206 protein-coding genes, 1 tRNA gene, 2 pseudogenes and 1 riboswitch (1 of these 210 cut by a window edge) are annotated in these 230,686 nt (G+C 56.4%); of the genes and pseudogenes, 84 read left to right on the top strand and 125 right to left on the bottom strand.

Translation table 11 applies throughout. From position 1 onward, the window contains the following. The 10 genes from AUC45_RS15915 to AUC45_RS13320 form a co-directional block, all read right to left on the bottom strand. A complete protein-coding gene (locus AUC45_RS15915; RefSeq protein WP_197409576.1) occupies window positions 1-168 on the bottom strand; it encodes a hypothetical protein in 168 nt (55 codons plus the stop codon). Between the two features lie 44 nt (window positions 169-212). Next, window positions 213-656 carry a host attachment protein gene (locus AUC45_RS13360; RefSeq protein ID WP_082701133.1) on the bottom strand — a complete coding sequence of 148 codons (444 nt, stop codon included), beginning with the start codon at window positions 654-656 and terminating at the stop codon, window positions 213-215. Window positions 657-1,104: 448 nt separating this feature from the next. Then, window positions 1,105-2,559 carry an efflux transporter outer membrane subunit gene (locus AUC45_RS13355; RefSeq protein WP_067603394.1) on the bottom strand — a complete coding sequence of 485 codons (1,455 nt, stop codon included), beginning with the start codon at window positions 2,557-2,559 and terminating at the stop codon, window positions 1,105-1,107. After that, window positions 2,556-5,846: an efflux RND transporter permease subunit gene (locus AUC45_RS13350; RefSeq protein WP_067603392.1), complete on the bottom strand. Its 3,291-nt coding sequence runs from the start codon at window positions 5,844-5,846 to the stop codon at window positions 2,556-2,558. The genes AUC45_RS13355 and AUC45_RS13350 overlap by 4 nt, the downstream gene beginning before the upstream one ends. After that, window positions 5,843-7,048, bottom strand: a complete 1,206-nt coding sequence (locus tag AUC45_RS13345; protein WP_197409575.1) for an efflux RND transporter periplasmic adaptor subunit — start codon at window positions 7,046-7,048, stop codon at window positions 5,843-5,845. The genes AUC45_RS13350 and AUC45_RS13345 overlap by 4 nt, the downstream gene beginning before the upstream one ends. A 505-nt stretch (window positions 7,049-7,553) precedes the next feature. After that, window positions 7,554-8,135 (bottom strand): DUF6434 domain-containing protein, encoded by a 582-nt coding sequence (locus tag AUC45_RS13340; protein WP_255356316.1) that lies wholly within the window; start codon window positions 8,133-8,135, stop codon window positions 7,554-7,556. Window positions 8,136-8,455: 320 nt separating this feature from the next. Beyond that, entirely contained in the window at window positions 8,456-9,460 is a 1,005-nt protein-coding gene (locus AUC45_RS13335; RefSeq protein ID WP_067603388.1) for a DUF2891 domain-containing protein, read from the bottom strand. Next, the gene (locus AUC45_RS13330) at window positions 9,451-10,401 is read right to left on the bottom strand and encodes a DUF979 domain-containing protein (protein WP_067603386.1); all 951 of its coding nucleotides are present in this window, start codon (window positions 10,399-10,401) and stop codon (window positions 9,451-9,453) included. Before AUC45_RS13330 ends, AUC45_RS13335 begins: the two co-directional genes overlap by 10 nt. After that, window positions 10,398-11,078: a DUF969 domain-containing protein gene (locus tag AUC45_RS13325; protein ID WP_067603957.1), complete on the bottom strand. Its 681-nt coding sequence runs from the start codon at window positions 11,076-11,078 to the stop codon at window positions 10,398-10,400. The genes AUC45_RS13330 and AUC45_RS13325 overlap by 4 nt, the downstream gene beginning before the upstream one ends. A gap of 1 nt (window position 11,079) precedes the next feature. After that, window positions 11,080-14,631, bottom strand: a complete 3,552-nt coding sequence (locus AUC45_RS13320) for a hydantoinase B/oxoprolinase family protein (RefSeq protein WP_067603385.1) — start codon at window positions 14,629-14,631, stop codon at window positions 11,080-11,082. Between the two features lie 561 nt (window positions 14,632-15,192). On the opposite strand from AUC45_RS13320, the gene AUC45_RS13315 reads away from it, so the two are divergent. After that, complete coding sequence (locus tag AUC45_RS13315) at window positions 15,193-16,893, top strand: solute:sodium symporter family transporter (RefSeq protein ID WP_067603384.1); 1,701 nt, start codon at window positions 15,193-15,195, stop codon at window positions 16,891-16,893. On the opposite strand, the gene AUC45_RS13310 is transcribed toward AUC45_RS13315, so the two are convergent. From AUC45_RS13310 to AUC45_RS13300, 3 genes are read right to left on the bottom strand one after another with little or no spacing between them, the layout of a single operon-like run. Next, the gene (locus tag AUC45_RS13310; RefSeq protein WP_067603380.1) at window positions 16,886-17,794 is read right to left on the bottom strand and encodes a TauD/TfdA family dioxygenase; all 909 of its coding nucleotides are present in this window, start codon (window positions 17,792-17,794) and stop codon (window positions 16,886-16,888) included. The two genes, AUC45_RS13315 and AUC45_RS13310, sit on opposite strands and share 8 nt — an antisense overlap. Continuing rightward, entirely contained in the window at window positions 17,787-18,743 is a 957-nt protein-coding gene (locus tag AUC45_RS13305) for an aldo/keto reductase (RefSeq protein WP_233998771.1), read from the bottom strand. The genes AUC45_RS13310 and AUC45_RS13305 overlap by 8 nt, the downstream gene beginning before the upstream one ends. Window positions 18,744-18,748: 5 nt before the next feature. Further along, the gene (locus AUC45_RS13300; RefSeq protein ID WP_067603375.1) at window positions 18,749-19,837 is read right to left on the bottom strand and encodes a Gfo/Idh/MocA family protein; all 1,089 of its coding nucleotides are present in this window, start codon (window positions 19,835-19,837) and stop codon (window positions 18,749-18,751) included. 107 nt (window positions 19,838-19,944) lie between these two features. Between AUC45_RS13300 and AUC45_RS13295 the strand changes: the two genes are divergently transcribed. Next, window positions 19,945-20,568 (top strand): isochorismatase family protein, encoded by a 624-nt coding sequence (locus AUC45_RS13295; RefSeq protein ID WP_067603372.1) that lies wholly within the window; start codon window positions 19,945-19,947, stop codon window positions 20,566-20,568. Window positions 20,569-20,778: 210 nt separating this feature from the next. Continuing rightward, window positions 20,779-22,464 (top strand): CRTAC1 family protein, encoded by a 1,686-nt coding sequence (locus AUC45_RS13290; RefSeq protein WP_067603371.1) that lies wholly within the window; start codon window positions 20,779-20,781, stop codon window positions 22,462-22,464. A gap of 2 nt (window positions 22,465-22,466) precedes the next feature. On the opposite strand, the gene AUC45_RS13285 is transcribed toward AUC45_RS13290, so the two are convergent. Further along, complete coding sequence (locus tag AUC45_RS13285) at window positions 22,467-24,077, bottom strand: MFS transporter (RefSeq protein ID WP_067603955.1); 1,611 nt, start codon at window positions 24,075-24,077, stop codon at window positions 22,467-22,469. Window positions 24,078-24,571: 494 nt separating this feature from the next. Here AUC45_RS13285 and AUC45_RS13275 point away from each other — a divergent pair, with 494 nt between their 5' ends. The 3 genes from AUC45_RS13275 to AUC45_RS13265 are packed head-to-tail and all read left to right on the top strand — an operon-like array spanning window position 24,572 to window position 28,769. Then, complete coding sequence (locus tag AUC45_RS13275) at window positions 24,572-26,212, top strand: alpha-glucosidase family protein (RefSeq protein WP_067603953.1); 1,641 nt, start codon at window positions 24,572-24,574, stop codon at window positions 26,210-26,212. A 6-nt stretch (window positions 26,213-26,218) separates the two neighbouring features. Continuing rightward, complete coding sequence (locus tag AUC45_RS13270) at window positions 26,219-27,247, top strand: LacI family DNA-binding transcriptional regulator (RefSeq protein ID WP_067603368.1); 1,029 nt, start codon at window positions 26,219-26,221, stop codon at window positions 27,245-27,247. Window position 27,248: 1 nt separating this feature from the next. Continuing rightward, window positions 27,249-28,769, top strand: a complete 1,521-nt coding sequence (locus tag AUC45_RS13265) for a tryptophan halogenase family protein (protein WP_067603951.1) — start codon at window positions 27,249-27,251, stop codon at window positions 28,767-28,769. Between the two features lie 107 nt (window positions 28,770-28,876). On the opposite strand, the gene AUC45_RS13260 is transcribed toward AUC45_RS13265, so the two are convergent. Beyond that, a complete protein-coding gene (locus AUC45_RS13260) occupies window positions 28,877-31,675 on the bottom strand; it encodes a TonB-dependent receptor (RefSeq protein ID WP_067603949.1) in 2,799 nt (932 codons plus the stop codon). 390 nt (window positions 31,676-32,065) lie between these two features. On the opposite strand from AUC45_RS13260, the gene AUC45_RS13255 reads away from it, so the two are divergent. Both AUC45_RS13255 and AUC45_RS13250 read left to right on the top strand, forming a co-directional pair. Continuing rightward, complete coding sequence (locus AUC45_RS13255) at window positions 32,066-32,761, top strand: DUF6445 family protein (protein WP_233998768.1); 696 nt, start codon at window positions 32,066-32,068, stop codon at window positions 32,759-32,761. Between the two features lie 18 nt (window positions 32,762-32,779). Then, complete coding sequence (locus AUC45_RS13250) at window positions 32,780-34,285, top strand: tryptophan halogenase family protein (protein ID WP_067603366.1); 1,506 nt, start codon at window positions 32,780-32,782, stop codon at window positions 34,283-34,285. Between the two features lie 38 nt (window positions 34,286-34,323). Here the strand turns inward: AUC45_RS13250 and AUC45_RS13245 are convergent, their stop codons facing one another. After that, entirely contained in the window at window positions 34,324-36,690 is a 2,367-nt protein-coding gene (locus AUC45_RS13245) for a TonB-dependent receptor (RefSeq protein WP_369815244.1), read from the bottom strand. 107 nt (window positions 36,691-36,797) lie between these two features. Here AUC45_RS13245 and AUC45_RS13240 point away from each other — a divergent pair, with 107 nt between their 5' ends. After that, window positions 36,798-37,436, top strand: coding sequence for a TetR/AcrR family transcriptional regulator (locus AUC45_RS13240; protein WP_067603944.1), 639 nt, complete (start codon window positions 36,798-36,800; stop codon window positions 37,434-37,436). 102 nt (window positions 37,437-37,538) lie between these two features. Here AUC45_RS13240 and AUC45_RS13235 read toward each other — a convergent pair whose 3' ends face one another. The 3 genes from AUC45_RS13235 to AUC45_RS13225 all read right to left on the bottom strand — a co-directional run bounded on the left by AUC45_RS13235 (window position 37,539) and on the right by AUC45_RS13225 (window position 42,819). Further along, on the bottom strand, window positions 37,539-38,555 hold the full coding sequence (locus tag AUC45_RS13235; RefSeq protein WP_067603365.1) for a DUF6607 family protein: 1,017 nt from the start codon (window positions 38,553-38,555) through the stop codon (window positions 37,539-37,541). A gap of 27 nt (window positions 38,556-38,582) precedes the next feature. After that, complete coding sequence (locus tag AUC45_RS13230) at window positions 38,583-40,829, bottom strand: TonB-dependent hemoglobin/transferrin/lactoferrin family receptor (RefSeq protein WP_067603364.1); 2,247 nt, start codon at window positions 40,827-40,829, stop codon at window positions 38,583-38,585. 259 nt (window positions 40,830-41,088) lie between these two features. Continuing rightward, entirely contained in the window at window positions 41,089-42,819 is a 1,731-nt protein-coding gene (locus AUC45_RS13225; protein ID WP_067603363.1) for an alpha-amylase family glycosyl hydrolase, read from the bottom strand. Window positions 42,820-43,036: 217 nt separating this feature from the next. Between AUC45_RS13225 and pulA the strand changes: the two genes are divergently transcribed. Next, window positions 43,037-45,712, top strand: coding sequence for a pullulanase-type alpha-1,6-glucosidase (pulA, locus tag AUC45_RS13220; RefSeq protein WP_197409573.1), 2,676 nt, complete (start codon window positions 43,037-43,039; stop codon window positions 45,710-45,712). 1 nt (window position 45,713) lies between these two features. On the opposite strand, the gene AUC45_RS13215 is transcribed toward pulA, so the two are convergent. After that, window positions 45,714-48,137, bottom strand: a complete 2,424-nt coding sequence (locus AUC45_RS13215) for a TIM-barrel domain-containing protein (protein WP_067603361.1) — start codon at window positions 48,135-48,137, stop codon at window positions 45,714-45,716. A gap of 165 nt (window positions 48,138-48,302) precedes the next feature. Between AUC45_RS13215 and AUC45_RS13210 the strand changes: the two genes are divergently transcribed. Continuing rightward, complete coding sequence (locus tag AUC45_RS13210; protein WP_067603358.1) at window positions 48,303-50,882, top strand: alpha-amylase family glycosyl hydrolase; 2,580 nt, start codon at window positions 48,303-48,305, stop codon at window positions 50,880-50,882. Window positions 50,883-50,888: 6 nt separating this feature from the next. On the opposite strand, the gene AUC45_RS13205 is transcribed toward AUC45_RS13210, so the two are convergent. The 3 genes from AUC45_RS13205 to AUC45_RS13195 all read right to left on the bottom strand — a co-directional run bounded on the left by AUC45_RS13205 (window position 50,889) and on the right by AUC45_RS13195 (window position 54,046). After that, window positions 50,889-51,926, bottom strand: a complete 1,038-nt coding sequence (locus tag AUC45_RS13205) for a LacI family DNA-binding transcriptional regulator (protein WP_067603356.1) — start codon at window positions 51,924-51,926, stop codon at window positions 50,889-50,891. A 166-nt stretch (window positions 51,927-52,092) separates the two neighbouring features. Beyond that, the gene (locus tag AUC45_RS13200) at window positions 52,093-52,467 is read right to left on the bottom strand and encodes a hypothetical protein (protein ID WP_067603354.1); all 375 of its coding nucleotides are present in this window, start codon (window positions 52,465-52,467) and stop codon (window positions 52,093-52,095) included. Window positions 52,468-52,507: 40 nt separating this feature from the next. Then, a complete protein-coding gene (locus AUC45_RS13195) occupies window positions 52,508-54,046 on the bottom strand; it encodes a polymorphic toxin type 30 domain-containing protein (protein WP_067603349.1) in 1,539 nt (512 codons plus the stop codon). A gap of 283 nt (window positions 54,047-54,329) precedes the next feature. On the opposite strand from AUC45_RS13195, the gene AUC45_RS13190 reads away from it, so the two are divergent. The 4 genes from AUC45_RS13190 to AUC45_RS15795 all read left to right on the top strand — a co-directional run bounded on the left by AUC45_RS13190 (window position 54,330) and on the right by AUC45_RS15795 (window position 58,606). After that, entirely contained in the window at window positions 54,330-55,973 is a 1,644-nt protein-coding gene (locus AUC45_RS13190) for a pentapeptide repeat-containing protein (protein WP_067603347.1), read from the top strand. Window positions 55,974-56,073: 100 nt separating this feature from the next. Beyond that, complete coding sequence (locus tag AUC45_RS13185) at window positions 56,074-57,117, top strand: Mbeg1-like protein (protein WP_067603345.1); 1,044 nt, start codon at window positions 56,074-56,076, stop codon at window positions 57,115-57,117. A gap of 38 nt (window positions 57,118-57,155) precedes the next feature. Further along, window positions 57,156-58,103 carry an ankyrin repeat domain-containing protein gene (locus AUC45_RS13180; RefSeq protein ID WP_082701130.1) on the top strand — a complete coding sequence of 316 codons (948 nt, stop codon included), beginning with the start codon at window positions 57,156-57,158 and terminating at the stop codon, window positions 58,101-58,103. Window positions 58,104-58,108: 5 nt separating this feature from the next. Further along, window positions 58,109-58,606: a hypothetical protein gene (locus AUC45_RS15795; protein ID WP_156423854.1), complete on the top strand. Its 498-nt coding sequence runs from the start codon at window positions 58,109-58,111 to the stop codon at window positions 58,604-58,606. On the opposite strand, the gene AUC45_RS13170 is transcribed toward AUC45_RS15795, so the two are convergent. The 12 genes from AUC45_RS13170 to AUC45_RS15910 all read right to left on the bottom strand — a co-directional run bounded on the left by AUC45_RS13170 (window position 58,543) and on the right by AUC45_RS15910 (window position 69,528). Then, entirely contained in the window at window positions 58,543-59,238 is a 696-nt protein-coding gene (locus AUC45_RS13170) for a hypothetical protein (RefSeq protein ID WP_067603339.1), read from the bottom strand. The two genes, AUC45_RS15795 and AUC45_RS13170, sit on opposite strands and share 64 nt — an antisense overlap. Next, window positions 59,235-59,528: a hypothetical protein gene (locus AUC45_RS13165; protein ID WP_156423853.1), complete on the bottom strand. Its 294-nt coding sequence runs from the start codon at window positions 59,526-59,528 to the stop codon at window positions 59,235-59,237. The genes AUC45_RS13170 and AUC45_RS13165 overlap by 4 nt, the downstream gene beginning before the upstream one ends. Before the next feature lie 152 nt (window positions 59,529-59,680). After that, a complete protein-coding gene (locus AUC45_RS13160; RefSeq protein WP_233998766.1) occupies window positions 59,681-61,042 on the bottom strand; it encodes a FliI/YscN family ATPase in 1,362 nt (453 codons plus the stop codon). Next, window positions 61,039-61,647, bottom strand: a complete 609-nt coding sequence (locus AUC45_RS13155; RefSeq protein WP_067603335.1) for a FliH/SctL family protein — start codon at window positions 61,645-61,647, stop codon at window positions 61,039-61,041. Before AUC45_RS13155 ends, AUC45_RS13160 begins: the two co-directional genes overlap by 4 nt. Further along, complete coding sequence (locus AUC45_RS13150) at window positions 61,644-62,090, bottom strand: hypothetical protein (protein ID WP_067603333.1); 447 nt, start codon at window positions 62,088-62,090, stop codon at window positions 61,644-61,646. Before AUC45_RS13150 ends, AUC45_RS13155 begins: the two co-directional genes overlap by 4 nt. Window positions 62,091-62,097: 7 nt before the next feature. Further along, the gene (gene sctJ, locus AUC45_RS13145; protein ID WP_197409572.1) at window positions 62,098-62,919 is read right to left on the bottom strand and encodes a type III secretion system inner membrane ring lipoprotein SctJ; all 822 of its coding nucleotides are present in this window, start codon (window positions 62,917-62,919) and stop codon (window positions 62,098-62,100) included. Window positions 62,920-62,929: 10 nt separating this feature from the next. Beyond that, complete coding sequence (locus tag AUC45_RS13140) at window positions 62,930-63,361, bottom strand: hypothetical protein (RefSeq protein ID WP_067603328.1); 432 nt, start codon at window positions 63,359-63,361, stop codon at window positions 62,930-62,932. A gap of 5 nt (window positions 63,362-63,366) precedes the next feature. Beyond that, entirely contained in the window at window positions 63,367-63,669 is a 303-nt protein-coding gene (locus tag AUC45_RS13135; RefSeq protein ID WP_067603327.1) for a hypothetical protein, read from the bottom strand. Between the two features lie 54 nt (window positions 63,670-63,723). Further along, window positions 63,724-64,929, bottom strand: coding sequence for a hypothetical protein (locus AUC45_RS13130; RefSeq protein WP_067603326.1), 1,206 nt, complete (start codon window positions 64,927-64,929; stop codon window positions 63,724-63,726). Then, the gene (locus AUC45_RS13125; protein ID WP_067603325.1) at window positions 64,926-66,668 is read right to left on the bottom strand and encodes a secretin N-terminal domain-containing protein; all 1,743 of its coding nucleotides are present in this window, start codon (window positions 66,666-66,668) and stop codon (window positions 64,926-64,928) included. The genes AUC45_RS13130 and AUC45_RS13125 overlap by 4 nt, the downstream gene beginning before the upstream one ends. A 71-nt stretch (window positions 66,669-66,739) precedes the next feature. Next, complete coding sequence (locus AUC45_RS13120; protein WP_067603324.1) at window positions 66,740-68,716, bottom strand: flagellar biosynthesis protein FlhA; 1,977 nt, start codon at window positions 68,714-68,716, stop codon at window positions 66,740-66,742. Continuing rightward, window positions 68,716-69,528 (bottom strand): lytic transglycosylase domain-containing protein, encoded by an 813-nt coding sequence (locus AUC45_RS15910; protein ID WP_197409571.1) that lies wholly within the window; start codon window positions 69,526-69,528, stop codon window positions 68,716-68,718. Before AUC45_RS15910 ends, AUC45_RS13120 begins: the two co-directional genes overlap by 1 nt. A 548-nt stretch (window positions 69,529-70,076) precedes the next feature. Between AUC45_RS15910 and AUC45_RS13110 the strand changes: the two genes are divergently transcribed. The 9 genes from AUC45_RS13110 to AUC45_RS13070 all read left to right on the top strand — a co-directional run bounded on the left by AUC45_RS13110 (window position 70,077) and on the right by AUC45_RS13070 (window position 76,800). Further along, window positions 70,077-71,321 carry a flagellar biosynthesis protein FlhB gene (locus AUC45_RS13110; RefSeq protein ID WP_067603321.1) on the top strand — a complete coding sequence of 415 codons (1,245 nt, stop codon included), beginning with the start codon at window positions 70,077-70,079 and terminating at the stop codon, window positions 71,319-71,321. Window positions 71,322-71,339: 18 nt separating this feature from the next. After that, a complete protein-coding gene (gene fliO, locus AUC45_RS13105) occupies window positions 71,340-71,750 on the top strand; it encodes a flagellar biosynthetic protein FliO (RefSeq protein WP_067603319.1) in 411 nt (136 codons plus the stop codon). After that, entirely contained in the window at window positions 71,747-72,763 is a 1,017-nt protein-coding gene (locus AUC45_RS13100; protein ID WP_067603317.1) for a hypothetical protein, read from the top strand. Before fliO ends, AUC45_RS13100 begins: the two co-directional genes overlap by 4 nt. Continuing rightward, a complete protein-coding gene (gene sctR, locus AUC45_RS13095; protein ID WP_067603315.1) occupies window positions 72,763-73,458 on the top strand; it encodes a type III secretion system export apparatus subunit SctR in 696 nt (231 codons plus the stop codon). Before AUC45_RS13100 ends, sctR begins: the two co-directional genes overlap by 1 nt. 35 nt (window positions 73,459-73,493) lie before the next feature. Beyond that, window positions 73,494-73,748, top strand: a complete 255-nt coding sequence (sctS, locus tag AUC45_RS13090; RefSeq protein WP_082701183.1) for a type III secretion system export apparatus subunit SctS — start codon at window positions 73,494-73,496, stop codon at window positions 73,746-73,748. After that, on the top strand, window positions 73,745-74,566 hold the full coding sequence (gene sctT, locus AUC45_RS13085; protein WP_067603310.1) for a type III secretion system export apparatus subunit SctT: 822 nt from the start codon (window positions 73,745-73,747) through the stop codon (window positions 74,564-74,566). Before sctS ends, sctT begins: the two co-directional genes overlap by 4 nt. After that, the gene (locus tag AUC45_RS13080; RefSeq protein ID WP_082701128.1) at window positions 74,563-74,952 is read left to right on the top strand and encodes a helix-turn-helix transcriptional regulator; all 390 of its coding nucleotides are present in this window, start codon (window positions 74,563-74,565) and stop codon (window positions 74,950-74,952) included. The genes sctT and AUC45_RS13080 overlap by 4 nt, the downstream gene beginning before the upstream one ends. Before the next feature lie 145 nt (window positions 74,953-75,097). Then, window positions 75,098-75,820 carry a hypothetical protein gene (locus tag AUC45_RS13075; protein ID WP_067603308.1) on the top strand — a complete coding sequence of 241 codons (723 nt, stop codon included), beginning with the start codon at window positions 75,098-75,100 and terminating at the stop codon, window positions 75,818-75,820. Between the two features lie 71 nt (window positions 75,821-75,891). Continuing rightward, window positions 75,892-76,800: a DUF6683 family protein gene (locus tag AUC45_RS13070; RefSeq protein ID WP_156423852.1), complete on the top strand. Its 909-nt coding sequence runs from the start codon at window positions 75,892-75,894 to the stop codon at window positions 76,798-76,800. Window positions 76,801-76,872: 72 nt separating this feature from the next. Here AUC45_RS13070 and AUC45_RS13065 read toward each other — a convergent pair whose 3' ends face one another. Next, window positions 76,873-78,225, bottom strand: coding sequence for a DcaP family trimeric outer membrane transporter (locus AUC45_RS13065; protein WP_233998764.1), 1,353 nt, complete (start codon window positions 78,223-78,225; stop codon window positions 76,873-76,875). A gap of 203 nt (window positions 78,226-78,428) precedes the next feature. Between AUC45_RS13065 and acs the strand changes: the two genes are divergently transcribed. Both acs and AUC45_RS13055 read left to right on the top strand, forming a co-directional pair. Further along, window positions 78,429-80,363, top strand: a complete 1,935-nt coding sequence (acs, locus tag AUC45_RS13060) for an acetate--CoA ligase (protein ID WP_067603306.1) — start codon at window positions 78,429-78,431, stop codon at window positions 80,361-80,363. A 5-nt stretch (window positions 80,364-80,368) separates the two neighbouring features. Beyond that, complete coding sequence (locus AUC45_RS13055) at window positions 80,369-81,007, top strand: response regulator transcription factor (protein ID WP_067603305.1); 639 nt, start codon at window positions 80,369-80,371, stop codon at window positions 81,005-81,007. Here AUC45_RS13055 and AUC45_RS13050 read toward each other — a convergent pair. The 17 genes from AUC45_RS13050 to AUC45_RS16050 form a co-directional block, all read right to left on the bottom strand. Further along, on the bottom strand, window positions 80,977-84,360 hold the full coding sequence (locus tag AUC45_RS13050) for a PAS-domain containing protein (protein ID WP_067603303.1): 3,384 nt from the start codon (window positions 84,358-84,360) through the stop codon (window positions 80,977-80,979). The two genes, AUC45_RS13055 and AUC45_RS13050, sit on opposite strands and share 31 nt — an antisense overlap. Before the next feature lie 169 nt (window positions 84,361-84,529). Then, window positions 84,530-86,305, bottom strand: a complete 1,776-nt coding sequence (locus AUC45_RS13045; protein WP_067603301.1) for a sodium:solute symporter family protein — start codon at window positions 86,303-86,305, stop codon at window positions 84,530-84,532. An 11-nt stretch (window positions 86,306-86,316) separates the two neighbouring features. After that, window positions 86,317-86,682, bottom strand: a complete 366-nt coding sequence (locus AUC45_RS15625; protein ID WP_082701127.1) for a DUF4212 domain-containing protein — start codon at window positions 86,680-86,682, stop codon at window positions 86,317-86,319. Between the two features lie 123 nt (window positions 86,683-86,805). Then, window positions 86,806-87,471, bottom strand: coding sequence for an exonuclease domain-containing protein (locus tag AUC45_RS13035; protein WP_197409570.1), 666 nt, complete (start codon window positions 87,469-87,471; stop codon window positions 86,806-86,808). A gap of 1 nt (window position 87,472) precedes the next feature. Next, window positions 87,473-89,329: a DUF294 nucleotidyltransferase-like domain-containing protein gene (locus AUC45_RS13030; protein ID WP_197409569.1), complete on the bottom strand. Its 1,857-nt coding sequence runs from the start codon at window positions 89,327-89,329 to the stop codon at window positions 87,473-87,475. A 109-nt stretch (window positions 89,330-89,438) separates the two neighbouring features. Then, window positions 89,439-90,749, bottom strand: coding sequence for an oxygen-independent coproporphyrinogen III oxidase (gene hemN, locus AUC45_RS13025; RefSeq protein WP_067603295.1), 1,311 nt, complete (start codon window positions 90,747-90,749; stop codon window positions 89,439-89,441). Window positions 90,750-90,858: 109 nt separating this feature from the next. Next, window positions 90,859-91,068, bottom strand: a complete 210-nt coding sequence (locus AUC45_RS13020) for a hypothetical protein (RefSeq protein WP_067603292.1) — start codon at window positions 91,066-91,068, stop codon at window positions 90,859-90,861. Beyond that, on the bottom strand, window positions 91,065-91,220 hold the full coding sequence (gene ccoS / locus AUC45_RS13015) for a cbb3-type cytochrome oxidase assembly protein CcoS (protein WP_067603290.1): 156 nt from the start codon (window positions 91,218-91,220) through the stop codon (window positions 91,065-91,067). Before ccoS ends, AUC45_RS13020 begins: the two co-directional genes overlap by 4 nt. Then, window positions 91,217-93,355, bottom strand: a complete 2,139-nt coding sequence (locus AUC45_RS13010) for a heavy metal translocating P-type ATPase (protein ID WP_067603285.1) — start codon at window positions 93,353-93,355, stop codon at window positions 91,217-91,219. The genes ccoS and AUC45_RS13010 overlap by 4 nt, the downstream gene beginning before the upstream one ends. After that, window positions 93,356-93,814 carry a FixH family protein gene (locus AUC45_RS13005; protein ID WP_067603283.1) on the bottom strand — a complete coding sequence of 153 codons (459 nt, stop codon included), beginning with the start codon at window positions 93,812-93,814 and terminating at the stop codon, window positions 93,356-93,358. Continuing rightward, window positions 93,814-95,340 carry a cytochrome c oxidase accessory protein CcoG gene (gene ccoG / locus AUC45_RS13000; protein WP_082701126.1) on the bottom strand — a complete coding sequence of 509 codons (1,527 nt, stop codon included), beginning with the start codon at window positions 95,338-95,340 and terminating at the stop codon, window positions 93,814-93,816. Before ccoG ends, AUC45_RS13005 begins: the two co-directional genes overlap by 1 nt. Next, a complete protein-coding gene (ccoP, locus tag AUC45_RS12995) occupies window positions 95,327-96,280 on the bottom strand; it encodes a cytochrome-c oxidase, cbb3-type subunit III (protein WP_067603281.1) in 954 nt (317 codons plus the stop codon). Before ccoP ends, ccoG begins: the two co-directional genes overlap by 14 nt. Further along, window positions 96,273-96,434 (bottom strand): CcoQ/FixQ family Cbb3-type cytochrome c oxidase assembly chaperone, encoded by a 162-nt coding sequence (locus AUC45_RS12990; protein WP_067603279.1) that lies wholly within the window; start codon window positions 96,432-96,434, stop codon window positions 96,273-96,275. The genes ccoP and AUC45_RS12990 overlap by 8 nt, the downstream gene beginning before the upstream one ends. Continuing rightward, complete coding sequence (gene ccoO / locus AUC45_RS12985; RefSeq protein WP_067603277.1) at window positions 96,431-97,198, bottom strand: cytochrome-c oxidase, cbb3-type subunit II; 768 nt, start codon at window positions 97,196-97,198, stop codon at window positions 96,431-96,433. Before ccoO ends, AUC45_RS12990 begins: the two co-directional genes overlap by 4 nt. An 11-nt stretch (window positions 97,199-97,209) precedes the next feature. Beyond that, window positions 97,210-98,877: a cytochrome-c oxidase, cbb3-type subunit I gene (gene ccoN / locus AUC45_RS12980; protein ID WP_067603275.1), complete on the bottom strand. Its 1,668-nt coding sequence runs from the start codon at window positions 98,875-98,877 to the stop codon at window positions 97,210-97,212. A 256-nt stretch (window positions 98,878-99,133) separates the two neighbouring features. After that, the gene (locus AUC45_RS12975; protein WP_067603273.1) at window positions 99,134-99,832 is read right to left on the bottom strand and encodes a helix-turn-helix domain-containing protein; all 699 of its coding nucleotides are present in this window, start codon (window positions 99,830-99,832) and stop codon (window positions 99,134-99,136) included. 4 nt (window positions 99,833-99,836) lie between these two features. Next, window positions 99,837-100,028 carry a hypothetical protein gene (locus AUC45_RS16050; RefSeq protein ID WP_067603269.1) on the bottom strand — a complete coding sequence of 64 codons (192 nt, stop codon included), beginning with the start codon at window positions 100,026-100,028 and terminating at the stop codon, window positions 99,837-99,839. A 118-nt stretch (window positions 100,029-100,146) separates the two neighbouring features. Between AUC45_RS16050 and AUC45_RS12965 the strand changes: the two genes are divergently transcribed. From AUC45_RS12965 to AUC45_RS12945, 5 genes are all read left to right on the top strand, one after another. After that, entirely contained in the window at window positions 100,147-100,824 is a 678-nt protein-coding gene (locus AUC45_RS12965; protein ID WP_067603266.1) for an OmpW family protein, read from the top strand. Window positions 100,825-100,877: 53 nt separating this feature from the next. Next, on the top strand, window positions 100,878-101,654 hold the full coding sequence (locus AUC45_RS12960; RefSeq protein ID WP_233998762.1) for a DUF2189 domain-containing protein: 777 nt from the start codon (window positions 100,878-100,880) through the stop codon (window positions 101,652-101,654). 374 nt (window positions 101,655-102,028) lie between these two features. Beyond that, window positions 102,029-102,469, top strand: coding sequence for a hypothetical protein (locus AUC45_RS12955; RefSeq protein WP_067603264.1), 441 nt, complete (start codon window positions 102,029-102,031; stop codon window positions 102,467-102,469). An 86-nt stretch (window positions 102,470-102,555) separates the two neighbouring features. Further along, a complete protein-coding gene (locus AUC45_RS12950; protein WP_067603263.1) occupies window positions 102,556-104,679 on the top strand; it encodes a TonB-dependent siderophore receptor in 2,124 nt (707 codons plus the stop codon). A gap of 15 nt (window positions 104,680-104,694) precedes the next feature. After that, window positions 104,695-105,585 (top strand): DJ-1/PfpI family protein, encoded by an 891-nt coding sequence (locus AUC45_RS12945; RefSeq protein WP_067603261.1) that lies wholly within the window; start codon window positions 104,695-104,697, stop codon window positions 105,583-105,585. A 595-nt stretch (window positions 105,586-106,180) separates the two neighbouring features. Here the strand turns inward: AUC45_RS12945 and AUC45_RS12940 are convergent. From AUC45_RS12940 to AUC45_RS12905, 8 genes and pseudogenes are all read right to left on the bottom strand, one after another. After that, window positions 106,181-107,254, bottom strand: a complete 1,074-nt coding sequence (locus AUC45_RS12940; RefSeq protein WP_067603259.1) for a M14 family metallopeptidase — start codon at window positions 107,252-107,254, stop codon at window positions 106,181-106,183. A gap of 14 nt (window positions 107,255-107,268) precedes the next feature. Then, window positions 107,269-108,522 (bottom strand): DUF3526 domain-containing protein, encoded by a 1,254-nt coding sequence (locus AUC45_RS12935; protein ID WP_067603257.1) that lies wholly within the window; start codon window positions 108,520-108,522, stop codon window positions 107,269-107,271. Then, complete coding sequence (locus AUC45_RS12930) at window positions 108,522-109,958, bottom strand: DUF3526 domain-containing protein (RefSeq protein ID WP_067603255.1); 1,437 nt, start codon at window positions 109,956-109,958, stop codon at window positions 108,522-108,524. The genes AUC45_RS12935 and AUC45_RS12930 overlap by 1 nt, the downstream gene beginning before the upstream one ends. Further along, complete coding sequence (locus AUC45_RS12925; protein WP_067603253.1) at window positions 109,955-110,689, bottom strand: ABC transporter ATP-binding protein; 735 nt, start codon at window positions 110,687-110,689, stop codon at window positions 109,955-109,957. The genes AUC45_RS12930 and AUC45_RS12925 overlap by 4 nt, the downstream gene beginning before the upstream one ends. 19 nt (window positions 110,690-110,708) lie before the next feature. Continuing rightward, entirely contained in the window at window positions 110,709-112,895 is a 2,187-nt protein-coding gene (locus AUC45_RS12920; RefSeq protein ID WP_067603926.1) for a TonB-dependent siderophore receptor, read from the bottom strand. A gap of 18 nt (window positions 112,896-112,913) precedes the next feature. After that, on the bottom strand, window positions 112,914-113,270 hold the full coding sequence (locus AUC45_RS12915) for a MerC domain-containing protein (protein ID WP_067603251.1): 357 nt from the start codon (window positions 113,268-113,270) through the stop codon (window positions 112,914-112,916). Window position 113,271: 1 nt separating this feature from the next. Then, window positions 113,272-113,643: pseudogene (locus AUC45_RS12910) on the bottom strand (DUF1826 domain-containing protein); the annotation flags it as partial. 15 nt (window positions 113,644-113,658) lie between these two features. Continuing rightward, a complete protein-coding gene (locus AUC45_RS12905; RefSeq protein WP_067603245.1) occupies window positions 113,659-113,874 on the bottom strand; it encodes a hypothetical protein in 216 nt (71 codons plus the stop codon). Window positions 113,875-114,132: 258 nt separating this feature from the next. On the opposite strand from AUC45_RS12905, the gene AUC45_RS12900 reads away from it, so the two are divergent. Then, entirely contained in the window at window positions 114,133-115,485 is a 1,353-nt protein-coding gene (locus AUC45_RS12900) for an MFS transporter (protein WP_156423851.1), read from the top strand. Window positions 115,486-115,629: 144 nt separating this feature from the next. On the opposite strand, the gene AUC45_RS15620 is transcribed toward AUC45_RS12900, so the two are convergent. Then, window positions 115,630-115,998, bottom strand: a complete 369-nt coding sequence (locus AUC45_RS15620; protein ID WP_082701122.1) for a MerC domain-containing protein — start codon at window positions 115,996-115,998, stop codon at window positions 115,630-115,632. A gap of 258 nt (window positions 115,999-116,256) precedes the next feature. On the opposite strand from AUC45_RS15620, the gene AUC45_RS12890 reads away from it, so the two are divergent. From AUC45_RS12890 to AUC45_RS12880, 3 genes are read left to right on the top strand one after another with little or no spacing between them, the layout of a single operon-like run. Then, entirely contained in the window at window positions 116,257-116,895 is a 639-nt protein-coding gene (locus AUC45_RS12890) for an ABC transporter ATP-binding protein (RefSeq protein ID WP_067603240.1), read from the top strand. Continuing rightward, entirely contained in the window at window positions 116,892-118,253 is a 1,362-nt protein-coding gene (locus AUC45_RS12885) for an ABC transporter permease (RefSeq protein WP_067603239.1), read from the top strand. Before AUC45_RS12890 ends, AUC45_RS12885 begins: the two co-directional genes overlap by 4 nt. Then, a complete protein-coding gene (locus AUC45_RS12880; protein ID WP_233998760.1) occupies window positions 118,253-118,837 on the top strand; it encodes a DUF3299 domain-containing protein in 585 nt (194 codons plus the stop codon). The genes AUC45_RS12885 and AUC45_RS12880 overlap by 1 nt, the downstream gene beginning before the upstream one ends. Window positions 118,838-118,839: 2 nt before the next feature. Here AUC45_RS12880 and AUC45_RS12875 read toward each other — a convergent pair whose 3' ends face one another. The 4 genes and pseudogenes from AUC45_RS12875 to AUC45_RS12860 all read right to left on the bottom strand — a co-directional run bounded on the left by AUC45_RS12875 (window position 118,840) and on the right by AUC45_RS12860 (window position 123,915). After that, a complete protein-coding gene (locus tag AUC45_RS12875; RefSeq protein WP_067603237.1) occupies window positions 118,840-119,328 on the bottom strand; it encodes a DUF6702 family protein in 489 nt (162 codons plus the stop codon). Beyond that, entirely contained in the window at window positions 119,325-121,739 is a 2,415-nt protein-coding gene (locus AUC45_RS12870) for a M1 family metallopeptidase (protein WP_067603235.1), read from the bottom strand. Before AUC45_RS12870 ends, AUC45_RS12875 begins: the two co-directional genes overlap by 4 nt. A gap of 123 nt (window positions 121,740-121,862) precedes the next feature. Then, window positions 121,863-123,092, bottom strand: coding sequence for a GTP-binding protein (locus tag AUC45_RS12865; RefSeq protein ID WP_067603234.1), 1,230 nt, complete (start codon window positions 123,090-123,092; stop codon window positions 121,863-121,865). A 394-nt stretch (window positions 123,093-123,486) separates the two neighbouring features. Continuing rightward, window positions 123,487-123,915, bottom strand: a pseudogene (locus tag AUC45_RS12860) (transposase). 88 nt (window positions 123,916-124,003) lie between these two features. Between AUC45_RS12860 and AUC45_RS12855 the strand changes: the two are divergent. Both AUC45_RS12855 and AUC45_RS12850 read left to right on the top strand, forming a co-directional pair. Further along, window positions 124,004-125,296, top strand: coding sequence for a hypothetical protein (locus tag AUC45_RS12855; protein ID WP_197409598.1), 1,293 nt, complete (start codon window positions 124,004-124,006; stop codon window positions 125,294-125,296). Between the two features lie 70 nt (window positions 125,297-125,366). After that, entirely contained in the window at window positions 125,367-125,672 is a 306-nt protein-coding gene (locus AUC45_RS12850) for a hypothetical protein (RefSeq protein ID WP_067603230.1), read from the top strand. A gap of 347 nt (window positions 125,673-126,019) precedes the next feature. On the opposite strand, the gene AUC45_RS12845 is transcribed toward AUC45_RS12850, so the two are convergent. Together AUC45_RS12845 and AUC45_RS12840 are read right to left on the bottom strand one after the other, a co-directional pair. After that, window positions 126,020-129,649 (bottom strand): hypothetical protein, encoded by a 3,630-nt coding sequence (locus AUC45_RS12845; protein WP_067603228.1) that lies wholly within the window; start codon window positions 129,647-129,649, stop codon window positions 126,020-126,022. Window positions 129,650-129,661: 12 nt separating this feature from the next. Beyond that, on the bottom strand, window positions 129,662-134,452 hold the full coding sequence (locus AUC45_RS12840) for a hypothetical protein (RefSeq protein WP_156423850.1): 4,791 nt from the start codon (window positions 134,450-134,452) through the stop codon (window positions 129,662-129,664). Window positions 134,453-134,927: 475 nt separating this feature from the next. On the opposite strand from AUC45_RS12840, the gene AUC45_RS16125 reads away from it, so the two are divergent. The 5 genes from AUC45_RS16125 (at window position 134,928) to AUC45_RS12825 (ending at window position 138,216) form a co-directional block, all read left to right on the top strand. Beyond that, window positions 134,928-135,056 (top strand): hypothetical protein, encoded by a 129-nt coding sequence (locus tag AUC45_RS16125; RefSeq protein WP_255356314.1) that lies wholly within the window; start codon window positions 134,928-134,930, stop codon window positions 135,054-135,056. Next, window positions 135,041-135,142, top strand: a complete 102-nt coding sequence (locus AUC45_RS16045; protein WP_082701181.1) for a hypothetical protein — start codon at window positions 135,041-135,043, stop codon at window positions 135,140-135,142. Before AUC45_RS16125 ends, AUC45_RS16045 begins: the two co-directional genes overlap by 16 nt. After that, window positions 135,139-135,558 carry a DUF2924 domain-containing protein gene (locus tag AUC45_RS12835; protein ID WP_067603224.1) on the top strand — a complete coding sequence of 140 codons (420 nt, stop codon included), beginning with the start codon at window positions 135,139-135,141 and terminating at the stop codon, window positions 135,556-135,558. The genes AUC45_RS16045 and AUC45_RS12835 overlap by 4 nt, the downstream gene beginning before the upstream one ends. Beyond that, entirely contained in the window at window positions 135,555-137,201 is a 1,647-nt protein-coding gene (locus tag AUC45_RS12830) for a recombinase family protein (protein ID WP_067603223.1), read from the top strand. The genes AUC45_RS12835 and AUC45_RS12830 overlap by 4 nt, the downstream gene beginning before the upstream one ends. A 382-nt stretch (window positions 137,202-137,583) precedes the next feature. Continuing rightward, window positions 137,584-138,216, top strand: coding sequence for a tyrosine-type recombinase/integrase (locus AUC45_RS12825; protein WP_067603922.1), 633 nt, complete (start codon window positions 137,584-137,586; stop codon window positions 138,214-138,216). A 95-nt stretch (window positions 138,217-138,311) separates the two neighbouring features. Here AUC45_RS12825 and AUC45_RS12820 read toward each other — a convergent pair whose 3' ends face one another. The 6 genes from AUC45_RS12820 to AUC45_RS12795 all read right to left on the bottom strand — a co-directional run bounded on the left by AUC45_RS12820 (window position 138,312) and on the right by AUC45_RS12795 (window position 144,095). Next, entirely contained in the window at window positions 138,312-139,925 is a 1,614-nt protein-coding gene (locus tag AUC45_RS12820) for a PepSY domain-containing protein (protein ID WP_067603221.1), read from the bottom strand. Window positions 139,926-139,944: 19 nt separating this feature from the next. Beyond that, a complete protein-coding gene (locus AUC45_RS12815; protein ID WP_067603219.1) occupies window positions 139,945-140,262 on the bottom strand; it encodes a hypothetical protein in 318 nt (105 codons plus the stop codon). Continuing rightward, complete coding sequence (locus AUC45_RS12810) at window positions 140,259-140,603, bottom strand: DUF3325 family protein (protein ID WP_067603217.1); 345 nt, start codon at window positions 140,601-140,603, stop codon at window positions 140,259-140,261. The genes AUC45_RS12815 and AUC45_RS12810 overlap by 4 nt, the downstream gene beginning before the upstream one ends. Before the next feature lie 11 nt (window positions 140,604-140,614). Continuing rightward, a complete protein-coding gene (locus tag AUC45_RS12805) occupies window positions 140,615-143,092 on the bottom strand; it encodes a TonB-dependent receptor (protein ID WP_067603215.1) in 2,478 nt (825 codons plus the stop codon). A gap of 126 nt (window positions 143,093-143,218) precedes the next feature. Continuing rightward, window positions 143,219-143,371 carry a hypothetical protein gene (locus AUC45_RS16040; RefSeq protein WP_233998757.1) on the bottom strand — a complete coding sequence of 51 codons (153 nt, stop codon included), beginning with the start codon at window positions 143,369-143,371 and terminating at the stop codon, window positions 143,219-143,221. A 250-nt stretch (window positions 143,372-143,621) separates the two neighbouring features. Further along, complete coding sequence (locus AUC45_RS12795; RefSeq protein WP_156423849.1) at window positions 143,622-144,095, bottom strand: hypothetical protein; 474 nt, start codon at window positions 144,093-144,095, stop codon at window positions 143,622-143,624. 106 nt (window positions 144,096-144,201) lie between these two features. Here AUC45_RS12795 and AUC45_RS12790 point away from each other — a divergent pair, with 106 nt between their 5' ends. Together AUC45_RS12790 and AUC45_RS15785 are read left to right on the top strand one after the other, a co-directional pair. Next, a complete protein-coding gene (locus tag AUC45_RS12790; protein WP_067603208.1) occupies window positions 144,202-144,396 on the top strand; it encodes a hypothetical protein in 195 nt (64 codons plus the stop codon). A 330-nt stretch (window positions 144,397-144,726) separates the two neighbouring features. Beyond that, window positions 144,727-144,897, top strand: coding sequence for a hypothetical protein (locus AUC45_RS15785; protein WP_156423848.1), 171 nt, complete (start codon window positions 144,727-144,729; stop codon window positions 144,895-144,897). A gap of 87 nt (window positions 144,898-144,984) precedes the next feature. Here the strand turns inward: AUC45_RS15785 and AUC45_RS12785 are convergent, their stop codons facing one another. Further along, complete coding sequence (locus AUC45_RS12785) at window positions 144,985-146,154, bottom strand: PQQ-dependent sugar dehydrogenase (protein ID WP_233998755.1); 1,170 nt, start codon at window positions 146,152-146,154, stop codon at window positions 144,985-144,987. Window positions 146,155-146,677: 523 nt separating this feature from the next. Here AUC45_RS12785 and AUC45_RS12780 point away from each other — a divergent pair. The 6 genes from AUC45_RS12780 to AUC45_RS12755 are packed head-to-tail and all read left to right on the top strand — an operon-like array spanning window position 146,678 to window position 155,529. Continuing rightward, window positions 146,678-148,834: a TonB-dependent siderophore receptor gene (locus AUC45_RS12780; protein ID WP_067603205.1), complete on the top strand. Its 2,157-nt coding sequence runs from the start codon at window positions 146,678-146,680 to the stop codon at window positions 148,832-148,834. Window positions 148,835-148,837: 3 nt separating this feature from the next. Beyond that, the gene (locus tag AUC45_RS12775) at window positions 148,838-149,554 is read left to right on the top strand and encodes an ABC transporter ATP-binding protein (RefSeq protein WP_067603203.1); all 717 of its coding nucleotides are present in this window, start codon (window positions 148,838-148,840) and stop codon (window positions 149,552-149,554) included. Next, complete coding sequence (locus AUC45_RS12770) at window positions 149,551-150,912, top strand: ABC transporter permease subunit (protein ID WP_067603201.1); 1,362 nt, start codon at window positions 149,551-149,553, stop codon at window positions 150,910-150,912. The genes AUC45_RS12775 and AUC45_RS12770 overlap by 4 nt, the downstream gene beginning before the upstream one ends. Next, a complete protein-coding gene (locus AUC45_RS12765; protein WP_067603199.1) occupies window positions 150,909-152,255 on the top strand; it encodes a DUF3526 domain-containing protein in 1,347 nt (448 codons plus the stop codon). The genes AUC45_RS12770 and AUC45_RS12765 overlap by 4 nt, the downstream gene beginning before the upstream one ends. Window positions 152,256-152,290: 35 nt before the next feature. Next, entirely contained in the window at window positions 152,291-154,366 is a 2,076-nt protein-coding gene (locus AUC45_RS12760; RefSeq protein ID WP_197409568.1) for a TonB-dependent siderophore receptor, read from the top strand. Next, entirely contained in the window at window positions 154,366-155,529 is a 1,164-nt protein-coding gene (locus tag AUC45_RS12755; RefSeq protein ID WP_067603195.1) for a DUF418 domain-containing protein, read from the top strand. The genes AUC45_RS12760 and AUC45_RS12755 overlap by 1 nt, the downstream gene beginning before the upstream one ends. 195 nt (window positions 155,530-155,724) lie before the next feature. Here the strand turns inward: AUC45_RS12755 and AUC45_RS12750 are convergent, their stop codons facing one another. Continuing rightward, on the bottom strand, window positions 155,725-155,970 hold the full coding sequence (locus AUC45_RS12750) for a helix-turn-helix domain-containing protein (protein ID WP_067603194.1): 246 nt from the start codon (window positions 155,968-155,970) through the stop codon (window positions 155,725-155,727). A gap of 96 nt (window positions 155,971-156,066) precedes the next feature. Between AUC45_RS12750 and AUC45_RS12745 the strand changes: the two genes are divergently transcribed. Then, window positions 156,067-156,405: a hypothetical protein gene (locus tag AUC45_RS12745; protein WP_067603191.1), complete on the top strand. Its 339-nt coding sequence runs from the start codon at window positions 156,067-156,069 to the stop codon at window positions 156,403-156,405. A gap of 163 nt (window positions 156,406-156,568) precedes the next feature. On the opposite strand, the gene AUC45_RS12740 is transcribed toward AUC45_RS12745, so the two are convergent. The 3 genes from AUC45_RS12740 to AUC45_RS12730 form a co-directional block, all read right to left on the bottom strand. Then, entirely contained in the window at window positions 156,569-157,279 is a 711-nt protein-coding gene (locus tag AUC45_RS12740; RefSeq protein ID WP_156423846.1) for a hypothetical protein, read from the bottom strand. Further along, window positions 157,276-158,481 carry a DNA modification methylase gene (locus AUC45_RS12735; RefSeq protein WP_067603184.1) on the bottom strand — a complete coding sequence of 402 codons (1,206 nt, stop codon included), beginning with the start codon at window positions 158,479-158,481 and terminating at the stop codon, window positions 157,276-157,278. The genes AUC45_RS12740 and AUC45_RS12735 overlap by 4 nt, the downstream gene beginning before the upstream one ends. 585 nt (window positions 158,482-159,066) lie before the next feature. After that, window positions 159,067-159,157: transfer RNA gene (locus tag AUC45_RS12730), tRNA-Ser, on the bottom strand. A gap of 82 nt (window positions 159,158-159,239) precedes the next feature. Here AUC45_RS12730 and AUC45_RS12725 point away from each other — a divergent pair. Both AUC45_RS12725 and AUC45_RS12720 read left to right on the top strand, forming a co-directional pair. Next, on the top strand, window positions 159,240-160,289 hold the full coding sequence (locus AUC45_RS12725; RefSeq protein WP_067603919.1) for a peptidylprolyl isomerase: 1,050 nt from the start codon (window positions 159,240-159,242) through the stop codon (window positions 160,287-160,289). After that, window positions 160,286-160,621 (top strand): DUF1905 domain-containing protein, encoded by a 336-nt coding sequence (locus AUC45_RS12720; protein ID WP_067603181.1) that lies wholly within the window; start codon window positions 160,286-160,288, stop codon window positions 160,619-160,621. The genes AUC45_RS12725 and AUC45_RS12720 overlap by 4 nt, the downstream gene beginning before the upstream one ends. A gap of 6 nt (window positions 160,622-160,627) precedes the next feature. Here the strand turns inward: AUC45_RS12720 and AUC45_RS12715 are convergent, their stop codons facing one another. The 4 genes from AUC45_RS12715 to AUC45_RS12700 all read right to left on the bottom strand — a co-directional run bounded on the left by AUC45_RS12715 (window position 160,628) and on the right by AUC45_RS12700 (window position 166,787). Beyond that, window positions 160,628-162,463 carry a methyl-accepting chemotaxis protein gene (locus AUC45_RS12715; RefSeq protein ID WP_197409567.1) on the bottom strand — a complete coding sequence of 612 codons (1,836 nt, stop codon included), beginning with the start codon at window positions 162,461-162,463 and terminating at the stop codon, window positions 160,628-160,630. Window positions 162,464-162,608: 145 nt separating this feature from the next. Continuing rightward, window positions 162,609-164,699 carry a bifunctional (p)ppGpp synthetase/guanosine-3',5'-bis(diphosphate) 3'-pyrophosphohydrolase gene (locus tag AUC45_RS12710; protein ID WP_067603177.1) on the bottom strand — a complete coding sequence of 697 codons (2,091 nt, stop codon included), beginning with the start codon at window positions 164,697-164,699 and terminating at the stop codon, window positions 162,609-162,611. Window positions 164,700-164,767: 68 nt separating this feature from the next. Then, entirely contained in the window at window positions 164,768-165,433 is a 666-nt protein-coding gene (locus tag AUC45_RS12705) for a TrkA family potassium uptake protein (protein ID WP_067603175.1), read from the bottom strand. Continuing rightward, the gene (locus tag AUC45_RS12700; RefSeq protein WP_369815250.1) at window positions 165,423-166,787 is read right to left on the bottom strand and encodes a TrkH family potassium uptake protein; all 1,365 of its coding nucleotides are present in this window, start codon (window positions 166,785-166,787) and stop codon (window positions 165,423-165,425) included. Before AUC45_RS12700 ends, AUC45_RS12705 begins: the two co-directional genes overlap by 11 nt. 131 nt (window positions 166,788-166,918) lie before the next feature. Between AUC45_RS12700 and AUC45_RS12695 the strand changes: the two genes are divergently transcribed. Further along, window positions 166,919-167,413, top strand: a complete 495-nt coding sequence (locus AUC45_RS12695; RefSeq protein ID WP_067603171.1) for a nuclear transport factor 2 family protein — start codon at window positions 166,919-166,921, stop codon at window positions 167,411-167,413. Between the two features lie 19 nt (window positions 167,414-167,432). On the opposite strand, the gene hemF is transcribed toward AUC45_RS12695, so the two are convergent. Then, window positions 167,433-168,290 carry an oxygen-dependent coproporphyrinogen oxidase gene (gene hemF / locus AUC45_RS12690; protein WP_067603170.1) on the bottom strand — a complete coding sequence of 286 codons (858 nt, stop codon included), beginning with the start codon at window positions 168,288-168,290 and terminating at the stop codon, window positions 167,433-167,435. Window positions 168,291-168,446: 156 nt separating this feature from the next. Here hemF and pdeM point away from each other — a divergent pair, with 156 nt between their 5' ends. The 4 genes from pdeM to AUC45_RS12670 all read left to right on the top strand — a co-directional run bounded on the left by pdeM (window position 168,447) and on the right by AUC45_RS12670 (window position 172,548). Next, complete coding sequence (gene pdeM / locus AUC45_RS12685) at window positions 168,447-169,169, top strand: ligase-associated DNA damage response endonuclease PdeM (protein ID WP_067603168.1); 723 nt, start codon at window positions 168,447-168,449, stop codon at window positions 169,167-169,169. A gap of 99 nt (window positions 169,170-169,268) precedes the next feature. Beyond that, a complete protein-coding gene (infC, locus tag AUC45_RS12680) occupies window positions 169,269-169,787 on the top strand; it encodes a translation initiation factor IF-3 (RefSeq protein WP_067603165.1) in 519 nt (172 codons plus the stop codon). A gap of 284 nt (window positions 169,788-170,071) precedes the next feature. Beyond that, complete coding sequence (locus AUC45_RS12675) at window positions 170,072-171,217, top strand: DUF547 domain-containing protein (RefSeq protein ID WP_067603162.1); 1,146 nt, start codon at window positions 170,072-170,074, stop codon at window positions 171,215-171,217. A gap of 128 nt (window positions 171,218-171,345) precedes the next feature. After that, entirely contained in the window at window positions 171,346-172,548 is a 1,203-nt protein-coding gene (locus AUC45_RS12670; RefSeq protein WP_067603157.1) for a DUF547 domain-containing protein, read from the top strand. Between the two features lie 7 nt (window positions 172,549-172,555). Here AUC45_RS12670 and AUC45_RS12665 read toward each other — a convergent pair whose 3' ends face one another. Further along, a complete protein-coding gene (locus tag AUC45_RS12665) occupies window positions 172,556-173,146 on the bottom strand; it encodes a GNAT family N-acetyltransferase (RefSeq protein WP_067603156.1) in 591 nt (196 codons plus the stop codon). A 342-nt stretch (window positions 173,147-173,488) separates the two neighbouring features. Here AUC45_RS12665 and AUC45_RS12660 point away from each other — a divergent pair, with 342 nt between their 5' ends. From AUC45_RS12660 to AUC45_RS12635, 6 genes are all read left to right on the top strand, one after another. Further along, window positions 173,489-174,817, top strand: a complete 1,329-nt coding sequence (locus AUC45_RS12660; protein WP_067603154.1) for a cystathionine gamma-synthase family protein — start codon at window positions 173,489-173,491, stop codon at window positions 174,815-174,817. A gap of 61 nt (window positions 174,818-174,878) precedes the next feature. Next, a complete protein-coding gene (locus AUC45_RS12655; protein WP_067603152.1) occupies window positions 174,879-175,196 on the top strand; it encodes a hypothetical protein in 318 nt (105 codons plus the stop codon). Between the two features lie 13 nt (window positions 175,197-175,209). Further along, entirely contained in the window at window positions 175,210-175,620 is a 411-nt protein-coding gene (locus tag AUC45_RS12650) for a tautomerase family protein (RefSeq protein ID WP_067603150.1), read from the top strand. Continuing rightward, window positions 175,617-176,789 (top strand): formate-dependent phosphoribosylglycinamide formyltransferase, encoded by a 1,173-nt coding sequence (gene purT / locus AUC45_RS12645; RefSeq protein WP_067603147.1) that lies wholly within the window; start codon window positions 175,617-175,619, stop codon window positions 176,787-176,789. The genes AUC45_RS12650 and purT overlap by 4 nt, the downstream gene beginning before the upstream one ends. Window positions 176,790-176,857: 68 nt before the next feature. Further along, window positions 176,858-177,919, top strand: a complete 1,062-nt coding sequence (locus AUC45_RS12640; RefSeq protein WP_067603145.1) for a hypothetical protein — start codon at window positions 176,858-176,860, stop codon at window positions 177,917-177,919. Between the two features lie 65 nt (window positions 177,920-177,984). Continuing rightward, the gene (locus AUC45_RS12635; protein WP_067603143.1) at window positions 177,985-178,821 is read left to right on the top strand and encodes an SDR family NAD(P)-dependent oxidoreductase; all 837 of its coding nucleotides are present in this window, start codon (window positions 177,985-177,987) and stop codon (window positions 178,819-178,821) included. Window positions 178,822-178,843: 22 nt separating this feature from the next. On the opposite strand, the gene AUC45_RS12630 is transcribed toward AUC45_RS12635, so the two are convergent. Next, window positions 178,844-179,377, bottom strand: a complete 534-nt coding sequence (locus AUC45_RS12630; protein WP_067603141.1) for a J domain-containing protein — start codon at window positions 179,375-179,377, stop codon at window positions 178,844-178,846. Between the two features lie 211 nt (window positions 179,378-179,588). On the opposite strand from AUC45_RS12630, the gene AUC45_RS12625 reads away from it, so the two are divergent. Further along, the gene (locus AUC45_RS12625; RefSeq protein ID WP_156423845.1) at window positions 179,589-179,744 is read left to right on the top strand and encodes a hypothetical protein; all 156 of its coding nucleotides are present in this window, start codon (window positions 179,589-179,591) and stop codon (window positions 179,742-179,744) included. Here AUC45_RS12625 and pal read toward each other — a convergent pair. The 13 genes from pal to hisB form a co-directional block, all read right to left on the bottom strand. Further along, the gene (gene pal, locus AUC45_RS12620) at window positions 179,737-180,255 is read right to left on the bottom strand and encodes a peptidoglycan-associated lipoprotein Pal (protein ID WP_067603136.1); all 519 of its coding nucleotides are present in this window, start codon (window positions 180,253-180,255) and stop codon (window positions 179,737-179,739) included. The genes AUC45_RS12625 and pal overlap by 8 nt on opposite strands. A gap of 86 nt (window positions 180,256-180,341) precedes the next feature. Further along, on the bottom strand, window positions 180,342-181,754 hold the full coding sequence (gene tolB, locus AUC45_RS12615; RefSeq protein WP_067603133.1) for a Tol-Pal system beta propeller repeat protein TolB: 1,413 nt from the start codon (window positions 181,752-181,754) through the stop codon (window positions 180,342-180,344). Continuing rightward, window positions 181,751-182,572: a hypothetical protein gene (locus tag AUC45_RS12610; protein ID WP_067603130.1), complete on the bottom strand. Its 822-nt coding sequence runs from the start codon at window positions 182,570-182,572 to the stop codon at window positions 181,751-181,753. The genes tolB and AUC45_RS12610 overlap by 4 nt, the downstream gene beginning before the upstream one ends. Before the next feature lie 50 nt (window positions 182,573-182,622). Next, window positions 182,623-183,054, bottom strand: a complete 432-nt coding sequence (locus tag AUC45_RS12605) for a biopolymer transporter ExbD (protein ID WP_067603127.1) — start codon at window positions 183,052-183,054, stop codon at window positions 182,623-182,625. Beyond that, window positions 183,054-183,770, bottom strand: a complete 717-nt coding sequence (gene tolQ, locus AUC45_RS12600; protein ID WP_369815249.1) for a protein TolQ — start codon at window positions 183,768-183,770, stop codon at window positions 183,054-183,056. Before tolQ ends, AUC45_RS12605 begins: the two co-directional genes overlap by 1 nt. Before the next feature lie 54 nt (window positions 183,771-183,824). Beyond that, a complete protein-coding gene (locus tag AUC45_RS12595) occupies window positions 183,825-184,268 on the bottom strand; it encodes a YbgC/FadM family acyl-CoA thioesterase (protein ID WP_067603123.1) in 444 nt (147 codons plus the stop codon). Window positions 184,269-184,376: 108 nt separating this feature from the next. Continuing rightward, window positions 184,377-184,760, bottom strand: coding sequence for a histidine triad nucleotide-binding protein (locus AUC45_RS12590; protein ID WP_067603120.1), 384 nt, complete (start codon window positions 184,758-184,760; stop codon window positions 184,377-184,379). Between the two features lie 3 nt (window positions 184,761-184,763). Continuing rightward, window positions 184,764-185,081, bottom strand: coding sequence for a phosphoribosyl-ATP diphosphatase (locus AUC45_RS12585; protein ID WP_067603116.1), 318 nt, complete (start codon window positions 185,079-185,081; stop codon window positions 184,764-184,766). A gap of 53 nt (window positions 185,082-185,134) precedes the next feature. After that, window positions 185,135-185,917, bottom strand: a complete 783-nt coding sequence (hisF, locus tag AUC45_RS12580; protein WP_067603113.1) for an imidazole glycerol phosphate synthase subunit HisF — start codon at window positions 185,915-185,917, stop codon at window positions 185,135-185,137. After that, window positions 185,914-186,216, bottom strand: a complete 303-nt coding sequence (locus tag AUC45_RS12575) for a hypothetical protein (RefSeq protein WP_067603110.1) — start codon at window positions 186,214-186,216, stop codon at window positions 185,914-185,916. The genes hisF and AUC45_RS12575 overlap by 4 nt, the downstream gene beginning before the upstream one ends. A gap of 7 nt (window positions 186,217-186,223) precedes the next feature. Continuing rightward, complete coding sequence (gene hisA / locus AUC45_RS12570) at window positions 186,224-186,952, bottom strand: 1-(5-phosphoribosyl)-5-[(5-phosphoribosylamino)methylideneamino]imidazole-4-carboxamide isomerase (protein ID WP_067603107.1); 729 nt, start codon at window positions 186,950-186,952, stop codon at window positions 186,224-186,226. Next, window positions 186,949-187,575: an imidazole glycerol phosphate synthase subunit HisH gene (gene hisH / locus AUC45_RS12565; RefSeq protein ID WP_067603104.1), complete on the bottom strand. Its 627-nt coding sequence runs from the start codon at window positions 187,573-187,575 to the stop codon at window positions 186,949-186,951. Before hisH ends, hisA begins: the two co-directional genes overlap by 4 nt. After that, complete coding sequence (gene hisB, locus AUC45_RS12560; protein ID WP_067603101.1) at window positions 187,568-188,185, bottom strand: imidazoleglycerol-phosphate dehydratase HisB; 618 nt, start codon at window positions 188,183-188,185, stop codon at window positions 187,568-187,570. The genes hisH and hisB overlap by 8 nt, the downstream gene beginning before the upstream one ends. A 177-nt stretch (window positions 188,186-188,362) precedes the next feature. Between hisB and AUC45_RS12555 the strand changes: the two genes are divergently transcribed. From AUC45_RS12555 to gmk, 3 genes are all read left to right on the top strand, one after another. Then, on the top strand, window positions 188,363-188,863 hold the full coding sequence (locus AUC45_RS12555; protein WP_067603098.1) for an SspB family protein: 501 nt from the start codon (window positions 188,363-188,365) through the stop codon (window positions 188,861-188,863). A gap of 18 nt (window positions 188,864-188,881) precedes the next feature. Beyond that, the gene (locus tag AUC45_RS12550) at window positions 188,882-189,271 is read left to right on the top strand and encodes a hypothetical protein (protein ID WP_067603095.1); all 390 of its coding nucleotides are present in this window, start codon (window positions 188,882-188,884) and stop codon (window positions 189,269-189,271) included. Window positions 189,272-189,343: 72 nt separating this feature from the next. After that, window positions 189,344-190,003: a guanylate kinase gene (gmk, locus tag AUC45_RS12545; protein WP_067603093.1), complete on the top strand. Its 660-nt coding sequence runs from the start codon at window positions 189,344-189,346 to the stop codon at window positions 190,001-190,003. A 3-nt stretch (window positions 190,004-190,006) separates the two neighbouring features. Here the strand turns inward: gmk and AUC45_RS12540 are convergent, their stop codons facing one another. The 3 genes from AUC45_RS12540 to AUC45_RS12530 form a co-directional block, all read right to left on the bottom strand. Then, window positions 190,007-190,816 (bottom strand): SDR family oxidoreductase, encoded by an 810-nt coding sequence (locus AUC45_RS12540; RefSeq protein ID WP_067603090.1) that lies wholly within the window; start codon window positions 190,814-190,816, stop codon window positions 190,007-190,009. Between the two features lie 44 nt (window positions 190,817-190,860). Further along, a complete protein-coding gene (locus tag AUC45_RS12535; protein WP_067603088.1) occupies window positions 190,861-192,000 on the bottom strand; it encodes an acyl-CoA dehydrogenase family protein in 1,140 nt (379 codons plus the stop codon). Window positions 192,001-192,085: 85 nt separating this feature from the next. After that, entirely contained in the window at window positions 192,086-193,279 is a 1,194-nt protein-coding gene (locus tag AUC45_RS12530) for an acyl-CoA dehydrogenase family protein (protein ID WP_067603086.1), read from the bottom strand. 247 nt (window positions 193,280-193,526) lie between these two features. Between AUC45_RS12530 and AUC45_RS12525 the strand changes: the two genes are divergently transcribed. The 4 genes from AUC45_RS12525 to AUC45_RS12510 all read left to right on the top strand — a co-directional run bounded on the left by AUC45_RS12525 (window position 193,527) and on the right by AUC45_RS12510 (window position 198,618). After that, a complete protein-coding gene (locus AUC45_RS12525) occupies window positions 193,527-194,978 on the top strand; it encodes an MFS transporter (protein ID WP_067603083.1) in 1,452 nt (483 codons plus the stop codon). A gap of 99 nt (window positions 194,979-195,077) precedes the next feature. Continuing rightward, window positions 195,078-196,415 carry an acyl-CoA dehydrogenase family protein gene (locus tag AUC45_RS12520; RefSeq protein ID WP_067603079.1) on the top strand — a complete coding sequence of 446 codons (1,338 nt, stop codon included), beginning with the start codon at window positions 195,078-195,080 and terminating at the stop codon, window positions 196,413-196,415. Window positions 196,416-196,444: 29 nt separating this feature from the next. Beyond that, the gene (locus tag AUC45_RS12515) at window positions 196,445-197,533 is read left to right on the top strand and encodes a Zn-dependent alcohol dehydrogenase (RefSeq protein ID WP_067603076.1); all 1,089 of its coding nucleotides are present in this window, start codon (window positions 196,445-196,447) and stop codon (window positions 197,531-197,533) included. Between the two features lie 14 nt (window positions 197,534-197,547). Further along, the gene (locus AUC45_RS12510) at window positions 197,548-198,618 is read left to right on the top strand and encodes a phosphotransferase family protein (protein ID WP_067603915.1); all 1,071 of its coding nucleotides are present in this window, start codon (window positions 197,548-197,550) and stop codon (window positions 198,616-198,618) included. 18 nt (window positions 198,619-198,636) lie between these two features. Here the strand turns inward: AUC45_RS12510 and AUC45_RS12505 are convergent, their stop codons facing one another. Next, a complete protein-coding gene (locus tag AUC45_RS12505; protein ID WP_082701117.1) occupies window positions 198,637-201,057 on the bottom strand; it encodes a S8 family peptidase in 2,421 nt (806 codons plus the stop codon). Between the two features lie 197 nt (window positions 201,058-201,254). On the opposite strand from AUC45_RS12505, the gene dapD reads away from it, so the two are divergent. From dapD to AUC45_RS12495, 3 genes are all read left to right on the top strand, one after another. After that, window positions 201,255-202,091 (top strand): 2,3,4,5-tetrahydropyridine-2,6-dicarboxylate N-succinyltransferase, encoded by an 837-nt coding sequence (gene dapD / locus AUC45_RS12500; protein WP_067603072.1) that lies wholly within the window; start codon window positions 201,255-201,257, stop codon window positions 202,089-202,091. Window positions 202,092-202,163: 72 nt separating this feature from the next. After that, entirely contained in the window at window positions 202,164-202,316 is a 153-nt protein-coding gene (locus tag AUC45_RS15905) for a hypothetical protein (protein ID WP_197409565.1), read from the top strand. A 135-nt stretch (window positions 202,317-202,451) separates the two neighbouring features. Then, complete coding sequence (locus AUC45_RS12495; protein ID WP_067603069.1) at window positions 202,452-202,634, top strand: DUF3008 family protein; 183 nt, start codon at window positions 202,452-202,454, stop codon at window positions 202,632-202,634. Between the two features lie 15 nt (window positions 202,635-202,649). Here AUC45_RS12495 and AUC45_RS12490 read toward each other — a convergent pair whose 3' ends face one another. Next, on the bottom strand, window positions 202,650-203,939 hold the full coding sequence (locus AUC45_RS12490) for a dipeptidase (protein WP_067603911.1): 1,290 nt from the start codon (window positions 203,937-203,939) through the stop codon (window positions 202,650-202,652). 97 nt (window positions 203,940-204,036) lie between these two features. On the opposite strand from AUC45_RS12490, the gene AUC45_RS12485 reads away from it, so the two are divergent. Further along, complete coding sequence (locus AUC45_RS12485; protein WP_067603066.1) at window positions 204,037-204,276, top strand: DUF3253 domain-containing protein; 240 nt, start codon at window positions 204,037-204,039, stop codon at window positions 204,274-204,276. A gap of 20 nt (window positions 204,277-204,296) precedes the next feature. Here AUC45_RS12485 and AUC45_RS12480 read toward each other — a convergent pair whose 3' ends face one another. Beyond that, complete coding sequence (locus tag AUC45_RS12480) at window positions 204,297-204,539, bottom strand: SWIB/MDM2 domain-containing protein (protein WP_067603063.1); 243 nt, start codon at window positions 204,537-204,539, stop codon at window positions 204,297-204,299. Window positions 204,540-204,577: 38 nt separating this feature from the next. Next, window positions 204,578-205,168, bottom strand: coding sequence for a YbhB/YbcL family Raf kinase inhibitor-like protein (locus tag AUC45_RS12475; RefSeq protein WP_067603060.1), 591 nt, complete (start codon window positions 205,166-205,168; stop codon window positions 204,578-204,580). A 249-nt stretch (window positions 205,169-205,417) separates the two neighbouring features. Here AUC45_RS12475 and AUC45_RS12470 point away from each other — a divergent pair, with 249 nt between their 5' ends. Then, window positions 205,418-206,848 (top strand): S41 family peptidase, encoded by a 1,431-nt coding sequence (locus AUC45_RS12470; protein ID WP_067603057.1) that lies wholly within the window; start codon window positions 205,418-205,420, stop codon window positions 206,846-206,848. Between the two features lie 3 nt (window positions 206,849-206,851). Here the strand turns inward: AUC45_RS12470 and AUC45_RS12465 are convergent, their stop codons facing one another. The 5 genes from AUC45_RS12465 to AUC45_RS12445 form a co-directional block, all read right to left on the bottom strand. Continuing rightward, entirely contained in the window at window positions 206,852-207,247 is a 396-nt protein-coding gene (locus AUC45_RS12465; RefSeq protein ID WP_067603054.1) for a response regulator, read from the bottom strand. Beyond that, complete coding sequence (locus AUC45_RS12460; RefSeq protein WP_067603052.1) at window positions 207,244-208,329, bottom strand: PAS domain-containing protein; 1,086 nt, start codon at window positions 208,327-208,329, stop codon at window positions 207,244-207,246. Before AUC45_RS12460 ends, AUC45_RS12465 begins: the two co-directional genes overlap by 4 nt. A gap of 193 nt (window positions 208,330-208,522) precedes the next feature. Continuing rightward, window positions 208,523-208,933 carry a GFA family protein gene (locus AUC45_RS12455; protein WP_067603050.1) on the bottom strand — a complete coding sequence of 137 codons (411 nt, stop codon included), beginning with the start codon at window positions 208,931-208,933 and terminating at the stop codon, window positions 208,523-208,525. A 110-nt stretch (window positions 208,934-209,043) separates the two neighbouring features. Continuing rightward, window positions 209,044-209,451: a COG3650 family protein gene (locus tag AUC45_RS12450; RefSeq protein WP_067603909.1), complete on the bottom strand. Its 408-nt coding sequence runs from the start codon at window positions 209,449-209,451 to the stop codon at window positions 209,044-209,046. Window positions 209,452-209,561: 110 nt separating this feature from the next. Continuing rightward, window positions 209,562-210,128 (bottom strand): fasciclin domain-containing protein, encoded by a 567-nt coding sequence (locus AUC45_RS12445; protein WP_067603907.1) that lies wholly within the window; start codon window positions 210,126-210,128, stop codon window positions 209,562-209,564. A gap of 185 nt (window positions 210,129-210,313) precedes the next feature. Here AUC45_RS12445 and AUC45_RS12440 point away from each other — a divergent pair, with 185 nt between their 5' ends. Then, complete coding sequence (locus AUC45_RS12440; protein WP_067603047.1) at window positions 210,314-211,555, top strand: FAD-binding domain-containing protein; 1,242 nt, start codon at window positions 210,314-210,316, stop codon at window positions 211,553-211,555. Between the two features lie 192 nt (window positions 211,556-211,747). Continuing rightward, the gene (locus AUC45_RS12435; RefSeq protein WP_197409564.1) at window positions 211,748-212,344 is read left to right on the top strand and encodes an OmpA family protein; all 597 of its coding nucleotides are present in this window, start codon (window positions 211,748-211,750) and stop codon (window positions 212,342-212,344) included. Between the two features lie 67 nt (window positions 212,345-212,411). On the opposite strand, the gene AUC45_RS12430 is transcribed toward AUC45_RS12435, so the two are convergent. The 10 genes from AUC45_RS12430 to thiC all read right to left on the bottom strand — a co-directional run bounded on the left by AUC45_RS12430 (window position 212,412) and on the right by thiC (window position 219,928). Next, complete coding sequence (locus AUC45_RS12430; protein ID WP_233998751.1) at window positions 212,412-212,762, bottom strand: HPF/RaiA family ribosome-associated protein; 351 nt, start codon at window positions 212,760-212,762, stop codon at window positions 212,412-212,414. A gap of 153 nt (window positions 212,763-212,915) precedes the next feature. Next, window positions 212,916-213,563: a hypothetical protein gene (locus tag AUC45_RS12425; RefSeq protein WP_156423844.1), complete on the bottom strand. Its 648-nt coding sequence runs from the start codon at window positions 213,561-213,563 to the stop codon at window positions 212,916-212,918. A 156-nt stretch (window positions 213,564-213,719) separates the two neighbouring features. After that, window positions 213,720-214,934, bottom strand: a complete 1,215-nt coding sequence (locus AUC45_RS12420; RefSeq protein ID WP_067603039.1) for a HEPN domain-containing protein — start codon at window positions 214,932-214,934, stop codon at window positions 213,720-213,722. Between the two features lie 35 nt (window positions 214,935-214,969). Next, window positions 214,970-215,392 (bottom strand): hypothetical protein, encoded by a 423-nt coding sequence (locus AUC45_RS12415; RefSeq protein WP_067603037.1) that lies wholly within the window; start codon window positions 215,390-215,392, stop codon window positions 214,970-214,972. 24 nt (window positions 215,393-215,416) lie between these two features. Then, complete coding sequence (locus AUC45_RS12410) at window positions 215,417-215,806, bottom strand: hypothetical protein (RefSeq protein ID WP_067603035.1); 390 nt, start codon at window positions 215,804-215,806, stop codon at window positions 215,417-215,419. Between the two features lie 28 nt (window positions 215,807-215,834). Further along, window positions 215,835-216,698: a Rid family hydrolase gene (locus AUC45_RS15610; protein WP_197409563.1), complete on the bottom strand. Its 864-nt coding sequence runs from the start codon at window positions 216,696-216,698 to the stop codon at window positions 215,835-215,837. A gap of 10 nt (window positions 216,699-216,708) precedes the next feature. Further along, a complete protein-coding gene (locus tag AUC45_RS12400) occupies window positions 216,709-216,936 on the bottom strand; it encodes a hypothetical protein (RefSeq protein WP_067603032.1) in 228 nt (75 codons plus the stop codon). Beyond that, a complete protein-coding gene (locus tag AUC45_RS12395; RefSeq protein WP_156423843.1) occupies window positions 216,933-217,352 on the bottom strand; it encodes a chorismate lyase in 420 nt (139 codons plus the stop codon). Before AUC45_RS12395 ends, AUC45_RS12400 begins: the two co-directional genes overlap by 4 nt. A gap of 210 nt (window positions 217,353-217,562) precedes the next feature. After that, window positions 217,563-218,039, bottom strand: a complete 477-nt coding sequence (locus AUC45_RS12390) for a DUF1772 domain-containing protein (RefSeq protein WP_067603901.1) — start codon at window positions 218,037-218,039, stop codon at window positions 217,563-217,565. A 5-nt stretch (window positions 218,040-218,044) separates the two neighbouring features. Continuing rightward, entirely contained in the window at window positions 218,045-219,928 is a 1,884-nt protein-coding gene (thiC, locus tag AUC45_RS12385; protein WP_067603026.1) for a phosphomethylpyrimidine synthase ThiC, read from the bottom strand. A 37-nt stretch (window positions 219,929-219,965) separates the two neighbouring features. Beyond that, a riboswitch (TPP riboswitch) is annotated at window positions 219,966-220,072 on the bottom strand. A gap of 43 nt (window positions 220,073-220,115) precedes the next feature. Here thiC and AUC45_RS12380 point away from each other — a divergent pair. Beyond that, window positions 220,116-220,757 (top strand): SOS response-associated peptidase family protein, encoded by a 642-nt coding sequence (locus AUC45_RS12380; protein ID WP_067603023.1) that lies wholly within the window; start codon window positions 220,116-220,118, stop codon window positions 220,755-220,757. A 36-nt stretch (window positions 220,758-220,793) separates the two neighbouring features. Here AUC45_RS12380 and AUC45_RS12375 read toward each other — a convergent pair whose 3' ends face one another. Next, the gene (locus tag AUC45_RS12375) at window positions 220,794-221,396 is read right to left on the bottom strand and encodes a thiamine biosynthesis protein ThiC (protein ID WP_067603020.1); all 603 of its coding nucleotides are present in this window, start codon (window positions 221,394-221,396) and stop codon (window positions 220,794-220,796) included. A gap of 254 nt (window positions 221,397-221,650) precedes the next feature. Here AUC45_RS12375 and AUC45_RS12370 point away from each other — a divergent pair, with 254 nt between their 5' ends. After that, entirely contained in the window at window positions 221,651-223,312 is a 1,662-nt protein-coding gene (locus AUC45_RS12370; RefSeq protein WP_067603016.1) for a YadA-like family protein, read from the top strand. A gap of 24 nt (window positions 223,313-223,336) precedes the next feature. Here AUC45_RS12370 and AUC45_RS12365 read toward each other — a convergent pair whose 3' ends face one another. Beyond that, window positions 223,337-224,644, bottom strand: coding sequence for an amidohydrolase family protein (locus tag AUC45_RS12365; protein WP_067603012.1), 1,308 nt, complete (start codon window positions 224,642-224,644; stop codon window positions 223,337-223,339). Between the two features lie 154 nt (window positions 224,645-224,798). On the opposite strand from AUC45_RS12365, the gene AUC45_RS12360 reads away from it, so the two are divergent. Then, a complete protein-coding gene (locus tag AUC45_RS12360; RefSeq protein ID WP_067603899.1) occupies window positions 224,799-226,862 on the top strand; it encodes a S9 family peptidase in 2,064 nt (687 codons plus the stop codon). Between the two features lie 169 nt (window positions 226,863-227,031). On the opposite strand, the gene AUC45_RS12355 is transcribed toward AUC45_RS12360, so the two are convergent. Both AUC45_RS12355 and AUC45_RS12350 read right to left on the bottom strand, forming a co-directional pair. Further along, entirely contained in the window at window positions 227,032-228,003 is a 972-nt protein-coding gene (locus AUC45_RS12355) for a MipA/OmpV family protein (protein WP_067603009.1), read from the bottom strand. Between the two features lie 78 nt (window positions 228,004-228,081). Then, window positions 228,082-228,681 carry a DUF2585 family protein gene (locus AUC45_RS12350; protein ID WP_067603007.1) on the bottom strand — a complete coding sequence of 200 codons (600 nt, stop codon included), beginning with the start codon at window positions 228,679-228,681 and terminating at the stop codon, window positions 228,082-228,084. A gap of 111 nt (window positions 228,682-228,792) precedes the next feature. Between AUC45_RS12350 and crtY the strand changes: the two genes are divergently transcribed. Beyond that, window positions 228,793-230,034 carry a lycopene beta-cyclase CrtY gene (crtY, locus tag AUC45_RS12345; RefSeq protein WP_067603005.1) on the top strand — a complete coding sequence of 414 codons (1,242 nt, stop codon included), beginning with the start codon at window positions 228,793-228,795 and terminating at the stop codon, window positions 230,032-230,034. Beyond that, window positions 230,031-230,686: the 5' end (the start) of a phytoene desaturase gene (locus AUC45_RS12340; RefSeq protein WP_082701113.1), read on the top strand. Its footprint extends 922 nt past the window's final position; 656 of the gene's 1,578 nt are visible here — the first part of the coding sequence; it begins with the start codon at window positions 230,031-230,033; its stop codon lies off the right edge, out of view. Before crtY ends, AUC45_RS12340 begins: the two co-directional genes overlap by 4 nt.

The following is a 230,686-nucleotide window of genomic DNA, read 5'->3' as shown; positions in this document are numbered from 1 at the left end:
TCACTCCGGAGTGGGAAACTCATCTGGCGAGGTACCAGGTTCGTTTATACCCGGCTGTAGTGGCTCGGTTTCTGGTGGTTGGGCAGGGTCAGGAGCAGGCTCGCGCGCGGGGCGCTCCGGCGGCGCTTTCGGCTCTATACGGTCTGGCTCTGGAGGTTGGGTAGCCATAGAGGTGTCTCCGTTCGAAAATGCAAAGAAGTCGGCAGGATTGGTCAAGTCTCTCTCAAAGAAATGATCGATACGATTTGCTCTGGCGCGTGATTGACGACATCCTTGTCAATCTCCGCAAGGATCGCTGGCTTCAGCTTTTCCGGACAGCACTTACGGAGTTCGCCAAGCACTGACGGTGCAGCAAGCACGATGACACCGCCGCCTTCTTCCGACTGATACTTGTCGAGAGTTGCCAAAGCGCTGCGTGTGAATTCCTGTTCTGCCCGTTCATGCAGGTCGGTTTCGCTCATTGCGCTCCGCCTGGGCGAAGCGCTGGAGAATGATCGGCCCGGACGATCCGAGCCCTGACTGCTTGATCGCGGGTTTTCATTCTGCTCGGAAGCGAGCAGTTGAAGCACAGGTTTGCGAGTGTCGCCGGAGTTCCTGAACAATTGCATCTTACTGCCATCAAGAGCCATCACCATCGTGCCCGTAGCAATCCTCATATCAAAACTCCCAAAGATCAAAGCTAGATCTGGAAGTGCTAGCCACCGGACAGAGGACACTCACTAAGGGAACATCCTAGGGTGGGTGGAATTGCCTTTCTGTGGTGATGGAAAGCACTAGAGCCTAGATTCTACAGGTAGGTTTTCTGACTGCGGCTGGAATTGGCATCACAGATTCAGCTCAATTCCTATTCCGAATAGCTGGAGCATTGGCGCGCTCAAACAGGAGCCCAACCGAATTTAGGTTGGTGGAGTGATCCGTGCAGCTTGCTCTTTCCTGTAGCCATAGTGTTAGCGGACCTATCCTTCATGCAGGTAGATGATCGCAGTTTCGAGCAGGAGAGATTGAACTTCAGACAAGACGATGGAAAGTACAGTCTTTACCGCGCCACCATTTTCTTGAGATCTCACTGACCGATTGCTGACCGCCACCAGACCGCGGATCTAATTACTCGCTTCCTTGTCGCGTACCCGGCTGTTGCGCGGTGTCTGATTGCCAGCCTCCTCCAAGCGCTTTGTAGATTGCAATCAACTGGATAAAGGTTTGCGTGCGGCTGACCACGTGTTGCGTTTCGTTTTCGAGCGCCACACGCTCTGCATCCAGCACTTCGAGGAAATCATCAACGCCGTATTGATAGCGCAGCCGCGCAAGGCGCGCGGCCTCTTTCGATGCCTCAGCAGAATCGCGCAGCAAGGCCTCTCGGCGAAGTTCGTTGGTGTATGAAGTCAGTGAGTTTTCGGTTTCCTCAAGCGCCAAAAGCACCGTCTGCTCATATCGCGCGGCAGCCGCTTTCGACAGTTCATCATTCTGATCAACCCGCGCCCGAATGCGTCCGAAATCGAGGATGTTCCAGATAAGCTGCGGACCAAACGCGTAGGCGAGCGAGTTCTGCTCGGTCAGATCACCGATGTTTTGCGAGCTTAGCCCAACCGATCCGCCAATGCTGACGGTTGGGAAGAAATCGGCTGCCGCTTCGCCGACTCTCTCGCTGGCTGCGGCAAGTTCGCGTTCCACTCTTCTGATATCGGGCCGCCGTCGCAGGAGTGACGACGCATCACCCACGGCCACGAGAGCCGGCATTTCGGGCAAGTCCTCAATCCCCGAAAGCGTGTCCACCAGTGATGCGGGCGGCTGGCCTGCCAGAACGGAGAGGCGAAAGATGTTGCGATCAATGGTTGCGCGCAATGGGGGAATCAAAGCGAGCGTCTGATCAAGCTGCGCACGCGCACGCTCAACATCTAGCCGGGTTCCGCGCCCGCCCTCCTTGAGGATTTGCGTTAGCCGATAGGATTCGCGCTGATTGGTGGCGTTGCGCTCAGCGACCGCCAACTGTTCCTGAGCTCCACGAAGCGTCACATAAGCAGACGCCGTTTCGGCAGCGAGACTTACGAGGAGGTCATCGCGCGATGCGATTGCAGCCTGAAAATCCGCACGAGCCGCATCACGGCGCGCGTCAAGGCGTCCGAACAGGTCAATCTCCCACGATGCATCGAACGTCACGTCGTAAAGATCGAAATCGGGAACTGAGCCGATCCCCTGAAAGAACTGCGCGTTCTCAGCGACGCCTTGCCGCTGGTAAGAGCCACTGACATTGCCATTTGGCAGAAAATCACGCTGCGTAATGCGGAGGGCGGCACGCGATGCGCGCAGGTTAGCCTCGGCCTCCGCCCTGTCGCGATTGTTGGCAAACACCTGCGCGATGAGGGCGTTGAGATCGTCCTCTCCCAATTCGCGCCACCATTCGATAACGGGCTCTTCGGCGACGAGCCCTTCACCGTCTGCGCGCAGCAAGGGTTCGCCTTGTGCGATTGGGTCAGCGGGCGGGCCGTCATAGTCGCGCACGGTAATGCAGGCGGAAAGGCTTAGCGCTATGGCTGCTGCGGAGATTGCCTTGCGCATCATGCCGGCGCTCCCTCTGGTGTATCGCTCGCCGGGCTCGCATCATCATCGTCGCTGTCTTCAGCCTCCTTGGCTTCCGCTTTCGCCTCTTTGCGAGCCGACAGCCAATCACCCAGCTTGCGACACAAGACGTAGAATGCTGGCGTGAAGAACAGGCCGAAAATCGTAACGCCGATCATGCCAGCGAACACGGCAGTGCCAAGCGATTGGCGCATTTCGAAGCCAGCACCGCTCGCAATAACAAGTGGGACCACGCCGAGAATGAAGGCAAAGCTTGTCATGAGAATAGGGCGAAGGCGGAGACGTGCTGCCTCTACCGCAGCATCAACCAAGTCCATGCCCGCATCTTCGCGCTGACGCGCAAATTCGACGATGAGGATCGCGTTCTTTGATGCAAGGCCGATCAATACGACAAGCCCGATCTGCGTCAGAATGTTGTTATCGATGCCCCGAATGTTGACGCCGATGATCGCCGATAACAGGCACATCGGCACGATCAAAATGATCGACAGCGGCAGCAGCCAGCTTTCATACTGAGCGGCCAGAAGCAGGAAAATCACGATCACGGCGAATACGAAAACGAGGCTGGCCGTCGAACCTGCGTTGGTCTCTTGGTAGGCAAGTCCTGTCCACTCAAAATCGAACCCGTCGGGTAAAGTCTCAGCTGCGATTTCCTCCATCGCAGCGATCGCTTCGCCAGAGCTGTACCCTTGCGCTGCGCTGCCATCGACTTCTGCCGCGCCATAAAGGTTGTAGCGCGGCTGACGCGATGGCCCTGTGATATCCCGGAAATTCACCACGCTACCCATCGGCACCATTTCTCCGGTCGATGCATTGCGAGTGTATAGGTTGGCGATATCGCTTTCGTTCATCCGGAATGGCGCATCGGCCTGCGCTGTGACGCGGTAAGTCCGGCCAAGAAGGTTGAAATCATTGACAAAGGACGAGCCGAGATAGGTCTCCAGCGTGCCGAAGAGATCGCCTACTGGAACGCCAAGTTGTTGGGCTTTCACCCGGTCGATATCGAGATAAAGCTGCGGCGTGCCTGTCTCATACACGGTGAAGACATTTTGCAGGCGCGGGTCGGAGTTGGCAGCGCCGATGAGTTCGTTAGTCGCATCGTTGAGCGCACGAGCACCTCGGCCACCGCGATCCTGAACCATCATGCGGAAACCGCCCGAATTGCCGATCCCGCGCACGGGCGGCGGCGCGATCACAATGATGAAAGCCTCGTCAATCGCGGCCAGCCTTTGGTTGAGCGTTGCCAGCATTTCAGGTGCGGGCGGGCGATCTGCGAACGGCTCCATCACTGAGAAGATCGCGCCTGCATTGGGCGAATTGGTGAAAGTCGCGCCGTTAAAACCGGCAAAGCCAGCGGTGTTGGCAAACCCGTCGGTCGACAGGATGATGTCGGTCGCCTCCTGTAAGACCGCATCGGTCCGATCAAGCGATGATCCCGGAGGCAGTTGGATGGCGACAATCAGATAACCCTGATCCTGCTCAGGGATGAAGCCGGTGGGCGTATCGTTGAAACGCCACACGGTCGCGCCGATCAGCAGCGCGTAGATGATCATGACGATCCCCGTGCGTTTGACGATCTTGCCCGTCGTATCGGCGTATTTGTTGCTAAGCCAATCGAACTTCTCGTTGAACCAGTCGAAAAACCTTTGGCCTAGCGCTTTTGCTTTTAAGCCGATTGTCGCAAGCCTGCCGCGTGCGCCGCTTGCCTCGCTTTCGGCGTCACTGGCTTCCAGCGCCTCTGCTTCCTCGCCTTCTTCGGGCTCTTCGTGCCGCAGAAGGATCGCTGCAAGGGCGGGCGAAAGCGTGAGCGAGTTGAAAGCGGAAAAGATCGTCGCTGTAGCGATCGTCAGTGCGAATTGCTGATAGAATTGCCCCTGAATACCCGAGATGAAGGCGGTCGGTATGAACACGGCTGAAAGAACCAGCGCGATGGCGATCAGCGCTCCTCCAACTTCGTCCATCGTCGCGTGGGCCGCCTCCTTGGGCGACTTTCCGTTTCGCAATTCTCTCTCGACATTCTCGACAACGACAATCGCGTCATCAACGACAATCCCGATGGCTAGCACCATTCCGAACAGGGTGAGATTGTTCACCGAAAACCCAAGCCCGGCCATTACCGAGAACGTCCCGATCAAGGATACCGGGATTGCAAGGATTGGGATGATCGCTGCACGCCAACTTTGGAGGAAGACGAAAACGACAATCGAAACGAGGATCACAGCCTCACCAATCGTCACGTAAACTTCGTTGACGCCTTCGGCGATGAATTCCGTCGGATTGTAGATGATGTCGTATTCAAGGCCTTGCGGAAACCGCTCGCTCAATTCCTCGATGGTCTCTTCAAGTCGCGCGGCCGTGTCCAAGGCGTTGGAGCCAGGACGCTGGGAAACAGCAATCGCGACCGCAGGGCTGTCGTCCAGATATGCGTTGGTAGAATAATCCTGCGCGCCCAGTTCCACGCGGCCCACATCGCTGACCCTTACCTGACGCCCATTGCTTCCGGTGCGCACGACCACATCAGCAAATTGATCGGGATCTTCCAGACGGCCAAGCGTTCGCACTGCGATCTGCCTCGCGGTCGTACCTTCGACCGGAGGCTGCCCCAACGTACCTGATGCCACTTGAACATTTTGCGCACGCAACGCGCCCACAACATCCTGGGGCGTGATTCCAAGCGCACTCATTCGTTCCGGGTCGAGCCAGACGCGCATCGAATATTCGCGCGCACCAAAGATCGTGATCGAACCCACCCCGTCAAGCCGGGCAAGGGTGTCGCGGATTTGCAGCAGCGCGTAATTGGAGATGTAAAGCTGGCTGCGGCTTTCATCGGGTGAATAGAGGTGGATCACCGTCAACAGATCCGGCGAACTTTTCTGTGTGATTACACCCAGTCGCCGCACCGCCTCTGGCAAGCGCGGCTCTGCAATCGAGACCCGGTTTTGAACGAGAACCTGCGCAGCATCGAGATCGGTGCCGAGCGCAAACGTCACTGTGATCGTCAATCGGCCATCATCGGTCGCCTGGCTCGAAAGGTAGAGCATATTCTCCACCCCGTTGAGCTCCTGCTCAATCGGTGTTGCGACCGTATCTGCCACCACATCTGCACCGGCACCCGGATATGTTGCTGTGACGGTGATCGTCGGAGGTGCAATCTCAGGGTATTGCGAGACCGGAAGACTGAAATAGCTTACCGCGCCAAACAGCACGATCAGGATGGAAACAACCGCCGCAAAGATCGGGCGCTCGATGAAAAAGTGCGGAAACTTCATTGTGCCGCTGCCATTTCGGCAGCGTCATCCTCACTTTTTGCATTTTCTTCCGGCGGCGGTTTGTCACCCGCAATGGTGACCGGATTGCCCGGGCGCGCCCGCATAAGCCCGCCGGTGATCACGCGGTCCCCTTTTTCGATACCGCCTTGGATCACGCGCATTCCATCATCCAGCACACGGCCAAGTTCAACGGGGCGCGCCTGCACAACATTATCGCTATCGACGATCATGACGATCTTGTTCGATTGATCGGAAAGAATGGCCTCATCGGGCACGAGCATTGCGTCGTATTCTCCCGAACCGAGCAGCCTCAAGCGACCGAACATGCCGGGAATGAATAGGCCATCGGGATTGTCGAACAGAGCGCGCCCCTCGACCGTGCCGGTCTGCGTATCGATGGCGTTATCGACAAAGCTCATACGGCCGCTGTGCACGAATTCCTCTTCATCCTGCAGCCGGAGCATCACAGGATTGGCGATATCGCGCGAAGATGGTCGAGTGCCCTCGCGAGCCTGACGACGGTATTTAAGGTAAGCCGCTTCATCCGCAGTGAAGATAAATTCGATCGGATCGAGCGCGAACACGGTGGTGAGAATGGTCGACTGCGCGCCGCTTCCCGAGACGAGATTGCCCGAAGTCACCTCTCGCGCGCCCACTCTTCCGGCGATGGGAGAAGTGACACGGGTAAAGCCAAGGTCGAGCTTCGCCTGCCGCAATGTCGCCTCGGCTGCGGCAACCGCAGCAATTGTTTCGCGGCGCGCCTGCGTACGGGAATCAAATTCCTCTTTCGAAATGGCTTCTTCTTCAAGGAGATACTCTGCCCGGCCAAGATCGGCCTGAGCCAAATCGCGCCGCGTCAAGGCTGCCTGCAAATCCGCCTCGGCCCTCGCCACTTCAGCTTGGAAAGGCCTTGGATCAATCGTGAAGAGCAACTGCCCCCGGCGCACCAGCGCCCCTTCGCGGAAGTGGGATTGGACAAGATAACCCGACACGCGCGCGCGCACTTCAACGCCTTCAACGGCATCGAACTGTCCGGTGTACTCGTCCCAATCGGTGATCGTGCGGATTTCGGGATTGGAGACCGTGACCTCCGGCGGCGGCGCGTCGCCCTCCCCCTGGGACCCCGAACAACCGGCCAAGGCAAGAGCCATCAGCGCGGTTAGCCAATAAACGACATGGGAAGAACGCAGCTGCTTCATCATCGTGCACACCCTTCTTGAGGCGCAGAAAGTTGGCGATCACGATTCCGGCCAGCGCGGGTGGGCAGCACTGATGAATTCAGCGCAGCGACCAAGCAATTGCGATATCAATCCAACAAAGGAGGTGTCATTTTTATTGGACGTCCAAGAGATGTCATTGCCTGCAACGAATACGTATCCGATTTGGTTCCCGGTATTAAGGGTCAGTCCGAATTGAAGGCGAGTTTAGCAAGATCACAAATGTTTAGGCGCAATCGCGATGGCCGCATTGACCTCAGTCATAGCTGCGAGTCTTTTGAAAGCTACTGCTTCTAAATCGCCTTAATGCGTAAGCTAGAGCTTCTCAGAAAATTACACACTTTTGCTCAGGCAATTGAGAAATCCATTCCACTCGTGGTGATGCTCTCAACTTATCCAATGTCGCGAGGTCTTGAAAGTGTCAAAGCCAGCTAAAGAGAGGGCCCTCACATCGCTGGTATTCCCACCAATAGATCCGAAGCATGACGGTTCACTTTGCCTGCTCAATAAAACGCAAGTCGTTTCTTTCATATATCACAAAGCCATCTTGCGCAGGCCGTAACTTCTTCTCTTGCCAGCAGCGCATAGCATCTTCCTGGCTCATGTCTGGATAATCGTCGCGAATGGCCCGTAGATATCGAAGGTAATTGTTGCACAGAGCAATCTCACGGCGGAAACCGGGTTGGGATCGCTCCCTCTCAATTTCGTGCCACGCCTCTATCGCATCAGCGAGGGTCGCGCCCTCGTTTGATTTGATCCATGCCATAAAGTCCGAATGGCATACGAAACGTGGGCCAATCTGTTTCTTCAACCAGCCTCGCAAATTTGGGCCGAATGAGACGCTGTCGGTTATGATCGTGGTCGCTTCGAGCGGTTCTTTCGCCCAATTGAAGCTGCTTTTGGGCTTGCGCTTTGGAGTTTCAGAGGCGCCCGCCTCGGTTCCACCAAGCTTTGCCGCAATGCGCTCGCGCAGTTGGCTCTTGGTGCCGCTTCGGGGAAGACCGAGAAGTTCACAAAACATGTGCAGGGATTCGACCGACCAATACCATCTTGAGAATTCAATGTGGGACATTTGGGCGGCAACTGGGGGCCGAAGTTCTTCCATGCTCTACTCTAGATTCGCTCTCGTCAATTCGCGCACCAATCGCCTAGCTCCTCGTTACTCGATGCGATAGTCGACTGGATGCTCGCCATCGCACACGTATTGGTGGTGTTGAGAGCAATGACTGAAATGATAAAAGTAATGCTGTGGATCTGAATGCCAGCACTCGTCTTGCGACCACATATACCGCGATGCCAATACCTGTGATGGATGCAGCACTCAGAAATGCTAATGCACAGTTGCGAAAGGCCTTGGAGCTATCTCTCATTCAAGTTCTGGTGACGGTGGCATCATCTATGCGCAAGGTCAGTTCGGCTCAGCAGCGTCAAAGTCGCAAAACTCGCGAGCCAGTGTTCGCCCATGTAGTCGCCTGCGACATGCGGCATGGCGGCGTCAAGATGGGCCTTTGCGCGTTCTTCGATCAGAGTAGCGGCAGGGTGATTGCCGAGTGCCCTGCCAATTTCGGAAAGACACCACGCCCGCGACAAGTTGAGGCCGTCGAGATGTGCAATCTTACCATCGCTGCGGTCAGATACGGTGACGGGGCGGCATTCGCGCTCGATCCAGCCATTGACGATAACGAGCGCGTCAAACCATGGCGCGAATTGGTCGCGCGGCATGATGTGCTTCATCAGCAGGGCAGCGGTCAGGGCGGGTGAGAGAAATTCATCGCCTCCCGGCTCCCATCCTCTGTAATCGCTGCGATTGCCGAAAGCGCTTTGCGCCCAAGTATTGATTTGAGCGAGTAATTCTGGGTCACGCTCTCCGGCCCATTCGCGTGCGAGGATCAGCGCGAAACTGGTGTTGAAATGAGTACCAACGGTGATCGGGTATGTGAGAATCGACAGATAGTCCTTGAACCGCGCTGCAATAGCACGCGCCAATGGCTCAAGACGCGCGCTCCATGGCTTGTCAGTATGCCGCGCGGCTTCATGATGGAGATAGAGCAACCATCCCCAACCGTATGGTCTTTCAAACCCACGCGACGACGGGCGATCGAGATAGGCAAGCTCTGTAGCCAGCTTCTCTTGCGTGAAAGTTGCATCCGCCAGTTTCTCGATCTTCGCAGCTTCTGGCGCCTCTGGATAGAGCCTGCGCAAAGTGAGCAGCATCCACCAGGAATGGACGCAGGAATGCCAATCAAAGCTGCCAAAAAAGCAGGGATGTGCAGTCTGCGGAAGACGCAAATCGGCTTCACTCTCAAAGACATGATCATCCTTGTACGGATACGGCTTTGCCACATGGCCGAGCGCGATGTTGGCAAAGCGCGAGGCAATCTCAGGCGTCATTTCCATAGGAGGAACGCGCCCACATAGATGATCGCGACATTGCATACCCATAGCGGGATTGCCGTCCAGACCTGCTGCTTGATGACGCCGTTCTGGTCTTTGAGTTCAAGCAATGCTGCAGGCACGATGTTGAAATTTGCTGCCATCGGGGTGAGCAAAGTGCCGCAGAACCCGGCAAGCATGCCAACAGCGCCGATTACTGCCGGATCGCCATTATAGGTCTCCACCAGCAGAGGGATACCGATTGCCGCCGCCATCACGGGAAAGGCAGCAAAGGCATTGCCCATGATCATCGTAAAGATCGCCATGCCGAGCGCGAAGACAACCACGGTGAGGAAGATACTGCCATCCGGGATCACGCTTCCCGCTGCCCCGCCGATGATCTCGCCCACTCCTGCGAGTGCAAAGACCGCGCCCAAGGCTGCGAGCATTTGCGGCAGGATGGCAGCCCAACCAATGGAGTCGAGCAGGCGGCGACCTTCTTCAGCAGGGGCCAATGCGGGCGGTTTCAGCCAGATGATGGCGACAATGAGCGCAATGACGACGCCAATACCGAACAGGAGCAAGGTTTCGCGTCGCTCTTCGAATAGACCTGTCTCTCCCAAAGGCGTGAAATTGTAGAGCAGCGTGCCAGCAACAGCGGTAAACGGCACGATCAGAGCAGGGATGAAGAGTTTGTTGCCAAGGCTCAGAGCGCGTTTCTGACGGCTGGCTTCACCAGTGGTTTCGGGACTAGAGCGCTTCAATCCGCCCATCCCCGCAATCGCGACCATGGCAAGCACAAGAATGCCATTCTCGAAGTCGGAAAAATGGCTTCCGCCAAAGAAACTCGCCGCAAGCAGGCCCCAGAATGCAGCATTGCCCCACAGCCTGTCCTTAAGGCTAAGCAGCGCCCAGATCGCGAAAAAGCTGCCTGCGAGGATATAGAGCCATTCATAGGTGATCATCGCCGTGCTGCCCTCCCCGCGCCAATTCGCCGGTCTAGCGCACTGATCCGCCAGCCATGAATGAAAAACGCGCAGATCGCGGTAGGGATCGCCCATACGGACAACTCAAGCGGCGTCAGCGGATAGCCCGCAGCCTCGAACACGCCCTGAATAAGGAGGATCGAAGCGATGGCGAAGAAGATATCCTCGCCAAAGAACAGGCCGACATTATCGGTAGCCGCCGACATCGCCTTAACCTCCTCGCGGTCCCCTTCGCGCAGATCGCCATGAGCCGCCTCTGCCGCGGCCTCTGCCATGGGTGCGACAAGCGGCCGCACGGCCTGTGGGTGCCCGCCGATATCCTTCATCCCGAGCGCTGCGGTTACCTGGCGAAAGCCGAGATAGAAGATGAGCAGCTTGCTGAATGTCGCCCCGCGTATCCCTTCGATCAGACCGCGTGCCCGCTGTTGGAGGCCGTACCTTTCAAGGAGGCCGATCACAGGCAGGATGATCCACGTGACCGAGATATAGCGGTTGTCATTGAAGGCCTTGCCAAGCGCTTCGACCACTGCGACCAAATCAAGCCCCGCCAGAACGCCTGTTGCGATCGCCGCGCCAACCACGACGAGCAGCGGATTGAATTTCAGCGCGAAGCCGACAACGACAATCGCGATACCGGCAAGCGGCCAGTAATTCACTTCATCCACGTCCGAACCCTCCCCCGAAACCACCTCCGCCGGGTGTATGGATCACAAAGCTATCGCCCGGTGCCATCTCGGCAGAAGCGCAGGCGTCCAATTCTTCGATAGAGCCGTCCGCGCGCTCGATCCAATTGCGGCCCCGTTCGGCATCACCGCCGCCTGCAATCCCGCGAGGGGGCACTTTGCGGCGGTTCGCCAGCATATTGGCGCGCATTTTTTCGAGTAAGGTCACCCGCCGTTCAACTCCGTCGCCGCCATTGTGGGCACCCGCTCCGCCCGATCCGCGCCGGATTGCGAAGCTATCAAGCCGCACGGGCAGTCGCGTCTCAAGGATTTCGGGATCGGTAAGGCGGCTGTTCGTCATATGCGTTTGCACAGCGCTTGTGCCGTCGTGATCCGGCCCAGCACCCGATCCGCCGCAGATCGTCTCGTAATACTGGTGCCGCTCATTCCCAAAAGTGAAGTTGTTCATCGTCCCTTGGGAAGGCGCTAGCTTGCCGCAGGCGGCAAACAGAGTATCGGTCACCACCTGGCTGGTCTCAACATTGCCTGCGACGACGGCCGCGCCAGGCTTTGGATTGAGCATGGAGCCTTCAGGCACAACCAATTCGACAGGCCGCAAGCACCCATCATTCATCGGGATCGCATCATCGATGAGCGAGCGCAGGACATAGAGCGACGCAGCCCGCGTGATCGAACGCGGCGCGTTGAAATTATCCGGCTGCTGTTCGCTCGTCCCGGTGAAATCGAACACCGCAGAGCGCGCGTCCCGGTCAATCCGAATGGCAACTTTCACGACCGCGCCGCTGTCCATCTCATAGGCAAATTCGCCATCGCTCAAGCCGTCGAGCAGGCGGCGCACGCTCTCCTCAGCGTTTGCCAGAACGTGGTCCATATATGCCTCGATAACATCGGCACCTTGATCGGCCACAACGCCGGTGAGCAAATCTGCGCCGCGCGTGCACGCAGCCAATTGCGCGCGCAGATCAGATAGGTTGCGGTCCGGATTGCGCGCTGGATTTTCGGTGGAGGTCAGAACTGCGCGCACTTCAGCCTCGCAAAAGCGCCCCTCATCCACCATCAGCACATTGTCGATCAGCACGCCCTCATCCGCGATCGTCCGGCTATCGGGAGGCATCGAACCGGGCGCTATCCCGCCAATATCCGCATGATGGCCGCGCGCCGCCACAAAGGCTTCAGGCTCCACGCTATGCTCGCCATAGAACACTGGTACAATCACCGTAATATCGGGCAGGTGCGTTCCCCCGCGATAGGGATCATTCAGCACATAAGCGTCGCCGCGCCTGAACCCGCGTCCATCCCTCGCATTGCCACGCTGCTCAATCACTTGCGCTATGCTGTCCCCCATCGACCCCAAATGCACCGGGATATGCGGGGCATTGGCGATTAGCGCGCCAGTCCGATCAAACAGCGCACAGGAGAAATCGAGCCGCTCCTTGATATTCACCGAAGTCGCAGTTGATTGAAGAACAACGCCCATTTCCTCAGTAATCGCCATGAAGAGGTTGTTGAAGATTTCAAGCCTGATTGGATCGACCTTGGTGCCTGCCGCGACGGCGCGCTTCGCTTTTGCGACGCGCGAAAGAACCAGACTGCCCTCATCGGCGAGCTTTGCCTGCCAGCCTTTTTCGACCACTATCGTTGAGCCCGGATCGATAATCAGCGCCGGGCCATCAACTGTTCCGCCCACTTCCATCGCAGCGCGCTGCTTCGTGTACCAATGTCCCGAAGGCTTCCCGGCCACCGAAACAGGTTCCGCCAGCGCTTCGCCCAGTCCGCCCGAAGCCCCGCTCGCCTCAACACTGAGTGCTTCGACGATGATCGATTTTTGTGCATCAGAATAGCCGAAGCGTTTGCGGTGAAGTTCCCGAAATTCCATGTCCATTTTTTGAGCATCACCGCATGGTACGGAGAGCGCGCTGTCGCTGCCGTCGAACCTTAGGCGCGCGCTGGCTTGCAGAATTATCCTTTTTTGCTCAATGTCTTGCTCAAGCAAATCAGCCTCTGCCTCCTTTTCGAGCAGCGCCAATTCTGTGCCAAATCCCTCGTGCAAGGGGCGGATCAGACTGACTTCTCGGATGGCTTTGACAGGCGCGATACCAATGCCGTATGCGGACAAAAGGCTCGCCAAGGGGTGCACCAGCACTGTCTCCATACCCAGCGCGTCCGCCACCTTGCAGGCGTGTTGCCCCCCTGCCCCGCCAAAGCATGCGAGCGCATAGCGTGTTACATCATAACCGCGCGCGACCGAGATTTTGCGGATAGCATTCGCTATGTTGTCGACCGCTATCTCCAGGAAACCTGTTGCGATTTCCTCAAGCGATTTGGGCTCGGTGAGCAACGCCGCGACCTCTTCCAACCGTTTTCGAGATGCTTGACTATCAAGAGGCTCATCGCCGTTCGGTCCAAATACCGGGGGGAAGAAAGCAGGGTCAATACGGCCAAGGAAAAGGTTGCAATCGGTGACCGTCAACGGTCCGCCTTTGCGATAGCACGCTGGACCAGGATTTGCTCCGGCGCTTTCCGGCCCCACGCGGAAACGCGCGCCATCGAAAGAGCAGATCGACCCGCCCCCTGCTGCCACCGTGTGGATCTGCATCATAGGAGAGGCAACGCGCACGCCAGCGACCACGCTTTCGCCCGTCAGCTCCAATTCGCCCGCATAATGGGCAACATCGGTGCTGGTGCCGCCCATGTCAAAGCCGATCAGACGGTCATGCCCCAATGGAGCCGATGCGGCGACCATGCCAACGACCCCGCCTGCTGGCCCTGAAAGGATCGCATCCTTCCCCCGAAACGCGCCCACTTCAGCAAGACCGCCGTTGGATTGCATGAACCGCAAAGCGCCGGTTTCCGGCAGGCTTTTCTCCAAACCATCAGTGTAGCGGCGCAGAACCGGCGAGAGGTAAGCATCCACCGCTGTCGTATCCCCGCGCGGAACCAGTTTGATGAGCGGGGCCACCTCATGGCTAACGCTGACCTGGGCAAAGCCTATTTCGCGCGCGATTTCCGCCAACCGTTTTTCGTGGTGCCGAAAATGCCAGCCGTGCATCAGAATGATGGCAATCGCGTCAAAGCCATCGGCCTTGAGCGCTTCAAGATCGCGCTGCGCCTGTTTCTCATCGAGAGCGCGCAGGATTGAACCATCCGCGCCAATTCGCTCATCGATCTCGACCACACGATCAGGCAATTGTTCGGGCAGGATGATGTGCCGCGCAAAGATTTCAGGCCGCGCCTGTGTGCCAATGCGCAAAGCATCGGCAAACCCGCGTGTGATAGCTAGCGCCAGCCGCTCACCTTTGCGCTCGAGGAGCGCGTTGGTGGCGACCGTGGTTCCAATGCGCACCTCAGCAATGGGCGCATCACCGTGCCGCGCAAGGAGGCGCCGCACGCCCTCACTCGCCGCATCGTCATAGTGCTCCGGATGTTCAGATAGGAGCTTTTCGGTGACCAGCACGCCATCCGGCGTCAATGCGACCACATCGGTAAAAGTCCCACCGCGATCGACCGCAAAACGCCAGGCTGTCATGGGATGGGCACTGCTCTTTTTGTGGGTTTCGGACCGCGGGGTTTAGGCGTGAGCGAGTGGCGGTGTCTAGGGAAATGGCGCGCGAAATGACGGATTGTCCGAACCCGATCCGCTCTTCGCTCAAGCCGACACGTCATTCCATGGATTCCCGCTTTCGCGCGGATGACAATGGGGCGCATTACCGTTCGCATTGATGGGACACATGACATTGTCCGCACACCATGCCCCCGGTTTCCTACAGCTGCCAATTCTGGGAAAAGCACCGCGAAATTTGATGGAATGGGTTTTTTAAGGGCTCGATCACCTGTCCGTCACCCAATGGTTTTGGTCCATTAAGGCATGTAGAACAGCATGTTACAATCAATCGCACAGGGTGACAGGGTGTCACCTTTGTCACCTACAAAGCGGGTCAGACGCGCTCCACAATGTGTATTACGCCTTCAATCGCCTAACCTGTGTCCGCGCTCTCGGCATGAACTTTGCCAGCCAGACCCAGACTCACCTCGAAATCCGCTCGCGATTTTGACGCGGCACGACCCTTGCCGCTAACGCGCAAAGCCAATGGACGGGTCATTACTTTTCACGCTGGTAAGCTGCGCTGCGGTTATGGCTGTTATCGCCTGGGTAAGCTGGCTCAAAACGCGCGGCACTGTCGAAACGCGCGATGGGTACTTCCTTGCAGGTCGCGGGCTGACGGCGGGCTTTATCGCGGGGTCATTGCTCCTTACCAACCTTTCCGCCGAGCAGCTCATCGGGCTCAATGGCTCGGCCTATGGGCACAACATGTCGAGCATGGCGTGGGAAGTAACAGCGGCCATCGCGACCGTGGCGATGGCGTTTGTGTTCCTGCCAAAGTACCTTGCGGGCGCCTTTACCACCTTGCCCGAATTCCTTGCTGAGCGCTTCGATCCAACCGTCCGGCGCATGTCGGTCCTGCTGTTTATGCTGGGATACGGGTTGGTCACCATCCCTTCGGTCCTCTATTCTGGCAGCCTCGCGGTGATGAAATTCTTCGACGTGCCGACACTGACGGGGCTCACCACGTTCCCTGCCCTTCTGATAACCTCCATCACGATAGGCCTGATCGGCGCGGCCTACGCGGTGTTCGGAGGATTGCGCGCAGTCGCCGTCTCGGACACGCTTAATGGAATTGGGCTGCTGATTTTCGGCTCGCTGATACCGGTATTGGGGCTCATCGCATTGGGCGATGGCAGCTTCACTGAAGGTCTTGCGCGGTTAACAACCGATCATCCGGACAAGCTCAACGCCATAGGCTCCGCCACCGATCCGACCCCATTCGGGACGATCTTTACCGGCATGATATTCGCGAACCTGTTCTACTGGTGCACCAATCAATATGTGATCCAGCGGACGCTGGGCGCAGCATCTTTTGCGCAAGGGCAAAAGGGCGTGCTGGCATCAGGGTTTTTCAAGATCATGGTGCCATTCATGATGATGATCCCGGGAGTGATCGCATTCCATCTTTATGGAGCTGGGTTCGCCTCAATTGATGAAGCCTATCCTCAGCTCGTTTCCGATCTCCTGCCTGCCTATCTCGGCGGAGTGTTTCTCGCGGTTTTGTTGGGAGCGGTATTCAGCTCTTTCAACTCACTGCTCAACAGCGCAGCGACCCTGTTCACCCTCGATATTTACGCGCCGTCACGAAAATCGCCGAGCGATACCCATCTGGTGAACGTGGCAAAGGCCGCAAGCGTCGTGATCGCGCTGTTCTCATTCATAGTCGCGCCGCTACTCTATTTTGCCGAGGAAGGCTTGTGGCAGGTCGTGCGCGTGTTCACCGGCTTTTACAATATCCCCACCGTTGTAATCGTCATCATGGGCTTATTCACCGCCCGAGTGCCTGCGCTTGGAGCGAAACTTGTGATCGTCTTCCATGTGGTGACATACGGCCTCTTACGGTTCGTTTTTAATGATATGGTGACGCTGCACTTCATCCACCAATATGCGATACTGTTTGTGATCGAGGTCGGGATTATGCTTGCCGCCGGATACTTCGCACCCCGCGCTGAGGCGTACATCCCCGCCTCTCGGCATGAGGTCGACATGACGCCATGGCGATATGCCCGACCCGCTGCATTCACTCTGCTTTCAGGCGTAGTCGCCCTTTATCTGCTGTTCTCGCCCTTGGGCGCTGCGAGCGCTGAAGGCTTCAGCACGACATTCGCCGTTTTGATGAGCGCGCTTGGTGTCGCCAATATCGCAGTGTGGGCGATGGCGGCGCAAAAATCCGCTCTCAGCTGATTAAGCTTGCGAGCACCCGGCGCTTACCTCTGAAAGGACGACGTCCGTGCATGACCGCGAAATTGTCAACGAGAGCAACATCGCCTGCCTGCCACTGGAGGTCATAGGTCAGTTCATCAGCAATCGCGATGGCAGGAGCCATGTCATCCGCCGTGATCGCCTCGCCACGGCCGAAAGTGATCGCTTTGTTTGGATCATTGCGGCTGTCCGACCAGCCCCTGAACGCCGCAATCAATTGGTTGAAAAAACTGCGTCTGCCGCCGCCCAATTCGCGAATGGCTGGAAGCGCTGGCGTGGTTGCACGAAGTGATCCATCACTCTGCCATTCCCAAGAGTAGCCCAATTCCTTGAGCCGCTTCTCGGCCCCCTCTGGTGTTGCACTGTTGAGAGTGCTTTTCCAAGATCGCCCTTGCCCCGAACCAGCGTCGTCATCCCCCGGCATAAAATTGGTGTAGCGCACACCCTCCTTGTCCAATCGCTCAATGAATTGGGGAGCTTCTGTTGCCAACCGATCAAAGACCCGGTCAGACCGGCACAAAGGCGTCGCCCCGCCGACACTGGGCGCGATTTCGCAATAGAAGAAGAGAGCCGATGGGTAGATCGGCGTCTGCGCCATTTCATGATGCAGGAAAATCTCAGTTTGCGGCGGCGCTTCATTTGCTGTGAACACGCGAGGAGTGATGTTTGTCCGCACCGCATTGCTGAGCGAATCTTCGTAGGTGAAACCCAGTTTTCCAAACGCCTCAATGGCAGCATCAAAAGCTTGAGCGTCAGGAACGTCAAACCCGCGAAACAGAACCGCGCCTGCGTTACCAAGCGCTTCTTCGACCCTTGGAGCGTGGGCCGAAAGATAGGCGGCAAGCGAGCCCTCGCCAGCGATCATATCGGGAAAATCAGTCATAGATCGGGTGAAACGTGCCAAACGCTTCCTCTGTGAAGGCGCCCGGATCGTTGAAACGGCGGTTCTGATTGAGCGAGGATATCGCGGCCATCTCGACCGCCGACAGTTCAAAGTCGCCGATATTGAGGTTCTCGCGCATGCGATCGGGCTTCGTCGTTTTGGGGATAACTGCCGTGCCGCGTTGAACGCCCCAACGCAGGAGCACTTGAGCAGGTGTTTTCCCATGCGTTTGCGCTGCGACCATTACCGGAGCAGCGCTAAGCAAGCTTTCGCCTGCTTCGGCCATATTGAGCTCAAAATAGCTTTGCGCCCCGAGCGGTGAGAACGCAGTCACGTCCATGCCGTACTCGCCCGCGAGCCTGATGAGTCGCTCTTGGGTGAGATAAGGATGCGCCTCAATCTGAAGCATTGCAGGTTTGACCCTGGCATAGCTCATCAGATCGTGCAGCAACGCCGAATTGTAATTGCAAATCCCGATGCGATTGACGAGCGCTTTTTCAGTAAGCGTTTCCATGGCCATCCAGGTTTGGTGAAGCGGCACGGACGCGCGCTTCATCACTGGCTCGGCCGCGTCCGGATCATGCAGCCATTCAGGCGGATAGCGTTTTTCGATCGGCACATATTCAAGCGCGATCGGGAAGTGGATCAGATAAAGATCAAGATAATCAAGCTGCAGATCGGCTAGGGATTTGCGGCAAGCCTCTTCGACATGTTCGGGCGCGTGAAATGTGTTCCACAGTTTCGATGTGATCCAAAGATCCTCGCGCTTCACCAAACCTTGCGCGATCGCTCTTGCCAGCCCTTCGCCTGTTTCAGCTTCATTGCCGTAATCGGCGGCGCTGTCGAAATGGCGATAGCCAGCTTTTATCGCTTCCAACACCGCGTCGGCGGTGTCTTCGCGCGGAATCTTCCAAAGGCCGAAGCCGATACGAGGCATTGTAGAAAGCACGTCGATCAATCCTCACCCTCAAAATGGTCGTCAAAAATGATGTCCACCGGCTGACCGATGGCAATGCTTTGCTGCGCGGCTGCTCCCATCAGCACCGATCGATAGCCGTCCTGGTCAGTGATCAGAGGGGGTTTTCCGTTTACAAGGCAATCGTGAAAGTCGCGCTGCTGGAAGTAGGTTGCGCCGTGATGCGAGCCTGCTGCAAGGGCGTCTGCGGGAGTATCGACTGTTTCGATTTCCGATCCCGGACGGCCATCAATCCGCTGGCCGGCATCATCCACCTGGCCTGCGCGCGGCGCCCAGATAATGCCTCCCTGCGGCAGCTTTACCTCGAGCTTGCCCATCGGGCCGACCGCGCTGATTTCCTCCTGCTGTTCAGAACCTTCAGCAAACATGCATAGATCCAGCATTGCCCGTGCTCCGCGCTCAAAATCGATCGTGACAAAGGCGTTGTCGATAATGTCGGGTGTCTCGCCATCATACTGCTCATCGAGGTGGTTCACATCTTGCGCACCGCTTGCGAACACCCGCACCGGCTCATCGCGAAGGATATGACGCATCAGGTCAAAGAAGTGACAGCATTTCTCCACCAGAGTTCCGCCCGTATTTCGGTTGAAGCGGTTCCAGTCCCCAACCTTTTCGAGAAACGGAAATCTATGCTCCCGAATGGCGAGCATCTTGATATCGCCGGCCTCGCCTGCATGGACACGCTCAATAAACCGGGTGACCGGAGGCATGTAGCGGTATTCGAGACCGACCCAGAATGTGTTCGCATAGTGTCGCGCGGCCTTAGCAAGCGATTTGGCATCCTCGACATCGGTGCACATTGGCTTTTCCAGGAGGATCGCAGCGCCTGTTTCCATCACTGGTTTGACAACATCAGAATGCGTGTGATTGGGAGATGCGATGATGACAGCGTCGGGTCGGTCCTTTGACAACAGCTCTTCGCTGCTCTCGAAGAGCGAGACGTGCTGTCCCAGCTTTTCCGCCAGCGCCTGTGCCGCCCCACGCGATCCGGCATCGGGGTCGGCGATTGCCACCAGATCCGCGCCGTCAATCAGCGCAAGATTGGCCATGTGCTCACGGCCCATCATGCCGCACCCGATTATCGCGTATCGTCGTCGCTGATTGCTCACAGCGGGCCTATGCGCGGGGAAAGGTTTGCTGACAAGTCACACAAGCTGCGGCATAGTCAATTCCGATGAGCGATCTCGATGACAACTACGCCAAGGCCTACGGGCAGAAAGCCGGGTTCGGCAAAAGCCCCGCCCTTTTGATGATCGATTTTGTCGAAGGGTATTTCGATAAATCCTGCGATCTTTATGCAGATGTCGACGATACTCTTGCCTCAGCCTTGAGAGTGAGAGAGGCTGCCCATGCGGCGGGAATTCCAGTAATCCTGACCAATGTCGTCTACCATGAAAGCGCGGTGGATGGTGGGCGGTTTTTCGAGAAGGCCAAGCCTCTTCGCTATTTCATCAAAGGCAGTGCGATGGGTGCCTGGCCAAACGGGCTGGATCCGCGCGATGATGAGCTGGTCATTTCCAAGCAATATCCCAGCGCATTTTTTGGCACCTCGCTCGCATCAACGCTCACCGCGATGGGCGTCGACAACGTTATTATAACTGGCCTCACGACGAGCGGGTGTGTGCGCGCTTCTTGTGTGGATGCCATGTCGCACGGTTTCATCACGACAGTCGTTCGCGATGCGGTGGGGGATCGCCATGAAGGGCCGCATGAGGCAAACCTGTTTGATATGGAAGCCAAATACGCCGATGTCGTCGGTGAGGCGGAGATCATAGCGCATTTGGCATCGCTGAAGTGACCTCTATTCGTGGTCTAAACACATACAGGAAACGGGTGTTATCGAGGTGAATTAGACATCTTCTTTCCGGCGAGTTTTCCAACAGTGTTGGAATTGCAAAGCGATACAAATCAAGCAGCAGCTGAACGCTTAGAATCGCAAATACCGTCAATTTTCCTCTGCAATTTTCTGCAAAATTGGTGTAGCCCGCTTCGTAGGAGAGGGATCACCATGGGTACTAGTCGCATAAAAGCCAAAACCAGCGTCTGCGCCATCGCGCTCAGCCTTGCAGCATGCGGCGGCGGCGATGGCGGCAACGTAGGCCAGGCAGGGCCAGTTGCTGGCGGCGGGACGCCGACACCATCGCCCGTCGCGGGCAGTGCGACGCTACCCGGCGGCTCCAATACGACCTTTGCCAATCGCACCGCTGTCGCGGGGCTTGGCCACAGTTTCGGGTTTTCGAGCGGCATCAACGCGATGGTCGCTCAATTCGCTGGCGGAGCTGCTGCGGGCGATATCGACAATGATGGCGACATAGACTTCTTCGTCGCGCGCGGCGATTTGGCACCCAACCTGCTTTACCTCAATCAGGGCGGATCATTCCTCGAAAGCGCGCTCACCGCAGGGCTCGCTTACACAATCGATGGCACCAGCACCAATGGCGCGCATAGTGGGCCAACGTTTGGCGATCTCGATGGCGATGGCGATCTCGACCTGCTTTTGGGCGGCCTCGAAGGCGGTCCGATCAAGCTCTTCACCAACAACGGATCAGGCCGCTTTACCGATGCGACAGCAGGCTCCGGCTTTGATAGCGCAAGTGCCGAGCAAACCATCTCAATCGCTCTCGGTGATTATGACGCAGATGGTGATCTTGATGTGCTGATGGCGCACTGGGGCACGCCGCGCAATCCAACAGTCCCCGGTGAAACCGAAACTCTCTGGCGAAATGACAGCGCTGGCGGGAACATCTCTTTCACTCCTGTTAGCTCTACTAGCGGCGTTGCAGGACTACTCGATTTCGACCTGCCGCAAGGCGTGCTGGGCCCGAATTACGATTACACTTTCGCCCCTGGCTTTGCCGATATCGATGGAGACCGCGACCTCGACATCTTGATGGTATCAGACTTTCGCGGCTCCAAAGTGCTGGTCAACAACGGCAATGGCACATTCAGCGCCAGCGCATTTACGCCCGACGATGAAAACGGCATGGGCGCAGCGATCGGCGATTTTGACAATGATGGCGATTTCGACTGGTTCGTGTCCTCAATCAATGGCAACCGCCTGTTTGAAAATACGGGCGGCGGCAATTTTCTCCGCAATTCCGCATCAGGCGTGGAACCGGGCGGATGGGGCTGGGGATCGTGTTTTGCCGATTTCAACGCCGATGGATGGCTCGACATCTATCAGACCAATGGCTGGGAAGCCGGTAAAAGCCCGACGGCTTCCAACTATGTGGATGATGTCACCCGCCTTTGGATGAGTGGGGGCGATGGGACATTCACCGATGCCGCCGACGCCTCCAGCATTGCCGAGACCGATCAAGGCCGCGGCGTTCTGTGCGATGATTTCGACAATGACGGCGATGTCGATGCAATCCTGCTGACGGCTGAACCGACAGGCTCGATCTACTATTGGGAAAATCAATTGTCTGGCGCGAACAGTGTCAAAATCCGCCTGCGTGGCCGCGCTCCAAACACCTTTGCCGTGGGCGCGATTGTGCAATTGACCATCGCCAACACGACCCAAACGAGGCTGGTGAGCGTCAACAGCAATTTCACCTCGCACAATTCGACAACGCAGATTTTTGGCATGGGTCCAAACACGGGAGGCGGCCTGCGAGTGATCTGGCCCGATGGATCTGAAACCATCGAGCCAAATGTGAACGCGGGCGATGTGCTGGAAATCACCCAGCCATAAGTTTAGGACGCTTCTGAAAGCTTCCCTTGACGCTCCAGAATAGCGCTCGTGCCGTCGGTCACAAAGAAGGTGGCAATAGCGGCGAGTGTGAAAGACACCGCTGAAATCGCCATCGCATAGATCGGTGCGCCGTCGAAGAATGTGGTCAGCAGGAAGCCCAGCAAGGTAGCTGCAATCAGCTGCGGCACCACGATGAAGATATTAAAGATCCCCATGTAAATGCCCATTTTCTTCGCTGGCACGGACCCTGCGAGGATCGCGTACGGAAGCGAGACTATCGAGGCCCAGGCAATGCCGACCGCGACCATAGAAAGCCAAAGAAAGCCCGGATCTCTTATCAGCAACATGCTCGCAAAACCGACAGCGCCAATTGCGAGGTTCGCCGCATGGAGGCGAATGCGGTTCATCTTGGCCGCAATGATTATGAAAGCCAGCGCTGCGATGGCTGCAACACCATTGCGGACTGAACCACCAAGAATGCCCCACTGATCCGCAGCGTCCTGATAGCCTTGGGTCGCAGGATCAGGTGAAAGGAAATGGTACTCAGCAACCGCAGGCGTGCCGTAAATCCACATTGAGAACATGGCGAACCAGCTGAAGAACTGAACAACAGCGAGTTGACGCATGGTTTTTGGCATCGCAAACAGATCGTTCACCACCTCTAAGAATGCGCTATCCTCATTGCCTGTTGAGCGGAGCCTTCCCGCGAAGATTTGGATCACTCCGAATGCCGCTAAAAGCCCGGCCAGGACGTATAGGTCTTGCGCAATTTCCAATTCACCCAGCCAATCAGGCCGCGTCTCGCCCCGTCCAAAGTATACCAGCACGGCAAACACTGCGCCTATTGCTAGCCAGATCAAGCCGCCGCGGTTGAACTGCGAAGATGAACGCCGCGTAGTCTCGTCAACGTCAGTCTCGATCCCGAGCGCTTCATTGCGCGCCGCTTCAAATGCGGCGATCTGCTCAGGTGAATATTCGCGCGTCTTGAATACCGTCCAGGCGACCGCTGCGAACAGCGCAGCGCCACCAATGTAAAACGCCCACTGAACGGTCTCGGGGATTTCACCTTCGGGTGCGACATTGGAAAGGCCCATCCAATTGGTCATTATCCATGGCAGCGCGCCAGCGATTACCGCACCCACCCCGATAAAGAAGCTCTGCATTGCATAGCCGCGCGTTCGCTGTCGGTCTGGTAAATTGTCACCTACAAAGGCGCGAAACGGCTCCATCGTGATATTGAGCGAGGCATCCATAATCCAAAGCATACCTGCCGCGACCCAGAGCGTGGGCGAATTGGGCATGATGAACAGCGCAAGGCTGGCAAGGATCGCACCGATCAGGAAGTACGGGCGCCTCCTGCCAAACCGTCCCCAGGTGTTATCGGAAAGATGGCCGATAATGGGCTGCACGATCAGACCCGTCATAGGCGCTGCAATCCACAGGATCGCCAGCTCATTCACTTCCGCGCCAAGCGTCTGGAAAATGCGGCTCACATTTCCGTTTTGCAGGTCAAAACCGATCTGGATCCCCAGGAATCCAAAGCTCATGTTCCAGATCTGACCTGCGCTCATGGCAGGTTTACGCGCTGAATTTGGCGTATGCGCCTGTGTCATTGTGACCATCCCTCTCCCAACGCTGCGCTCGCTCATGGCATGCAACGCCGCCGATCCCGGATTGCACGGCAATCCAATTCGGCATAATCTTCCGTTACACCGCTTAGCAGTGTGGCGCTAATGCAAAATTATGCAAGAATCAAAAACCGCCCCGAAAATTTTTGGCGCATACCAGCCTGAATTTTTCTGTTATCCCATTGTCTTACCGACCAAAAACGCCGCCAATACGCTCGTCGAACAATTTTCACAAAGAATTGCAAACTGCGACCGATGGTGGCAATCAAGGTCCGGGAGGACATTACTATGACGCGAATCTGGCTTCACGGCCTGTTTGCTGCACGCGGTCTTGTGACCGTTATCTCGCAACGCATCTTGCGAAATTTCGCACCCGTAATGGACACGTCTCGCTTACACGATAGGCGGCCCGTGGTCCTCAATCGCCTCGAGCTGGAGAACGGGGCGCAGGCATGACGGATACTTCAGAAACACTTCGAATGACGCAATCAGCAAACACATCGGCCGCGCGTGACGAATGGTGGCGCGGTGCGGTTATCTATCAGATTTATCCGCGGAGCTTTCTCGACACCAATGCGGACGGTATTGGCGATTTGCGCGGGGTAGCGAGAGGTTTGGACTATATTGCCTCGCTTGGCGTTGATGGCATCTGGATTTCGCCCTTCTTCACATCGCCCATGGAGGATTTCGGCTACGATGTGTCCGATTATTGCGGCATCGATCCGACATTCGGCGACTTTGAGGATTTCGATGCGATCATCCGCCGCTCGCACGAGCTGGGCCTCAAAGTCATCATCGATCAGGTGTATTCGCACACCTCCGATCAGCATTCGTGGTTCGAAGAAAGCCGCAAGGACAAGACCAATCCCAAGGCGGACTGGTATGTCTGGGCTGATCCGAAACCCGATGGCTCGCCGCCATCGAATTGGCAGTCTGTGTTCGGAGGTTCATCGTGGCAATGGGACGGGCCGCGCCGCCAGTATTACCTGCACAATTTCCTGACCAGTCAGCCCGATCTCAACGTCCATAATCCTGATGTACAGGATGCGCTGTTGAATGTCGCGCGCTTCTGGCTCGATCGCGGTGTCGATGGATTCCGCCTGGATGCGCTCAATTTCTCGATGCACGATCCCGAAATGCGCGACAATCCGCCTTCGGGCGTGCCGATGGATCAGGTGACCCGCCCGTTCGACATGCAGATCAAGCAATTCAATCAATCGCATGACGACATCCCCGCCTTCCTCGAACGCATCCGGGCGACCATTGATGAATATCCCGGCCGCTTCACCGTTGCCGAGGTCGGTGGGCCTGAGCCGTTGGAGGAAATGAAGGCCTTCACACACGGCGGTAAGCGGCTTGATTCCGCATACAATTTCGATTTTCTCTACGCGCCTGATCTGAATGCTGAGATTGTGAAAGAGTCGCTTTCCAATTGGGATGGGTCAGCGGAAGAGGGGTGGCCATCGTGGGCGTTTTCGAACCACGACGCGCCGCGGGCCACCACAAGATGGGCGGGCGATGACAATTTCGAGCAGATCGCTCGTTTGAACATGCTGCTGCTGCTCTCCCTGCGCGGCAATCCGATCATCTATCAGGGCGAGGAACTGGGTCTGCCGCAGGGCCATGTCGCGTTTGCCGATTTGCAGGATCCCGAGGCGATCTTGAATTGGCCGCACACTCTGGGCCGCGACGGAGCGCGAACACCAATGCCGTGGACGTGCAAGGCACCGCAGGCAGGTTTTTCATCTGCCAACAAAACCTGGCTGAAAATGGACCCCGCCCATGCGGAACGCGCTATCGACAGCCAAATGGATGCGCCCGATTCCATGGCGCACTACACCCGCCAATTGCTCGAACTGCGCAAAGCATCACGTGCAATGATAGTGGGTGATAGCGAGCTTTTGTCTACGCCCGACGAGGTGATCGCCTTCATCCGGCGCCATGATACGGGAGATGTGCTGTGCGCGTTCAACCTTAGCCTGGAAACCGTCGAATGGAGCCCACCTGCCGAGTTTCAAAATGGCGAAGTGATCGCAAACGAAACGCACGCCAATGCGCGCGAAGGTCTGCCCTCGACGCTTGCTCCCTACACCGGCTATTGGGCCGACCAAGGGGATTGAACAGACATGGACACTGCGGGGCTAAAAGCGAAGAAAAACGCGCGGCTTGAAGATATCGCCCGGCAGGCGGGCGTATCGATTTCAACCGTGTCGCGCGCTCTTAATGACAGTCCCGCCGTCAAACGTCGGACCAAGCAGGAGATCTGGCGTATAGCGCGAGCGCATGATTATGAGTTCCGCGCCCATATGCCCAATGGCCCCGTCGGAGCAGAGGCGACGATCGCTGTTATTGTCCCTGCCCCTCAAGCGCGCGAAACGCGTGTGGCCGATCCCTTTTTTCTCGAATTGCTGGCCGGCATCGCCGAAGCGGCGCGGGATCGGAAAGCCGATCTCGTCATCAGCCATGTCTTTCCGCGCACTGCTGAAGACTTAAAGTTTGCGATGACAACAAGCCGCGCAACCGGCATGATCTTTATCGGCCAAAGTTCGCTCCACGATGCTTTCAATGAACTATCCAAGGGCGAAGACAATTTTGTCGTCTGGGGTGCAGATTTCAGCGATGCTGCCTATTGCAGCGTTGGATCGGACAATGTCGCAGGTGGCAAGCGCGCGACATCTCACCTGCTGCGCTTGGGGCGCAAACGCGTACTCTTCCTCGGCGACACAGAAGCGCCTGAGGCGGAGCAGCGTTATCGTGGATATCGCATGGCCCTCGAAGAGGCGGGAATACCTCTTGATGACAGTTTGAGGCTGCCTGCTCATTTCGATGTTCAATCTGGTGAAGCGACAACGCGCGCGGCGATTGAAAGCGGGCTCAGCTTTGATGCGATCTTCGCTGCAAGTGACTTGATCGCGATCGGCGCAATGCATGCGATCACAAAGTCTGGGCGCTCCGTTCCGCAGGATATCTCGGTTGTGGGATACGACAACATCCCGGCATCAAGACTGGTAACACCGCGGCTTACGACAATTGATCAGGACGCCATGCTGGCTGGCCGCATGCTCGTTTCCAAGCTCATCGACAGCAATGGCGGCACGGCAATTTCAGAGCGTCTGGAGACCAGCCTGCTGCTCCGTGAAAGCTGCGGCGGGTGATATGACTGCCGAATTTTCACCGCTGAAAAGTATCGTCATCGTTGGCGGCGGCAGCGCTGGATGGATGACAGCTGCCGCGCTTTCCGATGCTTTGGGCAAAGCCTGCTCAATCACTCTCATTGAATCCGAGGCTATCGGAACCGTTGGGGTTGGCGAAGCGACCATCCCGCCAATTCGAACCTTCAATCAGCGCATCGGCATTGATGAGGCGACTTTCATCAAGGAGACGGCTGGCTCCTACAAACTCGGCATCCAGTTCGTCGATTGGGCACGCAAGGGGCATTCTTACTTCCACCCCTTCGGCCAGTACGGCGCTGAGTTCGATAAGGTGCCGTTCTATCACTATTGGATGCGCGAAAGCCTCGCGGGAACGGTCGATGGGCCAATTGATGAATTCTCAATGTGCTGGGCAATGGCCAAAGCCGGCAAGTTTGCGCATCCCGAACCTGATCGGCGCAAGATCCAGTCGACTTTCGATTATGCCTATCACTTTGATGCAGGGCTTTACGCTGCATTCCTGCGCCGTTTTTCGGAAAGCCGCGGGGTAAAGCGGCTCGAAGGCAAAGTCGTCGAAGTCTCTGTGCGCGGAGAAGACGGCTTTATCGAAGCCGTGACGCTCGACGGCGGAGAACGCGTTGGCGGGGAACTCTTCATCGATTGCAGCGGCTTCCGCGGGCTATTGATCGAAGGTGCTTTGGAAGCAGGCTACGAGAATTGGCAGCACTGGCTTCCATGCGATCGCGCAGTTGCCGTGCCATGCGCGAAAGGTCCTGAAATCACGCCCTACACGCGCTCCACTGCCAAAGAGGCCGGGTGGCAATGGCGCATCCCGCTTCAGCATCGCACTGGTAATGGTTACGTTCATTGCAGCGAGTTTATCAGCGAAGATGAGGCGACCGAAACGCTGATGAACTCGCTCGACGGCGAGGCTCAGGCTGATCCGCGCACGCTTCGTTTTGTGACTGGACGCCGCAAGAAATTCTGGGACAAGAATTGTGTCGCTATCGGTCTGTCGGCAGGCTTTATGGAGCCGCTGGAATCGACCAGCCTGCACCTGATCCAATACGGCATTCTCCGGCTGATCGCGCTGTTGCCTGATAGCGAGATGTCACCCCTGCTCGCCCAGGAATACAACGCGCAAACCGCGACCGAATACGAACGCATCCGCGATTTTCTAATCCTGCATTACAAGGCGACAACGCGCGATGATGCGGAATTGTGGCGGTATTGCTCGGCAATGGAAATCCCTGACAGCCTGCAATACAAGATGGAGCACTTCCGCAATTATGGCCTGCTTGTAGCTGATGAGCGCGAGTTGTTTGCCAATCCCAGCTGGATCGCTGTTTACCTGGGTCAGGATATCGTGCCCCAGCGCGCGCCGGCGATCACTGAGATGCGCAGTAGTGTCCCTGTTGCAGAGCGAATGCAGATGATTTCAAATGCGATGACGCAGGCAGTCGATCAAATGCCACCCCATGCAGATTTCCTTGCGCGGCATTGCCGCTCACCTTTGGCAGTATAAGCCACCAGGCGATCTCAGCCCTTCTCAAAAACTCATCAAAACAATGAAGAAAGGGCCCGCCATCGCTGGCGAGCCCTTTCCAAGAGGAGAGATGCGACCCTCTTCGCTTAGAAGTTCTTGCGGATCGTGAAGTTGAACGTCCGGCCGTAGACTTCGTGACGACTTGGGAATGCGCCGATCACATTTGATGGATCAGTGCCATTTCCATCGAACAAATCGCTCTGTGTAACGAACGGTTCATTGGTCAAATTGAAGACTTCAACCAGAATTCCGAGACCTGAAAGCGGACCGCTTTCGTTCTGGAATGTATAACCGATCTGAGCATCAAGAATGGTCTCATCCTGTGCATCGGCGCCATCAAGGCCACCAGAGAAGTTCTGCACTTCGGACAGGAACCCACTGCGATAACGTGCAGCGAGTTTCGCGCGGAAACCATTCTTTTCATAGAAGATATCGCCGGACCACGTCGTTTCGGAGTAGCCTGGGATGGCGAGACTTTCCATCTCCTCATCTTCCAGCTGTGCGTCCGCGTATGTAAGGCTGACGAACCCGCCAAACCCATCGAGGGCATCGGAGAAATCGCCGAAGTCCAGCCTGATGGTGCCTTCGATACCGGTGATCGAGCCATCGGCGAAGTTTACAGGACCCTCCAAAACACCGGTCGCGATTTCAGGCGCCGACTGAAGGATATTCCCAAACCCAGCGTTCTGGATCGGTTGAGTGAGATCGATGACCTCTCTGAAGTCGATGACCCAGTCAGAAAGCTCTTTGTGGAATGCAGCGACAATTACCGCCGAGCCCGGTGAGAAGTACTTTTCGAATGACAAATCAACCGAGTCAGACCGGTATGGCTGCAAGAACGGGTTTCCGCCTTGAAGCGTGAAGCAAACCAGCGTCGGCGGATTGAAGCCAACGACCTGATCTGGAATTTGGTCGCCGTCTGTGTCTTCACAGCTCAATGGGTTGACAAGCACGTTCTGGTTAGCAGCCAGCTGATCCAGTCTTGCCCGAGTGACTGATCGCGCAGCCGCCAGACGGACGAAGGTGTCGTCTGCGACTTCAAAGCTCAAGTTCAGGCTCGGCAGCCAATCGCCGTAGCTTTCCGAAACGGTATTCGTGAACCCACCACTGATTGTGCCGGTCGAGGATTGCCGCGTGTCAGCATAGCGCAACCCGATATTACCGCGCACTGGAATGCTTCCAAGATCACCATCAATATTGGCTTGAATGTAGAAGTTGTGCACCCGCTCATCGACGACCCATTCGGTGTCATCTGTCGCGCGCTCAAGCACATATGTACCATCGGTCAGCAGCCCTGCTGGATCATACGCAATGATGTCTTGTGTCAGACTGCCCGTGTCAGTCGAACCAATGATCAAGTCAGATGGGATCGGTGCAGCACCGTTCACAAAGCCCGCACCGGCACGAAGAAATGTTCCGTTGTTGTCGAAGTCTTTTTCGCGGTCGGTGTAGAGCCAGCCGACAATAATGCTGTCGAGGAAGCCTCCATCGAATTCCCAGCCGAGTTCAGTGCGCAACTGGTGCAGCTGATCGTTGATTTCCGGCTCACGCAAGAAGCCGACCTGGCCCCAGCCGCCCGGATCGGTCAGCAGCACATTCGAAGGATCGGTGTAATCGATCAGCCCGTCAATGCTGTAAGTGCCATCGCTCGGGAAGGTGTAAGTCAGCGTATCTTGTGCACCGCCGCGAGCAAAGCCTGTGCCGGCATAGGACTCGTAATCGATGTCATTGCGCTCAAGCGTAGAGAAACCGTAGTCCAGGATGAAGCTGAGGTTGTCCGTTACGTTGACATCAAGATTTGCGCCAAGACCAAAGATTTCGCTCTCGTTTCCTTCGGTATCTGTCCGGAGGATTGGAACTACAGCGGAGTAGGTCGCGCTATCTGCAAATGGACCAGAACCAGTCGCGCTTTCAAACTGCGCTCCGCTCCACGATGCGAGCGGGGTTTCCGTTCCTCTGAAGATACCGGCATCTGTAGTGTCGGTGTAGAACATGTCGAACATGAGCGAGAAATCACTCGACGGTTCGAATTGCAGCGTACCAGCAATCGAGGTCCGCTCAAATTCGCGGCTCACCACACCTTGGCGCGGGTTATCGGCCGGATAGATCAATCCATTCGCATCACGGGCGATCTGGTTGGACCGCTCGTCAACTTTCAACTCACGCGAGATAAAGTGAGTGGGATTGGACTGAATGGTTGCGCCGATTGACCAGCCAACTGTGCCATCAGCGTTCTGATCGATGTACGAACCAAAGAAGCGGTAGCCATCATCTGGGAAATCAGGGTTACGCGAGCCGCTGTCATTGTAGACGTAAGTGCCCGAGACGCTGACTTGGCGGTCGTTTGAATCGAGTGGACGGACCGTGCGAAGGTCGACAGCACCCGCGATACCGATCGCTGCAAGGCGCGCATCGCCCGTTTTGTAGACAACGCCCTGGCTGATGAGCTCTGATGGGAACTGATCGAATTCAATGCCGCGGTTGTTACCGGCCGACACCACTTCACGTCCGTTGAGGAGTGCGAGCGAGAAGTCAGGGCCAAGGCCGCGGATCGAGATCTGCTGCGAACGGCCACGCACACGCTGCGCGGTCACACCGGGAAGGCGAGCAAGCGAGTCAGCAATCGAAAGATCAGGCAACTGGCCCAGATCTTCTGCAGAGATAACTTCGACGATCGAGGTCGCATCACGCTTTGTCTCAAGCGAGTTCTGGATCGCGCTGCGGATACCGGTAACGACGATCTGGTTTTCTTCGCCTTCGGCAACTTGTGTTTCATCGTCTTGGCCATCTTGCGCAGCTGCAGGAGCAGCAACAGCAATCAATGCAAGACTAGTCGCAGCGCCAGAAAGCAGACGTGCGTGAGCGGAATAACGCTTAAATCCCATTTCAATCCTCCCCAAGGGCAACACGATCTTGGCGTGTTTGCATGTTTTTTCATAGCGAATGGAATTCGCCGCGTAAACGGCCAATCGAAAATAATGCAAAATTGTGACAAGATGGGAATAAATGTCATATTTTCTGTAAGTTAACCGATCCCACGTCATTACCCGCGGCGTTTCGCTATCCACAATCCTCTGACTGTGGCACCCTCGCCACACATGCGTGATCAGGGTGGATCGTTTGGCAATCTCGAAAGATCTACCGAAAAGTGCGCTGCACGACTTCCATGACAAATGCTCATAGAATCATATGTTTAGTTAGTCTGAGTTGGCCTCTGTGATTTCTTTTGATACCCTTTTTGTAAGTTGATCGCGCAAAAGGCACATTCGCAGACAATGAAAAATTGGACGATTTCGCTGGATGCGCAAGAATCCTCGACATTTTCGCCCCAGAATCACAAATATGTTGCGATTGCGGACTTTCTGCATGAGCCGGAATTTGCAATCACAACCGCTTCTTTGCAAAAATTTGCAAAGATCACCCCGCAATATCCGGGCATCCGTTCAGAGTTGCCATTGGAAGTCAGATCAGCATGGCTTGATGTTTTGGCTCCCATGCTGAATGCCGAGTTCGGCAAGGGTGAGCATGGCTGGGATATGCAAGCGTGGTTCTCGCTCGTCACCGCACCGGCGGAACAATTGCTTCCCTTGCAGCGATTTCCTCATGTCGATGGCACCGATCCACGCCAGATTGCGATGATGCTGTACCTGCAACCTGCCGATCATGGGGGCACGGGTTTCTTCCGACATATATCGACAGGGTTTGAAGCTCTCACCGCTGAGAACTTCCCTCATTACAAGACCGCATTGGAGGCCGACGTCCGCAAATCGGGATTGCCTGAGGCGGCCTATGTCACCGATGGGTCACCGTTCTTTGAGCGCATTCATCAAAGCGAGGGCGCTTTCAATCAGGCTGTATTCTACAGAGGGAATGTGTTTCATTCGGGTATGATCAAAGCCGAAGACGAGTTATCTCCTGACCCGAAGAAGGGACGTTTGACGATCAACTCCTTTTTTCGGCCTAAGGTATAGTGCAAACGTAACTGGGACATGGGAACACACATCAACAAACTGGTCATCGTGGGCGGCGGTACGGCTGGCTGGATTACAGCAGCCGCATTCTCCCGCCTTTTAGGCAAAACGCTTTCCATCGAACTGGTCGAGTCCGATGCGATCGGGACAGTTGGCGTTGGTGAGGCCACCATTCCGCAGATCATCCGCCTCAATACGATCCTTGGCCTAGATGAGCATGACTTCGTCAAGCGTACCAATGGCACCTTCAAGCTAGGGATTGAGTTTGTCGATTGGGGCCAACTTGGATCAAGCTATCTGCACACATTTGGCGATGCCGGGATGAACCTCGCAAGTGTGCCTTTCCACCACTATTGGAAACGTGCCGAGAATGCGGGCCTCAACAAGGATCTGTGGCACTATTCGCTCCATAAATGCGCTGCTGACCAGGCGAAGTTTGGAAAGTTGGATAGGGTCGGTAACACATCGATGACGGGCCTAGCCTATGCCTATCATTTCGATGCGAGCCTCTACGCGGCGTATCTTAGAGCCTACTCGGAAAAGCACGGGGTGAAGCGAACCGAGGGGATCGTGCAGACAGTAGCTCGTAATGCTGAGAGCGGCGATCTCACCGCAATCACTCTTGATAATGGGCAAGAGATCGCGGGTGATTTCTTTATTGACTGCACGGGATTTCGCGCGCTCCTGCTGGGTCAGGAACTGGGCGTTGAATATCAGGATTGGTCGAAATGGCTGCCGTGTAACAGCGCGCAGGCAGTGCCGAGCGAGAGGCTTGAAACGCTTGTTCCCTACACGAGGGCGACTGCTAAAACGGCTGGCTGGCAATGGCGCATCCCCTTGCAGCACCGAACAGGCAATGGACATGTCTATTGCAGTGACTTTATTTCTGACGATGAGGCGGGAGAGACTTTGCTCGCCGGCCTCGACACCAAACCATTGGCCGACCCTCGCCCCATCCGTTTCACCACGGGCAGGCGCGAGCAATTCTGGTCTCACAATTGCGCGGCCATCGGCCTGTCGAGTGGATTTTTAGAGCCCTTGGAATCAACCAGCATCCATTTGATCCAGTCGCATGTAAGCCGCCTGCTCCAGTTGTTCCCAACGAGTGCCAACCCGGAAAAAGAACGTGCGGAATACAATCGCCGCTGCGTTGCGGAATTCGAGCAAATCCGCGACTTTCTGATCCTGCATTACCACCAGACCGAGCGCGAAGATTCAGGATTCTGGCGTTACTGCAAGAACATGGAAGTGCCTGACAGCCTATCGCACAAGCAGGAACTGTTTGCCTCGTCTGGCCGGATAGGCCGCGATGCAGACGATTTATTCCGCGAGGCAAGCTGGGTGCAGGTTATGCTGGGCCAAGGCGTTACGCCGGAAGCGTATGATCCGATGGCAAATGGCCTCGCCGATGCACAGCTTGGCGAATTTCTGGGTAACGTGCGAACTCTGATAGAGCGCGCCGTCCATTCACTCCCGACGCATGAGCAATACCTCCAAAAGCATTGCGCATCGGCGGGGAGCTAAGGGGCGCAGAGCGGATCGCCGCCAGCGCCCCTCACTTCTCAGAAGTTCACTTCTGCCGTGACATAGAGGCGGCGCGGATCGCCGTAAAAGCCGGTTAGCGTCCCTTCGAGGCCGAGCGTTGGCGCGAAGGGAGCCCCGCCCACTCCGCCGGTGACGAAGTTATAACCTGCGACAATGTATTCCTTATCGAACAGGTTTTTGACGTGTCCGCCGATTGAAAAGAGCCCGCTGTCAGCCGTGTAAACGATGCTCGCATCGACCAGGACGAAACCATCCTGATCGAGGAACGGGTTGGGCGTTTCGAACTGGCTCGCATCTGATCGCAGCGAGGCAAGGCCGATGAAGTCGACCATCCCATCGCCTGCAGGCACTCCCAGATTAAAGCCCATATGTGTGGTTATATCCGGCGTGTTCTGGAAAACGCGCTCATCCGCGACATCGTTGCCGAAGGCGTCGATAAAGGTATCGAACCCGGCATCAAGCACACCCAGCGACCAGTTGACACTGAAACGGCTGCCATCGCCAATAAAGTCTTCGCCGACCAGAGCGTTGCCTTCAAATTCGATGCCATTCACATCTGCGCTCGCGGCGTTAGAGGTGATGCCGATAAAGCTGTCATTGACGCCGTCACCATTGGTATCAAGCCCGACCGAGCCTGGGATCTGCACATCGTCATATTGGCCTAGGAATGCGGCTAGCGAGATGTTCAAGCGATTGTCGAGCAGCGATGCCTTCCAGCCGAGTTCATAACTGTCGACCGTTTCAGGAGCGAACCGCAGGAATTCGAATTGATCGTCAAAATCGATGTCGCCATCGCCATCCAGATCAGGCGCAGCCGTAGTCTGTCCCCGCGGGTCAAAGCCCCCGCCTTTGAAGCCTTGGCTGTAGGTGAAGTAGACGTTGTGATTGGAATTTGGCCGCCAACTGATTGAGGCGCGCGGATTGAAGTCTTCAAACGTCTCGCTGCCTTCAAAATCGCTCGTCACCGCAATCGGAATGGCTGCGCTGTTCGGGATGAACAGATCGGAAAAACCGCCGATAAAGGTCGTGCGCAGAACCCTACTGGAGCGCTTGTCATTGGTGTAGCGACCACCCAGCGAAACGCTGATCGTATCGGTGAGTTCGTAGGTGAAATCACCAAATACCGACCATGTTTCGGTATCCACATCGCCCAAGGTTTGCGCGTTGAGACCGGGCAATCCGACGGCTGGGAGAGCACCTGTAGTGAATAGCGCAACGTCAAATGCCGTAAAGGCATTAGCGTTGAGGTAGTAGAAACCGACAACACCCGAGAGCCGATCACCCTCATAAAGCAGCTGCAATTCCTGACTGAACTGATCGTTTTCGTAGATCGCCGGAACGTCGAGGTCAGCTTCGGGCAGGCTGTCAAAATCGATCGGCGTTGTGGACTTGTCTTCCCGATAGCCGGTGATTGATTTCAATGTCAGCGTGTCAGTAAGCTCAATCGCGATATTTAGCGCACCGCCATAGGCTTCGACTTCCTGATCGACGACGTTGAGCCCCGCACGCGTATCAAACACATCATCGAGCACTGGCGCGCCCGAGAACAGGCCGGGGATCAGCCGCGAACCCTGCCGCGCTTCGCTTTCATCGAGAATGTAATCGCCCGACAGGCGCACAAATATCGGACCATTGTCAAATTCAAGCGTCCCGCGAGCTGCCCAAACATCCTTGTTGTAGTTCTCTGTTCCCAGGGTGAGGTTCTCACCAAATCCGCCGCGAGACAGCCTTGCACCGCTCGCGCCAATCGTCAGGCTGTCCGTGAGCGGAGTAGACCCTGAAATGACGAGATCAGCCTGATCGAAGGACCCCAAAGTGCCGCGTATCGAAAGGCTCGGATCATCGGGCAATTCAGCCGTCACATACTTGATCGCGCCGCCAATTGTGTTGCGACCATAAAGAGTACCCTGTGGCCCGCGCAGAACTTCGATCCGTTCGACGTCATAAACATCAAGCACGGCTGCTTGCGGACGGTTGAGGTAGACATCGTCAATATAAAGACCAACGCCTGCTTCAAAGCCTGCAACCGGATCCTGCTGCCCCACACCGCGGATGAAGGCGGTAAGTGTCGTATTGGTGCCCCGACTGACTTCGAGTGTGATGTTCGGCACCTGCTGCCCGATCTGCGTCAGCTCGAGAATGCCCTGCTCTTCGAGCGTTTCACCAGTCAGCGCTGTCACCGATATTGGCACGTCCTGCAGCCGCTCTTCGCGGCGCCGCGCAGTGACGATGATGTTGTTGCCGGAAGTCTCTGCCGCGTCGCTGGCAACAGCTTCGCTGGCGCTGTCCTGCGCGACGGCAGGCGCTGCATAACTAACGATCATTGCGCTACCAGCCAAAAGCAGCGCGCGGCTCAAAGTCGCAGTTTTGTTCATTTTCCTCATCCCTCAGCCCTTTGTGGCATTGCCATTATTGAAAACTGAATCAACTTTCAAGTTTTAGTTGTGAAAGGCCTCGTTTCTGCCTAGGCATGGTGCAAAAGGGGTACAGGATGGACGCGCCGAGCAGCAATCGGACAAAGGTCGAAGGCAAGGGAAATGAGGGTAAAATCCCTCGCACCGAGCGCGGTCGCAAAACCCTTCGCAAACTGCTCGATGCGTCGGCAATCGAATTTGGTGAGCGCGGCTTTCATGAAGCCTCAGTGAGCTCCATCACCCGCCGAGCGGGCGTCGCCCTAGGCACATTTTACACATATTTTGACAGCAAGGACGCACTGTTCCGCGCACTCGTCAACGACATGAGCGACAACGTAAAATCGAGCGCGCGTTCTGCGTTGTCAGAGAGCATGGGAGCTCTCCAGACCGAGCAAGCGGCCCTAGCCGCATTTCTCGAATTCGCGCGCGAACATAAGGAAGTCTACCGCATAATTGATGAGGCCGAATTCGTCGATCCCGACAGTTACCAGGCGCACTATGCGACAATCGCAAAGCTGATTGAAAAACGCCTTAAAGAGGGTGGAGAAAACGGCGAATTGCGCGATGATCTGGGCGATGTTGAAGCCTGGGCCATTATGGGCATCAACGTCTTTGTTGGCCTTAGATACGCGGTCTGGGGCGATGAAAATGAAGACATGAACGATCACGCCGCGACGGTGAACCGCATGCTCGCCAAAGGTATCGCAGCAAAATAGCAACTTGTGCCCAAGAGCCCAAAAAGGGCCTGCACCAGCTATGCGATGCAGGCCCAAGGCGTAGGCGTGATAGCTCCCCGGGGAGGGGGATTGGAGAGCCTATCAACCGCCGTTTTGAGACGTTCCCTCTGCAATCAATGCCACCGCTTTGTTCGTGGCTTCATCAGTTGGTGTTTCGTCATTCTTGATTGCATCGGCGAGCTTCAAAAGCTCGCCTGCGATGGACGTGCCGACATTCGCCTCTTGCTCGATGCGAATGCCGTTATTGGCCGCTGCAACCTCGTCCCACTTGTCGCGCACCGCTTGCCAATAGCCTTCGGTTTTGCCCCAGTAGCTGTCAGCGGCAGCAACGTTGTAGTCATCGAAGCGTTCATAGGTGTTGAGCACATATTCCTGGACCACCGGGACCATTTCGCCTGAGCCATCTGTATCTGGCATCATCTTGGTGTTGTCCTGCCAGTGGATCCAACCGGTGGGTGTGATCTGATGGCGATTGATCCCGACATAGCGATCGTAAATCGGATCGCGCACTGCATCACGGCGGGCAAGTGGGCGCGTCGTCCAATTGGATCGCCAACGTTTGACGCCTAGGCTGGTCTCCCACTCGCCCCATCCGGCATAGCGTGGGCTGTCATCCACCTGATAAACTGTTTGCGACCAGCGCCCTGCCCGCATGGCCTCGGGAACATCAGTCAGCTCCCACGTATCACCGCCTTCATAGGTCAGGATTTGCTCGGGCTCATATTCCCAATCCTGCCGCCAGTGTTTGACGACATAAGGATCATCCTCTGAACCAACGACCAAAAGGTGTTGCAGCACGATCTTCGTGCCCGTGTCCTCAACCACACGAACCGATTCATAGCCTCCTGATTTCTTGGGATCGAGGGGTTCATACCCTTCCATCCATGCAGTTGATTCCTGCATGTCGAAGGTAACCTTGTAATCGCCAGCCATTGATAGGATCGTCTGCCGATCCGCTTCAAAAGCAGCCTTTGCGGCCTCCTCGCTGCGGACAATCGGGTCATCAGCCAGCGCAGGTGCGGGCGATGCCAACATCGCAACGGCCGCCAGACCTGTCGCCAAAGTGGCTTTGGTGAAACTTACAGGAAAAAGAGACATGAGAGTACCTCGCTTTGTTGGGGACATTCAAAACTGGAAACTGACAGACGCGCTCACATTGCGGCCCGGCCGAGTGAAGGCACCGAAGATGGTTTCATCGGAGAGGCCGCGCACATCGGACCAGAAAGCGTATCGCTCATCGAAGAGGTTGAAGATGCCTGCGCGCAGCTTGATCGCATCGGTCACTTCGACAAACGCAGTGAGATCGAAAATGGTTGAGGAATCTGGCCGGATCAGCTCCTCGCCATTTGCACCTTCAGGCGTATCGTTGATGTCTTTTCGCGCATTGTGCGTCAGGATCAGCTCCGCGCCAAAGCGGCCCTGGGGATCGCGATAACCCAAGCCAGCGACTAAGTTGAACGGGTCGACCGTATCCAGCGGGGTGCGGGTTCCCGCCGCATCGATCACATCACCATTGGCATAAGCAATGGCGAGCTGCGCGTTGATGCCGTTGTCGAAATCAGCAGATGCCTTTGCCTCAAACCCATCAATCACCACCTCGTTGAAATTGACGAACTGAAAGACCGCCGGATCTTGCGCGGTGAAGCCGCCACCGACCACTTGCTGGCTAATGAAGTTGTCGTACTTCCCGTCAAAGCCCACGATCTGGAGCGAGAAGACATCGCCGACATAGCGCGCACCGATTTCCCAGCTTTTGCTGGTTTCAGGCGCCAGATCGGGATTGGGAAGCGAAGTGTAGCCGAACGCCAAATTCTCAAAGAAATTGTTCACCTGGCTTGGAGTGGGCGCAAGGAAGCCTTCGGCATAGTTGCCGAACAGGATTACATCTTTTGCCAGCTTCAAAGTCACGCCCAGCTTGGGTGACAGACGGCTGTCGCTCTGCCCTTCTGCGTCGAAAGTCGGCAGCAACGGATCATCAGTGGGATTGAGATCGTAGAAATCGAGCCGCAGTGCCGGAAACAGAGTCAACGCGCCATCGAACAAGCCGATTTCGTTCGCGATGAAAACGCCGCCCAAAGTAAAATTAGTGACGGGGAAAGCACGGCTGGGAAAGACCTCACCCGCTGGTGGGACGTTGCCGTCGCGCAAACCTTCCTGCCGCGTCTCGCTGACATCGCCGCCAATCGCGAGAGTGTGTGTGAACCCACCGGTGCTGAACGTGGTGCGCGCTTCGGCTACGACGCCATATACTTCGTTATCGAAGGTGTTGAGACGCGTGCGGTCCGGCGCGGGGATGAAGGACAGCTGCGTGCGATCTTCAGCAGCGAACTGGCGATCCTCGCCGTTTTGATAGAACGCGGAGAGGAAAGCGTATTCAATCGGATCGCTTTCATCGCCGGTATAGGTCCAGTCGATCGATCCGCGCACTCTTTCGGTTGTGTCGCTGGCCTCGAGGCGGTCGACATTCCAGACGGGAGCCGGGCCAAACAGGGAGACCGGTCCAAGGCCAGAGAGCACTTCGGAATTGACCTCGGTATCGATCCATTCGCCTGTCAGGCGCAATCGATGCTCACCAATGTTCCAGACCAGTTTGCCCAGAAGCGCGTTCGATTTGCCGTCTTGCGGATTTGGCAGAGTGCGGCTTGGCCCGATGCCATCGACTTCGCCCTGATTTTCAAGCTCGCTGAAATCGCGTCTGGTGTAGGCGACCATACCGGAGAAATTGCCGCTTTGCGCTGCAATTGCAGCGGTCTGGGCAAACTCGTCGTCTTCGCTTGAGTACTGTGACCGGACGAAGCCGCCGAAATTGTCGCTGCCGAGAAGATCAATGGGATCAGACGTTGTGAAGCTCACTGCACCTGCAAGGCCATCGCTGCCATAGAGTGCTGATGAGGGACCGCGCAGTATTTCGACTGATTTCACGAGGCTCACATCGGTAAACCCGCCCCGCCCCACATCTTGCGCTCCAAAGGAAAATCCCTGCGGCGTGCGGATACCATCGACCTGGATAAGCACGCGATTGCCGCCGATCCCGCGAATGACGAAATCCTCGTTGCGCGCGCGTCCGGTCGTACCGAGCGCAGCGCCGAAGCGAGCGGGCGCGCGGCGCACCGTAAGACCGGGTTCGAAGCGCACGAGATCTTTGATATCGGTTGCCAGTTGATCGGCAATTTCCTCATCAGTGATGACGGTGACAGTTGCTGGAACTTCTTCAGCAAGTACAGGCGTGCGCGTCGCGGTGACAGTGATGTGCCCTTCTTCGGCCTCAACCGTTGCGCTAGTCTCGGAAGCATGGACGCCGCTTGTCCCGATCCCCGCAGACCCGATTACCAATGCGCATCCAAACGCCCGCAAATTTCCAATTCCAAGCATCGAATTCACAAACTGGGCCCTTGGCTGTCTCACATGTATCTGAGGCGCGAATGCTCTTATTGAGAATGAGAGTCAATACTGATAATATCGGTAATGCGAATTATTTGCAGTCCATGCACAGCTTCATGTGCCGGTGCGGAGGTTGCGTGAATGGGTGAATCGGTTACGCCCTCATCGGCCGAGGAGGCTGGCAATGCGTATTCAGTATAAATGCGGGTTTGGCGCTAGTACCTCAGCCTACGCGCGCCGTGCGCGGCGTTTACTCTGTTAGAATGCGCGGGGACTTGTTCCGGGCGAGACGACTGGCGGCCTCAATTACTGCGGAATTTGTGAGCGGGGTATTTTTGAAAAATACCCGAAGGCCATGCGCAGGCACCAACGCAGTGAATGACGTCTGATCGAGAGCAATCGTCACCCTCTCGCGCGTCGTGGCATCGCGCCAAACGCCCGGCTCAAGCATTGAAGACACGCTTACATTCTTCGCGTCCTCGCTCTTGTTCAGCATGACCAGCGCCGTCTGATTGACCCCGTCCTTTTGATAGATGCGATAAAAGGTCGCGGTGTCACGCTCAAATTCCAGATTGAGCTGCACACCTTTTTGCAGGCTCACATTGTCTTTGCGCAGGTTCGCAACAGGAACCAGTTTTTGGCGGATTGGATGAGAGCGGGCCTTGTTGATCCGCTCTTGACCGTAATAATTCCGATTGCCGAAATGCTCCGCCATCCCGCGCTGGAATCCGGTTTCAGAACCATAGTAATAGGCCGGAATACCGCGCGTGGTGAACAGCCAGTTGTTGGCGTTGATGAAGTTGTCGTCGGTGGCGTCAAGCCTAGACATGTCGTGATTGTCGTAGAAGGTCACGAGCTCATAGGGGTTCTGGTAGACCCCGCTTTCAAGGTGGAGATAGTCGAGCAGATCGCGGAAGCTGCCGTTGTCATCCTCAAACACCTTCTGCATTGCCTCTCGCCCAGGAAAATCGAGCACGCTGTATCCGCCATTTTCAGGTTTGGTATGCTGCGCGATTTCCTCTGCATCGAATGAATAGCTCTCGCCAAACATAAAGATGTCAGGGCGCTTTTCACGGATCCGATCGGCGATCTTTTTCCAAAAATAATGGGGCTGCTCTTTGATCGTATCAACCCGGATCGCATAGGCACCCTGATCCAGCCATTTGAAGTACGAGTTTACAAGATAATCGAGCACTTCAGGGTTGTCGGGATCAAGATCGGACAGCGTCGCAAGGCCCGTGGTGCGGTTGAACCAATTGTGCAGCGGGTTGTTTGGATCAAGCTCTTCGGGATGAATATTCTGGTGATCGGCAACGAGCAGCCCCTGCTCATCGAAAATCTTGCCAAATTCGGGCTGCGCGACGGGCATGGTGTATGACGGTGATCCGTGGTTTGCGACAATGTCGAGGATGAACTTGAGCCCATGGCGCTCGCGCATCACCGTCGTAAAGGTTTCGAAATCGAGGTTTTCGGACGGAAGGTGCTCATCGACGCGATAGAAATTCGTCGCCCAATATCCATGATAGCCAGTCTTGCCGCCGTCCATGTAGCCTGAGCCGTAGCTGATCTTCTCGCTGCCTGTGAATGCAGCATCGGGATTGTCGACGATGGGCGTCATCCAAACCGAGGTAAAACCCATTTCTGCGATGTAATCGGCGTTGTTCAACACGCCTTTGAAGTCACCACCAAGATAGCCGATATTGGCGGTTTTGCCGTCAGGACCGACGAGTTGGCGGTTGAACGTGTTTAGATCAGGACCGCCTTGATCAACCTGATTGTTGCTGGGGTCACCGTCGACAAAGCGATCGGTCAAAAGAAAGTAGATATTTTCCGAAGCGAAATCGATGTCGGTGCCGAAGAGCTGAGTTTCAGCGGGCTCGACTTCAACAGGCGCGCTCGCATCCTGTGCTGTAGCGCTGCTCGTCATCGCCCCCCAAGCGATGCCCAAAGCCAGAACCGATTTCCAACCGCATTTCTTCATTCAACACCTTCGAACGCAATTGCTCAAATCCCACGAGCAAATTCAGGCTGACAGATTGGCGGCGCAATCGCGTCTCGTCAATTTCGCACAGTTCGCCAGTTCCAATAGGAACTACGTATTCGTATGCGCCCGCTCGATCGGGCGATCATGGTTGAATTGGCGCCTTGGAGAGGGGATAGAAAGCAACATAGAAGAGGCAAGAAGCGCTGGGGGATCGATGAATATCTGCATCAAGCGAGTTCTGGACTTTGGCCTCGCGCTCTTGTTCTCAGTCGGACTTGCAGCCGCACCGACCCTCGCGCACCCCAATGCAGACGCTCAGCAAGCTCAACCGCTCTATGCTCAGGCGCACTGGCTAACGCGCGATCTGATCGCGTGGGACGCGCCTGATGCGACCAAATTTGCAATACGGGTGTCCCTCAATGCGGATGGTCAATACGTGGAGCGCGAATTGGAAACCGCTGGGACTGTTGATGGCACAATGGCAGACGCTCACCCTCATCTGCGCGGTATGCCCCTGTGGCGTATCACTGATCTGAGCGAGCAGGAGGCAAAAGCGTATTTGAAAGGCGCAACCGAATTTCTCGCTTATGATGCTGAAAACGTTCTGGCCGCACGCACCCGGCCGCAGATCGGTTGGGTGCTGGATAGGCTCTATGCCAATGATGCCGAGCTAGGCGCGCGGTTCATTGGCGACGACCTGACCATTGCCGTGTGGGCGCCAACCGCCCGCTCGCTTCGCCTGCGCCTCTTCGATACGTCAAACGGCGACACCGCCACTGTTCTCCCAATGGAGGAAGACCCGCAAACAGGCGTCTGGTCGATCAAAGGGGCCTCAGAATGGAACCGCAAATACTATATCTACGAAGTTGACGTTTATGTCCCTGAAGAAGGACGCATCGTCACCAATCTCGTGACAGACCCCTATTCGCTCAATCTCGCTGGCAACTCCACACGCACGCAGATCATCGACTTGAGCGATGCCGAACTCAAGCCTTCTGGCTGGGACAGCTTTGCGCGTGATCTTCCCGAAGCGCCGGAAGACCGCGTGTTCTACGAACTGCATGTTCGTGATTTCTCAATCGGCGACAACACTGTCGAAGCCGATGCTCGCGGGCGATACGCCGCGTTTACGGATAGAGACAGCACGGGTAACCGCCATCTTCGCGCACTCGCTGAGGCTGGACTCAGCGACGTTCATCTCCTCCCCAGTTATGATTGCGCGACGATACCAGAAAGGCACGTTGAGCAGGCGAGTCCGCCTGACTTGAACGCCTTTCCAGCAAACAGCGAAGAGCAGCAGGCGGCGATCGCAGCGATTGCAGATCGCGATGGTTTCAACTGGTGTTATGACCCGTGGCATTACATGGCCCCCGAGGGTTCCTATTCCAGCGATCCTGATACCACTGCAAGGATCAAGGAATTTCGGGCCATGGTGATGGGGCTGTCGGAAAGCGGCCTTGGCACAGTACTTGATGTGGTTTTCAATCACACAATGGCATCGGGGCAAGATCGCCAGTCCGTGCTCGATCGGATTGTGCCCGGCTACTACCATCGCCTTGATGAGAATGGCGCAGTGGCAGAAAGCACGTGCTGCGCGAACACCGCAACCGAGCGGCGTATGATGGAGCGCCTAATGCTGGATTCGCTCGAGGTGTGGGCGCGCGAGTACAAGGTATCCGGCTTTCGCTTTGACCTTATGGGCCACCACACCCGCGACAACATTCTCAACGTGCGAGCACTGCTCGACGGACTGAGCCTTGCCAAAGACGGCGTCGATGGCCCCGATGTTTATGTCTACGGTGAAGGATGGAATTTTGGAGAGGTCGTGAATGACACACGCTTTGTCCAGGCGACTCAGGGCAATATGGGACAGGGAACCGGGATTGGCACCTTCAACGATCGGATACGCGATGCAATTCGCGGCGGCGGCGTTGGCGACAAAGGCGAAACGACTATCGCAGCGCAAGGTTTTGCGAGTGGCCTTTTCACCGCGCCCAATGCTTTGACCGAAGACGATGAGAACGCCCGCGCAAAGGCATTGAAAGTTGCAGACCAGATCCGCGCGTCGCTTGCCGGGAGTATTGCGAACTATTCGATACAAACGGCCGACGGCATTACCAAGACGGCAGCGGAGATATCGTATGGCGGCGGCCCGTTTGCTTATGCCTCAGACCCGCAAGAAGTGATCAATTACACCGAGGCGCATGACAATCAGACGCTGTTCGATTCCAACGCGTTCAAACTGCCGCGCAACATCTCAAAGGCAGAACGTGTGCGATGGCAGAATATCGCGACTTCGATCATCATGCTCTCGCAAGGCATCCCGTTCATCCACGCAGGCCAAGAATTGCTGCGCTCCAAATCGCTCGATCACAATTCGTACAATTCGGGTGACTGGTTCAACCGGCTGGATTTTGAGATGGAGCATAATGGTTGGGGTCGCGGGCTGCCTCCAGCGCCCGACAACAAAGCGGAATGGGATTTCGGGCGCGAATTGTTGGCCGACGATCGTTTTCGGATGGGAACGAAGGAAATTGCTCTGGCAAATGCGCACCTACGCGAGCTGCTACAAATCCGCCAATCATCACTTCTCTTCCGGCTAAAAACCGCCGAGGACGTTGTTGCGAACGTGCATTTCGACAACACCGGGCCGGATCAAACTCTCGGCCTAATTGTGATGCGATTGGGCCTTGAAGGTGAAGAGCAGGTGATGGTCGTCATCAATGCAACCAGAGACCCCCAAACAGTCGCCGCACCTTCGGGGCAGACTTACGAACTGCATAAAGTACAGAGAGCCTCAGTTGACGCCACCTTGCGCGACACCGTTTTCCGTGCTGGCGAGATTTCGGTACCCGCTCTTACAACAGCGGTATTCGTGCGTAGCGAATAGATTAGCGCAGCATCAACGCCACATCATCGCATTCCCATGCAAAGCGCAGCGTCAACTCGCGATCGGCTGCGGAATAGGAGATTTCATCGGACGACAGCTGCTGACCGCCAACACGGATTTCCTCGTGCTGCCCACTCCAGTTGTGGATGACGACTTCCATCTGCCGAACTTCGGGCTGGCCGTCATATCCCTTGTGGCGCTCTCGCTTTAGATTGAGTGCCAATTCGCCTTCGTTGTAGGCTGATTGGAATTTGAGCAGTTCGAAATTCCCGAGTTCGTACGCATCGGCCAGCTTGCCATCATCCTCATACATCTGCCCGTTCGACTGGATGACGCTGTCATCGTGGTAATAGTGCAGTGTAAGTCTGTCGGTGCTGTAATCGCTCGTCGTCATGATATCGCCGATCATTGGGACGAACGCGCCAGCGCGCACGAAAACGGGGATATTATCGAGAGTAACCGGGACGACCAGCTCCTCGCCTCCTTGATGGCGCTTGTCGGACCACAAATCGAACCACACGCCTGACGCAAGCCTAAAGCTCTTCGAAGCAGCGCCCTTTTCGGTGACAGGCGCGACAAGCATGCTGTCGCCCCACAGGAACGCCGATTGGTCCTCAAAATAAGAGGCATCATCAGCCTCAAAAGCGAGGGGGCGCGTTATGGGCATGCCCGTCTGACTGTTTTGCCACGCGGTCGTGTAGAGATAGGGCAGCAACCGGTAGCGCATCTTGATATAGCGCCGCACGATATCGCGGGTCTGTTTATCCTTGAACACAGGCTCAGACGGGATTTGCTCCTGCGCATGCGGGCGAAACACCGGCTGGAATGCGCCAAATTGCAGCCAGCGGATATAAAGCTCTTTATCAAAGGCAACAATCGCCTCTGGATCATCACTGTCATGATCAAGCGAGACGAAACCGCCAAGGTCGGAATGGCTGTAGGCAAGTCCCATTACGCTCATCTGGAGAGCAATTTCGATCTGCGCCTGAAGCGCTTCCCAAGATCGCTTAACATCGCCCGACCATGGGATCATGCCGTACCGCTGCGAACCTGCAAAACCCGATCGCATCATCAGAAACGGACGCTGATCAGGATATGTTTCCTGCCAGTTTTCTGCCATGATCCGCGCCCACTGATGGCCATAGGCATTGTGCACCAGATCAGCGCCCCAACTGGGCGTGTGGACGATTTCGGATGGATGCGCTTCGGGTTCGCCAAGATCGCCCCAAATGCCGACGACGCCTTGTTCAAGAAGTGCCTGATTTTTTGACCAGAACCATTCGCTCGCAGCTGGATCGAACATGTCGACCAGCCCGCTATTGCCGAAATAGAAATCGAAAGTGACTGGCTCTCCCTCCGCATCACGAGCAAGCGCATTGTTGGCAAGGGCCTCCTCCCAGCGGTCGGACGAGCTCAATATAAACGGCTCTGTAATCAGGATCGTTTTGACGCCTTTATCCTTGAAATCGGCGATCATCTTCTCAGGCTCAGGAAATGCGTTTCTATCCCAAGCAAGATTGCCCATGTGCCCTTTGATATCGGGGCCAAACCAGAACAGGTCGAGGATGACAGCGTCGAGGGGGAAGTCGTCTTCTAGGTGCTTTGCGACAACATCTTCCGTTTGCGCCTGACTGCGATAGCCAAAGCGCGAGGCCATATTGCCAAACGCCCAGCGCGGCGGGAGCGGCTGACGTCCTGTAATGCCGACAAAATTTGTGACGATATCGCTGTATTTATCTCCTGCCACGACGACATAAGCGCTGCGCCCGCCTTTCGCCTCGAACTCCATGACGCTTTCCTCGGTCTTGCCGAGGTCCATTTCGCCGCGACCGCTATTGTCGAAAAGAAGAAGGTACTTCTTATCGGATAGTATCGCTGGAACGCCGTAATACATCGCTTCGGTGCGGCCCGAGTAATTGTAAGCCCCTCGATTATCGAGTGGCAGGATTTCGCCGCGACGATCCATCCCCAGAACGCGCTGGCCGCCACCCCAAAGTCGTTCATCATCGCTGAGGTTGAAACGGAAGCCGAGGCTGTCTTCCTCCAGCACCAGGCCGCGCTCTTCGGACAGCAGTTCTTCACCATCCCGCATGAAGCGAAGCCGGAATGGCTCTTTTTCAATAATGACGGTCAGTGCGCCCGCATGAAAAAGGACAATTGCGCCTTTGTCGCTGGCGCGCGCGTCGACAGGCTCAGCATCACCCGATAGCGCGAAGGACGGCAATTGCTGTGACCCGGTGTCGAGATAGTGCACTTCGACAGCATCATCGCTCAACGCACGAAGCGATACCGCCCCTTCACTGGTCACAATAGACAGGGTCTGCCCTGTCCGATCATGGCTGATGTATTCGCGCGCTGCGACAGGCGTTGCCAGCACGCTTGATACGAAAATGATCAGACAGCAGATTGTGCTAAAGACACGCATGGTTCCTCCCCAGCCGCTGCAAATTCTCTAGCATTCCGGCTCGATTGCCGGGTATCGGGAGGGGGTGAACAGAGCAACCCGCATTCGTATTCAGACTTGAGAGCGTGCGGCGCGCAAGGCCACCCTATTGAATAAATGAAACGTAAGGCCGTGGGAGATTGATCAATGACAAATCGAATGGCTTGGGCTTTGGCATTGCCGCTTGCTTCGACTGTTCTCGTTCCAGCAAACGCACAAGGTCCAGCCGCCGATCTGTGCGAGCAGGACCGATATCTTCATACCGCCTCTCCCGACTGGCGCGATCAGATAATCTATTTTCTGATGCTTGATCGGTTCGAGGATGGTGACCAATCGAACAATGATCAGGGGCTAAACGAATACGATCCGGCAGACAGCCACAAATACAGCGGCGGCGATATAAAGGGCGTGATCGACCGTCTCGATTACATCGAGGGTCTCGGCGCAACAGCCGTTTGGACGACACCGCCGGTTGCCAACCAGTGGTGGTCAGAAGAGGCTAAGTTCAGCGGGTATCACGGATATTGGGCGCGCGATTTTACCAAGGTTGATGAGCATTACGGGACAATCCAGGACTTCAAAAACCTGTCTTGCGCGCTCCACAAACGCGAAATGTATCACGTGATGGACATCGTCGTGAACCATACGGGCGATTTTTTCGACTACGACAAAAGCGCGATCACTCATGACCCGGTAACCGGATTTCGCGCCACCAATCCGGGCAGCCCAACAAATGCACCCGAAGGTTTTCCCTTCAATCTCAACGATCCACGCCGGTCCGAGGATAGAGATGCTGGTGCCTACAACTGGACCGGCGAGCTCTACAATTATCACGATCGAAACCGCGAGCTGACAGAGCAGCTGGCCAATCTGGATGATATCGACACTACGAAGCCTGCAGTGAGAGAGGCCTTCAAGCAAATCTACGGCGACTGGATCACGAACACAGGCGTCGATGCATTCCGCGTGGACACCGTGAAATATGTGGAGCCGCAATTTTTCGAAGATTTCATCTACGCGGACAATGGCATTCTGAAGCGGGCACAATCGACCGGGCGGGACGATTTTCTTCTTTTTGGCGAAGTGAAAGAGAACGCGCCTATGTTCTCGCTCGCTGGGGAATCGAAGATGATCCTTTATTATGGCCTCCCAACTCGGCCACTCTTCCCATCGCTAATTAGCTTTCCGCTTCAAGAGGAGATGATCCGGGTCCTTGGGCAAGGCCAACCCACATCGGCGATGACCTATCGGCTCAACGCACTGATGCTAATCAATCCAGACCCAAATCTAGCAGTAAACTTCGTCGATAATCACGACGTCCCGCGCTTTCTTTCGCAAGGCAATCTGCCAGCGTTCAAGCAATCGATGGCGCTGATGTTCTCGCTTCCGGGAATTCCGGTTGTTTATCAAGGTAATGCGCAGGCATTTGAAGAACCGCGCCGCGCCATGTTTGCAGGTGGCAATGGTACCAGCGAAAGCCAATTCAATACGAATTCGGAAATGTACCGGTTCATCCAGAAAATGGCCAAAATCCGCAAAGACCATCCAGCCCTTCGCCGAGGCGGACTGACAGTGCTGGCACACAATGCGATGTCGCCGGGCGTTTTTGCCTTCCGCCGCGATGAAGGCGCGCAATCGGTATTTGTTATCCTCAACACTTCGGAGAAACGTACTCTGCTTGCCGGAATGCCGACAGGGCTTAAGCGGACTGGCGGTCTTGAGCCTCTGTTTGGGACGCAAAGTGCTCCAACCTTAAGTGCTGATGGCTCACTGACGCTCGAGCTTGATCCACGGGCAATCCTGATGTTCGCGGCATCGAAAGAGTCGGGCATACGCAACGCTCAGAGTGCAATTGGTGCGAGCGAAATCGCTCTGGAAAGCTCTCTGCCTGACGCTGCGCTGACCGACCCTTTCCAACTTTTCGGTCAATTTGACGGTCCTGACAAAGAACTCTTGCTAATCGTCGATGGTGACCTCGATTACGCGCGATCCGTGCCGGTCGGGAAAGATGGCAAGTGGACCGTCACTCTGGGCGTGGAGGATGTAGGCACGCACGATCACATCGCGCAGCTCTATGCGCCCGAAAGCAGCATCGTCGGACCACAGATCGCTTATACCACACAGCGGGACGGTGCAGACTGGTCCTTCGCATTTGCTGATCCGGCCAATGACGACACCGGCCTCACTGGCAATTTCCGTGCCCCAACCGATCCGAGCTTCGAAGGTCAGTTCGATATCCTTGGCGCCGATGTCAGCCATGGCGGTGACATCCTCGAAATGAAGCTTTCCATGAGAGAAACGACCGCGCAGTGGCATCCCTCGAACGGGTTCGATCACGTCTCGATCACGACATTCTTTGATTTACCGAGCGAAAAAGGTCTCGATTTCTCTGACGAAATCAACGCTCCGATGCCCGAGGGGTTCGAATGGTCAGCGATGCACACGGTGTTTGGATGGGGCAACAGCATGACCCGCGCGCCGGATCAAAAAATCGGCGGAGCGCCAGAAGTTTTCGCCGATCTTGCAAATGATACGATCACTTTGTCTTTCAGCGCACGAGCCTTGGGGTTGGCGAGTTGGGAAGGCGTCAGGCTTTACGTGACAACCTTCGACCGCGAGGGTGAAGGCGGCTTCCGAAACACCACGCCGGAAGGCGGACCTATGGCTTTTCGCGGCGACCCTGATGGACCAAAAATCATGGATGATCTGGTGATCGCAATACCGTGATGTTTGTCAGCTAGCGCGCGTGCTTTCGCGCTCGATGAGGCGCGTGGGCAAGCGGTTGTCTGGCCGGTCGACGCCTTCAATCTGCGCGAGCAGCGTTTCGACCAGCCGCTCGCCTGCGCCTTTGATATCCTGCATGATCGTCGTGAGCGGCGGGCTGGTAACACTCGCAGCGGGGATATTGTCGAAGCCAATTACCGCGACATCCGCCGGCACGTTCAATCCCGCCTCTGAAAGCGCGCGCATCGCGCCGATTGCGATCAGATCGCTTGCGGCAAAGATAGCATCGAAGCGGGCCCCTGATGCCAGCAAGGACTGTGTGGCTTCATAGCCATCGTTCTCGCTAGTCAAGGCATCGAATTGCAACGCGCGATCTGGCTGAATTCCCTTTTCACTCAAGGCGGCGCAAAGCCCCGCATATCGGCTTTGAAATTCAGGATAATGATCATCAGCGGTGCCGAGAAACGCAATACGCGTCCGCCCCGTCGATAGAAGATGCTCGCCAGCAAGCCTGCCCGCGCCCACGTTGTCTGATCCGACCGTTGGCCCATTGATATCGGCAGAAACAGAGCCCCAACGGGCAAACTTGGTCCCCTGTTCCTCCAATTGCTGCAACCGCCCACGATATGCGGTAAAATCGCCATAGCCGAGCAGGATCAACCCATCAGCGCGGCGGCTGTCCTGATAGGTGACATGCCAATCATCCTCCATCTTTTGAAACGAGATAAGGAGATCCAGTCCGCGATTGGCGCAGGCGCGGGTGATCGAGCCGAGCATCGTCAGAAAGAACGGATTGATCATGCTTTCATCCGGGGTCGGATCTTCGAAAAACAATAGCGCAATCGTGTTTGAGCGCTGCAATCGAAGCGAGGATGCGTTCTTGTCGACCGTGTAATTGAACTGGCGCGCGATCTCTTCGATCCGCCCACGCGTCTCAGCACTTACAGACTTTTCGCCCCGCAAGGCGCGGCTCACCGTCGGCTGCGAAACACCCGCCAAATACGCAATATCAAAGCTGGTAGGCCTACCTGAAGCCTTGCGTCCCAAACCGCTCTCTCCGGATAACCGCCGCTGATCCCGCAGCGCTTTTGGAAAGCTAATTCAAATAAGAGGGTTAGCCAAGGACTTATGCGGACTGCCCAGGGCGCTGGCATATCTCAATGCCGTTTGATTGGCCTGGCTAGTCCTACTTGAAAACGAGCGGCAACAAAGATCACTTCGCAACAGCTTTTTCAGCCTGCTCCTCAAGTTGCTCGATTTCTTCAATCGATGGATTGCGGTCCACTCCAAAGGCCTCGAGAGTATCGGCCGCCGACAGACGCAGTGTTTCCCATGCATCGCCGCTCTTGATGTTCCTTATCGCCTCTTCCCTTGAAGCGTTTTCCAAAGCTGCCGTGCTGTGCGACTTCACTGCGGCCAGAAGGTTATCGAGAGCGCTACGTTCCGCTGCTGAGAGAGGAGCTTCATTTTCAGTGTTATCAAGCGAGTAGCGGATCGCATCAACGTTCTCGATCACTTCGGTATCGAGTACATATTCGTCGCTGGTGGCGTTCACGATGAAGCGCTCTTGAAATGGCCAAGATGCCATCTGCGCAACTCTCCATAAAATATCGGGGCGATCCATCGAATTAATCCAGGTTAGCATTTCCGTATACGGGTATATGCCCGTCATTGTTGCGCGCGCCAACAATGTTTCCAAGGTTGTCATAATACTGGTTTGAGGTCCCAGGCACGTGAACCCGTGCTGTCCAACCCGAAGCCGCATTCGAACCTTCAGGGGCTCTTGCGCTTGGTCCATGTAGACGAAGGCGCTCTGCGCCGGTGTCATCTATAAAGCGAATACCCATCCCGCGCTGCTGAGGCAGCATAGTCCAATCGGACGGGACACGCGAAATTATCTCTTCGACGCGCGCTCCCTGAATGCCGCGGAAATCTCCGACCAGCCTCGACGTCCCTTGTAAAGCAAGGACGTCATCGGAGATTACAACACCCCGGTCAGTACCAATGAATGTTCGATCAGGGCCGCCCGATCCATTCGGTCCACCTGTCCCTCCCGCTGGTCCACCACCGTTAGTCGAGCCGTTATTGGGTGTCAGTCTCGTAGCATCTCCTGCATCATCAGCTCTGTTGGCAAGATGTGCAGCATCGGCCAAGTCATCTGCGCCTGCCGTTAGGAGGCGCGAAGTATCGACAGCAGCATCGGCAACATCGACCGCAGTATCAGCTATACGCGCTCCCCTGCCCGCCTGGCCTGCGACGGGAATGAAAGTCGATCCGACCTCAAATGCCACGCGTCCGATCGTTTCGCCCCACCATTGGGCTAGAGCTTCGCCCCCTTGCGCTGCTGCCGCGTCATGCGATGCCTGCAGGTTGCTCCATTGTGCATTGATAGCATTTACTATGTCGGCTGGTAGCTTGCCCGGATCTGCTGCGATGGCGCCGATGTAATCTCCAACCGCGCGCCCTATGGATCGCAGTGTTTCAGTTGTTGCTGCACCGCGCTCAGCCGATGGAATAATCGCATCCAGCACACCTGGAAGATCGCCCGTGTAATCGCGCAGTACGTCCCCAGCATGACCTGAGATTGAGCTGTCCGCCCCATACTGCAACGTCCGACCGGCCAATTGCAGTGTGCCAACGACCATATCCTGAGCACCTGCGAGCATCCCCGAGCGAAGACCATCGCGAAATGCGCCAAGGCTACCGGTCGCATCCAATACGCCCTGAAGCGAAGCTCCCCATTCTGTGTCAGCCAGCCCTGCTTGGCGCGCGATGCTAGCAATTTGCGGCTGCACCGCATCGCGCAGGCGATCAATCGGATCGAAGCGGTTCAGCATCGTTCCGATTTGATCAACAAACCCACGCTCGGCTGCGATCACTTCGCTTGCGGTGGTTGCATTCTGAAGCGCCTGATAGCGATCAATCACCTGATTGAGAGCGGCGTCATCGGTGCGACCGCCTGCTAGCGTTACAAGCTCGTTGTAATAGGCCTGCATCGCAGGACTGGTGCTGGTGCGCGCCTGTTCCAACCACTCAGCGCGCGTCATTGTGGGATCTGCGGGCGCAAATCCATTATCGAGCCGATCAAGTGTTTCGAAGCTGCTCGGCGGCAGATTTTCAGGACTACTGGGGTTCGAGCCCTGGATTGCGCCTGTGATACCGTTCATTCTGCGATGCTCCCGCAAAGGTGAATGTCGGATCAAAGAATATCAAAGCAGCCTGCGGTCAGGCATCTGCAAAACGTGTAGATTGATGGTCGCTTTTGCCCACAGACCGTGCCGCTTCGGCGGTGTGTTGCATAGTTGAGATGCGCGGTCTTTGCAGGCCCTGCAAAAGATGCTTTTACTGCGACTCTCCCAGAAGCGCATACAAAGTCTAGCGCATACAAAGATATGGAGCCGCTGCTTGTTCCAGCCGATGCGTAGCACTCGCCATTGCTGTCGAGCTCTGTTGATCGCCTTTGGAGCTTTTGTCTGCGCAAGTGGATCAGGAAACGCCTATGCTCAGGCGATCCAAAGCACTGATGATCCTAGGCCGAGCGTCCTCGGCGATGAGTTTGCGCGTGAAACGGGCGCAATCGTCGTGACTGGCAAACGGCTCGGGGAAGACAACCTTTTCGAACCGGTCGAACATTCCGCTGAAAGCTGCTTAAGGAACGCGCCAGCACTCGGCGGGGATGATCCTGGCTTCACGATCGACGCATCTGGTCTGACAAAAGTTCGGGAGCTCGAACGCATCCGTCGCAAGACACGGGCCGGCACCATCTTTGTATCGGGTGGTAGCTTTGTCGGTGCCGATTTCCGTCAGGCCAAGCTCTACAACATGTGCTTCTTCGGAACCGACTTCAGTCAGACGCAGTGGTTCGGAACGTCTGCTCCGGGGTTGGGCTTTGTAGGTGTTGATTTGACCGGCGCAGATATGCGCAATTCCAATCTACCTGATGTCCTGTTTCGGAATGCGAACCTATCTGTAGTCAGAGCTTCAAGAGCCAAATGGAAGCAAGGCAGACTTGATGGTGGTTGGGAAGGATCTTTGCGCGAACTTGATCTCGCCGATGCTGATCTTACTGATTTTCGATTTGTTTGCGGGGTGTCTGCTGTAGATGGATGTCCTTTGGAGCGCAGCGGAATTTCAATGGTCCGTGCAAATTTGCGCCGCGCCAGCTTGCATTCGTTTTTCAGCGACGATCTTGACCTTACCGATGCGCGGATCGACCAGAGCGAGCTCTCGCTCGATCATCTAGCGTTGCTTGATGATGCAAAACTGGTCGGCCCGGTTGTCCTCCGATCTTTGCGCAGGGCCGTCATGCTGTTCCCCGGTGAAGTCACACGACTAAGCCAGGCCAAGCAGCCCAGAATGCAAGTCTGCGAACCGGCTGAACCAAACGCGCAAATCGGTTTCAGCACGCAGCCGACAGCGCTTGTCATGGCCTGCAATGTGCCGGGAAGCACCATGCGCAACCTCTTGCAATCTGTGGCCCTGCTGGAAGAAGAAGCTAAGGACACAGCCGATTACGCATCTCAGCGCGCGATCTGGGAGCAAGGGCGTGATGCATGTCTCGCTTTTAACAATGGCGACCAACAAATTGGCTGTATTTCCAATTCGTACCGGTCACGCCAGATCACCTTGCGAACGGCATTGGGCAAGCCGGACTGGCTATCAGATGGCAGCTACCGGTTATTTCTATCGCGCGAGGCTGCGTTTCCGACTGACAAGGGCGCGCCCGGACTATACAGTCGGGTACTTCCAGTTTTGCTCGATCGGGCAAGTGCAGCGGTCATAGTCCGGAGTGATGGTCAGGGTGGGCTGGAAGCAAAGGGCATCGCAGTCGATGGATGCTATTTCGAAGAGAGCAATTTGGCCTACGAAATTGAACAGGCGAAGATCGGTTTTGCAGCTGAACGTCGAAATCGTCGAAAAAGCGTCCCTCAAGTTGAGGATTCGCTTCTCACCATTGCGGGTCGCAGCGCGCGTGTAGAACCAGAGGGCCTGGAGCGTGCTGCCGGCCAATGTGCCAGCGCTATCCCTTTCCCACTGCTTGAACAGATTGATCTCGATGATCGCCTGCTTGCGACGATCTGGGAGCGATTTTAAATCGCGCATCGCAGCTCACGCCCATCTGCAAAACGTATAGAGACAGCCTCGTATCCCCTGTGGCATTCGGTCCCTTGTATCAACTCAACGGGAGAGCGCCGTGTCCATAAGTGGTTCGAGCGAAGTTTCGCGCGGGTCCGAAACTGCGGGCGTTTCGCGGGTTGATAGCACTCCAACAGATTCCGAAACGATTGGCACCAATCGCGTCGAAGCCGCGCGGCGCGCGATGGAGACGGGAAATCTCGGGACAACTGCGGAAAACCCAAGCGCCGGCCAATTCGCGCAAATCACGCCAGTTCAAGGCCAAACAACTACCGGATCGCAACCTCAGGTGGAATTGGCCCAGCTTAATAACGCAGCACCTCCGCCGCCCTCAACGCTCGAATTGGCTCAGCTTTCGCAAGCCGTTTACGGCGAAATCGGTCCTCCGCAAGGCTGGAGCAGGGCCACTGCTGAACAACTGGCCGAGATCGGCCTGACAGCTGATATGCTGCGCTCGCCCACCACTGCGTTCAGGGCAGAGGTTTACGTCCAGGAAATCAACGGACAAACGAGCTACACAGTCGCTTTTAGGGGCTCAACATCCGCGCGCAGCGATTGGGTGTCGAATGGTCGGCAGGCTGTGGGTCTTGAAACCGATCACTACACCCGCGCCTTGGAGATCGGCGAAAGCCTTGTGGTGCCCGAAGGCTCGCGCGTCACGATCACCGGTCATTCCCTCGGCGGTGGTCTTGCCTCAGCGGCAGCTATTGCAGGCGAACTTGATGCAACAACCTTCAACGCATCCGGGCTTCACCAGAATACGATCAATGCCGCACGGGAATTTGCCGGAGCCGATGGTCAGATCGACACGCCGGATATCAGCGCAGTCTACGTTCGTGGTGACGTATTGTCATTACTTCAGGATGGCGGCGACCAGATGATTGGCGGTTTTCTTGGACGCGGCCTTGGTAGCTGGCTCGGTGGACCAGTAGGCGGAGCTGCGGGAGGATACTTCGGCCGCGAAATGGTTGATGCGCCCGAAGCATTCGGCAACCGGATCGAGATAGAGGCAGTTCGTCCCGAAGGGATGCGATGGTATCAGGATCATCCCGGCGCGCGTCATGGCATCGGCTATGTGATTAACAGCCTCCAGAGCAATTGACTTGGCCCACGGCTGGTCTGCGCCTATGCTTGACAGCGATGTCTAGAAGCACAAGCGCTTTTGCAATTTCGATTGTTGCGCTGGTCGGTGCAGTGAATGGGAGTTGTACGCCGGTGACTGCAGGACCGTCCTGTTTCCAACGTTCCAATCCATCTTTGCCGACAGCTGAAAAGGTGCGCAATTACCTCTCCAACGGGGAGGAAGGGCGACGCATTTATGATGCGGTAAACGAAGGTGATGTCGCCGCAGTTGAAGAGCTGGTGCGAAGCAATCCGCGCCTGCTTGAAACTCATCGCGTTTTGGCTGACGGAGAGGTCTCTTCCGATGGCAATACCGGTGGATTGCTGACCTTTGCGGTTGCGCGCTGTGATGCACAAATGGTCGGTGCGCTGCTTGATCTGGGCGCAGACCCCGATGGCATTCCTGCTGGGAACCCTTTGATATATGCCCTTCTTGCCGACGATATGCTGATGGCGACAATGCTGCTTCAGGCTGGGGCCTCACCTGATGCGCGCCCACAGGCCGGTCAGGGCGATGGAACCACACCTTTGCGAGAAGTCTTATACTACAAACGTGCCGATGCGGTGGAGCTGCTCGTTAAAGCCGGTGCGGACGTGAATCATGCTGACGCGATAGGCACTACGCCGCTTCTCGCTGCGATCCGATTTGAGGACTATGAATCTGCCCAAGCATTGATCGAAGGCGGAGCCAATCCCTGGCTTGTATCGAACAAAGGCGCCTTGCCCGCAGCTCGATTAATGGAGCCTTCCCAAGACGAGAAACAAGAGCCGCTACGCCGCGCCTTGCTCGATCAAGTCAAAGCAAAAGCAGCCTCCTGGCCCCCTCCCTCCACTCAAGAGATCGTCGAGAAATTTGCATCTGGGCAATGGCCAACGCCTGCCATGAAACAAGCAGGCTTCGTCGCTTCTCCAGGCGCGGTCAAATCAATCAAGCAGGTTGCTAAAGCATCTGGTAAGGCGCGCTGAACGTCATGGTCGGTCCAATTCGACCTAGCGGCGCCACAGGCACATCTGCGATCGGCTCAGGCGGTCCAACCCAGAACGGCAATCGCACAGGCAGTGCTTTGCGCAAACTTGCGGGTAAGGTTGCAGGGCGTTTCGCCCGCGAATTTCGGCTGCTCGATGGCGAACACGAAAGCGAAGGTGATCAGCGTGAAAGCTTTCGAGATGGCGAAGACATTTACGACGTAATTGGCACGGCGCGGGAGCTGGGGGGCGAATTGAATGCTCGGCCAGTCGATGAAGGATTGCTGGCACGATCGCTTGACGGTTTTGTCCAAGAGAGCGCGGTTCTGCTTGCCGCGCGCCCCGGAGCGGCTTCTTTGGATACGATAGCTCGCGTAATTTGCGCGCATGAAACTTCCCGCGAGACCGAGACATTGGCCGGTTCAATTGCTCAGATTGATCAAACAGCCCGAGAGATCGCGGGGTCATCGCCGGGCACGTCGGGACGCGTACCGCGTAGCTGATCCACTGTTTCAAATTGCAAAGAGGCAATTTTCAAACGTCGGCGGGCAAGTGCTCCTGACAGTTGAAGCTGCAATTGCGCTTGCTTGATCGCAGCGAGCTTTGGATCGAGCCCTGCAATCCGCACAGCCATGCTGCCATCAGGTTCGCGAATTATGTGTGCGGCTTTAGCGATAGCCGTATCAGGAAATGTAATGCTGGCTTGCTGTGCACCGCCCGTGGGCCAGCTCTCCGCGATTTGGGCCGCCATTCTTTCTAGCATCACTGTATCAATGGTTGGCCCGCTGGGCTGCGTGGTTGATGAGTTTGCCAAAGCCTGAAGCTGGACTATTTGAGAGACTTGCGCATTGGCGTGATCGTAATGAGATCCAGTATTACCAGAACCGCTGCCCTGATCGCGATAAGCACTCAGACGGTCCTGACCTAAAGTATCTTCGTATTTTACAGCATCGCCAGCGTTGGAGCTTTTCTCACTGTTTTGTTCAAGCTTTGCGGAAAACCGCTCGCGAGCTGAGCGCGTCTCGGATTGTTTTCGCGGTGGTTCGCGCGCTGGATCAGGGTGAGCTGCGCGGAGAGATTGCGCCGGTTTGAACGCCGGAGCATTGCTCGAAAAAGCGGCAGGATTTGAAGTCATGCTCGGCATTCCTCCGCATCTTCCTCATCGCGGTCGTCAGCGCGCCTATGGATATCGCGAGAGACAGCAGCGATGCGGGAATTGAGCAAACAGGCCCGCTCGCGCAGTTTCTCATGTTCCTGACGCGCAAGGACCGCAGCTTCACGAGCCAAATCACGTTTTTCATCCGCAATTCGCGCTACACCCAAAGCGTGCTCCTCTCTCATCTGACTCGCGATCATCCATGCTTCAGAATCTGAGTTGCCGTGATGCTCAAAGAAAGCGGAACGCGCATCTGACTCTGTGGCCATGGCGCTCTTAAGGCGGGCCTTTGCAGCTGTCGCTCGTTCAGACGCCTCACGCTCGGCCTCCAAAGCTCGCAATCGAGCCTCTTCGCTCCGCCGCTCCCTCAACTCTGTAATCCGTTGAACCTGCATAAGGCGGCGCCTTTCAGTATGAGAGGTCACAGTATCGTCTCCCCAATAGCGCGTAGCCTGGCGAGCGTCGTTGAGGCGTCGCTCGCTTCGTTAGGTCGCTGCCTCAAAAAGCTCTCGATCGCGTCTCTCTGGTCCAACGCGGCGTCAGCCAAAGGATCGCCCCCTCGCTGGTATTCGCCCATCTGAACAAGCATTTCGATATCATCGAGTTTTGCCATCATTGCCCGCACTGCTTCGGCTGCCGCAATTTGCCCGTGCCCTGCCAACTTGCGAAATAGACGCGATTGGCTGCGACCAATGTCAATTGCAGGATAATGTCCCCGCGCGCCCAGACTGCGGGACAGCACAATGTGTCCGTCAAGCAGGGACCGGACTTCTTCTGCTACGGGGTCTTCTTCCTCACCCTCGGTCAGCACGGTATAGAGCGCGGTTATGGCACCACGGCTATCTGATCCAGCCCGCTCAAAAAGCCGCGGCAATTCCGCAAACACCGAAGGCGGCAGACCGCGCCGAACAGCTGGTTCACCTGCCGCAAGTCCGATTTCGCGAAGGGCGCGGGCGTAACGGGTAACGCTATCCATCAATAGCAGGACATGCTTGCCTTGTGCTCGGAAACCTTCAGCAATAGCTGTCGCCGCTCGGGCAGCCCTCACCCGTTCCATTGCCGGTCGATCCGATGTTGCAACCACCACAACCGAGCGCGCAAGCCCTTCTTCACCCAAAGCATCTTCGATGAATTCGGGCACTTCACGGCCACGCTCGCCGATCATTCCGATCACAATAGCATCGGCATTCGCACGGCGAGCTAGCATCGCCAGCAGGGTCGATTTGCCACCCCCCGCGGCCGCGAAAATTCCCAGCCGCTGCCCTTCGCCCACAGTTAGAAGACCATCAATCGCACGGATTCCGCTTTCCAGAGGCTGAGTGATGGCGCGTCGATCCATTGGCGAAGGTGAGAGCGATACCAATGGACTATCCGGCTTTGGCGTGATTGGATCAAGGCCATCAAACGGCAGCCCGCGTGCATCGATAACGCGGCCCAAAAGGCCGTTGTGCGCAGGCACACGATCAGCCATCTCGCGCAGGACGACTTCGACTTCACTCTGGAGGCCGCGCAGATCGCCGAGAGGAGTGAGCAGCAGATCATTCCCCTCAAACCCGACCACTTCTGCGCTAAGGCTATGCTCGTCAGCACCGCCCAACACTTCCACTAGATCACCGATCCGCGCTCGCACACCGCGCACGCGCAAAGTGGTGCCCACTGCTCCAATCAATTTCCCGCGCTGTTCAAATAGAGGCGAGCGTAAGCTCTCCATCAAGGATGCAGAAGACTGGTTGCTCACCCTGTCAGTCGCCTCTTCAACCATTTGAAGACTCTGAGTGTTCATGACTCCGCCTCGTCTGTCTCGATAAGGCCCCAGCGCGTGCGCAACGTCTTTAGCTGAGTGTCGAGATCAGCGACAATCACACCATCTGCGGTCAGAACTCTGCAACCAAGAGGCCCCAGAGCGTCATTCGGCACGATTTGCGCCAAAGAGTGTTTATCGCTCGTCCGCTCAGTCACGGGGGCGACCAAGTCGGGTGCCAGCTGCACGACACAATTCTCTTGTCCAGCTCCAAGGCTTTTCAGTGCCTGCGCTGCAAGGCCGGTCACCACCTCAACATTATCGCGTTTTCCGATTAGACCAGTGACGACTTCCATCGCTGCTTCGCCAACCTTCGCATTGCGTTTTGCGTTCTCCTCAGCAAAACCGACCGAGAGTTTTTCCAACGCAACACAAAGCGCCTCGGCAAGCTCATTTCTCGCAGCTTGTTTTCCTTGCTTGTAGCCTTCTGCGCGTGCAGCCTCACGCGCAGTTTCGGTTTCCTCCTTTATTCGTCTGGCCTCGGCCAAGAGATCGGAAGCCTCGCGCATTTCCTTTACATCGCAGCGAGAAATCCGTGCGCTTGGGAGAGAGATAAGCGCCTCACCCATGATAATCGGGCCGCTCATGCCGCGCACTCCCGTGAATCATTAACCCGTCGCAACAGATCAGAAGCACGTTGGACTAGCCGCGCAATCTGGGGATTATCGCCAGCCTGCGCGATCAGACCATAGCCACGCTCAGTCAGAGCATTTGATTGAGGAATATCGTCGTGCAGGACATCTTGAGGCAGGCAAAGAAGGTCAACTTCGAGCAAAGCGTCAAGCAAATCCTCGCCCAACGCATTTGCCAATTGTTGCAAGCGCAGGCCGCCCACTTCTTTGTCCAAGGCGGGCTTTGCCTGTAGTACTGCAACAGCGCGGGCCAGATCATCGCCATCGTACTGAAGCAGGCGATTGGCGTTCCGCTGACGGACAAAAATTGCGAAAGTCGGCTCGCGCTCGCCATTCAGCCGCTTTTGGAAACGCAGGGCCCGGGGCGACAAGGAGACGCGAGAGGCGGAGGCTGCCATCCTGGCGCTACTCCGCGGGCTCGGATGCACGGATACCGGCATCGTCAAGATCGGCTTCGTCAAAAGGCGCTTCAGAGCGATACTCGCTGCCTAGATGATGCCTCATTCGATGCGCCTGCCTTCCCGCGCTGCGTAATGAAGCGTAACGCCACCCCGCCGCCAGCAACAGCAACAGGCCAAGAGCGCCAGCGAATGGAATCAAGACTTCGCGAAAGACATCTCCAACCGGATCATCCGGTGCAGTGGGGAGCGGCTTTGCTTCGGTCATGGCGACAGAAACACTGTCGTAGTCCAGTCCTTCGATGCTGTTCGTCACGAGCGATTTGATTGCTGCCGTTTGCGCAGGCAGGTCTAAACCCTCGCGATACTTGACGAATACCGAAGCAGAAGGTGGACTTGCTCTTCCAGTAAGAGCATTTGCTTCGGGCAGAGCGAGATGGACGCGCGCTTCGATGACGCCGTCGAATTGACTGATTGTGTTTGATAGCTCCTGGCTTAGGCCAAACATCAGCTGTGCTTGCTGTGCGACCTTTGAGGACGTGAAGCCCTTTTGTTCAAACACCGTACCGAGGGATTCAAAATTCTCCCGTGGCAATCCATTTTGCTTCAGAACCTCAACCGCCCTCGCAAAATCGCTGTCGTCAACGTGAACCGTGAAAGATCCCTTCTCACCGGGACTTTTGCTGCTGTCGATCCCCGCACTCATTAGGACAGAGATCATCTCGTTGGCTTCGCGCTCACCAACATCCCGGTAGAGTTCTTGCCCGCTGCATGCCACCAAGGCGAATGCGGTGAACATCGTAACGAACAGCGGCATCAGTCGTTTCATTTGCGGTTCCTCAGCTTTGCTGGCGGAAGAGTTGCTGCATCCCATCAGCACTTCGATTGGCGATGTTTGAGGTGAGCTGGCACTGGAACATGAATTCCTGGCATTTCATCGTCAGTTGGACGATTTCCCCCGGTGTCAGTTCGCCTCCGCTCAACTGGGCAGACTGCGCATAATCAGTGACAGCCCGCGCCTGCACGTCGATACCGTCCAGCGCGCGCAGCATGTTTCCGACAGGCGCAGGTAATTCGGTAGGCGCAGCACCGCTGACCGATTGCGCCTGTTCTATCGCCGCTGCGAATTTATCCGCCTTTGTCGAATTTGCGGCTCCGGTCGCTCCTAGCGCCTCTGAGGCATTCGGGGTTGGCCCCAGAGTGATCACTCGGTCGGTTGCAGTTCCGCTTGCTGCCGCAACTAGCGTGCTGATTATGGCATCCATGCTCATGGCGATCAGCTCTTACGAGCCATGGTTTCGAGCGCTTTTGACACGCTGTCGAGCGAAGTATGGCTGCTTTGTGCCATAAAGCTCATCCGCATCGATTCCGCAGTCAGCTGAGTGATCGCTGAAGGGCTATCGCCACCATTATTGGCGATACCATCCGACTGCTGCTCTATTTGAAGCGCCTGATTATCAAGCGCTGCGCCCCACGCGCCGGCAAATGCCTCAAACCAGTTGCGCGAACGTCCTTGGGATTGAAACATAGTCCCTGACCCCGCAAGGTCGGTGAGGATGCGAGTGTCTATTGTGTTCATCGCTTTCTTTCCTTTCCTACTTCTGCTTCCAAATTCATTCGTCCTGAGTGCAGCCTACATTCGCAGGGTGTCGCGCAGGCCTTCACGCTCGACAATCACCGCGTTTTCCTTGATTTCGATGATCGTGTGACCCGTCGGCAGGTTCGCTCCAGAGAACCAGCGCGTGCCGTCCTCCGTCACGATGTAGCTGGGATCGCCCGAAACAAAGCTCGCTGCGCCATAGCCTGGCGCATTGAAGAAATAGGCGAGGTCAGCTTCACCCCTATCTGCCGACGTTTCAAAGGTGAATGAAGCGACGCGCGGCAAGTCGCGTCTCAACCGCTCTTCAAGATCGCCTAACCTGTCCCTTGGCAAAAACTCGGTCTCGATAACGAGGCCATTAACGCCATCGGGGCGGACATCTGCGTCTACATCTTGAGCGGCGAGAAGGTTGTCCGCTGCTTCCGCTGCGCCTTGCAGCGTGGCAACGCCCAAAGTGATGTCGGGATACTCCTTCTCAGTCCAGGCCTTGAGCCTCAAAAGATCATCCTCACCCGGTACAAGACCTATGATAGCAAGCCCTTCGCCATAATGAGCGGGTTCAACTATCAAACGTCCGAAGCCGATCTCGGCGAGGTCTCTTTGCACGCGCTCCTCAGAAACTCTCGCTCCGCCAAGCACGCTGGTCCCGAACCATGTGCCACCGGCCAAGACCAACAAGAGCGTGGCAAAAGCCGACAAAACCTTGGGAGAGCCGATAGTTGCGCCATACCGATCGCGCATTGGTTGAGTGCGCAAATCAATCCGCTCAGTCATGTTGGTATTGGGGAGCAATGTGCCATGATCTGGCGGCGCTGCTATGGCATTTTGCTGGGCAATTCTTTCCGCCTCAAGCCAGCGTTCTTCGCATTCGCCACCGATCGCAAAAACAAAGCTAGAAAAGCGTACAGGCACAAACGGTTCGAGCATGATCCGCTCACCCACAACCAATTTGCGTCCGAGAACCATGATATGTCCTGCAACCACTTCGAGCAGTGCAAGGCGGCCTTGCGGCGTGAGCTGGATTGCGAAGCCACGCGATTCTTTATCGCGCAGCACGATATCGTTTTCATAACTGTGGCCAACCATGATCCTGCGATCAGGGGGCAGGCTGTGCTGCGCACCCTTGCTGCGCCCCAACAGCACACGCAACAACATCCTTTCGTGGTTCCGGCCGTCTTGCGGATCAGCAGCAGCCGCGAAATCGACACGCTGCTCTGAAACGGGTGAGATTGCGTTCATGGCCGCTGTGCCCCCTGCCCTTCAACCGAGCTCAGTTGATCTATCGAATGCGGATTGAAACGCTGGCGCGCGACGCCAACTGATCCGAGATTGCGCACGCGCGGCGTCAGCAAGATCAGTCGTTCAATCTGCTGTTCACCTTTCCGGCGACTTTTAAATGCTTCGCCCAGCAACGGGATATCGCCCAAGATCGGGGTTTTGCGCTTTCGATCAAAGTTTCGAGTTCTAGCCAACCCAGCGAGCATCGCGCTTTCGCCGTGCCTTACAATCGCGGTTGTCGTTATGCGCGGTCCGGCAGCTGTCGGCACCCCGTCAACCTCCATCCCATTAAGCGATGTATCGCTAATCTCGATCTGCATTCGGATACGCATGTCGCCGCCGTCTTCGATGGCAGAAGGTCGGATGCGCATTGCAAGGCCGTAATTGATCGCAAACGCATTGGCGACGCGTTCCGACTGGTTACGAATGACTTGCTCAGCCGTTATGTCGAACGTCGCCACTTCGTTATTTGTTGTTGAAAGCGTGGGACGCGTCACCACGCGAACCGCTCCATTCTCCTCGAGCAGGCGCAGTCGCCCGAAGAAGAAGTCACCATCATTCGTCACGAGACCGCCGGTTATGCCTCCGGGTCCAAGATCGGGGCTGCCGATTAAGACGCCAAGGCCCAGATCGGCAATTATTCCGCCCAAGGTGACACGCAATTCCTTGAGGCGAGTGACATCCAGTTCGAGAATAGTGACCTGCGTTTCGATAATGAGAGGTTCAATGTCGAGATTTGCGATCAGCGCTTCGTAAACCGGCATGATTTCTGGACGATCGCGGACAATCACCGCGTTATTGATCCGGTCTGCTGAAATGCGCGGACCGTTGAGATCAAGAGTTGCAGCGGTTGGCGCTTCCTGGGGCTCGTTTCGGACAAGCGCGCCAAGCAACGGGTCATAGGCTGTTTCAGGCCCGATGCGCCTAATGCCATCTGTCGGACGAACATTGGTGCCATTGGTCGTTACATCACCAGGCTGACGGCCATCGCCCATCTGTTCCTGCAGCAGGCTTGCAACGCCTGGAATGATTTCAGCGCGTGTGGTGCTGCGGACTTCACGGTCAGCAGCATCTCGGTATTTGAGATAAAAGATACGCACTTCGAAAGGGTTGCGACCACCTGCCGGTTGGAGCACTTTGGAACTCACACTGGTGCGAACCAATGGCGAGGAAAGCGATTGCGCCACCGGCACTGGTCTGACAGCTGGCCCACCGGTCCCTTGTGCAAGAGCAGACTGTCCCGGCATTTTCTTCGCGAGGGATTCGACCCTGTCGAGATAGGCCGGAACACCGCTTGCCAACACGATACCATCGCCAGCCTTGGCAATGTTGACAGCATCGCCAATTTCGAGCTTGCGAATCTGGGCAAGCAATTGTGCTGGGTCGTAAGTGCTGATCGAGCGGCTGCTCAATTCCTCTTGGGAGTAAACGCGCACGACAGATCCATCGTAATACGCGACCAAGCCATAGGCGCGCGAAATCGCTTGCCAAATCTGTTTAGGGGTTCCTGGAAAGACACCCTGAACCTTTTGACCTTTTACAGCGGTGCTTACTTTTACAGCAAGACCAGCCTCGCCCATGAGGTCAGCAACAAAGTCGCGCACATCCTGGCCGCGTGCGCTGAGCGAAATTTTCTTGTCGGAAAATGGGGGCTCTTTCGCTTGCACCGATGAACTGATCGATAGTGAGAGCAACGCCATTATAACGGCTAAAACTGTTATCGCGTGGCGAAGGAATAATCCGATACACTCATGAGCGAGAGATTGGGGGATCACTCTGCTGCCTCCATTTCATGCATGGTCGCGCCTGAATGCGACACGAGATCGGGTTCAATATCGAGCTGGCCGACCACATCGAGCGGGACAGCGGGATTTAATTCATTGAAACTGAGCACCGGCACTTCGAAAAGATCGGCGGCAGTGATCAAACGCAATGGACGGCGTAGATCTTGAGCGGTGAGGATCGCACGCGCTTCGCTTTTTTCGACTTCGCTCCCGATCAATCGCACAAAATCCCGCATTTTCATCGGATCGATTGCCAAACGTGTTTGACCGTCAATTACCGTTGCTGTTTTGCGGATGGCCTCTTCAGCGCGCTGCCCGATCATCAGAACGCGCAGTTTACCATCATCGCAGAGTGGTGCGATAAGGTTCCGGCGAAGCTTGGCGCGAGTTCTGGCAGCGATAGCCGCGGGCTCACGCTCGCTTTGTCCGGCTTCGCAAATTGCCTCGACGCAATCACGCAGGTTTCGCAGAGGGACCTGCTCTTCTGCAAGTAGTCGAAGCACCTCGCGAATGGTTGGCATGGATACGGCGCGCACGGTCTCTTTCACGACTTCGGGATAGGTTTCCCCAAGTCTGTCGAGCATTTCAGTCGTTTCCTGAAGGCCGAGGAAGACCGGCAGATTGCGGCGCAAAAACTCCCGCACAAGCGCTGGCAAACGCTCTTCAATATGTGCAGGGTCTTCTCGTGAAAGCGCAAGCGGCGCATCATAGGCAGATAGCTCCCAGCTTCCCGACGGTCGCTCTTCGATGAACTGCGCAATTCGCAGCGCAGGAAGAGCAATTCCGGAACGCTCCTGCACTTCGCTGCGAGACTGATCCAACTTTTCGGCGAGGCGCTGCATATCGGCCGCGCTTGCTCCGTCCCAGGCAAGAAAAAGAACCAGTGGCTCAGCCGTTGGCGCAGGCCTTGCACGGAGTGTGATTTCGCTTGGCGCCTCCTCAGTGTCGGTCGTGCCGCGCGAAAAGACGCCGCGCACTTTAGGCCCTATGAAATCATGCCGCCATACCCCGCAGCCGGTAAGTACAAGACCGAGTGAAAAGAAAACCGCAACTGGAAAGCCCGGGATCAGCCCAAGGACAAACGCGATGATGCCAGCCGCAATCAGTGTTCCAGGCCTGGCCCCGACTTCCGAAAAGATAGCAGGCGCAAGGTCGGACTTGGTTTCCGGGTCATTGCTGCGAGTAACCAGCAGGCCTGCCGCCAGTGCACAAAGGAAAGCGGGTATCTGCGCAACCAACCCATCGCCAATCGTTAGGATTGAGAAGGTCGTAGCCGCCTCTGTCACCGAAAGGCCATGAGTAAACATACCCACCGCGATACCGCCGATCAGATTGATCAACACAATCACAATGCCGCAAATGGCATCGCCTTTGACGAATTTCATCGCCCCATCGAGGCTGCCGTAAAGCTTGCTCTCTTGCTCAAGCAGATTTCGTTTTTCTCGCGCCTCATCCTTCGACAACAGCCCCGAACGCAAGTCACTGTCGATCGAAAGCTGCTTGCCAGGCATCGCATCGAGACTGAAGCGCGCGCACACCTCGGCGACGCGCTCTGAACCTTTGGATATGACGATGAACTGCACCACCGTGATGATCAGAAACACCACCAGTCCGATAACGATGCTGCCGGCCGCTGCCGTTTCACCGAACTCTCTAATTATCTGGCCACCGTCCATCTCGCTCAGGATCATGCGCGTGGTTGCTATGCTGATCGCCAGGCGGGTCACTGTGGTGAAGAGGAGAACTGAGGGGAAAGTGGAGAAATCCAGCGGCTGACGAACACTGATGACTGCGATGAGCAGCAAGACTGCAATCGTAAGATTGATCGCGATAAAAACATCAAGCAGAGCCGGGGGAAACGGCAGAATGAACATCGCAAATATGGCGAGCAAACCCGCGATAATCGCGATCTGGGCTGACGGAATGTGCGTTGCCGAACGCTTCAGGCCATGGATCAGCTCCATCAGAAGTTTACCGTCAACCCGCTTTCAGCCGCTAGTTTTCGATAATTCGCCTTGACCTTCACGACATAATTGCGCGTCTCGTGGTAAGGCGGGATCGCATTGCCATATTTGCGCACCGCGCCCTCGCCCGCATTGTAGGCGGCGAGAACGAGGTCGATGTTTCCGTCAAACCGAGACCAAAGCTGACTTAGCAACTTGGCCCCAGCATTCACATTTGTGTTCGGATTGTAGAGGTGCTGCGAATTGCGCACTCCGAGCATTCTGCCAGTACCGGGCATAACCTGCATCAGGCCGCGTGCGCCAGCATGACTGGTCGCGTTAGGCTTGTACGCTGATTCCTGTTTGATCACCGCATGAAGCAGAAGCGGATCGACCCGATGAGCCCGCGCAGCATTCGCGATCGTCTCATCAAAGGCGGTCGCATAGCTTCGTGGACGAAGTGCAAGTATTGCGGCTTCTTGCTCAGACGTCCCCGCCGAAGGTTGTGGCATCGCTGCCACCGCTCCTGTCGCGGTCTGATTGGCGCCTGTGTTCCATGCACCTACGCCTGGCCGGATCGCCACTTGACTTCCGTCACGCGAAGCTATCGCGACAGTTTGTTGATCGCGTTCTTTCTTCGACTTGCCATCGACTGCACCCTGTTCCGTCTCAGCGGGAATTTTCCATGCTGGGATGAACTGAGGAGAATCGTTTGCCTCCACCTTCATCGCTCGCAAGTGACTTGTTTGCCGGATTGTCGTTTCTACGAAGGCTGAAACTGGGCAGTGGCCGATCAGACCTTCAAAATGACGGAGGGTGTCGAGATTTGCCACTCTGAGCGGCGCATCGATCGGACACTCCCCGGGGTTCTCTATGGGCCCTGGCGGTTTCTCTCTCGCAGTAACGGATGCTGGGCTAACACTAATTAATCCCAGAATACCTAAAACTCTAACATGCGTGGCAATAGTCATTCGCAAAACAAACCCCCTCTTAGTCATTATTTATGACAAAATAAGATTGTTAAGCGAACTCTACTGGGGAGATCGCCTCACTATACGATAAACCTCTGTTATTATGTCCCAATTTAAAAGAATCGGCACGACTCACATCGCTATCTTTGCCTAGTCACCCAAACGATAATCATTTTTTCGAAACTGAAAAGCCTGTTAAGGTCGATCATTTTTCATATATTTTTTAGGTATTTATGTGGCATTTTCGAAGTATATTGCCTTTTTTGCACATTCGACTTGTCGCATTTTTCCAACAGGTCGGCCTTGAGACAAATTGAAGTCATTACTTCAGATTCGCGAATATCATTTACTGACAAGGGTGTAATTAGTGGATTCGTCATTGACTTTATTCTGACGACACTGAATCCATAGTGGAAGTCCTGATACGCCAGCTGCGCGGACAGGGACGAGTCGACACTAAATCGGAGAGCGGCGCATTGGCAGACAAGGACAAAGGCGGAGACAAGACAGAGCTTCCTACTGCCCGCAAGTTGCAGGACGCTCGAAAGAAAGGTGACATCCCAAAAGGGAAAGAAATCACCCCGATGCTGGGCACGATGGCCGCGGTAGTCTTGTTGATGGTGGCATCAGGCTACATCGGTTCGCGCATTACCGGTTTTGCCCAAACCACTGTCCAAACCGCAGCGACTGCGGATTTTGCGGAGCAATTGGCTGGATTGGGGAGCGAGGCCGCTCTACTTTTTTTATCGCTTTCCGCGATCATTCTTTTCCCGCTTTGCGCTGCCGCGTTCTTCTCTGAGTTCCTGCAGACCAAAGGTCTTATCGCTACAGAAAAGCTGAAGCCGAAACCCGATAACCTAAATCCCGTTGAAGGGATCAAACGGATATTCGGCAAGCAGGGCCTGATCGAATTGGTCAAGACGCTGATCAAGGTCATCGCGATTGTCGCCATTGTATGGTTTGTCGCAGAAGATCAGATCAATGAAGTCACCGGCATGCTGATACCAGCAACCGATCCCCTTTGGCGCGAAGGCGCAGGGATGCAGGCCGGTACCGCTGATGCCATCCACACCTACGTCGTCACTCTAAAGATCCTTGCATTAGTGAGTGCGGTCTTCGTGCTCGTTGCGATTGGTGATGCGATCTGGGCACGGAAACAGTTCATCAAAGAAATGATGATGAGCCGCCGCGATATCAAAGATGAACACAAGCGCGATGAAGGCGACCCGCACATAAAAGGGGAGCGGCGTCAGTTGGCGCAGGAATGGGCCCAATCAGGTTCAGTCTCACAAACGGCAGATTCCAACGCCTTGCTCGTCAATCCGACGCATCTTGCGATTGCGTTGGCATACGATCCAGACAATGCGCCGATCCCTGTTGTCCTCGCACGCGGAGAAGGCGAAATCGCAGCTGCAATGCGCGACGTTGCGCAATCTTGCGGCGTGCCAGTTGTTCGTCACGTGCCAACGGCGCGGAAATTGTGGGCGCGCGGCGAAGTGGGCGAAATGATTCCGGAAGACATGTTTGACGCGATCGCCGAAGTTATCCTGTGGGCGCGAAAGGCTCGCTCTGGCGAAGCACCGATGGAATGCGACCTTCACCGTGAAGCGAGCCAACCCGAGCAGCTCCCCCCTCAACTCGCATCCGCAGATTAGAACGATAAGCTACCCGCCATGAACATCGGAACGCTATTCTCATCTCTTCTCGCGATCATCATTTCGCTGGCGTTTGTCGTCGCACTGGCCTGGGGGACGTTATGGCTTTTGAAACGCTTTCAGGATGGCAGCTTTGGGCGGCTTTCTGGTGGAGATGCCGGGCCAAACTTGCGGTTTGAGAAAGCATTGCCGATCGGTCCGCGTGAAAGGCTGGTGCTGGTCGAAGTTGAAGGTGAGCAAATGCTTTTGGGCGTGACGGCGCATGCGATCACACCAATCAAAAGCTGGCCTATAAGCGGCGAGACTGACCCCGAACTCGAAAACGACAGCACGCCACAGCCATCTTCAAACCCCGCAATGCAGGATGCTGCCAAACGTTTTCGCTTGCGAATGGCGGACGAGGGAATTGGCCAGGAACAAAACCAATGAACCTTCCCGTCAGAGGTCTTGGCGCGACTGTCTGCGATCTTGTGCCAGAACACATTGCCCAAGCACGAGCAGCAGCCGAGAGGCTGCGTGAAGCCGGATTTGATATTGAGATCACTCCGGCTCGGAAAACCGATGGTGTATGGTTCACCAGCGAAAGTCTGTTCTTCTTGCCTCTCAGGAACCCGCCTTTGAAGGGCGCACCTGCAGAAGCACTTGTCCTGGCCGTCAGTGAGCACGAGGATGTGCTTTCAGAAATTGAGCAAGCGCTCGGCGTTGCGGCTGAGTTCAACGATTTCCGCCAGCTCTCCCAGGACTACCCAGCTCTGACTCTCCATCAAAATGGTCAGGCTCTGGGTCGCCTTATCCTCACGACCTATATTGCATCACCCGGCAAGTCTTCGAAGCCTAGTGCGCCTGTGATTGTACGCCTGTGTTTTGATGCTGCGCGCCTTTCCGTGAGCGAAGCTGAAGCACTTGAGGGAGGCGATATGGTCGTGCTGCGTCATGGCCCTTGGCCTTTGATCCGCGGCTGCGATGGCCCTGAGAGGATTCTTAGCGGCCCGGGCATGCCACCGCTCGGGCTTGATCCTCTCAGCGGCACTCTAGTCCCGACGCTTTCCCAACATCCCTCCCCCCTCTCCAATCCCCTAGGCCAAGGAACAGTTCGCGCCATGTCCGTAAGTGAGCAGCACTCTAGTGATGAAGAGTTTTCAACCCTTAGCGTGCCAGTAGCGATTCATCTCGTCGATACGGCAATCACACAGTCAGAGTTAGCACGTATGGCCCAGACCGGCACGTTTGATATCGGCGCTGTGGCAGAGGGATTAAGTGCCGAGCTTTCAGTCGCTGGACGCTGCATTGGACGTGGGGAAATCGTGCGGATCGGCGATCGTTTCGCCGTGCTTTTGGACCAGACGCAAACCGAAAAAGCATCCCCTCAAGACACTGGTGAACAGTCAGACCCCAAAAACGCTGGAGAAACTTCATCTGAACTGTCCGGAAGCTCCATCTGATGGAGCTCGGCACTTTCACCCCCGGCTCCGCACTCGTAACAGTCATAATTATTGCGCTGGCACCCTTTTTGGCGGTGATGGTCACAAGCTTTACGAAAATCGTTGTGGTGCTTTCAATCGTGCGCACCGCGCTAGGCCTCCAGCAGACACCGCCCAATGTAGTGCTGAATGGGCTTGCGCTGATCCTCACCATCTATGTGATGTATCCAACGCTGCAGGATATGAGCCTTGCGGCAGGGCTGACGGGTGAGGAAGTTGCGACAATGCCTGGCGATGAGCCGCCAGATGTTGGCCAGATACAGGATACCCAAGAGATCATCGCAACTGCGGACCGAGTGAAGGAACCTTTGCGAGAATTCCTTGTCGCTAACACCACGCAGGAAGATCGTGCCTTCCTGCTCGCCACGCAAAAGCAAATCAGCGGTCCGGAACGGGCCGAGGAATTGTCAGACACCGATTTCGTGATTGTCATTCCGGCCTTTGCCGTGCGCGAATTGAAGCTCGCGTTTCAAATCGGCTTTCTCATATTTCTGCCTTTCCTGATCATCGATCTGCTGATTTCAAACATTCTTCTGGCGCTCAACATGATGATGCTCAGCCCGGTCACGATATCGCTGCCCTTTAAGGTGCTTTTGTTCGTGCTGGTCGATGGCTGGGTGAAGCTTAGCCACGGACTTGTTCTGTCCTACGTTTAGTCGGCGCAAAAGGAGAGCCCGGAACCGTTATGGACATGACTGACATCACACTGGAGGCTTTGTGGTTGGTGCTGCTTCTTTCAGCCCCGCCTGTGATCGCAGCATCGATTGTGGGGCTGTTGGTCGCTGTCGTGCAAGCGGCCACCCAAATTCAGGAACAGACGCTCCAATTCACTCTCAAGTTTTTTGCAATCGTGCTCACTCTGTTTGTGACAGCCTCGCTCATGGCAGGTAGCCTTTACGCTTTCAGCGATCAGATTTTCAGCAACTTTCCGCAGATGGTGGGATGAGTGTGCCTGATAGCCTTGGAGCTTCGCTAGTCGAGGCTGTTCCTTGGACAGAACAGGCGTTGTTGGTGGGCGCAGGCTCTGCACGGTTCGGGTTCGCTTTCCTGATGTTGCCGCTCTTCTCAAATGAGCAAATGCCGGCGCTGGTGCGCAATTCACTTATTGTAACATTTGGCCTTGTCACGCTCGCTTTGCCGATCAGCTTCGAACCGCAAAGTCTAAGTGCCACGCAATGGACTCTCTTGATTGGGAGGGAGGCCGCTGCAGGTATCGTTCTAGGCCTGTTCTTTGGGACATTCCTGTGGGCAATGGCATCCGCTGGTGAAATCATTGACAGCAAGTCGGGCGCCACCATTGCCCAGATCATTGATCCGGTCAGCGGTTCAACGCAGTCGCTCACTGCTTCGTTTCTTGGCAAGTTTGCACAGGTCACCTTCGTCACTGCGGGCGGCCTGACATTGCTTGTTGGCACACTCATGCTGAGTTTTGGAGTGTGGCCAATGGGACCGGGCGGGCTAACGCTGGATACCGAGGCTGTGCGATTATTCGAAGGCGAATTGGGACGCTTCTTCATGATCGCGTTCTTCATAGCATCGCCCGTCCTGTTGATACTGTTCATCATTGACCTGGGCATGGGCGTACTCAATCGGTTTGCGCCCAATTTCAATGTCTTCATGTTATCCCTTTCCATCAAGACAACTGCTGCCATCTTTATCTTGCTGCTGATCCTCCCCCTGCTCGCAGAAATGGTCATTGGCGATTTGGCAACGAGGCAGGATGTCAGCTTTAGCATCATGGAACGTGCGGGAGACCCGCAATGAGTGATCTCAAGCGTCGAGATGAAAACGATCTCAATTTCGATCCAGCATCCATTGACCCGGAAATGCTCGCGCTCATCACCCGTATGCGCGAAGCAGCGCAGCGCGATCCGGCGCGCCAACGTGAAGTCGACATCGGGGAATTCAGCGTAGACGGTGCACGAGTTCCATTGTCTCTGGTCGAACCACTCGAAGGCCTTACCCGAACTGAAGCAGCAGCATTGCGGTTTGCCGGTTGGGGCCGGTCCAATGCAGATATCGCGACGCTTCTCTCAATCGGTGAAGGCACCGTGCGCACGCACCTTAGCAACGCCGTTCGCAAGCTTGATCTCGACGGAATGCGTGAGCTGGCTGCCTTGGCAGGTCTGCTGTTTTATTCGCTCGACTGACCCCAGTTCCCGCCACCTATACACATTGCATAGGCTGTCTCTGCAATGTGCAGATGGAGCGATTTTGCCAATTGAGCGACACAGACTGTGACGAAGCAAGTCGTCTTTAAGAAGTTTCTCGAACTTTCCAAAGGGAGTTAGTCTTATGCCAATCGGTGGAATTCTTCGCTCAGTCATGAACCCAATCAGCATTGCCCAGATCGCCATGGGTCCGGGTGGTTGGGCCGCCCTCGCCATGCGCACCATTGGCTCGCAAGTCGCAATGAATGCGATCCAGCAGTTCGGCCAACAAATGGGCCTGCCGCAGCCGATGATCGACATGGCCCAAGCTGCCTTTGCACAGAACGCAGGGCTTGATCAGCTGTTCGAGCAGAACCTGCAGCAAGCAGCTTCTGGTCTCGGCATTCGGCAGTTCGACAACTTCATAGGACGTCTGACCGGACGTGAGTCGGCAGGTTTCCAGAACCTTCGTGAAACAATTGATTTCTTTGCCGAGCAAGGCGGCCTCTCGCCATCTCAACAAGGCGAATTGATGAGCGCAACGGACAGTCTTCGCGAAACAATGGAAAGCTTTATGCGCAGCAACGCCCAGCGTGATGAAGAAGGCGAGATTTCTGGCGGAAACGGCGGCGGCTTCCTTGCTCGCATGGCCCGCGCTCTCGGCAAGCTCCTCGACGACAAGATCAACCGCATGGTCGAAGTCAGCGAACAAATTGGCAATCAGGGCAATTCCAACACCTCGCAACTGGGTGAACTCAATGGTGAATTGCAGAAGCTGAACCAGGAGATCAGCATCATCTCCAACGCTCTCAACACGTCACTAAAAGCAGTCGGCGAATCCCAAACAACGCTGGCACGCAAGCAGTAATCGCAAAACTCAAGACTCAAGTAATGGAGGTGGTATGGTTGCCACCTCCATTTTTGTATCAGGAGCTGATTATGATCCGGTATGTTTTTGGTATTCTGGCACTTCTTGCACTGCCTTCGGCGTTGATAGCGCAAAACATGGGAGGTGCGGTCGGTTTCAACAACGTGACCAATTCGATCTGCGGCGGCACATGCCAAACGATCAATCAAGGAAGTGACAGTTTCGTCAGTGCCGAAAGCATCAATGCGCTGATCGCCGGGCCGCAAAAGGCCGCGCCGCCGGCTAGTTTTAATTCCTCTTACAATTATTCGCGTCAGCGCACGCAGCAAAATCTCCAGCGTTTCATCGAAAGAACTCCACCCGAAGCGGGCCGCGCCGACCTTCAACGAATGATTGCGGCGCAGCCCACCCTGTTTGACGATTTGCGCGCAGCGATCAGCTCATACGGGCTCGACACTCACGATGTAGCAGACGCCTACACTCTTTGGTGGGTCAACGCTTGGCTTGTGGCGAACAAACGCGATGAAGATCCCGACAAGAGTACAGTAGCAATGGTCAGACAGCAGGCACGCAATGCCTTTGCTGCAACACCCGCATTTGCCAATACAAGTGATGCAGAACGCCAGGAATACGCCGAAGCCCTTCTTTTGCAGGCGACGATGCTGAGCTCAGCGTTTGAGCAATTCAAGAATGACCCAAACCTGCTGGATCAGCTTGCCAGTGCTGCAAACAAAGGCGCCAAATCCAGCGGCATGGATTTGTCCAAGATGACCCTAACAGCCAATGGCTTCGCCCCGCGCGAGGGCGCAGATGCGTCGAGCGTTGTTGAAGGATCTGACGAAGACGCGGTACGCAATGCCCGCTTCGATGGGGCGCAGGAGGGCACTTCAAATCTGGGGCTTGCCCTTGCCGCAGGAGCAGGAGCAGGATTGGGCGTGGTCATGCTAGGCGGCTCGGTGTTATTAAGACATCGAGGATGAGGTCCTGCGGCACCACGCCTTCCAATCACTGAAGCAAGGCCCGCATGGCCCGGTAGATTGTGCCTGAACTCATCAGAAGTTGTACTGCGTTGAAAACTGCACGCGCTGCAGGTTTCCGCTGCGTCCGTCCTCGAGAGTGCGTTCCGCATACATCAGTTCGACACCGATATTGATTGGACCCACCGGGCTCCAGATAAGGTTCACAAAGCCATTCCAGCTTTCATCGGTCACCTGGTTCGTCGTGAGTTGGACTGGATTGTCCGCTTTGAAATAAGCTCCGGCGATATTGGAGCGCAGTTTGTCAGACCATACGTGGCGATAGGCTGCAAATCCTGAATAAGTGAAAATCGGATCGAGCGACCCATCCATGTTGATGGCGGCGTCGTTCACGATGTTGAGACCGATATAGCGGCCCAGACCATCGCCTGCGGTTGCCATAAAGCGGAAGTCGTCCCGCTCCCCGACCTTGAGTTTGCCTGACAGGCTAAGGCCATAACCCCAAGCCGAGTCATCGACACCCATCAGGTCGTCTGTTGAGACATGCAGCTGTCGTACGATGCCGGCGGCAGTGAAGTTGCCCCAATCGCCCGACCAATTGTAACGGCCAACCACATCGGGCAGTTGATCATCGCCTGCGATTACACGGCTGCCATCCTGAGCGGTGATAACCGTTTCGGGTTGTTCCACCGCGATTTGCAGGCCGCCATTGGTGTAGCGAACGAGCGGCTGGCGGTCGAACACAGTGCCAGGCGTGACGCCAATAAAATCAAGTGTGTCGGGCAATGCGCCAACATTCTGAAATGTCGACCAACCCTGACCAAAGGTCCAGTTATCATAGCTTATCAGAGCCTGCCTGATACGCGGGGTAAAGCTGTTTGAAATCCGCTCATTTCCGCCTTCTGTGACGTTGAAGTCGAGTTCGATGAGGCCAGTCAATTTGTGATCGGTGCCCACATCGGTTTCAGTCTTGAACAAGAACCTGGTCTGGCGCGCGGAAAAATCTGTATCGAAACCACTGGCTTCGCCCCCAACGGGGATGGCCACCGGGATGAGGAAATCTCGTAGGATCGAATTGCCCGGCAATTGCCCACCACTGGTACGCTGACTGATCGCGTCGAATTTCACATAGCCATCATAGGTAATGCGGGTTTTGCCAACGCTGAAACCGTCGCCATTATCGACTCCCGGATCGACCAGCTTGGCGGACATTTCGGCCTGCCTGGTCTCGAGAGCGCGCGTAGCTTCAAGCGCGGCCTCGGCCTGTTGACGCATTGCCTCGTTCTCTGCCGCTTGAGCAGCGTTCTGCTGCTCGGCTTCGCCTGCTTGCGCATCAAGGCGTTCGATGAGTCCCTCGACCAGAGCTTCCAGCCGATCCAGCCTCTCATCCACCGATGCATCTTGTGCCAATGCAGGGCTGGCAGTCAAACAAGTAGCGCTTAACAAAACGCAGCGCAGCGATCCCCGTAGAGCCATAGTTCTCATGAATGTACTCCCCTCACTTTTCGTGACGGGCATTTGTGTCGACGACCTGCAATTCTCGCTAGTTAGAGGATGGTCGTAAGACCTTTGTCTGAGACCATTCCCCAGCCAAGCTTTGTATAGTGCGGCTGCACAAAGGGAGAATCGCCATGATCGAAGCTGTCGTCCGTCCCGAAGCCGCTCACACGACGCACTGCGTAGCAGAGCAGTACGAAGAGCTCTATAAGCGTTCGGTGGAAACGCCTGACGAGTTTTGGCTCGAGCAAGCTCAGCGATTGTCCTGGTTCAAAGCGCCAACGAAGGGTGGCGAATGGTCTTTCGATCCAGTCGAGATAAAATGGTTTGCCGACGGCACTCTCAACCTATGCTATAATGCGGTTGATCGCCACGTAGAGGCTGGACGCGGGGACACGACCGCGTTGATTTTTGAACCCGATGATCCGGCAAGCCCCGGCCGAACGCTCACCTATGCCGAGCTGCACACAGAAGTGATCCGCATGACAAACGCCCTCAAAACGATGGGCGTAAAAAGAGGTGATCGCGTTACGATCTACATGCCGATGATTATCGAAGGCGTGCTGGCAATGCTGGCTTGTGCGAGGCTTGGTGCCATTCACTCAGTGGTGTTTGGTGGTTTCTCTCCAGAGGCACTTGCCGGACGGATCGAGGATTGCGGCAGCCGCTTTGTGGTGACCGCCGATGAAGGCCTGCGCGGAACCAAACGTGTGCCACTTAAAGCAAACGTCGATGCTGCGATTGCAGAACCCGACCATGATACTCCGCTCGATGGCATCCTTGTCGTCAAGCACACAGGTTCAGAGATAGCGATGACAGATGGGCGCGATCACTGGTTTGACGATCTTGCCAGCGACGCCGATTGCCCGTGCGAAGAGATGGCAGCAGAAGACCCGCTTTTCATCCTTTACACGTCTGGCTCAACAGGAAAGCCAAAGGGCGTGCTTCACACAACCGGTGGCTATGGTGTCTGGACGACGACCACATTCAATTACATCTTCGACTATCAACCTGGCGAAGTATTCTGGTGCACCGCCGATATCGGCTGGGTCACCGGGCACAGCTACATCGTCTATAGCCCGCTCATCAACGGAGCGACCGGCGTCGTGTTTGAAGGTGTGCCCAATTACCCGGACCACGGACGGTTCTGGGATGTTGTTGAAAAGCACAAGGTCAATATCCTCTACACAGCCCCCACTGCGATCCGCGCACTGATGCGCGAGGGGGATGATTTCGTGACGAGCCGGGATCGCTCGTCACTGCGCCTGCTTGGGTCGGTCGGAGAACCGATTAATCCTGAGGCATGGCGCTGGTATTTCGAAGTTGTCGGCGAAAAGCGTTGCCCGATTGTCGACACATGGTGGCAGACCGAAACGGGCGGCTGCATGATCACGACGCTTCCAGGAGCCCATGACATGAAGCCGGGAAGCGCGGGTCTTCCATTCTTTGGAGTTCAACCGCAGCTTGTCGACAATGATGGCGACGTGCTGGAAGGGGCCACGGAAGGCAATCTGTGCATCACCGCAAGTTGGCCCGGGCAAGCGCGCAGCGTCTATGGCGATCATGGGCGTTTTGAGCAAACCTATTTCAGCACTTATCGCGACAAGTATTTCACTGGCGATGGATGCAAGCGCGATGAGGATGGGTATTACTGGATCACCGGCCGCGTCGACGACGTCATCAACGTCTCGGGCCACCGCATGGGGACGGCCGAGGTTGAAAGCGCGCTCGTGCTGCATTCGAAAGTCGCTGAAAGCGCTGTTGTGGGATATCCGCATGATATCAAGGGCCAAGGCATCTATTGCTATGTCACCCTGAATGCGGGTGAAGAAGGCTCCGATGAGCTGCATAAGGAGTTGCGCGCCTGGGTCAGACAGGAAATCGGTCCGATCGCAACACCCGATCACATCCAGTTTACCGATGGCCTACCCAAGACACGCTCTGGCAAGATCATGCGGCGTATTCTGCGCAAGGTTGCGGAAAACGATTATGGATCGCTTGGGGATACATCGACCCTTGCTGACCCATCTTTGGTTGATCGTTTGATCGAAGGGCGCCAAAACCGCTGAGGGATATGACGCAACGCATCATCATTGCAGACGACCACCCGCTCTTCCGCACGGCGCTGAGCCATGCTGTTGGGCGGGTCTGGCCCGAGGCTGAGATTGCTGAGGCGCGATCGGCCGCAGAAGCCCGCGTCGCGCTGGAACAGGGTGATGCTGAAGCGCTTCTGCTCGATCTGCATATGGAGGATTCGAACGGGCTCTCTGTCCTTATGGACTTGCGCCAGGATTTCCCCTCTCTGCCCATTGCCATCGTATCAGCAAGCGAGGAACCTCGCGTCTTTGCTGCCGCAAGCCAATTGGGCGCGGCGGCATTCATTCCAAAGTCTTCCAGTCTCGATGAAATGCGAGCCGCGCTTGCTGCCGTGCAGGAGGGCGATACTTGGTTCCCCGCCAGCGAAACCAGCGATGATGAAGACTTGTCGCGCATGGCAAGTCTTACTCCGGCACAAAGGCGCATCCTAGCAGCTATCCGACAAGGACTGCTGAACAAGCAAATCGCCTATGACCTCGACATTAGCGAAGCGACAGTCAAAGCGCATATTACAGCGATTTTCAGAAAGCTTGGAGTCAACAACAGGACGCAGGCCGTCCTTGTCGCAGCAAAGCTTGATGTGGATCAGCCGGTTGCCGATTCTGTCTCAGGCTGAACGCGCTTCGCCAGGCAATTGGCAATAAGCGCTCGTAAAGCAGCGGGTGATGACGGCTTGAGCAAGCGACTGGCGGAAATGCTTTTTGCTGCCTGCTCGGTTTCGTCTGACCCCTCCGCTGTAAGCAGGATTGCCGGTGGGCGAGCATTCCAATAATCACCCAAAGCTTCGAATACGCTATCGCCGCGTTCATCGCCATCCAGACGGTAATCCATGATCACAATATCCGGCATTTTGGGACACAACGCTTTCGCTTCGGTGCATGATCCGGCGCAAGTCACATCGGAGCCCCATTTCTTCAGAAGCGCAGATGTCGCTGCGAGCGCAGCAGGATCATTGTCAACCACGAGAATGTGCGCGTCAAAACTCGCACTGCGTTCCTGAGCAATCGGAACACCCTTCTTCCACTCGGCTCGGCGAAGGACCGGCATGGAAAGCGCAAATCTTGTGCCGATGCCGAGCTTGGAATCTGTCTCGATGTGTACGCCAATTAAGCGAGCGCTGCGTCGCACTATTGCAAGACCTAACCCCAATCCTTCGCGATCGGTAGAAGAACCGCGGTTGAACTCATCAAAAATTGCTTCACGATCTTTTGCTTCGATCCCGCGCCCAGTATCCTGCACACACAGCAACACATCATCGCCATTTCGCCGCACGCCGAGCAAGACCCCGCCTTTGTTTGTGTAACGAATGGCATTGCTCACAAGGTTTCGCAGGATGCTCGTGAGCAGTCCGCGATCACTTTCCACCCAGACGCTGGTATGCACGCGTTTGAGAATTAGGCCTTTCGCCTCCGCTTGGACTGCGAAATCGCGCACCACTTCGTCAAACACCTGATCGACGGCGATTGGTTCCATTACGGGTTCGATCCCGCCGCTATCAAGCTTCGAAATATCGAGCAACGCTCGGATCAGACGGTCTGCTGAAATGATCGATCCATCAAGATCGCGCACCAGCCTTTCTAACGCCCTTTGGCCAGCCACTTCCTCTCCCAACGCAGATGCAAACAGGCGAGCGGCGTTAAGCGGCTGAATCAGGTCATGGCTGGCGGCTGCAAGGAAGCGGGTCTTGGACCTTGTAGCCTTCTCCAGCGCCTCATTGGCCTCGCTAAGCTGTGCGGTGCGTTCGGCCACTTTTTCTTCCAGTGCCTGCTCTGCGCGGCGATCCTCAGTGATGTCCGTGTACGAGGTGGCATACCCTCCGCCAGGTGTTGGAGAGCCGATAATGCGCATTATCCGGCCGTCATACTGCTCGCTCTCGATCCGGTGCTGACGGCCCGCCCGCATGTGGCCTAGACGGCGTTCGACGTGATCCTCAATTTCGTATTCGGGCAGATTTGTGCGTTCCAAATTGAAGCGAATGAGCTGCGCGATAGGAGTGCCAACCGTTACGAGTTCATCGGGAAGGTCGAACATTTTCTGATAGCGGCTGTTCCACGCCACTAGGTGCATGTCGGCGTCAACAAGCGCGACGCCCTGATCAATGTTCTCGATCGCAATTTGCAATAGCTCTCCGCTGAATGAGAGGCGCTTGTTCGTTTCATCGAACATTGCCACGACTTCTGGCAGCGGGATTGGATCTCCGCCGGACCAAGACCCAACGAGCATGCGGGCTGATGATGCGCCGATTACGCCAGAAATAGTCCGCTCTGCCATGTCAGTAACAGCGGCATCGGCGGGATGATTGTCGCGGTAGTCTCCGGGCATTGCTGCAATCGCCCTGTCCGCACGCTCTCGTCCCACGAACTGGGTTAGCAGCAAGCGGATATCAGCGACACGTTTGTTGGTAGCGAAACGCGGCTTTGTGCCCGGGCTGGGTGTGCCCACAAATGCAGCCGCTTGCGCTGCATCTACGAGCGAGGGCGCAGTCAGCAAAGAGATGGTCCAAAACACAAGCGCGTTGGCTCCAAGACTCACAATGACACCGGAAACCAAAGCATCTGAATGGACCGCAAAAACGGGAGGATTGCCCAGGGCGGCCGGAACGATCAGCAGGCCGAGCCAGAGTGCAAATCCAACCACAAGGCCCGATATCATCCCTGCTTTATTGCCCGTCTCGCTTATCATTCCCAGCACTAGGCCTGGCGCAAATTGCGCGACCGCCGCAAAAGCAAGCGTGCCGAGCCCAGCCAACGTCCCAAGCGTGCCAAAACCGAGATAGAACAGGTAGGCAAATCCGAGCAGAGCTCCGATAACAATCCGGCGCAAGACCAAAAGTTTGCCTGCGATTGCTGTGCGATCGCCCGTACCTCTGAGGGCAGAACGAAAGGCAACTGGCGCAATCAAGTCGTTGGTTATCATCGTCGACAGGGAGACCGAGGCGATTACGATCATGCCCACCGAAGCAGAAAATCCGCCGATAAAGACTAGCAATGCCAGCGTCGGACTGTTCGCTGCCAATGGTAGAGCGAGAACGATCATATCGGCATTCGTCCCGGCTGGCAGGGCTGTAAGACCAGCAAGAACAATCGGGACAATGATGATAGAAATGATCACCAGATAGATCGGAAAGGTCCACCGCATGGCGCTATCTGGACGGTCCCTGTCAGCTTCAACAAATGTCATGTGAAATTGGCGCGGCAGGCATAAGGCAGCGCATGCCGCGATAAGCGTAAGCGTCATGAAACGAGCATCGATCTGGCTCGGAGAGAAGACTTCACTGACCGGTACGATCGGTCCAGATTCTTGAACCAGAACAAAGAGGGCCAAGGCGGCGACAGCAACCAGAGCGAGCAGTTTCACCAGAGACTCGACCGCGATAGTCAGGACCAATCCAGAATTCTCACCTTCTTTGTCCGCACGCCCCGCCCCAAAAAGGATCGCAAACAGCGCCATCGCAACAGAAACGAAAAACACCAACTCATCAGCTGCTACCTGATTGGAAAGATCTGGGCTCAAGGTAAGGATCGAGTTGCCAAGTGATCGAAGTTGCAACGCCATGTAGGGAAGCGAGCCTATCGTTGCGATCACAGTAACCGAAGCAGCAACGAGTGCACTCTTGCCATACCTTGCGGAAAGGAAGTCAGCGATAGAAGTTGAATGCTGCGCTTTGGATTGCGCCAAGATCTTGCGCACAAGGCCAAAGCCAATTGTGAACACCAGGAATGGTCCAAGATAGATCGGGAGAAAATCCAGGCCCGCAGTCGCGGCGGTTCCCACTCCGCCGAAAAACGTCCAGCTGGTGCAGTATACTGTTAGACCCAGCCCGTAGACGAGGCCCGAATTGCGCGTCAGCCAACGACCGACGCGCCCCTCGCCATCGGAATGGTCGACAGCGCGGTCACGCCATGCGGCGAGCCAGAACAATCCGGCGAGATAGACTGTTGCAGCAGCGATCGCTGCGCCAAACAACATGATCCCAAGTCCTCTCCCATCAGGAGAGTGACTTGTAACGTAAGGAAACGCAAGCCAAACCCGCGCTTCCCCTACGTCAAATTAAAAAGGGCGGCGCTCATATGAGCACCGCCCTTTCTGTGGAAGCGTCCCCTTGGGAGAGGTGGCGGGGACGCTGGAGGTTGCGACCCTAGTGCGCGTGGGCCTCACCCGCACCGCGTGGCACGCGAATGGAGTCCACAAGCTTGCGGATCTCTTGCGGAGTTTTTGCGGTCATGCTGGCAACCGCAATCGCCACACCAAAGTTGATCAGCATACCGATCACTCCAATGCCTTCCGGCGAGATACCAAACAGCCAGTTGTCCGCCACGTTCGCAGCTGGATTCACCAGCTTGAAATAAAGGATGTAGCTGAAGGTGAAGACCAAGCCAGAGACCATGCCTGCAATTGCGCCCTCCTTGTTCATCGACTTGAAGAAGATGCCCATGAAGATTGCCGGGAACAGGCTGGATGCAGCCAGACCAAAGGCGAAGGCTACAACTTGAGCGACCCATCCTGGAGGATAGATGCCGAGATAGCCCGCGACACAGATCGCTGCAGTTGCTGCAAGCCGTGCGGCCAGAAGCTCACCCTTGGCCGAAATGTTCGGCGCAAACGTGCTCTTCAAGAGGTCATGGCTGACAGAACTCGATATCACCAGCAGGAGACCAGCCGCCGTTGAAAGCGCTGCTGCAAGACCGCCCGCCGCCATCAAGGCCACGACCCAACCCGGTAGGTCAGCGATTTCCGGATTGGCAAGGACAAGCGTATCGCGATCTACATAGACCTCGTTCTCGCTTTCCATGTTTGGTGCGTTGGCCACGATCCGCTCACCTGAAGGACCGGTTTCTCCGGTAAACTCAGGTTTGCCTTCGAAAGCGGCACCCGGGCGATATTGCATCACGCCATCGCCGTTCTTGTCCTGCCAGGCATAGAGGTCCGCATCTTCCCAGTTGGTGAAGAACGGCTCGACTTCGGAATAGGCTACCCCGTCAACTTTGTTGATGAGGTTGTACATTCCGAAGGCGCCAATTGCAGGAGCGGTGGTGTAGAGCAAAGCGATGAAGATCAGCGCCCAGCCTGCCGATTTGCGTGCATCCGATGCCTTGGGCACCGTGAAGAAACGCACGATCACGTGCGGCAGACCGGCCGTACCAACCATCAGAGCCATGGTGATGCAGAACATGTCGATCATCGACTTGCTACCAGCTGTGTATTGGTTGAAACCAAGTTCCACGAGGACGTTATCCAGCCGTTCAAGCATATACATGCCTGATCCGTCCTGCACCACAGAACCAAGACCAATCTGCGGAAGAGGCGTTCCTGTCAGCATGAAGCTGATGAAGAAAGCCGGCACCATGTAAGCGGTGATCAACACGCAGTATTGCGCCACTTGGGTGTAAGTAATCCCCTTCATCCCGCCCAGAACAGCGTAGATGAAGACAATACCCATACCGATGATCACACCCCAGAAGATCGAGACATCGAGGAATTGTGAGAACACAATCCCAACACCACGCATCTGGCCTGCGATATAGGTGAAGCTGATGAAGATCAGACAGATCACCGCTACCACACGCGCAGCTTTCGAATAATACCGTGTCCCGATGAAATCAGGCACAGTGAATTGTCCGAATTTCCGCAAGTATGGTGCGAGTAGCAATGCAAGCATCACATATCCGCCAGTCCAGCCCATCAGGTAGACAGACGCGTCATAACCCATGAAGGCAATAAGGCCTGCCATGGACAAGAAGCTGGCTGCACTCATCCAATCGGCAGCCGTTGCCATTCCGTTGACGACGGGATTCACGCCGCCGCCGGCGACATAGAACTCTTTCGTAGACCCTGCGCGGCTCCAGATGGCGATGCCAATATAGAGCGCGAAGCTGGCGCCTACGAAGAGATAGATTAAGGTTTGTGTTTCCATGATCCCCCCCCTTAATCGTCGAGATCGTATTTGCGTTCGATCTGCTTCATACGAACAACGTAGAAGAAGATGAGCGCGATGAAGATGTAGATCGAGCCTTGCTGCGCGAACCAGAAGCCGAGCGGATATCCGCCCAAATTGAACTGATCGAGGAAATCGCGGAACAAGATGCCTGCACCAAATGAACAGGCGAACCAGATCACCATGAGTGAAACGAGAAGCCTTATGTTTTCGCGCCAATAGGCGTTCTCCGAAGCACTTGTTTCGCTAGTCTCAACAGTGGATTGCTCACTATGGGGCTCAGCGGGGAAATCTTGTGCCTCGCCCGAGCCTTCATCGAAATCGCCGGGATCGGCAGTTGTACCTGGATCGTCCATTGTTTTCCCCTTCCTTCTCCTTCGGTCGCGTAGAGAATCCGCGAACCTTCCCCTGCAGGCTACGTGGCCGAGGCAAGTGTGAGGAGAGCGACTTTAGTCTTAGGGTGAAAGGGAGCGGCTCGATCAGGCGGCTTCGACCTCTGCGAGAGTAGAGTTGGCTGGCATTCGGCTGATTTGGGCCTGAAACAACTCGGCCGCTGCGATGGCATCGGTCAATGCGTCGTGAGCGCTGTAATCAGGCAAACCGTAACGCTCGCGGCTTGGGCCAAGCCGGTATGCCTCGCTGCCCACGAGATTGGGGTGAATTTGTCGCTCAAGCCTTAGCGTGCAGATACAGCGAACCGGAAGACTTACACCAAACACGGCCTTGGCGGCGCGCTGCAGTGCGTGCTGCTCGATACCCGCTGCATGGGCGATCATGATCCGCCCCGAGAGCGAGTTGATAAGGGCTTCGATTACATTCGAAATCTTGTCGCCTCGGGCCGCGCGTTGTTCACCGATGCCATGAATGGTGACTGCCTTTGCATTAAGCTCTGCATCGCTTCTGATATCGAACGATTGTGCCCTGCACAGCGCGATATTGCGCCCTTCGAATGGCAACCAGCCCGCCTGAAGGAGATGCGCGTCTTTGCTTAAGCCATCCAATTCGAAATCGAGCGCCAGATACGGTGCTTCATCGAGCCGCGTGCTGCGATCGGGCCAATCGGCATTGCCAAACGATTTAAGCGTCGGATTTGCATGATGCTTGAGTGGACGCAGCGCGCGCTCAAACCGCCAATTGGCGAACATATCACGCGATCCCGCCAGCCAAATTGCGCCGCAACGCATCAAGGCTTTCACGCACAACAGAAAAGGCGTCTTTCAAGTAATCGCGCTCAAGCGGGGACAGGTCCGCAGGGGCAATACGATTGTTCGGTTTCTCTCCCCTGGTTGACTGGCGCGCCTGGTGCGCAACGCGCATTTCGTTGACGAGGATCATCGCGTCCTCAAGGCTTTGCGCGTCATCCTTGTTGATCTTACCACAGTCGGCAAGTGCATGCAGTCGGTCAATCGTTCCGACCTCTTTCAGCCCCGCAGCCAGCGCATTGGTGCGCGCAATGTCGACGATCGGCATGATCGCCTGACGCTTTGCATCGAACACTTTTTGCCCGTCTTCTGATTTCTCGAGAACCAAGTTCTTGAATATCCCGAGCGGCACTTTGTTGCGCTGTGCATCTCTCGCAAGATAGCTGATGAAAAGCGGGTTTTCGGAGCATTGGCTAACGGTGGCATTGTGCAGCTCGCGCACAAGAACTTCATCGCCGTGGATATGCCTCATGTCGAAGAATATAGTCGCGCGTAGGATCCGATCCTCGGTGGGTCGCGAAATCCAGTCGTCATAGCGTTCCCGCCATCCAGATAGCGTCAATCTCTGTTCGGCATTCTTCGCCATGATGCCGCCTTTGCAAAAGACAAAGCCGCATTCATCGAGGAGATGGGAAACACGCTCTCCCAACCGCTCAAAATAGCTGAGATCAGCCTCGTTCGCGCCGTCAGCGATCACAAAGCCGTTATCCTGGTCAGAGCCGATCAATTGCTCCTCGCGCGCTAGCGAACCGAAGACAACGAAGGCATATTCGCAAGGCGGCTCGCCAACTGCCTTTTCCGCCAATTGGGCTGCCTTGCGATGAACCGCTTCCCCAAGGGCCGAAGTGAATCGCATCGCCTGGGCCGCATGCATTCCTGAATTGACCATCGCGGTAAAACTCTCGGGAATGAGACTGGCAGCTTCGACCAGTTCAGCTTCAGTCCGCGCTTTTGCGATCATCATACCCGTGTCGATTGCGTTATTGCCGATTGCCGAAAGTATATCGGTCGCACTCAAGATTCCTGCTAGTGTGCCATCGCCATTGGTAAGCGGAATATGCCGAAATCCGCCGCTTGCCATCAAAGCCATGGCCTCTGCAGCGTTTGCAGTGGTGGAAAGTGTCTTGGGTGAGGCCGTCATAACCGATGTTATCGGCTCGCTCAGCAAATGCGATTTCGCCACCACTCGGTTGCGCAAATCCTTGTCGGTGAAAATGCCACGCAAGTCACCGCCTTCGCAAACGGCAAGTGTGCTCACATCATGTTCATTCATGGTCATGACGGCATCGGAAATACTCGCAGAAGGCGGACAGGAAATTGGGTCGGAGCGACCAATCAAGTCGCCAACCTCTTGCCGGTCCAACTGGAAGCCAGAAGACTCTCTGCGCGCCTTCAATGCATGGCGGATGCGCTCGGTTTCATCTCTTGCAAAGAACGCCTTGAAGCCTTCATTCTCTTTTCGAAGCGTGTGAAAATGCTCTGCGCCAATGGCGTAAAGCAAGGTGTCTTCCATTGCGCACGTGGTGTTGCGCACTTCCCCGCCACGCAACAATGACGGATAGGCAAAAGCGGTGCCCGCACCCAGCCGGGCCGTTAGTTCATTGCCTGCCAATCGCAGCTCTACCGAACCCGATCGTACAAGAAATAGGTACTCATTTTTGGTGCCAGCGCGGATGATCTCTTCGCCCGCCCTGACATATCGGATTTCCACATGCCGCGAGAGTTTTGCACGTTGCTCATCGCTCAGCGTCTCAAATGCGGTCGTGCCTTTGAGAAACTTGGCAACTTCGGCGATTTCCATGCTCATTGCCCACAAAATAGACTACTTCGCCCACGGCCGCCATTGCCCATTCGTCTTAGATGCACTGGGTAATCCTAGGTGTTGGCAAGCCGCTCGATCACAGCGAGCCCTAAATAGCGGAGCTGAAACGCCGCTTTGTGCTCGTACGATAGGGATCGAACAGGCTCGCAACTACTCGTGCGTAGGGCAATCCATCATCTGTGATGGTGAGTGTCATGCCCTCTAGCCTTGCCAGATCGCGCGCAAGAAACGGCTCGAGCCGATCCTTTTGCTGGGCGAGCAGACACGGTGTCAATTTGACCGAATGGCGACACAGCAGGTCCTCGATCACTCCGCCCAACATCTGATCCTTGGCCGAACGGACAATGCCTTCCTGTGCGCAGAGCAATCCTTGCGATGAAAGCATTCGGTAGCGGCCCGAATTCTTTTCGTTTTGAGCGATCAGCTCGGGAAAGACATTGATGGCAGATGCGCCCAGCCCCAGCATTGTAGGCGCGGGATCATCGGTGAAGCCCTGAAAGTTGCGGTGCAGCCGTCCCTCACGCGCCGCCATCGCCAGCGGATCAAAAGGCAAAGCGAAATGATCAAACCCAACCGCTTGATAGCCTTGCGAAGTGAGATATTCGAAGCCAAGCTGTGCCATGGCAAATCGCTCGTCACGGCTAGGCAATGCACTTGCATCGATCACTTTCTGACGCGGGATCACTTGCGGCACGTGCGCATAACCGAACAATGCAATCCGATCCGCACCCAGCAACCGTGTGTATTCGAGCGTATCGAACAAATCTTCATCTGTTTGGCCGGGCAGTCCATACATGAGATCGAAGTTGAGCGAGGTCACGCCCGCCCCGCGCACCCAATCGATTGTCCGGCAGATCAAGCCATCGCTTTGCTCCCGGCCGATCGCGCGCTGGCAATGCGAGGCGAAAGTTTGAACCCCCAAGCTTGCGCGTGTGATCCCAGCCTCGCCAATCGCCTCAGCCCATTCGCTCGACATCGTGCGTGGATCGAGCTCGATCGACCATTCTGTATCAGTAAGCAAAAAGTTGCGGTCGATCGCATCTATCAAGTCAATGAACTCATCTGGCAGAATTGCGTTCGGACTACCACCGCCAAAAGCAACACGGCGTACGCTAGCGACACGGGGAAGAAGGTTCGCGACTGTTTCAAGCTGGTTGTGAAGCGCTGCAAGGTAGCTTTCGACGCGTTGGCGACGCCCGCTCGCAGCCGTATTGCACCCACAGTAAAAGCAGATTTTTTCACAAAACGGGATATGAACATATACCGAAACGTCGCCCGTCGTCTTCTCAATTTGCTGCTGCAGCGCTCCCGGTGCGATCGCTCCAAAATCGGCCGCCGTCGGATAGCTGGTATAGCGCGGGACAGGGGTTTCGAGCAGGTCGGGATAATAGGGCCACATTTAGATCGCTCCATTTTCGCTAGGCTGACAGACCGCCCTTTTCCGGGGAGGAAGGAAGGGGGTCTGCCTGCAGCACGCTATGGATCGCGCTATCAGATGCGTCTTTGCGCTAGATCAAATCACTCTTCTTCAATTTGGAGCGGCAAGTACCAGCATGGCAGGCTTGCGGGTCGCATTCGCGCCCCTGCCCTTCATCATCGCTGAGCGGGATACTAATCTCGCCTCCGCCGCACAGCGACACAAGCAGTGCGGTCTCTTCTTGCGGCAGCGGTCCCGTCATCAGCGGGACGAGCGCGGCAATGCCAAGCATGGCTTTCATTGCGACTCTTCCCTTTCCTCGTCGATCAGGATGCGGTTTGCCGCCCCATCGAGGTCTTCATACTGACCAGAATTCATCGCCCAGAAGAATGCGGCAAGCCCGCACGCGCCCATCAATAGCGCAATGGGAATAAGGATCAGGAGGCTGGTCATTTCGCCGCTCCATTGAGACGAAGAGAATTGGCGACCACCACGAGGCTGCTCACCGACATGGCAATTGCGGCGATCAAGGGCGTGACATAGCCGAACAGCGCCAGTGGTACTGCAAGCACGTTATAGCATATGGAGAAGGCGAAATTTTGCCGGACAATGCGCATGGTCGCGCGCGCAGCCTTTATCGCAAGAGCGACCGGCATAAGGCGCTCGCCAAGGAACACGGCATCGGCAGCCTGCTTGCTAGCATCACTGGCAGTTCCAGGCGCAATGGAAGCATGCGCGGCTGCAAGCGCGGGACCATCGTTCAAACCGTCGCCGACCATTAGCGGAAAATGACCCGCTTCTTTAAGCGCTCCCAATCGCTCGAGCTTGTCCTTAGGGCTGGCATCGCCCTGCCCCTCGATACCCAATTGCTCTGCGACTATTTCAACCGACGCGCTCCGGTCCCCAGAGATAATCGATGGCTTCATGCCAAGCCTTTGCATCAGGCTGAGTGTTTCTGCGCAATCGCTGCGCAGCGAATCGTGGAAAGGAATGAGATGTCGCTGATTGCCAACCCGCAATTCGCTCACCAGACCAGAAGATCCTGGCTCGAGAGATGCAGATAAGGGCCGACCGAGCGCAACGTCCTGCCCTCCCCAAGATCCGCAAATTCCTTCGCCAGGAACTTCGGCGATGGCGGAAAGCGAAGCAGGCTCAATCCTGTTGGCCTGGAGTTGCTTGGCAATGCCCTTGCTCAGCGGATGCGTGCTCGACTGGGCGAGAGCCAATGCCACTGATTTATGCGCTTCGCTTAGATGGGAGAATTTGGGCATTGGATCGCCGACCGTTAGCGTGCCGGTCTTGTCCATCAGAGCAACATCGCATTCGGCCAATCGCTCAAGCGCGCTACCGTCTTTGATGAGCAAACCGCGTTTTAGGAGGGCACCTGAGGCGACCACTTGAGCAGTGGGCACGGCGAGGCCCATTGCGCAGGGACAAGTGATAATCAGAACGGCGATCGCAATGATGAGCGACTGATGCCAGCCCGCGCCCGCAATCATCCAGCCAACAAACGCAAGTGCAGCCAAAGTGTGCACAGCAGGCGCGTAAGCGCGGCTCGCTCGGTCTGCAATGCGCACATAGGAGCTCCGCGACTGCCCGGCCTCATCCATCAACCGAGCAATATCGGCGATTGCAGTGTCCTCTGCAGTGGCTGTCAGCCGGACGCGGATTGGAGCGAGGAGATTTATCGCTCCTGCCAAGACCACGCTGCTTTCAGAGATCGGGTCAGGCGCGCTTTCCCCGGTCAGCATGGAATTGTCGATAGCGCTGATGCCCTCAAGCACCTCGCCATCGGCCGCTAGCGCTTCGCCAGCAGCAACCAATGCGATCATTCCCGGCTCAAGGTCTGCAGATGCGATGGTTTGGGTTGAGCCATCTTCGCGCATAATCTGAGCAGATTTCCCCATCCGCCCCAGAAGTGCACCAATGCCGGCACGTGTCCGATCTCGCATAACAGCATCAAGCGCGCGTCCCGCGAGCAGGAAAAAGAGCAGCATGACAGCGCTTTCAAAATAGGCGTGTTCGCCGCCGGTTGCGGTCTCATAGAGGCTGAGCGCTGTCGCAAGGATAACACCAATCGAAATCGGCACATCCATATTGGTGCGGCGGTGCTTCAAAGCCATCAGAGCTGAGGAGAAAAAGGGCCTGCCCGAATAAGCAATTACTGGAAGCGCGATCAGCGCGGAGAGCCAGTGGAAGAGCTCTCGCGTTGCCCCTTCTGCCCCTGACCAGATGCTCACCGAAAGCAGCATTATGTTCATCATGCCAAAACCGGCCACGCCCAATGCGCGCACAAGCTGCTTGCGTTCGGCATCGTCGGCACCCAGCGGGTTGTCATCCACGGCCTGGGCTTCGAAGCCAATTCCGGCGAGCGCTTCGGTTAGGCCTTTCTCATCTATCGCGGGGCCATATTCGATCGCGACACGCTTGGCCGAGAAGTTGACGCGCGCGCTGGCGATGCCTTCAACTTTCGGTAGCTCGCGCTCAATCTTCGCAATGCAGCCAGCGCACTTTATGCCGGGCACGGTAAAGCGCGCAGAACTAAGCTTGTCAGTGGGAGGAGGAGTAAAGGCGCTTTGCGCGTTCACTTAAAGCTCGCTCTCGCTGGTCCAGATGTCATCGCCAGATGTGATGGATAAACGCATGGTCCAGCGTCCTTGATCGATTGCTTTATCTGATCGGAATGCGCCATCGCCCAAAGGCACGAATGTGAGGCTCGCAAATGCCTGCTTGCCAATCGGGCGGCGCAGCTCTGCGCTAACTTGTGCGCCAGTGGGCACATCCTCGGTGGCGATGGTTACGAAACCTTCGGCATCGCGCTTTGCCGCTGCTTTCCAGCCCAGTGCACGTGAGGCCTCAGCCGCCTCCAGCCAGCCATTAAACTTCTGACTTGCCACGTAGGAGTTCTTCACCACAACACCATGGAAGCCACCAACGGCGAGGCTTGCCATGTAGAAATTGACCGCTGCGACGATGCCGAAGCCAGCGACGAAGATCATTGCCATGTGGCGCCCGGTGAATTGCGATTTAGTCGATTTGGTGCCCATCAATTGGCTCCTGGAAGTGTGAAAGTGGTCCGCTCAATGTCCCGCTCGCGCTGCTCGTCAAGCGACGTAAGCTCAAAGGAGAAAGCGTCCGGTTCGGTGCCGATCGGCACAGTAACGTAAGCGCGCACGATCCGCGTTTCATTGGCCGGTACTGAGATGACCTGGCTCGCAGCAGCGTCCTCGCGACCGATCCGGTCGGTCCACATAACCGACCCAGCTGGAAGGTCTGAAAGGGCTATTTCCATATCACGAGGGCGCGCTTCCATATTGCGCAGTCTCAAAGTGAAGGCGTTGCGCACCGATCCATCCTTCATCAGCATAAATGGCGGATTGCGGTCGGGTGACACAGTCAAATCAGTGTGCGTGCGCGTGCCAAGTGCAAACAGCAATCCCGCACCAATGGCGCCCCAAATGCCAAAATAGACGAACGTTCGCGGTCGTAGCAGCGCCTTCCAGGCAGGTGTTGGTGCGGCACCAGCGGCTTCCGCTTCGCATTGGTCGAGCGTCGCATAGTCGATAAGGCCGCGCGGGCGCCCGATATCCTTCATGACCCGATCGCACGCATCAATGCACAATCCGCACGTGATACAGCCAATTTGCTGGCCTTCGCGAATGTCGATCCCCGTCGGGCAGACAGCCACACATTCACGGCAATCGACACAATCACCATACTTGTCAGGATTTTTCTGGGCCTTCTTAAGACTTCCGCGCTGCTCACCGCGCCAATCCTTGTATGTCACCAGCAGCGACTTCTCATCAAGCATTGCAGCCTGGATTCGCGGCCACGGGCACATATAAATGCAGACTTGCTCACGCATAAAACCGCCCAACCAGAACGTGGTGCCGGTCAGTACCGCGACAGTCATGTAGGCAACTGGCGAGGCCTCCCCCTGGAAAAATTCCACTAATAAGGTCGGAGCATCTGCAAAATAGAGGATCCAAGCACCACCTGTCACGAGGCTGATGAGGAGATACACTCCCCATTTGCTGACGCGGCGCGCGGTCTTCGCCGCTCCCCAAGGAGCCTTATCGAGGCGCATACGGGCGTTGCGATCACCGTCGATAAATCGGTCGATATGCTGAAACAGATCAGTCCACACTGTCTGCGGACAGGCATAGCCGCACCATGCCCTTCCCACCGCGCTTGTCACGAGGAACAGGCCGATGCCTGCCATGATCAGAAGCCCGGCCACAAAGTAGAATTCATGCGGCCAGATTTCGATATCGAACATGTAAAACCGGCGATTGGCCAGATCTATTAACACCGCTTGATCAGGAGCGTAAGGCCCACGATCCCATCTCAGCCACGGCGTGACATAGTAGATGGTCAGAGTGACAATCATAACCAGCCATTTGAATCGCCGGAATGGGCCATCAATGCGCTTGTTATGGACGCTTTTGCGTTTCTCATAGAGCGAGGAGTGGCCCTGCTCAGCCGGCTTCTTAGCGCTACCTGTCTTGTCGAGCGCACGCTCCCATTTACTGCGCTGATCCGTTGGACGTTCAAGTTGGTCAGAGTTGACCATTGTCCTCCGCTCCCTCAGCCGCAGCAACGGTTTCAGCGCCATCTTCTGAGACTTCCGGCGCCTCCTCTACCTCCTGCTCTTGACCCCCGCCGCGCGAATGCACGTATGCGGCCAGCATCTTGATAGTCACCGGATCAAGCTTGTCGCTCCAACCTGGCATCACGCCGTGACGGGGTAGTGCAATTTGTTGCCGAATGCTCGCCTCGCTATCGCCGTAAAGCCAAATGGCATCGTTCAGTGCAGGCGCGCCCTGCAAGGGATCACCCTCGCCATTGGGTTGATGGCAGGCTGCGCAGTTCTGCTCGTAGAGTTCAGCACCCATCGGAGTGCTCTGACCCTTTCCACTGAGCGAGAGGACGTGCGCTGTCACCGCATCAATTTGCACTTTGTCAAAAACACCTTGAAAGGCAGGCATATAGTTGACGCGCGTCTGGTCTGATCCTTCCCACCTGATGCCATGCGTCAGCGTATATTCGAGCGCAGCGAGGTCACCACCCCAGATCCAGTCATCGTCATTGAGGTTGGGATAGCCATATTGCTCATAGCCTGCAGCGCCTGCGCCGTGGCATTGAACGCAATGCTGCTTGAAGGCAGAAGCACCCCCAGAAATAGCTTGCCCTAACAATTCAGGATCAGCGGATAGTTTCGTAATGTCTGTTGCTGCGATCCGTTCGAACACGTCTTGCCTGGCTATCTCCGCATTCGCCATTTCTTCCGCCAATTCACCTCTGCTTGACCAGCCAAGGACTCCATCAGTCGCCTTTTCGACCATTGGCCAAGCAGGATAGAGCACGACATAAACTGCGGCCCAAGCAATGGTGGCGTAAAAGGTCCACAGCCACCAGCGCGGCAGCGGCGTGTTGAGCTCTTCAATCCCGTCCCATTCATGGCCAACGAATTCCGTCCCGGTAGGTTCATCAACCCGATGTTTGTCAGCCATTGTCATCCTCCTCGAAGATCGAGTGCTTGGCTTGCTCAACACCATTGCGGGTGCGCGGAAGGAAGTGCCAGCCGCACAGAATGAGATAGAGTGCGAAGATCATCACCAGCCCATAGCTGTCGGCGAGGTGGCGCAAGGTTTCGTACAGACTCATCGACCCAACTCCTCTGCGAGTTCGGTCTGGGCAGCTGCGCTGTCGACATCGACAAGCGTTCCCAGCATTTGCAAGTAGGCCACGAGCGCGTCCATTTCAGTCACCCTGGTTGGATCGCCGTCATAATCGCGGATTTGCGACTTGGGGTAACGTTCCTGCAGATCACCGGCATCCAATTCAGGATCAGCCTGTGCGAACATATCATTCTCCGCCATTTCGATATCAATTGCGCTGTAGGGCACACCAACCCGCTGCAAGGCGGTGAGGTTGGCAGAGATATCGGCGACTTGCAGCGGCGTTTCGGCAAGGAAGCTATAGCTCGGCATAATGCTCTGCGGCACAACGCTTTGCGGGTTCTTTAGGTGCTGAACATGCCATTCGTCCGAATAGCGACCACCTACGCGAGCCAGGTCCGGCCCCGTGCGCTTTGATCCCCATTGGAACGGGTGATCATACATGCTTTCAGCGGCAAGCGAGTAGTGGCCATAGCGCTCCACCTCGTCGCGGAATGGGCGGATCATCTGGCTGTGACAGGTGTAGCAGCCTTCTCGAATATATATGTCACGCCCAGCCTGTTCCAACGGCGTGTAAGGACGCATACCCTCCACTTCTTCAATCGTATTATCGATCCAGAACAGCGGGGCGATTTCGACAACGCCACCAATGGCGACTGTCACCAAGGTTGCCGCCGCCAAGAGAGTGACGTTCTTTTCAAGCTTCTTATGGCCCTCAAAGGCGCCCTGATCAGGTGAGGTCGTGCTCATCGTATGGCTCCTTATTCAGCAGGTTGCGCTTGGGGTTGTGCAGGAAGCGGTCGATCAGCCCGCTCGTCGTACTCCATGTCGCTCATCGGCGCTTCGTCGCGCTGGTATCCGGCGATCGTCATCCAGATATTGTACGCCATGATGATAGCACCGGAGAGGTAAAGCAGGCCGCCGGTGGCGCGCATAAGATACATCGGATGAAGCGCCGCCACGCTGTCAATGAAGCTGTTTACCAGATATCCGTCAGAGCCATACTCGCGCCACATCAGGCCCTGAGTGATCCCGGCCACCCACATGCTGGCCGCGTAAAGAACGATCCCCAGTGTCGCGAGCCAGAAGTGCCAATTGATCATACGCAGCGAATAGAGCCGTTCTTTCTTCCAAAGCTTGGGGACAAGGAAATAAACACAGGCAAACGTGATCATGCCATTCCATCCAAGGGCGCCGGAGTGGACGTGGCCAATTGTCCAGTCGGTGTAGTGCGAAAGGCTGTTCACCGCTTTGATTGAGAGCATTGGCCCTTCGAATGTGCTCATGCCGTAAAAGGCGAGCGCCATCACCATCATGCGGATTATAGGATCGGTGCGGATTTTGTCCCATGCGCCGTTGAGCGTCATCAGGCCATTGATCATCCCGCCCCAGCTCGGCATCCACAGCATGATCGAAAACACCATGCCCAAGGTCTGCGCCCAGTCAGGCAGCGCGGTGTAGTGCAAGTGGTGCGGCCCTGCCCAAATGTAGAGGAAGATCAGCGACCAGAAGTGAATGATCGACAGGCGGTAGGAATAGACCGGCCGGTTCGCCTGTTTCGGGACGAAGTAATACATCATCGCCAAGAAGCCGGCGGTAAGGAAGAAACCGACTGCGTTGTGGCCATACCACCACTGCGTCAGCGCATCCTGAACCCCTGCAAAAGCCGAATAGCTGCGCGATCCCAAAAGACTTACGGGCATCGCAAGGTTGTTCACCACATGCAGCATCGCGACAGTGATAATGAAAGCGAGGAAGAACCAGTTGGCAACGTAAATGTGCGGCTCTTTTCGCTTAAGCAAGGTCGCAACAAAAACCACAAGGTATGCGACCCAAACCACCGTCAACCACAAGTCGACATACCATTCGGGCTCTGCATATTCCTTCGACTGGGTCACGCCAAGCAGATACCCGGTGGCCGCCAGCACGATGAATAATTGATAGCCCCAGAACACGAACCGAGCGAGTGAAGGCAAGGCCAGCGTTGTACGGCACGTGCGCTGAACTACATAAAAACTGGTCGCGAGCAGGGCGTTACCCCCGAATGCGAAGATGACCGCCGATGTATGCAACGGACGCACGCGCCCAAAGGTCAGGTACGGTTCAAGATTAAGGATCGGGAATGCCATCTGCAGAGCGATAAAGAGCCCTGCGGCAAGACCAGCGAGCCCCCAGAACATCGTCGCGATTACACCCCAGCGCACTACATCGTCATCGTAGCGCTCAGGACCAGGCGGCATTCGGAATATGCTCTGAGCCTTTTTCAGAGGATCGAAGCTGCCCAAAGTTGCCACCATCATGATAGCAATGGCAACACCGACAATTGTCATGTGAACCGCAAATCCTGCGTCTTGCGCACCTGCGATGGCAGCGATGACAGCTATTAGGATGAGCGAATAGACGCCCAGCCGACCCAGTACAGCTTCCATAATGTCGATCCCTTTTTGATCTGCGCCTTCATTGCCGACGAAGATCGATCCCGTATTTGACTCAAATCAAACTGGCGCGAACTTTGCGCCTCATTTTCCTTTCATTTGCCGAAGCAGCATTCATTCAGCGCCACTAGGTCGGAGGAATGAGCCCGAAAAAACCGTCCAACGCGCTCTCACCTGTCAACTTGGCTGGACACTTGCTATCCTGATGAAGATCGAACTTCATTGATCTGGATCAATTTTCGAAATTAAATCAGGCGGCTACCTGCATATGCCCAGCGCGCGCATTCAATTCCACACGATTGAGCAGCAATATCTGAGAACGGCCCGGAGTTTCGATAAGTCCTTCAGAACGCAGTTCGGTGAGTTGGCGACTGATTGTTTCTATTGTCAGTCCAAGGCTGTCTCCAATATCACGTCGCGACATCGGCAAGTCCAACGCCACTCCTTTATCGCAGGCCACACCAATTCGGTCTCCCATCGCTATCAGAAAGCTCGAAAGCCTCTCCTGCGCCGTCTTTCGGCCTAGAGTAATGGTCTTCTCTCGGCACCGCGAAAGCGCTTGCAATGCACGATCCAGCATGGTCGCAACGATGACCGCTTCTTCTTGGGCCAATTGGAAAAACCTGTCTGCGGGGAAGTAAATTAGCTCGCAATCGACCAGCGCAATCAAGGAATAAGCATGGGCTGCTCGTGCCGGTACTGACACTAGATCACCCTCAAAGTTGAACGCCACGATTTGCTCGCGCCCATGCGATGCCTGAGCGACCAGTTTTGTGCTTCCCCGCGCAATAAAGACCATCTGATCGTGGCCGCTACCCGTGAACGGCGCATCACCACACCTAGCGCTTACATAGCGAGCCAGTGACTGAAACTTCAGGTGAGTTGCATCCGATATACTCATGGGAAGGATGTCGGTCGCGAACCGTTCAAACAGATCGGGAAACGTCATGGCCTCATGCCCCAAATTCCTCCGCCTCGGCAGGACAAGGGTTGTTCTGGGCTAAGGCCAGTCTGATCACATTGATCTGGATCAATGCAGGCCAATCTTCGAAATAGTAGCCCGCCGAAGTCAGCAAACATCCTGGGCCACGTCGGGTGGCCACTGCTGCCATGGGATCGAAAAGCATGATCGACGCACGGATCATTATAGTCCGGCCTAGGCCATTCGGTCTGCCATTTGGCCGACGACAGAACCAAGTCAAATCTCAGAAAGCAAATCCAGCTTTTCCTCAAAGAAACAGTTTTAACCAAGGAATATTCGACATGAGAAAAACTCTACTCTTCGCCGGAACAGTTGCACTCGCGACGATGAGTACACCTGCTCTGGCTCAGGATGATGCTGGGAATATCCAGATCAAACTTCTGGGAACTGCAGTGCTGCCTGACGGCGAAATCGATCAGACCAACGTTGACCTTGTTGGAATCACGGACGGCCTCCAGACAAAGGCTAATGACAATGTCGTCCCGACAATCGCCGCAGAATACTTCATTACCAACAACTTCTCTATTGAGACGATCGCTGGAACCACACAGCATGATGTCGATGCGACTGCCGGACTTCCCGACGGCACTGAGCTGGTTTCGGACGGTCTTCTGCTACCCGCGACAGTGACAGCAAAGGCGCATTTCGATCTTGGCGGCGTGAAGCCCTACGTTGGTGCCGGTGCAGCCTATTTCATCTGGCTCGATGTCGATGATACCGCCGCAGGCACCGCACCTCTTGGTGTGACGAACACGACCTTGTCGGATGAATTTGGTTTCGTTCTTCAGGCCGGTCTCGATGCGCCCGTCGGCGATAGCGGTTTCGGCGTAAGCCTTGATGCAAAACGCTATTTCATCGGGACGACTGCTCGCTGGTTCGTTGGCGACACGCTGGTGATCGAGAATGACCACGATCTTGACCCGTGGGTGCTTAGCGCAGGCGTTTCGTACCGCTTTTGATAGCCACTGCGTCATGCTACCATTGTCGTCAGGGCGATGATGGGAGGTGTCACGTGGAGAACATTGGCAATACCAATCAAAAACCGCTCGCGACGGCCGGCGAACTGACAATCTCAGATCTTTTTGCGGCCTTGCGAGCGGGCTGGAGCGACTTTCGGGCCAAGCCGCAATATGGCCTGTGTTTCGGCGCCGTATTTGCTCTTTCCGGTCTTCTTCTCATTTACGCGATGATCGGGTGGAGCGAGATTTCATGGCTTATTCCGGCCGCGGCTGGCTTCCCCTTACTCGCTCCCTTTACGGCGGTTGGGCTTTACGAAGTGAGCCGTCGCCGCGAATCCAGCCTGGCGATGAGTTGGCCAGATGTTCTGCGAGCGATCAAAGGCCGCGACGATGATCAGATCCTGAGTATGGGAGTGATCATCTTCGTGGGATTTGGTTTCTGGGTGATCATCGCACACCTCGTCTTCTCGATCTTTCTGGTCGAAGCGGGTGCAGGATCAGAATCACTGGCATTCTTGTTAACCCCAGCAGGAATGCAGATGCTGCTGGTAGGCAGTGTTTTTGGAGCGGTCATAGCGCTCGTATTCTTCGTAATCACGGTCTTCAGCCTGCCCATGCTTGTAGAGCAGCGGGTTGATTTCATCAGCGCAATCCTTGCCAGTTTACGCATCTTCCGAGCGAACACTTCGGTGCTTCTCGTTTGGGCGTTCATGATCGCGGCCATGCTATTCCTCGCGATGATCCCAGCGTTTCTGGGTTTGCTGGTCGTTCTGCCCGTACTTGGTCATTCCACATGGCACCTCTATCGGAGGGTTGGCTCGGAGCCTTGAGAAGTCTCTTACTGTGCTGCGGCAAGGCGCTCCCATGTCCAATTGCGCTTTGCTAGTAGCTAAGACGCACAACAACCCAATCGATGCAAAGTGCTCTGTATCTGGCTAACAAATTGGCCCGTGCAGGTCACAGGATCTGTAGAGTTGGAGTGCCCGCTCTAAGCTTTCCAAAAAAACTTATGAAAAAATGCCGATGGTGGAAGTCACAAAGGAAGCTGTCTCCGATCAATTTGCGTTTTGCACCCCAAAAGCGGGCTGTCGGGTTCGGAGCACAACGAGTGTCAAAGCAGCCATTCAGCCAACGATTCAGTTTCGGACGTCGAAATCGACGTGACAAGAGCGAACGGGCCGCGTAACCGCTCACGCGAATGCCGATGATACAGCATATCACGAGCCGGTTGCGTTATGCTTTGCTTTTCCTGCTTTTCGCAAGCCTAGGTCTAAACTCGCTAGCACCTGCGGGATACATGATTGCGACCTCCGAAAGCGGATGGCCATCTGTCTTTATCTGCCCTGATACTCATCCGCTCGGACGCACCGCCAAGCCTCAAATCGATCAAAGCATGATGGATCATGCGAACATGGATCATGCGAACATGGGTCATGGTGAAGGCGATGGCTCATCTAGCAATCAGTCTAAGGACTGCGCCCTTGCTGGCATCAACAAGCTCGCGACTGGCGCAAATGATCCGGTCATCCTTGGTTTGGCGCTGGCGTTCACACTCCTACTTGGCCTTGCGCCGCGCACGCCCATCTGTCTGCCAAGGCTTTCCAATCTTCGCCCGCCTCTGCGCGGCCCACCATCCTTTACCTGAGAAACCCCAAACAAAGCACGGCTTAGATGCCGTTCGGTTTCTTGCGCTTGAGCATCGCCGCTCTTGCGCGTGCGTAAGGATAAGATATGAAACGTACCCTCTTCCCGGCGCTTCTTGCCGGAACTATGCTTTCTGCTGCCTCGCCAGCATTCGCCCAAGAAAACAACGCTGAAAACATTGAACGGGGCGGTTGGACGCCCGGCGACATCACCGTCATCGGTGAGCGTGATGCCTACTCGGTCGATCAAGCAACCGCGACGCGAACTCCTGTTCCTCTCAACGAGGTGCCCCAATCGATCCAGGTGCTGACTGAGCAGCTGATCGAGGATCAGGAACTCGTCACGCTCGACGAAGCTCTTCGCAACGTCTCAGGTGTAGTCCCTTCGCTGCCATCCGAACTCGTACTCGCCAACCCGATTGTGCGCGGCTTTGAGGCAGAAATCTTCACTGATGGGCTTATCGGATATGGCGACACAGCGGTTATCGACCCCGGTAGCCTCTGGAATGTCGAGCGGATAGAAGTCGCTAAAGGTCCTACGTCTACGCTGTTCGGAGGCGGCACCGGATCGCCAGTGGGCGGCCTTATCAATCTTGTCTCAAAGACCGCGAATGGCGAGGACAACGTCAAAGGCAGGGTGCGGTTCGGTAGCTTTGAGAGCTATTCGGCGGCAGTCGATCTGGGCGCAGCCCTGACCGATACGCTGTCCGCGCGTGTCGTTGGTGAATACCAATCGACTGAGGACAATATTGACGTGGTCGATATTGAACGGCTGCTAATTTCGCCCTCGATCCGCTGGGCTCCGTCGCCCGACACCGAAGTGGTTGGACGCTTCACTTACAGCGAGATTGACCAGCTCGAATATGCGGGTCTTCCCGCGATCTTTCAGGACGACCCGCGCGTTGATCCGGATCGTTTCACGGGCTCGACGAATGCGCCCAACACCAATGTCCAGAACCTAACTGCGCAATTAGAATGGACGCAACGGCTGTCCGATGGCCTGACCTTCAACCTACGCGGGAGGCGATACGAGAACGACTTTCGCGAGTTTGCCTCATCGCCGTTTCTCGCCTTCTTTCCTTGCGGCGCAGCCTCCGGTCTGAGCGATACATCCTGCCCTCAAATTCGCGGGCAATTGCCTGCGAGCGTTGATGAATGGACAGTCGACGGCTCACTGACTGCCGAATTCACAACCGGCGCAATCGAACACGTCATTCTCGGCGGGGTGCAGTGGGATCAGGCGGATTACAACGCGGCGTCGGGTTTTGATCTCTTCAATGTCTTTCCGTTCGACTACGCCAATCCGGCTTCCGATTTCGACTTCTTCCCGGTGCCCGATCTCACGACCTTCCTGACCAATCAATACAACACCTTCGCAGTCTATGCGCAGGACCAGATCACCATTGCTGACAGGGTGCATATTCTCGCCTCGATCCGCTATTCGGAGTTGGGGATCGATGAAATCGTCGGCGGTGCTGGCAACAACGAGACCTATCAGGAATGGGACCCTCGGTTTGGCATCACTTTCGATGTGACCGAAGGGATAAGCCTGTTCGCCGGATATGCGACTGGATCGAGGCTTTCGATCTTCTTCAATGGCGCCGAGCCTCCGCTGCCAGAGCGCAGCGAAAGCTATGAGGCTGGGATCAAGTTCGGTCTCGATGATGTAGGGTTGTCTGGCACGCTGGCCGTCTACAGGATCGACCGCACCAATGTGCCGACACCTGATCCGACGACTTTCTTCACATCAATCCAGACCGGAGAGCAACGCAGCGAGGGCATCGAGGCTGATATTATCTTTGAACCCACACCCGCATTCTCTCTGCTTGCAAGCTATGCCTACACCGACGCGCGCATCATCGAAGACACAGTGATCCCTGCAGGGGACCGGCTCGTGCGAGTGCCGGAGCATCAGGGAAGGATTGCTGCGCGCTACCGGTTCCTGAATGGCAAGCTGGCTGGGTTGGAATTTGGTGCGGGTCTTACCGGTGCAAGCGACACTGTCATCACCCTACCCAATGGCGCTGAGGTCGATGGATATGTCGTGACCGATGCGCAGTTGGCTTACAAATGGGATAATGTGCGGCTTGGGTTCAGATTCGATAACATTTTCAATGCCGACTATTTCGTTCCCTACCAATACTTCGCGCAAGATGTGGTGCGTCCGGGCAATCCACGTTCCGCCTTTATCACACTCGGTTTCGAACTCTAGGAAAGGACAAAGGCAATGACGATCAACAGAAGAGCGCTCTTGAGCGGAATGACCGGAGCAGCGATGCTTGCGCCATTCCTAGCGATTGAACGGGCCATGGCCCAACATGCCGGCCACGGCGATCACAGCGGGCATACCAGCGCAAAGGGCTCCCCCTCGCTTGAAGAACAACAGGCGATGAAAGCGCGTCACGATAAGCTGATGACCGAGCTGTATGGAGACAACCTGTTCAAGAACGAAGAAGTCGCGATGCTGCTCTATCCCGGCTTCACAGCGCTCGATCTTGTTGGGCCGCATTACTTCTTTGCCTGCATGTTCGGAGCAAAGGTGCACCTCGTGACGACCGAGCCTGATCTAAAACCGGTGGCGTCCGACCTCGGACTTGCAATCGCACCGACTGTCACGCTGGAAGAAACGCCTGCCGATCTCGACGTCCTATTCATGCCCGGCGGTACGAAAGGCACGCTGGACGTGATGAACTCGGAACGGATCATGGACTGGGTTAAAGACAGGGCCTCGCGCGCCAAGAATATCACCAGTGTGTGCACGGGCTCAATGATCCTTGCGAAAGCTGGATTGCTGGACGGAAAGAAGGCGACGTCGCACTGGGCGACCTTCCCGATTCTAGCCGACTATGGAGCGATCCCTACCGACGAACGCGTCGTGCAAGACGGCAACATCCTCACCGGTGCAGGCGTCTCAGCGGGCCTCGATTTCGCTATCGCACTGGTCGAGCAGCTTCGAGGGCGCAAGTATGCTGAAACATTGGTGCTTCAGGCCGAATATGACCCTGAACCACCCATCAAAGCGGGAAGCCTCGCGGATGCTTCCGAGGATGTTGGCGAGATGATGGAGCTGATGTTCAGCCCCGTCGCGCAAGAGTTCCGAGCACTAGCTGCTTCCTAGACTAGGAGTGCTGGACGAGAGTCTTCCATGTTCGCTCGTTCAGCACTTGCTCCTACTGGGCAAAGTCCGCTTTCACCGTCCAGCTTCGGTCATCGAGCGAGGCCTCAAGCCGGGCCGGAAGCGGTTGGTCCACTTTTAGGAGGGACCGCCGCGAAAGCGGACGCGACACTCACCCGTCTAAACCTCGCTTACATACGAGAGTTCAAACGCGACCTCGATATCGACGACGGGGCAGCGGACAGTTGTTTCGATCTTCGTGTGCCCGAGCGAGATCTGTGCCGCTCGTAGATGAGTGCAACCTTAGTTCGTCTTAGCAAGCGCGTGCCATAATCTCGCGGTCGCAATCCTATAGCGCTAACTCATTCATCAACGAGGTGAGCGTGTTCTTTGCGCCGACTATCCCCCCGGCGTTCCTAGATTGCCGTCCCATCTAAGCGGGATGATAGCGTGAATAGCCCATTTCTTGCCTCCTTCGATCAGAATGATCGCCAAAGACCTATCAGCTACTCTCTAGCTGTTATCTGCGAGATCGAAGTTAGGATACGATGCGGGATCGCTCGGGTACGGAGGCGCGCGGAGGGCAGAATGTCTAGACTCAAAATGCCTCCGTTGGAATCCCGATAGTAATCACAGGATCGCCTTCGCGCATCGATGGGCCGCGTTTGCCGTACAGCGCATACCCGTCAATCGGTGAGTAGAGCCTCTGAACTTCTTTGCCGGTGTAGTCGCGGATTGTCCCAATCAGGTCTCCCTCGAACACATAACGGCGATCCAGATCGACAGGGTAGTAGATTCCGGAATGTTCTGCACGTACCGCAGTTGAGCTCTCGAAATACCGCACGGCGGGAGGAACGTTGGTGCGAGGTTTGTCCCACATGCCCAATATGCCGAGGGCGTTTTGAACGCCGGTCGCGACCCGTTCTGCGTGCTCTTCTAAACGACTGCCATTCTCGCCAAGTTCCACCAGGATGGTGGGGATGCCTGCGGCGACGCCCTGTCGGTTGAGCGAGCGGCGCGTGTCCACTTGCTCTTGCGTGTTCATTTTGTATTGCACCAGATTGGGGAAGCCAAAACCGCGCGCGACCTCTAGTGCGAGGTCGAAATCAGTAGCAAGCGGCCCGCCATAAACACCTACAAATGGCTCCAAAAACTCACCCGCGTCACCTGAATGCAAGTCCATCAGGAAGTCTGCGCGTGCCACAACTTCCCGTGATATCAGATCAGCAATACGCTCGGTCGACGTGCCATCTGGGCTGCCGGGAAAGCTGCGATTGAGGTTCTTCCGATCAACTGGATTTAAGTGCGGTGTGCGATATTCAAACGAAGGAATATTGGCGATCCGCACAAATATGATTGTGCCAGACAAATCCGTCGGATCAATTCGATCTGGCAATCGATCGACCGCAAGGATGGATGAGAACTCAAATCCATGAACGCCTGCTACGGTGGCTAAGACCGGGCCTTCCTCATCGCCGTGAAGAACGGTTACGGGAATGAAGCTTTCCAGTTCATCTCCGCGTGCTGGGACGGTGATCCGAAAGTCCGCTCGCGTGCCCGGAGCGACGCTCTGATCGGCGATGGTTAGCGCATTTGGCTCTTGGGCGAAGGCGGCGGGTGCTAACATCAAAGCAATGCAGCACAGGGCGAGGCTTGAGAAGCTTTTCAGCATATTTGAGCGAACTCCTAAGACGTTGGAGTGAAAGCGGGCAATCCGCTCAAGAGTTCCTCATCAAAGGGCTCTTCGGGGAACATCAAGGGGTAGTAGAAGGCTCGCAATTCGCGATGATAGTCTCGCACGCGGTCTTCGTATGCGATCATCGATCGGGCGTCTGTTCCGGCAAGTTTCTCAAAAGCGCGTTCAACCAGAGATGTCGGCGAAGCCCAGGCAGCGACACCTGCTTGCTTGTCGCGCGCAAGCCGGGCTTCGCGGTATTGTGTCGCCAGCGGTTCGACCACTTGATCACCGACTTGCTGAAATGCGTAATACCATTTCCACTCGAAGCCCTCTTCGCCAATCTCAGAATGGTCTGCGTATTCGGGATGCCTCTCCACAAACGGGTCCATAGTTGCCTCTTTGGGCAAGTCCCAGGCATCGTTCACCGTTTCGCGTTGGAGCAACAGGATTTCGCCGCCGTCGGGCACAGGATTAGCAGCCTCGATCACGGCCTTGGAAACGGCAGGCACCAGGATCGCAATAGCGAGCCACAGTCCGATAAGCGACGTCAGCAGGATCGAGGGCGATGCGTCAATTCGGCTGACGAGTTCGACGATCAGCCACCAGATTAGCAGCGAACCGATGACGATGCCGCTTGCCTGCAGTGTCAGGCTTGCAGCCGTCCCTTCGATTGTTGATCCGACCCAGAGCGGCATCAGAAGAAGCAGAGCAAGCGCGGTGACGCGGACAAGCGCTCGGGGTAGCCAGAGGGATCGCGATGACCCGGCTGTTGCCACCAACAGATCATGGCGTCGCATAGTTCTCTCCGATGCGCGAAGATCGTAGAGCAACAGGATCAGCAGCAGCGGTGCGACAGAGGCTGCCAAAAACGCGAAGTCAAAGCGTCCCACGAGGCCGAAATCCGCGTTGCGCGTATCAGCCTCGTGAATCTGACCCTCTAGCGCGAGCATCCGGACACGGTGTTTCCACGAGCTGCTGTCACGTTGCCCCATCGCCGCGAACGCGAAGTCGGATGGCGGCGCGTAGGTGAGGTGGAAAGCGTAATATGCCGCACTCCCCCAATCCTCTTGTCCTTCCAGAGCGTTCGAGCGGTCAGCTGCATCCTCTTCGATCAGTGTCGCGATGGTTTCGCGTTGCTCGCGAACCTCGGCAATGCCGAAAGATACCGCAACAACCGAGAGCACGAACGCAAGCAATAGCCAAAAAACAGCGCCGCGATCTTTCGCAAGGAAACGGGTTTCGCGCGACAGATGGCGGAGCATCAGAGCCTCACCTTGCGGGAGGCTAGATAGACGACGCCGCTCGCAGCAATCAGCCACGCAATTAGGATCCCAAGCGACGGCATCGCACGATCCATTCTCTGCACCGCGCTGTCCGGCTCGAACCGGAATTCGTCGAGCACCTGCCAAGCGTTCGCATTGATGCGGGCGGCTCGCGATGCTTCTTCGCCGTTATTGCGATTGATGTCAGCCGTGTAGTCGAGATCAGTCGCGTGCTTTTCATTGAGAGCTTGCACGAAGCCAAATCGCAGATCCTCGCTCTCGCGCAGGAAGCGGTGATGGGTGGCAAGATCAGTTCCTGACAAAGTGCGCGAGGCTGAGCTGATTGCGATAGTTGGTGAGGCAAAGCCAAACAGTCCGAACAGGTGAGATTGGCTCGCTTCAAGCTCCATACGTTTGTCAGCATAGGAATTGAGAAGCTCAGTCAGCTCGGCTTCCGAATAGGATGCCACGACGCCGCGCCAGTTGATCGGCAGTTCTTCGATGGTTTCGACACCGTACTCTTCAAGGACCTGAGCCTGAAGCTGCATGAAAGCGGGGTCGGCCGCGTTGTGCCCGTCGCCCAGCTTGCGCTGTTCAGCCAGCATTACAAGATCGCTTTCGATCTTGCCGGGAGCATCGATCACGGCGCTGCTCGCGTTGATCGCGAAGCGCGGGACAATGAGCGCCGCAAAGAGCCAGACAAAGATCAGCGCTCCTAGCGAAACCGCACGCTGTTTGAGAAGGATTGACGCGGCAAGGACGATCCCGCCCCAAATGCAAAGGTATAAGAAATACCCTGCGACCAGAGACGTGGCCGCCAGCGCGCTTTCGCCCAAGCTGACCGAGTAGGCTGCGACACCGATGAGCGGGATCATGAATATCGCGATCACAGCAAGAAGAGCAGCCGCCTTGCCCAACGCTAGTTTCGTGCCCGATTGTCCCTGCGCCAGCATCACTGCCAGAGTGCCGCTTTCGCGTTCGCGCAAGAACATCGCATGGCCCAGCACGATAAGAAGGAGCGGCAAAAGCAATTGATACAGGATCGCCGGTGTCAGTGACGCAAATCCGCCAAGATCAGCGGCGGCCTTGGTGTCGGCAAACATGGCGGTGTTCTGGCGGTGCCCTTCCAAGAAGATCGATTGACCCGTCACCGCGTCGACTCCCGGTTCAAACACCGCAAGCGGAGGGGGAGGACGAAATGCATAGTGGCCATAGTGGACCATTCGGTGCGGATGGCGATCCGGTTGAGCGAAAAACGTTTGTTCCGCAGCGATTTGTTGCTCGATACGCTGCGATTGCTCTTCCGCGACGCGATTGACCGTTAGCACGCTTGTTGCCGCCAAAAGCACCGCGACAATTAGTGCCGCCGCAACCACGACTTTGGAGCGTAACCAAAGCCTCCATTCTTCACGAGCGATGCGCAAAACCGTGCTCATGCTGCATCCGTTTGAAAATGTGGGCGACCGGCAAATGCGGCGTGTACCGTTTCGGTATCGATCCGCTGCCCTTTCTCGGCGGCGAAACTGCCCACCAGCTTTCCGTGTCTCAGCAGACCCACCCGGTCAGCCACCTGACAAGCGCCGTAGACGTCATGCGTCACCATGAGCACGGTCTGCCCGCCTTCGGCCAGCGCTTTCACGAGATCGTGAAATTCATCGATCGCGACCGGATCAAGGCCGGACGTTGGCTCGTCCAGCAGCAGGATCGGTGTCTCGCGAAGCAAGGCCAGAGCAATGGCAGTCTTTTGCCGCATCCCTTTGGAATAGGATTGCAGTCGGCGTGTGCGTGCCTCTTGCGGCAAGGCGACGCGATCCAGAGCAACGTTGATCTGGTCCTTGCTCGCCGATTTCCCCGCAAGATCAAGGAAATAGTCGAGGTTCTCGTAAGCAGTCAGATGACCATAGAGCGAGGCTGCCTCAGGCAAATAGGCAATCGAGTTCCGCGCACCAGCAACATCGCTACCCACACTTTTGCCATTCACGAGCACTTCGCCGCCCGATGGATCAAGAAATCCGAGGAAGGTCAGAAGTGTACTGGATTTGCCCGCACCATTCCCACCAAGCAGCGCAAAGATTTCACCCTTCGCGACCGTGAACGAAACGCCGTCCAAAACGGTATTCCCTTCACGAACCAGCGAAAGCGAACGAGCCTCAAGTGGCGATGTCATGGCCTTCCTCTAATCAACATCAGAATGCGAACCGCGCTGAGACACGCGCTGTCGTCGGGGCGCCGGGCTGCACCCAGACATCTGCAAATGAATTGGTGTAGTAAGTCTCGTCAAACAGGTTGTCGATGTCACCTCGAATGGTGAATCCGTCCGCGACCTCCACTTCTCCGAACAGTCCGAAGATCGTGTAGTCCGGCAAGAAGAAGTCAAACCCGGTAAAACCCAGACGCTCCCCGACATGCAGCATACGGCCGCCGATTGTCACGGGCACGTTCGAGACATCGAAATCCTGACTGACTAGAACACTGAGTTGATGATCGGGCGAATTGATCAACGGGTCGCCAGCCTCGATCAGCGCGCCAAAATCGGCATCGGGTTGCGAGGTTTGGAAATCGGCATCGGTGTAGGCGTAGGACAGGAAGAAGTTAAATCCGCTGTCGAAGGCGAGGTTGGCATCGAATTCAATTCCGCGGCTACGTGCTTCGCCCGCGTCGATAGAGAAGAAACCCGCCGCCGTGGCTGCCGGGCTGTCATCGTTGACGAGGATATTGCTCTGATCGACCTGGAAAGCCGTCAGCGTGACTATGCCTTGAACACTGTCGAGATAGGCACTGAGATCAGCCTTCACACCGAATTCAAATGACTCCGTGATGTTGGGCGCAAATTGATTGCCTTCGAAGTCGGATCCGGTTTGCTGACGGAAGCCCTCTCCATACGAAGCGTAGAGGCTGAAGCCATCGTCGATCTGGTAGACCGCGCCAACTTGCGGGGAGAACCGATCATCATTGGTGGTGATCGTGGTGACTGGATCGGCCCGCAGATTGGTCAGGTCCTGCTCAAAGTCATCAAAGCGCCCTCCAATCCGGATCTGGAAGCGATCAGTGATCTCGATCTGATCCTGGATGTAGACACCAAAGCCCTCAAGCACTTCTTCGCGATCCGTGTTTGGCCCCGGAACGGGTGTGGGGAACTGGCCATAGACCGGATTGAACGCATCAATGAGAAGATATGCCTCTGGATCCAGTGTCGATACATCAGTTCCAGCTGGGAAAAATGCCGGACGAAACCGCAGAATAAACAAACTGTTCTCAAACCGGTCATAGTCAGCGCCAAATATCAGATTGTGGCGGAGCGATCCGGTATCGAACTGCCCGGCCAGCTCTGCCCGCGCGACAAAATACTCTGAATCAAAGTCTCGGAACCGGAAGAAGCGCGATATCGTTTGTCCGTCTTCGAAAAACGTTTGACGCCCTCTGAAATTGTTTTCGGATGCGTTTCCGGTCAGCGACGTGTCGCGATAACCAAGGCCCGCCAATAGGCTCCAATTGTCCGAGAAATCGTGCTGCAATTCGAGCTGATGGCCGAGAACTTCGGTCTCAATTGGCCCATCGCCCGGCTCGCCCGTGAAGGTCCGGCGGGGGCTGAAACCGAAATCTTCGTCAAACACCACGCCGCGATCAAACGGGATGTCCTGCTCTGTATATTCGAGCTCGTAGGTGAGCGCCGTGTCTTCCCCGAGCCGAGCGGTTATCGAGGGATAGATGCCGAAGCGCTCCGTTTCGACTGTCTCGCGAAAGCTCCCTGCATCCTCGTAAAACCCAGCCACGCGTACGCCGACGTTGTCACCAAGTGTGGTCTGTAGATCGACATCGCCGCGATAGAAATCGAACGATCCCGCCTGAAACTGGACGTAACCGGAGGTCTCGAAGTTTGGACGCTTGGTGACCAGGTTGACCGTGCCGCCAGGTTCACCGCGCCCATAGAGCGCCGAACGCGGACCTTTGAGGATTTCGACCGCTTCAATTCCGGAAAGGTCACGCGGCCCACCAAAGCCGCGACCAGCATTAAAGCCATTGACGAGAAATCCGCTCGGCAGGTTGATGTCGCCCTGGAAGCCGCGAACGGAGAACGAATTCCAAAGACCGCCAAAATTGTTTTGACGCGCCACTGATGCCGAAAGGTCGAGAGCCTGGCTAAGATCGAAGGCGTTTGCATCACGCAAAAGATCTTCGGTGATTAGCTGATCCGCATTTGGCGTCTCAAGCGGTTCAAAATCGCCACGATAAGCACGGCGATCTGTTACGAGGATCACGTTGCCTGAAGCCCCGGCTTCTTCGTCAGTCTCGAAGTCCTGAGCCATTGCTGGAGCACTGGCGATGCCCAGAATGCAGAGCGATGAGGAGACTAGGAGGCGATTGATGCGCATTAGAAAATCCATTCAGAACTAGTGATTTCGGAAAAGTCGGAAGAGGTGCGCTCCGGCGAGAAGCATTGCTCCTGAAATCGTTGGAAGCGTTTCATCGAACCCAAGTGGCTCGGCAAACAGGGCGAGAAAAAGCAGTGTTATCCCGGTAAACGCTGGAAGCACGAAGGAAGGCTGGCGTGCGCTATGCGCGAGAGAAAAAGTCATAATTGCGGCGACGATCGCAAGGGATGTAAAGAGCCAGTGCACCCATTCTGCCTCCGCCACCACGCCGAATACCGGCAAACTGATCGCGGCGAGAGGCAATATGGCGCAGTGCACCACGCAGATCAGGCTAAAGCCGATTGCTGCTCGATCGATATTAGCCGTGCTTCGCACGTCACCCCTGCTCAGGCGGATTGAGGACCAACAACAAACGCTTCTCGCCCGTTCCAGCTATCGGCGGTGATCGGTGAATGGCCGGCGTGTCAGTTGCAAGCTTGCCTTTGAACATGCCAACATCCCCCGGAGACATCGAGTTGATCCATTGAGGCTCTTCGCCTCCTTTCACCCGGTCAGCGTCCGCCTGAGTAAGCCATTGAGTACCCGACCCGACATAAGTCGTGATCAAGCGGGCCTTCACATAATCGGCATGCCATTTGCGACAGGAATTGGTTGTGACAACCTCCAGCCTGACTTCGACTTCGCCGAGATCGAGGATGGCGCAGTAGTGATCTGCCAATATCGATACATCGGCGATCAATTCGTCCCGCTCGGCTTTATCCGCCTAACCTGCGTCACCTAGCTTCTCCTGCAGGCATTCGCGCAATTGTGTGGGCGTAGTTTGAAACCTGACGTCGCGAAGGTCATCCGACAGCAAGTTCTCATAAGCGCCATTTGAGGGCCGCTCCCAGATCGCCAGATTGTAGGAAGGATCAAGCACCTCGCGAAGGATGTCAGAGGATGCGGAAAGCGCGGCTGAGGATTGCAAAACTTCGGACACTTGAACTCTACCACTAGGCAATATGTTACAACGTATCATCCCGCTAGCGAAGCTTAGCTGTGTTTGCAAATGACTTGTGTTCCCTCTGGAATTACTCGACCGCTGCCATCGGCGTAATAGTCGTGAATCAATATTGATCTTAGGTGGTTTTGAGAGTCTCAGGAGCGATCTATTTCCTCATCCTTACCAGCCCCGTGCGATGAAAGCCTAGCAATTGAGTCTGGGCAAGAGCCCTGCATTCATAGGGGCGGTACGCTCGTGGCAACAGTTCTCGGTTCCTCGCTGGCATTCGTGATGGGCTCAATCATCAATGTTGCCTTGCCTGCCATGCGCGAAGACTTCGCAACCGATGCCGCTGGCGTTCAATGGATGGTCAACGCCTACCTTCTTCCACTATCCGCCTTGGTTCTTGTTGGCGGCTCTCTTGGTGATCATTTCGGACGGAGGCGCTGTTTCCTAGCTGGCTTGGCTGTTTTCACGCTTGCTACCTTGGTGTGCGCACTATCGTCTACCCTCGACTTCCTGTTCGCAGCGCGTTTCATGCAAGGAATCGGGGCCGCAATGCTTGCGCCGAATAGCCTCGCCATTATCGCCGACGGCTTTCACGGAGAAGAGCGCGGTAAGGCAGTCGGCACATGGGCTGCAGCAGGGGCGGTCGCCGGCGCTGTCGCACCATTGGTTGGTGGTATGGTAATTGACGCTTTGAATTGGCGTTGGGCTTTCGCGATTATCGTTCCTCTTGCCCTCGCCGCCGGGCTTGTCGCCGTTCGCAGTGTCCGGGAATCGCGGGTCGACGCGGGCGACCGTAGCAGCCTCGATGTCGTGGGCGCTATCTTTGGAACTCTGACGCTAGGTATGCTGACATTTGCACTTATCGACCTGCCAAAACGTGGGCTGGGCGATGTCCGGGTTCTTTGTTTTGCGGGCGGCGCTTTGTGCTCCCTTGTTGTTTTCCTGAGGGTCGAAAAGCGAAAGGGCGCTAACGCGATGCTGCCGCTGGGCGCTTTCGGATCCCTCGCATTCACGGGCATATCGCTACTTACTCTATTTCTCTATGCAGCGATCGGCGGGTTGATGGTCTTGCTTCCCTATGTCCTGATTGAGGCTGCAAATTATTCGGCCACACAGGCCGGAGCCGCGCTGCTTCCATTTCCTCTGGTGATCGCAGCGCTTTCGCGCTCGCTTGGCGGGCTCGCGGCGCGCATCGGCACATCCCACTCGCTAGTTATTGGCTCGCTCATCGTCGCTGCGGGGTTTGGGGGTCTTGGACTACTCACCGGCCAACAAGTTGATTACTGGACTGAAATACTGCCCCCTCTGATCCTGATCGCCATCGGCATGTCGTTCTGCGTTGCGCCATTAACAACTGCCGTGATGGATGCGGTCGAGGATCGCTTTGTGGGTGCCGCTTCTGGTATTAACAATGCGACTTCACGGATCGCCGGATTGGTTGCAACCGCGCTGCTCGGATTCGTCATAGTGGATGCAAGCGTCTCCAGCGAAGCGCTATTGCCTCGCGCGACTACGGCGTCCTTCGTGGGTGCAGCGCTTTCGCTTGCAGGAGCTGCTGCAGCATGGCTGATGATAAAAGAACCTCAGACGTCGAACTAATGAGCTGATGAGCGGATTATCTGGGACCAATACATGGACCCGTGGAAGCAGCCATAGTTTCCTCAATGCCCAGTTGGTCGATTTCGCCCCCATGCGGGCATCTCGCATGCTCCAAATCTAACAGCAGCGTATTGGCGCGCTTGGTCAGTCCGCAACCGTATGCTGCGCTCGAAGACGGCGCAGATGGGCGAAGGACAGCAGCAGAGCCCCAGATACAGTCATTGCTGTCTCACTTAGACCGAGTGCATCGGCGAAGAGCGCGCTCGTAATTAGTCCAATGCCAAGTGATGCTGGGATCAAAAACATAGCGGTTCGACCGTCTGCCGAACGAAGTGGGATGCTTGCTGATGTTACGATAGCCAGAATGGCGAACGTAATATGTATCGCTTCTACCTCTGCGAGCGTACCCGCAACCGGCAGGGCGAATGCAAGCACAGGCAGAGCCAAACAGTGCGCAATGCAGATGATGCTGAAGGCCGCGGCGGCGCGATCAGTGTTGACTGTACTCTGCATTCTGGTCTCCGTGCCTTTCTAATCCTAGAATGCAGGCAGTTCGAAACCGCCGCTCGTTGGATCAACAATTACTTCTAGCGAAACGATCTCGCGTGACTTGTTTAATGTTATATTATATCATAAATGTAGAAATGAGTGGAGAGAGTTGCAAGTGTGTGGATCCGAGAAACGCAGACAAAGAGGCCGGTTTCGGCGAGTAGGAGTTGCTCAGGGCGGTACTTCCATGATTCAAGAGGATCGCGCCGCCGATAGATAACGATGCAGCTTACAGTAGATGGCGTCACTTTATCCTACGGCGACCGACGCGTTCTTTCGGACATTTCGTTTTCCCTCAACCCATGTGAGCAAGCTTTGTTGCTTGGTCCGTCAGGGTCGGGAAAATCGAGCTTGCTCAACATCATTAGCGGCTTGCAAACCCCCGATGAAGGTTCGGTGTCTTTGGGTGGCGCGGACATGGCCGATGACGGTGATGCGACGCGAAAACACCATATGGGAATCATCTTTCAGACACTTAAGCTGGTTTCTGCTCTCAACGTACGAGCCAACCTCCTGCTGGCTCAAAAGCTACAGACTGGTGGCGTCGATCGTAATCTCGTCGAAGCTACGCTTGAACGTTTGGGCATCGCGGATCGCGCGAAGGCTCGTCCATTCGAGCTGAGCCAGGGCGAGGCGCAACGTGCTGCCATCGCAAGAGCTGTCGTTGTGAGGCCCAAGCTCCTGATCGCCGATGAACCGACTTCGGCCCTTGATCTTGTAAATACCGAAAGCGTCGCTCGTTTGTTGATCGAGTCTGCGGAAGAGTCCGGCGCAATGCTGCTAATTGCGACACATGATGATCGCCTAAGATCATATTTCGCGCGCACAATCTCTTTGAGCGAAGGGCGACTGGCAGCATGATTTCTCTCGCGCTGGCCTATTTGCGGGATCGACCGCTTACAACGGCATTGAACATTCTATTGCTCGCGATCGCGGTCGCGATGCTGGTTCTCTTGCTGCAACTTGGCAATCAGGCGAGCGAGAGGCTTGAAGGTGATGCTGAAGGTATAGATTTGGTTGTTGGCTCAAAGGGATCGCCACTGCAATTGATCCTTTCCAGCGTCTTTCATGTCGACCAGCCCACCGGCAACATTCCGCTGAGCAGCCTAGAGTTGCTCCGTGCTGATCCGGCAGTGGCACGAGCTGTGCCGTTGGCCCTTGGCGACAATTTTGAGGGCTATCGGATCGTTGGCACAGATAGCAGTTTTGGCGAGCACTACCGAACTGAGATTGCACAAGGCCGAGCATTCGACGCGCCGCTGGAGGCAGTCTTTGGCGCGACTGTTGCCGCCGAAACTGGGGTCACGCTCGGCCAGAAATTCGTTGGGAGTCACGGATTTGCTGAAGATGAGGCCGATGAGCAGGGACACGACCACGCACCGTTCGAAACTGTGGGCATTCTCGCCCCAACGGGCAGTGTGGTCGATCGACTGATCCTGACTTCGTACGAGTCTGTTTGGGACGTACACGGAATTGACCATGACCACGATCACGCAGACGAGCTGGAGTCTGAAGAGCGCAATGATGGCCACAGTCATGACGCTGATCACGCGCATGATAGTGAACATGGTCATGCCAGCGGCCATGATCATTCAGGCGAGGCCGCTGAACCCGATAATCCGCCTGAGCAATCTCGCCGTGGTTCAATTCTCCAAGCCTCTGACAGCGATCTAGAGCCAGAATTGACTGCGCTGCTTGTCACATACCGTAGTGCGTCGGGCGCAATCCGCATTCCGGCGATGGTAAATCGCCAGACTGAAATGCAATCGGCCGTTCCTGCGACAGAGACTGCGCGCCTGATCGATTTGATGGGGGCGAGTATCGACGGTATCCGCCTTTTTGCTTGGCTGCTCGCAGCTACTGGCGGACTCGCAATATTTGTCGCTCTCCTCAATATGGCGCGAAGCCGAGAGGGCGATCTCGCTCTGTTACGTGTAATGGGCGCGAGCCGCGTTCAGGTCATTGCAACGATCATTCTGGAAGGAGTGATTACGGCTGCAGTGGGTGCTTTGATCGGCTGGATTGGCGCGCATTTATTGATTGTCGTAGCCCAGGTGAATTCGGCAACTCTGGCAGACTTGGGACTTAAGGCTTGGTCACCGGCTGCAGGAGAATTCGCCCTGATCGCTGCCGTGCTTGCGATTGGCGCAATTGCTGCCCTTCTGCCCGCCGTGCGAGTATACCGCACTGATCCAGCCCGCGTGCTGGCGAGAAACTGATGAAGATCGATTGGGAAACGGTTGAGATGATTAGCTGGAGAGTGTGCATTCTGACGTTCGTCGCATTGATCGGTGTCTTTACCTATTCCGAGTTCACACCCGAACGCGCCACTTCGATCCCGATCAGCCTTGCGACCTCCGCCAACGCTCAGGCGCCCGATCCCAAGACCGGGCGGATCATTGAAGATGTCTGGAAGCCAGCTGCCACTCCGAAAGGAGGCATTTCCTGGAAGACTCTTGAAGCGACCGGGGAAACCACCCGCAGGGACTCTCAAGGCTACATCCTTTCAAAACCCAAGTTCACCGCTGCAGTAAAGCGACTAGCGGGAAAGCGCGTCAAAGTGGCAGGCTGGATGATGGCGCTTGATAACGGCGCGAAGCAAAAACACTTTGTCTTGCTCGGCTACCCACCTGGCTGCCCATTCCATTTCCATGCAGCGCCCAATCAGTTCATTGAGGTTTATGCCGATACGGCTTTCCCGACAAACGAGACCAAAGTGCATGTCGTCAGCGGTGTCTTAGAACTCACTGGCTTTGATGAGAGCGGCATTTTCTATCGGCTGCGCAATGCTCGCCCCGGCTAGAATCAGGGTAGCAAGGCGCTCTTGAATGTATCGCCAGCGCGAAAGACAAGTGTTTCTACGCTGGTTCCTGCTCCGATATTCACGCGATTTTCCTGACGAGCCCATACGTCAGTCAAAATTTGAGAATTAACGCGCAGTTGCGCCCCTTGGCCGGGTGATGATGCCTCCTGATATACAAGCAGGTTTGCGCCTTCGATCTCTGTTCCAAGCAGCGTCAACGGTATCGTCACCTCGTCCTGGGTGATCTGAAAACGCTCGGTCACATAACGCGCAAATGCACGACGACTATTGATGTCGGCGAGAATATCCGGCCCTCGCACACCCTGATTTCTCAAGGCGTGCTCTGCATCATGCAAGGGGACACGATGAACGACCTCCAGCATTTCAGTGCGTGGATTGTGTGATATCGTCGAAATCGTGTTCTTTTGCTGATGTGCTAACGCTGGCAGAGCCAGCATCAGCGCAAAAAGCAAAACAAGAAAGCGCATCATTCAGCGTCTTCCGCCCTATCGTCTTCCTTTTCAACGACCAAGGTCTCGCCCATCAAATCTCGGCCGGAGCGAGAGGTGGGGTCAGGCCGCTTGAACGCTTCTATACGGCTTTCCATGATCTTGCGAGGGTAGTGGTTGTTATTGATGTCCGCATCCGCCGTCTCCCAATCGGGATCGACGACGACTTCTGCCAACTCTTTGCCCCTTGGGAAAACCAGTAGTTTGCTGACGTTACGCGCATTGCGACGCCAAATTTCGGCGGGGATCATCATCCGTTCGCTGCTGCCATCTACAAAGGACAGCTCAAGGATGATCGGCATGACCAGTCCGCCTTTGTTCGAGAAGCTGAGAACATAGTAATTCGCATCTTCCTCAACCGCTCGGTCGAAAACGCGTCGTTCCCAATCTTCGAGGCCTTCGAGGAAGCTTTCGTACTTCTTCGTGTCCTTGGGCGTGACAGTAAACCGATCATTCTCATCATAAAAATCGGTAACGCCCGGATTTTCGAGCACCCAGATCGGCAGGCCTTGCTCCCGGTTCAGGCGCACCCCGACTTTCTCGGGCTCGCCAGCATATTCTTCTCGCCGACGCGAAAGATCAATGTCGGGATTCTCCGTGTCGATCCGCAGCTTGTGGATCGTATCGAGCGAGATATCGACGTGATCAGTCGTGTAGAACCACCCACGCCAAAACCAATCGAGATCTGTGCCCGACGCCTCTTCCATTGTTCGAAAGAAATCTGCTGGCGTTGGTCGCTTATACTTCCAGCGGCGTGCATACTCCTTGAGTGCAAAGTCGAACCTTTCACGGCCGATGATCGTGTCACGAAGGATGTGGAACGCTGCTGATGGTTTGCCGTAGGCGTTTGGTCCGATATTCAGAATGCTGTCCGATTGCGTCATAATCGGGACCTGATTGCGCGAGGTCATGTACGGAATCAGATCACGCGGCAGAGAGCGGGTCCACTGAATATCAGGATCCCATTCATAGCCAGCGACACTATCGAGGAAGGAGTTGATCCCTTCATCCATCCAGGTCCATTGGCGCTCATCCGAATTGACCACCATCGGAAAGTAGATGTGTCCAATCTCATGGATCACGACGCCAATCAGAAAGATCTTTTCCGATTCTGAATAAGTCCTTGAACCGTCATCGTTGAGCGTTGTGCGTGGCCCATTAAAGGTGATCATCGGATATTCCATGCCGCCCACGGGCCCATTCACCGATTGCGCCGTGGGATACGGATAATCAAAGCTGAAGCGTGAATAGACTTCCATGGTGTGGACCACGGCGGCGGTTGAATATTTCCGCCACAGCTCGCCGCCTTCCTTGGGCCAGAATGACATCGCCATTACGGTCTCATTGGCTGCACCCGGCTGTTTATGCCCTTGTGCATCCCACATGAACTTGCGGCTTGTCGCCCACGCAAAATCGCGAACATTGCGCGCAGTGTACCGCCACGTTTTGGTGCCAGTTGGGTTGCTCGACTCGTTAGCAGCCGCCTCTTCGGGCGTGACAATGAACATCGGCTCACTTGCGTTGCGCGCAGTCGCTAGCCTTTGACGCTGCGTTCCCGTCAAGACGGCATTCGGATTGGCCAGAACGCCTGTGGAAGAGACGATGTGATCATTCGGCACGGTCATAGAAACATCGTAATTCCCGAATTCGAGCGTGAATTCCCCCCGCCCGAGGAACTCCTTGTTATGCCAGCCCTCGTAGTCTGAATAGGCGACCATGCGCGGAAACCATTGAGCAAAGAGGAAAATATCGTTCCCCCCTTCGCGCGGATCGTCAGGAAAGTGCTCGTAACCCGAACGCGCAAAAATCGTGTTCTCTTCCACGATGTTAAATGCCCAATCGACGCGGAAACTCACGCTTTGGCCAGGACGAAGTGGAGTTGGTAAGTCGATACGCATCAGTGTGCCGACTATGGTGTGGGGCAATTCGCGGCCATTGCTCAGTCGGACGCGATCAATGTCATATCCGTAGCTGTTGTCGGCCATCGCTTGTTGGCGGCGCAATTCTTCAAGCGACAACTTAGCCGGCTCATTGCCACTTGCGGCATTTACGACGGGTCCGCGCCTCCCCGGTCCCCCGAATGTGTTCGTGAGTTCCGCCATCGAATCTTTGCGAAAGATATTTTGGTCCAGTTGCATCCAGATCCAAGGCAGCGTGTCGGGTGAATTGTTTTTGTACGTGATCGTCGCTTGTGCCGTCAGACGGCGGTTATCCTCATCGAGGGTCGCGTTGATCTGATAGTCGGCCTGTTGCTGCCAATATTGATGCCCGGGCGCCCCCGATGCATTGCGGTAAACATTGGGGCCTGGAAGGACTTCGTCGAGCTGTCGAAATTTGTCTTCGAAGTCACCTTTGGTCTGCTGTATCCCCTGAGCGAGAGCAGGCACCGCCATAAACAACGCCGCTAAAAGCACGAAAAGTCTCAATGTGTTTTCCCTTGAATGCTGACCAGTGTTAACATGGGAGAGTGGCCATTTGCTGGTTGGCTTGTAGATCGCAGAGCAGAAAGGCAAGCCTCAAGCCGGCTCTTTTGCTGGTTCCGTTTCGCCCCATGCGGGGAACGGATCGTTCATACTGGCCCACAGCTCAGGGACAAACTCGTCTCCGGGCACCTGGCATTCATCAAGCGCAGTAGTGATTTTTGACTGATCCATTCCAATGCCGATCAACACTATTTCCTGACGGCGATCGCCCCAAGTCTCGTCCCAGTGCTTGATAACGAATTCTTCGAAAGTGCCATCATCGGGCCATCGGTTCTTTGGAACCGCGGCCCACCAACGTCCCATCCGGCTGACGCTCTTTTGAGTCCCGGCGATTGCCAGTTCGCCGAGAAAATCTGGCCGCGTCGCTAGCCAGAAATGACCCTTCGCGCGGATCACTTTGTCGAGATTGTCACTGACCAGAAAATCATAGAACTTGGCTGGATCAAACGGTCTGCGCGCTCTGTAGACAAAACTCTCGACCCCGTATTCCTCCGTTTCAGGTCGGTGGCTTGCGAAGTCATATAGCTCTTTGAGCCATAGCGGGTGCTTTTCTGACTCTTCCTCATCGTAAAGCCCTGTGCCAACCACATCATCGAGAGGCACTTTGCTGTGATCAGCTTCAATGATCTTGGCATCTCCATTCAGCGATGCGACGACTTTCTTGACCATAGCCAGCTGTTCGGAGTTCACGTCGCTCGCCTTGTTGACAATCACCACATCGGCGAATTCGATCTGCTCGACTAAGAGCGCCACAAGACTTCTGTCATCACCCTCTCCAGCCGTTTCACCGCGATGGGATAGAAGGTCAGAGCTCGAATAATCCGCGAGCAAGTTCACTGCGTCGACAACCGTGACCATGGTGTCGATTTTGGAAACATCGCCTAAACTTTCGCCATGCTCGTCACGAAATGAGAATGTCGCTGCAACCGGAAGCGGTTCCGATATTCCGGTGCTCTCAATCACCAAATACTCAAATCGACCGTCATCGGCGAGCGTGCGCACCTCCTTCAAAAGATCGTCGCGCAAAGTGCAGCAAATGCAGCCATTGGTCATCTCAACCAATTGCTCTTCAGAACGAGACAACGCCGCCTCACCGCCCCGAACCAGATCGGCGTCGATGTTCACCTCCGACATGTCATTCACGATCACGGCGACCCGCTTGCCTTCGCGGTTCGACAGAATGTGATTGAGAAGCGTGGTCTTACCGGCACCTAGAAAGCCGGAAAGCACGGTTACGGGTAGTCGAGTGTCGATCGTGTTCATGGATCACTCCAAGTTGAGAATAGTGATGGTATAACATATCAATACCTGACCTTACCATTTCTGCAACTCGCATAGTCGTCAAGACTCAAGTCCGCGATATCGATTGGCGCTTTCTAAATGCCCAAGTGTCGCGGCCTCCAGTTGCACCCGAAGACGCGCGCGAAACCGGAGAACCAATGGTCCTGAGACATCGGGACCTACAAAACCCACTCGTTCCCCAGACTAACGAACTAAATCGGATACAGGAGACCAGCTACGGAAATGGCTGGCGGTGCTGTCAGTCTAACGCGAACTCGTCTCCGTTCGACAAAGAGCACCATACCCTTCTCTAGGCTTAGGCCATCAGCGATTGCCACTCCGCCAAGGCAACGGAGCGGGCGGTTTTGTAGGTTTGTCAGTCAGTGAGGTGGCGGTCGGAGCTGAAGTGATTGCGGACGTAGGCGTGAACGGAAGCGAATTTCTGAAGAGACTTCATTCGCCTGATTCGCTGCATGACCCGCTCTCTTCGACGGAACGGTATGTGCAAGTTCTCCACCCTATTGTTGGCCCAGCGGCCGATCTCCTGTCTGTCCTAGTTTCCAAGCTCGCTCATGGCCGCCTTTTAAGAAGGCAAGCCGTCGGTGGTGATTGTTTCGACGGGACCGTTGTTCTTCAGCGACTTCTTCATGAAACGCAGAGCCGCCTTGTTGTCCCGCTTCTTGGTGACGTAGCTCTCTAAGATCTCGCCCACTTGGTCGACCGCTCGCCACAGGTAGTGTGTCTTTCCGTTGATCTTCACGAACATCTCATCGAGGTGCCAACGCCAATGGCGAAAACCTCGCATCCGACTGATCCTCTGGCGCTTGATGTCCGCAGCGAACATTGGGCCAAACCAGTTCCACCAGAACCGCACCGTCTCGTGGCAAATGTCGATGCCGCGTTCGAAGAGCAGGTCTTCCACGTTCCGCAATGTCTTCCCGCAGACGGTGTCAGCCATCAACACCCAGATGCTGGCTGAGCTATCTGGGTCAAAACAAAGTCTGCCCGATGAAACGAATGTGATCCTGGTCGATCACAATGCCTTCTCGCGGCATCTGGTTGCGGATCTTGCGGAGCTTGGATTTTCGAACGCGAGCGATCCGTGCCTCGACCCGATCACGGACGAGGTTTGCGCGCCCGGTGCTAATGGTCAGGACACGAATGTCTTCTTCGACACAAATCACTATTCCGCGAGTGCGCACCGACTGTTGGCTGGTTGGTATACGGCGACGTTGAATGCGGCCTCCGGTCTAGCAAACAGCGATGCAGGCCAGATACCCATCGCGCTCTTTTCGTCCTCTGAAGCCATATCGCGCGAAGCCAATTCCGCATTTCGCCTTGCGGGACGCGGCGATCGAACCATCTCGATCTTTGGTGCTCCGATCTATGATAACCTCGCGGCTCGCTCGGGCCTCAACCTACGCCAGCGCGGCGGGGTAGGCGGCATCAGGTTTGATAGCGAGGATGGTTTTTTCGGCGGGCTCACAGGCTCTTATCTTCGCCAAGAAGTGAACACAGCAAGCGCTGGTAGCTTCGACACAAGAGAATGGGGTGTTGGCGCGACAGCCGGATATGATTTCGGGCCTTTGGAGCTGTTTGCACAGGGGAGTTATTCCCGTCCGACCATCAGCAATTTCGTGAGGCAGACCGGAGGGCTTAATCTAGCCGCAACCGGGGAGACGAAGGCGCAGCTTTTGACTGCCGGGCTAGGCTTTATTGGCCGGACCAACTTCGACCGCTTGAACATCGATCTGTCGGCGCGTGCGCAGTATCGAAGGGCGCGCGTCGATGCCTTCGATGAGACGGGCGCGGATGGTCTTGAGCTTGGTTATGACGAACAACGCGAAAGCGCATTTTCCACTTCCGCTGACATCAGAATAGGTTGGGAACTCGCCAAGGCTGAGGGCGCTATCAGCGTTCAACCTTTCATCGAGGCACAAGACCGCCGACGTCTTTCCGGAGACGCAGTCATGGTGACTTCGCATCTGATCGACAATGTCGCCAATCCTGCGTCGCTTGCGATTGCGAACCCCAACTTCAATTCCACAAGCGTGGGCGGCGGCCTTGCTTTTGGAGCCCGAACATCGGGCGTTAATCTGCGCTTGGAAGCCGGATACCAACGCCAAACTCGTGGCCCCTTCACAAACGATGACCGGATCACGATCAGGCTGTCAGCAGCCTTCTGATCCTGCACAGAGCGTGCGCGGCTGATTGGGGAGCGTCGCTCCCCACCTTTACTCAAAACGGAGAAACACAATGCGTAAACTGATTATCACTTTAGCGACTGTTCTGATTGCGGGCTGCTCCACTTTATCTGACACGAAAGTCTCGCGCCTAAACAGTCTATCGTGTCCGCAACTCGCCGTTGCGCTCGATTATGAGCTCGAGAGCAAGCGCGAACACGACGAAAGCTCTGCGGCAAATTCCGCCCTTTTCATGGTCACGAAAGGCGATTTATCAAACTGGGCTCTGGGAGATTCAATCATCGAAGAAATTGAAGCTGCTGAACATAAAAATGCGGCTAAGCACATTCGGACACGTCAAGAGCAGCTCGGCTGCTGAGTGTCTGCGTTTCTCTGCTGACAAATGTGGCGGTTTCTCTGATCTTCGGTCGAGAAACCGCCACTTGCATTCGAGCGCTTGCGGACGGCTTTTCTCGGGTATTGGTTAGCTCAGCAAATGAGCCGTCAGAAGACAGTCCACATTTTGCCTCGGTTGGCCAGGACCTGACTTTCCGCAATCGACCCAATTGCGGACACCACTTCAATTGGCTGAATGAAGTCCAGAATACTCTTGGCCGATAATGACTGTGACATTCCAAAATTTTTGACGAGCTTCCAAAGTGTAGATTGGCTGGCATACTCACTTCACAAGCGCGCCTCCAAATTGCCAAGAGAGACTTAATCAGTTCAAAGTACGCAGCAGTCATGCGGCATTTCGATCAGCCGCGACGAACGCAGAATTCGCACCTCTCCCAGATCGCCCCCCAGGGGATCCGTGAAAGAGCCGTTCGGTTCGGGAAGAAGCTCGATGCCCAGAGTGCTAAGCGGCGTCTGAGAGCTTAGGCCCAGCGCCCGCAACGCGCTTCGCACTTCGTCTACCTTCCAGGTCACGCCGCCTTTCATTGGCCTTATCCCCGGGTTTTCGTCTGTACGACGAATGCTGGCTCTCTTGGTCAGCAATTGGACATTCCGCATGGTCTTCCCATCCGCTTGCATCAATCGCGCATAGAGAACAAACCAGATTTCGGTGTTGGGCCGGGTCAAGGGAATGCGCAGGCCATTGCGCACTGGCTGGGCGTAATGTGCGATGACTTGATAGGTATTTTTGATCAGCCGCGCAGCCACTTCCATCTGCGGCGCCGGGAACTGAATTCCCTCGATGACCATCGGTGGTCCGAACCGGCCTTGAGCGGTCGACCAGAAGGGATTGGTGTCGGTGCTCTTCGGATGCCCCACTCGAAATTCCATGGTGAAGAACCCAAACAATTCAGGATCACCGGAATCGATGCTGGGCGGCAACGGCACTGCGAAGTGCAAAGGGCTGTCCACCGACGGAATAAGCGGCTGCATCGCTGAAAGCCCCGCAAAGTCCTCTGCCTGACCAGGTCTGATCAAACGGATCAGCTCGGGATCAAGATCGATTTCAGCGAGGGATGGTGCGTCGGGATCGGGCTCATATTGCGGCAGCAACATGGGATCGGGAGCAAGCGCCAGCACTCGGCCGAATATCTTATCGTCAGGGTCCTTGCGCGGATCGTCGGCAAATTCGAGCCACAGGCGGCGTTCTCGATTTCCCGTTTCGGCATAATCGGGGTCGCGTGTGAACGGAGACAGCGCGTGTCCGGCTGACACAATCTGCGGGGCCACGCGCGGCGGAGTGACGATTGGTAGCCGCGTGTCGATTGACACAGTAGGATCGCTTCCGCCCGCTTCGCGATGCGCCGTGACAGAGTAGCTCACCAACACTTCACGCGGGAACCCGCTATTGTTCATGGGTGGCTGGAATGCATCGAACAGAATGATCTCAAACCGCTCTCGGTCCGGTTCCCCGCTTGACGCCTGCAGGTTGACCGAGTGCGGGACCGGCACCGATGCGACCTTCGTATCGATCGACGTTCCGCTGTTCCTCACCGATAACGTGCGTGTGATCTCCAGACCCTGCGGCGACAGCCCGATCCACGACCAGTCGCGGTCAATCGGTATTCGCAGAGCGTTGATCCAGGTTGTCGTTAGCTCTGCCGCACTTGTGAACGTGATGCTGGACTGATCCGGCGCCGTGCTATGCGTCAGTCCGTTGCAAGCAAAGACAACCCTTCGCCCTGGCGGCGCGTATATGGCACCGGAGTCGTTCAAAAGCTCAAGCGACGTCGCCAATCGCGTTGCTGCAAGTGGCGAAGAACGCGCTTGTGTCGGCGCTGACAGCGTGCGCGCATTGGGAATAATCTCCGGCTGTAGATAGGCCGATGTCAGCGCCGCCGCCGGATCGATTGCATCGATTATGGTGTGATTCTCAGGCGCCGCGACTCTGATGGTCGATTCCCACAAGGGTGCGGCATTTCCGATCAGCGCCTCTTCGGTCGACCAATAGGTCAGGTCGCTGTTGCCAATCGCGCGGACTTCGATCCGGACGTTGCGGGCGGTGGGCAATTCTATCGGTCCAGTCTCTGCAACCGCGAGGGCTGCATCCGGCCAGACTCGGTCGCTCAGTCGCGGGGTCGTAACCCAGATGAAATCCAGCGACAGCGGCGTCTCTGCGGTGAGATCGGTCAGATCGGGAAAGGCCCGATAGGTGCGGGACAAGCGGGTGAAGCCTTCCCTGTCGCCGCTTCTGTCGAAAGCCGGAAGCTCCACGAAGACATCGATCTGCAACAACGGAGTGTCCGGATCGGGGATCGTGAGCGGTTGCACATTGGCGGGTGCAGCCGTCGAATTGGCAGTCAATATCGCATCAAGCGCGGACAAGGCCTGCGGATGCCCCGTGAACAGAGCAGCGGGAAAGCCCAGCCGGGGTCGCGAAATCTGGATGCTGGCCGGCACGATGGTGTTTGGTTGGAGCTGTCCAAGCTCCGGCGGGCGCGGGCGCACCTTGCGCCGCATGTCGAGCGATGCAATCGGACGGTCACCCGGATTTTCGGGCTCCGCTGTCCAATCCGGACCGCCCCCGGCCATGTCGGCCATGCGCACTCTGAATTCATAGCTCGAACCATAGCGCAGCGGCACATCATCGGCAGCGACCCCAGAATAAGGATCCGGATCGGGAAATAGCTCCTCTCCGGACATTTTCTGCGTTTGCTCGCTGGGGGCGACCAGCGAGCCGCCAATCCACCGCGTATAATAGGTCGGTATCCAGAATTGCGTTTCTACCTGCGCGGGATGCACTTCGACGTTCAGCTCGCCATCCAGCGCCCCAAGCGTCACTCCCGAGAAAACCGTGCCTGCAGCGCCTTCTATCCGGCACAAAGACGTCCACGCACTACCACCTTCCTCGCGCACATCGACGCGATAGCCCAGCACACCAGAGGGTGCCTCGGGAGCTGGAGAACCATCGGGGTTGTCGCTTATCCCGCGATTCATTCCGATCAGGATGTCCTCATCGTCCCAACCGAGCTGAATGCCCGGATCCGTCACCAATTGCTGGCCTCCGCCGTCATCAGCCGCCAGGTCGGTGGTGTCGGGTTGGCGAGCATGGACCAGCTTGGCGAAGCCGTCATCGAAGCTGATCGCTTCATCGAACACTTCGTCGAATGGACCCAGCGCCGCCTGCGCTGCAGCATCGGCAGCAATCGGGAACGAGACCGGCGTGAAAACTGCGCGTTTCTTGTCGGTCGCCAGCTCCGGCACGCGGGTTCCGAAAATCTTGAGATATTCCGGATCAGCCGCAGCCTGCGCTGCAAACGGGCTCCCACTGGCGAGGTTGAAGAATATCCAGCCGCCAGGAAATGCGCCGCCGAGATCGATAGTGACCGTGTGCAAAAGGCCAGCAGCACGCGCCATTTCCGGATGGCGCATCATCATCGCATAGACCTCTCCCCAGCTGATCTCGGGATCGTTGGGAACTTCGGTTATCGGCGTTTTCTTGCGGCAACGCAGCGCGCAGAAATAGCTGTCGTCGATTACCGCAAGGTCGGTCTTGGGTGCTGTAAACCCGAAGCTGCTGCGGTAAGTGTGCGGCAGATATTTGGCGAGCCGAAATTCGCTCTTTCTTTCAAAAGCAGACTGCGGCTTGGTGATCTGGAACTGAGCCGCCATATCATCATAGATTTGCGTCTGACCGGCAGGGGCGGTCAGCGTCAATGTTTGCCCTGTCGCCAGATCAGGGTCAGCAATGGGAACTGTGGTCAGTGTGGTCGAGATATGAGGCGCAAGTTCGATATTTGCCCCGTCAAATTTTGGGGCGGCCGGCACTGACGCAACTGACGAGTTGAGCGGTTGCCGGGGATCGCCGATCGGGATTGTCATGACATTGAGTGTCAGCCGGGTCAGATCGGGATCCCAACTATCGAGGAATGGCAGAAGTGTGAGTCTTGGAGCTTCCATCTCAATTCCTCTTCAGCCTACTTCTTTTTTGATCGCGGCAGTGAATGAGTATTTGATTGATATAAATGCAGCTACCTTTACATTAATTCCAATTTCTGCTTGGCCAACGATGAACTTCTTTGGCGGTTCAAGAAGATAAATTCCCAAGATTTCGATATATATCTTCACTTTTACTAAGCGTAAATCGGCTTTGAACTCCCCTCTTAGCCCCACACCATAACTGATCGCCTCTCCTTCTTCCGCAAAAAGGAATATTCCGATCAAGTAACCCTTGGCTTCAAACGGACCTAACTTCTTGCCAACACCCGCACCTACTTCCACGCGGACAACTGCTGTGGCCTTCGTCTTGGCAGGTAGAGTCGACGAGGTACCTGGTATCGCTACCCGCGAGGCTCGCGAGTAGCCAAGATCCAGCGCCAGGGCGATGACCAACAAGCCCCAACTAAAAGGGACCTCGCCTCTTGCTTCGAATCCGACGCCGGCACCCAGAAAATCACGCGTAACGCTGAGCTCTTCGCCCATGGCTAGAATTTCTGGAGGCGTCTTGTCGTCCGGAACAGAAACCTTTTCGACCCCAAATTCGCCCCAGATCTTTGCGTACAATGCAATGGTGGATCCAGGCCCTACTTTTGCTAACTTCCCGCCAAAAATCTGACTGTATTTGAATTTGACTTTGTACTTGGCATTGGTAGCTCTCAAGTCTTGAGAAGGCACGTCGCGCTCAGAACCAAACCCTGGGATGACATCGAAGATATCAGCGAAGAAACCGCCCAGGACAGAGACTACGTTTTCCAGTCGGTTTGGCCGACCGCTCCCTCCCATAATGTCGAGACGAAGTGCACTCACATTCTCGATACCAAGAATGGTGTTTTGTATTTCGACATGCGGAATCTTTACGCACCAATCTGTCGCTCCTATTTCAAGCCAAAGGCTCGCTCCGCGATACTCCAGCTTGCCCCCACCAATGTCCGAATCCGACAAAGTAACGGGCCCGCGCGTAATCGACATACTGATCGGATTGCCGAGCCGTGGGACACCGGTATCGGTCACCAGCTCGGTGCTTGCTGGCAGCGTGATCGCAATGTCTTCGGGCGGGAATATCGAGCCACCTGTGGTCCGAACCATCACATCTGCGAACAGCGGCGGCAGACCGGCATCGATATGTTGCGCTCCAATTTCAATCGACGGCCGACGATAAGCGAAGGTGTGAGTCGGACAGGTCTGCAGAAACGCGTAATCGCGCTCCGGCGATGTCGCGAACAGATCCGCCGCATCGGCAAAGCGAATGTGCGGATCAGGGGTTGGGACGTGAATTCGCCCATTCCTTGGTGGTCCACTCATTCCGCGACGCACCAGGGACACTCCCTCGTCCACAGTGCGGGCTTCTTGAGGCTCGCCTGCCGCCCCGGGCCCGGCAAAGGCCGCCACTGACCAGCTTCCGGCATTGCTGAATTCCGGCAGGCCGGTGATAGCTCCAGCCAGAACCGGCCCGCTGGTTGATTGCGACGCTGCAATTTCGGCACGCACTATCCGGCAGGTCATCCTGGAATTGTCGATTTCGAGATCCACATTCAAAGGCCCGCCCACCGGGCCCATAGTCTCAATCAGATCGTCCAGATCCTGGCTCGATATCGGCTCACCCACCGGCTCGAGGTGGAGGAAACCAAGCACACCTTTCGAAGGTGCGCGCACGAACTTGCTATCGGTGCCGATCTCGAAATCGGCATCAAACATCATTGGCAGAACCGCACCGCCAGAGGGTAGATCGATGCGTCCACGGTCAGCCGGACGGATGCGTTCGACATCGAAAACGCCGCGCAGCAGGCCGGGATGCATGACATAGGGAGACTCGACCGGTTCGGCCTCTCCTTCAGGCACATATCGGAAATCGAGCAGGCCCGGCGATGTCGCTTGCCAGCCCGTGTCTCTGCGTACCACACCCGCACCCGAACCGCGCTCGATCGTGACCGAGCGGGTTACGCGAATTCCCCATGGATAAAGCACGCTGACAAACTTGACGATTTCGAGAACGGTTCGGCCGACCGTTACCTGAAATTCGACTTTGGCGGCTTCGGCAAAGGCGGCAAACGGATTGCGCCAGTCGCTGAACATTGACGCGCCATATCCGCTGATATCGAGCCGGTTTACCGGCACCCGCGGACGAGACAGTAGGAATTCCTGATTGAACAGTGCTTCTACCGATCCATCAGGATCAGCCACGGAACCGAGAACGGAAATGTTGCGACGAGCGCCCGTTTCCAGATCGACCCCATTCGCCCATTGATAGCTGTAGCCCCGGAACCCGGGATCCATATAGGGCGGCTCAGCCTGACTTTCGCCCGCCTCAAAAGCAAGCTGAAGCCCGCCGGTCATATCGTAGGCTTCGAATGTTGGCTCGACCCGGCGGACCTGATCGGCATGCTGCTCGGAATCGCCGGTCGGTCTGAGTTTCAGAAGAGCGCTTATCCCGAAGGGCAGGGTCGTGACCATCTGCATCGGCTCGCCATCATCGAAGGCGTCGACCATCGACTGAACCGTCAGATCGGGAATGACCGGCGCGAGCCGAGGGGCTTCGGAGGTGATCTGGGTGGCCCCGCCATCATCGGCTGAAGCCAGCGGGGTGGGGAAATATCCCAGAGTTATCAGGTCTTGGTCGACGTCCAGAGTGCGGACAGGCTCCCACTGGATCTGCGGCAGCGCGAACACCCGGACATCGGACATCAAGGTCACCATGGACATGCCCGAAACACGGAAGTTGCGACTGCGTTCGGTAGCGCCAAATGCGCCTGCAAATCCTCCCGCATGAGTGGCAATTGGCGGGCTGCTTGCCTCCGAACTGCCGATTTTGAGCGCCACGCCAATCTGATCGCGATTGGTCGATACATCGAGCATACGCAGGCCCACTTGGCGGAATCGCTCCGATTCCTTGATCCAGGAGCGCCTGCCTGTCTGAGTTGCCTTGCTGCCCTTGAACGCGCCGGCCAGCCTCCGCTGGCGCTCAAACTGGCCGAGCTGTTCTTCCGATCGCAGCGCGCGCCCGCTGTGAGTCAGCCCGCCCTTGCGCAAGTTGTCGGGATTGATGTCCGTGCCAACAATTTGCGGATCGGACGGTCTCAATTGCGTGGCGTCGAGCAAATGGAAACCACCGGTAAAGGAGACGTCAATTTTCTCCTTGTTCCACCTCACATCGGTGACGATCGTGGTCGGGCGTTGCGCAATCGGGCCAGCTCCGAAATTCGCAACATAGGGATCGGGCAGGATCGGATACCAGCCAAGCGCCCGCATCCTCAGACGCACCCGCCCCAAATCCATCGTAACCGGCGTATCAAGAGTGCCTTCGATGCCAGCAAGTTCGCTCGCATCGACTTGAAACACCGCGTTCTCGATCACAAACTGCTTGAATTCGCTCTTGGGCGAGGAAACCGCCTTGATGCCAATTCGGCGAGGTTTCCCATCACCTTGACTGATCAGAGCGGTCACGCGCGTCCTGCCCAATCGCGCGGGTTTGCCTTCAGCATCAATCGGATGGGAGAACACTTCCTCGAGATCGGCGATGAAAGTTGCGAAATGCCCATTGGCCGGATCGCTTCCAATCGCCGCCCTGCCTTTGGTCGGCAGATCGAGGTCCAATCTCTGCCGCCCGCCTTCAACCAGCCAGCCTTCAAGCGGGAAGCGCGTTTCATCGTCTTTCCAGAATCCATCAAGGATCCAGTTGTCGATGGCGCATTCAAACCAGGGGTCTTGGAGCGAAACCGGATCCTCCAAACCCTCCCAGGACACGTCTGCTGCGCCCTTCAGCTGAAACACCCAACCTCCTGTCGGTGCCATTTGAGCAAGCGCTGCAGGGTCAGCTATCAATTGTGTGGGCAGGGCCCAACCCGTTTGCGCGAAGCTAAGCCCTCCTTCTCCTTTGGCAAAGACATGCGACAGGTTCGACAGATCGACTCCATTGGGATCGGGCTTGGCCAGAAAGATCAAACGGGTGTGTTGGGGGTCGAAGGCGATACTATCGATTGGCTTGAGCTCAATTGTCTCGTCGCCGAACTTGACCGAGCCTTGCGACATCGTGAACGTCGTCTTACCCGATCCATCAAAGGCAATTTCCAGCTCCTTGGGCGGATGGAGCGCAATGTCGCCATAGACCTCGATAGGGCCAGCGGGATATCTGAGCTTGATCGCAAGCTTCCCACTCATCGGATCAGTCGCAGCCATGCCTCGCTGTGACTTGAGCGACCCTTCTAGAGCCGCGACCGGAATGCTGACATAGGTCTTCTCGTCGAGCTCTTCAAAAGGCTCGGAAACAAGCAGGTCAGTACGCACCCAAAGTGTGCCGTCCTCGAACTTTAACTTGATCCTGGTTCGCGATGCCTTTGCGCCGCCCTTGGGCACAAAGATGCCAGGCGCGTCAGATCCGTCGATGCCGATCGCGTCCCACTGGGCTGGAAGCAATCGACCCAAGTCGATCACATCGCCAAGTGGGGAACGAAACGGCCCAAGCCTGTCGGGAAGGTCAACAGCGATCTTGGGCGTCCCCAAACCAGGGAAAGGAACCGCGATTGCGCCGCCTCGACTCCGATCAATTAACCGACCCAGCGATTCTTCTTCCAAATCACCAACGGTGGCAGAAATCTCTTCGTCAAGCCGCTTCAGATCTTCTTGTTCAATACCACCTTCAATCGCCTCGCGACGTATATCTTGCGCGATCAAACGCCGCGCCAAATGAAGGTCGGAAGAGCGCGTGTGGTCTGTTGGGACGAGGTCTTCCAGACGCTCAATAAGTGGCGAGATAGGATCAAACGGCACAGCATTCTCCAGGTAGTCTGGAAACAAAGTGCGGACCCGATGTTAACTAAATGAGTTCTAACCACTCAATATCTATCACCACAGTACTCTATAATACCGTCAAAGTATATAAACGTTTTTCATGTTTTTTTAACTCTATCAGTTCCAACGGGATTTTGGACAGAGTTTATAAGTGCGAATTCTCTTACCAGATCGCTTATGATTGAATTTTGGGCTTCCGCTTCCACCTGCAGAAACGGACGTTGTTTCCTTTCAGACCCTTCACTGCAAGAAGCCGCTTGAGAACTCACCTTGCCCAGTAATTATCGTTTCAAGGCACTTTCCACTCGACTTAGCCTGAACTCAGAGCATTGGTCTCACCACTGACCTCGGCCCTCGCAGTCAGGTCATCCGATCGCCTACCACACAACTCCGCTTTGTCGGACCTTTCGGCAATGGAAGCATACACCGTGCCTCTGCCTTGAAAGGAAAGCCCATGAGCAAAAGTAAACCCACAACCAAAACCGCCACCTTCGTGCCACTTCTGGAATGTGCGAAAGGAGCAACTCTTGACGAGCTTGAGAAGGAACAGGCTGGCAAAAGCATTCGATCCGCGCCGCTCTGACTAGCCTCCGCAAAAAGGGGCATACCATCGAGCGCACGAAACGCGGCGAGGCCACATGCTACCGTATCGTTGAGACAAGCTCATGAGTGACAAGGTCGTAGGGGATAACCTCGCCTCGCTCGAGACTATGTCGTTGCATGACCTTCGCAAACGATGGGCTACAATCACTTCCAGTCCAGTCCCGCGCCTTAGCGCAGCAATGCTTCGACTGGCATTGGCGTGGGAACTGCAGGCTCAAGCATTCGGTGGGCTTTCCCGTCGGACACAGCAGCAGCTCGAGCAAGCCGCGAAAGGAAAGACCAAGACGGATCGCATTACTTCAGGCATGCGTTTGGTTCGCGAATGGAATGGGACCGTGCATGTCGTCACTATTGATGATGAAGGCGCTATTTGTTGGAGTGACCAGAGCTGGAATTCACTTAGCCAAGTGGCCAAAGCGATCACCGGCACACATTGGTCTGGCCCTGCATTCTTCGGCCTTAAAACTAGGGCCGCAGCATGACGAGTGTCCGCTGCGCAATCTACACTCGTAAGTCGAGTGAAGATGGTCTGGAGCAAGACTTCAACTCACTCGACGCGCAATACGAGGCTTGCGCCGCCTATATCGCGAGCCAGGCGAGCGAAGGATGGAGCTTAAGCAAGGAACGCTACGATGACGGCGGCCTGTCTGGGGGCACGCTAGAGCGCCCTGCCCTGCAACGCCTCCTTTCTGATGTGTGTTCAGGCCGGATCGACATCATCGTCGTCTACAAGGTCGATCGGCTCACCCGGTCTTTACTCGACTTTGCCAAGCTTGTTGAGACCTTCGATGAGGCAGAGACAAGCTTTGTCTCGGTGACCCAGTCATTCAACACCACAACGAGTATGGGGCGGCTCACACTTAATATGCTGCTTTCGTTTGCTCAATTTGAGCGAGAGGTCACCGCTGAACGGATCCGCGACAAGATTGCAGCTTCTAAATCAAAGGGTATGTGGATGGGAGGGATCTCGCCTCTGGGCTACGAGCCGGATGGTCGGAGCTTGAAGGTCGTCCCCGAGCATAAACAGATCGTGCAGCTAGTGTTTGATCGCTACGAGCAACTGGGCAATGTCAGGCTGGTACAAGAAGCACTCCTCCAAGAGGATGTGCGCTCGCCAGTAAGAACCACGCAGAAGGGCAAGGCCTATGGAGGGGGTCATCTCGGACGTGGGCAAATCTATACAATGCTCAAAAACCCGATCTACATTGGGCGCATCGCTCACAAGGGTGCGACCTTTGAAGGTCAACACACGGCCATCATTGATCTTGAGCAGTGGAAGCGTGTCCAAGGGAGGCTGACGAGCAATTCTCCTGGAAAGCGCCTTGCAACGCGGCGCAACACCAGCCCGCTCGCAGGATTGCTGTTCGATAGGCACGACAAGCCGCTCGTTCCGGTGCACACAACGAAGGGCAAGAAACGATACCGCTATTACGTCAGTCGATCGCATCAGAAGGCTCACGGCTCAGGACAGAAAGCAATCAGGGTCCCTGCCTCGAAGCTTGAGCGCCTTGTGCGCGGTAAGATCGAAGCAGCTTTAACCACGCCGACGCAACTGCTTGAGAAACTTAGTCCCGCGGCTTTTGCGCAGTGGGCTAGGCATATGTCTAGCGACAATGGCGCGAGGAAGGTCAGGGCCGCAGACATCCCCGTCCTCATCGAGCAAGTCCGCGTTCATCCCGATCACCTCGCGATACGTCTCAGTAGGGCCGGTTTGTGCACCTGGTTTGGGGTTACTATCGATGACACCAACAACGATCCTATCGATATTCTCGTCAAATGTTCGCTCGCAAGGTCTGGCTATACGCTGCGCTTCGTCGACAGCTCCGAGGTGACGCACACACAACAAAACGCATCGCCTCAGATGATTGCGACACTGGCTCGAGCTCATGCGTGGTGGAAAGAACTCGCCAAGGGCAAGCTCGACATCGCCGGTCTTGCGCGGAGAGAAAAGGTCACAGCCTCTTACGTGACCCGCATTGTACGACTGGCTTTTTTATCCCCGAAGCTAACCGACGCCTTCCTGGATGGCCGCGCCCGCGGCGACCTCACAACAAGCGGCCTGTTCGCACCGGAAGCAGTACCTGGCTCTTGGCAGACGCAAGCAGAAAGATACCTGGCCCAGTAATGCCGACTTGCGCCCCAACCGGTAGCTCCATGCAGCTTGACTTTCAAAAAGCTAGTTATGGACTTCTGCGCACAATGGCGGCTGTTTGCCCCCATGGATGAAAAGCGGAAAGACACAGCAATGGAGTTGTCGGCGTAGGTTGGAATGATTCTTGAGGATACTAGCGCCGAGCTCATACTCCTACCAAGCAAGCAGCCTAATCAGGTCCAATCCACCATTGAAAGCGCTCTATGCGAACTGAACCGGGCAATCGAGCTGCTCGAGTTGGCTCGATCTCACTCCGAATGACCGCAATGCGCCCCAATCCCAGACATAACCATCCGGGATCTTAGCTCTCAGAAGCGGACATTCTCCGAGGCCATTCCGGCCATGGAGAATGAACATGACTTACTCACACTTTGACCCTGCTGCTCAAAACCGCGTGCCCTGGAACTTTGGCGCTAAGATCGGCCCCAAGCGTCCGTTCAATCAGAAACAAATCTGGGCGATCCGCTTTTTCCTTGATCGTGAGGAACGCATCAGAGACCGAGCGCTGTTTGATCTGGCGATCGACAGCAAGTTACGCGGTTGCGACCTCGTAGAGCTCAAGATTGGTGACTTGGTGAGCGGTCCAGAAATTAGAATGCGGGCTACGATCACTCAGCGCAAGACGGGACGCCCCGTTCAGTTCGAGATAGCGGCAGACGCGCGGGCAAGCCTGTTTGCCTGGCTGGAGCTGAGAGGAGGTAACGTCGAGAACTTCGTCTTTCCGAGCCGGGTGGATCACACCCGTCATTTGAGCACGCGGCAATACGCTCGGCTTGTCGATGAGTGGGTTGAAGCGATTGGCCTGCGTCCAGAGCAATATGGCACACATTCGCTTCGTCGAACGAAGGACTCGATCATCTACAAGGCCACAGGTAACATCCGAGCAATCCAAATTTTGCTTGGTCATTCCAAGATTGAAAACACTGTCCGATACCTTGGCGTCGATATAGAAGACGCTCTTACACTTGCCGAGAAAACCGAGATCTGACCGGAGTTGGGCGCTGGCCTAAACCTAGTCAGCGTCCGCTTCTGGGGGTGGAAGCAGACGCTACTATGGTGTCTCAGACTTACGCTCAGCTAGGCCTATTCGGCAGGCTGGAGCTCGGCATCTACTTCTCTAGAAGACGCAGATTTTCTATCACGGCGCTTGTCGACAGGGCGATCTGCGGGCAGCTTGGCGGCAACAGCAATCGCAGCAGAGCCTAGAAGAATAAACGCCAGATCGAACCACGCCGATCCAGCCGCCCCGGTTCCAAATGCGCTCCACAAAAAATCGTCGGTGACGACCCAGTTGAGCGCTGCAAGAGCGATAAGGCCAAAGCCGGTCGCAGCAAGCATTTCGCGGTTTGCCTTGTAATCATTGCCGCGCACAAAACCGCCGATGGCAGCGACTATCCACGCGCCGAAAAAGAACCAGACCATGGCTGAATATCGTGCCGCTTCTGCGCCCCAGTAGACCTTGTCGAAAGCAAGCACAGCGACGGATGCAAGCGGCAACCCGGCGCAAACGCCAGTGTTGATACCGCTCAAGATCGCATAGAACCGGTCGCTCTTGCCGCCTTCGCCGCCATGCCTGCGTCGCTCGATCCACATCATAGTTCCCAGAGCTGACATGATCGCAATCGACATGCCGAGCGCGAAGTAAATCAGCTTCAGAGTGATCCCGCCATAAGTCCCATAGTGAAGCGGCGAGAAGGTCGCGAGCACATAGCCGAACGCGCCTCCGCTAGTGAAGATGTCGGTGTTGGGAATTCGCTCGCCGGTAACAGCGCTTGTCTCAATAACATCCGAGTACAGTAGGCGCGTTTCGGCCTTATAGTGGAGACGCGCGGTGGCGTTTTGATCACCCCAGTTGGTGTACTGGATGAATGTTACTGGATTGCCGGTTTCCGGATGAACGCGCGGCCCGATCGTATCGACTGGAAGCATCGGCGCGCTGATCCCGGCAGGCTCGCCCTGGGCAAGGCCGAGCTTTTCAATGAGAGCTTCCTCATCACCTTTCATGGTGACGAACGCCATAAGAGGGAGGAGCAGAGCGACAACGCCAAGGAAGGCTCCGGTCAAGGCAATCATCGCAGCGAATGGCGATGTCCAAAGCCCCAGCACTTTGTGGCTGTCCTGCCATTTAAGGCGAACAGACTTGAGGTAGCGGAGAGTGAAGAGTTCCTTTGTGATTTTCGTGTGAGCGACAACCCCAGTGAGGACTAGCAAAAGAAATGCAATCCCGACTAGACCTACTACAATGCGCCCAACCTGCCGACCTCCAAGTGTCTCCGGCCAAGAGAGGTCGCGGTGCAGATTGTAGAGCAGGCGGTTTGCGCCATCCTCGCGGAAAGCCAGTTCTTCGCCGGTCGTCGCGGAATATCGGGCTTCGACGAACTGGAATTCCCCCTCCTCGTCATTTCCGCCTGCAAAGAGATCGTAGTGTCCGTGTTCGCCATGCGGCAAAGTCGCATTGACGAAAGTCGGTTCGAAGCCTTCGGTTCGCGTTTCCACAAACTCAGTCAGAGTGTCATGGATCGGAACCGAGTTCGCTGCAATCTCACCGCGCCGCGCTTCATCTTCCCAAGGCTCAAACTCATGGTGGAAGAGCGCCACGCTGCCCGTGAAGCAGACAAAGAACATCATGATGCCGAGCGCTACGCCGGTCCATGAGTGCAGATCGTAGATGCGGATTTGGCGTTCGCGATTGGCCATCGATGATCCTTGCAAGAAATCAGACAGGAGGCGGGCTGATCAATACAGTTGCTGTACTGAGAATCGTTATCACAAACAGGGCTATGGTGACAGTCCAACGTCCCGGGTTCCAATACAGCCAGAACTGGAAACCGACCCAGACCAATGGCATCACGATTGTCAGCGCGAAAACCTTGTCTTTGAACGGGGCAGGAAAGGCGACTGACAAAGCCGCGGTGAGCATGAAGGTCGCGACGAACGACCAGAACAGCGCGCTCCAAAGCCGCGGATTGCGCCATGTCCCATAGCAGATGCCGAGCAGAAGTGTGCCGAGCACGCCCATCATCACCGGGCTCATGAGCTTGCCCCCCACGGCACGAGCGCGAGCCCGAGAGCGAACACGGCGATGCTCACAAGAGCGCTCGGTAAATGCGCGCGCTTCCAGACCGCCTCCAAAAACACGCTCAGGACAGCCGCGACAACCCAAGCCCCAATCCAAAGCGGGATGCCAACCTCAAAGCCCTTGCGAGAGACTATCAGTCCAAGCGCAGCGATCACTCCGGCCCAGGCCAAGAGCGACAGCGTTCGCCGGAGCGCGGCCGAGCTCTTCACTTTTGTAAACGCCGTACGCTTCGTGCCCGCGTGAAAAAATCCGACCGAAGATACGTAAAGCAGCGCTGTAATGGTGAGCAGGTCCATGGAAGCTGGTCTCAGAAGCTTCCCCGGACCCGCACACCGAATTGTCGAGGCGCACCCACAATTGCGGTGGTCTCGTTGTTCGGAATGAAGGGGCCGCGCGGGCTGTTTACCGCATCAACAGGGTCGTTGAACGGATCGAAGGTGAAGAATTCTTCGTCGGTGAGGTTGCGAACGAACACTTCGACCCCGAAGTAATCGCCCTCCCACCCGATATTGAGATCAACGGTAAAAGCGGAATCGTTAAAACCCGTTGGCTGCTGCACGCGCTCTTCGATTGTGGGCGCGCTGCGATTGAGATCAACGACGCTGGTAAAGCTACCATCGGTGAAGCGGGTTTGAAGGTTCGTGTAGAAACCGCTGTCATGCTCGTAGCGCCCGCCGATCCCCACGGTCACATCAGGTGCGTAGGTAAACTCAAACCCCGTTATGTCGCCGCCAAGGACCGCTGCGGCCTCGGTGAACTCCGTATCGGAATAGCCTAGATTGACGAACATGGTGAGACCGTCAGTCGGCTCGAAAGTGCTCTCAATCTCGAAGCCCATGAGACGCGATGCACCCGCGTTGTCGGTGATCGTATCGAGCGGATTTGGCGTCAACTGAACAAGGATCTGCTGGTCGGTGTAATCGATGATGTACGCGTTTGCGTTCAGGACAAGCGCGCCACCGCCCCAAACCGAGCGGAACGAGAGCTCGTAATTGTTGGTGAATTCTGGGTCAAAGCTGTTGACGATATTAGCCTGTTCGAGGGCCGCCTGATCGCTTCCCTCGGGGGCCAAAGCCGCTCGGAACGTGTTGAACGAAAGAGCACCAGCCCGGTATGCACGCTGATAGGTGAAGCCGAGCGATACATCATCACTGATATCGTAAACGATGCCAGCTTTGGGCAAGAAAGCCTCAAAGTCGTTGTCTGCTTCGAATGTGAAGGCGTTTGAAAACTGCTGCTGTGCTGCCAATAGAACTGGATCGATCAAGGGATTGCCGACTGTCAGATCTGGGACGATTGTCGCGTCGAAAACCGTCTGACTGACCTCTTCCTTATCGTATCGAGCGCCTAGCGTAATGTGCAAGCTATCGGTTAGATCAATCGTCGCTTCGCCAAAGACTGCGTAATTCTGAACATCTGTCGTGCTCTGCCGCACCAGTTGCACGGGGAAGTTTGGAACCTCTGCTACGATAAGCTGACGAATTGCTGTTGCTTGGGCGATTTGTTGGGGCGATGGCGCTGGCGTCATGAAGATCAAACCCGCCAAGGTGGGCGCTTGTGGAAACGCAAAGTTGGTGTCGACTACAGTACTGTTATCGCTGTCACCGCTTCCCTCATTGTCAAAGAAGTACCCACCGAGCAGCGCTGAAATACCATCGCCCTCATAAGTCAGGCGAAGTTCCTGAGTGAAGATGCGGTCATCGTTTTGAGTGCGTTGCAGATCATCGTTCAATTCAGTGACGGTCGGATTGGTGCTATCCGGGTCAAAGTTGAAGAAGCTGGTGCTGTCGATGAAACTGGTGATCGATGTGAGCGACCATTCGTCGCTGAATTCGTAGCTGATCTCACCCGAAGCAATGTATGCTTCGGCGCCTTGGCGATCTATGTTGTTCTGGTTGGATGTGCGCTGGCCATCCTGTCGAAACAGCTCTTCTACCACGCGGTTCTCGCCTTCTTCGTTGTCCGAATAAGTGAGGGAGAAACGGGCTGTGAGATCGGGCGCGAACTCAGGTGTTAGCAGCAAAGTTGCCCTGCCGGTGATTGCCTCGGATTCGTCGATATCATCGCGATCCAGAAATGTGCTGTTCTGAAATCCGTCTGACCGCGAATAGTCGCCGGCGAGGCGCAACGACACCTGCCTGGGAGCGATCGGTATAGTTAAAGCCGCTGAACTGCGGAATGTGTTGAACTCAGCCAACTCTGCTTGAAAATCACCTGAAAACGAGTTGCCCGGGTCGACAGTACGAATGACAACTGCACCAGCGAGCGAGTTACGTCCCTGAATGGTGGATTGCGGCCCTCTGAAAACTTCGACGCTCTGGGCATCCCAAATGCTGAAAGCGCCATTGGTTAAAAGGCTGCTCGGAATGAAGACACCATCAACGAAGATCGACGCCACATCGCTGGTGGATTCTCCCGATCCCGCACCGGTGTTGCGCAGACCGCGAATGGAGAAACCGGCGCCATCAAACAGGCTGGCCACATTGGCCGTTTGGTTTAGCGCGTCGTATACGTCGCGGAAGTTCTTGTCCTGGATTGCCTGCTGATCGATCACCGCGACCGAGGCTTGCGTATCTTGCAGGCTACGGGCGATCTTTTGGCCCGTGACAATGATAATTGGCTGATCATCATCGGTCTGCTCAGCTATCCCTTCGCTGACAAGCGCATCGTCATTAGCGCCGCCAGTTTCCTGCGCGAACGCGCCCGTGCCGGTAAGCGCAAGTGCAGCGAGCCCGCTTCCGAACATGAGAGAGCTGCGCGCCGCGCACGAAAAACCAAACGTCATCAATAGTCCCCTGAAATTCCCGTCCGTCCAGCGCTAACGCGAATCATTCTTATTTGCAAAGATATTGCGATCCGTTCGCAGTTTGTGTGGCTTTGTGGCTGATTTGTCACTGGCTTGCTGGCCGGTTCAGACTGCAATCGCGACGAGGTGCCGCATCAAACGCCTGGCCGATGCCCAAATGGAGTGACGCGCGGCAATGCCAAGCATATCCTCGGTCATGCTGTCGAAGGCTGCTCTATCGCTTCCCGCCGCTGCGACGCACAGGTCTGCGAGCAGCATCTCGTCGTAGCTGAAGCGAGTATTGCAAGGGCAGTTCAATGAGGTCGGCTCCGGCCAAGCGCGGCCGGTCTCATCTAGAAAAACGTGAAAATTCGAGACCGCCCCGGAGCATCCGAGGTGATAACCCAAAGCCTGCGCACTGTATTTGCCTGCAGCGCGCGACACATGGCAGTAGCGTAGCGCACCAACGATGCGCGATCTTGTCGAGTCAGCGCGCCGCATGTCTGGAGTGGAGATTAGTTGGGCAAGATCAAAGGCCGTAGATCGCGGCCTCCCCTGCGGTGGACTTGAACGGACAGTCCTGTCGGTTGGCTGAAGAGCTCTTCAGCGCTTGAATCTCTGGATCGATCGTAATGCCCATGGCATCGCACACGCAGCTCGCTGCCCAGCTGATCGCGCCTGGTAACCCATGGGGCACCTCGCGCGATCCGCGCCCTGAGAAAAGCGAGAGCGCCGAGCGGAGAATTCCGATCAACGCCTTTTCATCGGAGGAAAAGCTGGGGCTGCAACAGCATTCGCGCACTAGCTGCCGACCAAGATGTCCCTCGACGAGTTCGAACAGGCTCGAGCAAGCAGCCGCCGCATGATCCTTGTAGCCATGCTTCGTCGCTTCTGCATGCATTGCAGGAAGTGCTGAAGTGTGGTCCTCCCGACCCATAGCCCAAAGCCGGAATAGGCGTACGAACATTGCATCCTCGAACGCTCGTTTTCTCGCATCTCGCATTCTATCCTCCAGCGACTCCGCACGATCTTCCTAATCCCATTTCTTATATTGCAACGCATTCGCAATAAGGGCAAGGTGCTTTCGATGTTTTAGGGGAGAAAAAGCGATGTCACTTGTTCTTGATCGCGGCGGAACGCAGCTCGATCACATAGCGCTCGCCGTTTCCGACAACGTGAAGAGCGTGGAATTCGTCCTAGAGCTAACGGGCGTTGAGGTGACCCTGGCCAAACGGGATCCGAAGGACTTCTACTGGAGCGCGGCCATTCCCATTGCCGAGCAAAGCTTCCTGGAGATCATTTGACCACATCCAGACCACCGCGGCATCCATCCCTTCAAGTCGTTCATGACTGGGCTTTCTCAACCCAAGCTGCTCTTCTGGTATGCGGCAACTGCCAACATCACAGCCTTTGCCAAACGAGCAAAAGAAGCTGGCGTACCCCCAAGAAGCATCGTCGAGGTTGACTCGACAACGAGTAGGAACGGATCAGATTACACACGAGCTTCAATCGGTAAGGGGTACATAAGTCAAAGGCCAGGTGTCATCGAGTGGCGTCGCCGTAGTGTTGAACAATCGGGCGAACCCCAGTGTCGACCATCTCGTTTCAATCTGCCCCACCCTAAGGCCGATGAAATGAACGCTCTTTTCGGTGAGCTCGGCATCAACATCGCAGTTGCGACTGGCCCGAGCCTCATCGGCATCACACTCATAAGCCCGAAGGGTGAAGTCACCATCGAAAACAAGGGCTACGACTTTACGGTTCTCAAGATGCTCGCCGCTGTTGTTCGCCGGCCATTTGGTTGATGCTTCGATTGGCTGCTTTTGGGTCGTGAGCGGAAGGGCCGCTTCCGACGCTACTTCACCTCAAAGCTGACATTCCGATATCGGCCCCTAAGGCGCTTTGCGAGCGATCCGCAAAAGTTCGCCGCTCGGCCGCTCGGTGTTCTGGAGACGTCCATCGGCACCCGCGACAAGCAGCGTATCGGTAAGCATGTAGAGCGAGCCATCAGGAGCCATGGCAACGTCCCTCGAACGCTTCCGATCATTGACGAACATCTCTTCGACACTGACGATCCTGCCACCCTCGAAGTCGAAGCGCCAGAAACTACCCCGCGAGAGCCCCGAGACAAACAGATCGCCGCGCCATTCCGGAAATTCAGCGCCGTTGTAGAAGGTGAGACCGGTGGGCGCGACTGTCTGCAGCCAGCTCCATTCCGGTGACTGGAACACCGTCTCGCCTGCTGGTGAAGGCGCGTAGTCATCGTTGCGATACGCGCCTGTAGTCACAATAGGCCAACCGTAATTGGCGCCTGCGACAAGCCGATTGATCTCGTCACCCTGTCGGCTGCCATGCTCGCTGAACCACAGCTCACCAGTCTCAGGGTTGAGCGCGATGCCTTGCGCGGCGCGAATGCCGATAGCGAAGAGACCGGGAACCGCACCTTCTCCGAAATCCGGATTGTCCTCGGGGATCGAACCGTCGCGATTGATGCGGTAGATCTTGCCGCGATAGTCGCTGACATCTTGTGCAATCGGAAGTGGCGGATTGTCGCGCTCGTTAAAGATGCGCTCGCCCACGGTCACGAAGAGCTTGCCATCGGCTCCGAAAGCCAGGCCACCTCCATAGTGGAAGAATTCGCCTTGCGTGAACGGTTCGGCAATCAGTAAAGTCTCGGTGTTACGAAGCGCGCCATCGACCAGCATCGCGCGCACAACCTTAATAGTCAGGCCCTCCCCTTCGGCGGCACTGTAGGATAGATAGACCCACGGTTCCTGCGCAAAGTTAGGGTCCAGCGCCACATCGAACAGGCCGCTATTGTCAAACGGCACCTCGGCGCGGATATCGTCGAAGATGTCTCTCGGAAGCCCTGCGATTTCTATCCGTGTGCCGGTCGCCAGATTGGCGAGCACCAGCCCACCTTCTTTCTCGGTTATGAGGACAGTGTCCGCATCGATGAACGCCATGCCCCAAGGGCTCTTGAGGTTGCCGAGCACCACTTCACGCTCGACCGAGCCTTTATGGCTCCCCGCAAGGGGAGCACCGTCTGCAGGCGTGGCCATCACCATTGCAAAGGCCATCCACGCCAACTTTGTTCTCCCCTTCGCGCCTGTCACACACACCTCCCTTGGTCCATTAGACAACTCTGCCGCAGGAGAGACGCGTGTTCAAAGCCGCATTCGATGAATGACGTTCAGTCTGGGTTTGATGAGCTCCTCGGAGAAACCTGCTTAAACACTTTAGGGTCCATATTGATATGCCCCCTTAGTTCCGATCAATTTTCCGGATTGAAATTAGGTGTCCGGGGTCCGCGTTTCGTATGTGTTGGCTCAAGGGCAGACGGACCGCTAACGGCCCAACCAAAAAGTTGGTGCGACGCAGTCGACTGCTCCATCAAGGTCAACGCGCTCTATCGGCTTGCATTATCCCTTCGTCGAATAGCGCGAACTGCGAGATGTGCCGCTGCAACGCCGCGGTTGACCAGACCATTGGTTGGAAATATCGGGCGTGCGCTACGATATGAGACATTATATCACGAACACTCCAAGATTTTTCAGCGTCCCAAAAACCAACGGATCCCCTATCATGATACGCGCAAACTCGTTCCCTTCACTCCTCGCTGTTGCCACGGTTCTCACCTTCGCATTTCCCGCTTTGGCGCAGGAAGCCGCTGAAGATGGCAGCTCGGACAACCCAGCCCGGACGATTGTTGTTACAGCTGATCGCGGTGAGCGGGAAATACTCGATACGCCTGCGGCAATCAGTTTGGTGACACGTGAAGAGATCGAGCAGCAGGGCGCACAAAGCGTGGTTGAGGCCCTGCAGGGCGAGCCCGGCGTTCGGATCAGCTATTACACCGAAGGCAACTTCCCGATCATTCAAGTGCGCAGCGCGGGCGATGGTGGGCAGTTCCAGAACACGGATGTTCTGCTGCTGATCGATGGCATTCCCCAGGTAAACCTCAACGACCAGGTGTTCTATGACCAGCTCGCCTTCGAGGCTGTTGATCGCATCGAGGTCGTTCGCGGGCCGACGTCGGCTCTCTATGGTCGCAACGGCGTCGGTGGCACGATCAACGTCATAACTCGTGAAGCGCCCGATGAATTAACGGCGAGCGCGACGCTGACCGGCGGATCGTTCGGCTTTATTGAGCCTCGTCTGACTGTCGGAGGTCCGGTCGCGGACGGTGTCAACTTCCTCGTTACCGGCTCGTACCAAAGCGTCGATGGCTGGCGCGATCAAACAGAGCGCGAAGCGGTCGATCTTTTCGCGAAGCTGCAAGCTGACCTTGGTCCGAACACTGATCTGACCTTCTCCGCGATCTACTTCGATCTCCAGCAGGAGGTGGCGACGATCCAACCCTTGCTGCCCGATGCAACTCCAGTGCCGGGTATCGATGTGACCGACAGCTTCAACATTCCTGGCGCTGAATCGCGGAACGAAAGCCTGCAGATTGCAGCGACGCTTACTCATTCATTTAACGATACGTTGTCGTTCCAGCTGCCAGTCTATTACCGCGAAACGGACCGCATTCTCGATAATGACGGCAGCTTCATCGACAACATCAACACGGTTGATCAGACGTTCGATCTCTTCCCGTTTTCGCCGACCGCCACCGAAGAGATTTTCGGCTTCCGTCCTCAGTTGACGTGGGAGCCGAGCGATACACTCCAGCTGATCGTGGGTGGTGACTACGAGATCAACAACGGAACTGCCGGGGCTTCGAACACCTTCCCGGCAGGAACCAATTTCTTTACGCCAATCACCGTCAATTATGCGACGGGTGAGTTTCTCACGGACCTCAACGATCTTGAAGTGCTTACCCGGCGCGACGGTGATTTCCGATCGGAAGTCTACGCCGTGTTTGCGCAAGCGCGTGTCCAGATCACCGAGCAATTGGGTGTAACTGTTGGCGGACGCTACGACCGGCAGGAGCGGCGTCTCGAAGATCAACTCCGGCCAAATCCGCTGGTTGAGGCAGAGTATGATCGCTTCACACCGCGCATCGCGCTCGATTACGCCTTCACCGACGATGTGACCGCCTATGCGAGCTATTCGGAAGGCTTCAACCCACCGTTTGGCGGTGCGTTCGCCTTTGAGCGCGCGGGAGCCGATGCACTCGAACCGGAAGTGGCCCGCAACTACGAAGTGGGCGTCAAGGCAAACGTGGCTGATGGGCGCGGCTTCTTGGGTGCATCCGCGTTCATCCTTGAGCGCCGCGACTTGGTGCAGACACTCCGCCTCGATGGGGTCAACACCCAGATCAACGCTGGCGGCCTCGACGTCTTCGGGCTGGAGTTTGAGGGCAATTTCGACCTCGGCGGCGGTTTTTCCGCCAATGCCAACTACACCTACACCGACACCGAGTGGCAGGAATTCACAATCCGCGGGACCAGATTTGCTGGCTTTGAAGTGATACAGACTCCCAACCACCTCGGTTCGGTAGCGCTCGACTGGCAGAGTGCCGATGGGAAGTTCGAACTTGGCACGTGGATCGACTATGTGGGCGATCGCTTTGCGACGCTCGACAACACCGTGGAATTGGACAGCTACACGCTGGTCAATGCGGGAGCCGCTTACCGCCCGTGGGGCGATAATCGCCTGACCTTGCGCATTCAGGGCTTCAACCTTCTGGATGAGGATTACCTGCTGCGCACCGAGCTCGATTTTGGGCAGAATGTGCTTGGCGGTTCACCCGGCCGACCCGCAAGCGTGCTGGCATCGATTAACGTCCAGATTTAGGTCATGGCGCTCGTAAACCTGACCGAAGTCAGCAAGCTCTATGGCGACAAGGCGGCGGTTAGCAGTCTGTCGCTGAAGTTTGATCCGGGCGAAGTGCTTTGCCTGCTTGGACCGAATGGCGCTGGTAAGACGACGACACTGAAAATGCTGCTCGGGCTTGAAAAACCGAGTTCGGGCAGCGTTTCAGTCGGTGACGTTGATGTTCCCTCGCGGCCCGATGAAGCGCGCCGCTTGATGGCGTATATTCCGGAAATGGTCGCTTTGCATGAGCGCTTCTCGGGCATGGAAAACTTGCGCTATTTTTCGGCGCTGGTCGGCGGGAGCGATCTGTCGTCGGCGCACCTCGAAGATTGCCTTCGGCGCTCGGGACTTGAGGAAGAGGCTTGGGGGCGCCGTCTGTCGGGGTACTCAAAAGGCATGCGTCAAAAGGTCGGCGTGGCCATCGCGCTTGCGAAAGCTGCGCAATTGCTGGTTTTGGACGAGCCAACTTCCGGCCTCGATCCCAAGGCTGCCTTTGAGTTTGCCGAACTGATCCGTGAGGTCGGTGCTCAGGGCACCGGCGTTATCATGGCGACGCACGATCTGTTCCGAGCGAAGGACATGGGTGACCGTGTGATCATCCTTAAGGACGGGAAAGCGGTTCGCGAACTTGATCCCAAAGCGATGAGCTATGACGAGGTTGAAAGCGCGTATCTCGGAATCTTCGGCGAACCGGCATGAGCGCGTTTCTCTCAGTCACCAAGCGCGAGCTGGCGATCATGCATCGCAGCCGAACGCTTTGGCTGCTGATCGCGTTGGTTAGTTTGATCGGGATCGGGACTGCGGTTCTAGAGCATCGCGCTTGGGCCGAGGAAAGCGCGCAGCGAGGCAATCTCCAGCAGCAGGAAATCGGTCAGTGGCTTGGCTTGGGCGACACGCATTTTCACACAGCCGCGCATCGCGGGTTGTTTCTCGTTCAACCTATTCCTGCAGGTGTGATCCTCGATCGCGGTGTGTGGGATTTCTCAGGTTCGGCGATCTGGCTTGAAGCGCATCAGCGCAATGCGGCGCAGTTGCGGGCAGTCGACGCCCAAGCTTTTATCGGACGGGGTCTGCCTCGCGGCGTTGGTCCTGTGCTGCTGTGGATCGCGCCGCTCCTCACCATCGTCCTTTTTCACGGTATCGTCGCATCCGATCGTCGCAGCGGAGTGCTAGCATTTTCTGTCAGTTCGGGAGCACCGCCGGGAGCTATCGCTTTGGGGAAATTTGCTGCCCTTTCAATTGCAGGATTGGTCGCGATCACGGCCCCGGCAGTGCTGGCGATTGGATTGGCGACCTCCGGCGGGTTAGCGATCATCGATGGACTTGCATGGCTGTCAGCCCTCGCCGCAACCATCCTCATCGCGTCAGCTGTTATTGTCGCTGTATCAGCCGCATCCAAACGCACCGTCAACGCGCTCATTCTGCTGCTGATGCTGTGGTTCGTCGCGGTCGTCCTGTGGCCGCGCGTTGCCGCTCAAGTCACGCAAATAGTAGCGCCTCTGCCGTCATCGCAGGTCGTGCGCAGCGAAGCTGAAGCATTGGTCCATGATCTCGATTTCTCCAAGGCCGAGGAGCGGATTGCAGAGCAATTGCGCGAAGAAGGCATTGCGCAGCCAACACCTGCTGCCGTCAACATCATGGCTTCCGAGACAGCAACGGCCGAAGCGCTGGTGCCGCTCTTTGCTCCGCTTGAAGACGGAATGGCGCGGCAAGCGGCTTGGATGGATTGGCTGTCGCTCGCTAGCCCGCTGTTCGCGGCTGATCGGTATTTGGATGGTGTCGCAACAACCAGCGACCGTGACCAGATCGCCTTCGAGCAGGACGCGGAAGAAGCGCGGCTTGCAGCACAGCTCGCGATGGGCCGCGAATGGGCGAAGGTCGAAGGCGGCGATGCTGGCTCACCTGAAGCTTGGGGCGCTGTAATCGACGCGTCTTTCGCGCAAATCGAGGAGCGGGACGCTCGTCCTCTCGGGCCGATGGGCGTGGTGCTTTGGCTGATAATCGCGGCAGGTTTACTGGCTCTGTCCATCCGCTCAGTAAGGGCAGCAGCCGCATGAGCGCGTTTTCCCTTGAACTACGCCTGCTGCTGAAAGCTCCTGCGCTATGGCTTTTTCTCGGAGTATTCGCGATCCTCGTTGCGATCTCTGCATGGCAAGGTCGCGCCTTGGCTGAGCAGCAAGCAGAGGCGATCGCAGAAGCCAGAGCGCTGGACCGGGCCACTGATGCAGAAGCTCTCGCGAAGGCTGAGACAATCCGCGAAACCGGTGAAGAGGTCGTCTGGTATCTCAACCCCATGAACGCGCAGGCGTGGTCATATGAATTGGTTCGCCATGTTGCCATGCCGCCAGAACCACTCGCGGGTGCAGCGATAGGGGCAGCAGATCTCAAACCTTTTCTTTTTCGCATCAACCCTCACCCGCCGGATCGCTGGTCCAACAAGACGCCAGAGCTCACCCCGTCAATAGCGGCCTTTGGTGCGTTCGATCTGGCAGACGTGCTGCTTTTTCTGACTCCGCTGATGGTACTGATCGTTTTCGCGGATGTCATTCGCGAACGCGGCGGTTCCGAGCGTCTGCGGCTTAGCGTGGTGCAATCGGGGAGCCTTGCCCGCCTTTTGCGAACGCAGCTTTTGGCTCGCGGCGCCTTTGCGATTGCCTCAGCAACACTTCTCGCAAGCATTGGTGTCGCCATTGCCGGTTCATCCTGGGACGCGCCTGTTCTCAACGATTCGGCGTCAATCGTGCTGATCACCGCAGCTTACGCCTCGTTCTGGGTCATCCTTCTTACAGTCCTCATTTTCGCGGTAAGGAGCGCGAGCGGCATTTTTGCCGGTGGTATTCTTTTGTGGTTTCTAAGCGTGGTCGCTGCCCCGCTGGCCGTCGAGCAGGCTGCACGCGCGGCTGCACCACCGCCATCGAGCGTGGAGGTCTTTGCCGCAGAACGGGCCGCGACCGTATCGGCGCGTTCTGTAGAAGAGGAACTCACCCGCGATTACGCTAGCCGCGATCCACTGGCTGCTCCGATGCTTCTCGACGCCCTAGAACGCGATGCACTTCTCATCACGCCGACCAACCTTCTCATTCAAACCGAGACCGACCGCCTTCGTGCTGCTGAACGTGCAAAGGAGCGTGAAGAAAATGAAGCTTACCTTGAACAGGGTTCCGCACTGGCAAACGTTTCGCCGTATCTGCTTGCACGTGGCGAGATCGAGCGTCTGGCCGGACGGGACCCTGCGCGCGACCGGGAGTTTGCGCGCCAAGTCGATCAGTACCACGCTGAGTTGCAACGCATCTTTGGTCCATTGTTGATGCGCCGAGCAACCCTCGATCACGTGCTGATCGCGCCACATTTCTATTTCGATGAGGAAGATCGCGCAGCATCCGAGGGTAGCAAGCGTTGACCGATCGTTGGGCCGCCATCCGCAGAAGTTGTATTTTGTCAGCGGTAGCTTCGGTATTCGCTATTGCGTTCGCAGCTTCAACTCCCGCCCATGCGCAAGAACCAGAGTCTGCCCCTGAAGAACAAGAGGCTCCGCAACCAGCGGACGACAATATCGAGACCTACCCACGCGCTTTCTTCGATAGGTTCTTTCCGCAGACCGCGCTCGACTTACTGCAGCGCACGCCGGGTTTCGCGATTGAGAGCGGGGCTGAGCTTCGTGGTTTCGCAGGCGGTGCCGGGAATGTGCTCATTGATGGCGAGCGCCCGACGATCAAGACAGAGGGACTGGAAGGGTTCCTCCGCCGCATTCCCGCCGATGCAGTCGAGCGGATCGAGGTCACGCGCGGAGCCCAACGAGCGGGCGAAACCGCAGGCCAGAGCATCGTGGCGAATGTCATCAGAAAACCTCAGACCGTGGCCGGCACGTGGTCAGGGGAACTTGAGCGAAATGCGGAAGGCTTGACCTACCCACGCGGCGAGCTCTCGGTGACCGCGCCGCTCGGCGAGTGGACCACGACAACGCGCATCAACGCCTTCTGGGAGCAGTTCGTCTTTACCGATTTTGACCGCCTGACCTTCGATGGCGCCGGCGATCTTCAGGTGTTCGAGCAGGAAACGCTTCCTTCAACCTTGCGGGACGCCTTCATCGCGACCGAAGCGAAGCGACTGGTTGGTGTCGGTACTCTCACGCTCAACGGGCGCTTTGGCAATAGCCGTTTCTACCAGGAGACCGGCAGAGATGGTTTCTTCGGTCGCCTGCCAGACGGCATGCCAGACCGCCGGACCGACATTCGTTTCGATTCTGAATTCTGGACTGGCGAGTTCAGCGCCGACTGGACGGGGCGCGTCGCCGACAAATGGGTGCTGAAAGTGCTCGGCCTTGGATCACTTACGGAGTCGGTACAGGAATCGCGCAATGTGGTCGAAGAGCCAGTTGGCGAGCTCGCAACTATCAGTCGGTTCCGCGCAGACCGCCTGCCGCTCGAAGTGCTATCGCGCGGGACAATCGGGAAGTTGGAGGGAAGCTTTCGCCCGGAATTCGGTGTTGAGGTCGCGTACAACCGGCTCGACTCCTCAATAGCCCTCGAGTTCGAGGACGAGACCGGTGTCACGCCCATCGACCTGCCTGCGTCCGATGTGACGGTCGAGGAGCTGCGCGGCGAAGCCTTCACCAACATCACCTGGATTGCTGCGCCTGACTGGACGATCGAAGCGGGGCTAGCGATCGAAACCTCGCGTATTACCGTCGCGGGCGATGCCGAGGGGGAAAACACCTTCACCTTTCTCAAACCTTCCTTCGCGATCACCCATCAGCTCTCGAAGGCGATCCAGTTACGCGCTGCAGTGCGCCGCACGGTCGGCCAGCTCGATTTCAATGATTTTGCCGCATCGACCAATCTTGAAGACGACCGGGTAATCGGCGGCAACCCCGATCTCGGTCCCGATCAAACAACGCGGGCAAGCTTCACCGCAGACTTCCGCGCTCCGTCCGGCGCAGCGCTCAATGTCGAAGCCTTTCACGAATGGCGTGAGGATGTTTTGGAGCAGGTTATCCTGCCGAGCGGTGTTGGCGGATTGGCGAATGCTGGCTCTGCGAGAGTTTGGGGTATGGACGTTGAAGGAGCGCTTCCGCTTCGAGCCGTGTTGCCCGGCGGTCTGCTTGAGGTCACCGCAGAATTTCGCGATTCCAGCTTTGATGATCCGATCACCGGCGAAACGCGCAATATAAATGGCCTGCAGAACCCGAACATCGATATCGATTTCCGCCAGGATTTCACCGCTGAGCGCTTTGCCTATGGAATACGTTACGAACCGCGGATCGAGTTTGCGACGTTCTTCATCGACGAAGCGATCGAGGAGGCGCGCGGTGACCGCTGGACCGCCTTTATCGAAACCACCCGCTTCTTTGGCCTGAAGATGAACCTGGAGGTGCGAAACATCGGTGGGCAGATCTTCCCGCGCGACCGGCTTCTGTTCACCCCAGATCGCAGCGGCTCGCTCACCGGCTCTGAAATACTCGACCGTCGCCGTGGCGAATTCGTCAAATTCACGATTACCGACCAGTTCTGATGGCAGAGCACCAGTCTCCCACTCTCGGGGCTTCCCGGATAGATAGTCTTGATGTCCTGCGCGGGCTCGCGGTGCTGATGATTTTCGTCGTCAACATCAAGATGATGGCCAGCGGCTACAATCACTATGCTGATCGAACTCTTTGGGAGGGCGAGTACGATCAGGTGATTGGCTACCTTCACAGCGTATTCGTGCATGGTAAATTTGTGACCATATTCACCGCGCTGTTTGGGGCGAGCCTGGCGCTGCTCCTCGCGCGCGAGAAGCCTGTCTCGCTATCAGTCGTAATAAGCCGCCTATTCTGGCTGGCAGTTTTCGGCGCTATCCACCTCATCTTCATTCGAGAAGGTGATATTCTGATCAAGTACGCGCTGGTTGGGTTTGTCGCGATCTTGTTCGTCAGGATGTCAGGGCCAACCCTGTTGGCCCTGGGCGCCGCACTCCAAATCGTCTTGTTTGTTGGTTCGATCCTTTTTCCAGTCGAATACAACGACGTTCCGATACTTTGGCAGGACGGCCCAAAGATGCATCTGGAAGTCGAGCGCATCATGCTCGGCTCAATGGCCGATCAGGTAGCCGCACGCATCGATGCCGTGCGTTTCTATATGTGGGACTTGCTCATCATAAACCGAGGTTGGCTCGATTACCTTTCGGTCATGATCATTGGCATGTGGTTACTCAAGAACGGCTTCCTAACGTGCCAGCTTTCGCCCAAAACCTATTTCTTGCTTTGCGCGGTAGGAGCTGCGTGCGCGTTTGGTCTTATCGCAGCGCGCCTTCTTGGCATCGGAGGCTCGCCACTTGAGGATACGATTATAAACGGGCTGTGGTCCCTCCATCGCTTCGGCGGCGCACTGTTCTGGTCAGCACTGACAATCGGAGCGGTTGCGCATGGATGGAAGGCTCAAGCATTGGCGGCGGTCGGACGCACCGCCTTTACGGTCTACATCCTTCAATCGGTGATTGGTCTTGTCCTGTTCTCCAGCTTGGGGCTCGGCCTGTTCGGGCAACTCTCTTTGCGTGCGCTAACGCTTATCACGGTCGCGGTTTGCGCGGGTTTCCTGATCGCCTCTCCTATCTGGCTTGCGCATTTTCGCTTTGGTCCGCTCGAATGGCTTTGGCGATCGCTGACTTACAGTCGGCTACAGCCCTTCCTGCGGTAGGAATAGTGCGAGATTGGCGACCGAACAATGAAAGCGAGTCGATGTGCTTTCTGAAGCTGCATCTTGATCGGGTAGTGCGTCTGCTTTTCACACGCCGACAACCAAAAGCAGACCGACCGCTTGCGGCCCCGTTCAAGTCACACCTCAACTTCTGGCCTTTGGGTGCACGGCAGACGGGCATATCCACTTTTGAGGCTAACGCCCCAACCGCTTCTCAGAGAACTTGACCGCCTCCACCTCATCAAGCAGGTCAACCACATCAACCTCGAGCGCCTTGGCGATCCGATCAAGCACGAGGATGGATGGATTGCGTACGCCGCGCTCAACGCCAGATATGTAACCCCGGTCGAACCCACTTTCGGTGGCAAAGTCTTCCTGATTTATCTCGCGCTCTGCTCTGAGGCGCCGAACATTCCAGCCTATACGCTTGCGGATTTCCATCGTGGGAAGGTGTTCGGGTCATGCGACCTATGCGCCCACGACTTATAAGTCTCATTTTGCTGGACTAGCTACCGGTTGGAGAGCACAGCTCGAGGCATGAACAAGCAAACCAGCGATCCTGCGGATGACCCCAAGACAGTAGGCCACAGCACTGCCAAACGGGCTATCGAAATCCTGCTATCCGAAGATGCGCGTTATCATTGCCCAACACCGACAGAGAGAGCTGCGTTACGCGTGGGTTTAGCGATGCGCGGCAAAACGCTGTACGGTGCCGCTTATGACATGGTTTGGATGGACCGAACTGTCGACCTCACCGATCCAGATGCGATCAGTGAGGCAATCGACGCGATTATGATATGCGAGATCAAATCCACCAATCGACCTTCAGTTGGTAGCGATTTGAGAGGATATTGTTTTCAATATCACCGCAGGTGAGCTACTCACGGCACAGAGTGTCGGAGAAAGATATTGCTTCGTGTTTGTCAACGTCATCACAGGCGAGCACCAGACAATGGGTCTCAACGAAGTGTTCGGCAAATCGCGAGGCATGTACCCAGCATGGCACATCCGATTCTAGCAGGGAGAGATCCTGAACGGATCAAGCGCAAGGCTCGAATTTCGGGAATGGCATCTTCAGCCGCTTGGGTCTCCGGGGGCTGTAGCGATAATACCTCCGCCTAATAGCCCCCCACATCTCTCGCCTAGATTCTACGTCGAGATCCGCTCTGCCGTTGACTTCTTGAACTACGGAGAATGCCAAATCGCGTTGTTCAAGTATGAGATCAAGCTGCCGTGCCTCGTCGGCTAGGATGGGTCCGTCGAATGTCACCGTGAGATCATGATTTATGATGATATCATCGGGATGCGGATAGACGGCGGGCTCTTTGCTTCCAAGTTTCCGCGCCATGGCGAACTTCGCGCCCCACTCCTCCTTGTGAGCGAGGGCCTCGCGCAACACCAGCGCTCTCCACTGCGCCTGGTTCTTGCTCGCCTCCAAAGTAAGTGTGAGCAACAGCTTGCCGTACTCTGACTTTTCCTTGCTCGACAGATGCATTGTGCGAAGTTGGTGATGGAACCTGCTAGTCTCAGCAGTATCTGCCGTGCCCATCGGTGCCATGAAGTAACGCAAGAGCGCCTGCTCAAGCTCCGTTGGCAAATTGGGTGTTGGATCGGGCTTCATCTTTTTGCCTCTTCTACCATTGGGGTTTGGACAGTGACCTTTGGGCCATTGATGCTCCTTCGGTGGCTTACAGTGGCCAACATCGGAGCGTTTTGCTGGTTTGGACTTGTCATCTTCACGCTTGCTCACGCTGCGCTCTCCTTGCTGGCCTCGACCTCGAGATCGCCAAAAGAAGCTCCGTCGCTGTCGCGGTACGCTTCAATGCCATGGGTTGAGCGCATGCGTCTGACTGCAGCATCGACAAAGCGGGGCTCGATTTCGATCGTGTATGCACGCCGCTTAGCTGACTCAGCGGCGATTGCAGTGCTACCGATGCCTGCAAAAGGATCGAGGACGATCTCTCCGCGGGCGGTCACGTCTAATATCGCGTCCTTCAGCAAATCGACGGGTTTCGGCGTGGCATGAAGCTTCAACAGCTCATCGCGCTCTGCGGAAGCTGAGGTCATGCCATCGTAGTGCCACGCGGTAGTCCGATTGCGTCCGTGCTTGCCAAGTTGGACATTGTTCCGATGTGGCGCCGTCCCGTTCTTGAGATATGCGATAAACTCGGTCTTGGAGCGAAAAAGACTCCCCTGACCGGGCTGGCTCTTGATCCACGTGCACAATGCCTTTGGGCGACTAAATGCGATCATGCCTGCTCGAAACAGCTCAGGCAGAAAGTGATAACTCATGAAAAAAGCATGCAGGCTACCCTGATTGCTGTGCTCCTTCATCAAGCGCATCACTATTGTTTGGAAGCGGGTGAACTCATTGGGCGACATTTCGCCGTGCGCGAAGGCAAACTCCTCCCTTGTAGGATCGCTCGATATGTCGCGCATGGCCAAGTTGTATGGCATGTCCGTCAAACCAAAGCTTGCAAGCTCGCCGTCCATGAGAAGCGAAAAGCTAGAGCCTTCGAGCGATGAGGCGCACAGGAAGCGGTGATGACCAGCCTTCCAAAGGTCACCCGACCGGGTGATTATCGGACCATCGGATTGGGCAGAAGGTGAATTGTCCTCGACAATGGCATTCTCAAGCTCAAGCAGCCGGGTCAGCTCACCTTCTTCAAATGCCAAATCAGTCAGCGCCTCACTTCCAAGGAGTTGTTCAAGTTCCCTGAGTTCCTCAGCGAGTAGCGCTTCGTCGAACTCGCCCATATCGAGCACTTTGTAAGCGTTGACCGCATAGAGACGGAACTCGTTCGGGCTCAACCTGTCTGAGCGCACGACGGTAATCGATTGTAGTCCAAGCTCTTTGGCCGCCAGAACGAACTCCTCGCCGAAAACCACGCGATTGTCCCTGTCGATCAAGGGCGGGATCTCAATATCACCGGTCCGCTCGATCAGCCGCATCGCAGCCTTGCGCTGATCGCGATTGCACCTAAGCCATTGGCGTTCCCTCAGCTTTAGCGCTGCCGGGCAAATTTCTTCTAATGTTCGAGAATTCACAACATGGACTCCAGATAACTTAATGGAATCCGTGGTGGGACACATTCGGGTTAGAACAAGGCGTGTCCCCTAGCAAGACCTATCTTTTCCCTCTGCCTTCTCGTGGGCTTTGCCTTTACCCACATCATTTGCGGTCCCCTTCTCAAATGCTTGCCAGCGGTTTCGCACGTATTCCCATCGATTCTCACCGATTGTCATGCGCAAAGGAGTGTGTCGTAGGACATCTAACCAACTGAAAGTTCGTTATAATACTCACCTACAGCACAAACTGCACAAGCAAATTTAAGCCTAAGAACAGGGAGGAACAGGGAGAAACAGGGAGATTGGCTATCCGGTACTTCGCCATGTAGCGACAGAGAAAACACGCCAGATTTCGCCCGCTGCTCTCTCGATTGCGTCCTATTGAGTACCGCTTCGTGCACGATATCCCGCAGAACTGCGCCGTTCTGCGAGGTGAATTATCAGATATCGGGAAAGTCGCAGACTGGGTGGCGGAGACGGTGGGATTCGAACCCACGATACGGGGTTACCGTATACACACTTTCCAGGCGTGCGCCTTCGACCACTCGGCCACGTCTCCGCTCGGCTTTTTCAAGCAGGCGCGCAGCGTTAGCGATGCCTTTGTCCTTTCGCAACCCGCGAAGTGGTGGCAGACAGTTGCGATGATAAAAGCTCTCCTAGTCTCGGCCGCATTCGCATTTTGTCTAGCTGCTCCTGTGCGGGCTCAGGACACTGTGAGCGAGCCAGCCCCTAGCCCCAACGAGATCGTCGATGCCGCGCCGCAATCGGAATGGGTCAGAATTGCATCAGAGGACATTGTCGTGATGACTCTGGCTCCCGATCCCTCGGGCAATGAGCGCAAAGTGGTAATTCAGTTGATGCCCGCCCCCTTCAGCCAAGGCTGGGTCGAGAACATTCGCACTCTAGCGCGCGCGGGTTGGTATGATAGGATAAGCGTTAACCGGGTGCAGGACAATTACGTCGTGCAATGGGGTGACCCCAATCACGATAACCCGGAAGCGAATGGCAAGGCGAAGCCACTGCCTGAGGGACTGAATGTGATGAAGGAGGAGGATTATACAGTAAGATCTTCCTCCCAAGCGCTCGCCAAAATCGCATCTCGCGGCACCGCATACTGGAACAATTTTTACAAGGCAGAAAGAAGGTATTCGAAGCGTCTTCTGCCAAGCTCACGATACTCAGAAGACAACTACGCCAGAGGAGTTTATTTTAGTATCGGCTGGCCGCTCGCCTTGGAGGCTAACACTTGGTTCCCCATCCACTGCTACGGCATGGTCGGCGTGGGCCGTAATTACTCCCCCGACACGGGCTCCGGTGCAGAACTTTATACAGTGATCGGTCACGCACCGCGCCATCTTGATCGCAACATCGCCCTCGTCGGGCGGATCATCAGCGGGATGGAGCATCTGTCCTCGCTTCCGCGCGGAAGCGGTGCGTTGGGATTCTACACGGCAGAGGAAAAGGACAAACGCGTCCCCATCCTCTCGATCCAGGTCGCCAGCGATCTGTCCGAGGCCGAGCAACCGCGCTTCGAATACCTCTCAACCGAAACGGAAAGCTTTGCCCGCTATGCCGAGGCGCGAGCCAATCGGCGCGATCCGTTCTTCATTCATCCCGCCGGCGGCGCGGATATCTGCAATATCCCGGTGCCTATACGGGCAAGCACTGACGCGAGCAGCGAAGAGGGATGAGCGATACGATTGCCCTTGCCCGCCCGCTCAGACGCTGGGTTGGCGAGCGCGGAACCTATCATCTCATTCAAATTGATGGTGATGAAGCAGAAGCGATCACGATGCACGCAGCCTTGCGCCGAATGGAGTTTGGCAGGCAGCGTGGATTTGGTTCAGTAAAGTGTCACGCTAAGATCGGGGACACGTACTGGAAAACGTCCGTTTTTCCTATGAATGTCGACAACATGGCAAAGCGTTCGAAGGAATGGACGTTGCTGATTTCACAAAAGGTAATGAAAGCGGAAGATCTGGCCGAAGGGAAGCCAGTATCCGTAACAATAGATCTAATCTAGACTAGGTCAGCCTACCATTTGATCGATCTCGGCATCGCTGTTTGCCAAGTCTCGCGCGGAATTGCGCACCTCACCGATAAATGCTCCCGCTTTGCTGCGCATTTCCTCGGCTAGGCGCCCCAATTCGCGAGCGCTTCCGACCACGTCCTCGACTGCTCCACCTGTCTTCTGGCTAGCCGCTTGCAGCTTCTCGAGCCGCTCGACAACTTTCGCGGATCCCGATGCAGCGACATCAATGTTGCGGGCCAACTCCTCACCCGACAATGATTGTTGATCGACAGCAGTGGCAATCACGACGGAGGATTGTTCCAGCTCAGTGATCTGTTCGACGATCGAAGTCAGGGCATCGACGCTCGAATTGGTTGAGCTTTGGATCGCGTTGATGCGTTCTGTTACGCTTTGCGTTGCGGCGCTGGTCTGATTGGCGAGCTCTTTGACCTCGCTGGCGACCACCGCAAACCCGCGCCCCGCCTCGCCCCCGCGTGCGGCCTCTATCGACGCATTGAGCGCCAAAAGATTGGTGCGTTGAGCGATTGTCTGGATCAGCCCGACTATCTCGCCAATCTCATCGGCTGCGGAGGCGAGCGTGTTCATCTGCGCGCTCGCGGCATCCACCTGGTTGCTGGCATCGCGGGCCAAGGCCGCAGATCCCGAGGCCTGACGGCTGATCTCACTTATCGAAAGAGCAAATTCATCCGTCGCGGCCGCTGCGGCCGTGACGTTTACATTGGCAGCCTCCATTGCGCTGCCGGCACCGCGTGATTGCTCTGCCGATTCCCGCGACAAGTCCGCCATCGCTTGAGAAGTCGTTCGCAATTGGTCAGTAGCGCTGGAGACCGATGCGATCACTTCGCCCACCGATACTTCGAAACGCCCCGCCAGCCCTTCGAGTATATTGCTGGTTTCGCGGCGTATGGTTTCTGCGCGCTGATTTAGAAGTTGTTGCTGCGCTAACTGCTTCTCAGCATCCTTTGCCCGGGTCGAATTGAGATCACCCAGTTCCAGCGATTTTGCTCTGAAAATCTCCAATGCGCGGGACATTTCGCCAATTTCATCGGCTCGAGCACTGCCGGGAATGGAGACGTCGTTATCACCAGCTGCAAGATTGCTCATCGCGGTGGTGATCGACTGGATGACATCAACAACATTGCGGATGACGATCTTTAATCCAAGAAATGTGAGCACGATTGAGAGGGCAAGAAAGACAACCGCAAACCCCAGGGCCCAAGGCGCATTTCCGTAAAAATCGTCGGATGTTTCAGCGATATAGCCGCGCATCTGCTCGATATACTGGCGAAGATCAGCGCGCAGCTCGATCAACTCGGCATTGAAAGCCTGCAGCTCTGCCTGTGATGGCGAAGGCTGCAAGGCGTTGAACGCATCAATGGCTTCGACCAATCTTACGTCAAAAGCTGCAAGCTGCTCATTTGTGTCATAAGGAAGATCGGTTTCAATCCATTTCTGTGCATTGGCCACGTGCTCATGAGCGCTTACGAGAGCAGGCCTGATCGCTTCAGCGGAAGCCTCGTTGCCCGTTTCAGTCAATTCCTCGAGCGCTTCCTGGGCATCGGTCAAGTAAAGCGCTGCCTGCGCTGAATTTCGCTCGGCGGCGATCATGTCGCCAAGCGCTCCGCCCCAATTGATGAAATAAAGCCAACAACCCAGAATGATGATGCCGACGCTGCCTAAGAAGATGATATTGCCAAGGATTGCACCGCGCAGTTTGGTGTTGAGCGAGTAGCGGTCAAGCCACGTCGCGCGTGCAGTTGGCGTCGCATCGTGCAGCGTCTCGGCGCCACTAAACGCATCCTGCTTTTCGAAACGATGATCGACAACGCTCACTCTGGTTCCTCTTTGGGCGCACGCCATTCGGACAGTGCGCCAGCTGCAAAGTGGAATGGTTAGGCACTTGCAATTTAAGGAGAAGTAAACTCGGTCTTAACTAAGCAACACCGCGTATATTGGCGGTTTCAATGCCCAAACTTCTTTAGAGACGCTCGGCCTGCGCGACCGCATCGCTGGCACGCAGTGCGCTCAAAATACGAGTAAGGTGGGTCAAGTCTTCGACCTCTGCATCAATTTCATAAGTCGTGAAGGGATGATCAAGCTGTGTCTGCGTTAGGCTGGTTACGTTGATTTTGTTTTGCGCAAATACGCCGGCCATTTCAGCCAAGGTTCCAGGTCTGTCGTAGATCGTTACGGTCAGCCGCCCAATCGCGCCGTGCGACCGTTTGCCCCATGACAGATCGAGCCAGTCCTGATCTTCGCCGTTGGCAAGTTCAAGGCAATCGATTGTGTGGACTAGCACGGTTTCACCTTTGCGGCGCAGGCCCACGATCCTGTCACCCGGAACGGGATGACAACACGTCGCGAGCTCAAAGCCCACACCCGGCGTCAGCCCCTTGATCGAGACGACGCGTTCGCGCCGGGACCATTCCTCGTCCTTCTCGAATTCCGCGGTGCAGCCAGGGACAAGCGCTTCCATGACTTCACGGTCGGTAAGTTTGGCAGATCCGATTGCGAACATCAGTTCCTCAGGGCTCTCCATGCCCAGCCGTTCAATAGCTGCACGGATAGCTTTCTTGCCAATGCGAGCAGGTACGCGCGATGCGATCTCATCGAACAGTTTGGAACCAATCGTCGCGACCTCGGCGCGTTCTTTCAGCCGCACAGCCCGCCTGATCGCGGCGCGCGCCTTTCCAGTGACGACAAAGCCGAGCCATGACAATTGCGGCTCAGCCTCCGATCCCTTGATGATCTCCACCACATCGCCATTATTCAACGGCGTGCGCAAAGGCATGTGGCGGCCATTGATCTTGGCGCCCACACACGCGAGACCTAAGTCGGTATGGACGGCAAAGGCAAAGTCCACCGAGCTTGCGCCTCTGGGCAGCTGAAACAGCGCGCCTTTGGGCGTGAAGGCAAAAATGCGATCCTGATAGATCGCCATGCGCGTGTGTTCGAGCAGTTCTTCGGCATCATGACTCGCATCGACGATCTCAATAAGATCGCGCAGCCACCCGACCGCACCATCGGGCTTGTCGCCCTGCTTGTAAGCCCAATGCGCCGCTAGCCCGAACTCGTTGCGCCGGTGCATTTCGCGCGTGCGGATTTGCACTTCAACCCGCATCGAGTTTTCATACATCAGGGATGTATGAAGCGAGCGATAGCCGTTCGTCTTCGGCGTCGAGATATAATCCTTGAATTTGCCAGGAAGGAACTGCCAGGTCGTGTGAAGCACGCCCATCGCGCGGTAGCAATCCGCTTCGTTGTCCGTGATGACGCGGAATGCCATGATGTCTGTGACTTGTTCAAAACTAACATGCCGCTCTGACATTTTTTGCCAGATCGAAAACGGATGTTTCTCCCGCCCCGAAACCTCGACAGCAAGTCCGGCTTCGGCAAGCGCCTGCTTAATCTTCAATGCAATTGCATCGACCTGCCCGCCATCGGTGCTGCGTAATTGCTCCAGCCGATCAGTGATTGTGGCATACGCTTCGGGTTCAAGTTCTTTGAATGAAAGCGCCTGCATTTCGCGCATGTATTCGTACATACCCACACGCTCTGCGAGAGGAGCGTAGATATCCATCGTCTCGCGCGCGATGCGCTGACGTTTTTCTGGCTTCTTGATAAAGTGAAGTGTGCGCATATTGTGCAGCCTGTCAGCCAGCTTCACCAACAGCACGCGAATATCTTCAGACATGGCGAGGAGGAATTTGCGCAAGTTTTCCGCCGCCCGCTCATCTTCGGGCATGGCCTCAATCTTGGAAAGCTTTGTCACCCCGTCGACCAGACGCGCCACCTCTGGCCCGAAATGCTGTTCGATATCCTCAATCGTAGCAAGCGTGTCTTCAACCGTGTCGTGTAGCAGGGCAGTGATAATCGTCTCCTGATCAAGCTGCAGGTCCGTCATCAGACCGGCCACTTCAACCGGATGCGAAAAGTACGGATCTCCCGATGCGCGTTTTTGGCTGCCATGCTTTTGCACCGTGTAGACATACGCACGGTTAAGCGCCGCCTCATCGGCGGCCGGGTCGTATTCCTTCACCCGTTCAACAAGTTCGTACTGGCGCAGCATTGACGTGAATGTGCGGTGCATCGCCCGGTTAGGCAAGTGCCTTAATCGCTATGCGCACTTATTGCCGGTTAGGAGCGAATAGCTGCGAAAGCTTCGAGCTTTTCGATCTTCCCAGACACGACCAGCTCGTCATCCTGTTCAACCACCGTTTCGGGCACGGCATGAATGAAATCTTGCCCCTCGCGCTTCACGCCGATCACGGTCACTGCGTACTTTTTTCGGCAATTGCTTTCCGACAAGGGCTTGCCAGAGATTGCCGCAGGCGCCTTCAACCGTGCGATTGAGAATTCATCGCTGAACGACATAAAATCGAGCAGACGTTCATTGACGAGATGTGCGACCTGCTCGCCCATTTTCTGCTCTGGAAACACGACGTGATGCGCGCCGGTCCGCTCAAGTATCCTCGCGTGGCCTTCATTGTTCGCTTTCGCCCAGATGTTCGGTACGCCCATATCCACCAACGCGAGTACAGCGAGCAGACTGGCTTCGATATCGCCGCCAATCGCGACCACTGCCGTTTCGAAACTGCTTGCGCCAAGGCTCGTTAAGCAATTGGCTTCGGTGCAATCTGCCTCGACCACTTGCGTGAATGAAGATGCAAACTCCTTCACCAAGCGTGGATCGTTATCAGTGGCGAGAACTTCGTGCCCCATCTTTTCGAGCGCAAGAGCAACCGAACTGCCAAATCGGCCAAGTCCGATAACAAGGACGGGTTCGCGGGTTTCAGCCGACAATGGGATTCTCCTCAGGGTAACGATAATCTCGTTTGCTTGTGCCCAGCGCCAGCGCAGTGGCAACAGTGATGGTTCCGACGCGTCCGACAAACATCAGAATGATAATGGAAAGCTGACCGCCAGCATCCAGATCGCCCGTGATCCCGGTAGAGAGCCCCACGGTCGAAAAGGCGGAAATGCATTCAAACAGAATGTCGCGCATGGCGAAATCGGATGTCGATGCGATGAAAGTGGCAGCGGTTAGAATGATAATGACCGCGAGCACGGCGACGCTGAGGGCTTGGCGCTGAACGTCTTCGCCCAAACGTCGCTGAAAGATGCTGGCGTTGTCGTGCCGGAATATCTCCGAAATGACGATCAGGATCAGAACCGCCGCGGTCGTAATCTTGATACCACCCGCCGTGCCTGCGCTCCCGCCGCCGATGAACATCAAGCCGTAATTCACAAGCAGCGTCTGTTCACGAAAAGCACCCACATCAAGGCTGTTAAAGCCGGCGGTACGCGGCATCACCGAGTGAAACATTGCGTTTAGCACTTTGTCCAGAAACGACATTGGCCCAAGCGTGTCGGGATTGGTCCATTCCATCATCAAAATCGAAAAAAAGCCGAAACCCAGTAAAATCGCCGTGCCTGCCAAAGTGATCTTGGTATGGAGCGCGTAGCGTTTCCATTTGGTGCCATTGTGCCGCAAGTCCTGCATCACAGGAAAGCCGAGCGCTGTAATGATCACTGCGATCATAATGGGACCAAGCATGATCCAGTCGGTCTGAAAGCCCATCACGCTGTCAGAATAACTGGAAAAACCGGCATTGTTGAATGCGCTCACCGCATGAAACACCCCATGCCAGATGGCGCTGCCCCACGAATAGTCATAAGCGAGCGCCAGCCTTACCGAAAGGATGGCTGCAACGATGATCTCTACGATCAGGGTAATGCCAAGCACCAGGAATAAGACTGATTTCGCATCACCAAGATCCAGCCTGCTGCGCTCGACACGGGTCGCCATGCGGCTTCGCAAATCAAACCCCCGCCCTGCCAAAAGACCGAAAAGGGTAGCGGCAGTCATGATGCCAAAACCGCCAATCTGAAACAGAGCCAAAATGACGATCTGGCCAAAGAATGACCAGTAGGTCGCCGTGTCTTCAACGATCAGGCCAGTAACCGCGATGGCTGATGTCGACGTAAACAGCGCGGTTAAAAAAGAGGTCTGCGTTCCATCTGCCGTCGCGATGGGAAGCCAGAGCAGGATGGTTCCGATTACAATTGCTCCCAGAAAAAGGAGCGGAATGAACCGGATAGGATTACGTAGGTCGATCACTCTTGCCCAATGGGCCGTGGGCCATGCGGTTCCAATATTTCACGCATTTACTTGCAAATTGCACAACAAAGCACTCCCGACCGTAGTTTTCGACCGCAGAGCGCGCAATAAGTTGAGGATCGCTTGCACTCGCTTATAAGCCTTTGAACATACTCTCGGAGGCTCTCATGCAGACATCGCAGCGTTCACACTGGCTTCTCAAACTTGTCGTTTTGACTGCGATGGTCAGCGCACATCCCACGGCCTTATCTGCCAAATCTTCCGAATACGAAGTACACTCGGCAAGAAAGCAGGTGGAGGCAGTACTTTCGAAGTTGGACCAGACCCGCTTACCCGCGGACGAGCTCGCTGATCTCTACCTTGATGACGCAGTGATCCTTCAGCCTGGCGAACCGGAAGTGCAGGGGCGCGATGCAATAATGGAGCTGATGGAGGCCCAGGCAGCAGGTCCTGAATTGGCAATGAGACATCGGATTGACGACTACACCCAGTTTGATGATCTGATTGTGGTGCAAGGCGGCGTCACAGGGGAAGCGCGCCCATCGGATGGCTCTGGACCATTCGCATTCGCGACAAAGAACGTCATCTTGTTCAGGCAGGACGAACTAGGGGCCTGGCGAATCTGGAAAGTCATCTTCAACAGCGCTCCTGCAGACGATTAAGGTCTGATCTTCGCTGAGTTTAGTTCCACTCCGCGCGCGGCGGCAGGCTCATCAGGATCGCATCGATATTGCCGCCTGTTTTAAGGCCAAAGATCGTGCCGCGATCATACACGAGGTTAAACTCGGCATATCGTCCGCGATATTCGAGCTGCTGCGTTTCATCCTCGGGCGTGAAATCCGATCCCATCCGCTTCCTTACAAGCTTTGGAAAGACATCGAGGAAGGCCTTGCCCACGTCCTGGGTGAAAGCGAAATGGCGCTCAAAACTCGCATCATCTTCGCATTCTAGGTGATCGTAAAAAATCCCCCCAACGCCGCGATGCACTTCGCGGTGGGGAATGTAAAAGTATTCATCCGCCCACTTCTTATAGCGCTCGTAATAGGTCGGGTTGTGCGCTGCGCAGGCTGCTCGCATCCGCGCGTGAAATGCTTCGGTGTCTTCTTCGTTTGGAATGGGCGGATTAAGGTCCGCCCCTCCCCCAAACCACGCCGCCTGTGTTGTTAGGAAACGCGTGTTCATATGAACGGCGGGGACGTGTGGGTTGGCCATGTGGGCAACCAAACTGATGCCCGTTGCTGTGAATTCTGGATGTTCGACGCTCGCACCATTCACTTGCGAGGCGAATTGTTCGGAAAAAGACCCGCGCACGGTCGATACGTTCACGCCAACCTTCTCGAACACCTTGCCTTTCATCAAGCCCTGAACCCCGCCGCCGGGATCGTCATTACCTTCTTCTTCGCGGTTCCAAGGCGTATATTGAAAGCTGGCATCCGATCCGGCTTCGCGCTCAATGCTTTCAAACTCGGCGCAGATAGAATCGCGCAGGCTTTCAAACCAACCGCGTGCCTTGGCGGTGTGTGCTGCCCAATCGCTCATAGATGTGTCCCGTCCCGTATCCTATTGCGCCACGCCATGTTTCAGCCTTGGCCATGACAGCGTTCGGTGTCCATCCGCTTTGACACAGATCAAGTCAACCGGATTTCCTTTCGTCGCCCTCTTGCAAAGTGCTCCGGTCAAAGGCATTGGTCGCACATGGTTCCCGTTTCGTTCCCTGCTGGATTTGGCGCACCGCTAGGCTTTGCCGGTGAGGAGCTTGTGCTGCTCAAATCCAATGCAATCTATTGGCCGAAAGAGCGCGCTCTGCTCGTTGCGGACCTGCATCTGGAAAAGGGGAGTTGGTATGCACAGCAAGGCCAGATGCTTCCTCCCTATGACAGCCGCGAAACATTGGAACGGATTGCTGATGCGGTAAAAGTGACGGGTGCGCGGCGAGTGATTACGCTGGGGGACAATTTCCACGATGACGCGGGCACGCATCGGCTCGATCCCTACGCCGCCGGGATGCTGGAAAGCCTGACAAGAGCGCTAGACTGGGTCTGGATCACGGGCAATCATGATGAACAGATGGCGCGCGCTTTCGGGGCGGAAGTCGCCGAAGAGATGGAGCTAAACGGCATCATCCTACGGCACGAGGCCAAGCCGGGCGAAACGCGGGCCGAGCTTTCCGGCCACTATCACCCCAAGATGCGGCTGCGCGTACGAAATCGCCATATTGCAAGACCTTGCGGGGTCATCAGCCGATCCCCTTATACCGGAGACCGCATGATCGCCCCTGCTTTTGGAGCGTATACAGGCGGAATGGACGCAGCCGCCCCTGAAATCATGCGAGCACTGAGCCCGGCAAACGCAATCGACGCGGTGATGCCGGCCAAGGGCAAATTGGTGAGCTTCCCACTTTATCGCTCGGCTGCTTGAGACTCTGCTAGAATTCTTAAGCGATTTCTCCTACATGAGCCGCTTAAGACTCAAGGCTACAACAGGAGAACACACATAGCCCGTCCACCTCGGCGTCAGATGGCCCCGCCTACGAAAAGCGGCCCTCGTTACGATCAGTTTATTCAAGTGCCCAAAGTCCGCGTCATCGATGATGAAGGCGAAAACCTGGGTGTGATGTTCACAAATGAAGCGGTTGAACAGGCGCAGGACAAGGGGCTGAACCTTGTCGAAGTGTCCCCTAATGCGGACCCGCCAGTGTGCAAATTCCTCGACGTCGGCAAATATCGTTATGAGGCCCAGAAAAAGGCCAATGCCGCGCGCAAGACCCAAAAGACGCAGGACATCAAAGAGGTGAAGATGCGTCCCAACATCGACACGCACGATTACGACGTGAAGATGCGGAACGTGAACAAGTTCATCGACAATGGCGACAAGGTGAAAGTCACCCTGCGCTTCCGCGGCCGCGAAATGGCGCACCAGCATCTGGGCATGGACCTGCTTAAACGGGTGCAGGAGGATGTTGAAGAAATCGCCAAGGTCGAGGCATTCCCCCGACTTGAAGGACGCCAGATGTTGATGGTGCTGGCGCCGAAGTAACTTCTGTTTTGGACAAAATTGAAAACGGGCGTTCGAAAGGGCGCCCGTTTTTGGTTCGAGAGCACCGGCCAGGTGTATTCGATGAATAACACACCGAAACCGATTACCGTCATCGCGCGTTGTGTGAAATGATGTAAAACGATGCAAGGGACTGGGTTGGTTTCACTATTCCATCGCAGCCTCGCGCGCCGTCGTGCCCCCAACTGGCGGCGCGCCCCGTTTTGCAGCGGGACAGAAAAATGAGCCCCTCGCGGGTTGGAATGTGACCAGGAAGGAATATCAGAATGACCCCGTTTCTGCCTCTCCAAAAACCAGCAAGACTTGCTGCCGCTCTTGCGTTGGCTTCAGCTCTCGTCGCTGCCCATCCCGCTCAGGCTCGCACTGCAGAGATTGATCCTCAATTTGAAACCTTCGTCCCCGGCGACACTCCCAATCAGGACCGCGTTGATTATTCGATCTGGACCGACGCCATGCAGAACCTTGTCGTTTCGATGGGCCCCTCTCTGCGAGAAGGCGCAGGTCGTCCTGATCCAAGCTTTGGCACACGCCGGCAGTATGGCCATGTTTCGCGTTACCGGCTCGAAGGCACACGCGTCATGTTCAGCTTCTTCGATGATGCCGTCCGCGAAAGCTTCACCGAATACCGCCGCGATCTTGAGGAGACCGCGAACAAGATCGATATTCAGGCGCTCAGCCGCAATGAACAGCTCGCCTATTGGATCAACCTTCACAACGTCGCGATCGTAGAGCAGATCTCGCAGAATTGGCCGCTGCGCCAGCCGCGAGAGCTGAAAGTGGACGGCGTTCCATTGGACGATGCCAAGTTCATCACGGTTGAAGGCGTGAATCTTTCCCCGCGTGATATCCGCGAGAAGATTGTCTATCAGAACTGGAAAGATCCGCTCGTTATCTACGGCTTCTGGCGGGGCGAGATTGGCGGACCCTCAATCCAGAAAGAGGCGTTCGATGCGGTGAACGTTGGACGGTTGCTGGAACGCGGCGCCCGCGATTTTGTCAACTCGCTGCGCGGCACTGAAAAGAGCGGCAGCCGGTTGGACGTGTCCACCCTCTATCAAGAGGCCGCGCCGTTCTATTTCCCTGACTTCGAAAACGATGTCCGTGCGCATATCGCACAGTACGCTGACGCTGAAGTGAAAGACATTCTGGCCAACACCTCCACCATACGCGCCAGCATTACCGAATATGATATTGCCGATCTCGCAGGCGGTATTCGCGAGCCAAGCCTCGTTCCGGTGGAAACACTCGGTGCAGGATTTCAAAGCACCCGCATCCCTCAAAGCATGGCCCGCCTGCTCAGGCAACGTGAGCAGAAGTTCCTGAAGATACTTCGTGAAGGTCGCACCGGAACCGTGACTTTCAGCAATATCAGTCTGCCTGGCGATCCCGAAGACAAGGGCGAGATCGAGTAATCGATCATTTGCCGCTACAAGTGCTGCGAATGCTTGTTGGGCTGTAATCTATATCTTTACTTGGCGTCCTGCTTTGTTAGGATGGCATATAGGACGGGTTGTAATTCTGCATTTGCGGGAGACGACCGATGAAATCTAACAAGTACCTCTTTTCCGCCGCTGCTTTGGCGGCATTCCTTGCCAATGCTCCGCTTGCTGCTGAAAGCGTTGAAGTACGCGCGGCCAGTTCCTCGACGAAAACCAGCAATCCATTTGCCCAGTTCGCCCCTGCAAAGGATCAGCGCGACCATCGGATAGACTATCAGCACTGGGACGAAGCGTTGGGCTTTATGGTCATACCCATGGGCCCTTCCCTACGCGACGCCGCGCCGCGCGTTTCTGCGCCTACGGGAACCCGGATCATTTACGGTCATCGCTCACGATACCGGCTCGAAGGCAACAGGGTGGCTTTTTCCTTCCTGGATGCGGATATTCGCAGTGCGTTAACAGAGTATCGCGAGGATCTTGAGCGCGTTGGGACGCAGCTCGATCTCACCAATCTTCCTCGTAATGAGCAGCTCGCATTCTGGATCAATCTGCACAATGTCGCGGTGATTGAAGCGCTAGCTTACGAGTATCCACTTCGCGAACCTGCTGAAGGTGAATTCGGATCAAATGCGGCTGGCCTTCAGGATGCGAAGTTGGTCAATATCAAAGGTGTCGAACTCAGCCCTCGTGATATTCGCGAGAAGATTGTCTATCCTAACTGGTCCGACCCGCGCGTTATCTACGCATTCTGGCGCGGTGAGATTGGCGGCCCGTCCATTCAGCGCCTCGCTTTCACGGGCGACAACGTAGACATTTTGCTCTCGCTCAGCGCAGAGGAATTCGTCAATTCATTGCGCGGTGTTGAATCGTATGGCGGTGCCCTTCGCGTGAGCCGCATCTACGAAGAGGCCCGCCCGTTCTACTTCGAAACCGACGATGATCTGAAAGCCCATCTCAGCTCCTTTGCGCGCGACGATGTCAAGGAATTGGTTGGCGAAACCAAGCGCGTCGCGTTCAATCGCTATGAAGGCGCCATCGCCGATTTGGTAAACGGGCATCCTGATCCAGGCTTTAGCTTTGTTTGCTCAACAGGGCGCGGATTGGGTGACACAACGCCCAACGCCTACATCAGTCTGGTTACGCGATGCAGCGATGAGCCATCCAAAAATCGCGCAGCGAAACGGCTCATGTTCGAACGCGCTCAAAAGCTCAACAAAGCCTATCGCCGCGGCATTCGAACCGGGACGGTTATTTACGGCGATGGCCGTTATGCTGAGGGCGAAGGGCCGAGAGAAGTCGAATAGGAGCCGGTCACTCAGCCGGGCGCACCATGGTCCAAAAATGCGGACCGCCGCCGGGCACATCCCATTCAGACGCGATCTCGAACCCGAAGCGGCTGTAAAGAGAGACATTGCTCTCATTCGCCGTTTCCAGAAGCACGCCTTTCCCCTGCTGCGAGGCTCGATTGATGACGGCGCGCAAAGTGTCGCCGCCAAGCCCTTGGCCCTGCGCCTTGGGGGAGACACCCAGATAGCGCAAATAGAGATGAGGTTGAGGGTTCGGATGCTGTGCATGCATGGCTTCAGCCACTTTCAATCCGCGAGGCAGAGCTGTCGTGAAAAGCAGCAAGAGACGCAGAGTGTCCCAAAGCCCGTCATCCTTCACCTTGCCAGCTGGATATAGCAGTGCCGCCGCATTCTGATCGCGCGAAGCCATGACGCCGCCATACCTTTGCGATTGTTTGGCCATGATCTTGAACATGCCTGGCAGGATGCGTCGGCGGGTCTCTTCGTTGGGCAGGATCCAAGCGATCGCCGGGTCCTCCTGAAACGCAAGAGCAAGAGTGTTGGCAACTCGCGAGGACGAGGCCGTAATCGTACCAATATCAGTCTGACTGGTCATAAGACGCGCAACATTGTTGCACCTTGGCAGTCTTTGCCAAGCTTGTGGAGGTCTTGTCGCATTTGGCCCTAGAGACGATCAAGCACAGTGCCCCTCCGAGCCGGCGCAGTTGCCGGACTAACGCTTGCCTTAGAGGCTCAATTCAACTCCCCGCGGCCAAGCCGCCTTCATCCCACAATCTGTCGCACCAACTGGTTGCACATGAAACGGGCCGCTTGTATTCATCCAGCATTGCATGGGTCTGTGGGAGAAGCGCCTCTGCGGAGGTTAGAGGCGGGTGCCCCCATTCCCCTCCAATCAGCTCCTGCCTTCCTGGGAGCGCATACAGGAAGGACATCGGCAATGACCGATCTGCCCGTTGATCAAAACGCTGCCCCCATCGAACCCACCCCGCGCCGCAAGCCCAAGCCTGAGCGCACCGAAATTGGTGGCCGCCCATTAAAGCCATCGACGCTGATGATGGGGCACGGCTTTGATCCCGTGCTATCCGAAGGATCGCTGAAAGCGCCGATCTTCCTCACATCCACTTTCGCATTCCCAAGCGCTGCCGATGGCAAGCGGCATTTTGAAGGGATCACCGGAAAGCGCGAGGGCGGTGCAGATGGTCTGGTCTATTCGCGTTTCAACGGGCCTAATCAGGAGATTTTGGAAGATCGTCTCGCCATCTGGGACGGAGCCGAAGACGCGCTCACATTTTCAAGCGGGATGACCGCAATCTGCGTGTTGATGATGGCATATGTCAGCCAAGGCGATGTGATCGTGCATTCAGGACCGCTCTATGCCGCATCCGAAGGCTTTGTTTCCAAAGTTCTCTCGAAATTCGGCGTGACCTACATCGATTTCCCAGCCGGTGCGAGCCGCGAAGAGCTGGATGACGTGCTGAAACGCGCCAAGTGCCAGGCGGGTGAGAATGGCGGCAAAGTCGCAATGATCTATCTCGAAAGCCCGGCCAATCCCACCAACGCGCTGGTCGACATCGAAGCGGTGAAGGAAGCGCGTGATGCGAACCTGAAATGGGATTGCCCCATCGCGATCGACAACACATTTCTGGGTCCTTTGTGGCAGCGTCCGCTTGATCACGGCGCGGATATCGTCGCCTATTCGCTTACCAAATATGTGGGCGGCCATTCAGACCTCGTCGCGGGCTCGATTGCAGGCGCAAAGAAGTGGATGGACCCAGTGCGCGCTCTAAGGAACACGATGGGCGGGATTGTCGATCCAAACACGGCATGGATGCTCTTGCGCTCACTCGAAACCGTGGAATTGCGGATGCAGCGCGCGGGCGAGAACGCTGAAAAGGTCTGCGAATGCTTAAAGGCCCATCCCAAGGTCACCGGGCTGGGCTATCTGGGCCATATCAAGGATGCGCGACAACAGTACATATTTGATCGCCATTGCAAAGGCGCAGGGTCCACTTTCAGCGTATTCCTGAAAGGTGGTGAGACAGAATGCTTCCGCTTCCTCGACCATCTCACAATCGCTAAGCTCGCCGTGAGCCTTGGCGGCACCGAAACACTCGCCAGCCACCCCGCTTCGATGACGCACCTGTCGGTGCCCGATGAGCGCAAGGCAGCGCTCGGCATTACCGATAGCCTTGTTCGGATCAGCATCGGGATCGAAGATGCCGATGATCTGATCGCAGACTTTGAGCAGGCTCTCGAACACGTTTGAGGCGCTTTCCCGCTCATTCCAATTGCGCTAATCCCTCCTCTGAATTGGGAGGGGCTAGCGTATGAGCACTTGCATGTGTGTGGTGCAGGAAGGGCAGATTTCGGCCCAAACTGAAGAGGCTTTGCGCAACGATCTGGTTGCTTTTGCCAGTCAGCACTTTGGCTATGTGCCGCAATTCAACTGGATCGTGGTTGGCAAAGGCAATGGCTTTACTGCGGCCCAGCCATCCAATTCAGTGATCGTTTCGATGCCTGCCGACCGAAAGCTGCCCCTGTCAGAGCGCGAGCCGCTTTTGCGTGAATTGGGTGACATTTGGATCAACCGCTCAGGGCTTACCGGCAATGAAGTCGTCACCGTCATCACCGATCCTCCTGCGTAAAGGGAAGACAATCATGCCACTCTATATCTGCAATGCCAAAGCTGGCGCTGTCCCAGAAAACGCAAAGGCCAAGATCGCTGAGGATGTAACCCGCATTCATTGCGAAGTGACCGACGCGCCACCCACCTTTGTGCATGTGTTTCACTTTGCTGATGGGCCCATGCCGCCTTTGGGTGACAAACAGGTCATGCTTTACGGCCAGATCAGGCATGGCCGCACCGATGATCAAAAGGCAGAGATTGTCAGTCAGATGCAGGCATCCGTTGTTGAGCACACAGGACTTGCGCCCGAGGCGGTGCATGTCTTCACGACAGATACACCGGCAAGCTGGGTGATGGAGGGCGGCGATATCCTGCCAGAGCCGGGTGAGGAAGACGAATGGCTCGAACGTCACAACGCCAAGAACCACGCCAAAGCCAAATGACGCACACTGCGAAAATCCTGCTGCTGGGCTCGGGGGAACTCGGCCGCGAGTTTGTCATCTCGGCCAAGCGCCTGGGGGCCCATGTGATCGCTTGCGATGCCTATGCGAAGGCGCCGGCAATGCAGGTTTCAGACGAGGCCGAAGTGTTTTCGATGCTTGATGGCGAAGCGTTGCGCGCGGTCATCAAGCGTCACGCGCCTGACTTTATCGTGCCTGAAGTCGAGGCGATCCGCACCGAAGTATTGGCCGAGATCGAAGCCGAGGGTTGCACGGTCGTACCCTCTGCCCGCGCGACCCAAATGACCATGAACCGCGATGCAATCCGGGATCTCGCAGCCCAGGAGTTGGGGGTTATGACGTCGCGCTATCGCTATGCTGAGAGCCTGGATGAAGTGGTGGCAGGTGCAGAGTTCACCGGGCTCCCCTGCGTTATCAAGCCCGTCATGTCGTCATCGGGCAAAGGCCAGGGCACTGTGCGCGAGGCTGGCGAGCTGGAAGCTGCGTGGAATTACGCGGTCGAAAACATGCGCGGAGATCGCAAGCGGGTGATCGTGGAGCAATTCGTTGATTTCGATTATGAAATCACACTGCTGACTGTGCGCCATCGCGCACCCGAAGGCGACATCGTGACTTTTTGCCCGCCCATCGGTCACCGGCAGGAACGCGGCGATTACCGCGAAAGCTGGCAGCCCACCGCGATGTCTGACGCCGCCATCACAGCAGCGCAAGAGATGGCCCGCAAAGTGGTGGATGATCTGGGTGGATATGGGCTGTTTGGCGTGGAATTTTTCGTCACGGGAGACGAGGTCATCTTCTCCGAGCTCTCCCCGCGCCCGCACGACACCGGTATGGTCACTTCGATCAGCCAGAACCTTAGCGAATTCGATTTGCACGCTCGTGCGGTCATGGGCCTGCCGATCCCGTCGGACATCCGCGCGCGGCCTTCTGCATCCTCGGTCATTCTCGCGGACCGTGAAAGCGACCAGGTAAGTTATGCAGGCGTCGCCGAAGCGATGGCGGATGGTGCAGACATTCGCATTTTCGGCAAACCTGTTACTCGCCCCTATCGCCGTATGGGAGTGGCGCTGGCGAATGGCTCAGACATCGAAGACGCCCGTGCCCGCGCTAACGCAGCCGCAGCAGCGGTGCGGATTAACTACGGCGCGTAGGCGTTGAGGGTGCAGGCGATCTGACCGCACCTTTTGCGCAGTTGCCGGAGCAGGTATAACAAAAAGCGATGCTAAACGGACGAAACCTTTGGACAATTACGGCAGCGGGGGCGCTTGCGACATCATCCCCCGTAGCCGCTCAATTCGAGATCACATATCCCGATAAACCGCCCAAAGAAGGCGAGACGCTGCTCGAATGGGCCGATCCTCCTATTTTGAAGCACACTATTCCCGAGGCAGAACGCGGCGATACATCCACATGCGGTGCGACATCCGAATATGCTCTTGAGCAGACGGCAGTGGCCTGCTGGCCTGTCCTGCGCGCGACGCAATTGTTTCTTCTGGCAGATTACACCGCCGTCGAACCGACAGGCGACAAATCAGCCAATCGTCGCAAAGCCATTGCTTTGGCAGATGACGCCATTGCCTATATTGGCACGCCCGAATGGCCGCTTGAAGAATACCTGCTGATCAAGTCGCTCGAGCTAAAGCTAAATTCGCTGATGCGACTCGAAGAATGGGACGCGGCCTATGACACAAGCATTCAACTGGTATCGGCGATCCAGAATGATTTGTTTGAGTTTGACGAATTTCGCCTCAGCTTTGCCTATCGCAAACAGGGCCAAGTTTTTCTGAAGCTTGGCATGTATGATGGTGCAAAGCTGATCCTCGAAGACGCGCGAAAACTTCTCTCCGGCTTTGATGCGGATAATAATGCGATGGCGTTCAGCGATCAAAGCGAAGACATTATCGTCCATGCCATCAATAAAGGCGACATTCCTTACGCCGTGCACATGTCCCACATGTATCTGACCCATATCCGCAGAGCGCCGCGCGGGCTGCGCGTTGGCCAGAGTCAGCATATCGATTTGCTGCTCTACGTCGCCGCGACACAGGGCAAAGTCGCCCCCGCGCTTCAGTTGCTGGATGAGCGTTTCGAAAACCAGCGAAGCTATGCCGAATGCGATAAAGGCTACTTCCAGTTTCCCCGTGTGCTTGGTCCCTTGCTTGATGATGCGGCGATCAGAGAGAAACTGGCAGAAGGCGGATGCAGCGAAGACAGGTTTACCACCTCGCTTTCAGAGCCGATCAAGGCGCTGGATGGGAAGACGCTTCCTCCATTCGAATAGCGCAGCATCGCAAACCCTATCGCCTCTTTGACAAGCGGGCTACACCCCGCGCGAGGGAGAACGAGATGAGCGATACACGCAAGCCGGTTTGTCTGGTGATTGGCGCGGGCGCAGGGATTGGCGGACACACAGCGATGCGCTTTGCGGCAGATGGCTACCACGCGGTCTTGGCTAGGCGGTCTGATAAGGAAAGCCTTGGCCGCTTGATCGATCAGATTGAGGCTGCAGGCGGAACAGCCACAGGGACATTGCTCAACGCCACAGAAGACGGTTCAATCGAGGAGCTTGTCGAGCGGATTGAGAGCGATATCGGCCCTATCGATACCGCTTTGTATAATCTGGGCGCCCAGATCGGGAACCGCAAACTCCATGATACCCCGCATCGCACCTTTGAACTTGGCTGGCGGCTGGGATGCTATGGCGTTTTTCGTCTCGCCCATGCCATGTTCCCCGCCATGGTGGAGCGCGCAAAGAGCGGGAGGCATGGTACCTTGCTCGTCACCTCGGCTACATCAGCAGTGCGCGGGAATGCTGGCCAGCACAGCCACGCAGCCGCCATGGGCGGGCGGCGGATGCTGTGCCAGACCCTAAACGCTGAATTTGGCCCCCAAGGCATCCACGTCGCACATATCGTAGTCGATGGCGCCGTCGATGCGCCCGATACTTTGGGCAAGCTGCTTGGCGATAAGTTCGAGACGTTCAAGGCCATGAAGGGCGAAGAGGGAGTGATCGATCCTGCCAATATCGCGGAAACCTATTGGCACCTCGCGCAGCAGCCTAGAAATTGCTGGACCCATGAAGTTGATATTCGCCCTTGGACCGATGTGGCATGGTGGAATGATAACCCCAATCCAGAGATTGACGGCAAGGGCAAAAGCTTTGCCGGACCGAAGGGAGACTAGCGCGGGCCCAGCGCTATCCGCCCTACCCCTTCCAAACGCGGCGATCCTCAGCGGCACGCAGGACCTCATAGCTTACCTGCAGCTTTTGAAATTCCTTGGCGGCTTCTTCATCGCCGGGTTTTACGTCAGGGTGAACCAGCTTTGCTTTTTGGCGATAGGCTTTCTTGATCGCATCGAAATCGGCATCGCTTTCCAGTTCAAGAACTTCCAGAGCGCGCATTTCATCGGCCGTCCGCGAACCATCGCCTGAACCCGCCCAGCCATAATGTGAAGCCTCTGCATAAGCGGCGCTTTCAGCGCGTTCCGCCTTTGCCCGTTCTTCCTTCTCTGCCTTTTCGAGACCTTCGAAATAATCCCACTTGGAATTGTATTCGGCCGCATGCTTTTGGCAGAAATACCATTTGTCTGGATTGTTGGGTGATTTTGGCGCGGGGCAAAGGCCCGGTTCATCGCAGCCGTGCCGATCGCATTCGCGCTGCGTTACCGCCTCTCGCGAAACGTCATATGATCGCCAGCGCGGAAAACCCCAATCATTGGAGCGCCGGTTTCCGCTCATGGCAGCACCGGTGTCGCGTGCAGAGATCGATGAGAAGCGTGCAGTGTCACGCTCGACAACGTAGGCGGCTCCATCGCGTTTTGAAAGGGTTGGATAATCAAAACCGTATCGGCGTCACGAATTTCTGGAACCAGTTGCAATTAAAAATGTTGCATTGCAATACTACGTTTACGAACCGTCGCTAAGGGGACGGTTCGATCAAAGGAACATCATGAGTCAGCAACTCGCCATTTCGAGCCTTTTCAGCGCAGCCGCCCTTGCGGCTTTGTGCGCGCTGACGGCTATGCACGATGCGGCTGCCACAGGTCAGACACCGGGCGCTGTTCTAAGCGGCCCGGTCCCCGTCTTCTCTGCCGAGATTAATTGATCAGAACGCTCGCCGCGCGGCGGTTTTGCGCCCATGCTTCTGCTGTTGAGGCCAGCGCCACAGGGCGCTCCTTACCATAGCTGACAGTTGTGATCCGATCAGCCGAAACGCCAAGGCTGACGAGATAGTTTTTCGCAGCATTCGCGCGCCTCTCTCCCAACGCAAGGTTGTATTCACGCGTTCCGCGCTCATCGCAGTGACCCTCAACCGTAAAGGTGAGCGAGGGATATTGCGCGAAGTATTGAGCTTGCGCCTGAAGCGCGGCGGCATCGGCTGAATCGATGTTGAAACGATCCGTGTCGAAATAGACGACCGTCGACTGGCCAACAGCATTGCGGAAGTGTTCCTGAGTGCCAGGCCCGGCAACGCTGGTGGTCGGGGTGGGCGCAGGCGTCTGGGCGGGTGCTGCCTCTGTCGGAGCAGCTGGCAGCTCTTCCGGCGCCTTCTTCGTGCAGGCAGCGGTGGCGCTGACAGAAACCAACAGGATGGCAGTAGCGAGCGTCTTATTCATCAAAGCTATCCTTTTCAGCAATTCTCGCCATTCGCGAGAACCAAGGGGGAAATAACACAACTTTTGGGCAAGAAACACAAAATCGATTAGGGACGGATTGGTCCCCATGCGGGATCAGATGCGTCTACGGGGGTTGGGAGACGGCGCTCATTTTGGCCTGTCAGGTCAACCTGCCAAAGATTCGACTTGCCCGAATTACGGGCCGTGCGGAAGAATTGAATGATCCGGCCGTTGGGTGCCCATGTCGGTGCTTCGTCTTGCCAGCCATTGGTCAGAACACGAAGGTTTCGCCCATTGGGCGACATGACCGCGACATTGAAATCACCTGCAATTCGAGTGAACGCAATTTGATCGCCGCGCGGGCTCCATTCAGGCGTTGCGCAGCGTCCGCCAAAGAAGGTGATGCGGCGCTGATTAGTGCCGTCGGCATTCATGATGTAGCATTGCTGCGATCCAGACCGGTCGCTTTCGAACACGATCCTGCTGCCATCAGGCGAATATGATCCGCCGATATCGATGCCGGGCGTGTCGGTCAGCCGTGTGATCCGTCCGCCTGTAACAGGCACACGATAGATGTCAGTGTTGCCGTTTACTGCCATCGAAAACAGAATGTGCTGCCCATCGGGCGCCCAGCGTGGGGCAAGCGTGGGGCTCTTGTTCTCTGTCACCAGAGTCTGGCTGCCGCGACCAATGTCATAGACATAGATGCGCGGGTTCCCATCGACGTAGGAGAGGTAGAGAATTTTCGAATAGTCAGGCGAATATCGCGGGGTAAGCGCGGTCGCGCTTCCCAGTGTCAGGAACCGGTGATTGGCGCCGTCTGAATCCATAACGGCGAGCCGTTTCACGCGGTTATCCTTTGGCCCCGTTTCCGCGATGTAGGCAATGCGGCTGTCAAAGAAGGGACTTTCACCCGTCAGCCGCGCATAGATGAGATCTGAACATTTATGCGCTGCTCGCCGCCAGTCGGCTGGGCGCACGACCCAGCCTTCGCGGATAAGCTCATCCTGAAGCGCAACGTCATAGAGATAACAGCCCACAACCAGCTTTTCATCATCGCGCGCGCGGACATAGCCGTGAACGAGCATTTCGGCCCCACGAGAGTTCCAAGTACTCCAGGATGGCGCCGTGATCTGCTGGAAGCGCGGCGATGGCAGGCTGTCCGGCCCTGTTGGTTTGAACAGGCCATTGTTGCGCAAGTTGCCCGTAATAACCCGCGCGATTTCCTGTCCCAGAGCGCCCGTTCCGCCCGAATTGGCAGGCGTTGAACGATCTGCATCGGTTGCGAACGCCGGGATTGCGATGCCGACATCGGAATAGTCGGTGTCATCTGTAACGGTGAATACAAGACCGCCATCCTCATCACCCGATCCATCAACGGTTGTCGTTTCAACCTCGCCCCCTTCGGCGACAGGTTCACCAAGATCAGAGTTTTGAGCTGCGGCTGCGAAACTCAATGACGCGGTCATCACGGCGGTTGCGAGTGTTAGAAATTTCATCGTGCAAGGTTCCTATCGAAGCTGAGCGCGCGGATCGACTTCCAGGCGTTGTAATACTCTTCGGGCAGGTCAAACGGTGCTGCAAGCCGCACGGCGCGCAGTGCGATTTCGGCATGGCGGCCCTTTTGCGCCTCATTGGCGGGGGTGACGCCTGTCTGGCGCACCACGCGCGGGCTGCCGTTCAATGAGCCATCGGGATTGAGCTGGAACGAAACGATCGTCACCAGTCTGTCTGCATCCGCACCGGTGGGCGCTTTCCCTGCCCAATGCGGGCGCAATTCGCGGATCATCTGCGACTGGATTGACGCCTTGGCACTCGGACCAATCTCATTTGCGGGAATGCGCGTTTCAGTGCTGGTTTGGGATGTGCCGGACCCTGGCAGGAAATCATCCCCGATCCTGTTTCCACCGCTATTTCGATCAGGGTTTGCCCGAGGCGATGTTGGGCTTGGACTGCGCGTTGGGCGCGGCGCAGGCTGGGAAGCGGCAGGCGTGCTGGCACTTCGAGAACTGGGCGGAGGCGGCGGTAGCGTATCGTCTTGAGGTGCGGGATCAATGTCCTGGGGCAAAGGCACTTCGCCAATGATTGGCGCTTCGGCAGCGGCAGCCTCGGCCACCGGATCAGGCGCAGTTGATTCAAGACTAACTTCAGTGGCTAGACTGACAGCGATACCTTCGTCTTCCGGGATCACATCAGGCTCGCGCACGGGCTGCAATACGAGAAGCGCCACGACGCCAACGTGCAAAATACCGGCCACCGCAAGGCCGATGCCGTCTTCCCTGCGCAAGGATGCTGATTGTGCCGCCGCTTGTGCCATCGTGCCTGTGGGCTACCTCTCGCAGCCTGAATCCAAGGTGACCGGAGATATCACGGCTCTGCCACCAGTTTGATATTGGTGAAACCAGCGCGGTTCAGCTCGCCCAAAACAGCCATGGTGCGCCCATAATCGACGCTGCGGTCCCCCCTGAAAACGATTACGGGCAACCGGCCATCAGAACCACGCTGTATTTGCGCGAGCGCTGCGGGAAAGCCGCCCAGTTCAACCTCGTCATTGTTGATGTAGATCGTGCCGCGTTCATTGACAGAAACCGTCACCTGTTCAGGATCCTGCTGCACGGGATTAGCCGCGCTTTCAGGCAATTCGATCGGCACGCCAACGGCAAGAAGCGGCGCTGTGACCATGAAGATAATCAGCAGAACCAGCATCACATCGACAAACGGGGTGACGTTAATTTCAGCCATAGGCGCGCGGCGTGACCGGCGGCCAGAGCGTTTGAAGGATGAGAGCGAGGCACCCATTATGCCTTATCCAGCTCGCGGCTCAATCCGGCATGGACTTTATCCGCAAACCGCTGAAGCTTTGCCTCATAGCGATCCACGCGGCCTGTAAAGCGGTTGTAGGCGATCACTGCTGGAATGGCTGCAAACAAGCCGATAGCGGTTGCAAATAGCGCCTCTGAAATGCCGGGCGCAACTACCGCAAGCGAAGAGCTTTCCTGCGCGCCGATCTGGAAAAAACTGTTCATGATGCCCCACACTGTGCCGAACAGGCCCACAAACGGGGCCACTGAACCGGTCGTCGCGAGAAAACCCAGCCGCCCGGACATTTCGTCAGCCTCTTCGGCGATCTGGCTTTCCATGGCAGCGCCAATTCGATCACGCGCCGCGTTTCGATCAATGCTGCCGCCGGACGTGGATCGCTTCCATTCATCCATGCCTGCGCCTGCCACGCGCGCAGCCGGGTTCTCGCGGCGGACCGATTTCGTCAGCATCCCTTCTCGATCACGTGTGTCCCAGAATTCATCCTGATACTCAGCAGCGCGTTTTTCGAGACCGCCGATGCGTAGCGAGAACGCAATGCTGATGGCCCAAACGGCAACACTCGCGACGATCAAACCTGCCATCACCGCCTGCACGACAATGTCGGCATCAAGGAATAGCTCGAGCGGATCGAGCCGCGTTGAGGCTTCACCAGAGACCGGCGTATCAAGAGCAACCTGCGTTGCAGCAATTATCGGGAGTAAGCTTGGGAGGCTGAAAGACACGGGGGCTGTGGTCCTTTGGAACTGTCAGGAATGCATGAATTCGTGAAAGGCATCGCGCCAGCTTTGCGGTTGGCGGCGCGGACGACCTTCGAGAGTGAGAAATCCCGCGCGAACCTGCGCCGTGACGAGGATATCGTCGCCACGCCGCGCGATCTGTTCCATCCGCACACTGGCGGCGGCAATCTGCGTCGCGGTGGTGGTGATGGTGACATCATCATCGAGCTTTGCTGGCGCCGCATATTTCAGGTTCATTTCGGTAACGGCATAGGCGCCCTCACCCGCTTCAATGGCGGCGCGTTGATCGATCTTGAGCAGGCGCAAAAGATCAGAGCGCGCGCGCTCAAACCAGCGCAGGTAATTGGCATGATAGGTAATTCCGGAAAGATCGGTATCCTCGTAATAGACGCGCACCGCGTAGAGGTGGCGCGAGCCATCAATCAGTCCGCCGGGAAGGTTCGGTTTAACCATCAGCTAATCAGTTAGCGTGGCCGGGAATCTCTGCATAGAGTCTGCTTGAGGATGTCCACCTGAATGAAGGATTAGGGGTGCGAGAGGCGCGGTGGAGTGAGGGAAAACCTAGCCTTTGTTCCAGATCATCGGGCCAAGCGGCTGACCGCCAAAGATATGGACATGGAGGTGTGGCACTTCCTGCCCGCCATGTGCGCCAATATTGGCAAGCAGGCGATATCCCGGCTCGACCAGGCCTCTTATCCGAGCAACTTCGCCAACCGCGCGCACAAACCCGCCGATCTCTGCATCTGATGCCTCGGCGCTGAAATCGTCCCAGCTGACATAACGCCCTTTGGGGATCACAAGCGTGTGAATTTCTGCTTGCGGATTGATGTCCTCAAACGCAAAGGCCCAATCGTCCTCATAGACCTTTTTCGATGGGATTTCGCCGCGCAGGATTTTGGCGAAGATGTTGTTATCATCATAAGGCTCGGTGGGATCAATCGGCATCGCCTATTCTCTTCTGCTGGCTTTTTCATCAAGACCTGAAAGCCCTTCACGCCGGGCAAGTTCACTGGTTACATCCTCAAGTGAGAGGCCGCGATTTTGCAGAAGAACCATCAGGTGAAACAACAAATCCGCCGCTTCTCCAGCCAGTTCCTTCGGCTCACCAGAAAGCGCAGCAATCACCGTTTCAGTCGCTTCCTCGCCCACTTTCTGCGCGATTTTTTCAACGCCCTTTGCGTTCAATTTGGCGACATAAGACTCATCTGGCGATGCACTGGCTCGCTCTGCTATGGTTGTTTCGAGGCGGGTCAGAATATCGCTCATGACGTGCGTTCTTTCCTCAAACCCCGCACGCTGGCAAGCCTGCTTCGCGCATATTAAACGCCTCGGGCGGGCAAGCCCGCCTCTCGAAGAGCCGCGTGCGCTTCGGCAATCGTGTGCGTGCCAAAATGGAAGATCGATGCGGCAAGAACAGCGCTCGCCCCACCATCTCGGACGCCTTCGACCAGGTGATCGAGTGTGCCAACACCCCCGCTTGCAATCACAGGAATGCTCACCTTGTCGCCAATTGTCCGGGTGAGTTCGAGATCATAGCCTGCCTTTGTGCCATCGCCGTCCATGCTTGTGACAAGCAGCTCACCAGCGCCAAGTTCGGCAACTTTTACCGCATATTCAACCGCATCAATGCCAGTCGGCTTGCGTCCGCCATGGGTGTAGATTTCCCACTTGGGTGGCTCTTCTCCCATTTGGGGCACCACGCTTCGCGCATCGACGCTTGCAACAACACATTGGCTGCCAAACTTGTGCGCGATTTCTGCCACCAGTTTGGGGCGCGCAACGGCGGCAGAATTGATTGCGACCTTGTCCGCACCAGCCAGCAAGAGCGCCCGCGCATCCTCGGCGCTGCGAACTCCGCCGCCGACTGTCAGCGGCATGAAGCAAACCTCAGCTGTCCGTTTGACGATATCGAGCAGCGTCCCGCGCCCTTCGTGACTGGCGGAGATATCGAGAAAGCACAGCTCATCCGCGCCTGCTTCATCATAAGCGCGAGCCTGTTCGACCGGATCGCCTGCATCCTTCAGATCGACGAAATTCACCCCTTTTACTACGCGCCCATCGGCGACATCGAGGCAAGGGATAACGCGGACGCGGACAGTCATTGGGTATTCTCTTGAGGACGTTGGATACTCATCTCGCAGGTCCCATCATCTTTCAACCCGCCCTCGCATTTGTCTTTGAGGAACATGGCAACAGGGATTGCCCACATAAAGCTAGCAAAGAACGCACCCGCCATGCCGAAGGCTAGTCCGTTGCTGCCAAAGCGAGGGCCTAGAAATTGAGCCACCAGCAAGGCCAAGCCTAAGAAGATCACGACATTGATAAGCGCGGTTTGAATTGTGCCAATGGTGATACCCGCAAGAAAGGTAAGACATAGAAAGAGAAAGCCCATCAGGCGCATGCGTTCATCATGCCTTCCCCGCCATCGCAATTGCCGCTGCAAGATCCAGTTTGCCCTCGTAAAGCGCACGGCCAGTTATCACGCCTTCGATCCCTTCATCAGCATGGAGCGAAAGAACGTGAATGTCATCGAGACCTTTTACACCACCGCTCGCGATGACGGGAATATCGACCTGCCGCGCCAACTCCAGAGTCGCGTCAATGTTTGCGCCTTTCAAAAGGCCATCGCGGCCAATGTCAGTGAATAGCAGCGAGGCAACGCCTGCATCCTCAAACCGCCGGGCGAGATCGACCACTGGGACATCCGAAACCTCCGCCCAGCCCTCGGTTGCGACCATGCCGTCTTTCGCATCAACTGCGACAACAATACCGCCTTCCCATTCCTTCGCCATGGCTTTGACAAAGTCAGGATTTTTGAGCGCCGCAGAGCCCATAACGACGCGCGCCACGCCAAGGTCAAACCATCCCTCGACAGCGCCCGCATCACGGATCCCACCACCCAATTGGACGTGACCGGGAAAACGTTCGACGATCGCCTGCACGGCCTCGCGATTGCGGCTCTCGCCTGCAAAGCTGCCATCAAGATCGACGACATGCAGATGATGCGCGCCAGTCTCGGCAAAGATCATCGCTTGGGCTGCCGGATCATCGCCATATACCGTCGCGCGGTCCATATCTCCTTCGGCGAGACGAACGACTTCGCCTCCCTTGAGGTCAATTGCAGGGAAGACAATCATGGCGTCCAATCCAGAAAGCGCTCGAGTGTAGCCAATCCATAGCTTTGGCTCTTTTCCGGGTGGAACTGCACGCCGAGCACATTGTCGCGCGCGACAACTGCCACCAATCCTTCTCCATGATCCGTCATGGCGGCCACATCGGCTGGATCGGAAGCGGCAAAATGATAGGAATGGAGGAAATAAGCCTCACCCTCCCCAATAACGCTGTGACTTCGCGCATGCGGCAGCATCGCGACATCGTTCCAACCCATATGCGGAACTTTGATGGCGGGATCAGTCGGTTCAAGCAAACGCACTTCGCCCGAAATCCATCCAAGCCCGCGCGTTACACCGTGCTCAAGCCCCCGGTCAGCCAGCAATTGCATGCCGACGCAGATACCAAGGAACGGCGCACCACCAACGTGCACGCGCTCGGTCATCGCTTCGATCATACCGGGGATGGCTTTCAACCCTTTGGCGCACGCCTTGAAAGAGCCAACCCCTGGAAGAACGATCCGGTCAGCCGCGCGCACCGTGTTGGCGTCGGTTGTGACTTTGACCTTGGCTCCAACGGCCTTGAGCGCATTGTGCACCGAATGCAGATTGCCCGCGCCATAATCGACGAGAGCGACAACCTCACCCACCAAGCTGTCCTTTCGTACTCGGGATTGCGCTTCCTTTGCGCGGATCGCGTTCGACCGCCACACGCATTGCGCGGGCAAAGCCTTTGTAGATCGCTTCGCAGATATGGTGATTATTGGTGCCGTAAAGCAGCTCAATATGTAGGGTGATACCCGCCGACTGCGCGACCGAATGAAACCAGTGCTCGATCAATTCCGTGTCCCATTCGCCTAGCTTTTCCTGAGTGAAACCGGCTTTCCAGACGAGGAAAGGACGCCCCGAAATATCGAGTGCGACGCGCGCTAGAGTTTCATCCATTGGAGAATACGCAGCGCCATACCGGCCAATTCCGGCTTTCTCGCCCAAAGCATCGCTTAACGCCTGACCCAGAGCAATAGCAGAATCCTCGGTCGTGTGGTGCTGGTCAACATGCAGATCACCATCCACTTTCATAGTGACGTCAATCAGCGAATGCTTCGAAAACTGTTCGACCATGTGATCCAGAAAGCCAATCCCGGTCGAGATATCATATGCGCCCGTGCCGTCGAGATTGACGCTAATGTCGATCTTCGTCTCGGCAGTGTTGCGGGCAACGGAGCCGGTGCGCGGCTGATTGGGGGCAGGCTGTGTCATAACTCCTCGCGCTATAAGCGGCTCACCATACCATGCAAGCGGACACTGCGCGGCTACTTTGCCCATTTTCGGCGGGTATCCGGCCCCGTTGTTCGATGACCCTACGTCACGCAACCCCGGATTACTGCCATGAAAGCCTTGACCAAGAGGCCAAGCATGGTCACTTCTTTATTCACCATGAGCGAAGAAACGCCCGACAGTCTAATCCCGTACGACGAGATCGTGCAGGAAGCCTTGCGCGCCGTAGTGGGCCGTGTTTTGGGCGAGATTGAGAGCGGCGGCGGTGAACTCCCTGGCAATCACCACTTTTACATCACTTTCAAGACGAGCGCTCCGGGTGTTTCCATCCCGCAGCATCTGAAAGAGCGTTTCCCCGATGAAATGACCATCGTGCTCCAAAACAAGTTTTGGGAACTCGAAGTGCGCGATACTGGTTTCTCTGTCGGGCTGTCATTCAATCAGATCCCTGCCAAGCTTGAAGTGCCGTTTGCGGCCATCACGGCTTTTGTTGATCCGGCGGTCGACTTTGGACTTCAGTTTCAGGCAGCTGTCGATGACATCGCGCCCGAAACGCATGATGAGGCCGAAAATGACGGTAGCGATAGTGGTGACCACCCCGATGGCGGCGACAGCGATGGGTCAAACGTCGTATCGATCGATTTCGGCCGCAAGAAGTAATGCGGGGCCTTCGGGCTTATGAGCAAGCGCAAATCGAAAGCTAAGAAACGCGAGGTCGATGCTGACGACAAAAAGCACGAACGCGCCTCAATCCCCATGCCTAGCACTAACCCGGCCACCAATGCGATCATTGCAGGATTGCTGATCAAAGGTGCAGGCCGCGTGCTTTTATCGGAATTGGAAAAGCGCATGATCATAAAGGCCTACGATCCGGAAAAAGCGCGCGAATTAATCGATGGCCGCACGGTCGTGACGAGCATTGCGCTTTACGGCGCGAGCAAACTGGCAGCCCGCTCCGTCCCCGGCCTTGCGATTGTGGCCGGCGGAATGCTGGTCAAATCGCTGTATGATCGTGGGCGTAGCGTTCAGCAGGCCAAGCGCGCGAAGCAGGCTAGGTCCAAGGCCTGATTTGGTTCTCAACTGCGTAAATCCAGTTCATTCGCTCTTGATTTCACAGCGTGCATTGCCCCATCGGACCCTATGACCGGGCAACCCATCACTCCCCCCTTGCAGACCAATACACTGAAACGACGCGGGTTGTTGTTCATCCTGTCTTCGCCATCGGGTGCGGGCAAAACCACACTCTCGCGAATGCTTCTGGAAGCCGACAATCACGTCGAAATGTCGGTTTCAGCAACCACGCGCGCACCGCGGCCGGGGGAACAGGACGGGGTCCACTACCACTTCGTATCTGATGCTGAATTTGATCGCATGATCGAAGAGGATGATTTCTACGAATGGGCCGAAGTGTTTGGCCATCGCTATGGCACGCCTAAGGGCGCCATTCGCAACGCTTTGAAAGAAGGCCGTGATTTCCTGTTCGACATTGACTGGCAGGGCACGCAGCAACTCTATCAAAAGGACGCGCAAGATGTTGTCAGCGTCTTTATCCTTCCGCCAAGCCTTGACGAGTTGCGCCGCCGCCTCGAAGCGCGTGCGCAGGATTCAGCGACAGTAATTGACGCGCGTATGGAGCGTGCACGGGCTGAAATCAGCCACTGGGCCGAATACGACTATGTCGTCATCAATGACGATGTGGAGGAATGCTTTGCCCGAGTATGCGAAATTCTGGACGCAGAGCGGATGCGCAGAACACGGCAAACCGGGCTCATCCCGTTTGTCCGCGAATTGATGGGCTAGTCGCTATTCAGCGCCGCCCGGATCGTTGAAGACGGCCGGCAAAGCCGCATTCACAATGCCACCATCGACCGTGACGGTGTCGCCGACAATGTAATCGCCTGCACGGCTGCACAGATAAATGGCTGCCGCTGCCATATCTTCCTTTGTCCCGATCCGCTTTGCAGGGATCAGGGCAGCGGCGGCATCGGGAGCATTCTTTGCCGACTGGTTCATTTCGCTGACAAATGCGCCCGGCGCGATGGACGTGACGATGATGTTGTCCTGAATAAGCCGCGCTGCCATGCGCCGTGTGAGTTGGATCACTGCGGCTTTCGATGCCTGATAGGGATAGGTTTCCCACGGATTGATACGCTGCCCATCGATCGAAGAGACATGAATCACCTTCGCCGGATGATCCCCCTTGCCCGCAGCAACCAGTAGATCGTGCAGTTTTTGTGTCAGGAAGAACGGCGTTTTGACATTCAGATCCATCGTGCGGTGCCAGCCCGCTTCGCTAAATTCGAGATAATCCTGCCCCCACGCAGCACCCGCATTATTGATAAGGATATCAAGCTTGTCTTCGCGTTTCGCCATTTCATCCGCAAGATGCTGGATGCCGTCCATTTGGCTGAGGTCGGCGGGGATGCCGATGACTTTGTCTTCGCCAAATTCTTTGATGGTCGCTTCCATCTGCTCGACCTTGCGCGCCGATATATAGACACGCGCGCAGCCTGCGGCGAGCAGGCCTTCTACGAACATCTTGCCGATCCCTCGGCTGCCGCCGGTCACAAGGGCGATACGACCGTCTAGGCCGAAGAGCGATTGAATATCCATGTCGTAAATCTCCGCCCCTCCCGCCAAGGGGAGGGGAGACCAAATTAGTACCCGCTCATTTCCGCCACGCGATTGGCGTGGAAGTACGCATCGCCGAGAAACTCCTGCAAAGCCCGATCGCGCTTCATATAGAGGCCGATATCGTATTCGTCGGTCATCCCAATACCGCCATGCATCTGCACGCCTTCCTTGACGGCAAGACCAGCGGATTTGGCGACTTTCGCCTTTGCAACCGAGCTCATCAATTCAGCGCTTTCGGCACCCGCATCCAGCAATTGCTGAGCCTTGATGACCGCAGCGCGCGCGATTTCGACCTCTGAATAGAGATGACTGGCGCGGTGTTGCAGGGCCTGGAATTCACCGATCAACGTGCCGAATTGCTTGCGCTGCTTAAGGTAGTCGATGGTCATATCCATCGCGCCGCTGGCAACGCCAATACCTTCAGCCGCTGCGCCCACGCGGCCAGCCGTGAGCATGGAATTGAGGATGTCGCGGCCGGCATCGACTTCGCCGATCACGGCATCGCCATCCAGTTCAACGCCGTCAAATTTGATATGCGAGGCAACCGAGCTGTCGACGAGGCGAACTGGGTCCTGGCTAATACCACTCGCGTCCTTGGGCACGGCAAAGAGCGTTACGCCGTCATTGTCTTCATCACCGCCAGATGTGCGAGCCGCAACGACCAGCATGTCCGCGCTTGCGCCCTGAATGACGAATGTCTTGGCACCATTAAGTTTAAAACCATTGCCCGATTTTTCGGCCCGCGTCGTGATGCGCCCAGGGCGGTGTTTGGCCGTCTCGTCAATTGCCACGGCGAACACGCTTTCGCCTTCGATAAGGCCGGGAAGATAGCGCCCCTTCATCTCGGCAGAGCCATGCTTCAACGCTGTCGCGGCAAGCACGGAGGAAGTAAGGAATGGCGACGGCGTCAGATTGCGACCGATCTGCTCGAGCACAATGCCCGCTTCGACATGCCCCATGCCAAGGCCGCCGTCATCCTCGTCCACGAGCATTCCCGTAAAGCCCATTTCCGCCATCTGCTTCCACAACGCATGGCCAAATCCATCGGGGCAATCGCGATCACGCCAGTGACGTAGTTGTTTCGCGATATTACCTTCATCGGCCATGAAGCTGGTTGCGGTGTCGGCCAGCATCGCCTGGTCTTCATCGTGATACAGGGGCATTTCGGGTGTCCTCTCCCAAGGTCAAAAGAATGGCGGGCCGCCTCGTTTTGGTAAGAGGCGGCCCGCTGATATGTGCAAGACTGATTTACGAACCCGGCAATTCGAGAATGCGTTTCGAAATCACGTTGAGCATGATTTCTGAAGTTCCGCCCTCAATCGAGTTCGCTTTGGTGCGAAGCCAATTACGCGATGGTTTGCCGCCATCTGTCTCTTCGCTTTCCCATTCAAGGCTGCGCGAACCGCCGGCTGTCATCATCAATTCGTGACGCCGTTTGTTGAGTTCGGTGCCAGCGTATTTCATCATGTTGGGCTGCGCGGGGTGCGCTTTTCCGACCTTGATCTCGTCGAGGAATTTCTCCCCCATCGCGCCATAGGCAAGCGCATCGACATCAAACATGGCGAGCTCTGCGCGCAGGACCGGATCGATTTCATCGCCCGTTTTGGCTGCGTGACGCTTCATCGCTGCACCGATTGCCGAAGTGCGATCACCGCCACCTGCGCCCGAAATCATCTCGCGCTCATGGCCGAGGAGGTATTTTGCCACGTCCCAGCCGCGATTGATTTCGCCCACATAGGCGGGAATGCCCTCGCCATAAGATTTGGGCACTTTCACATCGTCAAAGAAAGTTTCGCAGAACGGCGAATTGCCGCTGATCAGCTTGATCGGCTTAGTTGACGCGCCTTCGCTTTCCATATCGAACAGCATGAACGTTATGCCACGATACTTGTCTTCCTTGTCGGTGCGAACGAGGCAGAAGATCCAGTCGCACTGGTCAGCATAGGACGTCCAGACTTTCTGACCGTTGACGACCCAGTGGTCCCCTTTGTCTTCGCCGAATGTTTGCAAGCTGACGAGGTCAGAGCCTGAGCCGGGCTCTGAATAGCCCTGACACCAGCGAATTTCGCCGCGCGCAATCTGACCAAGGAAGTGCTTCTTCTGTTCTTCGGTGCCGAATTTGAGAAGCGCTGGGCCGAGCATCCAAATGCCGAATGAGCTAAGCGGCGGGCGCGCATTGATGCGGCCCATCTCTTCACGAAGTACCTTGGCCTCGGCTGGCTCCAGACCCGCACCGCCATAAGCTTTTGGCCAAGCAGGAACGGTGTATCCCTTCTCAAGGCACGCCTCGAACCACGCCTTTTGCGCGTCATTTTTGAAAGTCGCGTTGCGGCCGCCCCAATAGACGTCCTCTTCATCGCGAACGGGTTCGCGCATTTCAGCCGGGCAGTTCGCCTCAAGCCAGGATCGCGTTTCGCTGCGGAATGTTTCCAGATCGGTCATGATGCCGACTCTCCTCTCAATTGCTCCCACTTGACGCTTACGTTATCGTCATTTCACCCACTCCTGCAAGCGCTCATCCGCACTGAGTTTCGGTTTCGCCGCTCCTCATGCCATGCCGTAGCGTCAGCGAATTTCTGGAAAGGCCGACATTGACGAAACACCGCGCAACTCTAGGCTAAGCGCCAAGGTTTGGGAGAACCAGCATGACGGGATTCGCGATAGTCTTGAACGCCAAAGGCGGCGCTGAATGAGCTTTGTCGAAGGCAAGCTGCCCATGCGTTTGAAGCTGATCCACGGCTTCGGCGCGGTCGCGTTCGGCGTGAAAGACGGCGGCTTCCTGTTCTTCCTGCTGTTCTATTACAGCCAAGTCCTGGGAATGGATGCGGGGCTCGTCGGGCTTATCCTTCTTGGTGCATTGCTGGTCGATGCCTTTATCGATCCGATCATCGGATATCTGTCGGATCGCACCTACACGCGCTGGGGAAGGCGTCTGCCGTGGCTTTATGCAGCGCCCATACCGCTCGCGTTTTTCTGGATCATGCTGTGGTCACCCCCCGGCGGGGAAGCGCCCAGCGCGCTGGGCCTGTTCGGCATCATGGTCGCAGTAAGGATCCTGCTGTCGGCCTGCGAAGTGCCCGCCGTTAGCCTCGTCCCGGAAATAACGAACGATTACACCGAACGCACCACGCTTTTCCGCTATCGATACTTGTCGGGCTGGATGGGCGGCATCCTGATGATGATCCTTGCCTACACGGTCTTCATGCCGGGCGAGAATGGGCTGCTTCAGCAAGAAGGCTATCCCGCATTCGGAACATTCGGAGCGATCTTAATGGTGGTCGCAACATTGGGGTCAGCGATAGGCCAGCACCAAATCGTCGCGCATCTGCCCGAAACAAAGCCGTCACCATTCAGCCTCAGCGAAGCGTTTGGCGAGATAAAGGAAGCTTTCAGCGAAAAAGCATTTCTGATTTTCGCAGCCGGGGGATTGGCAGCATACATCAGCCAAGGGATGACCTTTTCCATATCGAACTATCTCAACCTGTATGTCTGGCAATTGGACAGGGTATCCTTTGACTGGGCACCAGCATGGCTGAATGGTTTGACCGCTTATCCCATCATCCTTGCCATCTCTGTTATCGGGATGTTCTTGATCGTGGGGCCGATGCATGAACGGTTTGGCAAGCCTAAAAGCGCCCTTATCAGCGCGATCGTTGCGATCATTCTTGGCCTTGCGCCTTATGGCCTATTCCTCGCCGGTTTCTGGCCTGAAATTGCTAGCCTTTCATCGACCGCGCTCTATTATACGTTCGTGATTTTCGCGAATATGTTTGGCGTCGTCATCATGATTTCTGCATCGTCCATGATCGCAGAAATCGTCGAAGCTTTTGAAGAGCGCACAGGTCGCCGGGCGGAGGGTTCGTTCTATTCCGGCAATTGGCTGGTACAAAAATGCGCAACCGGTCTTGGCGCGTTTTTGACCGGGCAAATCGTCGCCATTTCGCAATTGGAACAAGGGGCGGACCCCGTCACGACTGACCCGCAAATTGTGACCACCATGATCATCTGTTTTGCTGTTGCAACGACGGTATTGGGTCTGCTCGCCGCGTTCTGGCTCGGCCGGTTCCCGATCAGCCGTGAGCAGCATGAAGAACGGCTTGCCCGGATGGCTTCCGGCAAGCGCGCTGGAATGGCGACCTAGACGCAAATTGCACAAATGAGAGCTTGGCGGGTGTCGTTCGCTCTGCCACGGTCTCGCCCGAAGAATCAAACGGGATTGAACGAGAAGAGGATCATCGAGATGGATTTTGAACCAACCGAACGTCAGGTTTATTGGCGTGACCGCGTGCGCGATTTCATTGCCAAGGAAGTGCGCCCCAATGTCAGCGTCTACGACGAACAGGACATGGCGGGTGAGCGTTGGAAAGTGCTCCCTATCGTCGAAGAGACCAAGGCCAAAGCCAAGGAAGCCGGCATCTGGAACCTGTTCATGCCACCGCGCAATGACAGCCATCATCATGTCGATGACTCATACGAATTCGAAGGGCCCGGCCTCACAAACCTTGAATATGCACTGTGCGCTGAAGAGATGGGCCGCATTGGCTGGGCATCGGAAGTCTTCAACTGCTCCGCACCCGATACGGGGAACATGGAAGTGTTCCACCGCTATGGTACGCGCGAGCAAAAGGACCAATGGCTAACCCCGTTGATGAATGGCGAAATTCGTTCCGCCTTCTTGATGACAGAGCCTTTCACGGCGAGTTCTGATGCCACCAATATCGAAACCCGTATTGAGCGGGACGGCGATGAATATGTCATCAATGGCCGCAAATGGTGGTCATCGGGCCTTGGCGATCCGCGCTGCAAGATCGCGATTGTCATGGGCAAAACCGATTTCGAAGCCAAGCGCCACGCGCAGCAATCAATGGTCCTGATGCCAATTGACACGCCCGGCGTGAACATCCTGCGGCACCTGCCCGTCTTCGGTTATGACGATGCACCGCACGGCCATATGGAAGTTGAGATGAAGGACGTGCGCGTCCCTGTCACCAACATGCTGCTTGGTGAAGGACGCGGATTTGAAATCGCGCAAGGGCGCCTTGGCCCGGGCCGTATCCACCACTGCATGCGTACCATCGGTTGCGCGGAAGAAGCTCTGGAGCGGATGTGCAAACGCCTGCAAGAGCGCGAAGCGTTCGGCAAGCCAATCTACAAGCATTCGGTTTGGGAAGAGCGCGTGGCGCAAGCCCGGATCGATATCGATATGACGCGCCTTCTCTGCCTCAAGGCCGCCGACATGATGGACAAGGTCGGCAACAAGGCTGCGAAACAGGAAATCGCGATGATCAAGGTGCAGGCCCCCAACATGGCGCTGCGCATCATTGACGATGCAATTCAGGCGCATGGCGGCGGCGGCGTGAGCGAGGATTACGGCCTTGCGCGCATGTACGCCAACCAGCGCACTCTGCGCCTCGCCGATGGTCCTGACGAAGTTCACGCTCGCTCTATTGCGCGCATGGAATTCGGAAAGCACCTGCCCAATGAAGGCCCAACTGCCAATGCGCTGCGTGGGGGCGGAGTCGGCGATGCGGCCAATGATGGCGGCATGTCATCGGGCGATATCGGCGTAGCGCGTTAATCGCGTACACCGCTTAGAGAGGGGAAAGCATGGCGAAGGCAGCCATCCTGGAGAAACCGGGCGAAGGGCTGGTGATCGGCGATATCGAAGTCGCCGATCCCATGCCGCACGAAGTTCTGATCGACACCAAGGCGTGCGGCCTGTGCCATTCCGACCTTCATTTTATTGACGGCCATTACCCGCACCCATTGCCCTGCATTCCGGGGCATGAGGCGGCAGGCGTTGTCCGTGCGGTCGGCTCTGAAGTCAAAACGGTGAAGCCGGGTGATCACGTCGTCTCCTGCCTCAGCGCGTTTTGCGGAACCTGCGAATTCTGCGTGACAGGGCGAATGGCACTATGCCTTGGCGGCGCAACCCGGCGCGGCAAGACAGATGCTCCGCGCATGACACGCTCTGGTGGTGAGCCCGTCAATCAAATGCTCAATCTATCCTCGCTTTCAGAACAGATGCTCATCCATGAAAACGCGTGTGTTTCGATCGATAAGGATATGCCACTTGATCGCGCCGCGGTCATCGGATGCGCTGTCACGACGGGTGCTGGCACGATATTCAACGCCTGCAAGGTGACACCGGGCGAGACTGTGCTTGTTGTGGGCTGCGGCGGCGTGGGATTGGCCACGATCAATGCAGCCAAAATCGCAGGCGCGGGCAAGGTGATTGCCGCTGATCCGCTGCCTGAAAAGCGTGAACTCGCAAAGGTTCTGGGCGCATCGCACACAGTCGATGCCATGGCCGATGATGTCGTCCAGCAGATCATGGAAATCTCTGGTGGCGGCGTTGATTGGGCGATCGAAGCTGTTGGCCGTCAGGCTTCGGCCGATCTTGCCGTCGCAGCACTGCGCCGGGGCGGCACAGCCGTGATCCTCGGCATGATGCCCTTGGATTGCAAAGTCGGCCTTGGCGCTATGGACCTCCTCGGAGGCAAGAAACTGATGGGCGCAATCATGGGGATGAACCACTTCCCCGTCGATCTACCGCGTCTCGTTGATTTCTACATGCGCGGTCTCCTTGATCTCGACACCATCATTGCCGAGAGGATCGGCCTTGAGGATGTGAATGCGGGCTTTGATAAAATGCGCGAAGGGAGCCATGCGCGCAGCGTGGTGATGTTTGACTGATGCCAGAAAACACGATGAACATTGATTTCGACAAGGAAATGGTCGGCACCGTTGCTGTCGAGGAGCGGGACAAGCTCGATCTTGAAGCGCTAACAGCATGGTTCGAAGCCAATGTTGAAGGGTTTGCGGGCCCCATCAGCTACACCAAGTTCAAAGGCGGCCAATCCAACCCAACCTATAAGATCGAAACACCGGCGACAAACTACGTCCTTCGGCGCCAGCCTTTTGGTAAGCTGCTTCCCTCTGCCCATGCCGTGGATCGGGAATATAAGGCGATGACGGGCCTTTATCCGACTGGTTTCCCCGTTCCGCGCACGTATGGCCTTTGCGAAGATCCGGAGGTCATCGGTTCGAAATTCTTCGTGATGAGCATGGCCGATGGCCGTTCGCTTTGGAATGGTGCTCTGCCAGGGATGCAGCCTGCTGAACGCCGAGAGATTTACAACGCGCTGATCGATACGATGGCCGATCTGCACCTTAATAAGCCGGACGAAATCGGCCTTGGTGATTTCGGCAAACCAACCGATTATTGCGCGCGGCAAATCTCTCGCTGGTCAAAGCAATACAAGCTTTCTGAAACCGAGCATCAACCCAAGATGGAGCGGCTGATTGAATGGCTTCCCGAAACGATCCCGCCCCAGCATGGATCAAGCGTCGTCCATGGCGATTACCGGCTCGACAACGTGATCTTCGCGCATGATGAGCCGCGCATTATCGCGGTGCTCGATTGGGAATTGTCGACACTCGGCGATCCGATTGCCGATTTCAGCTATCTCATGCTCAACTGGTACAACCCCGCAGATGGGCGTGCTGGTCTGATGGGGCTCGATCTGGAGGACCTGGGCATTCCCTCGAAGGATGAAGCAGTCGATCGCTATGTTGCGCGCACTGGTTATCCAGTCCCGCCAATGGATTGGTACTTCGCGTACAACCTCTTCCGGCTTGCAGGGATCATGCAAGGCATCAAAAAGCGCGTGATCGACGGCACTGCCTCATCTGCGCATGCCAAGCAGATGAGCGAACGCGTCGCGCCTCTGATTGAAAACGCCTACAATTTCGCCAAAGCAGCTGGGATGCCGGAGTAGCACCCGGAGAAAACACTCCTAAAACGAAGCGTCGAACCTGATCACAGCGCCCACATCATCAGGGGCGGCTGAGAAATGACCGGGTTCGCTGCGATAGAACACGCTGGCCGATGCAAAGCCAAACAGGAACGGTGATCCCCATGCAAGTTCGCTCATGATCTCGCGACCTGTGGGTGTCAGCGAGAGGCGCTGGCGACCCAGGATCGGGCTTTCTGTCGCGTAATCGTAAGCGACCGGAAGCTCAAGATTCAGCCCGCCTCCGCTGACACGCAAGGGCTGACTGAGACGAAAGCCGAGACTGTCGGCCATCGTAAAGTTGCCACGCCTGCTGAGATCAAGCGACCAGCCTTGCGTCCAAAGTTGCGAGCCAGAGCCGACGAGCGAGCCTGCTCGCGGTCGAGTAAAGCCGTTGCGCAAGGAGCCCCCAAGCTGCCAGTTAGGCACGAAGTTATAGCTCGCCTCACCATCGACAAATAGAGTGTCGGCGCCAGTGATGCCGAACGCCGAGTTGAAATGCGAACCAAGCAGAGTGCCGTCTTCCTGTAGCCATGTCAGCGCGACATTGGTTTCGAGCGCTCCAAATTTGCGATCACCTGCGAGGCTGAAACTCGACATCGGGCGGCGTTCGCGAAGGCCGGGCAAGATATCGTTGGCCTGACGCTCACTGCCGAGCCAGGCGCGTCCGCTTTCCGCAGAAACCGTAAGACCCCATTCGCCAATCTGATGGCGTGCAGCAAAGGCGAGATCGCTGCTTTCAAGGAAGCCTGCATCATTCCCAGCACTAGGCGCGATTGCAAACGCGGGTCTGTCCGCACCTTGCATTTGAGCGACGAGACTTTTGGCGCTTTGCGAAATCGCAAAACCTAGCTGCAAATCAGGAGCAATCTTTGCCGCAGCCCGCGCTGCCAAAACCCGAGCGCCAATCGCATCTTGCGACGACAATTGCAGATCACGGGCCCAATTCAGGCCGCCTGCAAGCGGCCCCTTGCCGACTGTCACTGCCAAAGACAGGCCATCCAAATTGGCGGCTTGGGTAAATCCGCCGCGCTGAACCGCGCCGCGCAGGCGTTGAACCTGAGCAGCACTGCGCGACCGAGCGCCAAAATCAACGTTGTAAGCGCGATCATACCGATCAAGCACGATGGTGCTCAAACTCGCACCTGTCAGCGCATCACCCATCGCCGCAGAACCAATGGCGAAATCATCGGTAAGTGCGAGAACTGTTCCAGTGCTTGCAAGCGAAGTTGTCCCCTGCGGCGCGATTGCTGCTGCGATGTCGAGAATGCCGGTCCCAAACACCTCATCTGTACCTGCCGCCCCCGCATCGCGAGCAGTGTCGAGTAGGATTTCAACAATCTCGGTCGCTTCAAGGTTTGGAAATGCCTGCGCAAGGAGCGCGACAGCGCCGGCCACCTGCGGCGCCGCAAAACTGGTGCCGGAAAAGAGCGTGACAAACTGCTGGCCATCGATGTTCTCGACGAATAGCTCGCCCTCATCGTAGACGCAGCAAATACGCTCTCCGCGCGCGGTCAAATAGGAACTAGCGAAATTGCCGGCCCGGTTGCTGAAATCTGAAATTTCCCCCTGATCATCGACCGATCCGACGATGATCACATTACCATTGCCTGCGGTCAAAAGGCTCGATGCAAACGGATCGGGCTGATCAGGATCAATCCCCGGCTCGGACCCATCGCCCCCATTTCCAGCTGCCACAACAACCACGATGCCAGCATTAGCTGCCCTTGCAATCGCATTCCGGAGGGATTGTGATGCCCCTCCCCCGCCAAGACTGAGGTTAATAACGGTGGCGCCTGTCGAGATCGCCAGATCGACACCACTCGCGATGTCGCGATCATCAAAACTGCAATCAAGATTGGCATTTTGCGGAGTGTCCGCACCGCAACTGCCGACACTGTCTGCGCGAATGGCCAGCACCTGACTGTCGAAAGCGATGCCCAAAATACCAGTATCGTCGCGTCCGCCTGCGGCGACCAATGATACGTTTGTCCCGTGGTCATCTTCGGGAGTGACGGGCCGATTGCTGACTACATCAGCCGAATTAGGGTGAACGCGGCCCATAAATTCAGGGCTGTCTTCATCGATCCCTGTATCGATAACCGCAATGATCTCGCCCGCGCCGGTAAAGTTCTGTTGCCAGGCCTCATCGGCGCCATGGAAGGCCGGGCCATCAGAGCGCCGGAACTCCTGCGTGTTGAAATTGGTCGGCGGTGGTGGGGGAGGTGGTGGCGGTGGAGGTGGAGGCGGTGGAGGGGGCGGTGGGATCGACGCCACACCGGCGCCGCCTCCACCGCCGCCGCCGCAGGCCGTCAACGCTGCGCATGCAACAGCTGCCGCCACAACTTTCCATCGGATTGGAGCGTTGGCATCAGGTGTAATCAAAGAATTTTCATCGCTGGAGTGCGGAGGGTGCTGGCGCATGACTGTTTATCCTCTTCGCGGTCCTCCTAAGTTTCAGGTTTAAGTTTAAGCTTAACGCGCTGACAAGGGGCAACCCATAACGCCGCCATTTTGGACGCTGTCCTGCGACAAATTGGGGACAGCACGGTGCGCACTTGCTGCAATGCGCTTGGATCGCTAGGCGCACTGACATCATTAGAAAGCCATCGGAAAGCTCCATGACCGAGACATTGATCGCGCAAATCGAAGAAGCCTGGGAAAATCGTCAGGAAGTGACGCCTGGCAGTGATGTGCGCCATGCGGTCACTGACGCTCTTGCCATGCTCGACAGCGGTGAAGCACGCGTAGCGGAGCCGACTGGCGATGGCAGTTGGAAAGTGAACCAGTGGCTCAAAAAAGCGGTGCTGCTGTCATTTCGCCTCAATGATAACCGTTTGATGCCCGACGCGTGTGCAGGCGAAGCGGCGTTTGACAAGGTGCCTATCAAGTTTGCCGGGTGGGGCGAAAATCGCTTCCGAGATGCTGGATTTCGCGCAGTCCCCGGTGCTGTTGTCCGTCGGGGCAGCTTTATTGGCCAAGGTGCGGTCCTGATGCCCAGCTTTGTCAATATTGGGGCCTATGTCGATGAAGGAACCATGGTCGATACGTGGGCGACCGTTGGATCATGTGCACAGATTGGCAAGAATGTGCACATTTCTGGTGGCGCAGGGATCGGCGGTGTGCTTGAGCCGCTTCAGGCAGAACCCGTCATTATCGGCGATGGCGCGTTTATCGGTGCGCGCAGCGAAGTTGCCGAAGGTGTGCGCGTTGGCGAAGGGGCTGTTCTTTCGATGGGCGTCTACCTTGGTGCCTCAACAAAGATTGTCGATCGCGCCACGGGTGAAGTGCATATGGGCGAGGTGCCGCCTTACGCCGTGGTCGTCCCCGGGACCCTGCCTGGCAAGCCTTTGCCCGACGGATCGCCTGGTCCTTCGCTTTATTGCGCCGTCATTGTGAAGACTGTGGATGCACAGACGCGTTCGAAAACCGGGATAAACGACTTATTGCGCGACTAACCCTCAAAAACTAGGAACAGGCGAGCAATCGCGCCGTTAATGGCGTACACTCAGGTAAAATGGATGGGACCCATGTCAGACAATCAAGACGAAATTCACATTGAAGATGACGATGCCCGCGCGGCACAGACCACCGGCCATATGCGCTATGTGCTGGGGATTGGCCTTGTCATCGCTGTTATCGCTATGAGCGCCGTTTGGATTATTCCCGCACTCTGGGGATAGGTTCCGGCAATATTGGAACCAGTTTAGCTGACTATCCATTTCTGTCTCGATAACCCTAAGACAGCACAATCAATAAACATAGCGTTTGACGCCTAGTGTTTGCTTGAGTTCGTGCTTTGGCGAAGGAAATGGACAGTGAAAGCAAAAAGCAAAGCGCAGCAGCAAGCAGCCGGAGCAGCGCTCGCGGCGAAACGAGGCGAGGCTCAAAAGTCTGACCTCGAAGGCGCTTCGATCGAAATGTATGAAAGCATGTCCGAAGAAGAGCTTGAAGAAATGGCGTCTACACCGCGCGATGATCTGCCGGAAACTGCCGATTGATTAGCGCCAGAGGTTCTATTCAGCCTCTGGTATCAGCGTTTCGATGGCAGGTTGGCTCCGCAGACTGCTAGAAACGCGCTCTGCATCGCGCAGCACGCGGATCGCATTGCGGCTCGAAATGAGTTCCATTTCGACCTGCGAATAGCCGCGCCGAGATAACTCGGCGAAAAGCGCTGGATAGCCGGCCACATCTTCAAAACCCACGGGCCCTATCGGCATCCCGTCAAAATCGGCGCCGATGCCGATAGCCTCAATGCCCGCGACGGATTTGATGTGATCGATATGATCGGCCATGTGGCTGATCATGGTTTCGGGTGTGGGATTGGCTTCATCCCATTCGGCCATTGCAGACGTCACGATGTCTGGCTGCCCACGAAAAAGTGACTTCAGCCGAGCTTCTTCAGCCGATCGCGAAGCAAACCATTCACGCTCAGCATCGTTTAGAAAACCGGGCAACGCGACCACCATCACAATTCCGCCATTCTGTGGCAGCTTCTCAAGCACACTGTCAGGCACATTGCGCGCATGACCATTAATCGCGCGCGCGCCGGAATGGCTGAAGATGACAGGAGCAGTTGCCACTTCGAGCGCATCCAGCATGGTCTCTTCGCTAACGTGGCTGAGATCAACGAGCATACCGATCCGGTTCATTTCACGCACTACATCGCGGCCAAAATCACTAAGGCCTCCGTGCTTGGGATCATCGGTCGCGCTGTCTGCCCATGGCGTGTTCGAATTGTGCGTTAGCGTCATGTATCGGGCACCCAGAGCATACATCTGGCGAAGCACGGCGAGGCTTGACCCAATCGAATGGCCACCCTCCATCCCGATCAGTGAAGCAATGCGGCCCTCTGCCATCGCAATTTCGACCTGATCCGCTGTCAGTGCGAGCGCAAGATCATCGGGGTACTTCGCGATCAGACGCTTGGTTATATCTATCTGCTCCATCGTCATCTTCACCGCTTCGGGTTCAGGTAAGCGAAACGGGACATAGACCGACCAATACTGAGCCCCAACCTTTCCTGTTCTCAAACGGGCGATGTCGGTATGCATGGCGTTCCTGCCGCTTTCCTCATCCGCCGTCCCGCTAGTGTCAGTGAAGTCGAAATTCACCAATTGATTGTCGAACCGAGCGCGGATCTGAATTGGCACATCGTTGTGGCCATCGAAAACGGGAGCTGCATCCAATGCTGCGTTGGCCGCTGCGATATCAGGATCGATTCTTTCGGAAGCGGTGTCGTCCTGAGCGTGAACGGGCACGAACCCGAGGGCAGTCGCAGCAAGCATCAAAGCGGCACGTTGCATCATCAAGCAGTCCTCCGATAGAGATATGCCATGGTGGATAGCGCGGCCGATCTCATAGAACAATTGCAGGTTTCCCACCCAGCAAGGGGCTGTCCCAGTGAGCGGGGCTAAACGAGCAATTCTTGGCCTGTTGGAAGAACGTGGAGCGAACAAAACGATCTGCCCGAGCGAAGCAGCACGCATTCTGGCCGGCTCGAATAGGAATTGGCGCGATTATATAGAGGACGTTCACTTGGCGGTGGACGTTCTGATCTCAGAAAAGGCTATCAGCCTTTCATGGAAAGGCGAACCGAAACAGGAGCGGCGCGGACCCTATAGGATCGCGCGCCGCCCATAAATCATCAATGAAAGTTCAGATCAGGTAAGGTGCTTTGAGATCTTGCCTGTCATCTTCATCATGTTGATTTCATCGTTGCCGATCACGGCGCCAAGCTTTGCATCAGGAACGATGGTCCGCTTGTCTGATGGTTTCTGCAGGTTGTTGGCCTTGATGTAAGCCCAGACTTTCGAAGTCACTTCAGTGCGCGGCATTGGGCCTTTGCCAACAACCGCTTCAAGTTCGCTCGAAAGCTGCACCGGTTTTTGCAGTGCGTTCGCCATAGTTTTCTCCCTTAGGTATCAGGCGTTAGAAATTCACGTTACTCAAAGTCATCGTCCCAATCCGCGCCGTCATCCGCCTCGACACCGGTGAACGGCGCATAGAGCACTGCACAAGCGGTCACGAAACCTTTGATCGACGCGATGAGATCATCGCGGGTTGCGCCGGGCATCAAAGTCAGCGGAAGCTCGGTCGCAAAAATCTGAAAGACGTAATGCCTCGTCTCACCCACCGGTGGGTCAGGCAGCAACCACTCGGAATTGCCAAGCGCGTTCTTACCTGCGCGCGGCGGCGTTTCGCCTTCCAGCAGCTTGCCTTTTTGGCCAGGCAGACCCCAGACGAGCCAATGGCATTGCGGTTTTTCGCCATCGCTCGAAGCATCTTCGACGACCACCACCAGCTCCTGGGAGCCGGGCGGCGGCGCAGTCCATTCCAGGGGCGGCGCAACGGCGTCTTCTTCCTTGGCGGTAAAGCAAGGATCCAGTTCTTCGCCTGCATCGAAAGCAGGGCTGGATAGCGAAAATCCACCACGCCCGAACGATCGTGCATCGCCAAGGCTCGCAATTGCAAGCCCCGAATGCTGGGCAGCAACGGGTAATTTGCCCTGAAGCCAGTCGGGAAACTGGGTCATGATTGAATCACTCTCATGGAGTATTAGCTAGTCGCAACGAGCCCGGGAAACGAGGCGTCAGGGTGACATTTACCCCGGTTTCTGAGGAAAACTCTCGGAAAAGCCCAAGAAATCAACCGATCAACGTGTCACAGATGGTGAATTATGCGGCAAAATCTTGCTCTATTCATCATGCGTATGCATGGTCTCGGTAACTATTTGCGTCCAAGCCTGTGTTCGCTTGAACCTAATTCCCGGAGTCGCATCCCAATGAAATCAGCCCGCGCAACCGCCCTGACGGTATCACTAGCCATGATCCTGACAGCTTGTGGAGGAGGAGATGGATCGAACGCAGCTCCAGCTGCCGGCGGCGGCAATTCCCCGGTGACGACGGGCTGCGCAGTCAGCGATCAGATCGCGTTTGCTGATGACGTACTGAATGAATGGTACCTGTTCCCGGATTTACTCGACAATACCGTCGATCCTGCCAGTTTTAGCGATGTGCAGTCTTTCCTTGACGCGCGCGTAGCCCCTGCCCGCGCCCAGTCGCGCGATGTCGGCTTTACTTTCGCAACATCAATCGCAGAGGAAAACGAGCTTATTGCATCGGGTTCCAGCGCAGGATTTGGAATTCGGCTAGTTTATGACACAGTGAACAATCGCGTGTTTGGCAGCGAAGCATTTGAAAACGGCAACGGCTTTCAAGCGGGTTTTGACCGAGGCAGCGAGTTGCTTGCGATCGGAACCAGTTCGAGCAATCTGCAGCTTGTCTCGAACCTCATGGCTTCCGGCGGACCCGCGGCAGTGATTGACGCTCTGGGGCCATCTGATCCCGGCGTCCAGCGTGTGCTGCGCTTCACGACGCCAACGGGTACGGTTGTCGAAACTGCCGTGATCAAAACGGAGTTTTCGCTTGATCCGATCTCAGACAGATACGGAGCTCTCATCCTTGATGATGGTGGAAAGAGAGTCGGCTATCTGAATTTGCGCACATTCATTGTCTCTGATGCCGCCGATCAATTGCGCGACGCTTTTGAGCTATTCGGGCGCGAGGGTGTGACGGAATTGATTTTCGATTTTCGTTATAATGGCGGCGGATTGGTGAGTGTTGCCGAAACGCTGGGCGATCTTTTGGGCCAGGGCCGCGTAGGCCAAGTGTTCAGTGAGACGGTTCTGCGACCTTCAAAGTCTTCGGAGAACTCCACTGAGTTTTTCGAGACCGAAGCCAATGCACTTCAACCAACCAAGATCGCAGTTATCTCAACGCGAAGCACGGCTTCGGCGAGTGAGCTGGTAACGAATTCCATGATTCCTTACCTCGCGAATGACAGCATCGCACTGATTGGCAGCGACACATCGGGCAAACCAGTTGGTCAGTTTGGTTTTGACCTTGCAGCGTGTGATTTGCGCGTGCGTGCTGTCACATTCCAGACAGTCAATGCAGATGGAAATGGCGATTACTTCACTGGTCTTGCTAGCGAGATACCAAACTCTTGCCGTGCAACCGATGATATCTTCAGGCCATTTGGCGATCCCGCCGAAGCCTCGATTTCGAGAGCGTTGGATTTTCTTGCCGGTAGAACCTGCACGCCCATTACGGGTGCCCCAGGTCAGCAAGGTGTGCAGAGTGCCAGAGGGCTCGAAGCGCTACAGCCGGATCGCCCGAGCGTAGCGCAGTATGAAATGCCGGGTCTGTTCTAACGATTATTCGGCAGCGATTTTTTCGCTGCCGGTATTGCGACCCTTTGCATGAGCAATGGCGTGCGCAACGACCTTGTCAGCGGCTGCAGGTTTGGCGACGAGTTCAGCGTCAATCTCGCGAATTCGCTCATTGTGTCGATCAAGATCACCTGAGTGCAGGATGTAGGGAATGCGCAGCTGCGCGAGTTTTTGGGCGACCGGAAAGCAGGTTTCGCCATTGCCCAACGAGACGTCGAGGATCGCAGCATCAATGCGCGTGCCCGCATCAATATGCGACAAAGCCGCGTCGCAATTCGCACAGCTCAGCACGCGGCAGCCACGATCTTCGGCCGCATATTCCAAGTCGAGCATGATCAGCGGCTCATCCTCAAGCAGGAGCAGCGTGAACAGTTCCGTCATATCGATCCCCGCACAGGCACTGTGACTTTCGCCGTCAGACCCGTCTTATCCCATTGCCGCGAGATCGACCCGCGACCACTGGACAATAGCCGATCCACAATGGCCGTGCCAGTCCCAGCGGATATGACATCCTCATCAATCTGAGGTCCACCCTGCTCGCGCCAAGTGACTGTTAACATTTGATCATCGCCCGCCGACCAGTCGACGGTGACTTTCCCATCATCATTGGTCCACGCGCCATGCTTTGTCGCGTTGGCTGCAAGTTCGTGAAGAATTAGTCCAATCACAGAGATCACTGTGAACGGCATCCTCACGCCATTGCCGAGAAGTTCCAGTCGCTCCTCATTATTATCGTAAGGAAGAAGAACTGCTCGGATCGCCTGACCGATATCGATGCTGCCACTCGATGCTTCATCGAGCGTTGTTTCATAAGCCCGGCCCAGTGCCTGAATTCGTGAATTGATTTCAGCCGCCTCGCTCTGCACACCTCGCGCCCGGCCCGTCACGTTCACGATGCCTGAGATGACAGCAAACATGTTCTTCATGCGGTGGGAGAGCTCTCGCGCCATATCTTTGGCATGCTGTTCCTGCGCGCGCGCGGCGCGGACGTCGGACACATCCCATTGGCTGCCAAAGAAATACACCAGTTCGCCCTCATCATTGTAGATCGGGCCAAGGTGCAAGGCATTCCAGAACGATGTTCCGTTCTTGCGGTAATTCAGAAGCTCAACAACGGCGACATCTTCGTTTGCGATCGCATCGCGCAACCTGGCAACCGGTGCAGGATCAGTCGCTGGTCCTTGAAGAAAACGGCAATTGCGACCCACGATTTCTTCTTCTGCATAGCCTGTTAGCCGGCGAAACGCACGGTTAGCAAACACGATCGGCATGTCATCCTGATGCGGATCGCACAGGCACACCGCCATGCGGGTTTGCGCCATGGCTTGTTCAAAAAGGACGCCGGAAGCTCCGGAAAATTCGGTCTTTGCACCGCCCGCTTTAAAACGTTCAGGCGCGTCGTCGAACCGCATACCCGCCTGATCACTCAGGCGAGCGCGTTCGCGCTCGTCATCGGTATTCATGTAACCTGCTTTCGCGGCGCAACCGGCTTACAAACGGGGGTAATTCAAGCGGGCGCCATTCTATCTTGAGTTGTTAATACAACGGGAGATGCCGGCCAATGTTCCGGGAATTATTGCACTGCACAATAATCGCGATACTCGATACCGGCCTAAAACATTGATCACACAGGCAAAACCAAAGCCGTGCTGACGATCACATACCCTCTGGGACCGTCTCAAAAGCCGGTACTTCGCCCAATTCAACCCAGGGCTGTTTGCTTTTCGTGTAGCAGTGGAACGCTGGATTGATCCAAGAGGTGTCATCGAACGTGCCCGCCTTGATGAACATCAATCCATCGCCGCGTTCAAGGCGAGTAAAAACAGGGGAACCGCATTCAGGGCAGAACTGGCGATAGACCGGCGCGCCGCTGTCTCCGGTATCGTTGTAAGTCTTGACCTCGCCTTCGATTGACATGGCGGCTTCTGGCACGCCGACAATGACTGACAAAGCCGTTCCCGCCTGCTTCTGGCAATTTTTGCAATGGCAAGTGACACACACAACCGGATCAGCCTCCAGCGTGTATCGCACTTTGCCGCACAAGCAGCCTCCTGTTTGGTCTGTCATTACATCCTCCCTCGCCTCACGATGAGAAGATGACTGCTTCGATGCGGAGGCACAAGCCCTCACTCCTCAACAAAAGTGCGAGGATCCAAAGTCCCCTCTTTCGATTGGTGCTATTCCTCGAATGCCTGAATATCGGTGTGTGCGCAGCCCTCGAGCGTGTCATCCCCGAGCAAAAGGGTGGCAGTGTAAGGAAAAGTTCGATCACTCATCCCATCGCTGCATTGGCCAGGTGTGATCGTCAGATTTAACTTTTCGCCCTGCATCTCGCCTGAAAAGCCAAGGCCATTGTTTCCCGCAAACCGGCTCACTTCAAATGCGATTCCGTCCATCTGTTCCGGTGAGGAGAAGAATGCCTGATCACGGGTGATCTCGATTGACCAGAAAGGCTCTGTTCCAACCGCCGTGATTGTCTCGTTCTCACCGATCGCACCAAATGGTTCAGTGTCGCGAGAAATGCCATCGGTCTGCCCGCACGCAGACAAGCAAAGAGGTATCGCTATCATCAATGGAAACCGCATCGCCGATCCTTTTGTCAACGCGCATGTCAAAGGCCGTTATAGGGCCATCAATGCAAAAGGCGGGCCTCCGTCAAGAGACCCGCCTTAAAACTATATGTATCAGTATCGAGTTACTGCGGCATCAAGACCGTGTCGATCACATGCACCACACCGTTTGTCGCTTGGACATCTGGGGTGGTCACGGTTGAGGTGTTGCCAGCCGCATCGGTCAGGACAACTGCGCCATCAACGACTGCTGCGGTGAATGTGCCACCACCAACAGTTGTGACAGTGTAGCCATCGTCACCTGCTTCATTAATCGCATTGATCAGTGTTTCTGCGTCGACCGCACCTTCGACCACGTGATAGGTCAGGATCGCGCCGAGCGTTTCCTTGTCGTTTGCGACGAGATTTTCAACGGTACCTTCTGGGAGTTTACCGAAGGCCTTATTGGTTGGGGCGAATACGGTGAACGGACCTTCGCCTGAAAGCGTTTCGACCAGCTCTGCTGCGACTACTGCGTCAACGAGCGTGGAAAAGCTCTCATCACCCTGAGCAACTTCAACGATGTTACCGGGAGCGGTCGCTTCTTCGGTTACGGCGGTTTCGTCAGCAGCGGTATCTTCTGGGGCTTCGCTCGCGCATGCGGCGAGTGAAAGTGCGACTGCAGATGCGAGTGTAAGTTGAAGTTTCTTCATAAAAATCTCCTCGTGTTTTGGGGGATAGTCATTGCGCACGCAGCGTTGCTGCCATGCGCACACACATAGGTACGAAGTAATAGAACGTTTGGATGTTCCAAATTTCTCAAGGTTTTTCCTTAGGAACCGCCCATCCCATCGAAGGTGCCGGTGGAACCAGCCTTTGCATGCACGGTTAATGCAGCATGCTTTTTACACCGACACGCCAAGCGGGCTTGGCCCGCCTGAACCACTTTCTCCCCAATGCCGGCAGAGCTTATGAGAAAAGCCGGAATTACGATGATCCGCCAGCTGATGACGGTCTGCGTTCGAATGTTTCGCAGCTTTCGCCTTGGCTTCATGCAGGCGTCCTGAGTGAGGCCGAAGTTGTGGATGCCGTGCTTGCAAACCACAGCTTGAAAGCGGCCGAAAAGTTTGTTTCGGAAGTGTTCTGGCGGGTCTATTTCAAAGGCTATCTTGAACAACGCCCAAGCATCTGGCGCGCCTATTGCGAGGATCGCGACGAGGCGTTTGATCGGCTTGATAGCAATTCGGGCCTCCGCACTGCCTATGCTGAGGCGGTTGAAGGACGCACCGGCATTGCAGCCTTTGATCACTGGACAAACGAACTGACCCAAACAGGATACCTCCACAATCACGCTCGCATGTGGTTTGCAAGCATCTGGATCTTCACTCTCAAGCTCGATTGGCAACTCGGCGCAGACTTCTTCCTGAGACATCTGGTCGATGGCGACGCGGCGTCCAATACGCTTTCCTGGCGGTGGGTCGGCGGTCTTCACACCAAGGGCAAAACCTATCTCGCCCGCGCAGACAACATTGCCCGCTACACCGAAAACCAGCCTGATGGTCCGCTGAAAGCAGAAGGCCTCGCCAGCGATGCACCGGCTCTGGAAGAAGAGCCCGAGCATGGCCGCACGCCCATCGAATTTCCGGGCGAGGTGGAAGTGGATGAACCATACGCATTGCTGCTCCATGATGAGGCAGCTCATCACAGCGCCATCTCGCTCCCATCGAAGCCCTCCCTCATCATCGGCGCCGCCCGTCCTACAGCGCGGTCTCCCCGCGATCTCGGCAATTCGGCGCAGGAATTCGCGGCCCAAGCGGTTGAAAACGGCATTGATGATGCCGGCGCCGCTTTCGATTGCCCCTCTGCCCAATGGTCAAGCAATGGAGAACTCGCGGGCATTCTTGACCAAGCCGGTATCAAACACCTCGTCGTTCCTTATCTGCCCACGGGTTGGACCCGCGATGCGTTGTTCGATGAGCTTTCCCCACTTCAGGAAAGCGGCCATCTTCACACCATTGTCTCCGACCTAGACCGCGCTACCTGGCCCTATGCCAAGGCTGGGTTCTTTGGCGTCAAGAAGAAGATCGAGAGCATCCTTGGCGAACTGAGCATTCCCAGCGACGAAGCCCAAGCCGCTTAGTCTTTCCTCACAACAACCCTTACCTCATCAAATAGTCCACATTGCTTTACACGCACTGTGTATTGCAAACTTGTCATTTATCCCTGTTCCGCTACAGTCGCGCTCGTGTTTTCGAGTCCCTTATGCGGTTCGACTGACTTTGCTCCGGCCGCCTGATGGACCCTCGCACGCTGATAGAGAGGGGAAATGATTATGGCCGATCCCGTTCAAACTGGCGCTCGTGGACAGCGTAAACGCGGCGAGAGCGAAGACACCATGTTCCAGACCGGCTGTCTCGTCGCGCTTGTCGCAGCGGGAGCCATCGCGGTTGCGGCGCTCGTTTCGATCTGGACTAGCTACAACGTCCTTTCCAGCGATGAGGAAGAGCAGCCCGCTGCCACCGCTCCTGCAACACCTGCACCCGTTGCCGAACCAGAGCCCGTTGCCGAAATCCCCGAGGGCGCCGGTGTGCTTGCAAGTGAGCGCGATGGCCTGCCGATGCTCGCGGTCTATTTCGACAGCGGATCGACTGATGTGACGCCCGATTTTGCCACCGTATCAGAAGACCTTGTCTCTTATCTGGGCGCCAATCCTGATGCAACGCTCGCCATTTCGGGCTTTAACGATCCGACTGGTGATGCCGAACTTAATGCGGAACTCTCCAAGCAGCGCGCCGAAAATGTCCAGGCTCAACTGGTCGCGCTCGGTATTGACGATGGCCGCACCGAACTTGTGAGGCCGGACGATACGACCAGCGAGGACATGACCAACGCCGAAGCGCGAAGGGTTGAAATCACCGTCGTAGAGTAGGCACTTCCTACCTAAAAAGACATTTGGGCGCGGCTCTAAATCAAAAACGCCGCGCCCGAATTGTAACTCACATCACCTTGTCAGGGCGCGGATCATGTCCGTGCTTTTCATTCTTGCCCAAGACCCGCTCCAACCGCTGAACCATCGTGTTCGCAGCGCGGCGAGCGGCGGCGTCCACTTCGGAGGCATGCTCCGTCACGCCAATCGGCCGTCCCCCGCGCGGGCGCGCCTCGATCATGCAGGTCTTGTCATCCGCGCCGCCTTTGCGCGCGTTTTCATCCGAGACATGCACTTCAACCCGCGTCAGCCGATCTTCGAAACGCGCCAATTTCTCGCGCATCATCGCCTCAATCCGCTCCGCCACATTCTCTGTGCCCATCACCGAACTATCGGAATTGAACTGGAACTGCATGGTCATAGTGCGTGCTCTCCTTTGTATATCTTTCGTGTTTCCAATGTGGGGTGCAAAGAGGCCGGGGGCAAGCACAATCGGACCCGATTGCGATCCGGATCGGCGTAGGCCGGAACGCGCCAATAGGGTGACAAAGGTTACACCCTGTCACCCAAGGGGCTATTTCTTAACCCCCTCTAAAGCCTTGATTAGTTCGTCATCTGACCAGGTTGACGGACATGGGGTGGAGGGGCTTTCTGGCGTCGTGGCACCGCGAAACGGTCTTATGGCTTCCAACTCCCCCGGATCATCCACGTCCAGCGCTCCGGTCTCCACATCTTCACCCTTTTCGAGGCTGCCAAGCAGAGCTTCAAAATCGCGCGCGTGCTTTTCGGCGCTGTTGGCAAGCCGCCCGAAAACAGGGTTACCTCCTTGGGTAAAGCGTTTGAGCAGCGCGACCGTCAGCCGCTCATCAAACCGGCGATACGTGCCGACGAGTTCGCCCTGAAAGTAAATGGGAACCTCCACCCCATTAAGCGCCCGCTCGAGCGCCGTGTGCGCCAGCACATCATAGGAATGGTGGAAGGCCACCTCCCAAGCGAGATCAAACGGCTTGCCCTTGAGCTTTGATCGCAAGCGATAGGCCGATTGCCGGCTCATCCCAACAGATCGCGCTGCTTCACTAACGCAATGGGTCGCGGAAAGCTGCCGCAGAAAAGCGGCCTGCTTTTGGGGCGTCCAGCCATCGCTGCGGATGGGTGTCACCTTATCGGAGGGTGTAGGGGAACGGGCGGGAGTGCCTTTCGCGGCAGTTTTTCGAGTGCTCATCGGCCAGGATAGGGCAGATTTTGGCGAAGTAGGAAAGGTGGGTGGGTGCAGTTATGCGCCCATCCCTCCCCACGAAGTCGGGCATCGAAGACAGTTGAGCAGCCTTCCCGATTTCGGGAACGGAGAGGGACCTAGTCGAATATCAGAATGGATGGATTAGCCACCGAGAACCAGTCGCTTCCAGTCAGGTTCGCCCTCGGAGATAACTTTTTGAAAAACAGACTCAGCAATCAAGACTTGCTCAGCCTGAGACTTACGGAAGGCATGCCACTGTTTAGCCCTGAGGTTTAAAGCCCCACCATGTGCAACACGACTTCGAAAATCGTAAATCTCAAGAAGAGCTCCAAAAAGGCTTGTTCTATCTTCAACGTCTTTAGCGAGTAACCAAGCGCCTCTAGCAGCGAACTTGTTTCTAATCTCAGATTTTGATCGATCACCCTTAAATAGCATCATCTCTAACGCAATACCCAGATCAAGGGCGAAATCGTGTCCACTGCGACTTGCTTTTGCGGAGGACAAACGTTTCATAGCTGTCAAATAAAAGTCGAGCTCGTGATCATCCCACCGCCTAGCGGAGGACATCATATCATTGAATAGCTTCGCGTCTGGCATGACTTTTCCGTTGCTCAAGTGCTTCTGACGCTCGCCAATCCTTCCACCACCGCCATGAAAACGAAACGGCGGAGTATTCGGCTGAATGTGGCTGGTTGAGAGCACTGAATTAGCAGTGAATGAAGATTGACAGTTGAGTAGCATGACGGCGAGATACATCTCATGACCGTCACTCCGACGTGCCGCTGAATCGAAGTTATCTTCGTCCTTTGAGACCGCTTTTGAGAGCTGGACGGTCCGTTTTAGAATCGCGCTCGCTGCAGGGTCTTGCAATTCGTGTCCAGATAGGTCGAACTTGAGTAGAGCCTCTTTTTCATCGACATCATAATAGTCTTTCGCCGGGGCGAGTTGATATCCAAGCCCCAGATCGATCGAGCCATCAACCTCTACGCCCTGCAGCCATTCCACGAGATCGACCTCGATATTGTCGGCTGACAGATATGCATCCAGCTCTGCGTTAGCTTGGTTGCGTCCGACGTAATTGGCTCGCCATATCCACCAACAGGCCAAAAGCCTCACATCAAAAAGCGTACGGCCGCCGTAAGATGTCGCGATCATTTTTCCTTCTAACGTTAATACTTCAGGCTTTGATCGTATCTCACTAAGTACTTTCTGCCCCTCAGCATCGTGAAGAAGCTTGAGCACTAGACTCTTCTCAATCCCGGAAAGCGTGTTTGGCCCCTCAACAGTTTTCGGCCTGATGACAGGCAGTCCCAGATGCCCGATTCTTTCGATCTGTCGGCCTGCGATCGTGTCCATTCGCTATTCCCAAAAAACCGAGATTCTGACCGAAATCAGTTCCCCTCCTGCAACCGCCTAACATCCGCCAAGTCCTGCGGCGGCTCTCGCCACAACTCGGCATCGCTCTCGATATATTCGCGCAAGCTTGCGGGCACTTCTTCAAAGCTGTCCACTCGCCATGTCACAAGGTGCATGATGGTCGGCACGCCGCCTGCCCATTCGGGGGCAGGGCCATAGCGGACCCAGCTTAGCTGGTTGGGCTTGCTCATCGATCGTTCGGGGTGGAAGAAGAAATCGTAATTCTCAAACGCCTGATATCTTGCTTCTGGCCCCATCGAAAAATCGAGATAGACGGGGGCTGAGAACACCGCTGTCTCGCCCAGCATCCGCATCGAAATCTGGTCTCCCGGCCCGATGCGGCGCACGTTTTCGCCTGTGCCTTGCTCGACGAAAGTTTCGATCCCGCCATCTTTCAACTCATAAGTGATGAACTGGTAGGGTTAGGCGATGGGCTCGACGGGTTTGCCATCGACTTCGCGCAGGACTTCGCCCGTTTCGGGATCGCGGAAGATGTAGATCTTGCGGTTGTATTGGTGGGCAAGCTCGCGCGATTTATCGGGCTGGTGCATGCGCGCCGTGTCATAGCCTTCCATGCGCGCGATCAGCTTCCCATCGGGGTAGGAACGCATGGTGCCGACCGAGTACCAATAGACCGGATCCCCCCGCCCGATGCGCCCTTCAACCCAGCGTTCGAACTGCCGCGAGGTGATCGGGGGCGATGCGGTTTCGGGGGCTGCGTCAACGGTGGCGGGGGCAGGTTCCTGCGCCGACGCAGGGGCGCTGACACAGGCCATGCCAGCCAAAACCAATACAATTATTCGCAAAGCCATCTCATTTCCCTCTTATCTGTTGCGCAATTCAACCTTGCGGGTTCCACGCCATGCATTCGATCTCAATCGCAGCGCCCGCCGCGAGGTCTTTCACCGCCATGGTGGAGCGCGCGGGATAGCGGCCTTCCTTGAAGAACGTGCGATAGACCGAATTGAACGCGGCGAAGTCTCCGATATCGGCGAGCCATACGGTGCATTTGACGATGGCGTCGTGGGTGAGATCGTACTTGGCGAGCGTCTCGCCAATCCGCTCCATCGCGCGCCGGGTTTCCGCCTCGATCCCGCCGGGGACAAGCCCGCTGCCATCAGCCGCCGTGCCCAGCTTGCCTGCCAGATAGAGCGTATCGCCCGCCTGCACCGCTTCGGAAAATGGGGTGGAGCTGCCCTCAAGCGGCAAGAAGGCGAGATCAGGTTTGGGGCTGAGCCGCGCGGTGACTTTGATCTCAACCTCGCCATCGGGGGAATAGAGCCGGTCGATATCAATTGCGGTCCAAGCGGGAAATGGCGCTTTGACATAGCGGTTCTTGACCTCTGCCAAAGCGGGCATCGAGGCATCGATATCGACGTGGTAAGTGGTGAGATCGATCACATCGTCCCAGCTTGAGCCTGCGCGTTCAAGCACGCTGCCGATATACTGGAACGTGCGATCATAGGCCTCTTCGCGAGTTCGCCCTTCCGGCGCAGGCCCAGCGATAACGCCGGAGAGATAGACGGTGTCGCCATGGATAACCGCTTCGGAGAAACCAAACTCCTCCATAAACGCGCGCCCACCCTCGCTTTCGGGCATGATGGTTTGTTTTTCGGTGCTGGGCGCCTCGGCGTGATCGTCAGCGAGCGCGGGGGTGGAGGCCAGGGTGAATGCCGCAATGGATGCGAGTGTGACGTGTTTCATCCAAGATCTCCTAGGCCGTGGGTTCAAGCATGCGCGGGGTTGCGACAAAGGGCTGTTCATCGAGGACACGCAGGCATGATGCGATCCGCGTGCGATCACTGATCAAGCGGACATATTGCGCATCACATCCGGAAATCGGGTTTGGGTAATCGGAGATCTCTTGCTGTAGCAGCTCTTTGGCCCGCTGGAGCGCAGCCTCCGCTGCTGCGATTTCGGCTTCGTATGGTAGTTGGGTCATATCCGAACTCCTCCCGATACTATTGGCTTGATGTTTCGCGCCCTCGCCCGAACGGACGCAGCCTCATCCTGCTCGGCATGTTCAAGCGCTTTTGCGAACGCAGCATGCAAGTGTGAATGCTGCCGGGCAAGGCTGGCCAGCGCGTCGAGTGACCATGCTCTCACAAACGGGCGATCATGCGCAAGCAGAGGCACGAGCCAGCGATGGACAGCGGCTGCAGCGTCCTTTGTCACGTCAAGGAACCGGATTGACTGGCACAGATGGAGCTGCGCCTGCCATGATGTAACACCGGGCAATTCAGCGCACAGCTCAGCGGTCTGTTTCGTGGTTATTGCGCCGCCTTTTTCGAGCCAGGATTTCAGCAACCAGGTCGCCGCGCTCGATATGTTGTCTTCAGCATCGGCAGCGAGCCGCACCAACGCCCTGCGATAACCAGACTGCTCGTAAAAGGCAGCTTCTGCCTCTCCGAGCAGTGTTGTCGCGCGGCCATCGAATTGCGCCAGCCGCGTGCGAAGGGCTTCGGTGATATCCTTCAGCAGTCCACCTCCAGATCAGACGCGACGAGATTGAAGCAGAACGTAGTTATCGACCGCCCCATTTCGCCTTCTCCCTTGCAACCACGCCCTCTACTGAAGGCCGACAATCAGCAAGCCCATCGCCGCGATACTTGCCAATGTCCGTACATGGTTGAACGGTGTCCAGCGCGCCAGGTAAGTGGCCCACATCGCCTTGGCTTCCGCACTCGCCGGATCGACCGCATCGAGCCTGTCGTTGAGCGGCACATTACCAATGACCGTCACCACGAACATGCCGATCACATAGACAGCGCTTCCTGCGATCACGGCCCATGATTGCGGCCCCGCCATGCCGATCAAGCCAAGCACCACCAGCGCAGCGCAGGCAAGTGTGCTGGCGAAGAATAACGGCAGAAAAGCGCTTTTCAGGATCACTCTATTGATCGACTGCATCGCCCGCGCACCAGCCTCATCGCCGAGCTCGGCAAGCGAGCGCATTACGAATACCGAGAAGGTGAAGTACACCCCCGCCATGATCCCAGCGGACAGGGCCGCAAACCAGATCAACAGAACAACTGGCAGCGTCATCGCAATCACTCTTCCGGCAAATAGAGTTTTTTGCCCTTTTCCTCATAGACGCGGCTCATTTCTTCCATGCCTGCCTCGTTTTGCGCACGTTCCTGCGGGGAATTCTCCCCCTTCAGATCCTCGTTCGCGAGATAGCTGTCGGAGTTTTGCTTGGCTGCAAATTCGCGCACTTCCTGGCTGATCTTCATTGAGCAGAACTTTGGTCCACACATTGAGCAGAAATGCGCCGTTTTCGCTCCTTCTGCGGGCAACGTCTGGTCGTGGTAGTCCTCGGCAGTTTCGGGATCGAGCGATAGGTTGAACTGGTCGCGCCAGCGGAATTCGAACCGCGCCTTCGACAATGCATCATCGCGCACTTTGGCTGCCGGGTGCCCCTTGGCAAGATCGGCAGCGTGGGCGGCGAGCTTGTATGTCACCACGCCCACCTTCACATCGTCGCGGTCGGGCAGGCCAAGGTGCTCCTTGGGCGTGACGTAGCAGAGCATCGCAGTGCCGTACCAGCCGATCTGGGCGGCACCGATGCCGCTGGTGATGTGGTCGTATCCCGGCGCGATATCGGTGACGAGCGGCCCAAGCGTGTAGAACGGCGCCTCGCCGCAAGCCTCCAGCTGCTTCTCCATATTCTCCTTGATCTTGTGCATGGGCACGTGGCCCGGTCCTTCGATCATCACCTGCACGTTTTGCGCCCAGGCGCGCTTGGTCAGCTCACCCAGAGTGTAGAGTTCGGCAAATTGCGCTTCGTCATTGGCGTCGGCGATGGAGCCCGGGCGCAGGCCGTCACCCAGCGAATAGGCAATGTCATAGGCGGCGCAGATCTCGGAGATTTCGTCGAAGTGCTCGTAGAGGAAGCTTTCCTTGTGATGCGCGAGGCACCATTTCGCCATGATCGATCCGCCGCGGCTGACGATGCCGGTCACACGCTTGGCTGCCATCGGCACGAAGGGCAGGCGCACGCCGGCGTGGATGGTGAAGTAGTCGACGCCCTGCTCAGCTTGCTCGATCAGAGTGTCGCGGAAGATGTCCCAGGTCAGATCTTCAGCAACCCCGCCGACCTTTTCGAGCGCCTGATAAATCGGCACGGTGCCCACGGGCACAGCCGAATTGCGGATGATCCATTCGCGCGTGTCGTGGATGTTGCGCCCTGTCGATAGGTCCATGATCGTGTCAGCGCCCCAGCGGGTCGCCCACACCATCTTGTCGACTTCGGTCGCGACGTCCGATGCGACGGCGGAATTGCCGATATTGGCGTTGATCTTGACCAGGAAATTGCGCCCGATCGCCATTGGCTCGGTTTCGGGGTGATTGATGTTGTTGGGGATGATAGCCCGGCCCCGCGCAACTTCGCTGCGCACGAATTCCGGCGTGATCACATCGGGGATTTCCGCGCCCCAGCTTTCGCCATCGCGCACGTGATCCTTTGCAAGTTCACGACCAAGATTTTCGCGCTCGGCGACATATTCCATCTCGGGCGTGATGATGCCTTTTCTCGCATAGTGCATCTGCGTGACATTCATGCCTGCCTTTGCGCGCAACGGGCGTTTTACCACGTTGGGAAATTGCGCCACGCCGCCGCTGCGATCCGGGCCGAGCTGGCCGTTATCCTCTGGTTTTACTTCGCGCGCGTCGTATTGCTCAACATCGCCGCGCGCGTGGATCCAGTCGCTGCGAAGACCCGGAAGGCCCGCATTGATGTCGATATTTGCATCAGGATCGGTGTAGGGACCGGACGTGTCATAAACGCGCACCGAAGGCTCATCGCCTTCCAGATCAATTTCGCGCATGGCAACCCGCACACCAGAGCCCGTGCGCGCACCAACATAGACCTTGCGGCTGCCTCTGATGGGGCCAGTGGTTACGCCAATTTCGACGGGTGAATTGATATCGGCCATCTCTGCTCTCTCCTCAATGCGGAGAAAGTGGACCTGTCGCCATAAACGCGCCCACTCCCTCCGCCGATGCTAATCGGTTCAGGTTCAACGGGTCGGCGGACTTTAACCACCCTCTCAGCCATCATGGCTCCCCGGGGATGACACAGCGATAGACCCTGGCTTGGCCCGCGTCTAGGGCTTGCGAGAAATGACAGTTCTTTACCGCCTCGATGCGAGCGCTGAGGATATTGCCTCGCGGTTCGGCGCCAGGGCAGGCGATGATCCGTGGCAAGGCGGCTATGTCGCGCCTCTCAAATTCGCGCCGGTCATCACCGCAGGGCGCGAGTTTATTGCGGGGGCTCGCCCATCGGGAAAACCGCTGCAACCGCGCATGACACCGCGACTGTGGGGCGTCTTGCCACCTCCTGCAGCCGAAGACCCGACGCGCCGGATAACGTCGGTGCGCAACACCGATAGTCCATTCTGGATCGGCAATCTGCGCAACAGCGAATTTCGCTGCCTCGTGCCTGCGACCCGTATCATGCTGTGGGGCAGCGAAACCGATTACGAGGGGCGGCGGCTGCAGCACTGGTTTGCGCCTGAGGGTGAGCGCATCTTCGCATTGGCTGGCGTGTGGAAGGACGAGGAAGTGCCCGCTTTTGCACTGCTGACGCGCGCTGCCTCTGGCGCCGCGTTGAAGGCAGGCTGCCGATCAATGCCGGTGGTTCTTCCAGACGATGAGCGGGCGGAGGAGGACTGGCTTCACGGCAATTGGGATGCGGCCAGTACCGCCACCGAACCTTCAAGAGCCGCGACACTGCTGGAAATCGGAGATCCAGCGGCGAATTGAGAATTACGGCGAAGAGATCTCGTTGCGGCGGTACGATCAGTCCTCTTGTCGAGGCAGGCTCAAGAGGCACACTGCCAACAGCACCGTCGCCAGTACGCCCGATCCGCCAGCAATCGGCAGCTCGCCTGAGAAATCGCGGCCCATAGCCAGTGAAAGCGCGTTGGAGACAGCTGCGATCGCACCCACAATCGCGCTCAGTCCGCCGAGCAGCTTGGAACCCTCGCCCAGCTTCGCCAATCCAAGCGTGATGAGAGCAAGAGCCAGCAGAACCTTTGCCGCGTTATAGACCATGAAGGAAAACGCAACGACCGCGCCTGCTGCAGGAGCCAGCGCCTCAACTTCGCCAGCAGCTTCGAAAAAGGGGCCGAACATGGTGAGCCCCACGCCGACCTGAACAACATTCAAAACGGCGGCAAATGCGATGGACGACCATGCGAGGTAAAATCGCTTCGTCTCAAGCATGGCAGCCCCCGCAAAAGCGGCCATGAGCGTAAAGAGCACACCTTCTGCTCCCCACAAAAGCTGGCGCGGGACATCGGCTTCGCTGATGTAGAGCGCAGTGTAAGTCGCCTGCGTTATCGCAGCGATGAGCAGCAAGATCGCGACGATCTGCGTGTTGCGTTTGAGCGTGAATTCCATGCGTTTTGCCCCTGGCGTTTGAGTGTACCCAACGTCGTTCGCGCAGGTCTGCTCGAAAGTTACAGCCAGATGAACGAAAAGCCCAGCACTGGCACCTGCAGTGCCGGACGCCAGCGCAGCGCGGCCAATACCTCAGATCTGGCGGCATCGCAGCAATACAGCTTTTAATGGCCGCGCTAGCCTCCTCACGATCTATGCATCCCGCATGCATACGCCGTGATTTCGTCAATCATGGCCAAGGCTGGGGGCTTACCATGGCAATATCAATCAAATTATCGCGCGCTTTCATTTGGGCAGCTGCGGCCGCGTTTCTTATGCCCACCGCGGCCCAGGCCGATGATTGCCTGCTTGATCGCGACAATGATGGCGAGGTTGATTTGGGGCCGACCGATAATGACGGGCAGGCCAATTCCAACGATGATCAAACATCGACCGCCTGCGGGATCAACGCCTTGGCAACGGGCGCCTTTGCAAGCGCATTTGGCAGCTCAGCCAATGCTGAAGGAGACCGTTCGATCGCGATGGGCAGGTTCGCTGATGCCTCGGGCGAAAGCGCGAGCGCTCTGGGCGAACAATCAGAGGCGAGCGGCAATTTCAGCACCGCTTTGGGCGGCAATGCAACCGCAAACCGGGCAGGCGCAATCGCCATCGGCAGAGCCTCGCTCGCCAGCGCAAATGGCGCATTTGCAGCAGGCTGGAACACCCATGCGAGCGGTGTCGGCGCGCTAGCTGTTGGGGGCGATGGCAATGATGCAGGCGATATCGGCGCAATGGCGCTAGGCGCAGATTCAACCGCAATCGGTGCAGACAGCCTCGCCAACCAGATTTTTGCGACAGCTTTAGGCGCACAATCGGCGGCAACAGGGGTTGAGGCGTTGGCCATCGGATCGCAATCAGTCGCGAGCGCGACCCGGGCCATAGCCATTGGTCATCGGACCCAAGCGAGGGGCAGTTCCTCGACGGCGATAGGCTCGTCAGCAAATGCTTCCGGAGATGCCACCGTAGCGCTTGGCGCGCTCGCATCGGCTGGACAGGGCGGAACTGCCTTTGGCTTCAGCACCGATGCCGCGTCCGGCATCCGGGGAACAGCAATCGGATATGATGCGACATCATCGGGCGACAGGACCGTTGCAATTGGTGACCGGGCAAGTGCGATTGGATCGGACAGCGTCGCCATTGGGTCTCAGGCAAGCTCCGCAGCGCAGGGGATCGCCTTGGGTCAGCTCTCCGCGACAGACGTGGGCGGTACATCATCGGGCTTTCGTTCCCATGCCGGATCGCGAGGCACCGCGTTGGGCTTCAGAGCGTCGGCTGCCGGCAATCACTCGACGGCCTTGGGCGCGGAAGCCGTCGCGGCGCAAAGTGGATCGACAGCAATAGGCGCGGGCGCAGCGACAACCGCTGCCGATCAGGTCACGCTTGGCGGGGCGGGATCATCGGTTCGAATTGGCGATCTCTCCGCTTCCACCGCAGCCCAGCAAGGCGCGCTCGATTTCGTTACTGTCGATGCCAATGGCACTTTAGGTCGTCAGCAAGCCGCAACTGCGGCCTCGGTCGCCAATGTGCGCAATTCGGTGAATGCGCTGGCGATGGTTTCAGATGCGCAATTTGGCGCGCTTGAAAGCCGAGTGAGCGGCCTTGAAACGCGCGTTGACGGGGCGTTTGATCTTGCCGAAACGGTGAACCGTGATGCGAAACGGGGCATTGCCTCGATCGCAGCGCAGGCTGCGCCGCATTTTCCGAGCGCTGCGGGTAAAACCAGCTATGCCAGCAATGTCGCAGCCTATCGCGGCGAAGTCGGTGTATCGGTGGGCATCATGCACCGCTTGCAGAGAGATGTCGCGTTCACAGCCGGCGTCAGCTATGCGGGCGGCAATTCGACCGCCGTTCGTGCAGGCATTGCGGGTGAGTTCTGATCGCCGCTGTGGGAGCGGCCGCGCCTATTCGATCACGCGGCCGCGCACCATGGTAAAATCGACGCTTTCAAGCGTGGTCACATCATTGAGAGGGTTGCCGTCCACCGCGATCAGATCGGCTGAATAGCCCGGCGCAATCCGGCCAATCTCGCCCTCCATGCCGAGAATTTGGGCCGCGCCTGTGGTGGCGGCAGCGATGGCCTCACGACTGGACATTCCGCCTGCAACCATCAGCGCAAACTCGCCCGCATTTTCGCCATGCGGAAAGACGCCAGCATCGGTGCCGAATGCAATGTTGACGCCATATTCGCGGGCTCGCGGAATGATCGTATCGGCGATCTCGCTCACGGCGCGGATTTTTTCTTCAACGACGGGTGTGTAGAACCCGGTGCCAAGGTTTTCCTTGATCCCCTGAAACGCCATCAGCGTAGGCACCAAAGTTGTCCCGCTGGCTTTCATCGCACGCGCTGCGGCCTCGTCCATGTAGGTGCCGTGCTCAATGGTGTGGACGCCCGCCTTGGCTGCCGCTTCGATGCCGCGCGCGCCATGTGCGTGCGCTGCAACTTTAAGGCCAAGCAATTCAGCCGTTTCGACAATTGCTTCCATTTCTTCAGCGGTGAAGTGCTCTTCCAGGCCTCGGCCTTGTTGGGAAAGCACACCGCCCGTTGCCGTGATCTTGATCAGATCGGCACCGTATTTGGAGGCTTGGCGCACCTTTTCAGAGCATTCGACAGCGCCAGTGCAGGTAAAGCCTGATGCAAGCACGTCATTCACATGCTTGTGGAATCCGTTCACATCGCCGTGCCCGCCGACAATGCTGATCGTGCGCGCAGAGGTGACAATACGGGGGCCGGGTACGATCCCCTGCTCTGTCGCCGTACGAAGGCTTTGCGTCACTTGATCAGTGCGCGAACCCAGATCGCGCACTGTGGTGAAGCCAGCGAGCGCCGTGATCCGCGCGTTCTTTGCCGCGATCAGCGTGTAGTATTCAGGGGGCGTTGTCGCCGCGCGCCAGAACTCACCCGATGGATCACCCGAAAGGTGCGTGTGGAGGTCGATCAGACCGGGCATCACGGTCTTGTCGCGGAGGTTTATCTGCGTCGCATTGGACGGCACGATCGGTAAAAAGCCATCCTCAACCCCGACAATCCGGCCGTTTTCGATCAGGATTGTGGTTTCACCGCGCGGCTCGCTGTTTGCATCCTCAAGCACGGCGCCCGCGAAAACAATCGTATCAACATTCGACTGCGCGTGGCTTGGAAGAGAGAACGTCGCTGCCAGCGCTGCCAAAGCAGCGGACGATCCGCCGAACACCTTCCGAAGCAAACCCATTTGTATTCTCTCCCCTTTTATCCTGCGTGGTTGATGGGCCGCGGCGCGTTCAATGGCAACCCCTTCAATCCGCCCATATGGGCCATTTGCCATTCATCGATCCGTCGCTATGAGAGCGCTCACCACCGTATTTCTATTGGGGACCACCACAAAAATGACCCGGATCTTGACTGTTTCCGCCACACTGCTGGCCACAGCATCCATTACCGCCACCGCCCAAGCCCGCCCGATGACGCCCGAAGATGTCGCCAAGCTTGAAAGCGTTGGCACGATGGCTGTCGCGCCTGACGGACAAAGCATCGCATTCACCACATCCAGCCTTCCCGATGTGACCGAAGGCGAAGACAATGGCGGGTTCAAGGGCGAACTGAAAGTTGCAAACGCGCCCGACACAGCGCGCGCTTACCTGCCCGATGATATCAGCCCATCAGGGGTCGCCTTTTCACCCGATGGCAGCATGATCACTTTCATGTGGTCAAAGGATGATGAGGAACGCGCCGTCTGGGGCGTGCCGGTTGATGGGGGAACCTATCGCAAGCTTGCCGCCGCCGAAGATGCCGAAGTGCGCTCTTACAAATTCAGCCCCGATGGTAGCGTCATCTACATGCTCGCTGGACCGGTTGAGGACAAACAACGCACCAAGCAGAAAGAAGCGGGCTTTAACGCCAAGGTTTACGAAGAAGAGTTCCGCCCGGCGCGCATGCTTGTCGCGCAGATGGGTGATGAAGTGGACGAAGCCCCGCGCGAGATTTCGCTCCCCGGCTTTGTGAGTGCATTCGATATCGCCCCTGATGGCTCGTTTGCTATCGTCGATACCGCTCCGACGCCGCTGGTCGATGACAGCTACACCAAGAAGCGCGTGAACATCATCGATCTTTCAGATGGCGCGGTGCGCGCAGTGGTTGCGACGCCGGGCAAGATTGAAGACGTTGAGATCTCGCCTGACAGCACGCAATTGTCGCTGATCGCCGGGATCGACATGAACGATCCGGCGGCAACCACCTTGCACCTCGTCGACATTACGACAGGCGAATATCGCGCGCTCAATCAAGGCGCTCCCGAAGCGGCCGTTGATGCCGAATGGCTGGCCGACGGAAGGCTGGCAGCTGTAGTCCATGTGGGCGCGCAAAGCGTGCTGCGCTTCTACAACGCCGATGGCAGCGTGGCGGGTCAAGCTGATCCGGGCGAGCTTATCCTTACCCGGATTGAGCAGGCTGGCGGCACCGTGGCATTCGCCGCCAATGCCCCGCAGCACCCGACCGAATTGTTCGTCTGGAATGACGGAGCGTTTGACCGCTGGACCAGCCACAATCCATGGCTGTCCGAAATCACGTTCGGCAATCAGCGCGCATACCAGTACACCGCCACAGATGGCACGACCATCGAAGGCGTCCTGATCGAGCCTGTTGGCGGTGCCCCACGCGGCGGCGCTCCCACGATCATGAATGTCCACGGTGGCCCCGAAGCGCATGAATCAAACGGCTGGCAGACCGCGTATTCCAAGCCTGGCCAGGTTGCGGCAGGCCAGGGATACGCCGTGTTCCTGCCCAATTATCGCGGCTCAACCGGATACGGCACGGCATTTTCAAAAGCGCACCAGGGCCGCTACACCGATCCTGAATTCCGCGACATCGTCGATGCGAAGCGGGCTCTTGTTGCAGAAGGCATCACTGATCCCGATCGCACCGGCATCACCGGCGGCTCTTATGGCGGCTATGCGAGTGCATGGGGCGCGACATATTACTCAGACGAATACGCGGCCAGCGTGATGTTTGTCGGCATTTCCAATCAGGTTTCGAAGTTCGGCACCGGCGATATCCCTTACGAAATGTACAACGTTCACAGCCTCAAATGGCCGTGGGACGATTGGGAAGCTATGCTGCGCGTCTCGCCCGTCTATCACGTCGATAAAGCGAACACGCCGACGCTCATCATGCACGGCGAAGAGGACACGCGGGTTGATCCGGGCCAAAGCCTTGAGCTGTATCGCAGCATCAAAGTGCGCAAACCGGAAGTGCCCGTCCGCCTCGTCTTCTACCCCGGCGAAGGCCACGGCAACCGCATCGCCGCCAGCCGCTATGACTACAATCTGCGGATGATGGAGTGGTTCGACACGTACCTCAAAACAGGCGACCGCCGAGCAGAAATGCCAGCCCCCCGTCCGCAACTAGCGGAAGGAGCCGAGGGCGCCTATCCCGAAGAGGAAGACGAGGATTGATCTGCGTTTCTCCCCTATCTGAATAAGGGAGGGGAGTAATAACACGGTGCCAAGTCGGCAGCCAAAGCTGCCGCAAGGGTGACCACCCGCCCGCAGATGGCCGGAGCTCGGATATCTCCGGGCGAAGGAACAGCATCGAGGACGAGCGCGCGGATGCGCGCTCGCAAGCTCAGAACGTATACGCCACACCCAAGCCGGCGATAAACTGGTTGGCATTACCGCGTATGTCGGTGAAGGGCGTGTCTGCTGCATCACCGATCATGCGGGTGTACCCTGCGATGGTGTAGATACTGAAGCCGCCATTCAATGCGTTCCCGTCCAGATCGTTCGTAATAATCGCAAGCGCGCTTAGCGAATTGAGGCCGCCATCGGCGTTAAAGACAGGGAGCCCGCTGGTCAGGCTGTCGGCAGGGTTCACGTTGAAATAGTATTCGGCAAAACTGTCATCGACAAACTGCGCGCCGAAATTGAGATTGACGAGTGTGCCGGTGCCGATTGGCTTTGAATATCCGATGCTGGGTTCGACCACCATGCCATCATGCGCGCCAGCCACATCCCAGCGCGCTTGGGCTCCTATGGAAAGCCTATCGCCCCGGGTAAAGACGCCGGGAAAGGTGACGCCAGCGTCCAGGCCAACTTCGACCGCAAGATCGAGGTCTTCCAATTGCTCGACCACGTCATCTTCGATCTGGTTGACGCGGTCATTGCGGATACGGAATGCGGGGCCGAGATTGAAGATCGGGTCGGTGCTCGGCGCAAGCGATGGCGCCTTGCTCAGCACATCGAGAGCGATACCGGGGCCATTGGGGCGCAGACCCACTCCGCCGACGCGTCCGACGATCAGCGGGAGTGGGAAAGGGACGTAATCATCTGACCCTGCATAGCTCGGCACCAGCCCTGCGCCGATGCCGACCGTGACCCAGGTGTCATCAAAAACAGGCTTGAAGCCAAGACCGGCGGGCGGGCCGGCTGGCGGCCCTTCACCCTGCCCTTGCTGCTCCATACCGGAAGGCGGGCCTTGTTGCTGCTCGCTTTCATTCGACGCGTCCTCAGCCAATAGCGGGGATGCTGTGAATGCAAGCGCGACAAAAGCCGTTGCTGCGGGGAGGGATTTCAAGCGGGACTTAGAGAGGAGAGGCATGGGGGGCGACCTTTCGTTTCAGCCACTCAACCACCTGATCCTTTAGCGGTTCCCTCAATTCGGCCTGCGGTTCACCCCTTAGGCCGCGCCGCCGCCCGCTGCCTGCCATTCGGCAATCGCGTCAATCGGGAACAGCAGCATAATCACCGTCAGCGTCAATCCATCGCGCACTACCAGCGCTGCGACCACTTCCATGATGATGGCAGCGATAATGGTGACTTTCACAGGCAGTTTCATCGCGAGGTAGAAGCCGACGGCCATCCAGCCGATATCAGCGGTAGAATTGAGCACACTATCGCCTGAATAGCCCCAATTGGCCGTAACCGAGCGGAACCGATCAATCACCATCGGCGTGTTTTCGAGCACTTCCCACGCCGCTTCCAAAAACACCGCAAGCGGCAATCCCCATCGAACCGCGTTCTCCCCACCGATCTTCCACTTGCTGAACAGCAGCCAGCCGAGCGCGTAAAAAATTGGACCATGGATGATATGGCTGGGCGTGTACCAATCGGCGATATGCTGAGAATTGCCCATCGAATTGATGTCGCCATGCCACAGCTTCACATACCCGCATTCACAAATCGGCGGTCGGTCCATCGCAAGCAGGATCAAAACAGCCGCAATCGTGATGCCGATGGAAACGATGATCGTGGTGCGATCCGGGATAAGCTGAGCCATGCGCAAGCTTCTGATGTGGCAAGAGACTTCGCGCAAGCCGCGCTGCCAAACGCACCGGGGATTGTGTGTAACATTGCTCGAACACTCACTTAAGCCTAGGGCATTGAACAGATGAGCGATTCAAAAGCAGAAACGGGCGCCAAAACCGAAGCAGACGTCGTTATTGTCGGCGGCGGCCTGGCCGGTGGCTTGCTGGCGCTTGCATTGCATAATCGCGTACCCGATTGCCGGTTTGTGCTGCTCGATGCGGGGGATAGCCTTGGCGGCAATCACCGCTGGAGCTGGTTTACGAGCGATCTTGAGGATGCGGCGACCGATCTGCTTTCCGCTTTTCCGTTGAATGCCTGGGATGAGGGGTACGAGATTCACTTCCCCCGCTATGGGCGCACTTTGCCGACAAGTTACCGCTCCATGGCGAGCGAGGACTTTCACAAAGTCTTGATGGCGACGCTGCCGCAAGGATCGGTGCGTTTGGGCACCAGCGCCCGTGAATTGGACGCAAACGGTGTCACTCTGGAGGATGGCTCGCGCATTGATGCAAAACGCGTGATCGACTGCCGCACGTTCACCTCAAGCGAGAACCTAGCAGGCGGCTGGCAGGTATTCCTTGGCCAGCATATCCGCACCGATCAGCCCCACGGCCTCACCCGCCCTGTCATCATGGATGCAACCGTCGATCAGGTTGCGCCGTATGGCAATGGCGCAGCGTATCGATTTGTCTACGTCCTGCCTTTGGCCGAAGACGAGGTGTTTATCGAAGACACCTATTACGCTGATCACGCCAAGATGGACAAAGACCAGCTGTGGTCACGCACGCAGAATTATGCCCGGGCCAATGGGCTGACCGGCGAAGTCATCGGCCACGAAACCGGCATTTTGCCTGTGGTCAGCGGCGGGAATTTCGATGCCGTGCTTGATGAATTGCGCATTCCCGGCGTCGCAATTGCGGGATCGCGTGGCGGGTTTTCACATCCGCTTACCAGTTACACCCTGCCCTTTGCCGCCGATAACGCGCTGGCGATTGCCGATCTGCTCGCCCGCGCGCCAGAGACAACGGGCGAAGACCTCGCACGCTTTTGCGAAACTCGCGCCCGCGCGCATTGGCAAAGCATGAGCTTTTACCGCACTCTAGTGCGCATGCTGTTCGAAGCGGCAGACCCGGAACAGCGCGTCGTCGTCCTTCAAAGGTTTTACGGACTTTCCGGCCCGCTGGTGGAACGTTTCTATGCCGGCGACAGTTCATTGGCCGACAAGGTGCGCATCCTCACGGGCAAGCCTCCCGTAGCTATCACAAGGGCGATGCGCGCCCTCTTTTCGCCCGGAATACCACTCAGTACGGAGAAACCGGCATGAACGCCGATGCAAAGCTCGATCTCTCACCCGCGAAGGCGGCAGGTAAGGGCATCAACCCTGACATCGCCAAGAAGTATGAGGGCAAAACGGCCTGCGTCATTGGTGCAGGCTTTGGCGGCATGGCGCTTGCAATCCGGCTGCAATCGCACGGCATCGCGACAACGGTTGTCGAAGCGCGCGACAAGCCCGGTGGCCGCGCCTATTTCTGGGAAAAGGACGGCTTCACGTTTGACGCAGGCCCCACAGTCGTCACCGATCCGCCGTGTCTTGAGGAACTTTGGGAGCTGACCGGCCACGACATCGCAGAAGATGTCGAGCTCATGAAAGTCATGCCGTTCTACCGCCTCAACTGGCCCGACGGGACAAACTTCGATTATTCGAATGACGAAGACGAATTGAACGCGGAAATCGCAAAGCTGAACCCGGATGATGTGGTCGGGTACAGCCGGTTTCTCGAATACTCGGCCCGGGTTTACGAGGAAGGCTACCTGAAACTGGGCACGAAGCCGTTCCTCGATTTCAAGACCATGCTGAAAGCCGCTCCCGCTCTGGTGCGCGAGCAGGCCTGGCGAAGCGTCTATTCGATGGTGTCCAGCTATATCAAACACCCCAAACTGCGCGAGGCATTCAGCTTTCACTCGTTGCTGGTGGG

This window comes from Erythrobacter sp. YT30 (assembly GCF_001542875.1).
Lineage (GTDB): Bacteria > Pseudomonadota > Alphaproteobacteria > Sphingomonadales > Sphingomonadaceae > Erythrobacter.
Note: the sequence above shows the minus strand (reverse complement) of the source record. Positions and strands in the feature narration are given on the sequence as shown.

Coding starts and splice junctions, on each gene's coding strand:
- AUC45_RS12765 (WP_067603199.1), top strand. CDS start 150,909: ATGAGCGCGTTTTCCCTTGAACTACGCCTGCTGCTGAAAGCTCCTGCG.
- AUC45_RS12490 (WP_067603911.1), bottom strand. CDS start 203,939: ATGCAACGTGCCGCTTTGATGCTTGCTGCGACTGCCCTCGGGTTCGTG.
- hisA (WP_067603107.1), bottom strand. CDS start 186,952: ATGATTGTCTTCCCTGCAATTGACCTCAAGGGAGGCGAAGTCGTTCGT.
- AUC45_RS12755 (WP_067603195.1), top strand. CDS start 154,366: ATGGCAGAGCACCAGTCTCCCACTCTCGGGGCTTCCCGGATAGATAGT.
- AUC45_RS12735 (WP_067603184.1), bottom strand. CDS start 158,481: ATGCGGCTGATCGAGCGGACCGGTGATATTGAGATCCCGCCCTTGATC.
- AUC45_RS13180 (WP_082701130.1), top strand. CDS start 57,156: ATGTCTAGAAGCACAAGCGCTTTTGCAATTTCGATTGTTGCGCTGGTC.
- AUC45_RS13285 (WP_067603955.1), bottom strand. CDS start 24,077: ATGACACAGGCGCATACGCCAAATTCAGCGCGTAAACCTGCCATGAGC.
- AUC45_RS12540 (WP_067603090.1), bottom strand. CDS start 190,816: ATGGATATTCAATCGCTCTTCGGCCTAGACGGTCGTATCGCCCTTGTG.
- AUC45_RS12750 (WP_067603194.1), bottom strand. CDS start 155,970: ATGGAAATCCGCAAGCGTATAGGCTGGAATGTTCGGCGCCTCAGAGCA.
- AUC45_RS12855 (WP_197409598.1), top strand. CDS start 124,004: ATGCCGCGTTCGAAGAGCAGGTCTTCCACGTTCCGCAATGTCTTCCCG.
- AUC45_RS13250 (WP_067603366.1), top strand. CDS start 32,780: ATGGGAACACACATCAACAAACTGGTCATCGTGGGCGGCGGTACGGCT.
- AUC45_RS12435 (WP_197409564.1), top strand. CDS start 211,748: ATGGCCGATCCCGTTCAAACTGGCGCTCGTGGACAGCGTAAACGCGGC.
- AUC45_RS12350 (WP_067603007.1), bottom strand. CDS start 228,681: ATGGCTCAGCTTATCCCGGATCGCACCACGATCATCGTTTCCATCGGC.
- AUC45_RS13195 (WP_067603349.1), bottom strand. CDS start 54,046: ATGAACGGTATCACAGGCGCAATCCAGGGCTCGAACCCCAGTAGTCCT.
- AUC45_RS13330 (WP_067603386.1), bottom strand. CDS start 10,401: ATGATCACCTATGAATGGCTCTATATCCTCGCAGGCAGCTTTTTCGCG.
- AUC45_RS12720 (WP_067603181.1), top strand. CDS start 160,286: ATGAGCGATACGATTGCCCTTGCCCGCCCGCTCAGACGCTGGGTTGGC.
- AUC45_RS12610 (WP_067603130.1), bottom strand. CDS start 182,572: ATGGCACAAGCGGCGGCACAATCAGCATCCTTGCGCAGGGAAGACGGC.
- AUC45_RS12660 (WP_067603154.1), top strand. CDS start 173,489: ATGACCGATCTGCCCGTTGATCAAAACGCTGCCCCCATCGAACCCACC.
- ccoS (WP_067603290.1), bottom strand. CDS start 91,220: ATGACCAGCCTCCTGATCCTTATTCCCATTGCGCTATTGATGGGCGCG.
- AUC45_RS12815 (WP_067603219.1), bottom strand. CDS start 140,262: ATGAGCCCGGTGATGATGGGCGTGCTCGGCACACTTCTGCTCGGCATC.
- AUC45_RS13255 (WP_233998768.1), top strand. CDS start 32,066: ATGAAAAATTGGACGATTTCGCTGGATGCGCAAGAATCCTCGACATTT.
- AUC45_RS12430 (WP_233998751.1), bottom strand. CDS start 212,762: ATGACCATGCAGTTCCAGTTCAATTCCGATAGTTCGGTGATGGGCACA.
- AUC45_RS13265 (WP_067603951.1), top strand. CDS start 27,249: ATGACTGCCGAATTTTCACCGCTGAAAAGTATCGTCATCGTTGGCGGC.
- AUC45_RS12745 (WP_067603191.1), top strand. CDS start 156,067: ATGAACAAGCAAACCAGCGATCCTGCGGATGACCCCAAGACAGTAGGC.
- AUC45_RS12785 (WP_233998755.1), bottom strand. CDS start 146,154: ATGGCCACGCCTGCAGACGGTGCTCCCCTTGCGGGGAGCCATAAAGGC.
- AUC45_RS12390 (WP_067603901.1), bottom strand. CDS start 218,039: ATGACGCTGCCAGTTGTTCTGTTGATCTGGTTTGCGGCCCTGTCCGCT.
- AUC45_RS12670 (WP_067603157.1), top strand. CDS start 171,346: ATGAAATCTAACAAGTACCTCTTTTCCGCCGCTGCTTTGGCGGCATTC.
- AUC45_RS12630 (WP_067603141.1), bottom strand. CDS start 179,377: ATGAGCGGAAACCGGCGCTCCAATGATTGGGGTTTTCCGCGCTGGCGA.
- sctT (WP_067603310.1), top strand. CDS start 73,745: ATGAGTGTGCCTGATAGCCTTGGAGCTTCGCTAGTCGAGGCTGTTCCT.
- AUC45_RS12710 (WP_067603177.1), bottom strand. CDS start 164,699: ATGCTGCGCCAGTACGAACTTGTTGAACGGGTGAAGGAATACGACCCG.
- AUC45_RS13345 (WP_197409575.1), bottom strand. CDS start 7,048: ATGATGAAGCAGCTGCGTTCTTCCCATGTCGTTTATTGGCTAACCGCG.
- AUC45_RS12665 (WP_067603156.1), bottom strand. CDS start 173,146: ATGACCAGTCAGACTGATATTGGTACGATTACGGCCTCGTCCTCGCGA.
- AUC45_RS13315 (WP_067603384.1), top strand. CDS start 15,193: ATGGACGGGTCATTACTTTTCACGCTGGTAAGCTGCGCTGCGGTTATG.
- AUC45_RS12650 (WP_067603150.1), top strand. CDS start 175,210: ATGCCACTCTATATCTGCAATGCCAAAGCTGGCGCTGTCCCAGAAAAC.
- AUC45_RS12790 (WP_067603208.1), top strand. CDS start 144,202: ATGTCACTTGTTCTTGATCGCGGCGGAACGCAGCTCGATCACATAGCG.
- AUC45_RS12595 (WP_067603123.1), bottom strand. CDS start 184,268: ATGGTTAAACCGAACCTTCCCGGCGGACTGATTGATGGCTCGCGCCAC.
- infC (WP_067603165.1), top strand. CDS start 169,269: ATGGCCCCGCCTACGAAAAGCGGCCCTCGTTACGATCAGTTTATTCAA.
- AUC45_RS15795 (WP_156423854.1), top strand. CDS start 58,109: ATGGTCGGTCCAATTCGACCTAGCGGCGCCACAGGCACATCTGCGATC.
- AUC45_RS12460 (WP_067603052.1), bottom strand. CDS start 208,329: ATGAATACCGATGACGAGCGCGAACGCGCTCGCCTGAGTGATCAGGCG.
- AUC45_RS12920 (WP_067603926.1), bottom strand. CDS start 112,895: ATGCGCATCAATCGCCTCCTAGTCTCCTCATCGCTCTGCATTCTGGGC.
- AUC45_RS13070 (WP_156423852.1), top strand. CDS start 75,892: ATGATCCGGTATGTTTTTGGTATTCTGGCACTTCTTGCACTGCCTTCG.
- AUC45_RS13230 (WP_067603364.1), bottom strand. CDS start 40,829: ATGCTTGGAATTGGAAATTTGCGGGCGTTTGGATGCGCATTGGTAATC.
- ccoP (WP_067603281.1), bottom strand. CDS start 96,280: ATGGCTGACAAACATCGGGTTGATGAACCTACCGGGACGGAATTCGTT.
- AUC45_RS13335 (WP_067603388.1), bottom strand. CDS start 9,460: ATGGAAATGACGCCTGAGATTGCCTCGCGCTTTGCCAACATCGCGCTC.
- AUC45_RS15610 (WP_197409563.1), bottom strand. CDS start 216,698: ATGAAACACGTCACACTCGCATCCATTGCGGCATTCACCCTGGCCTCC.
- AUC45_RS15785 (WP_156423848.1), top strand. CDS start 144,727: ATGAACGCTCTTTTCGGTGAGCTCGGCATCAACATCGCAGTTGCGACT.
- AUC45_RS12530 (WP_067603086.1), bottom strand. CDS start 193,279: ATGACCGATCTGGAAACATTCCGCAGCGAAACGCGATCCTGGCTTGAG.
- AUC45_RS12575 (WP_067603110.1), bottom strand. CDS start 186,216: ATGCGCCTGATGGGCTTTCTCTTTCTATGTCTTACCTTTCTTGCGGGT.
- AUC45_RS12880 (WP_233998760.1), top strand. CDS start 118,253: ATGAAGATCGATTGGGAAACGGTTGAGATGATTAGCTGGAGAGTGTGC.
- AUC45_RS12965 (WP_067603266.1), top strand. CDS start 100,147: ATGAGAAAAACTCTACTCTTCGCCGGAACAGTTGCACTCGCGACGATG.
- AUC45_RS13170 (WP_067603339.1), bottom strand. CDS start 59,238: ATGACTTCAAATCCTGCCGCTTTTTCGAGCAATGCTCCGGCGTTCAAA.
- AUC45_RS12550 (WP_067603095.1), top strand. CDS start 188,882: ATGAGCAAGCGCAAATCGAAAGCTAAGAAACGCGAGGTCGATGCTGAC.
- AUC45_RS12375 (WP_067603020.1), bottom strand. CDS start 221,396: ATGGAATTCACGCTCAAACGCAACACGCAGATCGTCGCGATCTTGCTG.
- AUC45_RS13200 (WP_067603354.1), bottom strand. CDS start 52,467: ATGGCATCTTGGCCATTTCAAGAGCGCTTCATCGTGAACGCCACCAGC.
- AUC45_RS12770 (WP_067603201.1), top strand. CDS start 149,551: ATGAGCGCGTTTCTCTCAGTCACCAAGCGCGAGCTGGCGATCATGCAT.
- AUC45_RS13150 (WP_067603333.1), bottom strand. CDS start 62,090: ATGGCAGCCTCCGCCTCTCGCGTCTCCTTGTCGCCCCGGGCCCTGCGT.
- AUC45_RS12835 (WP_067603224.1), top strand. CDS start 135,139: ATGAGTGACAAGGTCGTAGGGGATAACCTCGCCTCGCTCGAGACTATG.
- AUC45_RS12400 (WP_067603032.1), bottom strand. CDS start 216,936: ATGACCCAACTACCATACGAAGCCGAAATCGCAGCAGCGGAGGCTGCG.
- AUC45_RS13055 (WP_067603305.1), top strand. CDS start 80,369: ATGACGCAACGCATCATCATTGCAGACGACCACCCGCTCTTCCGCACG.
- AUC45_RS13050 (WP_067603303.1), bottom strand. CDS start 84,360: ATGTTGTTTGGCGCAGCGATCGCTGCTGCAACAGTCTATCTCGCCGGA.
- pulA (WP_197409573.1), top strand. CDS start 43,037: ATGAATATCTGCATCAAGCGAGTTCTGGACTTTGGCCTCGCGCTCTTG.
- AUC45_RS13235 (WP_067603365.1), bottom strand. CDS start 38,555: ATGTCTCTTTTTCCTGTAAGTTTCACCAAAGCCACTTTGGCGACAGGT.
- AUC45_RS13035 (WP_197409570.1), bottom strand. CDS start 87,471: ATGTTCGCCAATTGGCGGTTTGAGCGCGCGCTGCGTCCACTCAAGCAT.
- hisB (WP_067603101.1), bottom strand. CDS start 188,185: ATGACACAGCCTGCCCCCAATCAGCCGCGCACCGGCTCCGTTGCCCGC.
- AUC45_RS12865 (WP_067603234.1), bottom strand. CDS start 123,092: ATGAACACGATCGACACTCGACTACCCGTAACCGTGCTTTCCGGCTTT.
- AUC45_RS12870 (WP_067603235.1), bottom strand. CDS start 121,739: ATGGCGGTGCCTGCTCTCGCTCAGGGGATACAGCAGACCAAAGGTGAC.
- AUC45_RS12810 (WP_067603217.1), bottom strand. CDS start 140,603: ATGGACCTGCTCACCATTACAGCGCTGCTTTACGTATCTTCGGTCGGA.
- AUC45_RS13165 (WP_156423853.1), bottom strand. CDS start 59,528: ATGGCCACAGAGTCAGATGCGCGTTCCGCTTTCTTTGAGCATCACGGC.
- dapD (WP_067603072.1), top strand. CDS start 201,255: ATGACCGAGACATTGATCGCGCAAATCGAAGAAGCCTGGGAAAATCGT.
- AUC45_RS12585 (WP_067603116.1), bottom strand. CDS start 185,081: ATGAGCGATATTCTGACCCGCCTCGAAACAACCATAGCAGAGCGAGCC.
- AUC45_RS13340 (WP_255356316.1), bottom strand. CDS start 8,135: ATGTCCCACATTGAATTCTCAAGATGGTATTGGTCGGTCGAATCCCTG.
- AUC45_RS12990 (WP_067603279.1), bottom strand. CDS start 96,434: ATGAGTCTGTACGAAACCTTGCGCCACCTCGCCGACAGCTATGGGCTG.
- AUC45_RS12605 (WP_067603127.1), bottom strand. CDS start 183,054: ATGGGTGCCTCGCTCTCATCCTTCAAACGCTCTGGCCGCCGGTCACGC.
- AUC45_RS12975 (WP_067603273.1), bottom strand. CDS start 99,832: ATGACGTTTCCCGATCTGTTTGAACGGTTCGCGACCGACATCCTTCCC.
- AUC45_RS12505 (WP_082701117.1), bottom strand. CDS start 201,057: ATGCGCCAGCACCCTCCGCACTCCAGCGATGAAAATTCTTTGATTACA.
- AUC45_RS13135 (WP_067603327.1), bottom strand. CDS start 63,669: ATGAACACAATAGACACTCGCATCCTCACCGACCTTGCGGGGTCAGGG.
- AUC45_RS12825 (WP_067603922.1), top strand. CDS start 137,584: ATGACTTACTCACACTTTGACCCTGCTGCTCAAAACCGCGTGCCCTGG.
- AUC45_RS13350 (WP_067603392.1), bottom strand. CDS start 5,846: ATGAAGTTTCCGCACTTTTTCATCGAGCGCCCGATCTTTGCGGCGGTT.
- AUC45_RS13030 (WP_197409569.1), bottom strand. CDS start 89,329: ATGGAAATCGCCGAAGTTGCCAAGTTTCTCAAAGGCACGACCGCATTT.
- AUC45_RS12520 (WP_067603079.1), top strand. CDS start 195,078: ATGGATTTTGAACCAACCGAACGTCAGGTTTATTGGCGTGACCGCGTG.
- AUC45_RS13245 (WP_369815244.1), bottom strand. CDS start 36,690: ATGAGGAAAATGAACAAAACTGCGACTTTGAGCCGCGCGCTGCTTTTG.
- AUC45_RS12795 (WP_156423849.1), bottom strand. CDS start 144,095: ATGCGAGATGCGAGAAAACGAGCGTTCGAGGATGCAATGTTCGTACGC.
- AUC45_RS13225 (WP_067603363.1), bottom strand. CDS start 42,819: ATGAAGAAATGCGGTTGGAAATCGGTTCTGGCTTTGGGCATCGCTTGG.
- pal (WP_067603136.1), bottom strand. CDS start 180,255: ATGAATAAGACGCTCGCTACTGCCATCCTGTTGGTTTCTGTCAGCGCC.
- AUC45_RS12935 (WP_067603257.1), bottom strand. CDS start 108,522: ATGCTCCGCCATCTGTCGCGCGAAACCCGTTTCCTTGCGAAAGATCGC.
- fliO (WP_067603319.1), top strand. CDS start 71,340: ATGAACATCGGAACGCTATTCTCATCTCTTCTCGCGATCATCATTTCG.
- crtY (WP_067603005.1), top strand. CDS start 228,793: ATGAGCGATTCAAAAGCAGAAACGGGCGCCAAAACCGAAGCAGACGTC.
- AUC45_RS12515 (WP_067603076.1), top strand. CDS start 196,445: ATGGCGAAGGCAGCCATCCTGGAGAAACCGGGCGAAGGGCTGGTGATC.
- AUC45_RS12930 (WP_067603255.1), bottom strand. CDS start 109,958: ATGAGCACGGTTTTGCGCATCGCTCGTGAAGAATGGAGGCTTTGGTTA.
- AUC45_RS12655 (WP_067603152.1), top strand. CDS start 174,879: ATGAGCACTTGCATGTGTGTGGTGCAGGAAGGGCAGATTTCGGCCCAA.
- AUC45_RS12480 (WP_067603063.1), bottom strand. CDS start 204,539: ATGGCGAACGCACTGCAAAAACCGGTGCAGCTTTCGAGCGAACTTGAA.
- AUC45_RS12370 (WP_067603016.1), top strand. CDS start 221,651: ATGGCAATATCAATCAAATTATCGCGCGCTTTCATTTGGGCAGCTGCG.
- AUC45_RS12420 (WP_067603039.1), bottom strand. CDS start 214,934: ATGGACACGATCGCAGGCCGACAGATCGAAAGAATCGGGCATCTGGGA.
- AUC45_RS12625 (WP_156423845.1), top strand. CDS start 179,589: ATGAGTCAGCAACTCGCCATTTCGAGCCTTTTCAGCGCAGCCGCCCTT.
- AUC45_RS13215 (WP_067603361.1), bottom strand. CDS start 48,137: ATGCGTGTCTTTAGCACAATCTGCTGTCTGATCATTTTCGTATCAAGC.
- pdeM (WP_067603168.1), top strand. CDS start 168,447: ATGGTTCCCGTTTCGTTCCCTGCTGGATTTGGCGCACCGCTAGGCTTT.
- thiC (WP_067603026.1), bottom strand. CDS start 219,928: ATGGCCGATATCAATTCACCCGTCGAAATTGGCGTAACCACTGGCCCC.
- AUC45_RS12805 (WP_067603215.1), bottom strand. CDS start 143,092: ATGACGTTTGGTTTTTCGTGCGCGGCGCGCAGCTCTCTCATGTTCGGA.
- AUC45_RS13270 (WP_067603368.1), top strand. CDS start 26,219: ATGGACACTGCGGGGCTAAAAGCGAAGAAAAACGCGCGGCTTGAAGAT.
- AUC45_RS12830 (WP_067603223.1), top strand. CDS start 135,555: ATGACGAGTGTCCGCTGCGCAATCTACACTCGTAAGTCGAGTGAAGAT.
- AUC45_RS12725 (WP_067603919.1), top strand. CDS start 159,240: ATGATAAAAGCTCTCCTAGTCTCGGCCGCATTCGCATTTTGTCTAGCT.
- AUC45_RS12450 (WP_067603909.1), bottom strand. CDS start 209,451: ATGCGGTTTCCATTGATGATAGCGATACCTCTTTGCTTGTCTGCGTGC.
- AUC45_RS15905 (WP_197409565.1), top strand. CDS start 202,164: ATGTCAGACAATCAAGACGAAATTCACATTGAAGATGACGATGCCCGC.
- AUC45_RS13140 (WP_067603328.1), bottom strand. CDS start 63,361: ATGAGCATGGATGCCATAATCAGCACGCTAGTTGCGGCAGCAAGCGGA.
- hemN (WP_067603295.1), bottom strand. CDS start 90,749: ATGTGGCCCTATTATCCCGACCTGCTCGAAACCCCTGTCCCGCGCTAT.
- AUC45_RS12465 (WP_067603054.1), bottom strand. CDS start 207,247: ATGACGGAACTGTTCACGCTGCTCCTGCTTGAGGATGAGCCGCTGATC.
- AUC45_RS12775 (WP_067603203.1), top strand. CDS start 148,838: ATGGCGCTCGTAAACCTGACCGAAGTCAGCAAGCTCTATGGCGACAAG.
- sctS (WP_082701183.1), top strand. CDS start 73,494: ATGACTGACATCACACTGGAGGCTTTGTGGTTGGTGCTGCTTCTTTCA.
- AUC45_RS12380 (WP_067603023.1), top strand. CDS start 220,116: ATGACAGTTCTTTACCGCCTCGATGCGAGCGCTGAGGATATTGCCTCG.
- AUC45_RS12425 (WP_156423844.1), bottom strand. CDS start 213,563: ATGAGCACTCGAAAAACTGCCGCGAAAGGCACTCCCGCCCGTTCCCCT.
- ccoO (WP_067603277.1), bottom strand. CDS start 97,198: ATGAGCACGACCTCACCTGATCAGGGCGCCTTTGAGGGCCATAAGAAG.
- AUC45_RS12845 (WP_067603228.1), bottom strand. CDS start 129,649: ATGGAAGCTCCAAGACTCACACTTCTGCCATTCCTCGATAGTTGGGAT.
- AUC45_RS12945 (WP_067603261.1), top strand. CDS start 104,695: ATGACGATCAACAGAAGAGCGCTCTTGAGCGGAATGACCGGAGCAGCG.
- AUC45_RS12890 (WP_067603240.1), top strand. CDS start 116,257: ATGCAGCTTACAGTAGATGGCGTCACTTTATCCTACGGCGACCGACGC.
- AUC45_RS12445 (WP_067603907.1), bottom strand. CDS start 210,128: ATGAAGAAACTTCAACTTACACTCGCATCTGCAGTCGCACTTTCACTC.
- AUC45_RS13080 (WP_082701128.1), top strand. CDS start 74,563: ATGAGTGATCTCAAGCGTCGAGATGAAAACGATCTCAATTTCGATCCA.
- AUC45_RS12355 (WP_067603009.1), bottom strand. CDS start 228,003: ATGCCTCTCCTCTCTAAGTCCCGCTTGAAATCCCTCCCCGCAGCAACG.
- AUC45_RS12780 (WP_067603205.1), top strand. CDS start 146,678: ATGATACGCGCAAACTCGTTCCCTTCACTCCTCGCTGTTGCCACGGTT.
- AUC45_RS13045 (WP_067603301.1), bottom strand. CDS start 86,305: ATGGAAACACAAACCTTAATCTATCTCTTCGTAGGCGCCAGCTTCGCG.
- AUC45_RS12410 (WP_067603035.1), bottom strand. CDS start 215,806: ATGGCTTTGCGAATAATTGTATTGGTTTTGGCTGGCATGGCCTGTGTC.
- sctJ (WP_197409572.1), bottom strand. CDS start 62,919: ATGAAACGACTGATGCCGCTGTTCGTTACGATGTTCACCGCATTCGCC.
- AUC45_RS12590 (WP_067603120.1), bottom strand. CDS start 184,760: ATGCCGATTGATCCCACCGAGCCTTATGATGATAACAACATCTTCGCC.
- AUC45_RS13355 (WP_067603394.1), bottom strand. CDS start 2,559: ATGATGCGCAAGGCAATCTCCGCAGCAGCCATAGCGCTAAGCCTTTCC.
- AUC45_RS13020 (WP_067603292.1), bottom strand. CDS start 91,068: ATGAAAGCCATGCTTGGCATTGCCGCGCTCGTCCCGCTGATGACGGGA.
- AUC45_RS12440 (WP_067603047.1), top strand. CDS start 210,314: ATGCTTTTTACACCGACACGCCAAGCGGGCTTGGCCCGCCTGAACCAC.
- AUC45_RS13360 (WP_082701133.1), bottom strand. CDS start 656: ATGAGGATTGCTACGGGCACGATGGTGATGGCTCTTGATGGCAGTAAG.
- AUC45_RS13210 (WP_067603358.1), top strand. CDS start 48,303: ATGACAAATCGAATGGCTTGGGCTTTGGCATTGCCGCTTGCTTCGACT.
- tolB (WP_067603133.1), bottom strand. CDS start 181,754: ATGAAATTTCTAACACTCGCAACCGCCGTGATGACCGCGTCATTGAGT.
- AUC45_RS13290 (WP_067603371.1), top strand. CDS start 20,779: ATGGGTACTAGTCGCATAAAAGCCAAAACCAGCGTCTGCGCCATCGCG.
- AUC45_RS12475 (WP_067603060.1), bottom strand. CDS start 205,168: ATGACCCAGTTTCCCGACTGGCTTCAGGGCAAATTACCCGTTGCTGCC.
- AUC45_RS13295 (WP_067603372.1), top strand. CDS start 19,945: ATGAGCGATCTCGATGACAACTACGCCAAGGCCTACGGGCAGAAAGCC.
- AUC45_RS15625 (WP_082701127.1), bottom strand. CDS start 86,682: ATGGACGATCCAGGTACAACTGCCGATCCCGGCGATTTCGATGAAGGC.
- AUC45_RS13160 (WP_233998766.1), bottom strand. CDS start 61,042: ATGAACACTCAGAGTCTTCAAATGGTTGAAGAGGCGACTGACAGGGTG.
- AUC45_RS12940 (WP_067603259.1), bottom strand. CDS start 107,254: ATGCTGAAAAGCTTCTCAAGCCTCGCCCTGTGCTGCATTGCTTTGATG.
- gmk (WP_067603093.1), top strand. CDS start 189,344: ATGACCGGGCAACCCATCACTCCCCCCTTGCAGACCAATACACTGAAA.
- hisF (WP_067603113.1), bottom strand. CDS start 185,917: ATGACTGTCCGCGTCCGCGTTATCCCTTGCCTCGATGTCGCCGATGGG.
- AUC45_RS16040 (WP_233998757.1), bottom strand. CDS start 143,371: ATGCTGCTCGCAGACCTGTGCGTCGCAGCGGCGGGAAGCGATAGAGCA.
- AUC45_RS13240 (WP_067603944.1), top strand. CDS start 36,798: ATGGACGCGCCGAGCAGCAATCGGACAAAGGTCGAAGGCAAGGGAAAT.
- AUC45_RS13320 (WP_067603385.1), bottom strand. CDS start 14,631: ATGACAGCCTGGCGTTTTGCGGTCGATCGCGGTGGGACTTTTACCGAT.
- AUC45_RS13125 (WP_067603325.1), bottom strand. CDS start 66,668: ATGGCGTTGCTCTCACTATCGATCAGTTCATCGGTGCAAGCGAAAGAG.
- AUC45_RS13275 (WP_067603953.1), top strand. CDS start 24,572: ATGACGCAATCAGCAAACACATCGGCCGCGCGTGACGAATGGTGGCGC.
- AUC45_RS12885 (WP_067603239.1), top strand. CDS start 116,892: ATGATTTCTCTCGCGCTGGCCTATTTGCGGGATCGACCGCTTACAACG.
- AUC45_RS12360 (WP_067603899.1), top strand. CDS start 224,799: ATGACCCGGATCTTGACTGTTTCCGCCACACTGCTGGCCACAGCATCC.
- AUC45_RS12455 (WP_067603050.1), bottom strand. CDS start 208,933: ATGACAGACCAAACAGGAGGCTGCTTGTGCGGCAAAGTGCGATACACG.
- AUC45_RS12640 (WP_067603145.1), top strand. CDS start 176,858: ATGCTAAACGGACGAAACCTTTGGACAATTACGGCAGCGGGGGCGCTT.
- AUC45_RS16050 (WP_067603269.1), bottom strand. CDS start 100,028: ATGATCCGTGCGTCGATCATGCTTTTCGATCCCATGGCAGCAGTGGCC.
- purT (WP_067603147.1), top strand. CDS start 175,617: ATGACGCACACTGCGAAAATCCTGCTGCTGGGCTCGGGGGAACTCGGC.
- AUC45_RS13075 (WP_067603308.1), top strand. CDS start 75,098: ATGCCAATCGGTGGAATTCTTCGCTCAGTCATGAACCCAATCAGCATT.
- AUC45_RS12525 (WP_067603083.1), top strand. CDS start 193,527: ATGAGCTTTGTCGAAGGCAAGCTGCCCATGCGTTTGAAGCTGATCCAC.
- ccoG (WP_082701126.1), bottom strand. CDS start 95,340: ATGGTCAACTCTGACCAACTTGAACGTCCAACGGATCAGCGCAGTAAA.
- AUC45_RS12955 (WP_067603264.1), top strand. CDS start 102,029: ATGATACAGCATATCACGAGCCGGTTGCGTTATGCTTTGCTTTTCCTG.
- AUC45_RS13300 (WP_067603375.1), bottom strand. CDS start 19,837: ATGATGGGCCGTGAGCACATGGCCAATCTTGCGCTGATTGACGGCGCG.
- sctR (WP_067603315.1), top strand. CDS start 72,763: ATGGAGCTCGGCACTTTCACCCCCGGCTCCGCACTCGTAACAGTCATA.
- AUC45_RS12365 (WP_067603012.1), bottom strand. CDS start 224,644: ATGGGTTTGCTTCGGAAGGTGTTCGGCGGATCGTCCGCTGCTTTGGCA.
- AUC45_RS13130 (WP_067603326.1), bottom strand. CDS start 64,929: ATGAACGCAATCTCACCCGTTTCAGAGCAGCGTGTCGATTTCGCGGCT.
- AUC45_RS13100 (WP_067603317.1), top strand. CDS start 71,747: ATGAACCTTCCCGTCAGAGGTCTTGGCGCGACTGTCTGCGATCTTGTG.
- AUC45_RS12675 (WP_067603162.1), top strand. CDS start 170,072: ATGACCCCGTTTCTGCCTCTCCAAAAACCAGCAAGACTTGCTGCCGCT.
- AUC45_RS12950 (WP_067603263.1), top strand. CDS start 102,556: ATGAAACGTACCCTCTTCCCGGCGCTTCTTGCCGGAACTATGCTTTCT.
- AUC45_RS12820 (WP_067603221.1), bottom strand. CDS start 139,925: ATGGCCAATCGCGAACGCCAAATCCGCATCTACGATCTGCACTCATGG.
- AUC45_RS12875 (WP_067603237.1), bottom strand. CDS start 119,328: ATGATGCGCTTTCTTGTTTTGCTTTTTGCGCTGATGCTGGCTCTGCCA.
- AUC45_RS13120 (WP_067603324.1), bottom strand. CDS start 68,716: ATGGAGCTGATCCATGGCCTGAAGCGTTCGGCAACGCACATTCCGTCA.
- AUC45_RS15915 (WP_197409576.1), bottom strand. CDS start 168: ATGGCTACCCAACCTCCAGAGCCAGACCGTATAGAGCCGAAAGCGCCG.
- hemF (WP_067603170.1), bottom strand. CDS start 168,290: ATGAGCGATTGGGCAGCACACACCGCCAAGGCACGCGGTTGGTTTGAA.
- acs (WP_067603306.1), top strand. CDS start 78,429: ATGATCGAAGCTGTCGTCCGTCCCGAAGCCGCTCACACGACGCACTGC.
- AUC45_RS12555 (WP_067603098.1), top strand. CDS start 188,363: ATGAGCGAAGAAACGCCCGACAGTCTAATCCCGTACGACGAGATCGTG.
- AUC45_RS13155 (WP_067603335.1), bottom strand. CDS start 61,647: ATGAGCGGCCCGATTATCATGGGTGAGGCGCTTATCTCTCTCCCAAGC.
- AUC45_RS13005 (WP_067603283.1), bottom strand. CDS start 93,814: ATGGGCACCAAATCGACTAAATCGCAATTCACCGGGCGCCACATGGCA.
- AUC45_RS12635 (WP_067603143.1), top strand. CDS start 177,985: ATGAGCGATACACGCAAGCCGGTTTGTCTGGTGATTGGCGCGGGCGCA.
- AUC45_RS12470 (WP_067603057.1), top strand. CDS start 205,418: ATGAAATCAGCCCGCGCAACCGCCCTGACGGTATCACTAGCCATGATC.
- AUC45_RS12510 (WP_067603915.1), top strand. CDS start 197,548: ATGAACATTGATTTCGACAAGGAAATGGTCGGCACCGTTGCTGTCGAG.
- AUC45_RS12535 (WP_067603088.1), bottom strand. CDS start 192,000: ATGCCCCTGTATCACGATGAAGACCAGGCGATGCTGGCCGACACCGCA.
- AUC45_RS13310 (WP_067603380.1), bottom strand. CDS start 17,794: ATGACTGATTTTCCCGATATGATCGCTGGCGAGGGCTCGCTTGCCGCC.
- AUC45_RS15620 (WP_082701122.1), bottom strand. CDS start 115,998: ATGCAGAGTACAGTCAACACTGATCGCGCCGCCGCGGCCTTCAGCATC.
- AUC45_RS12695 (WP_067603171.1), top strand. CDS start 166,919: ATGCAGACATCGCAGCGTTCACACTGGCTTCTCAAACTTGTCGTTTTG.
- AUC45_RS13260 (WP_067603949.1), bottom strand. CDS start 31,675: ATGGGATTTAAGCGTTATTCCGCTCACGCACGTCTGCTTTCTGGCGCT.
- AUC45_RS12925 (WP_067603253.1), bottom strand. CDS start 110,689: ATGACATCGCCACTTGAGGCTCGTTCGCTTTCGCTGGTTCGTGAAGGG.
- ccoN (WP_067603275.1), bottom strand. CDS start 98,877: ATGGAAGCTGTACTGGGTCGGCTGGGCGTCTATTCGCTCATCCTAATA.
- AUC45_RS16125 (WP_255356314.1), top strand. CDS start 134,928: ATGAGCAAAAGTAAACCCACAACCAAAACCGCCACCTTCGTGCCACTT.
- AUC45_RS12850 (WP_067603230.1), top strand. CDS start 125,367: ATGCGTAAACTGATTATCACTTTAGCGACTGTTCTGATTGCGGGCTGC.